203 protein-coding genes, 1 tRNA gene, 1 pseudogene and 1 riboswitch (1 of these 206 cut by a window edge) are annotated in these 230,686 nt (G+C 70.9%); of the genes and pseudogenes, 140 read left to right on the plus strand and 65 right to left on the minus strand.

Features of this window, described 5'->3' with window-relative positions:
• Positions 1-256, minus strand: a 256-nt coding sequence (locus tag AB0K21_RS11695) for a hypothetical protein (protein ID WP_364149429.1), incomplete at its 3' end; no start/stop codon positions are given.
• Positions 257-540: 284 nt separating this feature from the next.
• Complete coding sequence (locus tag AB0K21_RS11700; protein WP_343979756.1) at positions 541-1,074, minus strand: GNAT family N-acetyltransferase; 534 nt, start codon at positions 1,072-1,074, stop codon at positions 541-543.
• 37 nt (positions 1,075-1,111) lie between these two features.
• On the opposite strand from AB0K21_RS11700, the gene AB0K21_RS11705 reads away from it, so the two are divergent.
• On the plus strand, positions 1,112-1,297 hold the full coding sequence (locus AB0K21_RS11705) for a hypothetical protein (RefSeq protein ID WP_343979753.1): 186 nt from the start codon (positions 1,112-1,114) through the stop codon (positions 1,295-1,297).
• A gap of 97 nt (positions 1,298-1,394) precedes the next feature.
• On the opposite strand, the gene AB0K21_RS11710 is transcribed toward AB0K21_RS11705, so the two are convergent.
• Both AB0K21_RS11710 and AB0K21_RS11715 read right to left on the minus strand, forming a co-directional pair.
• Positions 1,395-3,362 (minus strand): serine hydrolase, encoded by a 1,968-nt coding sequence (locus AB0K21_RS11710; RefSeq protein ID WP_364149431.1) that lies wholly within the window; start codon positions 3,360-3,362, stop codon positions 1,395-1,397.
• A gap of 171 nt (positions 3,363-3,533) precedes the next feature.
• Entirely contained in the window at positions 3,534-6,836 is a 3,303-nt protein-coding gene (locus tag AB0K21_RS11715) for a P-loop NTPase fold protein (protein WP_364149433.1), read from the minus strand.
• A 199-nt stretch (positions 6,837-7,035) separates the two neighbouring features.
• Between AB0K21_RS11715 and AB0K21_RS11720 the strand changes: the two genes are divergently transcribed.
• The gene (locus tag AB0K21_RS11720) at positions 7,036-8,166 is read left to right on the plus strand and encodes an alkaline phosphatase PhoX (RefSeq protein ID WP_343979744.1); all 1,131 of its coding nucleotides are present in this window, start codon (positions 7,036-7,038) and stop codon (positions 8,164-8,166) included.
• On the opposite strand, the gene AB0K21_RS11725 is transcribed toward AB0K21_RS11720, so the two are convergent.
• From AB0K21_RS11725 to AB0K21_RS11745, 5 genes are all read right to left on the minus strand, one after another.
• Complete coding sequence (locus tag AB0K21_RS11725) at positions 8,136-9,053, minus strand: ABC transporter ATP-binding protein (RefSeq protein ID WP_364149436.1); 918 nt, start codon at positions 9,051-9,053, stop codon at positions 8,136-8,138. The genes AB0K21_RS11720 and AB0K21_RS11725 overlap by 31 nt on opposite strands.
• A complete protein-coding gene (locus AB0K21_RS11730; protein WP_364149438.1) occupies positions 9,034-10,068 on the minus strand; it encodes an ABC transporter substrate-binding protein in 1,035 nt (344 codons plus the stop codon). The genes AB0K21_RS11725 and AB0K21_RS11730 overlap by 20 nt, the downstream gene beginning before the upstream one ends.
• 12 nt (positions 10,069-10,080) lie before the next feature.
• The gene (locus AB0K21_RS11735) at positions 10,081-10,884 is read right to left on the minus strand and encodes an ABC transporter permease (RefSeq protein ID WP_364149440.1); all 804 of its coding nucleotides are present in this window, start codon (positions 10,882-10,884) and stop codon (positions 10,081-10,083) included.
• Positions 10,881-11,963, minus strand: coding sequence for an LLM class flavin-dependent oxidoreductase (locus AB0K21_RS11740; RefSeq protein WP_364149442.1), 1,083 nt, complete (start codon positions 11,961-11,963; stop codon positions 10,881-10,883). Before AB0K21_RS11740 ends, AB0K21_RS11735 begins: the two co-directional genes overlap by 4 nt.
• A gap of 188 nt (positions 11,964-12,151) precedes the next feature.
• Positions 12,152-13,054, minus strand: a complete 903-nt coding sequence (locus AB0K21_RS11745) for a bifunctional helix-turn-helix transcriptional regulator/GNAT family N-acetyltransferase (RefSeq protein WP_364149444.1) — start codon at positions 13,052-13,054, stop codon at positions 12,152-12,154.
• Between the two features lie 109 nt (positions 13,055-13,163).
• Here AB0K21_RS11745 and AB0K21_RS11750 point away from each other — a divergent pair, with 109 nt between their 5' ends.
• Both AB0K21_RS11750 and AB0K21_RS11755 read left to right on the plus strand, forming a co-directional pair.
• Positions 13,164-14,162, plus strand: coding sequence for a beta-propeller fold lactonase family protein (locus AB0K21_RS11750; protein WP_364149446.1), 999 nt, complete (start codon positions 13,164-13,166; stop codon positions 14,160-14,162).
• 332 nt (positions 14,163-14,494) lie between these two features.
• Positions 14,495-15,520, plus strand: a complete 1,026-nt coding sequence (locus AB0K21_RS11755; protein ID WP_343979723.1) for a 6-phosphofructokinase — start codon at positions 14,495-14,497, stop codon at positions 15,518-15,520.
• Positions 15,521-15,674: 154 nt separating this feature from the next.
• On the opposite strand, the gene AB0K21_RS11760 is transcribed toward AB0K21_RS11755, so the two are convergent.
• The gene (locus AB0K21_RS11760; RefSeq protein WP_364149448.1) at positions 15,675-16,532 is read right to left on the minus strand and encodes an MHYT domain-containing protein; all 858 of its coding nucleotides are present in this window, start codon (positions 16,530-16,532) and stop codon (positions 15,675-15,677) included.
• Between the two features lie 77 nt (positions 16,533-16,609).
• On the opposite strand from AB0K21_RS11760, the gene AB0K21_RS11765 reads away from it, so the two are divergent.
• From AB0K21_RS11765 to thiI, 3 genes are all read left to right on the plus strand, one after another.
• Complete coding sequence (locus AB0K21_RS11765; protein WP_364149450.1) at positions 16,610-17,719, plus strand: DUF5931 domain-containing protein; 1,110 nt, start codon at positions 16,610-16,612, stop codon at positions 17,717-17,719.
• An 83-nt stretch (positions 17,720-17,802) separates the two neighbouring features.
• A complete protein-coding gene (locus AB0K21_RS11770; protein ID WP_343979714.1) occupies positions 17,803-18,441 on the plus strand; it encodes a response regulator transcription factor in 639 nt (212 codons plus the stop codon).
• 116 nt (positions 18,442-18,557) lie between these two features.
• Positions 18,558-19,760 carry a tRNA uracil 4-sulfurtransferase ThiI gene (gene thiI / locus AB0K21_RS11775; protein ID WP_343979711.1) on the plus strand — a complete coding sequence of 401 codons (1,203 nt, stop codon included), beginning with the start codon at positions 18,558-18,560 and terminating at the stop codon, positions 19,758-19,760.
• 58 nt (positions 19,761-19,818) lie between these two features.
• Here thiI and aroF read toward each other — a convergent pair whose 3' ends face one another.
• Positions 19,819-20,856, minus strand: a complete 1,038-nt coding sequence (gene aroF, locus AB0K21_RS11780) for a 3-deoxy-7-phosphoheptulonate synthase (RefSeq protein ID WP_343979708.1) — start codon at positions 20,854-20,856, stop codon at positions 19,819-19,821.
• A gap of 342 nt (positions 20,857-21,198) precedes the next feature.
• On the opposite strand from aroF, the gene AB0K21_RS11785 reads away from it, so the two are divergent.
• The 3 genes from AB0K21_RS11785 (at position 21,199) to AB0K21_RS11795 (ending at position 23,930) form a co-directional block, all read left to right on the plus strand.
• A complete protein-coding gene (locus AB0K21_RS11785) occupies positions 21,199-21,819 on the plus strand; it encodes a molybdopterin-dependent oxidoreductase (protein WP_343979704.1) in 621 nt (206 codons plus the stop codon).
• A gap of 59 nt (positions 21,820-21,878) precedes the next feature.
• The gene (locus AB0K21_RS11790) at positions 21,879-23,072 is read left to right on the plus strand and encodes a histidine kinase (protein WP_343979700.1); all 1,194 of its coding nucleotides are present in this window, start codon (positions 21,879-21,881) and stop codon (positions 23,070-23,072) included.
• Positions 23,073-23,138: 66 nt separating this feature from the next.
• A complete protein-coding gene (locus AB0K21_RS11795; protein WP_343979698.1) occupies positions 23,139-23,930 on the plus strand; it encodes a LytTR family DNA-binding domain-containing protein in 792 nt (263 codons plus the stop codon).
• A gap of 571 nt (positions 23,931-24,501) precedes the next feature.
• Here the strand turns inward: AB0K21_RS11795 and AB0K21_RS11800 are convergent.
• Positions 24,502-25,350, minus strand: coding sequence for a deoxyribonuclease IV (locus AB0K21_RS11800; protein ID WP_343979696.1), 849 nt, complete (start codon positions 25,348-25,350; stop codon positions 24,502-24,504).
• Positions 25,351-25,595: 245 nt separating this feature from the next.
• Here AB0K21_RS11800 and uraD point away from each other — a divergent pair, with 245 nt between their 5' ends.
• The 9 genes from uraD (at position 25,596) to alc (ending at position 34,050) form a co-directional block, all read left to right on the plus strand.
• Positions 25,596-26,171 (plus strand): 2-oxo-4-hydroxy-4-carboxy-5-ureidoimidazoline decarboxylase, encoded by a 576-nt coding sequence (uraD, locus tag AB0K21_RS11805; RefSeq protein WP_364149455.1) that lies wholly within the window; start codon positions 25,596-25,598, stop codon positions 26,169-26,171.
• A 115-nt stretch (positions 26,172-26,286) separates the two neighbouring features.
• Positions 26,287-26,598 (plus strand): hydroxyisourate hydrolase, encoded by a 312-nt coding sequence (gene uraH / locus AB0K21_RS11810; RefSeq protein ID WP_343979690.1) that lies wholly within the window; start codon positions 26,287-26,289, stop codon positions 26,596-26,598.
• A 1-nt stretch (position 26,599) separates the two neighbouring features.
• Complete coding sequence (pucL, locus tag AB0K21_RS11815) at positions 26,600-27,484, plus strand: factor-independent urate hydroxylase (RefSeq protein ID WP_343979686.1); 885 nt, start codon at positions 26,600-26,602, stop codon at positions 27,482-27,484.
• Between the two features lie 5 nt (positions 27,485-27,489).
• Complete coding sequence (locus tag AB0K21_RS11820) at positions 27,490-28,365, plus strand: FAD binding domain-containing protein (RefSeq protein WP_343979803.1); 876 nt, start codon at positions 27,490-27,492, stop codon at positions 28,363-28,365.
• Positions 28,365-28,871 (plus strand): (2Fe-2S)-binding protein, encoded by a 507-nt coding sequence (locus tag AB0K21_RS11825; protein WP_343979683.1) that lies wholly within the window; start codon positions 28,365-28,367, stop codon positions 28,869-28,871. The genes AB0K21_RS11820 and AB0K21_RS11825 overlap by 1 nt, the downstream gene beginning before the upstream one ends.
• On the plus strand, positions 28,868-30,253 hold the full coding sequence (locus AB0K21_RS11830) for an 8-oxoguanine deaminase (RefSeq protein ID WP_364149458.1): 1,386 nt from the start codon (positions 28,868-28,870) through the stop codon (positions 30,251-30,253). Before AB0K21_RS11825 ends, AB0K21_RS11830 begins: the two co-directional genes overlap by 4 nt.
• 132 nt (positions 30,254-30,385) lie before the next feature.
• Positions 30,386-31,612 (plus strand): glycerate kinase, encoded by a 1,227-nt coding sequence (locus AB0K21_RS11835; RefSeq protein ID WP_364149460.1) that lies wholly within the window; start codon positions 30,386-30,388, stop codon positions 31,610-31,612.
• Positions 31,613-31,736: 124 nt separating this feature from the next.
• A complete protein-coding gene (allB, locus tag AB0K21_RS11840) occupies positions 31,737-33,050 on the plus strand; it encodes an allantoinase AllB (RefSeq protein WP_364149462.1) in 1,314 nt (437 codons plus the stop codon).
• 46 nt (positions 33,051-33,096) lie between these two features.
• Positions 33,097-34,050: an allantoicase gene (gene alc, locus AB0K21_RS11845; protein WP_343979669.1), complete on the plus strand. Its 954-nt coding sequence runs from the start codon at positions 33,097-33,099 to the stop codon at positions 34,048-34,050.
• 46 nt (positions 34,051-34,096) lie between these two features.
• Here alc and pknB read toward each other — a convergent pair whose 3' ends face one another.
• The 4 genes from pknB to thiO form a co-directional block, all read right to left on the minus strand.
• A complete protein-coding gene (pknB, locus tag AB0K21_RS11850; RefSeq protein WP_343979666.1) occupies positions 34,097-36,034 on the minus strand; it encodes a Stk1 family PASTA domain-containing Ser/Thr kinase in 1,938 nt (645 codons plus the stop codon).
• Between the two features lie 75 nt (positions 36,035-36,109).
• On the minus strand, positions 36,110-36,868 hold the full coding sequence (locus tag AB0K21_RS11855) for a thiazole synthase (protein ID WP_343979663.1): 759 nt from the start codon (positions 36,866-36,868) through the stop codon (positions 36,110-36,112).
• A 5-nt stretch (positions 36,869-36,873) separates the two neighbouring features.
• Complete coding sequence (thiS, locus tag AB0K21_RS11860) at positions 36,874-37,074, minus strand: sulfur carrier protein ThiS (RefSeq protein WP_030910039.1); 201 nt, start codon at positions 37,072-37,074, stop codon at positions 36,874-36,876.
• Positions 37,071-38,207 (minus strand): glycine oxidase ThiO, encoded by a 1,137-nt coding sequence (gene thiO, locus AB0K21_RS11865; protein WP_343979659.1) that lies wholly within the window; start codon positions 38,205-38,207, stop codon positions 37,071-37,073. Before thiO ends, thiS begins: the two co-directional genes overlap by 4 nt.
• A 271-nt stretch (positions 38,208-38,478) precedes the next feature.
• Here thiO and AB0K21_RS11870 point away from each other — a divergent pair, with 271 nt between their 5' ends.
• The 3 genes from AB0K21_RS11870 to thiE are packed head-to-tail and all read left to right on the plus strand — an operon-like array spanning position 38,479 to position 40,701.
• Positions 38,479-39,657, plus strand: coding sequence for an FAD-dependent oxidoreductase (locus AB0K21_RS11870; protein ID WP_343979655.1), 1,179 nt, complete (start codon positions 38,479-38,481; stop codon positions 39,655-39,657).
• A gap of 50 nt (positions 39,658-39,707) precedes the next feature.
• Positions 39,708-40,082, plus strand: coding sequence for an Rv2175c family DNA-binding protein (locus AB0K21_RS11875; RefSeq protein WP_343979651.1), 375 nt, complete (start codon positions 39,708-39,710; stop codon positions 40,080-40,082).
• Positions 40,060-40,701, plus strand: coding sequence for a thiamine phosphate synthase (gene thiE, locus AB0K21_RS11880; RefSeq protein ID WP_343979648.1), 642 nt, complete (start codon positions 40,060-40,062; stop codon positions 40,699-40,701). The genes AB0K21_RS11875 and thiE overlap by 23 nt, the downstream gene beginning before the upstream one ends.
• Positions 40,702-40,814: 113 nt before the next feature.
• Here thiE and AB0K21_RS11885 read toward each other — a convergent pair whose 3' ends face one another.
• Complete coding sequence (locus AB0K21_RS11885; RefSeq protein WP_343979646.1) at positions 40,815-41,882, minus strand: polyprenyl synthetase family protein; 1,068 nt, start codon at positions 41,880-41,882, stop codon at positions 40,815-40,817.
• 401 nt (positions 41,883-42,283) lie between these two features.
• Between AB0K21_RS11885 and metF the strand changes: the two genes are divergently transcribed.
• Positions 42,284-43,216: a methylenetetrahydrofolate reductase [NAD(P)H] gene (metF, locus tag AB0K21_RS11890; protein WP_364149468.1), complete on the plus strand. Its 933-nt coding sequence runs from the start codon at positions 42,284-42,286 to the stop codon at positions 43,214-43,216.
• Positions 43,217-43,240: 24 nt separating this feature from the next.
• On the opposite strand, the gene AB0K21_RS11895 is transcribed toward metF, so the two are convergent.
• Together AB0K21_RS11895 and AB0K21_RS11900 are read right to left on the minus strand one after the other, a co-directional pair.
• Entirely contained in the window at positions 43,241-43,789 is a 549-nt protein-coding gene (locus AB0K21_RS11895) for a GNAT family N-acetyltransferase (RefSeq protein ID WP_343979640.1), read from the minus strand.
• 51 nt (positions 43,790-43,840) lie between these two features.
• A complete protein-coding gene (locus AB0K21_RS11900; RefSeq protein WP_343979800.1) occupies positions 43,841-44,275 on the minus strand; it encodes a YbaK/EbsC family protein in 435 nt (144 codons plus the stop codon).
• Between the two features lie 161 nt (positions 44,276-44,436).
• Between AB0K21_RS11900 and AB0K21_RS11905 the strand changes: the two genes are divergently transcribed.
• Both AB0K21_RS11905 and AB0K21_RS11910 read left to right on the plus strand, forming a co-directional pair.
• Positions 44,437-45,240, plus strand: coding sequence for a L,D-transpeptidase family protein (locus tag AB0K21_RS11905; RefSeq protein WP_343979637.1), 804 nt, complete (start codon positions 44,437-44,439; stop codon positions 45,238-45,240).
• Between the two features lie 369 nt (positions 45,241-45,609).
• Complete coding sequence (locus AB0K21_RS11910) at positions 45,610-46,056, plus strand: SAV_6107 family HEPN domain-containing protein (protein WP_030910014.1); 447 nt, start codon at positions 45,610-45,612, stop codon at positions 46,054-46,056.
• A 106-nt stretch (positions 46,057-46,162) separates the two neighbouring features.
• On the opposite strand, the gene AB0K21_RS11915 is transcribed toward AB0K21_RS11910, so the two are convergent.
• The 3 genes from AB0K21_RS11915 to AB0K21_RS11925 all read right to left on the minus strand — a co-directional run bounded on the left by AB0K21_RS11915 (position 46,163) and on the right by AB0K21_RS11925 (position 49,860).
• On the minus strand, positions 46,163-47,296 hold the full coding sequence (locus AB0K21_RS11915; protein WP_343979633.1) for a PP2C family protein-serine/threonine phosphatase: 1,134 nt from the start codon (positions 47,294-47,296) through the stop codon (positions 46,163-46,165).
• A 222-nt stretch (positions 47,297-47,518) separates the two neighbouring features.
• Positions 47,519-48,013 (minus strand): transcriptional regulator, encoded by a 495-nt coding sequence (locus AB0K21_RS11920; protein WP_030910010.1) that lies wholly within the window; start codon positions 48,011-48,013, stop codon positions 47,519-47,521.
• Positions 48,014-48,615: 602 nt separating this feature from the next.
• Positions 48,616-49,860, minus strand: a complete 1,245-nt coding sequence (locus tag AB0K21_RS11925; RefSeq protein ID WP_343979626.1) for an arginine deiminase — start codon at positions 49,858-49,860, stop codon at positions 48,616-48,618.
• Between the two features lie 321 nt (positions 49,861-50,181).
• Here AB0K21_RS11925 and pyrR point away from each other — a divergent pair, with 321 nt between their 5' ends.
• The 14 genes from pyrR (at position 50,182) to metK (ending at position 64,890) form a co-directional block, all read left to right on the plus strand.
• Positions 50,182-50,751 carry a bifunctional pyr operon transcriptional regulator/uracil phosphoribosyltransferase PyrR gene (gene pyrR, locus AB0K21_RS11930; RefSeq protein ID WP_281178467.1) on the plus strand — a complete coding sequence of 190 codons (570 nt, stop codon included), beginning with the start codon at positions 50,182-50,184 and terminating at the stop codon, positions 50,749-50,751.
• On the plus strand, positions 50,748-51,677 hold the full coding sequence (locus AB0K21_RS11935; protein WP_343979617.1) for an aspartate carbamoyltransferase catalytic subunit: 930 nt from the start codon (positions 50,748-50,750) through the stop codon (positions 51,675-51,677). The genes pyrR and AB0K21_RS11935 overlap by 4 nt, the downstream gene beginning before the upstream one ends.
• Complete coding sequence (locus AB0K21_RS11940; protein ID WP_343979614.1) at positions 51,677-53,005, plus strand: dihydroorotase; 1,329 nt, start codon at positions 51,677-51,679, stop codon at positions 53,003-53,005. Before AB0K21_RS11935 ends, AB0K21_RS11940 begins: the two co-directional genes overlap by 1 nt.
• A 121-nt stretch (positions 53,006-53,126) precedes the next feature.
• Positions 53,127-54,263 (plus strand): glutamine-hydrolyzing carbamoyl-phosphate synthase small subunit, encoded by a 1,137-nt coding sequence (gene carA / locus AB0K21_RS11945; RefSeq protein WP_343979611.1) that lies wholly within the window; start codon positions 53,127-53,129, stop codon positions 54,261-54,263.
• The gene (carB, locus tag AB0K21_RS11950; protein ID WP_343979608.1) at positions 54,256-57,552 is read left to right on the plus strand and encodes a carbamoyl-phosphate synthase large subunit; all 3,297 of its coding nucleotides are present in this window, start codon (positions 54,256-54,258) and stop codon (positions 57,550-57,552) included. Before carA ends, carB begins: the two co-directional genes overlap by 8 nt.
• Before the next feature lie 50 nt (positions 57,553-57,602).
• The gene (locus AB0K21_RS11955) at positions 57,603-58,454 is read left to right on the plus strand and encodes a dihydroorotate dehydrogenase electron transfer subunit (protein WP_343979797.1); all 852 of its coding nucleotides are present in this window, start codon (positions 57,603-57,605) and stop codon (positions 58,452-58,454) included.
• Complete coding sequence (locus AB0K21_RS11960) at positions 58,444-59,418, plus strand: dihydroorotate dehydrogenase (protein ID WP_030909991.1); 975 nt, start codon at positions 58,444-58,446, stop codon at positions 59,416-59,418. The genes AB0K21_RS11955 and AB0K21_RS11960 overlap by 11 nt, the downstream gene beginning before the upstream one ends.
• Positions 59,415-60,128 (plus strand): orotidine-5'-phosphate decarboxylase, encoded by a 714-nt coding sequence (gene pyrF / locus AB0K21_RS11965; RefSeq protein WP_343979603.1) that lies wholly within the window; start codon positions 59,415-59,417, stop codon positions 60,126-60,128. The genes AB0K21_RS11960 and pyrF overlap by 4 nt, the downstream gene beginning before the upstream one ends.
• Positions 60,129-60,313: 185 nt before the next feature.
• Positions 60,314-60,637, plus strand: coding sequence for an integration host factor, actinobacterial type (mihF, locus tag AB0K21_RS11970; RefSeq protein ID WP_030909986.1), 324 nt, complete (start codon positions 60,314-60,316; stop codon positions 60,635-60,637).
• A 193-nt stretch (positions 60,638-60,830) separates the two neighbouring features.
• Positions 60,831-61,403 carry a guanylate kinase gene (gene gmk, locus AB0K21_RS11975; RefSeq protein ID WP_051752025.1) on the plus strand — a complete coding sequence of 191 codons (573 nt, stop codon included), beginning with the start codon at positions 60,831-60,833 and terminating at the stop codon, positions 61,401-61,403.
• Positions 61,404-61,415: 12 nt separating this feature from the next.
• Positions 61,416-61,679 (plus strand): DNA-directed RNA polymerase subunit omega, encoded by a 264-nt coding sequence (rpoZ, locus tag AB0K21_RS11980; RefSeq protein WP_030909981.1) that lies wholly within the window; start codon positions 61,416-61,418, stop codon positions 61,677-61,679.
• A 9-nt stretch (positions 61,680-61,688) separates the two neighbouring features.
• Positions 61,689-62,912 (plus strand): bifunctional phosphopantothenoylcysteine decarboxylase/phosphopantothenate--cysteine ligase CoaBC, encoded by a 1,224-nt coding sequence (gene coaBC, locus AB0K21_RS11985; protein WP_364149476.1) that lies wholly within the window; start codon positions 61,689-61,691, stop codon positions 62,910-62,912.
• A 78-nt stretch (positions 62,913-62,990) separates the two neighbouring features.
• Positions 62,991-63,359 (plus strand): hypothetical protein, encoded by a 369-nt coding sequence (locus AB0K21_RS11990; protein WP_030909976.1) that lies wholly within the window; start codon positions 62,991-62,993, stop codon positions 63,357-63,359.
• 343 nt (positions 63,360-63,702) lie between these two features.
• Positions 63,703-64,890, plus strand: coding sequence for a methionine adenosyltransferase (gene metK / locus AB0K21_RS11995; protein ID WP_343979587.1), 1,188 nt, complete (start codon positions 63,703-63,705; stop codon positions 64,888-64,890).
• Between the two features lie 115 nt (positions 64,891-65,005).
• Here metK and AB0K21_RS12000 read toward each other — a convergent pair whose 3' ends face one another.
• On the minus strand, positions 65,006-65,299 hold the full coding sequence (locus AB0K21_RS12000) for a hypothetical protein (RefSeq protein WP_364149479.1): 294 nt from the start codon (positions 65,297-65,299) through the stop codon (positions 65,006-65,008).
• Between AB0K21_RS12000 and AB0K21_RS12005 the strand changes: the two genes are divergently transcribed.
• The 3 genes and pseudogenes from AB0K21_RS12005 (at position 65,292) to AB0K21_RS12015 (ending at position 67,088) form a co-directional block, all read left to right on the plus strand.
• Positions 65,292-65,738, plus strand: coding sequence for a type II toxin-antitoxin system VapC family toxin (locus AB0K21_RS12005; RefSeq protein ID WP_343979580.1), 447 nt, complete (start codon positions 65,292-65,294; stop codon positions 65,736-65,738). The two genes, AB0K21_RS12000 and AB0K21_RS12005, sit on opposite strands and share 8 nt — an antisense overlap.
• A gap of 55 nt (positions 65,739-65,793) precedes the next feature.
• Positions 65,794-65,997: pseudogene (locus AB0K21_RS12010) on the plus strand (hypothetical protein); the annotation flags it as partial.
• A 173-nt stretch (positions 65,998-66,170) separates the two neighbouring features.
• The gene (locus tag AB0K21_RS12015; protein WP_343979577.1) at positions 66,171-67,088 is read left to right on the plus strand and encodes a TIGR03619 family F420-dependent LLM class oxidoreductase; all 918 of its coding nucleotides are present in this window, start codon (positions 66,171-66,173) and stop codon (positions 67,086-67,088) included.
• Between the two features lie 369 nt (positions 67,089-67,457).
• On the opposite strand, the gene AB0K21_RS12020 is transcribed toward AB0K21_RS12015, so the two are convergent.
• Positions 67,458-67,934 carry an ATP-binding protein gene (locus AB0K21_RS12020; protein ID WP_343979574.1) on the minus strand — a complete coding sequence of 159 codons (477 nt, stop codon included), beginning with the start codon at positions 67,932-67,934 and terminating at the stop codon, positions 67,458-67,460.
• A 228-nt stretch (positions 67,935-68,162) separates the two neighbouring features.
• Here AB0K21_RS12020 and AB0K21_RS12025 point away from each other — a divergent pair, with 228 nt between their 5' ends.
• Together AB0K21_RS12025 and AB0K21_RS12030 are read left to right on the plus strand one after the other, a co-directional pair.
• A complete protein-coding gene (locus tag AB0K21_RS12025) occupies positions 68,163-69,728 on the plus strand; it encodes a hypothetical protein (RefSeq protein WP_364149482.1) in 1,566 nt (521 codons plus the stop codon).
• An 87-nt stretch (positions 69,729-69,815) separates the two neighbouring features.
• Positions 69,816-70,277, plus strand: coding sequence for a hypothetical protein (locus AB0K21_RS12030; protein ID WP_364149484.1), 462 nt, complete (start codon positions 69,816-69,818; stop codon positions 70,275-70,277).
• A 1-nt stretch (position 70,278) separates the two neighbouring features.
• Here AB0K21_RS12030 and AB0K21_RS12035 read toward each other — a convergent pair whose 3' ends face one another.
• Positions 70,279-72,225 (minus strand): hypothetical protein, encoded by a 1,947-nt coding sequence (locus AB0K21_RS12035; RefSeq protein ID WP_364149486.1) that lies wholly within the window; start codon positions 72,223-72,225, stop codon positions 70,279-70,281.
• 290 nt (positions 72,226-72,515) lie between these two features.
• Positions 72,516-73,865, minus strand: coding sequence for a M14 family zinc carboxypeptidase (locus AB0K21_RS12040; protein ID WP_343979563.1), 1,350 nt, complete (start codon positions 73,863-73,865; stop codon positions 72,516-72,518).
• A gap of 111 nt (positions 73,866-73,976) precedes the next feature.
• Between AB0K21_RS12040 and AB0K21_RS12045 the strand changes: the two genes are divergently transcribed.
• From AB0K21_RS12045 to rpe, 9 genes are all read left to right on the plus strand, one after another.
• Entirely contained in the window at positions 73,977-75,434 is a 1,458-nt protein-coding gene (locus tag AB0K21_RS12045; protein ID WP_343979560.1) for an amidohydrolase family protein, read from the plus strand.
• A 162-nt stretch (positions 75,435-75,596) separates the two neighbouring features.
• Positions 75,597-77,768, plus strand: a complete 2,172-nt coding sequence (locus AB0K21_RS12050; protein ID WP_343979790.1) for a primosomal protein N' — start codon at positions 75,597-75,599, stop codon at positions 77,766-77,768.
• Between the two features lie 49 nt (positions 77,769-77,817).
• Entirely contained in the window at positions 77,818-79,476 is a 1,659-nt protein-coding gene (locus AB0K21_RS12055) for a hypothetical protein (RefSeq protein WP_364149488.1), read from the plus strand.
• 40 nt (positions 79,477-79,516) lie between these two features.
• Complete coding sequence (locus AB0K21_RS12060) at positions 79,517-80,893, plus strand: hypothetical protein (protein WP_343979555.1); 1,377 nt, start codon at positions 79,517-79,519, stop codon at positions 80,891-80,893.
• A gap of 76 nt (positions 80,894-80,969) precedes the next feature.
• Positions 80,970-81,518 carry a peptide deformylase gene (def, locus tag AB0K21_RS12065; protein WP_343979553.1) on the plus strand — a complete coding sequence of 183 codons (549 nt, stop codon included), beginning with the start codon at positions 80,970-80,972 and terminating at the stop codon, positions 81,516-81,518.
• A gap of 5 nt (positions 81,519-81,523) precedes the next feature.
• Complete coding sequence (fmt, locus tag AB0K21_RS12070; RefSeq protein WP_364149491.1) at positions 81,524-82,453, plus strand: methionyl-tRNA formyltransferase; 930 nt, start codon at positions 81,524-81,526, stop codon at positions 82,451-82,453.
• A 5-nt stretch (positions 82,454-82,458) separates the two neighbouring features.
• The gene (locus tag AB0K21_RS12075; protein ID WP_343979547.1) at positions 82,459-83,976 is read left to right on the plus strand and encodes a transcription antitermination factor NusB; all 1,518 of its coding nucleotides are present in this window, start codon (positions 82,459-82,461) and stop codon (positions 83,974-83,976) included.
• A gap of 99 nt (positions 83,977-84,075) precedes the next feature.
• Positions 84,076-85,929: an asparagine synthase (glutamine-hydrolyzing) gene (gene asnB / locus AB0K21_RS12080; RefSeq protein ID WP_343979544.1), complete on the plus strand. Its 1,854-nt coding sequence runs from the start codon at positions 84,076-84,078 to the stop codon at positions 85,927-85,929.
• Between the two features lie 330 nt (positions 85,930-86,259).
• On the plus strand, positions 86,260-86,916 hold the full coding sequence (gene rpe / locus AB0K21_RS12085; protein ID WP_343979541.1) for a ribulose-phosphate 3-epimerase: 657 nt from the start codon (positions 86,260-86,262) through the stop codon (positions 86,914-86,916).
• Between the two features lie 121 nt (positions 86,917-87,037).
• Here rpe and AB0K21_RS12090 read toward each other — a convergent pair whose 3' ends face one another.
• The 5 genes from AB0K21_RS12090 to AB0K21_RS12110 all read right to left on the minus strand — a co-directional run bounded on the left by AB0K21_RS12090 (position 87,038) and on the right by AB0K21_RS12110 (position 93,002).
• Positions 87,038-88,021, minus strand: coding sequence for an oligopeptide/dipeptide ABC transporter ATP-binding protein (locus AB0K21_RS12090; protein ID WP_343979787.1), 984 nt, complete (start codon positions 88,019-88,021; stop codon positions 87,038-87,040).
• Between the two features lie 59 nt (positions 88,022-88,080).
• Positions 88,081-89,079: an ABC transporter ATP-binding protein gene (locus AB0K21_RS12095; RefSeq protein ID WP_343979538.1), complete on the minus strand. Its 999-nt coding sequence runs from the start codon at positions 89,077-89,079 to the stop codon at positions 88,081-88,083.
• A gap of 14 nt (positions 89,080-89,093) precedes the next feature.
• Positions 89,094-90,074: an ABC transporter permease gene (locus AB0K21_RS12100; RefSeq protein WP_343979535.1), complete on the minus strand. Its 981-nt coding sequence runs from the start codon at positions 90,072-90,074 to the stop codon at positions 89,094-89,096.
• Between the two features lie 125 nt (positions 90,075-90,199).
• A complete protein-coding gene (locus AB0K21_RS12105) occupies positions 90,200-91,984 on the minus strand; it encodes an ABC transporter substrate-binding protein (RefSeq protein WP_343979532.1) in 1,785 nt (594 codons plus the stop codon).
• 16 nt (positions 91,985-92,000) lie between these two features.
• Positions 92,001-93,002, minus strand: a complete 1,002-nt coding sequence (locus AB0K21_RS12110) for an ABC transporter permease (protein ID WP_343979529.1) — start codon at positions 93,000-93,002, stop codon at positions 92,001-92,003.
• A gap of 327 nt (positions 93,003-93,329) precedes the next feature.
• On the opposite strand from AB0K21_RS12110, the gene AB0K21_RS12115 reads away from it, so the two are divergent.
• From AB0K21_RS12115 to AB0K21_RS12135, 5 genes are all read left to right on the plus strand, one after another.
• Positions 93,330-94,145, plus strand: a complete 816-nt coding sequence (locus AB0K21_RS12115; RefSeq protein ID WP_343979525.1) for an oxygenase MpaB family protein — start codon at positions 93,330-93,332, stop codon at positions 94,143-94,145.
• A gap of 121 nt (positions 94,146-94,266) precedes the next feature.
• A riboswitch (FMN riboswitch) is annotated at positions 94,267-94,397 on the plus strand.
• 329 nt (positions 94,398-94,726) lie between these two features.
• On the plus strand, positions 94,727-95,362 hold the full coding sequence (locus AB0K21_RS12120) for a riboflavin synthase (protein ID WP_343979522.1): 636 nt from the start codon (positions 94,727-94,729) through the stop codon (positions 95,360-95,362).
• Positions 95,363-95,468: 106 nt separating this feature from the next.
• The gene (locus AB0K21_RS12125) at positions 95,469-96,683 is read left to right on the plus strand and encodes a bifunctional 3,4-dihydroxy-2-butanone-4-phosphate synthase/GTP cyclohydrolase II (RefSeq protein WP_343979519.1); all 1,215 of its coding nucleotides are present in this window, start codon (positions 95,469-95,471) and stop codon (positions 96,681-96,683) included.
• Between the two features lie 73 nt (positions 96,684-96,756).
• Complete coding sequence (gene ribH, locus AB0K21_RS12130; RefSeq protein WP_343979516.1) at positions 96,757-97,227, plus strand: 6,7-dimethyl-8-ribityllumazine synthase; 471 nt, start codon at positions 96,757-96,759, stop codon at positions 97,225-97,227.
• A 130-nt stretch (positions 97,228-97,357) separates the two neighbouring features.
• Positions 97,358-97,816 (plus strand): PH domain-containing protein, encoded by a 459-nt coding sequence (locus AB0K21_RS12135; protein ID WP_343979514.1) that lies wholly within the window; start codon positions 97,358-97,360, stop codon positions 97,814-97,816.
• Between the two features lie 71 nt (positions 97,817-97,887).
• Here the strand turns inward: AB0K21_RS12135 and AB0K21_RS12140 are convergent, their stop codons facing one another.
• On the minus strand, positions 97,888-98,556 hold the full coding sequence (locus tag AB0K21_RS12140) for a TrkA family potassium uptake protein (RefSeq protein ID WP_343979511.1): 669 nt from the start codon (positions 98,554-98,556) through the stop codon (positions 97,888-97,890).
• Positions 98,549-99,889 (minus strand): potassium transporter TrkG, encoded by a 1,341-nt coding sequence (locus tag AB0K21_RS12145; protein ID WP_343979509.1) that lies wholly within the window; start codon positions 99,887-99,889, stop codon positions 98,549-98,551. Before AB0K21_RS12145 ends, AB0K21_RS12140 begins: the two co-directional genes overlap by 8 nt.
• Positions 99,890-100,034: 145 nt before the next feature.
• Between AB0K21_RS12145 and AB0K21_RS12150 the strand changes: the two genes are divergently transcribed.
• From AB0K21_RS12150 to AB0K21_RS12165, 4 genes are all read left to right on the plus strand, one after another.
• The gene (locus AB0K21_RS12150) at positions 100,035-100,931 is read left to right on the plus strand and encodes a MoxR family ATPase (protein ID WP_343979507.1); all 897 of its coding nucleotides are present in this window, start codon (positions 100,035-100,037) and stop codon (positions 100,929-100,931) included.
• Positions 100,915-102,123 carry a VWA domain-containing protein gene (locus AB0K21_RS12155; protein ID WP_364149498.1) on the plus strand — a complete coding sequence of 403 codons (1,209 nt, stop codon included), beginning with the start codon at positions 100,915-100,917 and terminating at the stop codon, positions 102,121-102,123. Before AB0K21_RS12150 ends, AB0K21_RS12155 begins: the two co-directional genes overlap by 17 nt.
• The gene (locus AB0K21_RS12160; RefSeq protein ID WP_343979502.1) at positions 102,116-103,240 is read left to right on the plus strand and encodes an XdhC family protein; all 1,125 of its coding nucleotides are present in this window, start codon (positions 102,116-102,118) and stop codon (positions 103,238-103,240) included. Before AB0K21_RS12155 ends, AB0K21_RS12160 begins: the two co-directional genes overlap by 8 nt.
• A gap of 65 nt (positions 103,241-103,305) precedes the next feature.
• The gene (locus AB0K21_RS12165; RefSeq protein ID WP_364149746.1) at positions 103,306-103,899 is read left to right on the plus strand and encodes a nucleotidyltransferase family protein; all 594 of its coding nucleotides are present in this window, start codon (positions 103,306-103,308) and stop codon (positions 103,897-103,899) included.
• Positions 103,900-104,059: 160 nt separating this feature from the next.
• On the opposite strand, the gene AB0K21_RS12170 is transcribed toward AB0K21_RS12165, so the two are convergent.
• Positions 104,060-104,965, minus strand: coding sequence for an endonuclease/exonuclease/phosphatase family protein (locus tag AB0K21_RS12170; RefSeq protein WP_343979499.1), 906 nt, complete (start codon positions 104,963-104,965; stop codon positions 104,060-104,062).
• Between the two features lie 161 nt (positions 104,966-105,126).
• Here AB0K21_RS12170 and AB0K21_RS12175 point away from each other — a divergent pair, with 161 nt between their 5' ends.
• The 7 genes from AB0K21_RS12175 to AB0K21_RS12205 all read left to right on the plus strand — a co-directional run bounded on the left by AB0K21_RS12175 (position 105,127) and on the right by AB0K21_RS12205 (position 111,191).
• Entirely contained in the window at positions 105,127-106,167 is a 1,041-nt protein-coding gene (locus AB0K21_RS12175; RefSeq protein ID WP_343979496.1) for an LLM class F420-dependent oxidoreductase, read from the plus strand.
• A gap of 121 nt (positions 106,168-106,288) precedes the next feature.
• Entirely contained in the window at positions 106,289-107,356 is a 1,068-nt protein-coding gene (locus tag AB0K21_RS12180) for an aminopeptidase P family protein (protein WP_364149501.1), read from the plus strand.
• Between the two features lie 26 nt (positions 107,357-107,382).
• Positions 107,383-107,943, plus strand: coding sequence for an elongation factor P (gene efp, locus AB0K21_RS12185; protein WP_343979490.1), 561 nt, complete (start codon positions 107,383-107,385; stop codon positions 107,941-107,943).
• A complete protein-coding gene (gene nusB, locus AB0K21_RS12190; RefSeq protein ID WP_343979487.1) occupies positions 107,943-108,353 on the plus strand; it encodes a transcription antitermination factor NusB in 411 nt (136 codons plus the stop codon). The genes efp and nusB overlap by 1 nt, the downstream gene beginning before the upstream one ends.
• Before the next feature lie 254 nt (positions 108,354-108,607).
• On the plus strand, positions 108,608-109,366 hold the full coding sequence (locus AB0K21_RS12195; RefSeq protein WP_343979485.1) for a methyltransferase domain-containing protein: 759 nt from the start codon (positions 108,608-108,610) through the stop codon (positions 109,364-109,366).
• Between the two features lie 55 nt (positions 109,367-109,421).
• Complete coding sequence (dinB, locus tag AB0K21_RS12200; RefSeq protein WP_343979781.1) at positions 109,422-110,642, plus strand: DNA polymerase IV; 1,221 nt, start codon at positions 109,422-109,424, stop codon at positions 110,640-110,642.
• A gap of 147 nt (positions 110,643-110,789) precedes the next feature.
• Positions 110,790-111,191, plus strand: a complete 402-nt coding sequence (locus AB0K21_RS12205) for a DUF3040 domain-containing protein (protein WP_343979778.1) — start codon at positions 110,790-110,792, stop codon at positions 111,189-111,191.
• Positions 111,192-111,300: 109 nt separating this feature from the next.
• On the opposite strand, the gene AB0K21_RS12210 is transcribed toward AB0K21_RS12205, so the two are convergent.
• From AB0K21_RS12210 to AB0K21_RS12220, 3 genes are read right to left on the minus strand one after another with little or no spacing between them, the layout of a single operon-like run.
• Entirely contained in the window at positions 111,301-113,715 is a 2,415-nt protein-coding gene (locus AB0K21_RS12210; RefSeq protein ID WP_343979482.1) for a DUF3488 and transglutaminase-like domain-containing protein, read from the minus strand.
• Positions 113,712-114,968, minus strand: a complete 1,257-nt coding sequence (locus AB0K21_RS12215; RefSeq protein ID WP_343979479.1) for a DUF58 domain-containing protein — start codon at positions 114,966-114,968, stop codon at positions 113,712-113,714. The genes AB0K21_RS12210 and AB0K21_RS12215 overlap by 4 nt, the downstream gene beginning before the upstream one ends.
• Complete coding sequence (locus tag AB0K21_RS12220; protein ID WP_343979476.1) at positions 114,965-115,942, minus strand: MoxR family ATPase; 978 nt, start codon at positions 115,940-115,942, stop codon at positions 114,965-114,967. The genes AB0K21_RS12215 and AB0K21_RS12220 overlap by 4 nt, the downstream gene beginning before the upstream one ends.
• A 491-nt stretch (positions 115,943-116,433) precedes the next feature.
• Between AB0K21_RS12220 and mraZ the strand changes: the two genes are divergently transcribed.
• The 18 genes from mraZ to AB0K21_RS12310 all read left to right on the plus strand — a co-directional run bounded on the left by mraZ (position 116,434) and on the right by AB0K21_RS12310 (position 137,749).
• The gene (gene mraZ, locus AB0K21_RS12225) at positions 116,434-116,865 is read left to right on the plus strand and encodes a division/cell wall cluster transcriptional repressor MraZ (RefSeq protein ID WP_343979473.1); all 432 of its coding nucleotides are present in this window, start codon (positions 116,434-116,436) and stop codon (positions 116,863-116,865) included.
• A 226-nt stretch (positions 116,866-117,091) separates the two neighbouring features.
• Positions 117,092-118,084 (plus strand): 16S rRNA (cytosine(1402)-N(4))-methyltransferase RsmH, encoded by a 993-nt coding sequence (gene rsmH / locus AB0K21_RS12230; protein WP_343979468.1) that lies wholly within the window; start codon positions 117,092-117,094, stop codon positions 118,082-118,084.
• 58 nt (positions 118,085-118,142) lie between these two features.
• On the plus strand, positions 118,143-118,589 hold the full coding sequence (locus AB0K21_RS12235) for a hypothetical protein (protein ID WP_364149506.1): 447 nt from the start codon (positions 118,143-118,145) through the stop codon (positions 118,587-118,589).
• Between the two features lie 1,052 nt (positions 118,590-119,641).
• Positions 119,642-121,423 carry a penicillin-binding protein 2 gene (locus tag AB0K21_RS12240; protein WP_343982941.1) on the plus strand — a complete coding sequence of 594 codons (1,782 nt, stop codon included), beginning with the start codon at positions 119,642-119,644 and terminating at the stop codon, positions 121,421-121,423.
• Positions 121,424-121,463: 40 nt separating this feature from the next.
• Positions 121,464-123,008, plus strand: a complete 1,545-nt coding sequence (locus tag AB0K21_RS12245; protein ID WP_343982938.1) for a UDP-N-acetylmuramoyl-L-alanyl-D-glutamate--2,6-diaminopimelate ligase — start codon at positions 121,464-121,466, stop codon at positions 123,006-123,008.
• Between the two features lie 12 nt (positions 123,009-123,020).
• Positions 123,021-124,559, plus strand: coding sequence for a UDP-N-acetylmuramoyl-tripeptide--D-alanyl-D-alanine ligase (murF, locus tag AB0K21_RS12250; protein WP_364149509.1), 1,539 nt, complete (start codon positions 123,021-123,023; stop codon positions 124,557-124,559).
• On the plus strand, positions 124,556-125,614 hold the full coding sequence (gene mraY / locus AB0K21_RS12255; RefSeq protein ID WP_343980755.1) for a phospho-N-acetylmuramoyl-pentapeptide-transferase: 1,059 nt from the start codon (positions 124,556-124,558) through the stop codon (positions 125,612-125,614). Before murF ends, mraY begins: the two co-directional genes overlap by 4 nt.
• Positions 125,596-127,017: a UDP-N-acetylmuramoyl-L-alanine--D-glutamate ligase gene (gene murD / locus AB0K21_RS12260; protein ID WP_364149511.1), complete on the plus strand. Its 1,422-nt coding sequence runs from the start codon at positions 125,596-125,598 to the stop codon at positions 127,015-127,017. The genes mraY and murD overlap by 19 nt, the downstream gene beginning before the upstream one ends.
• Positions 127,014-128,294 (plus strand): putative lipid II flippase FtsW, encoded by a 1,281-nt coding sequence (gene ftsW / locus AB0K21_RS12265; protein WP_343980749.1) that lies wholly within the window; start codon positions 127,014-127,016, stop codon positions 128,292-128,294. The genes murD and ftsW overlap by 4 nt, the downstream gene beginning before the upstream one ends.
• Positions 128,295-128,308: 14 nt before the next feature.
• On the plus strand, positions 128,309-129,397 hold the full coding sequence (gene murG, locus AB0K21_RS12270; RefSeq protein WP_343980746.1) for an undecaprenyldiphospho-muramoylpentapeptide beta-N-acetylglucosaminyltransferase: 1,089 nt from the start codon (positions 128,309-128,311) through the stop codon (positions 129,395-129,397).
• A gap of 116 nt (positions 129,398-129,513) precedes the next feature.
• A complete protein-coding gene (gene murC / locus AB0K21_RS12275; protein WP_343980743.1) occupies positions 129,514-130,920 on the plus strand; it encodes a UDP-N-acetylmuramate--L-alanine ligase in 1,407 nt (468 codons plus the stop codon).
• A gap of 34 nt (positions 130,921-130,954) precedes the next feature.
• A complete protein-coding gene (locus AB0K21_RS12280; protein WP_364149514.1) occupies positions 130,955-131,629 on the plus strand; it encodes an FtsQ-type POTRA domain-containing protein in 675 nt (224 codons plus the stop codon).
• A gap of 225 nt (positions 131,630-131,854) precedes the next feature.
• Complete coding sequence (ftsZ, locus tag AB0K21_RS12285; RefSeq protein ID WP_343980740.1) at positions 131,855-133,225, plus strand: cell division protein FtsZ; 1,371 nt, start codon at positions 131,855-131,857, stop codon at positions 133,223-133,225.
• 91 nt (positions 133,226-133,316) lie between these two features.
• Positions 133,317-134,021 carry a YggS family pyridoxal phosphate-dependent enzyme gene (locus tag AB0K21_RS12290; RefSeq protein WP_343980737.1) on the plus strand — a complete coding sequence of 235 codons (705 nt, stop codon included), beginning with the start codon at positions 133,317-133,319 and terminating at the stop codon, positions 134,019-134,021.
• Between the two features lie 119 nt (positions 134,022-134,140).
• On the plus strand, positions 134,141-134,644 hold the full coding sequence (gene sepF / locus AB0K21_RS12295; RefSeq protein ID WP_343980733.1) for a cell division protein SepF: 504 nt from the start codon (positions 134,141-134,143) through the stop codon (positions 134,642-134,644).
• A gap of 82 nt (positions 134,645-134,726) precedes the next feature.
• A complete protein-coding gene (locus AB0K21_RS12300) occupies positions 134,727-135,014 on the plus strand; it encodes a YggT family protein (RefSeq protein ID WP_030909817.1) in 288 nt (95 codons plus the stop codon).
• A 49-nt stretch (positions 135,015-135,063) separates the two neighbouring features.
• A complete protein-coding gene (locus tag AB0K21_RS12305; RefSeq protein WP_343980728.1) occupies positions 135,064-135,921 on the plus strand; it encodes a DivIVA domain-containing protein in 858 nt (285 codons plus the stop codon).
• A 43-nt stretch (positions 135,922-135,964) separates the two neighbouring features.
• The gene (locus AB0K21_RS12310) at positions 135,965-137,749 is read left to right on the plus strand and encodes a hypothetical protein (RefSeq protein ID WP_364149518.1); all 1,785 of its coding nucleotides are present in this window, start codon (positions 135,965-135,967) and stop codon (positions 137,747-137,749) included.
• Positions 137,750-137,986: 237 nt separating this feature from the next.
• Here AB0K21_RS12310 and ileS read toward each other — a convergent pair whose 3' ends face one another.
• Positions 137,987-141,145 (minus strand): isoleucine--tRNA ligase, encoded by a 3,159-nt coding sequence (gene ileS, locus AB0K21_RS12315; protein WP_343980758.1) that lies wholly within the window; start codon positions 141,143-141,145, stop codon positions 137,987-137,989.
• A gap of 459 nt (positions 141,146-141,604) precedes the next feature.
• Here ileS and AB0K21_RS12320 point away from each other — a divergent pair, with 459 nt between their 5' ends.
• Genes AB0K21_RS12320 through AB0K21_RS12330 form a run of 3 tightly spaced genes read left to right on the plus strand, consistent with a single transcriptional unit; the run spans position 141,605 to position 143,536 of the window.
• Complete coding sequence (locus AB0K21_RS12320) at positions 141,605-142,024, plus strand: TraR/DksA C4-type zinc finger protein (RefSeq protein ID WP_343980722.1); 420 nt, start codon at positions 141,605-141,607, stop codon at positions 142,022-142,024.
• Complete coding sequence (locus tag AB0K21_RS12325) at positions 141,988-142,614, plus strand: signal peptidase II (RefSeq protein ID WP_343980719.1); 627 nt, start codon at positions 141,988-141,990, stop codon at positions 142,612-142,614. The genes AB0K21_RS12320 and AB0K21_RS12325 overlap by 37 nt, the downstream gene beginning before the upstream one ends.
• Positions 142,607-143,536 carry an RluA family pseudouridine synthase gene (locus tag AB0K21_RS12330; RefSeq protein WP_364149521.1) on the plus strand — a complete coding sequence of 310 codons (930 nt, stop codon included), beginning with the start codon at positions 142,607-142,609 and terminating at the stop codon, positions 143,534-143,536. The genes AB0K21_RS12325 and AB0K21_RS12330 overlap by 8 nt, the downstream gene beginning before the upstream one ends.
• 114 nt (positions 143,537-143,650) lie before the next feature.
• On the opposite strand, the gene AB0K21_RS12335 is transcribed toward AB0K21_RS12330, so the two are convergent.
• From AB0K21_RS12335 to AB0K21_RS12360, 6 genes are read right to left on the minus strand one after another with little or no spacing between them, the layout of a single operon-like run.
• A complete protein-coding gene (locus AB0K21_RS12335) occupies positions 143,651-145,171 on the minus strand; it encodes a protein kinase (protein ID WP_364149523.1) in 1,521 nt (506 codons plus the stop codon).
• Positions 145,172-145,231: 60 nt separating this feature from the next.
• Positions 145,232-145,543, minus strand: a complete 312-nt coding sequence (locus tag AB0K21_RS12340) for an AzlD domain-containing protein (protein WP_343973915.1) — start codon at positions 145,541-145,543, stop codon at positions 145,232-145,234.
• Complete coding sequence (locus AB0K21_RS12345; protein ID WP_343973912.1) at positions 145,540-146,220, minus strand: AzlC family ABC transporter permease; 681 nt, start codon at positions 146,218-146,220, stop codon at positions 145,540-145,542. Before AB0K21_RS12345 ends, AB0K21_RS12340 begins: the two co-directional genes overlap by 4 nt.
• 23 nt (positions 146,221-146,243) lie before the next feature.
• The gene (locus AB0K21_RS12350; RefSeq protein ID WP_364149526.1) at positions 146,244-147,077 is read right to left on the minus strand and encodes an AraC family transcriptional regulator; all 834 of its coding nucleotides are present in this window, start codon (positions 147,075-147,077) and stop codon (positions 146,244-146,246) included.
• Complete coding sequence (locus AB0K21_RS12355; protein WP_364149528.1) at positions 147,074-148,960, minus strand: protein kinase; 1,887 nt, start codon at positions 148,958-148,960, stop codon at positions 147,074-147,076. The genes AB0K21_RS12350 and AB0K21_RS12355 overlap by 4 nt, the downstream gene beginning before the upstream one ends.
• A gap of 50 nt (positions 148,961-149,010) precedes the next feature.
• A complete protein-coding gene (locus AB0K21_RS12360) occupies positions 149,011-151,287 on the minus strand; it encodes a protein kinase (protein WP_364149530.1) in 2,277 nt (758 codons plus the stop codon).
• 450 nt (positions 151,288-151,737) lie between these two features.
• On the opposite strand from AB0K21_RS12360, the gene AB0K21_RS12365 reads away from it, so the two are divergent.
• The 5 genes from AB0K21_RS12365 (at position 151,738) to AB0K21_RS12385 (ending at position 160,153) form a co-directional block, all read left to right on the plus strand.
• Entirely contained in the window at positions 151,738-152,670 is a 933-nt protein-coding gene (locus AB0K21_RS12365; RefSeq protein ID WP_364149532.1) for a chorismate mutase, read from the plus strand.
• 97 nt (positions 152,671-152,767) lie between these two features.
• Positions 152,768-156,289 carry a DNA polymerase III subunit alpha gene (gene dnaE / locus AB0K21_RS12370; RefSeq protein WP_343968620.1) on the plus strand — a complete coding sequence of 1,174 codons (3,522 nt, stop codon included), beginning with the start codon at positions 152,768-152,770 and terminating at the stop codon, positions 156,287-156,289.
• 290 nt (positions 156,290-156,579) lie between these two features.
• Complete coding sequence (locus AB0K21_RS12375; RefSeq protein WP_343968622.1) at positions 156,580-157,926, plus strand: discoidin domain-containing protein; 1,347 nt, start codon at positions 156,580-156,582, stop codon at positions 157,924-157,926.
• Positions 157,927-158,001: 75 nt separating this feature from the next.
• Positions 158,002-159,147, plus strand: coding sequence for an MFS transporter (locus AB0K21_RS12380; protein ID WP_343968624.1), 1,146 nt, complete (start codon positions 158,002-158,004; stop codon positions 159,145-159,147).
• 40 nt (positions 159,148-159,187) lie between these two features.
• Complete coding sequence (locus AB0K21_RS12385) at positions 159,188-160,153, plus strand: hypothetical protein (protein WP_364149535.1); 966 nt, start codon at positions 159,188-159,190, stop codon at positions 160,151-160,153.
• A gap of 55 nt (positions 160,154-160,208) precedes the next feature.
• Here AB0K21_RS12385 and AB0K21_RS12390 read toward each other — a convergent pair whose 3' ends face one another.
• Positions 160,209-162,512 carry a transglycosylase domain-containing protein gene (locus AB0K21_RS12390; RefSeq protein WP_364149537.1) on the minus strand — a complete coding sequence of 768 codons (2,304 nt, stop codon included), beginning with the start codon at positions 162,510-162,512 and terminating at the stop codon, positions 160,209-160,211.
• A 70-nt stretch (positions 162,513-162,582) separates the two neighbouring features.
• Positions 162,583-163,899 carry a UDP-N-acetylglucosamine 1-carboxyvinyltransferase gene (gene murA, locus AB0K21_RS12395; RefSeq protein WP_343968630.1) on the minus strand — a complete coding sequence of 439 codons (1,317 nt, stop codon included), beginning with the start codon at positions 163,897-163,899 and terminating at the stop codon, positions 162,583-162,585.
• Positions 163,900-163,997: 98 nt separating this feature from the next.
• Between murA and AB0K21_RS12400 the strand changes: the two genes are divergently transcribed.
• Positions 163,998-164,543 carry a hypothetical protein gene (locus AB0K21_RS12400; RefSeq protein ID WP_364149540.1) on the plus strand — a complete coding sequence of 182 codons (546 nt, stop codon included), beginning with the start codon at positions 163,998-164,000 and terminating at the stop codon, positions 164,541-164,543.
• A 15-nt stretch (positions 164,544-164,558) separates the two neighbouring features.
• On the opposite strand, the gene AB0K21_RS12405 is transcribed toward AB0K21_RS12400, so the two are convergent.
• The gene (locus AB0K21_RS12405) at positions 164,559-166,016 is read right to left on the minus strand and encodes an amidase (protein ID WP_343968634.1); all 1,458 of its coding nucleotides are present in this window, start codon (positions 166,014-166,016) and stop codon (positions 164,559-164,561) included.
• Positions 166,017-166,103: 87 nt separating this feature from the next.
• Positions 166,104-166,604 (minus strand): Cys-tRNA(Pro) deacylase, encoded by a 501-nt coding sequence (gene ybaK / locus AB0K21_RS12410; protein WP_343968636.1) that lies wholly within the window; start codon positions 166,602-166,604, stop codon positions 166,104-166,106.
• Positions 166,605-166,703: 99 nt separating this feature from the next.
• Between ybaK and hisD the strand changes: the two genes are divergently transcribed.
• From hisD to AB0K21_RS12470, 12 genes are all read left to right on the plus strand, one after another.
• A complete protein-coding gene (hisD, locus tag AB0K21_RS12415) occupies positions 166,704-168,008 on the plus strand; it encodes a histidinol dehydrogenase (protein ID WP_343968638.1) in 1,305 nt (434 codons plus the stop codon).
• Between the two features lie 41 nt (positions 168,009-168,049).
• Complete coding sequence (locus tag AB0K21_RS12420) at positions 168,050-169,135, plus strand: histidinol-phosphate transaminase (RefSeq protein ID WP_343968640.1); 1,086 nt, start codon at positions 168,050-168,052, stop codon at positions 169,133-169,135.
• Positions 169,136-169,465: 330 nt separating this feature from the next.
• Complete coding sequence (gene iscB / locus AB0K21_RS12425; protein WP_364149543.1) at positions 169,466-170,773, plus strand: RNA-guided endonuclease IscB; 1,308 nt, start codon at positions 169,466-169,468, stop codon at positions 170,771-170,773.
• An 87-nt stretch (positions 170,774-170,860) separates the two neighbouring features.
• Positions 170,861-171,466 carry an imidazoleglycerol-phosphate dehydratase HisB gene (gene hisB / locus AB0K21_RS12430; protein WP_364149545.1) on the plus strand — a complete coding sequence of 202 codons (606 nt, stop codon included), beginning with the start codon at positions 170,861-170,863 and terminating at the stop codon, positions 171,464-171,466.
• A gap of 28 nt (positions 171,467-171,494) precedes the next feature.
• A complete protein-coding gene (locus AB0K21_RS12435) occupies positions 171,495-171,650 on the plus strand; it encodes a hypothetical protein (RefSeq protein WP_343968644.1) in 156 nt (51 codons plus the stop codon).
• Positions 171,644-172,279, plus strand: a complete 636-nt coding sequence (gene hisH / locus AB0K21_RS12440; protein ID WP_343968646.1) for an imidazole glycerol phosphate synthase subunit HisH — start codon at positions 171,644-171,646, stop codon at positions 172,277-172,279. The genes AB0K21_RS12435 and hisH overlap by 7 nt, the downstream gene beginning before the upstream one ends.
• Positions 172,280-172,297: 18 nt before the next feature.
• Positions 172,298-172,639 (plus strand): hypothetical protein, encoded by a 342-nt coding sequence (locus AB0K21_RS12445; RefSeq protein ID WP_343968648.1) that lies wholly within the window; start codon positions 172,298-172,300, stop codon positions 172,637-172,639.
• Positions 172,640-172,643: 4 nt separating this feature from the next.
• Positions 172,644-173,366, plus strand: a complete 723-nt coding sequence (gene priA / locus AB0K21_RS12450) for a bifunctional 1-(5-phosphoribosyl)-5-((5-phosphoribosylamino)methylideneamino)imidazole-4-carboxamide isomerase/phosphoribosylanthranilate isomerase PriA (protein WP_343968650.1) — start codon at positions 172,644-172,646, stop codon at positions 173,364-173,366.
• A 10-nt stretch (positions 173,367-173,376) separates the two neighbouring features.
• Positions 173,377-174,147, plus strand: a complete 771-nt coding sequence (gene hisF / locus AB0K21_RS12455) for an imidazole glycerol phosphate synthase subunit HisF (RefSeq protein WP_343968652.1) — start codon at positions 173,377-173,379, stop codon at positions 174,145-174,147.
• A gap of 404 nt (positions 174,148-174,551) precedes the next feature.
• Positions 174,552-176,864, plus strand: coding sequence for a xanthine dehydrogenase family protein molybdopterin-binding subunit (locus AB0K21_RS12460; protein ID WP_364149549.1), 2,313 nt, complete (start codon positions 174,552-174,554; stop codon positions 176,862-176,864).
• Between the two features lie 76 nt (positions 176,865-176,940).
• Entirely contained in the window at positions 176,941-177,909 is a 969-nt protein-coding gene (locus tag AB0K21_RS12465; RefSeq protein ID WP_364149551.1) for an FAD binding domain-containing protein, read from the plus strand.
• Entirely contained in the window at positions 177,906-178,373 is a 468-nt protein-coding gene (locus AB0K21_RS12470) for a (2Fe-2S)-binding protein (protein ID WP_343968658.1), read from the plus strand. Before AB0K21_RS12465 ends, AB0K21_RS12470 begins: the two co-directional genes overlap by 4 nt.
• 289 nt (positions 178,374-178,662) lie before the next feature.
• On the opposite strand, the gene AB0K21_RS12475 is transcribed toward AB0K21_RS12470, so the two are convergent.
• The 3 genes from AB0K21_RS12475 to AB0K21_RS12485 all read right to left on the minus strand — a co-directional run bounded on the left by AB0K21_RS12475 (position 178,663) and on the right by AB0K21_RS12485 (position 181,202).
• Entirely contained in the window at positions 178,663-180,069 is a 1,407-nt protein-coding gene (locus AB0K21_RS12475; protein ID WP_343968660.1) for a glutamine synthetase family protein, read from the minus strand.
• A gap of 98 nt (positions 180,070-180,167) precedes the next feature.
• Positions 180,168-180,725 (minus strand): hypothetical protein, encoded by a 558-nt coding sequence (locus AB0K21_RS12480; RefSeq protein WP_343968662.1) that lies wholly within the window; start codon positions 180,723-180,725, stop codon positions 180,168-180,170.
• A gap of 315 nt (positions 180,726-181,040) precedes the next feature.
• Positions 181,041-181,202, minus strand: a complete 162-nt coding sequence (locus AB0K21_RS12485; protein WP_169750203.1) for a hypothetical protein — start codon at positions 181,200-181,202, stop codon at positions 181,041-181,043.
• 662 nt (positions 181,203-181,864) lie between these two features.
• Between AB0K21_RS12485 and AB0K21_RS12490 the strand changes: the two genes are divergently transcribed.
• Genes AB0K21_RS12490 through AB0K21_RS12505 form a run of 4 tightly spaced genes read left to right on the plus strand, consistent with a single transcriptional unit; the run spans position 181,865 to position 185,794 of the window.
• A complete protein-coding gene (locus tag AB0K21_RS12490; RefSeq protein ID WP_343968668.1) occupies positions 181,865-183,106 on the plus strand; it encodes an FAD-dependent oxidoreductase in 1,242 nt (413 codons plus the stop codon).
• The gene (locus AB0K21_RS12495; protein WP_364149554.1) at positions 183,103-183,789 is read left to right on the plus strand and encodes a DUF1365 domain-containing protein; all 687 of its coding nucleotides are present in this window, start codon (positions 183,103-183,105) and stop codon (positions 183,787-183,789) included. The genes AB0K21_RS12490 and AB0K21_RS12495 overlap by 4 nt, the downstream gene beginning before the upstream one ends.
• Positions 183,786-185,003: a cyclopropane-fatty-acyl-phospholipid synthase family protein gene (locus AB0K21_RS12500; protein ID WP_364149556.1), complete on the plus strand. Its 1,218-nt coding sequence runs from the start codon at positions 183,786-183,788 to the stop codon at positions 185,001-185,003. The genes AB0K21_RS12495 and AB0K21_RS12500 overlap by 4 nt, the downstream gene beginning before the upstream one ends.
• Entirely contained in the window at positions 185,003-185,794 is a 792-nt protein-coding gene (locus AB0K21_RS12505) for a DUF1295 domain-containing protein (protein WP_364149558.1), read from the plus strand. The genes AB0K21_RS12500 and AB0K21_RS12505 overlap by 1 nt, the downstream gene beginning before the upstream one ends.
• Positions 185,795-185,845: 51 nt before the next feature.
• On the opposite strand, the gene AB0K21_RS12510 is transcribed toward AB0K21_RS12505, so the two are convergent.
• Positions 185,846-186,478, minus strand: coding sequence for a TIGR03085 family metal-binding protein (locus AB0K21_RS12510; protein ID WP_343968677.1), 633 nt, complete (start codon positions 186,476-186,478; stop codon positions 185,846-185,848).
• A gap of 168 nt (positions 186,479-186,646) precedes the next feature.
• Between AB0K21_RS12510 and AB0K21_RS12515 the strand changes: the two genes are divergently transcribed.
• A complete protein-coding gene (locus AB0K21_RS12515) occupies positions 186,647-188,446 on the plus strand; it encodes an ABC transporter ATP-binding protein (protein ID WP_364149560.1) in 1,800 nt (599 codons plus the stop codon).
• Between the two features lie 29 nt (positions 188,447-188,475).
• Entirely contained in the window at positions 188,476-190,215 is a 1,740-nt protein-coding gene (locus AB0K21_RS12520) for an ABC transporter ATP-binding protein (RefSeq protein ID WP_343968925.1), read from the plus strand.
• 79 nt (positions 190,216-190,294) lie between these two features.
• Here the strand turns inward: AB0K21_RS12520 and AB0K21_RS12525 are convergent, their stop codons facing one another.
• Genes AB0K21_RS12525 through AB0K21_RS12540 form a run of 4 tightly spaced genes read right to left on the minus strand, consistent with a single transcriptional unit; the run spans position 190,295 to position 193,611 of the window.
• Positions 190,295-190,831, minus strand: a complete 537-nt coding sequence (locus AB0K21_RS12525; RefSeq protein ID WP_343968681.1) for a GNAT family N-acetyltransferase — start codon at positions 190,829-190,831, stop codon at positions 190,295-190,297.
• Positions 190,828-191,823: an ABC transporter substrate-binding protein gene (locus AB0K21_RS12530; RefSeq protein WP_364149562.1), complete on the minus strand. Its 996-nt coding sequence runs from the start codon at positions 191,821-191,823 to the stop codon at positions 190,828-190,830. Before AB0K21_RS12530 ends, AB0K21_RS12525 begins: the two co-directional genes overlap by 4 nt.
• Positions 191,824-191,842: 19 nt before the next feature.
• Entirely contained in the window at positions 191,843-192,607 is a 765-nt protein-coding gene (locus AB0K21_RS12535) for an amino acid ABC transporter ATP-binding protein (RefSeq protein ID WP_343968685.1), read from the minus strand.
• Positions 192,604-193,611, minus strand: a complete 1,008-nt coding sequence (locus tag AB0K21_RS12540) for an amino acid ABC transporter permease (protein WP_364149564.1) — start codon at positions 193,609-193,611, stop codon at positions 192,604-192,606. The genes AB0K21_RS12535 and AB0K21_RS12540 overlap by 4 nt, the downstream gene beginning before the upstream one ends.
• 334 nt (positions 193,612-193,945) lie before the next feature.
• Between AB0K21_RS12540 and ppk2 the strand changes: the two genes are divergently transcribed.
• The gene (gene ppk2, locus AB0K21_RS12545; RefSeq protein ID WP_364149566.1) at positions 193,946-194,893 is read left to right on the plus strand and encodes a polyphosphate kinase 2; all 948 of its coding nucleotides are present in this window, start codon (positions 193,946-193,948) and stop codon (positions 194,891-194,893) included.
• A gap of 11 nt (positions 194,894-194,904) precedes the next feature.
• Here ppk2 and AB0K21_RS12550 read toward each other — a convergent pair whose 3' ends face one another.
• The 4 genes from AB0K21_RS12550 to AB0K21_RS12565 all read right to left on the minus strand — a co-directional run bounded on the left by AB0K21_RS12550 (position 194,905) and on the right by AB0K21_RS12565 (position 198,985).
• Entirely contained in the window at positions 194,905-195,714 is an 810-nt protein-coding gene (locus AB0K21_RS12550) for an ABC transporter permease (RefSeq protein WP_343968691.1), read from the minus strand.
• On the minus strand, positions 195,711-196,586 hold the full coding sequence (locus AB0K21_RS12555; RefSeq protein ID WP_343968693.1) for an ABC transporter permease: 876 nt from the start codon (positions 196,584-196,586) through the stop codon (positions 195,711-195,713). Before AB0K21_RS12555 ends, AB0K21_RS12550 begins: the two co-directional genes overlap by 4 nt.
• 121 nt (positions 196,587-196,707) lie before the next feature.
• A complete protein-coding gene (locus AB0K21_RS12560) occupies positions 196,708-197,940 on the minus strand; it encodes an ABC transporter substrate-binding protein (RefSeq protein WP_343968695.1) in 1,233 nt (410 codons plus the stop codon).
• A gap of 16 nt (positions 197,941-197,956) precedes the next feature.
• Positions 197,957-198,985, minus strand: a complete 1,029-nt coding sequence (locus AB0K21_RS12565) for an ABC transporter ATP-binding protein (RefSeq protein ID WP_343968697.1) — start codon at positions 198,983-198,985, stop codon at positions 197,957-197,959.
• Between the two features lie 175 nt (positions 198,986-199,160).
• On the opposite strand from AB0K21_RS12565, the gene AB0K21_RS12570 reads away from it, so the two are divergent.
• The 15 genes from AB0K21_RS12570 to AB0K21_RS12640 all read left to right on the plus strand — a co-directional run bounded on the left by AB0K21_RS12570 (position 199,161) and on the right by AB0K21_RS12640 (position 210,638).
• Entirely contained in the window at positions 199,161-199,889 is a 729-nt protein-coding gene (locus AB0K21_RS12570) for a GntR family transcriptional regulator (RefSeq protein WP_343968699.1), read from the plus strand.
• Positions 199,890-199,918: 29 nt separating this feature from the next.
• On the plus strand, positions 199,919-200,626 hold the full coding sequence (locus AB0K21_RS12575) for a cache domain-containing protein (RefSeq protein ID WP_343968701.1): 708 nt from the start codon (positions 199,919-199,921) through the stop codon (positions 200,624-200,626).
• Positions 200,616-200,963, plus strand: coding sequence for a phosphoribosyl-AMP cyclohydrolase (hisI, locus tag AB0K21_RS12580; RefSeq protein ID WP_364149570.1), 348 nt, complete (start codon positions 200,616-200,618; stop codon positions 200,961-200,963). Before AB0K21_RS12575 ends, hisI begins: the two co-directional genes overlap by 11 nt.
• Positions 200,960-201,535: a Trp biosynthesis-associated membrane protein gene (locus AB0K21_RS12585; protein ID WP_364149572.1), complete on the plus strand. Its 576-nt coding sequence runs from the start codon at positions 200,960-200,962 to the stop codon at positions 201,533-201,535. The genes hisI and AB0K21_RS12585 overlap by 4 nt, the downstream gene beginning before the upstream one ends.
• A 188-nt stretch (positions 201,536-201,723) precedes the next feature.
• The gene (locus AB0K21_RS12590) at positions 201,724-202,134 is read left to right on the plus strand and encodes a DUF4190 domain-containing protein (protein ID WP_343968707.1); all 411 of its coding nucleotides are present in this window, start codon (positions 201,724-201,726) and stop codon (positions 202,132-202,134) included.
• A gap of 76 nt (positions 202,135-202,210) precedes the next feature.
• The gene (locus AB0K21_RS12595) at positions 202,211-202,651 is read left to right on the plus strand and encodes a DUF2752 domain-containing protein (protein ID WP_364149574.1); all 441 of its coding nucleotides are present in this window, start codon (positions 202,211-202,213) and stop codon (positions 202,649-202,651) included.
• Positions 202,652-202,820: 169 nt separating this feature from the next.
• On the plus strand, positions 202,821-203,630 hold the full coding sequence (gene trpC / locus AB0K21_RS12600) for an indole-3-glycerol phosphate synthase TrpC (RefSeq protein WP_343968711.1): 810 nt from the start codon (positions 202,821-202,823) through the stop codon (positions 203,628-203,630).
• 78 nt (positions 203,631-203,708) lie between these two features.
• On the plus strand, positions 203,709-204,878 hold the full coding sequence (trpB, locus tag AB0K21_RS12605) for a tryptophan synthase subunit beta (RefSeq protein WP_343968927.1): 1,170 nt from the start codon (positions 203,709-203,711) through the stop codon (positions 204,876-204,878).
• Positions 204,879-204,936: 58 nt separating this feature from the next.
• Positions 204,937-205,731 carry a tryptophan synthase subunit alpha gene (gene trpA, locus AB0K21_RS12610; RefSeq protein WP_343968713.1) on the plus strand — a complete coding sequence of 265 codons (795 nt, stop codon included), beginning with the start codon at positions 204,937-204,939 and terminating at the stop codon, positions 205,729-205,731.
• 232 nt (positions 205,732-205,963) lie between these two features.
• Positions 205,964-206,473 carry a MauE/DoxX family redox-associated membrane protein gene (locus AB0K21_RS12615; protein WP_343968715.1) on the plus strand — a complete coding sequence of 170 codons (510 nt, stop codon included), beginning with the start codon at positions 205,964-205,966 and terminating at the stop codon, positions 206,471-206,473.
• Complete coding sequence (locus tag AB0K21_RS12620) at positions 206,473-207,237, plus strand: thioredoxin domain-containing protein (RefSeq protein WP_343968717.1); 765 nt, start codon at positions 206,473-206,475, stop codon at positions 207,235-207,237. Before AB0K21_RS12615 ends, AB0K21_RS12620 begins: the two co-directional genes overlap by 1 nt.
• A 26-nt stretch (positions 207,238-207,263) precedes the next feature.
• Positions 207,264-208,388 (plus strand): prolipoprotein diacylglyceryl transferase, encoded by a 1,125-nt coding sequence (gene lgt, locus AB0K21_RS12625; RefSeq protein ID WP_364149578.1) that lies wholly within the window; start codon positions 207,264-207,266, stop codon positions 208,386-208,388.
• Positions 208,385-209,104 (plus strand): VIT1/CCC1 transporter family protein, encoded by a 720-nt coding sequence (locus AB0K21_RS12630; RefSeq protein ID WP_343968721.1) that lies wholly within the window; start codon positions 208,385-208,387, stop codon positions 209,102-209,104. The genes lgt and AB0K21_RS12630 overlap by 4 nt, the downstream gene beginning before the upstream one ends.
• Before the next feature lie 29 nt (positions 209,105-209,133).
• Positions 209,134-209,946, plus strand: coding sequence for a hypothetical protein (locus AB0K21_RS12635; RefSeq protein WP_364149580.1), 813 nt, complete (start codon positions 209,134-209,136; stop codon positions 209,944-209,946).
• 71 nt (positions 209,947-210,017) lie between these two features.
• Positions 210,018-210,638: a hypothetical protein gene (locus AB0K21_RS12640; RefSeq protein ID WP_343968725.1), complete on the plus strand. Its 621-nt coding sequence runs from the start codon at positions 210,018-210,020 to the stop codon at positions 210,636-210,638.
• Here AB0K21_RS12640 and AB0K21_RS12645 read toward each other — a convergent pair.
• Positions 210,604-212,283, minus strand: coding sequence for a bis-aminopropyl spermidine synthase family protein (locus AB0K21_RS12645; protein ID WP_364149582.1), 1,680 nt, complete (start codon positions 212,281-212,283; stop codon positions 210,604-210,606). The two genes, AB0K21_RS12640 and AB0K21_RS12645, sit on opposite strands and share 35 nt — an antisense overlap.
• A gap of 199 nt (positions 212,284-212,482) precedes the next feature.
• Here AB0K21_RS12645 and gltB point away from each other — a divergent pair, with 199 nt between their 5' ends.
• The 5 genes from gltB to pyk all read left to right on the plus strand — a co-directional run bounded on the left by gltB (position 212,483) and on the right by pyk (position 222,806).
• Positions 212,483-216,988: a glutamate synthase large subunit gene (gene gltB, locus AB0K21_RS12650; RefSeq protein ID WP_343968729.1), complete on the plus strand. Its 4,506-nt coding sequence runs from the start codon at positions 212,483-212,485 to the stop codon at positions 216,986-216,988.
• Between the two features lie 70 nt (positions 216,989-217,058).
• Positions 217,059-218,537: a glutamate synthase subunit beta gene (locus AB0K21_RS12655; RefSeq protein WP_364149585.1), complete on the plus strand. Its 1,479-nt coding sequence runs from the start codon at positions 217,059-217,061 to the stop codon at positions 218,535-218,537.
• Between the two features lie 229 nt (positions 218,538-218,766).
• Positions 218,767-220,440 (plus strand): S8 family serine peptidase, encoded by a 1,674-nt coding sequence (locus AB0K21_RS12660; RefSeq protein ID WP_364149587.1) that lies wholly within the window; start codon positions 218,767-218,769, stop codon positions 220,438-220,440.
• A 224-nt stretch (positions 220,441-220,664) separates the two neighbouring features.
• Positions 220,665-221,084: a hypothetical protein gene (locus AB0K21_RS12665; RefSeq protein WP_364149589.1), complete on the plus strand. Its 420-nt coding sequence runs from the start codon at positions 220,665-220,667 to the stop codon at positions 221,082-221,084.
• A 291-nt stretch (positions 221,085-221,375) separates the two neighbouring features.
• Positions 221,376-222,806 carry a pyruvate kinase gene (pyk, locus tag AB0K21_RS12670; protein ID WP_343968735.1) on the plus strand — a complete coding sequence of 477 codons (1,431 nt, stop codon included), beginning with the start codon at positions 221,376-221,378 and terminating at the stop codon, positions 222,804-222,806.
• 249 nt (positions 222,807-223,055) lie between these two features.
• On the opposite strand, the gene AB0K21_RS12675 is transcribed toward pyk, so the two are convergent.
• From AB0K21_RS12675 to AB0K21_RS12690, 4 genes are all read right to left on the minus strand, one after another.
• The gene (locus AB0K21_RS12675) at positions 223,056-223,862 is read right to left on the minus strand and encodes a maleylpyruvate isomerase N-terminal domain-containing protein (RefSeq protein WP_364149591.1); all 807 of its coding nucleotides are present in this window, start codon (positions 223,860-223,862) and stop codon (positions 223,056-223,058) included.
• A 39-nt stretch (positions 223,863-223,901) separates the two neighbouring features.
• Positions 223,902-224,522, minus strand: coding sequence for a GNAT family N-acetyltransferase (locus AB0K21_RS12680; protein WP_343968739.1), 621 nt, complete (start codon positions 224,520-224,522; stop codon positions 223,902-223,904).
• Positions 224,523-224,593: 71 nt separating this feature from the next.
• Positions 224,594-224,809 carry a hypothetical protein gene (locus tag AB0K21_RS12685; RefSeq protein WP_364149594.1) on the minus strand — a complete coding sequence of 72 codons (216 nt, stop codon included), beginning with the start codon at positions 224,807-224,809 and terminating at the stop codon, positions 224,594-224,596.
• A gap of 652 nt (positions 224,810-225,461) precedes the next feature.
• Positions 225,462-225,535: transfer RNA gene (locus AB0K21_RS12690), tRNA-Leu, on the minus strand.
• Positions 225,536-225,648: 113 nt separating this feature from the next.
• Between AB0K21_RS12690 and AB0K21_RS12695 the strand changes: the two genes are divergently transcribed.
• The 5 genes from AB0K21_RS12695 to AB0K21_RS12715 form a co-directional block, all read left to right on the plus strand.
• Complete coding sequence (locus AB0K21_RS12695) at positions 225,649-226,263, plus strand: response regulator (RefSeq protein WP_343968743.1); 615 nt, start codon at positions 225,649-225,651, stop codon at positions 226,261-226,263.
• Between the two features lie 353 nt (positions 226,264-226,616).
• Complete coding sequence (locus AB0K21_RS12700) at positions 226,617-227,774, plus strand: branched-chain amino acid ABC transporter substrate-binding protein (protein WP_343968929.1); 1,158 nt, start codon at positions 226,617-226,619, stop codon at positions 227,772-227,774.
• A 158-nt stretch (positions 227,775-227,932) separates the two neighbouring features.
• Complete coding sequence (locus tag AB0K21_RS12705; RefSeq protein ID WP_343968745.1) at positions 227,933-228,901, plus strand: branched-chain amino acid ABC transporter permease; 969 nt, start codon at positions 227,933-227,935, stop codon at positions 228,899-228,901.
• Complete coding sequence (locus AB0K21_RS12710; RefSeq protein ID WP_343968747.1) at positions 228,898-230,067, plus strand: branched-chain amino acid ABC transporter permease; 1,170 nt, start codon at positions 228,898-228,900, stop codon at positions 230,065-230,067. Before AB0K21_RS12705 ends, AB0K21_RS12710 begins: the two co-directional genes overlap by 4 nt.
• Before the next feature lie 65 nt (positions 230,068-230,132).
• Positions 230,133-230,686 carry the 5' portion of an ABC transporter ATP-binding protein gene (locus AB0K21_RS12715; protein WP_343968930.1) on the plus strand. Its footprint extends 211 nt past the window's final position, so the window shows 554 of its 765 coding nt (coding positions 1-554); it begins with the start codon at positions 230,133-230,135; its stop codon lies beyond the right edge, outside the window.

A 230,686-nucleotide genomic window follows, 5' to 3' on the forward strand; every position in this document is an offset into this window, starting at 1 on the left:
CGAAGGCGGCCGGGGGCGCCACATAGGCGGTCCGCCTGGGCCGTGACGGCTCCACCCGGGTCTCCGGACCCGGTCCGGCCTCGCCGGGCCCCTTCGGGTACGTCCTGCCTCCCGGCGACACCTCCTTCGTGTCCCCGACGGCCCGCGGATCGAGCCGCGCGGCCGCCAGGACCTCTTCCGGTCCGGACGCCTGCGGCGGGAACGGCGTCGTCCACCTGCGCATCCGGTCGGCCGGGAAGAAGTTGCGAACCCCCATGGAAAATCTCCTGCGATCTCGGTATCGGTCACCAAAATTCGCAGAAGGTACTTGCGCCTTACTTGGAGGTCAGCGCAAGCGCCTGCCCACCGGACGAACATCGGCTGATACGGCACTGCGGTGGTTCGTCAGGGCGGGGAAGCGGTTGCGGGGGCCTCCTGCGGACGAGGGCCTGCCCGACCGGTTGCGCCACCAGCGTCGCAGCAGTGCGCCGGGGGCGGCCGACCGCAGATCGCGCGGACGCCGTCGGGGCGGGGCAGGGGACTCCAACCCCTACCGCGGATTCAGAAGACAGGCTCTGGCAGAGACAGCCGGTAGTAGACCTCCTCTATCGGCGGAAGGGGAGCCGACAGGAGTTGGACACGGCCGGACGGAACGAAGCCGAAACGCTCATAGAAGCGCCGGGCTCGGGTGTTGTCGGCCGCTACCCACAGGCCGATCTCCTGGTGTCCGTCAGCGCGGAGCCGCTCCGCGGCGGCCGTCATGAGCGCGTGGCCGAGACCGTCGGACTGCGCCTCAGGCAGCACGTAGATGGCGAAGACCTCGCCGCCGCCGATGTGCTCGTCACGGCAACGGCCGAGGTTGACGAAGCCAACGATCCTGCCGCCGATCTCGCCCACCAGAAGCGGTGTGAGTCCCTCGGCCAAGGCGTTGGCGAGTGCCTCCTCCATGCGCGCCACCGCGTCCGGCTCGACCTTGAGCGCGTCGAGGTAGTCGTCGGGCATGATCCCGCGATAGGCGGCCTTCCACGTGGTCACGCGTACGTACTCGCGGGCTTCGACGTCCTCGGGCACGCCCGGGCGGACTTCATACGTCACGCGCATATGATGCCCCTCGGTCATGATTATTTGAAGCGTGGCCGGACCACTGCAACGGCGCGACAGCGGTCCCGGCGAGATGACGGATGTCGCCCCGGTGCTCGGCCTGCTGACGCTGACCATGACCAATCTCTACTGTGACCAGCACGGCGACGTGACCGAGTACGCGGTGGACTTCCTCGCTCCCGAGCGTGAACTTTCGGCCGACTACGACCTCGAATAGTCTCGCCCCTCATTGCCGACGGAGGTGGCCCGAGAGGTCCATCCCTCGTGGAGGAACCGCCGAGCCGGATGGTCGAGGGTGGTCACGGGGAACGTCCTCAGAACAGGTCGTGGGAGGGCCAGACGGCGATCTGCTGGAACACCTCCCACATCATCGTGTCGAGGTCGACGCCGTTGCCGTTGGCGAGTGCCGCCCAGCAGAACTCGTTGCTCGTCCGGGCGAGGATGCTCTCCGTGCCGTAGGGAATCAGCCGGCCGCTGTGCCACCAGTTGCCGAGGGTGTTGACACCCCAGCCGCAGGCGTACGCCGGTTCGGCCGCCGACGGTGCGGTCATCGTCGCGATCGTGTCCGGCCGGAGCAGGTCGGGGACGGTGGGAAAGCCGTCGGCCCGCAGCGCGAAGCGGACGACGTCGACGGGTGATGCGAGCCAGCCGCCGTGGGAGTCCATCCGCCGCGCCGGGATGCCGTATGGGTCGCCGGTGCCGTAGTAGACCACCTCGTCGGGGCGTCGTTCGGCGCGGGTGTTCCCGGCGAGGTGCATGTTGGTGATCCCGCTGGGCGTGAGCACGCTCCGGTGTACGAAGTCGGCGTAGGGCTCCCCGGTGACCTGTTCGATGATCCGGCCCAGCAGGCAGTAACCGAAGTTGGAGTACAGGTGGGTGGTGCCGGGCGTGTGCTGGAGGGGCCGGTTGTCGAGCACCCAGCCGATCAGCTGGTCGTGGTTCATCGCCGGGTTGCCGAACATGGGGTCGTCGCCGTCGTTGGTCCAGCCCCCGGCGGTGTGCTGGAGCAGGTGCCTGACCGTGATGGCCTGGAGCCCCGCGCCGTAGGGCCTGCTGCCGTACCGGGTGCCGAGGATGCCGCCCGCGCCGAGGACGCGCCGGTCGAGCGTGAGCAGGCCGGCTTCGACGAGCCGCATGACCGCGACCGCGGTGATCGGCTTGGAGACGCTGGCGATGCGCATCAGGTGCCGTTCGGTGAGCCGCTCGCCGGTCTCCCGGTTCGCCAGCCCGTACCCTCGGGCGAAGACGAGCGCGCCGCGCCGGGCGATCGCGAGTGACACGCCGGCCACTCCGGAGGCCCTCATGTGGCGGTCGACGACCGCGTGGACGGCGGCGAAGGCATCGTCCACGATCCTGTCGCTCAGCCAGATCCCCGCGAACCGCTCCGAGCCGGAGCCGTAGCCGCTGACCCGGGCGGGCCGGTAGCCGTCTCGCCGGTGCTCGTCGAAGACCCCCTGGTAGTCCGCCCCCTCCACGCCGTGGCGGGCCGACCAGGCCGGGCCCGCGCCCCGCACCCAGATCGCCGCGTACAGATCGGTGCCGCCGACGGTGTAGCCGCTGACGTGGAAGGGGCGGTATCCCTTCTTTGTCAGCTCGTCGAACTCGGCCTGGTACCGTGCCCCGGTCAGGTCGTGGCGGGCCTCCCAGTCGGGCCCCTGGGCTCCCCAGACCTTCTCCCAGATCGCCGCGAAGTGTGCCTTTCCCGCGATCCCGTACCCGTCCACGTGGATCAGCCGGTACCCCTCCTTGAGCAGCCGGTCGAACTCGGCCTGGTACCGCTCCGAGGGCATGTCGTGCTGGGCGACCAGGTGCGGCCCGCCGGTGAGCTCCCAGATCGCCGCGAAGTACACCTTCCCGGCGACCTCGTATCCGGCCACGTGGACCAGGCGATAGCCCTCCTTCTCCAGCCGCCGGTACTCGGCCCGATACTCCGGCTCGGTCAGGCCGTGGCGGGCGAACTGCGGCGGCCCCGGCGCGTGTTCCCAGATGGCCGCGTATCCCGCCTGGCCACCCATCTCGTAGCCGTCCACCTGGATCAGGCGGTACCCCTCCTTGGCCAGGCGGTCGAACTCGGCCTGGTACCGCTCCGAGGTCAGGCCGTGGCGGGCCACCCACGGGAACGTCCCGGCCGACATCGCCGCACCGGTACGGAGCCTTTCCACGCTTTCCGCGACGCGGGCCGCCGAGGCGACCCCTGATCGTTCGAGACCGAGGAACACGGCCAGCCCGAGCCCCGCCAGGAGCGCGCCGCGACGGCTGAACGGCACCGATGAATCCCGCACGTCGAACCCTCCATCCCGGGCTGTCGCGCCCGGCCGATAGCCGAATATCCGAATAAGCGGGGCCGCCGCCTTCAGTGTGCGAACCGGCGCCGCCCGGGAGATGAGTACGCCCCTACTCATCTCCGCCTCCACTCGCACCACCACCGGTCGTGGAGCCGGGGGACCCGGTGTTCAGAGGAGATAGCGGGCCAGGTCGGCGATGGGGTGGGGGCGGGAGAGCAGGTCGCGCAGGGCTTCCAGGTGGGGGGAGTCGTAGGTGGTGAGGCCGGTCTCGTCGACGATCCGCTCCCAGGTCGGGTCGTCGCCCGCGGCGGCCTCCAGACGGCGCAGGATGCTCACCCCGTCGACCTCCCTGGCCAGCAGGGTCAGCAGGTGCGGCCACTGGACGGCCAGCGCGGCGAGCTTGGCGACCTCGCCGTCCGAGGCGGGGATCGCCCCGGCCAGGGCGCGGCGGTAGGTCAGGAACGAGTAGAAGCGGAAGACGTTCACGTACCGCTTGATCTCGCGCGGGTTGAAGAAGGTCAGCGCGGGGAGCACGAACTCGATCGCCAGGTAGGCGTTCTCGTCGCTGTAGAGGTCGTCGAAGACCCGGTCGGCGGCCTCACGGGTCGCCGCGCACAGGCCGCCGACGGCGTCCGAGCACTCGATGCCCAGGGCGTCCTGGGCCAGCCGCGCCGCCTCGTCGAGTGTCGTCGTGGTCGGGCGCAGTGCCCAGATGGCGTCCTGCAACCGGCTCACCTGGACCGGGTCCGGCGGATCGGCCGCCCACGAGCCCGGTGCCGGGTGCGATCCCGTCAGGTCCGCCGGTGGGGGCGGTCCCAGCGCCTCGACCGGTGCCCACAACTCCAGCCTCCGCGCGCCCGGCGTATGCCGCCCCTGCACGGCCGCTCCCGACCGCGTGGCGGTGCCGGGCGAGCCCGGCGCGGCCGCGTCGTGCGGGAAGGGCCGTGCGGGAGGCAGGGGACCGCGCGAACGCGGTCCGGCCGGATCCGGGGGCGGGTCGAGCCGTTCCAGGGCGGCTGGGGGACCCGCCGGACGCGGTCCGGCCGGATTCGGTGTCCGTATGGCGCCCGGGTCACCCGGTCGTACGGTCTTCAGGTCGGGAAGGACGTCCGCGGGCCGGACGGTGTCGGCGACGCCGAGCAGCGCCCGTACGAAGGCGGGCAGCCGGTCGGCGTCGTCCAGCAGCGGCACGCTCAGCGGTAGCTGCACGATCTTCTCCAGGAACCGCCAGCCCAGGCCGGACCGCCCGCCGACGGGCAGCGTCCCGGCCAGTTCCGGATAGGCGGCCTCGACGTGCGCGACGACCACCTCCGGCTCCATGGCCAGTACGAACACGCAGTTGGGGAACTCGCCGGCGAGGAACAGGTTGATCGCCTCGATGACCTGCGCCACCGTTCCGGACGAGCAGCGGTCCAGGTCGTCCACGAACACCACCAGCGGGCGCTCCTCGGTGGCGACCAGGTTCAGGACCTGTCGCATGTCGGTCTGCACCAGGTGCAGGAAGCCGGTCTTGGACCGGTATCCGGGAGCGGTCGCGCCCTCGCCACCCGCCCCGTCGGCCGCGCCCGGGCCGAGCAGGTCGGGTTGCGTGACCAGGCCGCGGAAGGCGTTGTCCGCCGACTCCCCGAAGAACCGGGCCAGCCGCAGCGCGCCCGCCCCCACCACGGCCGCCGCACCCGCCGAGCCGACGGCCGCCGCGGCGTTCCCCAGCAGGGAGCCGAAGGCGGGCAGCAGCGCGGCGGCGGCCAGCAGCGCCCCGGTGAGGACGAGGGTGGCGACCAGGCCGAGGGCCACCGGGGCCAGGCGGGTCAGCGCCAGGTGGTAGGCGCGGCCGCGGACCGCCTCCCGGTCGATCCTGGACAGGTTCAGCTCCAGCCAGAACCGCTCCCGCTCGGCGCGGGGCAACCGCCGGGTGACCTGACCGATGATCTCGTGTGCCAGTCCGGCCCAGACCTGCTCGCCGTTCTGGTACATCCACGGGTTGAACCAGACCGTGGGCCGCCAGTCCGCCCGCCGCAGCGGGAGCGGGTCCGGCTCCGCCTGCCCGGCGCTCCCCCTGGGGCGCCGGCCGGTCCTGGCCAGCACCTCGGCGTTGGTCAGCGCCCGCTCCGCGCGGGAGCCGGGCAGGTGGATCGGGGCGGGATCGTCTCCGGCGGCCCCGGGGTCCAGCAGGTCCTGGATCATCCGCATCAGGGAGGTCTTGCCGGTGCCCCACGGCCCCTTGACGCCGATCGTCAGCGGGGGCCGGGTCTCGGGGTGACGGACGAACGCGGCGATGGCCTCGGCGTAGACCCGGTGCCCGAGCTGGTCCTCGGTGGTCCACCGGTCGGCGGTGAGCCTGGCCCGGGGCCGCACCGTACGGAGCCCGGCCCGGTGGCGGCGGAGCAGCGCCGAGGTCTGCGCCCGTTCGGCCACCGAGAGCCGCGAGTGGCCGAACCTCCGCACGTCCGGATGGACGAACGTGGTCGTGTCGCCCAGCAGGCCCCACTGCCTGAGCTCGGCGGCGTCGCCGAGGATCTCGTCGATCGGCTCGCCCTCGTCGAGCAGGGCGGCCCTGCGCAGCAACTCCCTGGCCGGCTCGCTCAGGTGGAGTTCGTAGACCCGCCGGACGATCTCGATCCCGCAGCTGGGCGGGGTGTGGTCGCCGAGCCGCGCCAGAGCGCGGGTGAAGGCGGCGTGCGGGGCGGCGGCGTCCCTCGCCGGGGTCAGGGCGACACCGGCGACGGCTCCGTAGGCGATCAGGATGGGGGTGCGGGCGGCCGAGACCGCCGTGTAGCGGGCGAGCGCGTAGGCGTGCAGGTCCCCGACGCTGATCGCCCCGTCACCGTCGAGGTCGGCGGCCCGCGTCAGCAGGCCCTCCGCGATGACGTCGGTCAGCGTGCGCACCGGGCCGGGTACCGTCTCGTCGAGCCTCAGCGTGAGGGTCAGCGCCGCCGCCGCCACCTTCGGCTCCCCGGCCACGGCGAGCTGCCTGACCGGTTCGGCGGAGCCGTCAAGGGCGCTCCAGCCGAAGTCCACGATCAGCAGCACGGCGGCCGCCAGCGACTCGCCGACCTGCCGTCCGAACGTGCCGATCATCGATCCCAGCTGTCCCGAGGTCCAGCCGCCGTCGGCGGGTAGCCGGATCAGCAGCAGGTCTCCCTCCCGCGCCGAGCGCAGCAGGTTCCACACCCGCTCGCCGTCCGCGTTCGCCCCGCCGCTGCTCTCGGCGTCGACGGTGAACCCCTCGGCGCGCAGCGCGCTCGCCAGCCGCGCGTCCGGCCGCCCGGCACCGGGCCCCGCGGCACGCGGATCGGTGTGGGTGTCGGGGGGCGGCGTGCCGGCCCGGTCGTGTGGCGGGGCCGGGTGCGGGGCGGGAGTCCGGGGCGGGAGCGTGTCCGGCGGGGAGTCGAGGAAGACGAGAGCTCGGCGGGTGCCCACCCGGGGCGCGGTCTCGAAGACTGGATTCGCGAACGCGAGTCCCTCGCTCAACGGTCCTCCCGATCCGACGACGGTGAAGATTCCACTGTGGACGCGTCCGGCGGGACAGATGGCGATCTTGGTGATAGGCCGACCTGGTTTGGCGGATGTTTGTCCTCCGGTTCGCGCAAAGTTTGCGCTCAAGGAGTCTCGGCGTTCATGTGAGTTCGATCGGCTTGCGGCGTACCGTGAGGGACGACGAGGAGGGGCCATGCTTCGCCGCACGTTTGTGCGCACCGGATGTCTGACCGCCGGTGCGGTTCTCGCGGGCTCGCTCTGGCAGGGGGTCGCGGGTGCCGTCGCCCCGAGCTTCGAGGGCCCCTACGGTCCGCTCGGCGAGCCCGACGCCAACGGGGTCGCGCTGCCCGAGGGGTTCACCAGCCGGATCGTCGCCCGCACCGGCCGCCGGATCGGCGGGCTGCTCTGGCACCCGGCGCCGGACGGCGGCGCGTGCTTCCCCGACGGCGACGGCTGGATCTACGTGTCCAACTCGGAGATCCCGCTGCTCGGCGGGGCGTCGGCCATCAGGTTCGGGCCGGACGGAGCCGTCGTCGGCGCCTACCGCATCCTGTCGGGCACCAACCTCAACTGCGCGGGTGGCCGCACCCCGTGGAACTCCTGGCTGTCGTGCGAGGAGGTCTTCCGCGGCCGGGTCTTCGAGTGCGACCCCTACGGCTCGCGGGCCGCGATGCCGCGCCTCGCCATGGGCCGGTTCAAGCACGAGGCCGCGGCCTGCGACCCGGAGCGGCGGGTGGTCTACCTCACCGAGGACGAGCCCGACGGCTGCTTCTACCGGTTCCGGCCGGTCTACTGGGGTGACCTGACCTCGGGCACCCTGGAGGTGCTCTGCGCCTCCGACTCGGGCACGGTGACCTGGCGGCGCGTGCCCGACCCCGGCGCGCTGCTGAAGGCCACCCGCGACCAGGTCGCCGGCGCCACCCGCTTCTCGGGCGGGGAGGGCTGCCACTACGCGGACGGCGTGTGCTTCTTCACCACCAAGGGTGACAACCGGGTGTGGGCCTACGACACGGAGAACGAGCACCTGGGTGTCGTCTACGACGCCGACGCCCCGCTGAACGGTGTCGACAACATCACCGGCACCCCGTCCGGGGACCTCTACGTCGCCGAGGACGGCGGTGACATGGAGATCAACCTGATCACTCCCGAGCGGGTCGTCACCCCCGTCCTGCGGATCGCGGGCCACGCCAGGTCGGAGATCACCGGACCCGCTTTCTCACCGGACGGCGACCGCCTCTACTTCTCCTCACAGCGCGGCGCCCGCGGTGACGCCGCCGGCACCGACGGCGTCACCTACGAGGTCACCGGCCCCTTCCGCCGCTGAGCGACGCTGAGCGACGCGGCCTGTTTGACCACCTCGGTCAGCTCCTCGCGCAACCCGGCGAAGAGCGGGTCGGTGCGGGGACGCTCCCCGTACGGCACGGCCGAGGCGCGGTCGGAGACCACCCGGCCGGGCCTGCCGCTCAGCGCGAGCACCCGGGTGCCGAGGTAGACGGCCTCGTCCACGCTGTGGGTGATGAAGACCACGGTCGTGCCGGCCCGCCGCCACAGCTCGCGGACCTCCTCCTGCATGCGCTCCCTGGTGAAGGCGTCCAGGGCGGCGAACGGCTCGTCCATCAGCAGCAGCGCGGGGTCCGGGGCGAGCGCGCGGGCGATCGCCGCGCGCTGCTGCATGCCTCCCGACAGCTCATACGGCCTGGCCTTGGCGACGTCGGCCAGGCCGGTCAGCTCCAGCAGTTCGGCCACCCGCTCGCGCCGCGCCGCCCTGGGCAGGCCGCGCAGCCCGAAACCGACGTTTCCGGCGACCGAGAGCCAGGGGAAGAGCCGGTGCTGCTGGAACACGAAGCCCCTGGTGGGGGCGGGCCCCGACACCGCCGCGCCGGAGGCGGTGATGGTCCCCGCCGACGGCGCGGTGAAGCCCGCCACCAGCCGGAGCAGCGTGCTCTTGCCGCACCCCGACGGGCCCACGATCGTCACGAACTCCCCGGCGGCGATCTCCAGGTCGATCGGCCCCAGCGCGTCGACGGTCCCGGCGCGCCCCCGGTAGGAGTGCGACACCCCGGCGAGGGCGAGCGCGGTGTCCCGCGGCCCTTCCGGCCCCGCGCCCGGACCGGCCGCAGGGAAGGCGACGGTCTCGTGCGCGGCGCCGTTCGAGGTGGCCGGGCCCGCTCCGGGGGCGGTGGTGCCCGTGTCAGTTTCCGGCGAAGGCATCCGCGAGCTCCTGCGTGGCCAGGCCCTTCTGGAAGACCGCTAGCTCGGGGACGGTGTCGACCTTCTGCTGGTCCTTGAGGAACTCCGCCGCGCTGTGCAGGTTCTCGGCGAGCTTGCCGGGAGCCTCCGGGGTGCCGAGATAGTCGGCGGAGCGCTGCTCGCTCGCGTCGAGGAGCACGAGCTGGCCGAGCTGGCGCGCGGCCTCGGCCGGGTCGAGGTTGAGCTGGCGGCCGATGGCCGCGGCGGCGGCGCCGGTGTCGCTCCTGGCCAGCTTGACCGCGCGGTCCTGCTGCTGGAGCCAGATGCTCAGCGCCTTCGGGTACTTCTTCGCGAAGTCGTCGCTCACCACCGCGAGGTCGGCGGTGAGCTTGCCCCGCTGGGCCAGCTCCCGGCTGGTGACCAGCGTCGTGCCGCCGTTCTTCTCCAGCTCGGCCAGGGTGGGCGTCCAGACGTAGGCGGCGTCGATGTCGCCGCGCTGCCAGGCGGCCTGGATGTCCGGTGGTTCCATGTCGAGGATCTTCACGTCGGACTCGGAGAGGCCGGCCTCGGTGAGCGCGGCGAGCAGGCTGTAGTGGGTGGTCGAGGCGAAGGGGGCGGCGACCCGCTTGCCCGCGAGGCCCTTGACGTCGGTCACCCCGCCCCGGGCGACGAGCGCCTCGTTGTCACCGATCACGTCGAAGATCCACGGCACCCGGTACGGGATGTCGAGCGGCGCGGACAGGCCGCGGGTGACCGGGCTGCTGCCCGCCAGCCCGATGTCCAGCGAGCCGGCGATCATGGCGGTGTTCACGTCGCCGCCCGAGTCGAACCTGCTCCAGGTGATCTTGGTGTTCGGCAGCGCCCTCTCCAGCCACTGCTGGTCCTTGACGATCAGGTCGCCGTTGGGAATGAGCTGGTAGCCGATGCGCAGGGTCGCGGGAGAGCCGTCGGCGGCGGGCTTGGCCTCCTCCGTACCGGATCCGCAGGCGGTCAGGGCGAGGGCGGCGGCTGTCAGGGCGAGGGCTATGCGTTTCATTTCGGGTCTTTCCTAGGTGCGGCCGCGCCAGGGAACCAGGCGGCGGTCCAGAGTTTGCAGAAGGAGGTCGATGAGCAGGCCTGACAGGCCGATGACGATGATGCCGAGCACGACCACGTCCGTCTGGTTGTAGCGCTGGGCGTCACGGACCATGCCGCCGATGCCGGGCACCCCGTTCACGGTCTCGGCGGCGACCACCGTGGTGTAGGCGACGCCCACGGCCACCCGCACCCCCGTGACGATCTCGGGTAGCGCGCTCGGCAGCACCACGCGGAGCGGCAGCTCGTACCGGCGGGCGCTGAGCGAGCGGGCCGCGTTCAGATAGTCCTCGTGCACGCCGCGTACCGCGTCGGCGGTGGCCACCGCGACCGGCGGGAGCGCGGCCAGCAGCAGGAGCCAGACCTTGGGCTCCTCGTCGATGCCGAACCAGATCACCAGCAGGCTGAGGTAGGCCAGCGGCGGCAGGGTGCGGACGAAGGTGACCAGGGGGCCGAGCAGCGCGCGCAGCGTGGGGACCATGCCGATCAGCAGTCCCAGCACGATGCCGCCGCTCACCCCGTACAGGCAGCCGAGCCCGATCCGGCGCAGGCTGGTGAGCAGGTGTTCCTGCAGGGTGTGGCCGCTCACACCGTCGGCGGTGGTGCGCAGGAACCGGTCCCAGACCGCGACCGGCTCCGGCACGAAGACCGGTGGCCAGATCTCGGCCATGGCCACGGCCTGCCAGATCGCGACCAGCGTGACGATCGCTCCGGCCCGCAGCGCCAGGGCTCGCCAGAGGGTGCGGCCGGTGCCCGGCCCGGCTCCGAGGACGCTCACGCGACGAGCGCGGGGGCCGCCAGCCGGGGAAGGACGAAGTCGCCCACCCGCCAGGCCTCCTCCAGGTGCGGCCAGCCGGACAGCACGAACTCCGACAGGCCCAGCTCGGCGTATTCGCGGAGGCGCTCGGCGACCTCCGGGTAGCTGCCGACCAGCGCGGTACCGGCGCCCTCGCGGACCAGGCCGACCCCGGCCCAGAGGTTGGGGGAGATCTCCAGGGATTCGGCGGAGCCGCCGTGCAGGTCGGCCATCCGGCGCTGTCCCACCGAGTCCATCCGGGCGAACCGCGCCTGGGCGGCGGCGATCCTGCCGGGGTCCATGCCCGTGAGCAGCCGCCCGGCGTACGCCCAGGCCTCGTCGGCGGTGTCGCGGGCGATGACGTGGAGCCGGATGCCGTACCGGAGTTCGCGGCCCGCCTCGGCGGCGAGCCTCCGCATCCGGGCGACCCGCTCGGCGAGCATCGCCGGGGGCTCGCCCCACATCAGGTAGACGTCCGCCCCGGCGGCGGCCACCCGCTCGGCGGCGGGGGAGGCCCCGCCGAAGTAGATGTCGGGGGTGTCGAGCAGTGGCGTGGCCAGTCCGCCGCCCGCCACCCGGTAGTGGGTGCCCCGGTGGTCGAACGGCTCGCCGGTCCAGGTGCGCCTGAGCACCTCGATGAACTCGCCGGTCCGTTCGTAGCGGGCGTCGTGGTCGAGGAAGTCGCCGTAGGCGCGCTGCTCCTGCGGGTCGCCGCCGGTGACCACGTTGAGCAGCAGCCGCCCTCCGCTGATCTGCTGGAAGGTCTGCGCCTGCTGGGCGAGGAGCGTCGGCAGGGTGAAGCCGGGCCGGAAGGCCACCAGCAGCTTGAGCCGCTCGGTCCGCGCCGCGACCGCGCCGCACGCCACCAGCGGGTCGGGGCAGCCCGCCCCGACCGGGGTCAGCGCCGCCTCGAAGCCCGCGGACTCCGCGGCCCGAGCCACCTGGGACAGGTAGTCGAGCGTCGCGGGCCGGTCCGCGACGGCACCCGCCGCGACGGTGGTCGTGGCGGGCCTGACGTGGTGGCCGTCGCCGGTGGTCGGCAGGAACCAGTGCAAGCGCATCTTCGCCTCATACGGAGCTCATACGGAACGGGCCGGTGCCATCCGATATTAACCACATAATACCGATCTATAAAGAGGGAATTAGGGGGAGGTGGGGTGAGGAAGCCCGCTGGCCGAGTCTCGCCGCGCGGCGCCGTCGACGACGGCAGGCCTGGTCGGGGGTGGTGAGCGGCCGAGGCGGGATCGGATCAGAGGTCGCGGACCCAGATCTCGTCGACGATGTCGCCGTGCTGTTCCTTCTCGACGAGCTCGAAGCCCGCAGCCCGGTAGATGCGCCTGGCGCCCAGCAGCACGTCCCTGGTCCACAGCCGCATCCGCCGGTAGCCCGCGGCCCTGGCGAAGCGCACACACTCCGCCACGAGCCGGCCGCCGATGCCCATGCCCCGCGCGGACGGCTCGACCAGCAGCAACCGCAACTGGGCCGTCTCGTCGTCCTTGCGCACGCAGAAGACGCAGCCGACCCGCTCGCCGTCCACCTCGGCGATCCAGCCCGCCTCGCGCGCCGGGTCGTGGTGGTCCACGTAGTCGGCCGCGACCCTGGCCACCAGCGCCTCGAAGTCCATGCCCCAGCCCTGCTCGGAGCTGTAGAGCGTGCCGTGCCGGTAGATCACCCAGCCGAGGTCGCCCGGACGCAGCGGGCGCAGGAGGTAAGGAGAGCCCGCCCTCGGCTCCCGGCCGAGGATCTCCTCGATGGCCGCCATGCTCGCGACCAGCCGCCCGAGGTCCTCGTCGGTCACCCCGGCCAGCAGTTCGCGCACCTCTTCGGCCGCGCGCCCGTCGAAGAGCGCGAACCTGGCCCGGCCCTCGTCGGTCAGCTCGACCACCTGCCGCCGCGCGTCGGTGGCGGACCGCTTCCGGACCACCAGCCCGTCGCCCTCGAACCTGGTGAGCATCCGGCTGAGGTATCCGGCGTCGAGCCCGAGCAGCCGCCGCAGGTCGCCGGTCTCCATGCGGTCCGCCCGGTCCAGCTCGAACAGCACCCTCATCTCGGTGAGCGAGTAGGGGGTGTCCAGGATGCCCTGGTGAAGCACGCCGATGAGCCGGGTGTAGAAGCGGTTGAAGGCCCGGACCTCCGCCACGTGTCTCTCCATGCTTGACAGCATCAACGATTTCATTGACCAGGTCAATGAAATCGCAGAGGTCTTTCCGGGCAGGCGACTGTGAGATCGCCGGCCGACTGCGCTAACTTCGAATTTTGCCTTGGAACGGACGATGAGCTGGGACGGCGCGTGCCGTGCCCACGGCGGGAGCATGATGGCTGAGGTCGCGTACATCGGTGGGTACACCCCGGACACCGAAGGATCCGGGCCGGGGATCACCCTGATAGAGCTGGGGAGCCTCGCCCGTCTCGGAGAGACGCCCGCCTCGGGGCCGTCGTTCCTCGCCGTTCACCCGGTCCTCCCGATCCTGTACGCGGTGGGGGAGAGCGAGCGCGGTACGGTCGGCGTCTTCGCCCGCGCCGACGACGGCAGGCTGAGCCCGCTCGCGCAACGGTCCAGCGAGGGAACGGCCCCCTGCCACCTGTCGGTGGACCCCACCGGCACGCGCCTGGCGGTGGCCAACTACGGCGACGGCACCCTCAGCGTGCACGGCATCGACGGATCCGGCCTGCTGACCGACACGTGGATCTTCCCCTACCGTGAGGGGGCCCACGCCCACCAGGCGGTCTTCGGCCCCGACGGCGTGCTGTACGTGAGCGACCTGGGCGCCGACGAGATCCGTCGCTACCTGGTCGGTGACGAGGTGGTCCCGCATCCGGAAGGACCGGTCAGGCTCGCGTCCGGCATGGGCCCCCGGCACATGGCCACGGCGAGCGGCCACTGGTACGTGGCGGGGGAACTGGACGGCACCGTGCGCGCCTACGACGCCGAATGGCGCGAGATCCACGTCGTCCCGGCCAGCGGGAGCGGGGAGCGGAACCAGCCCTCACACCTGGAGGCCCGTGGCGAGCTCGTCTACGTCGCCAACCGGGGGCCCGACACGATCTCGGTCTTCGCCGGCCCCGAGTTGAAGCCGGTCGCGGAGGTCGCCTGCGGTGGCGCCTGGCCGCGGCACTTCGCCATCGCCGACGGCCGCATGTACGTGGCCAACCAGCGCTCGGACACCGTCGCCGTGCTTCCGCTGAAGGACGGCGTCCCACGGCCCGCGGGAGAGCTCTTCGCCGTCGGCACCCCGTCCTGCGTGCTGCCGCTGCCCTGAACCGCCGGTGCGGAGGGGATCGGTGGTTCCGAGCGGGTATGACCCATGAGGTGACCGGGGGATTCCCGAGTCCGGAGTCCCGCCGGCGCGCCTGATCTGCCCGTGATGTGCGCGCCCCCGTTCGGAACCGGACCTCGGGCCCGGTGGAGGCGCTCATATGTCGCTTCTCTGCCGATCGAGGGAGGCGACATGTGGTGACTAGTTCTATTTGGTCTAGACCACTGGCGCATCTGACGGCAGAATGCGTTCCGTCGGTGGCGGAAATCCGTCGCCGACCGGCCCATGCCCTTTAGTCTGATCATCTTGGCTCGGACTCATAACCGGAGGATGTCATGCGTATCGGAGTGCTCACCGGGGGCGGCGACTGCCCCGGCCTGAACGCCGTTATCCGCGCTGTCGTGCGTAAGGGAGTGGGCGTCCACGGGCATGAGTTCGTCGGGTTCCGCGACGGCTGGCGGGGTCCCCTGGAGGGCGAAACCATGCCGTTGGACATCGAGGCCGTACGCGGCATCCTGCCGCGCGGCGGGACGATCCTGGGTTCGTCGCGGACCAACCCGATCAAGATCGACGGTGGTGTTGAGAAGATCAAGGAGAATCTCGCGAAGGGCGGGGTCGACGCGCTGATCGCGATCGGCGGCGAGGACACCCTCGGTGTGGCCAAGCAGCTCTTCGACAAGGGGGTGAAGGTCGTCGGCGTGCCCAAGACGATCGACAACGACCTCAACGCCACCGACTACACCTTCGGCTTCGACACGGCGGTCAACATCGCCGTCGAGGCCATCGACCGCCTGCACACCACCGCCGAGTCCCACCACCGCGCGCTGATCTGCGAGGTCATGGGCCGCCACGCGGGCTGGATCGCGCTGCACGCCGGTATGGCGGGCGGTGCCAACGTCATCCTCATCCCGGAGAAGCCCTTCGACATCGACCGGGTCTGCGCCTACGTCGAGTCCCGCTTCAAGACGAAGTACGCGCCGATAATCGTGGTCGCGGAGGGCGCGCACCCGGTGGAGGGCCAGATGACGCTGCAGGCGGGCGAACTCGACGCCTTCGGCCACGTGAGGCTCGGCGGCATCGGCGAGAACCTCGCCAGCGAGATCGAGAAGCGCACCGGCAAGGAGGCCCGCACCACGGTGCTCGGCCACATCCAGCGTGGCGGCACCCCCACGGCCTTCGACCGGGTGCTGGCCACCAGGTTCGGCCTGCAGGCCATCGACGCGGTGCAGGACGGCGACTTCGGCAAGATGGTCGCCCTTCAGGGCACCGAGATCGTGCGGGTGGGTCTCGACGAGGCCACCAAGGAGCTGAAGACCGTGCCGGCCGGCCGTTACGAGGAGGCCGAGGTCTTCTTCGGCTGAGGCGTCAGTGCGGTCCGTCGCGGAGAGTGGCCGACTGCAAGCGTTCTGCAAGTGGCCGGCCCTAGCCTCCTGACCGGGCGGCCGGCCGCCTGCGATTCCCCTCCATGTACGGCTTGCGCCCTGACCGAGCGGCCCGGCGGGCGCAGGCCGTACATCATCGCTCTTGGGAGTCGAACAGGGAACGGCCCTTCGGCGCCTGAGCGGCGGGCGGGGTGACCGGCTCGTGCAGCCGGGCTTCGGTGCGGCGGTTCTCCAGCCTGGCCAGCAGGGCGGCGTCGTGGTCCAGTTCCGGCTGCGACGGCGACAGGATGACGGTGAGCAGCAGGCCGATGGTCAGCAGGCCCAGCACGGCCAGCGTGGGCAGCATGAAGTCGATGCCCTTGGCCCCTCCGAGCGGCGCGGGTGAGAGCCGGGGGCGCACCTCGAGCGCGAACATGCCGGTGTAGTGCATGCCGCAGACCGCCAGGGCCATGATCATCGCGGCTCCGCCGGTGGCGAGCACGCCGCTGACCCGCAGGCTGAACCAGAGCGCCACGATGGACGCGGCGATCGCGATCGCGACCGAGATCCCGACCAGCGTCGGATCGTAGGAGAGGTGGGCCGGCATCTTCATCGCGAACATGCCGATGTAGTGCATGCCCGCCACGCCGAGACCGGTGAGCACGCCGCCGGAGACGAGCGGCACGAACCTCTCGCCCCGGTAGGAGACCAGGAACAGGCCCACGCCCACCACGACGACGGCCAGGGTCGCCGAGCCGATCGTCAGTGGCACGTCGTAGCGGATCTGGCCGTCACCGACGGAGAAGCCCATCATGGCGACGAAGTGCATGACCCAGATGCCGGTGCCGCCGATGGACAGTGCCCCGCCCACCAGCCAGCGGGCCCGTGCCGCTCCCACCGCCTCGCGGGCTCTGGCGGTGAGCAGGAGTCCGAGCATGCATCCGACGCTCGACATGACGTAGGCCAGCGCGGGGGTGAGCAGGCCGTAAGAAAAGTGATCTACGTGGGACATGTTCCAGTTTTTCGTGAGAGAGAAATCGGTGGATTATTGCAGTACGCCGCTTTCTTGCTGAGAGGTAGGGCTGGCGGGTGACCGGAATCGAGGGGCCGTTCTGGCGGGCGGTCGCGGTGTTCCGCGTCGCGTCCCTTGGCTACGCGGCGGTTCTGCTCATCCGTGCCGGGGGGTACGCCCACCCGGCGACCGGCTGGCTGGTGATCGGCGTCATGGCGCTGTGGACCGTGGGGACGATCTTCGCCTACTCCGTCGAGGAGCTCCGCGGCCGGCCGCTGCTCGCCGCCGACATGCTCGTGACCGTGGGCTGCCTGCTCGCCACCCCGGCGGTGCAGGGCGCCTACCAGGAGGGCAGCCTGCCGATCACCGGCACCTGGATGGGCGGCGCGGTGCTCGCCTGGGGCGTGTACGGCGGACGGCGGGCGGGGGCCGTGGCCGCGTTGATCGTCTCGCTGGCCGACCTGTGGCTGCACGGCGTGCCCGGAGGCGGCTTCGAGACGCTGCCGATCAACGGCACCGTCCTGCTCTTCCTCGCCGGGACCGTCGTCGGGCACGTCGCCCGGCTGGCCAAGAAGGCCGAGGAGCGCATGGAGCGGGCGATCGAACTGGAGGTCGCGGGGCGGGAGCGGGAGCGGCTCGCCAGGGGAATCCACGACTCGGTGCTCCAGGTGCTCGCGCTGGTCCAGCGGCGTGGGCAGGAGATCGGCGGTGAGGCGGCCGAGCTGGGCAGGCTCGCGGGCGAGCAGGAGGCCGCCCTGCGCGAGCTGGTCAGGCTCAGGCCCGAGGCACCCGCCGCGGGCACCGCGGACCTGTGCGCCCTGCTGCACAGGTACGGTTCGGCCACGGTCACCGTCTCGGCCCCGGCGACCCCGCTGGTCCTGCCCGCGGCCACCGCGGCGGAGATGGCCGCCGCGGTCGGAGCCGCCCTGGACAACGTCGCCCGCCACTGCGGGGCGCGCGCGCCCGCGTGGGTCTTCGCCGAGAGTGACGACGGGCTGGTCACCGTGACCGTCAGGGACGAGGGGCCGGGCATGGCACCCGGACGCCTGGAGGAGGCCGCCGCCGACGGGCGGCTCGGCGTCGCGCAGTCCATCCGGGGCCGTGTCGCGGACCTCGGTGGCACGGTCAGTGTGATCTCCGCTCCCGGCCGGGGCACCGAGATCGAGATGTCGGTGCCGACCGCCTAGACCGCCTCTCGCGGCCGCCACGGTGGGCGGGCCGGGCCGCCCGGGGACGGACGCCCCAGGAGGAACGGGCCTAAGGTAGGCCAATGCGCGTGATGGTGGTGGACGATCACCCGATGTGGAGGGACGGGGTGGCCAGGGACCTGGCCGAGGCCGGATACGAGGTGGTGGCCGCGGTCGGGGAGGGGCGGCAGGCGGTCCGGGTGGCCGCGGCGGTCCGGCCCGAGCTGGTGGTGCTGGACCTGCGGCTGCCCGACCTGCCGGGGGTCGAGGTGGCCAGGAGGCTGGCCACCTCGGAGCCGCCGCCCAGGGTGCTGGTGCTGTCGGCCAGCGGCGAGCAGGAGGACGTGCTGGAGGCCATCAAGGCGGGAGCCTCCGGATATCTGCTGAAATCCGCGAGCAAGGAGGAGTTCCTCGACGCGGTCCGGCGCACCGCCGGGGGCGACGCGGTCTTCACCCCCGGGCTGGCCGGGCTCGTGCTGGGGGAGTACCGGAGGCTGGCGGCCAGATCCGCGCCCGAGGCGACGCCCCGCCTGACCGAGCGGGAGACCGAGGTGCTCCGCCTGGTCGCCAAGGGGTTGTCCTACAAGCAGATCGCCGAGCGTCTCGTGCTCTCCCACCGGACCGTGCAGAACCACGTCCAGAACACGCTGAACAAGCTTCAGCTCCACAATCGGGTGGAGCTGGCCCGCTACGCCATCGAGCAGGGCCTCGACGAGTCGTAGTCCCGACTAAAGTAACAAGGTCGAGAGGTTGTCTTTGCGCCAACGCGCGAGAGACTTGACGAAGCCCTACCACAAAGCCCCTCATATCCCCTCGAAGCTCTACCGGAGGTTGCACCATGACCATGTCCGCCTTGGGCGAGCCCTGCGTTCTGCTCAAACTGGGCGAGGTCGTCCTCAAGGGCAACAACCGTGAGCTCTTCGAGCGGAGGTTGCAGGCCAACATCAAGGCCGCGCTGAAGGATGTCGGCGTCAAGGTCGACGTCCGGCAGCGCCACGGCGTCATCGCGATCTTCCTGCCGGACGGCACCGGGGTCGAGGTCGCGGACACGGTCGCCGAGCGTGTCTCGTACATTCCCGGGCTGGTCTGGATCCACCGCGCCTGGCGGGTGGCCAAGGACCCCTCGGCGATCACCAAGGCCGCCATCGAGTTGCTGGCCGACCGCGACGACGTCAGGCGCGGCGTCTCCTTCGCGGTCCGCTCCCGCCGCCGCGACAAGCGCTTCCCGCTCACCTCGATGCAGCTGGACCGCTCGGTCGGCGGCGAGCTCAACGACATCTACGGGCTGCCGGTCGACCTGAAGCGCCCCGAGCTGGTGGTCTCCATCGAGGTCGATCGCGACGAGGCGTTCGTCTTCACCGGCGGGTTGCCGGGCCAGGGCGGGCTGCCGGTCGGCACCAGCGGCCGGGGCCTGGTCCTGATGTCCGGTGGCATCGACTCCCCGGTGGCCGCCTACCGGATGATGCGCCGCGGCCTGCGCGTCGACTTCCTGCACTTCTCCGGCATCCCCTTCACCACCTCCGAGTCCATCTACAAGGCGTACGCGCTGGTCAGGGCACTCGACAGGTTCCAGGGCGGGTCCCGGCTGTGGGTCGTCCCCTTCGGCAAGGCCCAGCAGTCCATCAAGGCCTCCGGCCAGGACCGCCTGGCGGTGATCACCCAGCGCCGTCTGATGCTGAAGACCGGCGAGGAGGTCGCCCGCCGGCTGCGCGCCGGTGCCCTGGTCACCGGCGACTCCCTGGGCCAGGTCTCCTCGCAGACCCTGCAGAACATCACCGCCCAGGACGACGCGGTCGACATGCCGATCCTGCGGCCGCTCATCGGCCTCGACAAGACCGAGATCATGGCCGAGGCCCGCCGCATCGGAACCCTGGCGATCTCCGAGCTGCCGGACGAGGACTGCTGCTCGCTGCTGGCCCCCCGCCGCGCCGAGACCGCCGCGAAGGTCGCCGACCTGAAGAAGATCGAACGTCGACTGGACGCCGAGGAGCTCGCCGTCCAGCTCGCCGGATCCCTGCAGGAGTACCGGCTCGACGCCTGAGATCGGATCTCCCGGCCCCGGGTGTGTCCGGGGCCGGAAGCCGCGGCGAGCGGGTGGGTCAGGCGGGGGCCAGGGCGTCGACGGCCGCGACCTTGCCCAGCAGCGGCGGGAACCGCTCCATCACCCGGGCCAGTTCGTCCAGGTCGCCGTCGACCAGCGCCTGAGGGCCGTCGCAGAGGGCCTGGTCGGGGCGCGGGTGGACATCGATGATCACGCCGTCGGCACCGGCCGCGATGGCGGCGCGGGTGAGCGGCAGGACCAGGTCGCGGTGGCCGCCGGAGTGGGACGGGTCGACGATGACCGGCAGGTGCGACAGCCGCTGGGCGAGCGGCACCGCGGAGACGTCCAGGGTGTTGCGGGTGGCGGTCTCGAAGGTGCGGATGCCGCGCTCGCAGAGCACGACGTCGAGGTTGCCGCGCTGGGCGATGTACTCGGCGGCCATCAGCCACTCCTCGATGGTGGCGTTCATCCCGCGCTTGAGCATCACCGGCTTGCCGGCGGCGCCGACGGCCTGGAGCAGCGCGAAGTTCTGCGCGTTGCGGGTGCCGACCTGGAGCATGTCGGCGTAGGAGGCCACCAGCGCCACGTCGCCCGCGTCGACGACCTCGGTGACGACCGGAAGCCCGGTCCGCTCGCGCACGTCGGCGAGGATGCGCAGGCCGGCCTCGCCGAGCCCCTGGAAGGCGTACGGGGAGGTGCGGGGCTTGTAGGCGCCGCCGCGCAGCAGGGTGGCCCCGGCCGCGGCGGCCATCCGGGCGGCCTGAAGGGTCTGTTCGGGGGTCTCCACCGCGCACGGGCCGGCGATCAGGGTCACCGTGCCGGGACCGATCGGCACACCGCCGACGCGGACCGTGGACCGCTCGGGGTGGTTGTCGCGGCTCACCAGCTTGTACGGCGCGCTCACCCGCATCACGTCGGCCACCCCGGTCATGCCTCGCAGGTCGAGGGTGGTGAACTGGGCGACATCGCCGACCAGGCCGATGATCGTGCGGCTCACGCCCCGGCTGACGAACGCCTCGCCGCCCGCCGTGCCGATGACCTCCACGATCGCCTCGACGTCCTGCTCCGTGGCGCCGGGTCCCATGACGATGACCATGTCTCTCCCTCTTCGACGGCTCCGGCCGGTCCGGCCGGCTCCGAGGTCTGTGGTGTGTTCGATGAAGGCCGGGAAAAGCAGAAGGCCCCGAGTCCGAAACCGGACCCGGGGCCTTCTGTTCGCCAGGCTGTCAGCGCAGCATCTGGTGGCGAACGGTCCGACTCACGGGTCCGTCGCCATAAAAAAACCAGAACGCTGTACGCATAGTGGGAAATGATAGCGCACGGTCAGAGCGCCTCCGTCCCGTCAGGTGAAAGAACGTTATTCGGTAGCCGCCGAGGCGGCGGGAAGTCCGCGATGGCAGGATTACCACGTGCCATAGGGGAAACGGCGAAGGGAGTGATGGTGGAGCAGTCCGAACCTTCGTGGGAGGAGCCTCGTCTGCCTCCGGGCCAGTACGTCCCCCGGGGCCGACCGGTGATCCACTACGGCCGGGTGCCCCGGTTCCGCCCGGAGACCTGGCAGCTGCACGTCATGGGGGCGACGGCCTCGGGTGAGCAGCACCGTTTCACCTGGCCCGAGTTCTCCGCGCTGCCGCGTACCACGGTGGTGGCCGACTTCCACTGCGTCACCAAGTTCTCGATCATGGGTAACGAGTGGGGCGGGGTGTCCGCGGCGACGCTGATGGAGGTCGCCCCGCCCGCACCCGAGGTGAAGCACGTGATGATCTGGGGTGAGTACGGCTACAGCGCCAACGTGCGGATAGGCGACTTCGACCGTGCACAGACGATGTTCGCGCTGGAACTGGACGAGAAGCCCATCGCCCTGGAACGCGGGTTCCCGGTGCGGATGATCGTCCCGCACCTGTACGCGTGGAAGAGCGTCAAGTGGGTGCGCGCCGTGGAGTACCTGCTGGAGGACAGGCGCGGCTTCTGGGAGGAGCGCGGCTACCACAACATCGCCGACCCCTGGCGCGAGCAGCGCTACTCCTATCAGGAGGAAGCGGGCGAAGGCCCACCCTGATCGGTCCGTGATCGGCGTTCGCCCCCGATCTCCGGGGCGGGTTGACTACGGTTTTCCGCATGTCGACCACGGGCTGGGTGCTGCTCTGCGCCTTCAGTGCCCTTCTCGGACTCGTCCTTCCCCGTCCGCGCCGGCGGCACCCGGACCGGCAGGGCGGTCCGACGGACGAGGCCACCTTCCTGACACTGCACATCGCGGCGATGGCGGCTCCCTCGCTGCGGGCCGGGCTCACCCACGAGTCCGCCCGTAAGGCGGTCCGCCACCTGCGTACCCTGCTGGGTACCAGCGCCGTCGCGGTCGCCGACGGCGGTGGCCTGCTCGCCTGGGACGGCGCGGCGGGCTGCCACCGCGACCACGCGCCCGAGCACGCCAGGATCGTCCTGGCCTCGGCGCGCCCGCACGTGGTGACCGGGGAGGCGCCGGCCTGCGACGCGCCGGGCTGTGCCACCAGGGGCGGGGTCGTCGTACCGCTCACCGTCGACGGGCGGGTGGTCGGGACGCTCGCCGCCTATGACGCCGTGGTGAGCGTGGCACTGGTGCGGACCGTCACCGAGGTCGCCAGGTGGGTCTCGGGGCAGCTGGAGCTGGCGGAGGTCGACTCCTCGCGGCGGCGGACGATGGAGGCGGAGATGCGGGCGCTGCGCGCCCAGATGTCTCCGCACTTCGTCTACAACGCGCTGACCACCATCGCCTCGTTCGTCCGCACCGACCCCGAGCGGGCGCGGGAGCTGCTGGTGGAGTTCGCCGACTTCAACCGGTACGCGCTGCGCCGGGCGCGTGACTTCACCACCCTCGCCGAGGAGCTGCACTGCGTGGACCGCTACCTGCTCCTGGAACGTGCCAGGTTCGGCGACCGGCTCCGTTTCACCCTCAGGGTAGCGCCGGAGGTGCTGTCGGTCTCCGTCCCGTTCCTCTGCCTGCAGCCGCTGGTGGAGAACGCGGTCAAGCACGGCGTGGCGGCCGCGGGACGTCGTGGAGAGGTGCGGGTGGTGGTCAGCGACGCCGGGGCCGAGGCCCACATCAGCGTGCAGGACGACGGCCTGGGCATGCCGCCCGAGCGGGCCAGGGGGCTCCTCGACGGCTCCGTGCCGCCGCCGGGAGAGGAGGGCGGGATCGGGCTGGCGGGCGTCGACGTGCGGTTCCGCCAGATCTACGGCGAGGACTACGGGCTGATCGTGGAGAGCGCGCCGGACGCGGGCACGACGGTGCGGCTCCGCGTTCCCAAGCTCCACCCCGCCAATAGCTATTTGTAGTCAAACTATTACCCGAAGTTGCCATGAGGCTTGCGGCGGATGCGGTTCAGAGGGCAGCGTGGGGTCATGTTGCGAGTCCTGGCCGTTGACGACGAGGTCCCCGCCCTTGAGGAGATCGCCTATCTCCTCCGCCAGGACCCCCGTATCGAGCACGTCTCCACGGCCGCGAGCGGGGTCACCGCGCTTCAGGACATGGTCCAGATGCTCGGCACGGGCGAGCGGTTGGACGGGGTGTTCCTCGACATCCGGATGCCGGGACTGGACGGCCTCGACCTGGCCAGGCTCATCGCGGGGTTTCCCAACCCGCCCCGGCTGGTCTTCGTCACCGCCCACGAGGAGTGCGCGGTGCAGGCCTTCGAGCTGGAGGCGGTCGACTACCTGCTGAAGCCGGTCAGGGCCGACCGGCTGGCCGAGGCGGTAAGGCGCCTGGAGTCCATGATTCCGGCGACGGCCGAACCCGTGCCGGAGGACGTCATCCCGGTCGAGCTCGCGGGACGGACGCGGTTCGTGCCCCAGCAGGCGGTCTGGTTCGCCGAGGCGCAGGGCGACTACGTCCGGCTCCACACCGACGAGGGCAGCTACCTGGTCCGCATGTCGCTGGCCGCCCTGGAGCGGCGCTGGGCGGGATCGGGGTTCATCCGGGTGCACCGCAGCACGCTGGTCTCGGTGCGGCACGTGAGCGAGCTGCGCTTCGACGGCGGCAGGGTGATGCTCCGGGTGGGCAACGAGACGCTTCCGGTCAGCCGCCGGCACGCCCGCGAGGTCCGCGAACGGCTGGTCCGCCAGTTTCGTGACCGCCCGGCCGTCCCCGGCGTGGTCCGGGCCAGACCCCTGCCCTCCGCGCCCGCCCTGCGGTAACGCGGCACGCCCTCCGCGGCCCCCGCACGGTGGTTCGCGCCCGTGCGGGCCTCCGGCGGCCGTTCCGCGGTCGCCGTCCTTCTCGTGCGTCCCCGCTCGCCGTCCGACCCGGTGCCTTCCGTGCGCCGTTCCGCGGTCGTACGGCTCATCGGCGTTTCCCGGCACGGGGCGGGTCACAGGGGTCCCACGAGCCCCCGATCGACCGTTCGTCGCCTGCCGTGCGCCGTTCGTCGTGTCGGCACTCTCCGCACATCGACAACTACTGACCGTTAATCGCGCTGGCGGGAAAGCGCCGCTCGCTCGTCTGGACGCGCCTCTAGTGTTCCCTCATCGGAGAGCGAGACCCGCCGGATCAGGGGGGACAGGGCCGTAAGGCTCGCACAGGACCTGATGCGCGGACACGGGGTGACCGCCGGCATCCGGCCACCGGGTCCTTGACCGGAAGGGGGAGGGGTCGCCGCTCTCCGAGTGCGACGGGACGCCCGCGTTAGCCAGCGGGCCGGACCGTGATCCGGCCACACGGGGGCGGCCGGATCACGAGGACGGGCGTCCCGTCCGACCTTCGGGAAGGTCAGGAACCCACCCGGTCGCGGAGCTTCTTGAGCGCCTCGATGTCCTCGCGGTGCTTCTCGGCGCCGCCCGGTGTCTCGATGCAGAACGGCACCCCGGCCATCACGGGATGGCTCAGCATGTCGGCGAAGGGCTCGGCACCGATGTGGCCGGAGCCGATGTTCTCGTGCCGGTCCTTCCTGGAGTCGCACACGTCCTTGGAATCGTTGGCGTGGACCAGCTTGAGCCGCCCGGGGGCGATCGCGTGCAGGGCCTCCAGAGTCTCCTTGACGCCCTCGGAGGTCGACAGGTCGTGCCCGGCGGCGAAGGCGTGGCAGGTGTCGAAGCAGACCCCCGCCTTGGGGTGCCAGTCGAGGGCCGCCAGGTAGGGCTCCAGGTCCTGGACCGTCGCGCAGAGCACCGCGCCCTGCCCGGCCATCGGCTCCAGCAGCAGGTCGGGTCCGTCGTCGGGGATCTCGTCCAGGAGCGGCAGGAGATGTTCACGCAGCTGGCGCAGCGCCTCGTCGCGGGACTGGCTCACCGCCGACCCCGTGTGGACGACCACTCCCTTCGCGCCGATCGCGTGGCCGCGCAGCAGGTTGTGCCGCACGGTGGCCACCGACTTCTCCAGTGTCTCCGCGCTGGGCGAGCCCATGTTGACCAGGTAGGGCGCGTGCACGAAGGAGAGCACGCCCGACTCGAGGAGCTTGGCGTCCTGGGCGGGGTCGCCCACGGCGAGCGCCCAGCCACGAGGGTTGGTGACGAACACCTGGATCATCTCGGCACCGATGTCGGAGGCGTAGCGCAGCCCGCCCTTGGCGAGGCCGCCGGTGACGGAGACGTGTCCGCCGATGGGGGAAAGGGAAGTCATGGTGACGCCAGTTTAGGCGCCGCCCCCGGCGCTTCACAGCCGACAGGCCGCCCAGCCGGCCTGTCCTCCCCGCACTCCGGGGCGAGGTGACCGGTGAGGCGCGCTCAACCACGTCTCCCAAGGAGAACCGAGCGCCGGGTACCAGCGGGTTTGGAGTATGTTGCGGAAATCTGCGGCAAACCCTTGGCACAGTTTGGGGTGCTTGTCGCTGGACTGTACGCGCCGGTGGTGTGTGTACTGCTCCCATGTCTAACCCGCACTCCGCGCCGCAGGTCGCGGGGCTGGCCGCCTTCAACGCGCTGGGCACCGAGGAGGCCGAGGCCGAACTGCTGGCCTGCTGCGCCTGCCGGGACTTCGCCGCGCGGGTGGCGGCGTCACGCCCCTACCGCGACCTCGACCGGCTGGCCGAGGTCGCGGAGGCCACCGTGCGGAGCCTGGACTGGTCCGGTGTGCACGAGGCACTGGCTGCCCACCCCAGGATCGGCGAGCCGCCCCGCGAGGGTGGCCCGGCGGCCGGTCGTTCCGGGAGGGAAGGGGCCTGGTCCCGCCGCGAGCAGTCGGGGGTCGAGGCGGCGGGGCGGGAGGTCCTGGACCGGCTGGCGGAGGGCAACCGCGCCTACGAGCGGCGGTTCGGCCACGTCTACCTGATCTGCGCCACCGGCCTGTCGGCCGAGGAGATGCTGGCCCGCCTCACCGAGCGGCTCGGCAACGACGAGGACACCGAGCAGAACGTGGTCAGGGCCGAGCTCGCGAAGATCACTCGTCTTCGGCTCGGGAAACTCCTCGAAAGCGGCCACTCGTCTCCGGGACCGGCCACATGAACTCCGCGCGCCCCGTGGCCCATGTTCCCCGAAAGCCGTTGGACGATCCCCGTACCTCCGGGAACGGGCAGGTAGGCACCGCGCTCCCCGAACCCACGCTTGCGGAAGGTCCCGTATGAGTCTGTCCACGCATGTGCTCGACGCCGCCCTGGGCAGGCCGGCGGCGGGTGTCGCCGTACGCCTGGAACGGGACGGCGAGGTGCTCGCCGAGGGCGTCACCGACGCCGACGGGCGGATCGCGGGGTGGACGTGCGGGGCGGGCGCCCACCGGCTGGTCTTCGAGACCGGGGCCTACTTCGCCGCCCGCGCGGTGGACGCCTTCTACCCGCGGATCTCGATCGACTTCACGGTGGCGGACCCGGGGGAGCGCCACCACGTGCCCCTGCTGCTCAGCCCGTTCGCCTACTCGACGTATCGAGGGAGCTAGCATGCCCGTCGTTCTCGGACCCAACCGCTACGGCAAGGCGGAGACCCGCCTGGTCCGTGTCGTCAGGGACGGTGACGTCCACCACATCAAGGACGTCACCGTCGGCTCGGCACTCTCCGGTGACATGGAGGCGGTCCACCTCACCGGCGACAACGCCGCGGTCCTGCCGACCGACACGCAGAAGAACACCGTGTACGCCTTCGCCAGGAAGCACGGTGTCGCCCAGATCGAGGACTTCGCGATCCTGCTGGCCCGTCACTACGTGGACTCCCAGCCCACGGTCCACCACGCCCGGGTGGAGATCGAGGAGTACTTCTGGGATCGGATCCCGGGAGCCTCGGGAGCCGGGGGCGGGCGGCACTCCTTCGTTCGCTCCGGCAGGGAGACACGCACCTGCGTCGTCCACCACGACCGGGACGGCAGCACCACCGTGGTCTCCGGGCTGAAGGACCTGGTGGTGCTCAACTCGACGGGGTCGGAGTTCTCCGGTTTCGTCCAGGACGAGTACACCACCCTGAAACCCACCGGAGACCGTGTCCTGGCCACCGAGGTCTCGGCCCGCTGGCGGCACCTGCCGGGAGCGTCCCCGTACGGGGAGTCCTACGACGAGGTGCGCCGCTGCCTGCTCGGCGCGTTCGCCGAGACCTACAGCCTGTCGCTGCAGCAGACGCTCTACGCGATGGGCGAGCGGGTGCTGAACACCCGGAAGGAGGTCTGCGAGGTGCGCCTGGCGATGCCGAACAAGCACCACTTCCTGGTGGACCTCACCCCCTTCGGGCTGGACAACCCCAATGAGGTGTTCTACGCCGCCGACCGTCCCTACGGGCTGATCGAGGGCAGTGTGCTCCGCGACGACACCCCCGACGCACGCTTCGCCTGGGAGTGATGACCATGGATTTCCTGCGACCCGCCACCTGGGCGGAGGCGCTGGCCGCCAAGGCGGACCGGCCGGAGGTGGCACCCATACAGGGCGGCACCGACATGATGGTCGAGCTCAACTTCGACGTGCGAAGGCCCGCCGGGCTGCTCGACCTGAACCGGATCGCCGAGCTCGCGACCTGGAGCGAGGAGGCGGACGGCAGGCTCAGGGTCGGTGCGGGCGTGTCGTACGCCCGGCTGATCGCCGAGCTGGGCGACCGGCTGCCGGGTCTGGCCCAGGCCTCCCGCACCGTCGGCTCGCCGCAGATCCGCAACCGGGGCACGGTGGGAGGCAATCTCGGCGCGGCCTCGCCCGCGGGGGACAGTCATCCGCCGCTGCTCGCGGGGGACGCGGTCATCGAGGTCGCCTCCGCCGCCCGGGGCGTGCGGATGATCCCGGCCGCGGCCTTCTACCTCGGGGTCAAGCGCAACGCGCTGGAACCCGACGAGCTGATCAGGGCGTTCTGGATGAGCCCCGCGAGCGGCCCGCAGTACTTCTCCAAGGTCGGTACCCGCAACGCCATGGTGATCGCGGTCTGCTCGTTCGCGATCGCGCTCCATCCCGCGGAGCGCCGGGTCGGCACCGGCATCGGCTCGGCCGCCCCGACTCCCCGGCGCGCCGTCGCGGCCGAGGAGTTCCTGGCCGCCGAACTCGACTGGGAGGCCCGGCTCGACCCCGCGCTGCTCGGGCGCTTCGGTGAGCTGGCCGCCGAGGCCGCCTCGCCGATCGACGACGTGCGCGGCACCGCCGACTACCGGCGCCACGCCATCGCGGTGATGGCGCGGCGAACCCTGACCTGGGCGTGGAACGAGCTGCGCTCCGGGCGCTTCGAGAGGAGGGCAGGCTGATGCGCGTCACCTTCACGGTCAACGGCCGCAGCGAGAGCGCCGACGACGTCTGGGAGGGCGAGAGCCTCCTGTACGTCCTGCGCGAACGAGTGGGCCTGCCGGGTTCCAAGAACGCGTGCGAGCAGGGCGAGTGCGGCTCCTGCACCGTCTACCTCGACGGGGTGCCCGTCTGCGCGTGCCTGGTCGCGGCGGGGCAGGCCGAGGGCCGCGTGGTCCGCACCGTCGAGGGACTCGCCGACGGCGACCGGCTAGACCCGGTCCAGGAGGCGTTCGTCGAATGCGGAGCCGTCCAGTGCGGTTTCTGCACCCCCGGCCTCGTCGTCCAGGCCCACGACCTGATCGAGCGGATCCCGCGCCCGTCCGACGCCGAGATCCGCGAGGCCCTGGCGGGCAACCTGTGCCGGTGCACCGGCTACGAGAAGATCCTCGACGCGGTACGTCTCGCCGCGGCCCGCAAGGCCGGTGCGGGTTCGGGGCCGCGTGGCGAGGAGAAGGGGTCTCGTTGAGCACCATCCTGATCGAGAACGTGCACATCGCCCCGGTCGTGGGCCCGGAGATCCCCACGGGGCACATCCACGTCGAGGGTGACCGGATCGTGGCCCTCGGCGTGGGCCCCGCCCCGGCCGTACCCGGTGCGGTCAGGATCGACGGCACCGGCTGCCTGGCCACTCCCGGCCTGGTCAACACCCACCACCACCTCTACCAGTGGGCCTCCCAGGGGCTCGCCCAGGACGCCACCCTGTTCGAGTGGCTGACGGCGCTCTACCAGGTGTGGGCCGCCATGGACGCCGAGGTGGTGAAGGGCGCGGCGGGCGCGGGGCTGGGCTATCTGGCCCTGTCCGGCTGCACCACCTCCAGCGACCATCACTACATCTTCCCGAAGGGACGCGGGGATCTGTTCGCCGCGGAGATCGAGGCGGCCCGGGAGGTCGGGCTCCGTTTCCACCCCGCCCGGGGCTCGATGGACCGGGGGAGGTCGCAGGGCGGCCTGCCGCCGGACGTGGTGGTCGAACGGCTCGACGAGATCCTCGACGCCACGGCCGAGGCCGTCGACACCTACCACGACCCGTCCTTCTCCTCCAGGCTCCGCATCGCGGTCGCCCCCTGCTCGCCGTTCTCCGTCAGCGCCGACCTGATGACCGAGGCCGCCGCGCTGGCCAGGTCCAAGGGGGTACGGCTGCACACGCACCTCGCCGAGACCCTCGACGAGGAGGAGCACTGCCTGCGGCAGGTCGGGCAGCGCCCGGTCGACTACATGGAGAAGCTCGGCTGGCTCGGCCCGGACGTGTGGTTCGCCCACGCCGTCCACCTGAGCGACGGCGACATCGACGTCTTCGCCCAGACCGGTACCGGCTCCGCGCACTGCCCGAGCTCCAACGGCCGCCTCGGCGCCGGCATCGCACGCGTCTCCGAGATGCTGCGCAGGGGCGCGAACGTCGGCCTGGGGGTGGACGGCAGCGCCTCGGCCGAGCTCACCTCGCTCTCCGGCGAGATGCGCCAGGCCCTGCTGTTCCAGCGGGCCAGGTACGGGCCCACCGCGCTCACCGCCCGTCAGGCCCTGGAGATCGCCACCCTGGGCGGGGCGAGGAACCTGGGCCGGCAGGAGGAGCTCGGCTCGCTGGAGGTGGGAAAGCTCGCCGACATCGCCCTCTGGCGCACCGGGGCCTTCGCCTCCGCGGTCGCCGACCCGGTCTGCGCCCTGGTCTTCGGCACCCGGCAGCCACCGCTGGCCCGGCTGCTGGTGGGCGGTGAGACCGTCGTCGAGGACGACGAGCTGCGCACCGTCGCCCAGGACGAACTCGGCCGCGCCGGTGGCGAGGCCCATCGCCGCCTCATGCGGCTGGCCGCCGAGCAGGGCTTCACCGCGGGCCAGGAGGTCGGCGGATGAGGACCGGGTGTCGGGGGCGCCCGTCGGTGGATGTGATGATTGTGCTCCGTTTCACCGGGGTCAGGCATCCGCTCCCCACCGGCTCGCACGGGCGGGTGGCGCGTGCCGCCCATCCGCCATTGGGGAGCAGGGTTGTCTGAGTCGTCGGGACATGTCGTTATCGCCCCGGACAAGTTCAAGGGCTCGCTGACCGGTGCCGAGGTCGCCGCGCGGATCGCCGCGGGTCTCGGGCCCGGCGTCGCCACGGTCGCGCTGCCGGTGGCCGACGGCGGTGACGGCACCGTGGACGCGGTCGTGGCCTGCGGGTTCACCCGGGTCGAGGTCGAGGTCACCGGCCCCGTCGGTGAGCCGGTACTCGCCTCCTACGCCTGGCGCGACGCCCTCGGGGAAGGAGACGTGGCCACCGCGGTCGTCGAGCTGGCCGAGGCGTCAGGGCTGCGGCGGTTGCCGGCCGCCTCGGGACCGGCCGCCTCGGCGGCGGGCTCGCTCGCGCACGAGGGCGTCGAGACGGCACCTCTCACCGCGACCAGCCACGGCACCGGCGAGCTGATCGCCCACGCCGTACGGCGCGGGGCCCGGCGGATCGTGCTCGGTCTCGGCGGCAGCGCCTGCACCGACGGGGGCGCGGGCATGATGCGGGCGCTCGGCGTCCGCTTCCTGGACGCCGACGGGCGGGAGCTCCCGTTCGGCGGAGCCGCCCTCGGCGACCTGGCAAAAATCGATAAATCCGGCCTTATCAAGATTGATGATGTCGAGTTCGTCGTCGCGGGCGACGTGGACAATCCGCTGCTCGGTCCGCACGGAGCCGCCGCCGTGTACGGGCCGCAGAAGGGCGCGAGCCCCGACGAGGTGAGGCTGCTCGACGCCGCCCTCGCCCGGCTGGCCGCCGTCGCCGCACACACCCACGGCCTGGTCGGGGCCGCCGAGCACGACGGCGTCGTCCGTTCGATGGGCGTGGCCGGGCAGCCGGGCGCCGGTGCCGCGGGGGGAGTGGGATTCGCCGCGCTGGCCTTCCTGGCCGCCGAGTTCCGGCCCGGCATCGAATACCTCCTCGACCTGCTCGGATTCCACGACAGCCTGGAGGGCGCGCGCCTCGTCGTCACCGGTGAGGGCTCGCTCGACGAGCAGACGCTGCGCGGCAAGGCGCCGGCGGGGGTCGCGAGCGCCGCGGCCAAAGCGGGGGTCCCCGTCGTCGTGGTCTGCGGGCGCCGGGCTCTCGGCGACGAGGAGCTGAGCGCGGCGGGCATCACGGCCGCCTACGCGCTCACCGACATCGAGCCCGATCCGGCCGTGTGCATGTCGCAGCCGGGCCCGCTGATCGAACGGCTCGCGCGCACGGTCGCCGAGAGGCACCTTTGAGCGCCGTTCCGGCGACGTCCGGGCGCGGCGGGAAAGAGGGCCGCGGGAGCGGGAAGGGGACGCCGGGTACGGGCGCTCGGACCGGCACGTGCCGCGGCGAGAAGCAGGCAGGAACGGAGAGCCGATGAGTGCGAGGGCTGAGGACGTGCCGGATCTGGTCATCCGCTCCCGCCGGGCCGTGCTGCCCGGGAAGGAGGGACCGGCGGCCGTCGCGGTCAGGGACGGGAAGATCGTCGGGGTGCACGCCCACGACGCCCGGTTGAACGCCGCCGAGCAGGTCGACCTCGGCGACGTCGCGCTGCTGCCGGGCCTCGTCGACACCCACGTGCACGTCAACGAGCCCGGCAGGACCCACTGGGAGGGATTCGCCTCCGCCACCCGGGCCGCCGCGGCGGGTGGGGTGACCACCATCGTGGACATGCCGCTCAACTCGCTGCCGCCGACCGTGAACGCGGAGGCCCTGGCGGTGAAGAGGAGCGCCGCGGACGGGCGGTGCGCGGTGGACGTCGCCTTCTGGGGCGGCGCGATCCCCGGCAACGTCGCGGACCTGAGGGCGCTGCACGAGGCGGGGGTACGCGGGTTCAAGTGCTTCCTGTCCCCGTCGGGGGTGGAGGAGTTCCCGCCGCTGGACACGGACGGGCTGCGGGCGGCCATGGTGGAGATCGCCTCCTTTGACGGCCTGCTGGTCGTGCACGCCGAGGACCCCGCGCTGCTCGCGGACCCGGTGGGACCGCGGTACCCGGAGTTCCTCGACTCCCGTCCGGGGGAGGCCGAGCGCCGTGCCGTCGAGCGGGTCGCCGCGCTGGCCGCGGAGACCGGGGTGCGGGCGCACATCCTGCACGTGTCGTCCGCGCTCTGCCTGGAACCGCTGGCCAGGGCCAGGCGGCAGGGGATCAGGCTCACCGCGGAGACCTGCCCGCACTACCTCACGCTGGTGGCCGAAGAGGTGCCCGAGGGCGCCACCCAGTTCAAGTGCTGCCCGCCGATCCGTGCCGCGGCCAACCGCGACGAGCTCTGGCGCGGGCTCGCCGACGGGGTGCTCGGCTGCGTCGTCTCCGACCACTCGCCCTCCACCCCCGACCTGAAGGTGCCCGACTTCGCCGCCGCCTGGGGCGGTATCTCCTCCCTGCAGCTCGGCCTGACCGCGGTCTGGACCGAGGCGGCGCGGCGCGGGCACGGTCTGGGCGACGTCGTGCGCTGGATGGCCACCAGCCCAGCCGAACTGGCCGGGCTGCGCGGCAAGGGCGCCATCGTCGAGGGCGCCGACGCGGACCTGGTCGCCTTCGACGCCGACGCGGTGCACACCGTGGACGTCGCCAGGCTGCACCACAGGAACCCGGTCACGCCCTATCACGGCAGGACGCTCACGGGCGTGGTCCGCACGACCTGGCTGCGTGGCCGGGCCGTGGGGAAGGGCTTCGGCGGCGTCCTGCTTTAGCGCTCCCGCGGCCGGGACTTCGCCCCTCGCGAGAAAGGTTCTCTTCTTGATCGAGTTCACCGCACTGCCCGACCTCGCCCTGCGTGCCCTCGGTGGCTCGGTGATCGCGGCCAACGACGAGTCCTTCGCGGAGAAGGAGAGCCTCATCAGGCCGGGGCGCCCCGGCTTCCGCCCGCACACCTTCGGCGCCAAGGGCCAGGTCTACGACGGCTGGGAGACCCGCAGGCGGCGCGAGCCCGGCCACGACTGGGCCCTGGTCAGACTCGGCATGCCCGGGGTGATCCGGGGTGTCGTGATCGACACCGCCTGGTTCAAGGGAAACTACCCGCCGCACGCCTCCGTCGAGGCGTGCGAGGCCGAGGGCCATCCGACGGTCGCCGAGCTGGAGGCGGCCGACTGGGTGGAGATCGTTCCCATGAGCGACCTCAAGGGGGACGCCGAGCACTTCTTCGAGGTGTCCGGAGAGCGCCGCCACACCCACGTGCGGCTGAACATGTTCCCCGACGGGGGCATCGCCAGGCTGCGGGTGCACGGCGAGGTCAGGCCCGACCTGTCGGTGTACGAGGGACTCGGCCTGGACCTGGCCGCACTGGAGAACGGCGCGCTCGTCACCGCCTGCTCCGACGAGTTCTACTCCTCGCCCAACAACGCCATCTCCCCGGGCCTCGCCCGCCACCAGGCCGAGGGTTGGGAGACCGCCCGCCGTCGCGACGGCGGCAACGACTGGCTGGTCATCCGCCTGGCGGGGCCCGGGATCGTCAGGCTCGCCGAGATCGACACCACCAACCTGGTGTTCAACGCTCCCGCCGAGGTCTCCGTCACCGGCAGCGCGGACGGCGTCACCTGGTTCCCGCTGCTGCCCAGGACCCGCCTGCTGCCCGACACCCGGCACCGCTTCCGCGTCACCGACGCGCCCGAGGCCGCGTACGCCAGGGTGGACATCCACCCCGACGGCGGTCTCGCCAGGATCCGCCTGCACGGTTTCCTGACCGAAGGCTGAGCGCGCGGAGGTCCGCCCCGGCGCGGGTACCGGGCCCGCCCGGCCGTCAGTACCAGATGGTGACCTCGGTGCCGACCGGGACGGTCTGGCCGCCCGGCGGGATCTGGGCCAGCACCCTGCCCTTGCCCAGGGTCCGCCTCAGCTTCACCGTGACCCCCGCGGCGCGCAGTTCGTCGCGCGCCGCCCTGAAGTCCTTGAACATGATGTTCGGGATCTGCACGACGTTGCCGCCGTCGCCGGGAGGCTGCTCGCCGTTGTTCTCCCAGGGCCAGTGCCACTCGCTGGCGCACTGCGAAAGGGTCAGCCGGACCACGGCGCCCTTGTCGGTCTCGGCCTTGGGCCGGGGATCCTGGGCGATGACCGTGCACGGCTGGGCGGCGTCGGTCTGCTCGACGAACTCGGGAACGAATCCCGCCCCGCGCAGCACCCCGTCCGCCTGGTCGCGGGGCATGCCCATGACGTCCGGCATGAGCAGACCCGCGCTGATGACCAGGTCGACCTTGCTGCCCTCCTTGACCGGGTTTCCCACAGCCGGCACGGTCCGCATCACCTGGCCGCGCGGCACGGTGTCGCTGGCCTGCTTCCTGACCTTGCCGGCGACGAGCGAGTCCTCCGCCAGTCTGCTCCTGGCCTGGGGCTCGGTCATGCCCACCACGTTGGGCACCGCGACCCGCTTGGGGCCGGCCGAGGCGATCAGGATCAGCTTGCTCCCCGGCTCGGCCTCGGTGCCCGCCACGGGGTCGGTGCGGAGCACGCTGCCCTTGGGCACCTTCTCGTCATGCTCGGCCTCGCCCTCCTCGACGGTGAAGCCGCGCTGTCTGGCCTCGCTGGTGGCGACCGTGATGTTCTTGCCCACCAGGGCGGAGGGCACCACGATGGTGGTGTTCTGCGAGAACAGCCAGCCGGTCACCCCCACCGCGATCACCATGACCACGGCCAGCGCGAGCAGGAACCAGCGGGCGCCGGACATCCTGCGCGCCGGGGGAACGGGCGCCGGCTGGTCGCTTACCGGGCCGGTGGGCAACTCGACGCGGGGCTGGATCAGCGTGTGGTTGGCCGGCGCGGGCGGTGCGGACACCGTGGTCTCGTGGGTGTGCGGCGGCCCGACGGGGACGGACGGCACCGGGCCGCTCTCCCTGGGCAGCATCCGGTGCGCGTCGACGGCGGCGACCAGCAGCGCGGTGGCGTCCGCGGGACGGTTCGCGGGATCGCGGGCCGTCGCCCTGGCCACCAGGGTGTCGAGCAGCGGGGGAGAGCCGGGGAGCAGCGCGGAGGGCACGGGCACCGTGTCGTGTACGTGCCGGTAGGCCACCGACATCGGGGTGTCGCCCTCGTACGGCTGGCGGCCGGTCAGGAGCTCGAACAGCATGATGCCGGCCGCGTAGACGTCGCTGCGGGCGTCGGCGGCCCCCGAGGTGACCTGCTCGGGGGACATGTAGCCGATGGTGCCGATCATGACACCGGTGCGCGTCTGGTTGGTCGCCTCGATCGCGCGGGCCAGGCCGAAGTCCACCACCTTGACCCGGCCGTCGTCGGCGAGCAGCACGTTCTCCGGCTTGACGTCCCGGTGGACCAGGCCCGACTGGTGGGCCGAGCCCAGCGCGGCGAGCACCGGGATCATGACCTCCAGTGCCTCGCGGGCGGGCAGCCTGCCACGGTCGCGAAGCACGTCGCGCAGGGTCCGGCCCGGCACGTACTCCATCGAGAGGTAGACGTTGTCGCCATCCGTGCCCTGGTCGAAGACGTGCACCACGTTGGGGTGCGACAGGCTCGCCACCGACTTGGCCTCGCCGATGAACCGCCGTACGAAGGCGGGGTCCTCGGCGAGCGAGCGGTGCATCACCTTCACGGCGACAGTGCGGTCGAGCCGGATGTCCAGGGCCAGATAGACGGTCGCCATTCCGCCCCGGGCGATCCGGGACTCGACGCGGTAACGCCCGTCGAGGAGTTTCCCGACCAGGGGGTCCGTAAGCGTCGTGTCCACGTGGCCGAGTTTACGGGCGATTTGACGCCGACAGGGTCCCTGAATCCCAAACCGATGCCGAGACGTGGTCGTTTTCTATCGATGAAGAGGGGAGGAGGCTTCCGCGTAGCGACGCCGGGGTATCCGTCCGGCCAGGCGGGCCGCCCGGCCCGCCGCGACGGCCGAGCGCATGGCCTGCGCCATCAGCTCCGGACGCTGCGCACGGGTGACCGCGGTGGCCAGCAGAACCGCGTCACAGCCCAGCTCCATGGCCAGTGCCGCGTCGCTGGCCGTGCCGATCCCCGCGTCCAGGATCACCGGCACGCTCGCGAACTCCACGATCAGCTCGATGTTGTGCGGGTTGCGGATGCCGAGGCCGGAACCGATGGGCGCCCCCAGCGGCATCACCGCCGCGCAGCCCGCCTGTTCCAGCCTGCGTGCCAGCACGGGGTCGTCGCCGATGTAGGGCAGCACCACGAACCCGTCGGCGACCAGCCGCTCGGCGGCGTCGAAGGTCTCGATGGGATCGGGCAGCAGGGTGCGCTCGTCGGCGATGACCTCCAGCTTCACCCAGTTCGTCTCCAGCGCCTCCCTGGCCAGCCTGGCGGTCAGCACGGCCTCCCCGGCGGTGAAGCAACCCGCGGTGTTCGGCAGCACCCTGATGTCGCGCCGGCGCAGCACGTCGAGCACCGAGCCCCGCGCGGCCGGGTCGAGCCGCCGCATCGCGACGGTGGTCAGCTCGGTCCCCGAGGCGGCGAGCGCCGCGTCGAGGATCTCCAGGGACGGGGCGCCCCCGGTGCCCATGATGAGACGGGAGGAGAACTTCTCGCCGCCGATGATCAGATCGTCCACCATGCCGCTCATCCTCCCTGAACCGCGGTGAGCACCTCGACCCTGTCGGCCTCCGCGAGCGCGGTGGCCTCCCAGGCGCCGCGCGAGACGACCTCGTCGTTCACCGCGACGGCCACCCCGCTCCGCATGCCGGTCAGCCGCTGCACGGCCTGCGCGACGGTCGCCCCGGCGGGCAGCTCGTGCGCGGCGCCGTTGATGGTCACGTTCATGACAGCTCCTGCGGTGGGTGCTCCTGGAAGCGGAGGGGTGAGCAGATCGAGGAGAGCTCCGGGTCGCTCTCGCCCGAGCAGAGGTCGGCGGTGAGCGGGGCGAGCAGTACCCCGCCCCGGTGGTGCCCGGTGGCCATGTGCAGACCGGGCACGATCGTGGGACCGACCAGCGGCAGGTTGTCCGGGGTGCCGGGGCGCAGTCCCGCGACGACCTCGGCCACCTCCAGCTCGGTCACGCCGGGGACGAGCTCCCGCGCGTCGCGCAGCAGCTCCCACAGCCCACCGGCGGTGACACGGGTGTCGAAGCCCATCTCCTCCTGCGTGGCGCCGAGGACGACCTCGCCGTCGCCGCGCGGCACCAGGTAGACGTTCGAGCCGTGCACGACCCCGCGCACGCATCGCCGCAGGATCGGCGCGGGGGAGCGCAGCCGCATGATCTGGCCCTTGACCGGCCGCACCGGGGGCAGTGCCTCGGGCGGCATCCCCGGCAGGGAACCCGACCAGGCGCCGGCGGCGAGGACCACCCGCTCGGCCCCGACGCTCTCGCCGGTCGCCAGCCGCACCCCGGTGACCGCTCCGGCGGCCGTGAGCAGCCCGGCCACCCGGGCGCGCACCAGGGTGCCGCCCGCCCGCTCCAGGGCGGTGAGGAGCGCGCTGGTGACCTTCCTGGGGTCCACCCAGGCGTCGCCGCCCGCCAGCATGCCGCCGCGGACCGCGGGGGCCAGCATGGGTTCCAGGCGGCGGCACTCGCGGCCGGTGAGCCGCTCGGCGGACAACCCCAGCTTGGCGACGAAGGCGGCGAGATCGTCCAGCGCGGCCAGATCGTCCGAGCCGAAGGCGACGTCGAGGGTGCCGTCGGCGCGGTGGTCGAGGTCGTGCCCGCTCGCGTCCGCCAGTTCGGCGGCGAAGGCGGGCCAGCGTTCCAGGGAGGCCAGGCCCAGTCGCAGCAGCGGCTCCTCGGTGTAGGTGACCTCGCTGACCGGGGCCAGCATGCCCGCCGCCGCGTGCGAGGCGCCGGAGGCGGGCGCGGGGTCGGCCACCGCCACCTTCAGTCCCCGGCCGGCGGCACGCCAGGCCACCGACAGTCCGATCACCCCCCCGCCGACGACGAGGAGGTGGAAATGGTCCGCCATGTGTACTCCGCTCCCTTCGCCGGCATGACCCGGATCAGGTTCGTGGCGGTCGAGGGCCCGCTCGCGGTCGTCTCCGGACCTGGCTCGCGCCGGGTCCTTCGTCGCTCCGCGGCCCTCCTCTCAGCCCGGTGCGTTCCGGGCTCCCGCGCGTCTTCCCCCCACCCTAAGGGGTCCGGCAACACGCTTAGAGCGTCAGATGTGAGGTAAATACCGTTTTCGTTATCAACGACCGTTGGTAGGAGTACGGTGCTGACGCTTATGGTCGGGAAGTGTGAATCATGTCGTGGTGGTAGGCGCCGGTCTGGCCGGCGTACGCAGCGTCGAGGCGTTACGGGCCCGCGGGTTCGGCGGCAGGATCACGCTGATCGGGGAGGAGCGGCACAGACCGTACGACCGTCCACCCCTGTCCAAGGGGGTGCTGCTCGGCGAGACCGACTCCACCGTCGTCGACTCCGACCTCGACGCGCTCGAGGTCGACTTCCGCGCGGGCGTCTCCGCCAAGGGGCTCCACCCCGGCGTGGTCGAGACCACCGAGGGCGAGCTGGCCTACGAGGGCCTGGTCATCGCCACCGGCGCGCGTCCGATCCGGCTGCGCGGGGACGGCCCGCAGCACGTGGTGCGCACCATCGACGACGCGCTCCGGCTGCGTTCCCTGCTCGGCAGGGGGACGAGGGTCGCCGTGATCGGCGCGGGCTGGATCGGCGCCGAGGTGGCCACCGCCGCCCGCAGGGCGGGATGCGCCGTGACCGTGATCGAGGCGGCCGACGTCCCGCTGTCCGCCGCGCTCGGCCAGGTCGGCGCGTACACCGCCGCCTGGTACGCGGAGGCCGGCGTCGACCTGCGCCTGGGCACCATGGTCGCCTCGGTCGACCAGGGGGGACTCACCCTGGCCGACGGCTCCGCGGTCGAGGCCGACGTGGTCGTCACGGGCGTCGGCGTGCGGCCCGCGACCGAGTGGCTGGCCGGCTCCGGCGTCCGGCTCGACAACGGCGTGGTCACCGACGAGCACCTGCGCACCTCGCTGCCCGGAGTGGTCGCCGTGGGCGACTGCGCGGCCTGGTGGTCGCGCCGCTACGGGGTGCGCCTCCGCGTCGAGCACTGGGACACCGCCCTGGGCGCCCCGGACGTGGCCGCGGCCACGCTCGTCGGCGACGTCGCCGTCTACGACCCGGTCCCCTACTTCTGGTCCGAGCAGTTCGGCCACATGGTCCAGTACGCCGGGTACCACGACGGCGCCCGCCTGATCCGGCGCGGCGACCCGGAGGCCGAGGGAAACACCAGGTGGGCGGTGTGCTGGGTGACCGAGGACGACCGGCTCGCCGCGGTCCTCTCGGTCAACCGCCCCCGCGACCTCGTCCAGGGGCGCCGCCTCATCGAGGGTGGACGGCGCCTCGACGTCAATCGCCTCGCCGACCCTGCGATAGCGTTGCGCGACTGTACGGTGGCGTAACCTCGCCGCCAGGTGTTTGGCGAAGGGCTCGATGTGGTAGTGGTGGATTCGTGACGCTTTCTGTTGCGCAGATCGACCGGGAGACCGACCAGTTGGTGGGCGAGTGGCTCACCCTGACCGAGGTTGCCAGAAGGCTCAACCTGAGCGCCGGTCGCGCCAAGCAACTTCTCAAGGACCGCAAGCTCATCGGAGTGCGCAGGGGCGGTGGCGAGCCACAGGTCCCCGCGGCCTTCCTCGCCGGCGGGGACGTCGTCAAGGGGCTGCCGGGCACTCTCACGGTGCTCCTCGACGCCGGATACGACGACGTCGAGTCGCTTCGCTGGCTTTTCACCCCCGACGACACGCTGCCGGGCTCGCCGGTCGACGCGATCGTGGCGGGCCGCCACACGGAAGTGAAGAGACGTGCCCAGGCCCTCGGTTTCTGACGCCCGTCTGTATCTGTGCACCGACGGACGGCGTGACCGGGGAGATCTCGCGGACTTCCTCGACGCCGCCCTGGCGGGCGGGGTCGACATCGTGCAGCTGCGCGAGAAGGGTCTTGAGGCGCGCGAGGAGCTCGACCTCCTCGCCGTCTTCCGCGAGGCCTGCGACCGGCACGGCAAGCTCCTGGCCGTGAACGACAGGGCCGACATCGCCTACGCGATCCGCCCCGACGTGCTCCACCTCGGCCAGGGCGATCTGCCGGTGCCGGTCGTGCGCGACATGCTCGGCGACGACATCCTCATCGGGCGTTCCACTCACGCCCCCGAGGAGGCGTCCGCCGCGGCGGTCGAGCCCGGCGTCGACTACTTCTGCTGTGGCCCGATCTGGCCGACGCCCACCAAGCCCGGCAGGCACGCTCCGGGCCCCGGCCTGCTCAGGCATGCCGCGGCCCTGGAGACCGAGCGGCCCTGGTTCGGCATCGGCGGCATCGACCTCACCAACCTGGACGAGGTCATCTCCCATGGGGTGCGCCGGGTCGTGGTGGTGCGGGCGATCACCGAGGCCGACGATCCCAAGGCGGCGGCGGAGGAGTTCAGGCGGAGGCTGGCGGCCTCCGTCTGAGGTCCTTCCGCCCGGCGGGAGCGTGTCTCCGGCCGGGCGGACGGGACGCCGAGGGCACCGGCCCGGTGCACGGATCAGGCGCGCGGTTCGGATGCGTGGTTCGGATACGCGGTTCAGGTGCTCCGGGAGGTGGCGGCCACCGCGAGGTCGGCCAGGGCCTCCCGGGCGTCGGGCCGGATCGGGGCGCCCTCCAGCGAACCGAGGGCGTTCTCCAGGTATCCCTTGATCAGGTCCTCGCACGCCACGAGAGCCCCCGTCTCCTCGATGATCCGGCGCAGCCGGTCCACTCCGGCCTCGTCCAGGTCCGGGTCGCCGAGCGTGGTGCGTACCACCTGTGCCTGGGAGGCCGAGGCGGCGGCGAGCGTGCGGGCGATGAGCATCGTCCGCTTGCCCTCGCGGAGATCGTCGCCGGCCGGTTTGCCGGTCTCGCCCGGGTCGCCGAACACGCCGAGGATGTCGTCGCGAAGCTGGAAGGCGATGCCCACGGACCGCCCGTACTCCTCGCAGAGCCGGTCGATCCAGGGCTCCCTGCCCTGGGCGGCCAGTACCAGCCCGAGCCGGAGCGGCTGCTCCACGGAGTACTTGCCGCTCTTGAAGAGGGCGACTCGCAGCGCGCTGTCGAAGGTGCCCTCGCCGTGCGCCTGCTCCAGCAGGTCGAGATACTGGCCGCACATCAACTCGGTGCGCATGTCGTCGTGCACCTTCTGCGCCGCCGCCAGCGAGGCGGCCGGCAGGCCGCTGTTGCGCCACATCTCACCGGACCAGATGAGCATCAGGTTGCCCAGCAGAATGGCCGCACCCTCGCCGAACTGCTCGGCGGAGCCGTGCCAGCCCGCCTTTCTGTGCAGTTCCTCGAACCTGCGGTGCGCCGAGGGCATGCCCCGGCGCAGGTCGCTGGCGTCCATCACGTCATCGTGCACCAGGGCGCTCGCCTGGAGCAGCTCAAGGGAGGCGGCCGCGGCGAAGAGCGCGGGGTCGTCGCCCCCGCCCGCACCGTGCCAGCCCCAGTAGCAGAAGGCGGGGCGCAGCCGCTTGCCGCCCGAGAGGAAGTCCTCGGCCGCGGAGACAAGAGGGGCCAGCTCTGGAGCGCTGACCTGCGGACGCTGTTGTTCGACGAACCGCCGGAGAGCATGGTCGACCTCGGACCGGATCATGTCCAGCGCGGTTGCAGAAGTGATCATCGAATACCTCCGGTATGGAAACCCTGGGCTTCAGCTCTGGGGAGGAAACGCGGTACGGTGCCGCACGCCCTGGCACCGTGTCCGGCGGTGATGACCCCCCGACCACCGTACGCATGGCCGGCACGAGCCTGCCCGCCGGGGCGGTGGAGAGGCGGAACGGTTGTGGGGCCGGTGCGAGACACGACACCTCCGGGTTTCGCGCGACTGGTCATGAGGCAGGAAACCCAATCTATGAAAGTTGGGATCCTCCGGCTTCGGCGCCGGGACGAGGTCAAGTAATGAGATTAACGGTCTAAGGGGATATTTCGATCTAGAAGAACGGTTGTTCCGCGTGAAGGTCACTCCGTGGGCGGCCGCGATCTGATCGGGCATCCGAGCGGCCGGGTCGGTATCCTTGCCCCATGGCTCTGGGTCGCCCGTCCGTTCTTCCAGATCGTGTCGCCACCGTCCGCGAACTCCTCGCCGCCGGTGCCCACTCGTTCTCCTTCGAGTTCTCCCCCCCGAAGACCGATGAGGGAGCGCGCCAGCTCTGGCGTGCCGTCCGCGAGCTGGAGGCGCTACAACCCACCTTCGTCTCCGTCACCTACGGTGCCGGAGGCAGCACCCGCGACCGCACCGTCGACATCGTCGAGCGGATCGCCCATGAGACCACGCTGACCCCGGTCGCCCACTTCACGGCCGTCAACCACTCCATCCGCGAGCTGCGCCACCTGGTCGGCCGGTTCGCCGGGGCGGGCGTTCGCAACATCCTCGCCGTGCGGGGCGACCCGCCGGGCGACGTGACGGGCGAGTGGGTGCGCCACCCCGAGGGCGTCCTGTACGCCGAGGAACTGGTCAGGCTCATCCGCCAGTCCGGCGACTTCTGCGTGGGCGTGGCCGCCTTCCCCTACAAGCACCCCAGGTCGCGCTCGATCGAGTCCGACACCGAGTACTTCGTACGCAAGTGCCGGGCGGGCGCCGACTACGCGATCACCCAGATGTTCTTCCGCGCGGACGACTACCTGCGGCTCCGTGACCGGGTGGCGGCCAGCGGCTGTGACACACCGATCATCCCGGGCATCATGCCCGTCACGCAGATGAGCACCATCGCCAGGTCGGAGCAGCTCTCCGGCGCGCCGTTCCCGCCCGAGGTGGCCGAGAGGTTCGCGGCCATCGCCGACGACCCGGCCGCCGTGCGCAGCCTGGGCATCGAGCTCGCCGCCGAGCTCTGCCAGACCCTGCTCGACGAGGGCGCGCCCGGCATCCACTTCATCACCTTCAACCGCTCCAGCGCGACCCGCGAGGTCTTCCAGGCGCTTGACCACACGCCGAAGGCCCCTTCGCTGGGGGGCTGAGCGGGAAGTCTCCCGCTGGGCGGCTCAGCCGTCCAGCGGAAGGACCGCCCCGAGGATCGCGTAGCGCTCGTGCCCGCCGGGGAAGACGAACTGTGTGAGCAGGTCCGCGAAGCCGAGGCTCCGGTAGAGGTGCCGGGCCGCGGTGGGCCGGTCACGGGTGGACAGCACGGCGGTGCGCTCCAGGCGGCCCGCGCATATTCCCATGATCATTGACCGTCCGATGCCCTTGCCCTGGTAGTCGGGGCGGACGTGGATCTCGGCGAGCTCCAGTGCGTCGCCCAGCCAGCCGCGGGCGCTGCCCTCGCCGTGCTTCTCGGCGAGGGCCCGCCGGACCACGTCGTGCCACCACTGGCCGGAGACTCCGTGGAAACCGTAGGCGATGCCTATCGGGGTGCCGTCGGAGAGCTCGGCGAACAGGCAGGTGAAGGCGGGGTTGGTGGCGTGGCTCCCCATGATCGCCTTGCGACCGGCGATCTGGTCGGCGGGCGGGTTCATCGCCTCGGTGTAGACGTCAAGGACCGCGTCCAACCGGAGCGTGAACTCGTCGGGGCCGATCCGTCGCAGTCCGATCACGCGTCGCACCCTAGCAGGGAGGACATGACGCGGGTCATCGCCGGATCGCGGTCACTCGACCTCGACGGGGACTCCGCCGGTGATGCGGACGAGCTCGTCGAAGGAGGTCGGGAAGACGGTGTGCGGGTGGCCGGCGGCGGCCCAGACGACGTCGTACTTGCCCAGCCAGGTGTCGACCAGCGTCCTGACCGGGGCGGGGTGGCCGACCGGGGCGACGCCGCCGATGACCTGGCCGGTGGCCGCCCGCACGAAGGCGGGGTCGGCGCGCTTCACCTTCGCCACACCGGCCGTCCCGGCGATCAGGTCGGTGTCGACCCGGTGGGCTCCGCTGGTCAGTACCAGGAGCGGCTCGCCGTCGGCGTCGAATATCAGGCTGTTGGCGATGGCGCCGACCTCGCAGCCGAGCTGCGCGGCGGCGCTGGCGGCGGTCGGGGTGGCCTCGGCGAAGGTGACGATCTCGCCGGGGACGGCGTGCTCACGGAGCACGGCGGCGACTTTCTCAACGTTCGGATGCAACTTTTCTGGCACCTGGCCACTCTAAACGGGTTGACCGTTGATTTCCGCTTCATAACCGGTCGCTTGCACGGGGAACCCGTGCGCTATGGTCCCTTGACCTGATCCATAGTGATATGAGGAGTTGATGGAAAGTGGGGGTTGGACAGCGGCTGGGAGCGGCCGCGCTGATGACGGCGGGGGCCGTGCTCCTCTCTTCCGTGGGCGTCACCCTTTCCGCGGGCGTCGCCGAGGCCCAGGCCGCGGTCTCGGCCGCGCCGGCCGTCGCGACGAGGACCGAGGCGTCCCGGTTCGTCGCACCGGGCAAGACGCTCAGGCTCGGCGCGAAGGGCGCCCCGGTGAAGGCGCTCCAGGAGAGGCTGGCCGAGCTCGGCTACGCCCCGGGCAGGATCGACGGCCGCTACGGCGGTGCGACCCTGACCGCGATCTGGGCCTTCCAGAAGGTCAACGGCATCTCGCCGACCAGCACGGTGGCGCGCAGGACCTGGCAGGCCCTGGAGAGTCCGCTGGCGCCGAAGGTGCTCGTCCCCGGGGGTAAGCCGACCCGGGTGGAGGTGAACCTCGCCACCCAGGTGATGGTCCTCTACGTCGACGGCGCGGTGCGGCTGATCAGCCACACCTCCTCGGGCAGTGGGATCGCCTACTGCGAGACGGCCACCTGGGAGGGAAAGACCCAGCGGTTCTGCGGCGACGCCCGCACGCCGACGGGCGACTACAAGACCACCTGGCGCAGGGACGGCTGGCACAAGTCCTACCTGGGCCAGCTCTACAACCCGATCTTCTTCAACGGCGGCATCGCCTTCCACGGCGCGCTGTCGGTGCCGCTGGCACCCGCCTCCCACGGCTGTGTCCGGTTGCCGATGCACGTGGCGGAGGTCCTTCCCGGTCTGCTCGGCACCGGGGTGCCGGTGCACGTCCGGGGCAGGTTCGCCCGGTAGCGCGGCGGATCGGGCGAACCGGCGGGCGGATCGGCGCTCGGCGAGCGGAGGCCCCGGGAGACGGAGATCTCCCGGGGCCTCCGTCATGTCTGTCATATCGGAAGATCGAACTTTTGTTCGCTGTTTTACTTGACAGTATTAGTGGTCGAATTTATGTTCGATGTAATGACGCGGGTCTGGTAACCCGTGTCCAGGGTGGTCGGCCGGATCCACGTCGTCGGAGGAGACGATCGGGCCCAGGTCGGGGCGGACGGGGAGAGGGGAAGCTCCTCGTCCGGCCACCCGGTGGATTTGTCGGTGGGGTCTGCGAATGTTGACACCGCCGGTGAAAACGCCGGGAGCCGCTTGCGACCAAGGAGGCTGACGCACATGACCCCTCGGCTCGGCGATTCCGGTGGGCCCCGACTCTCCCCCACGGTGCGAGCGCACCTCACAGACGCGCGTGACTGCCTCGAAGAGGCCGCCGCCGCCCGGACCTCCGCCGCTCGTTATGTCGCGGCCCACCTCGCGGCGCTCAGGGCGGCCGCCGCCGTCCTGGCCGCGCGACCCCGTCCCATGCAGGGCCGCAGGCGCAGGCTGCGCAGCGCCTGGGAGTTGCTCCCCGAGGCCGAGCCCCGGCTGGCCGAGTGGGCGCCCTACTTCGAGACGAGCGCGGCCAAGCGGGCCGCCGCCGAGGCGGGGCTGACCCGCACGGTGTCGTCGCGAGACGCCGAGGAGCTCATCTCCGAGGCGGAGCGCTTCGTCGTCGAGGTCGAGAACCTGCTCGGGGTGCCGGCGCAACCCGTGCTCCCCGGCCACGTCCCCCTGGCGGGCTAGGGTCCCTCTCCGTCCTGGCGAGGGTCGGCCGGACGGTGTCGCGGTGACCGTCGACGACGCGGGGGGCGCCGTCCGGCCGGCCTCGGCGGGCAGGACCCGCGGCGGTCTACGCCGCCGAGGAGTTCTCCTGGACGGCGCGGTGGCGCAGCAGGAGCATGGCGGCGTCGTCGCCCAGCGGTCTGCCCACGTGCTGGAGCAGGTCCGCGCGGAGCGCGTCCAGCGACCCCTGAGGGTCGTCCTCACCGTCCAGCAGGTGCGCCCGCTCCGGCAGCGGGTAGAACTCGCCGAACCCGTTGCGCGCCTCGATGACCCCGTCGGTGTAGAAGAGGACCTGGTCTCCCGGCTCGAAAGGGATGTGGTGCGGCTGCGGCTTGCTGGCCTGTAGTGCGCTCATGCCCAGCGGCAGGGCCTCATCCGGCGGGTCGGCGAACCAGATCGTGCCCTCGGCGTCCAGCACCATGGGCGGGGGGTGGCCGCAGTTGATGACGGCGATGGTGGAACCGCCACGGATCTCGGCCAGCACGGCGGTCACGAACTGCTCGCCGGACAACTCGCGGGTCAGTGCCTTCTCCAGCCGTGCCACGACGCCCTGGAGCTTCTTCTCGTCGTGGGCCGCCTCCCGGAAGGCGCCGAGCACCACGGCCGCGGTCTCCACCGCTTCCAGGCCCTTGCCCTGCACGTCTCCCACGATGATCCGGACCCCGTGCGGGGTGGTGACGACCTCGTACAGGTCACCGCCGATCCTGGCCTCGGCCGTGGCGGAGGTGTACGAGACGGCCACGCCTATGCCGGGACCGGCGCGGCGGGGCACAGGGCGCAGCAGCACCCGCTGGGCGGCCTCGGCCACCGAGCGCACGTCGGCGAGCTGGCGTTCGTGGCGCAGCCGCCCGGCGCTGGCCAGCACGCTGGCCACGGTGACGCCGAGGATGGCGAACATGGTGATGTTGGTACGCGGTGTCCAGAGGATGTCGTTGTAGAGGCCGAGCGCGACGCACAGCACCAGGGCGACGACGCCGATCACGGTGGTGCGGGCCAGGCCGCAGGCCACACTGGCGAAGGCCGGGCCGAGGGCGAGCAGCGGGAGAAGGCCGGACGTGGGGCCCGAGCCGAAGTCGATCACGGCCACCACGGCCATGACGACGAACGGCAGCAGCTTCAGGGTGTCCTGAGTCCCGGTGGTGCCGATCGACGCCAGCAACCGCAGGAAGGTGCGCGTCTTGGTCGATCCCAGCGACACCATGACCGAGTGGAGGCGGCTTTTTGGGCGCGGCCGAGAGTGATCGAGCCGATCATCTCCCGAAGTCATGTCCACCGTATCTCGCCAATCGAATGTTTGCCTTTTCCTACCACAGTGGCCGTGGGCCGGGGCGGAATGCAGCCAACGTTCTGCTGAGAGCAAGATTTTTCGGGGCGGGGCGGGGTGGGCACGCCGGTTCCGGCGCACCCACGACCGGTCAGACGGTCAGAAGGACTCGACGGCGCGGCGCGCCTCGGGGTCCAGGACTCCCCAGCCGATGAGCTCCTCGGTGAGCTCGCTGGGGGACTTGTCATAGATCACGGCAAGGGAGCGGAGGTCCTCCTGGCGGATGGACAGCACTTTGCCGTTGTAGTCGCCGCGCTGGCTCTGGATGGTGGCCGCGTAGCGGGCAAGCGCACCGGCCTTCTCCTTGGGGAGCTGGGCAAGGCGCTCAAGATCGATCACAAGTTTCGGTGTCGGGCCCAGCGGGCTGGGGGCAGCCCCTCCGGGCAGCAACTCCGAGACCGGCACCCCGTAGAAATCGGCCAGCTCGGCAAGCTTCTGCACGGTGACGGCACGGTCGCCACGCTCGTAGGAGCCCACGACGACCGCCTTCCAGCGCCCGCGGGACTTCTCTTCGACTCCATGCAGGGACAGGCCCTGCTGGGTGCGAATGGCGCGGAGTCGTGCACCCAGCGACTTGGCGTACTCAGACGGCATGGTGTGGCCCCCCGGCTCTGTATGTACTGCTCTCAACTTGATTGTGCTACCTCGCAACTTATGCCCCGGTCACAGGGTTGGCGCCCGGGGAGGCGTCTTCGATGACCGGTGCGTCAGGGTTCACCCGATAACGCCACGAGGTGTGGTTACGGACAGTGACGGTAAAGCTGTGGGCGCCTAAGGTCAAGCTGATTGGAAAAAAGATGTCGAATCCGGTCCGATGTGGTCCGCCTCAAACGCGGTAGTTGTCCTACCGTGCATCGCGAAACCTCTAGTTTTTACGGGATTTTCGCTGGATTCTGGCTTCTTCCGGAGGATTCGGGCAACATCATCTTCGGGTGCGGCGACAAGAGTATGATCTTCGACGACGCGGCCGGGAGGAATACCCGGTGCGACGATCCCGTCCATCCGGACGGTGCGGATCGGCGGTGTGCCCGCATGCCGGTCGAGGCTCGCCGGTGCCGTCTCCGCGGCGGCCCGCCGGCGGCCGCCTGCCTCGCCCGACGCCCCGATCGGGACGCGGGCGGCGGAGGCGGGCGAGCCGGGCTCCTCACCTCGGCGGTGCCTTTCGTGGCGGCGATCCGCCCGGCCGCCGGGAGGGCTCAGACGCCGTCGCGTTCCAGCGGGCAGCTCATGCAGCGCGGGCCGCCCCGGCCCCTGCCGAGCTCGCTGCCCCGGATCGTGATGACCTCTATCCCGTTGCGGCGCAGGTGGTTGTTGGTGGTGGTGTTGCGCTCGTAGGCCACGACCACGCCGGGTCGCAGGGCCAGCACGTTACAGCCGTCGTCCCACTGCTCCCGTTCGGAGGCGTACACGTCCTGTGTCGCGCTGAGGACCTTGATGTCGTCCAGGCCGACGGCCCGCGCGATGGCTCTGTGCATGTCCTCGGGGGGATGGTCGGTGATCTTGAGTTCCTTCTCGTTGTCGCCGGGCTCGACGGTGTAGGAGGGCAGCATGCCCAGCCCCGCGAACTTGGTGAACACCCCGACGTCCACGTTGGTCATCACCGTGTCCAGGTGCATGAAGGCCCGCGCCTTCGGCATGTCCAGCGCGACGATCCTGGTCGCGGCGCCCTTCGCGAACAGGCTCCGCGCGAGCATCTCGACAGCCTGCGGCTGGGTGCGCTCGCTGATCCCCACCAGCACCGCGCCCCGGCCGATGACGAGCACGTCGCCGCCCTCGATGGTGGCCGGAGCCGCGGGGATGCCGGGCATCCAGACGTGGTAGCCGCCCTCCTCGGGCCGGTCGTAGCCGGAGGCGAAGGCGGGGTGGTAGCGGTAGATCGCCTCCATGTTGACCGTCTCGCGGCGGCGGGCCTTCTTCCTCATCGCGTTGATCGAGACGCCGTCGTAGATCCAGCAGGAGGTGTCGCGGGTGAACAGGTGGTTGGGCAGCGGGGGCAGGACGAAGTCGTCCGGCCTGAGCGTGTGGAAGGCGAGGCTTTTGGGATCGGTGCCCATGTCCACCAGTTCGCGCTTGGTGATGCCGCCGGTGAGATAGCGCTGGAGCATCGTGGAGTCCATCGAGTCCAGCGCGTTGCGGATGGCGTCGACGGCCATCGGGCCGAAGTAGCGTTCGTCGGCGATGCCGTCCAGGATGTGCTTGCGCGCCTGGGGGATCTCGACGGTCTCGTGGAGCAGGTCGGAGAGCATGTGGACGGTGACCCCCTGGTCGACCAGGAGCCTCTGCCACTCCTCGTGCTCCTCCACCGCGCGCTGCACCCACAGCACGTCGTCGAAGAGGAAGTCGTCCTTGTTCGAGGGCGTGAGCCGTTTCAGGGCGAGTTCGGGCCGATGAAGCAGGACCTGGTGGAGCCGGCCGACCTCGGAGTCGACGTGAAAGGCCATTTCTCTTCCTTCGCGGCTGGTGACGAGAGAGTCGGGAGGGCGGCGCCTCGGACACCGTGGGTCTCTGTGGGCCTCTGTGGGTCTCCGTGGGCGCGCTCGCCATACCTCGCGTTGGTACGGATCTAAAGCGCATACCCGCCAGAACCATGGGAAGTCAGTGAAGATCACGATATTTATTCACTTTTGGGAAGATCCCTGGGGCGGTGTCCGGCATCCGCCGAGGTGGGGCCGGTCAGGGCGAGCCTTCGAACGGCTGGTAACGTAAGAGCGCTGACTTCCTTTAAGACCCGTCCTGTGAGGCGGGAAAGGTGGTGTTACTCCTTGACCGATGCCATTTCGCATGCGCTGAGCGGTGCGCGCGCCGTTCTCGAGCAGCCCGATATCAACCGGGCCCTGGTCCGCATCTCCCACGAGATCCTTGAACGGACCAAGGGCGGCGAGAACGTCGTCCTGCTGGGCATCCCCACGCGCGGGGTCCACCTGGCCCGCCGCCTGGCCGCCCACATCAAGCAGTTCGAGGGCCGTTCCGTGCCCGTCGGCTCCCTCGACGTCACGATGTACCGAGACGACCTGCGCCTGCGTCCCGCCCGCGCGCTGGGCCGCACCGAACTGCCCGCCGACGGCATCGACGGCAGGACCGTCGTCCTCGTCGACGACGTCCTCTACTCCGGCCGCACGGTCCGTGCCGCGCTCGACGCGCTCAACGACCTGGGCCGCCCGCAGGCCGTGCAACTCGCCACCCTGGTCGACCGCGGCCACCGCGAGCTGCCCATCCGCCCCGACTACGTGGGCAAGAACCTGCCGACCTCCAAGTCCGAGAGCGTCAAGGTCTACCTGGAGGAGAACGACGGCCGCGACGCGGTCCTGCTGCTGAAGGAGGAGGGCCGGTGAAGCGGCACCTGATCTCGGCGGCCGATCTGACCCGTGACGACGCCCTGCTCATCCTGGACACCGCGGACGAGCTGGCGAAGATCTCGGAACGTTCCATCAAGAAGCTCCCCACCCTGCGGGGCCGCACCGTGGTGAACCTCTTCTTCGAGGACTCCACCCGGACCAGGATCTCCTTCGAGGCCGCGGCCAAGCGCCTGTCGGCGGACGTCATCAACTTCTCCGCCAAGGGATCCAGCGTCTCCAAGGGCGAGTCGCTCAAGGACACCGCGCTCACCCTGGAGGCGATGGGCGCCGACGCCGTCGTCATCCGGCACGGCGCCTCGGGCGCCCCGTACCGGTTGGCCGGCTGGGTGCGCGGCAGTGTCGTCAACGCCGGTGACGGCACCCACGAGCACCCCACCCAGGCCCTGCTCGACGCCTTCACCATGCGCCGCCGCCTGGGCTCGCTGGACGGCAGGAAAGTGACCATCGTCGGCGACGTGCTGCACAGCAGGGTGGCCCGCTCCAACGTGCTGCTGCTGGCCACCCTCGGTGCCGAGGTGACCCTGGTCGCCCCGCCGACCCTGTTCCCGGTCAACGTCGACTCCTGGCCGTGCGAGGTCTCCTACGACCTCGACGCGATGCTGCCCAAGTCCGACGTGGTGATGATGCTGCGCGTGCAGCGCGAGCGGATGAACGCGGCGTTCTTCCCCACCGAGCGGGAGTACAGCCGCCGCTACGGGCTCGACCGCGAGCGCGTCGCCAGAATGCCCGACCACGCCATCGTGATGCACCCCGGCCCGATGAACCGGGGAATGGAGATCGCGGCCGAGGTGGCCGACTCGCCGCGCTCGACGATCGTCGAGCAGGTCGCCAACGGTGTGACCGCACGCATGGCCGTTCTGTACCTGCTGCTTGGCGGCGCCGACCTCGGGGGAGAGATCTGATGAACGACCGCATCGGGACCACGCGTGACGGCATCGTCATCAGGGGCGCCAGGATCCTCGGCGGGGAGCCCGCCGACATCCTGATCCGCGACGGTCTCCTGGTGGAGATCGGCCAGGGGCTGAGCGTCGGCGAGACCGTCGAGACCGTCGAGGCCGAGGGGTTGATCGCCCTGCCCGGTCTGGTGGACCTGCACACCCACCTGCGCGAGCCGGGGCGTGAGGACGCGGAGACCGTCACCACGGGCACCCGCGCCGCCGCCCTCGGCGGCTACACCGCCGTGCACGCCATGGCCAACACCGACCCGGTCGCCGACACCGCCGGCGTCGTCGAGCAGGTCTGGCGCCTGGGCCAGGAGGCGGGCTACTGCGACGTGCAGCCCGTCGGAGCCGTCACGGTCGGCCTGGGCGGCGAGCACCTGGCCGAACTCGGCGCGATGGCCGACTCGGCGGCCCAGGTGCGGGTCTTCTCCGACGACGGCAGGTGCGTCTCCGACGCGGTGCTCATGCGCCGCGCGCTGGAGTACGTCAAGGCGTTCGACGGCGTCGTGGCCCAGCACGCCCAGGAGCCGCGGCTGACCGAGGGCGCGCAGATGAACGAGGGCGCGGTCTCCGGCAGGCTGGGCCTGACCGGATGGCCCGCGGTCGCCGAGGAGGCGATCATCTCCCGCGACTGCCTGCTGGCCGCGCACGTCGGCTCGCGCCTGCACATCTGCCACGTCTCCACGGCGGGCTCGGTGGAGCTCATCCGCTGGGCCAAGTCCAAGGGCTGGGACGTCACCGCCGAGGTGACCCCGCACCACCTGCTGCTGACCGACGACCTCGTCGAGGACTCCCCGGTCGGCTCCTACAACCCGATCTACAAGGTGAACCCGCCGCTGCGCACCCGCGCCGACGTCGAGGCGCTGCGCGCGGCCCTGGCCGACGGCACGATCGACTGCGTGGCCACCGACCACGCCCCGCACCCGGTCGAGGACAAGGAGGCCGAGTGGGCCGCCGCCGCGATGGGCATGATCGGCCTGGAGACGGCGCTCGCGGTGGTCCAGGAGGCGATGGTGGAGACGGGGCTGCTCGACTGGGCCGGTGTCGCCGAGCGGATGTCCTGCGCCCCGGCCAGGATCGGCAGGCTTCGGGGACACGGGCAGCCGATCGAGGTCGGCGCGCCGGCCAACCTCACCCTCTACGACCCGGCGGTGCGCGCCGCGGTCGACCCGGCGGGCTACGCTTCCAAGAGCCGCAACACCCCCTACCAGGGCCTTACCCTGCCCGGCCGGGTCGTGGCGACCTTCCTGCGCGGCAGGCCGACGGTCCTGGACGGGAAGCTCACGTGAGGACCTCCCGCCTTCCCGCACCGGGACGTGGGGGCGTTCCGCCCGGTGCGGCGACGGCGGACCGATGTGCCAGATATTTCATACTTTGCGGAGCTGTAGCCGAGATGATCGGGGTGTGTGAGTGACCGCAGTGCTAGTGCTGGAAGATGGACGAGTCTTCCACGGGACCCCCTACGGCGCCGAGGGCGAGACCTTCGGCGAGATGGTCTTCAACACGGGGATGACCGGCTACCAGGAGACGCTGACCGATCCGTCCTACCACCGCCAGATCGTCGCGATGACCGCGCCGCACATCGGGAACACCGGGATCAACGACGAGGATCCGGAGTCCTCGCGGGTGTGGGTGGCCGGTTACGTGATCCGCGAGCCGGCCCGGGTGGCCTCCAACTGGCGCTCCAACCGTTCCCTGGACGACTACCTCAGGGAGCAGGGCGTCGTCGGCATCGCCATTCCCGGCACCCGCGCCCTGACCCGTCACCTGCGGGAGCGGGGGGCGATGCGGGCCGGGGTCTTCTCCGGCAAGGCCCTGGCGCCGGTCGAGGAACTGCTGGAGCGGGTGCTGGGCAGCCCCGTGATGGAGGGTGCCGACCTGGCGGGGGAGGTCTCCACCGCCGAACCGTACGTGGTGCCCGCGATCGGCACGCGGCGGTTCACCGTGGCCGCGGTCGACCTCGGGATCAAGGCGATGACGCCGTACCGGATGGCCGAGCGCGGCTGCGAGGTGCACGTGCTGCCGGCCTCGGCCACCGCGGAGGAGATCCTCGCGCTCGGTCCGGACGGGGTGTTCTTCTCCAACGGCCCCGGTGACCCCGCCACCGCCGACGGACCGGTCAAGGCGCTTCGCGGGGTCCTCGACGCGGGTGTCCCGTTCTTCGGCATCTGCTTCGGAAACCAGCTCTTCGGGCGCGCCCTGGGGCTGGGCACCTACAAGTTGCGTTACGGCCACCGAGGTGTCAACCAGCCGGTACAGCACCGGGGCACCGGCAAGGTGGAGATCTCCGCGCACAACCACGGTTTCGCGGTGCGGGCCCCGCTGGAGGGCGTGTTCGACACGCCGTACGGCCCGGCGGAGGTCAGCCACGTCAATCTCAACGACGACTGCGTCGAGGGGCTGCGGCTGCTGGACCGTCCGGCCTTCAGCGTCCAGTACCACCCGGAGGCCGCGGCCGGCCCGCACGACTCCGCAAGCCTGTTCGACGACTTCTGCGCGTTGATGGAGCGGGCAACGATAAGTACGGAGGGAAGCAAGGGTGCCTAAGCGCACGGACATCCAGTCGATCATGGTGATCGGCTCAGGACCGATCGTGATCGGCCAGGCATGCGAGTTCGACTACTCGGGTACCCAGGCCTGCCGCGTACTGCGTGCCGAGGGCTTCCGCGTGATCCTCGTCAACAGCAACCCGGCGACCATCATGACCGACCCCGAGTTCGCCGACGCCACCTACGTCGAGCCCATCACCCCGGAGATCGTCGAGAAGATCATCGCCAAGGAGCGGCCCGACGCGCTGCTGCCCACCCTGGGCGGGCAGACCGCGCTGAACACCGCGATCTCCCTGTACGAGGCCGGCGTTCTGGAGCGCTACGAGGTCGAGCTGATCGGCGCCGACGTCGACGCCATCCAGGCGGGCGAGAATCGCGAGCTGTTCAAGGGCATCGTGGCCAAGGTCGCCGAGGAGTACGGCCTCAACGCCGAGTCGGCCCGTTCGTTCGTCTGCCACACCATGGACGAGTGCCTGGCCGCCGCAGGAGAGCTGGGCTACCCGCTGGTGGTGCGGCCCTCCTTCACCATGGGCGGGGTCGGCTCCGGTTTCGCGCACGACGAGGAGGGGCTGCGCCGCATCGCCGGGGCGGGCCTCGACGCCTCGCCGACCACCGAGGTACTCCTCGAGGAGTCCATCCTCGGCTGGAAGGAGTACGAGCTGGAGGTCATGCGCGACCGGGCGGACAACGTGGTGATCGTCTGCTCGATCGAGAACATCGACCCGATGGGCGTGCACACCGGCGACAGCGTCACCGTGGCCCCCGCGCTGACCCTGACCGACCGCGAGTACCAGAACATGCGCGACGTGGCCATCGCGGTCATCCGCGAGGTCGGCGTCGACACCGGCGGCTGCAACATCCAGTTCGCGGTCGAGCCGCGCACCGGCCGCATGGTCGTCATCGAGATGAACCCGCGCGTCTCGCGCTCCTCGGCGCTCGCCTCCAAGGCCACCGGCTTCCCGATCGCGAAGATCGCCGCGAAGCTCGCCATCGGCTACACGCTGGACGAGATCCCCAACGACATCACGAAGGAGACCCCGGCGTCGTTCGAGCCCTCGCTGGACTACATCGTGGTCAAGGTGCCCCGGTTCGCGTTCGAGAAGTTCTCCGGGGCCGACGTGACCCTGACCACCCACATGAAGTCGGTCGGCGAGGCCATGGCGATCGGCCGGTCCTTCCCCGAGGCCCTGCAGAAGGCGCTGCGCTCGCTGGAGAAGAAGGGCGCCTCCTTCACCTGGGCGGGCGATCCGGGCGACAGGGACGAGCTCCTGGCCGCCTGCCGTATCCCGCACGACGGGCGGCTGTTCACCATGCAGCAGGCCATCCGCGCCGGAGCGGGCGCCGAGGAGCTGTTCGAGGCCACCCGTGTCGATCCGTGGTTCGTCGACCAGCTGATCGCGATCGACGAGATGGCCACCGAACTGCGCGAGGTACCGCAGCTGACCGCCGAGGTGCTGACCAGGGTCAAGCGGTACGGCTTCAGCGACTCGCAGATCGCCGAGCTGCGCGACATGACCGAGTCGCGGGTGCGCGACCTGCGCCACGCGCTCGGCGTCCGCCCGGTCTACAACACCGTCGACACCTGCGCCGCCGAGTTCGCCGCGCAGACCCCCTACCTGTACTCCACCTACGACGAGGAGACCGAGGTCCCCTACGGGGAGCGCCCCAAGGTCCTCATCCTCGGTTCGGGGCCCAACAGGATCGGCCAGGGCATCGAGTTCGACTACGCGTGCGTGCACGCCTCCTTCGAGCTGTCGGCGGCCGGCTACGAAACCGTCATGGTCAACTGCAACCCCGAGACGGTCTCCACCGACTACGACACCTCCGACCGGCTCTACTTCGAGCCGCTCACCCTGGAGGACGTCCTGGAGGTCGTCCACGCCGAGCAGCAGACCGGCCCCGTCGCGGGCGTCATCGTCCAGCTCGGCGGCCAGACCCCGCTCGGCCTGGCCCAGGCGCTCAAGGACGCCGGTGTCCCGATCGTCGGCACCTCGCCCGAGTCGATCCACCTCGCCGAGGAGCGCGGCGCGTTCGGCCGGGTCCTCGCCGAGGCGGGCCTGCCCGCCCCCAAGCACGGCGTGGCGGTGACCTCCGACGAGGCGCTGGCCATCGCCGAGGAGATCGGCTACCCGGTGCTGGTGCGCCCCTCCTACGTGCTGGGCGGCGCGGGCATGGCCATCGTCTACGACGACGAGACCCTGACCGCCTACATGGCCAAGGCGGGCGCGGCCAGCGACCACCCGGTGCTGGTTGACAAGTTCCTCGACGAAGCCGTGGAGATCGACGTCGACGCGCTCTTCGACGGCGAGGAGCTCTACCTCGGCGGCGTGATGGAGCACATCGAGGAGGCCGGCATCCATTCCGGCGACTCGGCGTGCTCGCTGCCGCCGATGACGCTGGGAAGCTACGACATCAAGCGCATCCGCTCCGCCACCGAGGCCATCGCCAGGGGCGTGGGCGTGCGCGGCCTGCTCAACGTGCAGTACGCCATGTCGGCCAACATCCTGTACGTGCTGGAGGCCAACCCCCGCGCCAGCCGTACCGTGCCGTTCGTCTCCAAGGCCACGGCGGTGCCGCTGGCCAAGGCGGCGGCCCGGGTGATGATGGGCGCCACGGTGGCCGAACTGCGCGCCGAGGGCCTGCTGCCGGAGAGCGGCGACGGCGGCACCATGCCGCTGGACGCGCCCATCGCGGTCAAGGAGGCCGTGCTGCCCTTCAACCGGTTCCGCGGCGTGGACATCGTGCTCAGCCCCGAGATGCGCTCCACCGGCGAGGTCATGGGCATCGACGAGTTCTTCGGCACCGCCTACGCCAAGTCGCAGGCCGCCGCTTACGGCTCGCTGCCCACCAAGGGGCGGGCGTTCGTCTCGGTCGCCAACCGCGACAAACGCGCCATGATCTTCCCGGTCAAGGCCCTCGCCGACCTCGGCTTCGAGATCCTCGCCACCGAGGGCACCGCCGAAGTCCTGCGCCGCAACGGTGTCCGTGCCAAGATCGTGCGCAAGCACAGCGAGGGAGCCGGTCCCGCGGGCGAGCAGACCATCGTCCGGCGCATTCTGGACGGGGAGGTGGATCTCATCGTCAACACCCCCTTCGGCAGCCCCGGCCAGTCGGGACCCCGCCTGGACGGCTATGAGATCCGCACCGCCGCGGTGCTGCGCGCCATCCCCTGCATCACCACGGTCCAGGGCCTGGCCGCGGCGGTACAGGGCATCCAGGCGATCGTCCGCGGCGACATCGGCGTACGGTCCCTCCAGGAGCACGCGAAGCGGTTGCGGAGCGGTTGAGGAGTGAGGCCGGCGCCCCAGCGGAGGTGAGGAAGACGCCTGTTACTCCGGTGCAGGTGACGGGCACGGTGCTGACGACGCGCCGCGTCGACGCCTACCATGCGCTCACCGTGGTGGCGCCCGGCATCGCCGAGCGCTTCCGGCCCGGCCACTTCGTCGGGGTGGCCGTGGGCGGGGCGCAGACGTCGATGCTGACGCGCCGCGCCTTCTTCGTCCACGACGTCAAGCCCGACTACGGCGGCACCGTCGAGTTCGTCTTCTCGGTGAGCGGGCCGGGCACGGCCTGGCTGGCCGACCGGCGCGCCCGTGACACCCTCGATCTGGTGGGCCCGCTCGGCCGCCCGTTCCCGCTGCCCAGGGACCCGGTGACCTGCGTCCTGGTCGGTGCCGAGCACGGCTCGGCGACGCTGTTCACCGTGGCCGACGCCCTCCAGCGGCGTGGCTGCCGCGTCGACTTCGTGCTCGGCGCGGCCTCGGCCGACCGGGTGTTCGGCGCCCTGCGGGCCAGGAGGATGGGGGAGACGACCACGCTGACCACCGAGGACGGCTCCCTGGGCATGCGCGGCCGGGTGACCGACGTGCTGCCCGGCGTGATCGCCGACGTACGGGCCGACGCGGTGTACGCCTGCGGTCCGATGCCGATGCTGCACGGCGTCACCACGGTGGCCGTCGAGTTCGACATCCCCGTCCAGGTGGCGGTCGAGGAGCGGATGGCGTGCGGGATCGGCGTGTGCATGACGTGCGTGCTGCCGGTCATCGGGGACGACGGGGTGACCCGGATGGTGCGCTCGTGCGTCGAAGGACCGGTCTTCAGGGGCGAGCGCGTCCGCTTCGACGACGTGGGGACGATCCCGTTCGACGCGCTGGGAGCACCCGGTGGAGGAACACGGAATGCCGGTTGACATGCGGACGTACCTGGGGCACGTGGAGCTGGTCAACCCCGTCACCACGGCCGCCGGGTGCGCGGCGTCCGGCTCCGAGCTCGCCCAGTTCTTCGACCTCGCCCGGATCGGCGCGCTGACCACCCGGTCGATCACGATGGCCCCCAGGGCGGGCCGCCCGACCCCCAGGATGGCCGAGACGCCCTCGGGCATGCTCAACGCCGTCGGGCTCCAGGGGCCGGGTGTGGACGCCTTCCTGGAGCGTGAGCTGCCCTGGCTGGCCCAGCGGGGCGTGCGGACCGTGGTGTCCATCGGCGGCGGCACCGTGGCCGAGTACACCGCGCTGGCCCGCAGGCTCACCGACGCGCCCGGGGTCACCGCCGTGGAGGTCAACCTGTCGTGCCCCAACATCGAGGACCGGGGCCGGGTCTTCGCCCGCGACGGCGCGGCCTCCGCCGAGGTGATCGCCTCGGTGCGGTCGGTGATGCGCTACGACGTGCCCGTGGTGGCCAAGCTCTCCCCGGACGTCATGGACATCGTGAGCGTGGCCCGCGCGTGCGTGGACGGCGGCGCCGACGCCCTGTCGATGATCAACAATCCGCTCGGCATGAGCATCGACACCGAGGCCATGCGGCCCGTGCTCGCCGCGGTCACCGGCGGCCTGTCGGGCCCCGCGGTCAGGCCACTGGCCGTACGCTGCGTGTGGCAGGTCCACGCGGCCCTGCCCAGCGTGCCCATCATCGGCATGGGCGGCGTGCTGACCGGCAGGGACGCCTTCGAGTTCATCCTCGCCGGGGCCTGCGTCGTCGCGGTGGGGACCGCACTGTTCCACGACCCCTACGCCTGCCTGCGCATCCTCCGCGAGCTTGAGGAGATCCTGGCGGCCCGGGGGTTCCACCGGCTGGCCGACGCGGTCGGGCTGGCACACCGCCCGCCGGGGGCGTCCACCCGGCACCGGATAGACCTTGAGGAGAGTTCCCTGTGACGCCCGCACCCATCGCCGTCGCCCTGGACGCGCCAGACCTCGAGACCGCGGCTCACTGGGCCAGCCTGGTCACCCCACACGTCACCACGGTCAAGGTCGGGCTGGAACTCTACCTCCGCTACGGCCCCGACGTGATCGCCTCGGTCCGGGGGGCGAGCGGGGTGCGGGTCTTCCTCGACCTCAAGCTCCACGACATCCCCAACACCGTCGCCGGTGCCGCCAGGGCCGTGGCCAGGCTCAAGCCCGCCATCCTGACGGTCCATGCCACCGGCGGCCCCGCGATGATCCGGGCGGCGGTGGAGGCCGTGCCCAACACCCAGATCGCGGCGGTGACGTTGCTCACGTCGCTCTCGGAGGCCGATCTGGAGCAGATGGGCGTCAGGGGCCCCACCGAGGACGCCGTGCGCCGCCTGTCGGCCATGGCCGTCGCCGCGGGCGCCCAGGCCCTCGTCTGCTCGCCGCGCGAGGTGGCCGCGGTGCGTGCCGAGGTCGGGCCCGACATCACGCTCATCACCCCCGGCGTCCGCCCCGCCGGCGCCGAGAGTCAGGATCAGGCAAGAGTAGCGACTCCCGAGCGGGCTTTCGCCGACGGGGCGGATCTTCTCGTGATCGGCCGCCCGATCACCGGCTCCGCCGACCCCGGCGCGACGGCCGCGGGCATCGCCGCGGCCCTTCGGCGCACCTCCGCGGCCACCGGACACGGCGCATGACACAGGCCCGGAAAACTCGGCGTTGAGCGTAGTTTTGTCCACACAGCGCGACGCCGTGGGCACGGAAAGTCACGAAGTAGATTTTCTAGAGGGATAAAGTGGTCTTGACGTTGCTTGAAGCGCCATGACCAGCTAGTTTCCCTTCCCGTCCGAGTACATCGACAGGAAATTCGAGGTGACCCGGCGTGGCTCTTCCTCCCCTAACCCCTGAGCAGCGCGCCGCAGCCCTAGAGAAGGCTGCCAAGGCCCGCCGAGAGCGTGCCGAGGTGAAGAACCGCCTGAAGCACGGTGCGGTCTCTCTGGCTGAGGTGCTCAAAGACGGGCAGGCCGACGACGTCATCGGCAAGATGAAGGTTTCGGCCCTTCTTGAGTCGCTCCCCGGCGTGGGCAAGGTTCGCGCCAAGCAGCTCATGGAGCGGCTTGGCATCGCCGAGTCCCGCCGCGTGCGGGGCCTGGGTACGAACCAGCGGGCTTCGCTCGAGCGTGAGTTCGGCGGGGCCGAGAGCTAATCTCGGTTCATACGACCACGTTCACCCCATATGGGGACAGCATCACGGGGGGTTTGGAGTGACCGGAACGTCGCGGTCCGGCGAGAGCCGGGCTCCGGAGGTAACCGCCGAGGGCGGAGCCGGTCGCTCCACATCCTCGGCCGGAGGTCCGAAGGGGGCGCGAGCCCTCGCCGGACTCCCGGCCGGTAGGCGTCTGACGGTCCTGTCCGGGCCGTCGGGCGTCGGCAAGTCCACGGTCGTCGCCGAGCTTCGGCGGGCACACCCGGAGGTGTGGCTGTCGGTCTCGGTGACCACCAGGAAACCCCGTCCAGGGGAGACCCACGGGGTCGAGTACTTCTTCGCCGACGACGAGGAGTTCGACCGCCTCGCCGCCTCCGGCGAACTGCTCGAGTGGGCCGAGTTCGCCGGGAACCGGTACGGAACACCGCGCGGCCCGGTGCTCGAGAAACTCGCCGCCGGAGTGCCCACGCTGCTGGAGATCGACCTCCAGGGCGCCAGGCAGGTCCGGGCGACCATGCCCGAGGCCCTGCTGGTCTTCCTGGCCCCCCCGACCTGGGAGGAGCTGGAGAAGCGGCTGCGCGGCAGGGGCACCGAGCCCGAGGACGTCATCGCCCGCCGCCTGGCGGCCGGCCGGATCGAGATGGCGGCCGAGCGGGAGTTCGACCTGACGCTCGTCAACACGTCAGTCCAGGATGTATGCCATCGGCTGATAGCCTTGTTGGCTGATGCTCCCGAGGGTTCACGCCTCGGACGTTCACCTAGCTAGGGGAAATCACACGTGGCAACCAGCGCCGCCTACTCCGAAGGCATCACCAACCCGTCGATCGACGCCCTGCTCGACATCGTCGACAGCAAGTACAGTCTCGTGATCTTCGGCTCCAAGCGGGCGCGTCAGATCAACGCCTACTACTCCCAGCTCGGCGAGGGCCTGCTCGAGTACGTCGGCCCGCTCGTCGAGACCCACGCGCAGGAGAAGCCGCTCTCCATCGCGCTGCGCGAGGTCAGCGAGGGCCTGCTCACCTCCGAGCCGATCGAGGGCTGACCCACCTCGATGCCGACCTCCGTGGTTCCCCGCAGGCCGAGGGTCGTCCTCGGTGTGAGCGCGGGCATCGCCGCCTACAAGGCGTGCGAGCTGCTGCGTCTGTTCACCGAGTCCGGCCACGAGGTGCGCGTGGTCCCGACCAGGGAGGCGCTCCGCTTCGTCGGTGAGCCGACCTGGGCCGCGCTGTCCGGCAATCCGGTCACGACCGACGTCTGGGAGTCGGTGCACGAGGTGCCGCACGTCCGTATCGGGCAGGACGCCGACCTGGTGGTCGTCGCGCCGGCCACCGCCGACGTGCTCGCCAAGGCCGCCCACGGGCTGGCCGGCGACCTGCTGACCAACACCCTGCTCACCGCGCGCTGCCCGGTGGTGTTCGCCCCCGCGATGCACACCGAGATGTGGGAGCACCCCGCGACCCGTGCGAACGTGGCCACGCTCCGCGAGCGCGGTTCGATCGTCGTCGATCCCGCGGTGGGCCGCCTGACCGGGGCCGACACCGGTCCCGGCCGTCTGCCGGACCCGAAGGAGATCTTCGAGGTCTGCCGCGGTGTTCTCTCCGGGCGCCCCGCGGACCTGGTGGGCCGTCGCCTGGTGATCTCCGCGGGCGGCACCCGCGAGGCCATCGACCCGGTCCGTTTCATCGGCAACCGTTCCTCGGGGCTGCAGGGTTACGCCCTGGCCCGCACGGCCGTCGCCCGGGGGGCCGAGGTCACCCTGGTGGCCGCCAACGTCGCCCTGCCCGACCCCGCGGGGGTCAAGGTGGTCCGGGTCACCTCGGCCCTGGAGCTGCGCGACGCCGTACTGGAGGCGGTGGAGGACGCCGACGCCGTGGTCATGGCCGCCGCCGTCGCCGACTTCCGGCCCTCGGCGCGGAGCGGGTCGAAGATCAAGAAGACCGCCGATGAGCCTGACGCCATTCATCTGGTGAAAAATCCCGACATCCTTGCGGAGTTGGGGGAACGGCGCCGTGCGGGGCTCAAGCCGTACCCTCGGGTGATCGCGGGATTCGCGGCCGAGACCGACGACGTCCTCGCCAACGGGCGGGCCAAACTCACCCGCAAGGGCTGCGATCTGCTCGTCGTCAACCAGGTCGGCGACGACCTCGCCTTCGGCACCCCCGACAACGCGGCGGTGGTCCTCCTCGCCGAGGGGGAGCAGGTCGACATCCCGCGCGGCCCCAAGGAGGCCCTGGCCGACGTGGTCTGGGACCTCGTCGCCGCGCGCCTGGCCTGACCACTTGCCGTAGCCCGGCTCCCGGCGGATACTGCCTCCCAGAGCCCTGCCACATCGCAGCCGGGAGGGGTTTGGATCATGCCTGTCGCCGCCGCGGTCAGGGCACGGTGCCGAGCGCTGCTTCCTCCGGGGGAGGAGATCCACTATGTTCTGCCGGCCTTGTCGGTGGGCACCCCGGGCATGGCGACCTTCCTCATCGTGATCACTGACCGCACCATCTACCTGCTCTCCACCAAGTTCTTCGACCGCGACGCGCCGACCTCGGTGTACGCCACCCACACCCGGCGCACCCGGCTCGGTCCGCTGGAGTTCTCCGCGGGCGCGGCCATCGAACTCGGTGGCATGGTGTTCGAGATCGAGGAGGAGTACGCCGCGGTGATCTCCGCCGCCGACGCGGAGGTCTTCGCCCCGGAGACGCTGCCGCCCGACCCGCTGCCCGATCTGTGAACCGGGCTGTGAGCCCCTGGGAAGCCGGGTGGGCGGGGCTGCGCATCCCGCCCGCGAGATGTGGACGAGCCCGGGAGGCGGGCAGTTCGCGGGCTCCGGGCACTTTGGGGGCCGGCTTTCGGAACGCGCCCCGCCGTACGTCGCGGCAGGTTGGTTTCCCCGCGACGGATTCCGGTGAACCCGCAGCTCTTCCACTACATGATCTGAACATTTAGGGTGACACGATCTGAGATGGTTTCGCGGCCCCGCATCAGGTGGGGCTAGAATTCGCCGGAGCGCTACTGGTGTCCTGCCGATGCCAGAGCCCCAGACGCCAGCAGCCGCTGCATGAGGAGCCACTGACTTGTCCCGTCGCCTGTTCACCTCCGAGTCGGTCACAGAGGGCCACCCGGACAAGATCGCCGACCAGATCAGTGACGCGATTCTCGACGCAATGCTCAAGGGTGACCCCAAGAGCCGCGTCGCGGTCGAGACGCTGATCACCACCGGTCAGGTCCACGTCGCCGGAGAGGTGACGACGGAGACCTACGTCGACATTCCCGGTCTCATCCGGGAGAAGATCCTCGAGATCGGTTACGACGCCTCGCACAAGGGCTTCGACGGCGCCTCCTGTGGCGTGTCGGTGTCCATCGGCGCGCAGTCGCCCGACATCGCCCAGGGCGTCGACGACGCCTACGAGAACCGCGAGGGCGAGGCGGGCGACGAGCTCGACCGCCAGGGCGCCGGTGACCAGGGCCTGATGTTCGGTTACGCCTGCCGCGAGACCCCCGAGCTGATGCCGCTGCCGATCCAGTTGGCGCACCGCCTGGCCGAGCGCCTGTCGCAGGTCCGCAAGGACGGCACGGTGCCCTACCTGCGCCCCGACGGCAAGACCCAGGTCACCGTCGAGTACGACGGCGACAAGCCGGTCCGGCTCGACACCGTGGTCGTCTCCACCCAGCACGCGGCCGAGATCGACCTCAAGGAGATGCTCGCTCCCGACATCAAGGAGCACGTGATCGACCCGGTCCTGGCCGGCCTGGAGATCGAGACCGAGGGCTACCGCCTGCTGGTCAACCCGACCGGACGCTTCGAGATCGGCGGCCCGATGGGCGACGCCGGCCTGACCGGTCGCAAGATCATCGTTGACACCTACGGCGGCATGTCCCGCCACGGTGGCGGCGCCTTCTCCGGCAAGGACCCGTCCAAGGTCGACCGCTCGGCCGCCTACGCGATGCGCTGGGTCGCGAAGAACATCGTGGCCGCGGGCCTGGCCGACCGCGCCGAGGTCCAGGTCGCCTACGCCATCGGCAAGGCGCACCCGGTCGGCGTGTTCGTCGAGACCTTCGGCACCGAGAAGATCGAGATCAGCAAGATCCAGGAAGCCGTGGTCAAGGTCTTCGACCTGCGCCCGGCCGCGATCATCCGCGACCTCGACCTGCTCCGCCCGATCTACTCGGGCACCTCCGCCTACGGTCACTTCGGTCGCGAGGGCTTCTCCTGGGAGTCCACCGACCGCGCCGACTCCCTGCGCGCCGCCGCCGGTCTCTGACCCGCACGTTTCAAGACGGCCCCCGTGAAAAACCGTTCACGGGGGCCGTCGCATACCCGGCGGCAAGTGATATCACTTTTAGGGCTTCGATTGATATCGTTGGAGTATGAAGCAACTACTTCTTCGAATCGATGACGATCTGCATCGGCGGATAACCCGGAGGGCTCGCCGTACCGGCCGCTCCATCAACGCCACCGCCGGGGAGATCCTCGCCCACGGCGTGTCCGACGAGGTGCTGGATGCCCGAGCAGAGCTTCGCGCACGCGCTCGTCGGCTCGGCGTGCTCGCCGAGCGCCCCCCCGCTCCTCCGGTGACCGAGGCAGATCGTGAGCGTGCGCTTGACGCCACCAGGGGCATCGGCCCAGTCCTCGACGACCTCTGGGCCGAGGGCCGCTGACCTCGTGCTCACCTACGTCGACTCCTCGGTCCTGGCCTGCGCCTACCTCCACGACGAACCGGGTCACGGCCGAGCCAGGGAACTCCTGGAAAGCCCCGAGCATCTGCTTGTCACCGGCACCCTGACGGTGGTGGAGGTGACCGGCGTGCTGGTGCGCGCCTCTCGTGCCAGGCGGCTGCTGGAACTGGACACCAGGCTTGCCGTACTGGCGGCGGACCTTGGAGAGGACGGCCCCGTCACGTTGCTGACCGCTCCTCGCAACACCGTGGAGCAACGGGCTACGGAGATCGTCTACACCCATGCCCTTCGCGCGCTCGACGCGATTCACCTCGCCGTCGCGGAGTTGGCGGCCGTCCCGCTACTGGAGGATCCGGGAGACAAACTCGGCTTTGCCAGTCGTGACAACGCCCAGAGCGAGGCGGCTGCGGCACTTGGTTTCACTTCCGTCTAGAAGATCACTGAAGATCTCGCGTTCTTGCTCCGCCCCGGAAGAGATCAAGGCGGACGCCTGGATCGTGGCCCGCGGCAGCCGACGATTGCGCTACATCGGCACCACCAAGAACAACGCCTGGCTCCACACCCGGGCCGCCGCCGTCAATCTCCGCGCGCTCATCAACCTCGGACTTGTCCGGACCGACGGTACGTGGACGCCGGTACAGGAACGCCACGGCCGTGCCGCCCCCGCCGGGGACATCACAGCAAGATCTTAAGTGGGCCTTTAGGCCCAGAGGCCACATCCCAACCCGATAGCAAATCATATCCAAGAGGTGTTGCCTAACATCTCCCTGGACGCTGACCGGGAACGTCCAGATATCGAGATGCGTACGCAATATGCACCTCAGTTCCTCCCGGCCTTCCATGGCGAAGTATCAAGGAATTTCTCATGCAGATCGGATATGCAGTCCCGCAGTACGGCGCCTTCGCCGACCCGGATTTCATCCGGCAGGCCAGCGCGGATCTGGAGGCCATGGGCTACAGCAGCCTGTGGGCGGGTGATCGAATCATGTTGCCGCTCGCACCCAGCGATCCCTACCCGGGAGGAGACGGCGAGGTCCCTCCGGCCTTCGCGACGTTCTTCGACCCGCTGACCGCATTGACGCTGGCCGCCGTCAGCACTCGGGAGGTCCGGCTGGGAACCAGCACGCTCAACGCGCTGTGGCAACCGCCGGTCTTGCTCGCCCGCATGCTGACCTCGCTCGACCTGCTCAGCCACGGACGGCTGGACGTCGGCATCGGTCTCGGCTGGCTGCGTGACGAATACACCGCGACTGGGGTGCCCTGGCAGGGGAGAGGAGACCGGCTCGAAGAGACGCTCGACGTGATGGAGGCCGCCTGGAGCAGTGAGGTGGTCGAGCACAAGGGCACGCTCTGGACCGTGCCGCCGTCGCACATCGACCTCAAGCCCTTCCAGCGGCCGCGCCCCCCGATCCTGCTCGCCGGTTACACGCCCTCGGCTCTGGAGAGGATCGGCAGGCGAGCCGACGGCTGGCTGAGCGCGGCGATACCCATGCCCTATCTGACCGCCCTGTGGGATGTGGCGCTGCAGACCGCGGCACGCGTCGACCGGGACCCGTCGGCCCTGCGAATGGTGGTGCGCGTCAATCCGAAGATCACCGATTCTCCCGCGCCCGACGACCAGGTGCCGCACGCCGGAACCGTGCAGCAGATCGGTGACTACCTGCTGACCCTCGCCCAGGCCGGTGCCCACGAGGCGTTCGTCGACCTGCAGACGACGACATCCTCACGCGATCAGTTCCTGGACGTCGCGCATGAGCTCATCACCAGGCTGCACGCCGGCTGAGCTCGCCCGCCCAGCCCACGCTCGACACCGTGGCACCGCAGGCGCATCCGCCCACCGGCGCCGTCCCTCCCTCGTCAGGCCGTTACGCACGCGGTGCGCGGCAGGCCCATGGGGGTGAGCCGTTGCGCATCTGCCAGGTGGAGGCTCGGCGTGATGGAAGGCTGGGATGGTGCGTGGAGATCCGGCCGACGAGGAGTGGGAGCCGGTCAGGCCGCGAACGGCGTCGCCGTCCGCTGTCGTTCGTGCTCACCGCCGGGCAGGCGGCCGACAGTCCCCGCTTCACCGCGGTGCCGGAGCGGACCAAGGTGTGCGGACCCATCTAGAGATCCGGACTCCGAGCAGGCCCGAGTGCTCATGACGGCCCGCTCCTCATGGGCACTCGGGGGATGCGGGGTACTTCTCGCCGGTGAACTGGGCCCAGACGGCGTGGCCGTGGGACTGGCTGCCTCGGCAGCCGACCTGGGAGGCCAGGGCGGTGACCAGGGGGAGTCCTCGGCCGCCCTCGCCGAGGAGGGCGGGGTGGACGATGGCGGGGACGGAGCCCCGGCCGGAGTCGTAGACCGTCACCCGGGTCACCTCGGGTCTGCGGACGACCTCGACGACGAACGTGCCGTACGGGCGCCCGCTCGCGGTGTGGCGGATCGCGTTGGCGGCGAGCTCGGCGACGACCTGCTCCGCGTCCTGGCCGAACGGGGAGTCGACCAGGAGAAACCGGACGAAGCGTCGAGCCTCGGGAACCCGGTGAGGATGGCCGGGGAAGGTCCGCCGCCAGGTCATACCGCCCGGACGGAGCCGTACCATCGCCTCGATGAGTTCCGGGGCCACGCCGTCGTGGGTAGTGGTCATGTGCTCTCCTGGTCTCCCGGTCAGAGGAAAATTGTCAGCTGAACAGTGGCCCGGTGCTCCCACGTGGTAGCCCTCCGGGACGCCGCCGATCGGATACTCCGTGCACAGTGGCGCTGACCTGCGAGAACATCGCCTCCGACGGTCGAGGATCCCCACTTGTCCCACGGACTGTCATTCTCTGTGACCACGGGCATACGATCCGTGTGTGTTCGGGGAAGGGAGTCGAGGATGCCCGGAGAGGGATACCGGATCCTGCTGGGATGCAGGCGGCGTAGTGAGGCACTGCGGGCCTGTCGCCTCACGTTCGACCAGATCGCCGGCGTGTTCGCCCTCGATCACCAGGTCGGCCCGCTGCGGCTGTACCGCTACGCCCACGGCCGTACGGCGGGCGACGTGGTGGCGGCCTACAACGACCTCGATCCGGCGGGCACCGCCACCCTGCGGGCCGCGCGCTTCTACGACTACGAGGCCTGGCCGCAGGCCGGGCGGCGTCCGGGCGCCGCTGCGGTGGCCGTCTTCGCCCGGATCTACCAGACCACCGCCCGTCGCCTGGTCGCCGACGAGGTCTACGCCTCCTACGGGGTTCGCGACCGGGACCTGATCGACCGGACCGACCACCGCCACCTCGATCCGCACTACCGCCGGGAGGTGTCCGCCCCGGCCATCGCGGGCACCAAGGGAACGAAGGCACTTCCCCCACTCGTTCCCGCGCCCACCCTCTGCGCCGACCTGCTGCGCGCGGTCGGCGCAGAGGAGGCCGACGTGAAACGCCGCGAACTGCTCTTCGAGTTGGCTCTGGTCTTAGGTGGGACACCCGCTCTGGGCCTGCTCCGCCACCTCACCCCGCCGGAACGGGAACGCCTGGCAGTTGCCGCCCGGCACCAGCACCCGATCGACGCGGCCACCCTTGACGTGCTGGAAAATCTCACGACTCGTCTCTGGGGGATGGACGAGACGATGGGGCCTCAGCAGATCATTCCGGTAGCCGACGCGAAGCGCGCCCTGGTCCAGGATCTACTCAAGCAAGGCTCCCTCGGGCCCACCTCACGTGATCGTCTTCTTCGCGTCTACTGGAGCCTCTCCCATCTCGCCGGATGGGCTCACTACGATCTCATGGACTATCAAGGTGCCACCCAAAGGTATGAGGAAGGGCTGGCGGTAGCCCATGAGTTGCGTGCTCCCGCGCTCCTCGCCCATCTTCACAGCCTGTCAGCCAATATGGCTCTCTATCAGGGAAAGCCCACTGTCGCGATGGACCACTCCTTCGCCGCCGAGGGGTGGGCGAAGAACAGTGGCAACCGTCTGCAGCAGTCGGCCGTCTCGCTCATGACGGCCCGGATTTCCGCCGGGCTGAGGCGCGATGAGGGAGGTCTTCGCTTCCTCGATCGTGCCGTCGATCTGGCGGGCGACAAACGTGGTGATTCTGATCTTCGGCACCTTTTCTGGGTCAACCCGGAGCGTATCGCCCGTCATGCCGTGTTCTGTCTGGTAGAGCTCAAACAACCTGATCGGGCGATACCTTTAGCCCAAAAGACCCTGGCCAGAGCGGATCCGAGCTGGAACCGTGAACGTGGAATCCTGTATCTCGAATACGCTACCGCGCTGATCCAGAAGCGAGAGATCCCGGAGGCGTCGGCAGCGATCGATGCCGCTGCTCAAATCACCCTGAAGCACAGTTCCGCCAGGCTTCTGCACTCGATACGGCAGGTCCGCGTTCAGCTTCGCCCATGGGAGGACAACAAGCACGTCCGGGATCTCGATGAACGGTTGCGGTTGCTGTCGATCCCGGTTTGACATATTCCGACGCTTTTCCTGGAAGCAGCTTGATTATCGGACATCATTAGATCTGGGTGATGTTGGCCGACATGAACGGAGAGTTCCGTGACGCATCTTGCTTCCGCTCGCGTTGGATCAGCGGTGATCGCGACCTTGGGGATGTTGACCCTGGGGGCGTGTTCCTTCGATCCTCCGGGACCGACGGCGGCTCAGGCGGAGGCGACGCTGAAGGCCGACATCGACTGGTTGGTGAAGTCGACCCACGCAAAAGATGTCACGGTGACGGATGAAGGTGGCAAGGACATTCCTTGTGGAGAAGGGAAGGCGAAGCGCACGTATGGAGTCGCCGGAGTGGACACTTCCAGCATCGACGAGCCGGTCATCATATTCAACATGCTGACCGGCGGTCTGGGGAAGCGTGGATATAAGGTCGTTTCTGTTGACTGGGAAAAGCCGAGCAACGAGTCTGTCAAGGATAAATCGCGCGTCAGAATCACCGTTGACTCTTCGCGAAAAAAACACTTCGAGATTTTCGGTGAGACTCAATGCCTTAGGGCCTCTTTGTGAGCTAACCGAAAGGGGTGGGGTTCGTTTGCGTGCTTTCCTTGGCTCCTCCAAAAGCGTTGGTGAGCCGAGTTGCCGCCTCTCCGACGGTGCTGTCGTCTCCGCTCCCGGAGCCGTTGCGGATCATCCAGTCGGCGAGATTCTTCAACGCCTTCGGATCCTTGGCCAGTTTGCCGAAGGGGAGCAGGTTGCCATCTTTCCCGGTGATGGGGGGTTGGCTGAAGGCGGGATCGTTCGGGGGCACCGTGTAGGAGAACCCGTAGCGCTTCAACTCGTGAAAAATCCAGTATTCGCGTCCAAGGGTGGCCAGGCGGTTGGTCTCCTTGAGTTTGTCGAGGCGGGTTACGTCGATGTCCTTGTGCGAGTCGAGAGTCTCGGTGGTGGACTTGCTGATCAGATACCAGACGAATTCGTCGAGCTGGGTTTCCACGATTTTCAACCCCGACAGGGTGAGCCCTGTGGCGTCGACTCCCAAACCCAGGTAAAAGAAGAGCCGATCCTTCATTTCCTGGTCGTACTCGTCCATCTTCCCTTGGACTTCGTTCGCGGCGGCGAACTGCATGCCGGACACATACCCGAGGCTCGCGAAGGTGTTTGCGAGGTGCTTGATGCCTGTCCCCTGATCCTTGGCGGCCGCCGCGTCCATGAGATGCCTGGAGAATTTCCCCAATCCCGCATTGAACGGTTTCATTCGCTCCGCCGAGTCGGCGAAGGTCTTGATGAAACGGTAGGTGTCGCCGGGGCTGAGGCGGAACTTCGGGTGCAGGCCGGCGGTGAGTGCGGCGGTTTTCTCGAACGCGCTGTCCTGCGTCCGATTGGCGTCCCCGGCGTTGGCGCCCTCGATCATTTCGGCGGGGTAGGCGCCCGCGAGCATCGACATGAAGATTCTCGCGCCCTTCGCCACCTCCATCGGCTGTCCCTCCGGATTGCGGAAGTCCACCCCGGTACGGAGGTTCCCCATGGTCGTCATGGCGTTGAAGGCGAATCGCACCGCCCCCGGCCCGGGGGAGCGCTTCTCGAAGACACCGGCTCCGGCGGCGAGCATCCGGCCGAACTCCGCCTCCAGGTCGAAGGCGATCGGGTCGTACTCATTGGGATAGAGCGAGACCTCCCCGTTGAGTTCGGAGAACAGGTTCCGCAGATCCTCGCGCGGCAGGTCGTTGAACAGGGCCCTGGCCGTTTCCGGATTGTTGGCCAGCGCGGACAGGAAGTGGCTCAGGTCGGCGGTCCAGCGGGCGAGAACCCCGTCCCCTGGGGATTTCCGGACATGGGGGCGGACCACCTCGGTGAGCCATCCGGCGGGGAACCTGCCATGCCCGAGCAGCAGACCCAGGTCGGCCGCCGACGCCTTCCCCAGGCTCTCCGGTTCCCAGGCCGGGCCGAGCGTCTTCGGTCGCCGGGCCACCGCCGTGGCGAGGGCCTCGCCCATGGTCTTCCAGTGTTTTCGCGCGGACTCGCCCCCGTAGTGGTTCAGCTTCCGGAGCGCGGCCGCCGCGCCCTTCGGGCCAAGGACGGCGAAGAACCCGGCGGTGAAGTCGGCGTCCTCGCGCCGATCGGTGAGTTGCTCGAAGATCCGGTCATAGCCGTTCGGTGTGGAGTACGGGTCCCTCCCGGGCGTCCGGCCGAGGGTCTCGGCGAGCTTTCTCCCCTCGCTGTCGGCGAGGGCGCGCGTCGTGAGGTCCTTCTCGTCGAATGCCAGAAGCCCTCCGGCCCCTGGGGAACCCGGCCCCGGCGGTCCGGCGGTCCAGTCGGGAAGGGAGTCGGTCTCCTGGATCATCTGGTTACGCCTGCGCAATCGCGGGATCTCCTCGTCCAGCCAGCCTTCGACCTCGCGGAATCGCAGCACCGCGGACCGGTCGGCGTCCACCGCCGACAGTGCGGTCAGGATTCTCGGAATCCCCTCGTCCAGGATTTTTCGCGCCTGCTCCAGCGACGCGATGAATTGCTCCATCAACTCCGGATTAATTCCTGAGTATTCATCCGGAGATGACCCGTTTTCCGATGACGCAGGCGTCGGCCCCCTATCGAAAGTCTCCTACCGAAGGCAACCCCCAGTTTTACCTTAGACATCTGGATTGCCGTCAGATAGGAGTTTGATTGACTGGGAAGGCCAGGTCTCGACGCGAGGCCGAGCGAGGTGGAAGGTCAGGGGGACGGAGGTGGCCGCCGTGCCCTGGAGAGGGGAGATCCTTACTCACGGGGTGGTCGCGTCGTGAGGTCCTTTCTGATCGTCTGGGAGTCTCAGGCGTGGGCGGCTCCGGCGAGGATGCCGCCGTACTGGATGGCGACCAGGTGGCGGATCGGGATCGTCTCGTCGGGGGTGCCCGCCTCGGCCTCGGCGCACCATTTGGCGTAGGTGTCCGACAGTGCGCGGGCCCGCGCCCGGATGGTCGGGGTGCCGTTGCCGACGGCGAGTTCACCCTCCAGCGCGCGCAGCAGCATGCCCCCGAACCTGAGCCGGACGCTGTGCGCGGTGTCGCGGCAGGACTGCCGTTCGGCGACGGTGGCCGGCCGGTCGCTCTCCGGCGCCCGCGCGTGGTGCTCGACGGTGGTGGCCACCCCCTCGATGAACGGCACGAAGAACCTGCTGGCCCGGACGAACGGGGAGCGGGTCGCCAGGTCGCCGGCGACGGCGCCGAGCGTCTCGTCGAGGACGGCGAACGTCTCGCGCAGGTCCGCCGCGTGGGTCCGGATCAGATCGGCGTACCCGACCCCGGCCGGGGAGCGGTCGTCGGCCGTGGGATCCCGCCAGTAGGGCAGTTCGGCGGTCAGGCAGAGCGTGCCGTACCGGGCGGCGTAGGAGTCGCTGGACCCGCCGGTGAGCTGCGCCGCCGGATCCTCGCCGAGCGCCTCGATGTAGTCGTAGGTGTCCTCCATCCGCGGGGCGAGGAAGACCGACTCCTCCAGGGACCGTACCGAGGGGTGCTCGGGCTCGCCCGCGTGCAGCGGCACGCCGTACCGGCCCGGCAGGGATTTGAGCACGGCCTGCAGTTCGGGCACCGGGCGGTTGAGGTAGAAGAACGCCCCGCCCATCTCGCTGTTGTGCAGGGTGGTCATGAACGCCGGGCGGGTGTCGTCGATCAGCCGCATCAGCGCCAGGGTCTCGGGCATCACCCGGTCGAAGTAGGCGCGCTTGTAGGCGAAGGGGAAGGTCCACTCGACCTGCTCGTCACCCGCCGGGCGGTAGAAGTGCCTGCCGTAGTGGGCCTTGGTGAACGGCCCGGCGAACCACCCCTCGTTGAGCCTGGTCCCGTCCGGGTCGAGGCAGCCCACGATGTGCCAGGTGTGGCCGGTGGCCTCGCGCAGCGCGGCGCTCTCGCACAGCCGGGTGGCGAGGTGGATCACGGTGAGCCCGCCGATGGGCTCGTTGGGGTGCGGCATGGCGCCGACCAGCGCGTGGCGCGGCCCGTCACCGACGCTCAGGCAGAGGATCGGCTCACCCAGGGCGGAGCTGCCCACCCGCCTCAGCGAGGCGACGCCGGGATGATCGGCGGCCAGCCGGGTGAGGGCGGCCGCGATCTCGTCCACGGTGGCGAACCGGTCATGGTCGGGAACGGAGTCGAGTTCGTCGTTCAGCAGGGGGTCTGTCACCCCCGACAGTCTGCCGAGCGCGCCTCGGTACCGGGAGTCCGGGGATGAGTGATCGGCCGGGTTCGCCGGGCGGGGGGAAGGGGACGTCGGCCGTCCGCCTAGAGTCTCCTCATGTCCTCTCCCTCTGCTCGCCTGCTGCTGCGTAACGCGCGGATCGGTCTCGGCGGCCCGCTGCGCCATGTCCTGATCGTTGACGGCCGGGTCGCGCAGGTGGCCCCGGAACCCTCCGCCTGCGACGAGTCGGTGGACGTCGGGGGCGCCACCCTGCTGCCGGGGCTGTGGGACGCGCACGTGCACTCCGTGCAGTGGGCGCAGGCCCGGCGCAGGATCGACCTGACCTCGGCGCGGTCGGCGCGGGAGGCGGTCGATCTCGTCGCCCCGCGGGCGGGTACGGCCGGGTTCACGGTCGGCTACGGCTTCCGCGACGGCCTGTGGCCGGACACGCCGGACAAGTCGCTGCTGGAGGCGGCGGCGCCGGGCTGCCCGATCGTGCTGGTGAGCAACGACCTGCACACCGCCTGGTTCAGCCCGGCCGCGCTGGCGGCGATCGGCAGGGGCGATCACTCGACGGGGGTGCTGCGCGAGCGCGACTGCTACGACGCGATGGCCGAGATGCCACCGCCGCCCGAGGAGGAACTGGACCGCTGGGTGGCCGAGGCCACCACCGCCGCCGCGGCCAGGGGCGTCGTCGGCGTGCTGGACTTCGAGTTCGCCGACAACGTCACCGACTGGACCCGGCGGATCTCGCGGGGGGCGGTCGACGTCCGGGTCGGCTGCTCGATCCCGGTGAACCGGCTGGAAGAGGCGATCGATCGCGGGTTGCGCACCGGTGAGCCGGTCGCGGGCTCGGGGGGCCTGCTGGAGGTCGGGCCGGTGAAGACGTTCGTGGACGGTTCGCTGAACACCAGGACCGCCTACTGCGCGGACCCCTATCCCGGTGGCGAGGCGCGCGGGCTGCTGGAGACCCCGCCACAGGAGCTGTACGGGGTGATGGAGCTGGCCGCGAGGCACGGGATCGCCCCGGCGGTGCACGCCATCGGCGACCTGGCGGTGGGCATCGCGCTGGACGCCTTCGAGCGGGTCGGCTGCCCGGGGCGGATCGAGCACGCCCAACTGGTCCGCCCGGAGGACTTCGGGAGGTTCGCCAGGCCCGGTCTGGTGGCGGGAGTGCAGCCCGCGCACGCGCCCGACGACCGGGAGGTGGCCGACCTGCACTGGCGGGGGCGGACCGGACGGGCCTTCGCCTACGCCGACCTGCTGGCCGCGGGGGCGAGGTTGGAGCTGGGCTCCGACGCTCCGGTGGCGCCGCTCGACCCGTGGGACGGGATCGCCTCCGCGGTGGCCAGGACCGACGACGAGCGCCCGCCGTGGCACCCGGAACAGGCGATCTCGCTGCCGGTGGCGCTGGCGGCGGCGGCCAGGGGCCGCGCCGGGGTGCGTCCGGGCGACCCCGCCGACCTGATGATCACCGAGTACGACCCGGCGGGGCTGGACGGGGACGGCCTCCGTCGGATGCCGATCCTCGGCACCCTGCTCGGTGGCCGCTGGACCCACCGCCGCGCCATCTGACCCGGCTTCTGGTAGGACAGGCGGGTGACCCACGCCAACCCCTCGCCGGACGATGACGCCCTCCTGCCGCTCGACGCCGTACGCGAGCGGCCCGGGCCCGGCAGGGCCGCCAGGGCGCGGCCGGGGGTCGTCCGGGCGGCGGGAGTGGCCCGGGAGCAAGGGGTGGCCGAGCAGGTCAGAGGGGTGCCGGAGCCGGCCGCGGAGCTGCCGGTCGCCCGGGTGGTCGTCGACACCCCGCTGCCGCATCTCGACCGGTTGTTCGACTACCTCGTCCCCGCCCCCCTGGACGCCGCCGCGGTGCCGGGGTGCCGGGTCCGGATCAGGTTCGCGGGCAAGCTCGTCGACGGGTTCCTGATGGAACGGGTGGAGACCACCGAGCACCAGGGCAGGCTGACCCGCCTGGAGCGGGTCGTCTCCGCCGAGCCCGTGCTCACCCCGGAGATCGCCGCGCTGGCCCGTGTGGTGGCCGACCACTACGCCGGGACCATGGCCGACGTGCTGCGCCTGGCCGTCCCACCCCGCCACGCCAGGGTCGAGGCGGAGGCGGTCGCCGCCTCAGGGACCGGCACGGACCCGCGGGCGGAGAGCGAGGCGGCCGAGCCCTCCGGGGAGCCCGGATCCGAACGGACGGCAGGAGAGCCGGAGACGGGAGAAGCGGGGCCGAGGCCGCCGGAACCGGTAAGGGAACGAAGAGAACACGGACCGGGCGAGGAGCAGGGGGTCGTGCCGGGGCCGGGGCAGGGAGGCGACAGCGAGCCGGAGCGGGGACCGGGGCCGTGGGCGGACTACCGGGAGGGGGAGGCGTTCCTGGCGGCTCTGGCGAAGGGGGGTTCCCCCCGAGCCGTGTGGACCGCCCTGCCGGGCACCGACCAGGACGGGCCCGGGTGGCCGAGGGCGGTCGCGGTTGCCGTACGGGAGACCCTGCACGGTGGCAGGGGAGCCCTCGTGGTGCTTCCCGACGGCAAGGACGTGGCCCTGGCCGACGCGGCGCTGAGCGCCGTCCTGGGGCCCGGCGCGCACGTGGCGCTGACGGCGGACCTCGGGCCCGCTGAGCGCTACCGGCGGTGGCTGCGCCTGTCCAGGGGGCAGGTCCGGGTCGCCGTCGGCACCAGGGCGGCGGCGTTCGCCCCGGTCGCCGACCTCGGGCTGGCGGTGATCTGGGACGACGGCGACGACCTGCACTCCGAGCGGCTCGCCCCCTACCCGCACACCAGGGAGGTCCTCGCGCTGCGTGCCCACCGGGCCCGCGCGGGCCTGCTCATCGGCGGGTACGCCCGCACGGCGGAGGCCACCCAGCTCATCGCCACGGGCTGGGCGGGGCCCATCGTCGCGGCCCGCCAGGCGGTCAGGGCCAGGGCGCCGAGGGTGCGTCCGGCGGGGGAGGACTCGGAGCTGGCCAGGGACGAGGCGGCCAGGGCCGCCCGGCTGCCCAGCCTCGCCTGGCGGATCCTGCGCACGGGGTTGGAGAGCGGCCCGGTGCTGGTGCAGGTCCCCCGGCGGGGCTACCTGCCCGCGCTGGCCTGCCAGGGCTGCCGGGCACCGGCCCGCTGCGGGCACTGCGGCGGGCCCTTCGCGCTACGTGGTGGCCACGTGGCCCCGTACTGCCGCTGGTGTGGCCGGATCGCCGGTGAGTGGCGCTGCCCCTCCTGCGGCGGTGCGCGGGTGCGGGCCCAGGTGGTCGGTGCCCGCCGTACCGCCGAGGAACTGGGGCGGGCCTTCCCCTCCGTACGGGTCAAGACGTCGGGCAGGGACGGGGTACTGGCCACGGTCGGCGCGGCCCGGGCACTGGTGGTGGCCACCCCGGGAGCCGAGCCGGTGCCCGAGGGCGGATACGCGGCGGCGGTGCTGCTGGACGGCTGGGCGCTGCTCGGCAGGCCGGACCTGCGCGCCGCAGAGGAGACGCTGCGCCGGTGGATGAACGCGGCGGCGCTGCTGCGGCCCTCCGCCGAGCTGGTCGTGCTGGCCGATTCCTCGTTGCCCGTCGTGCAGGCGTTGCTGCGCTGGGATCCGGTGACACATGCCGAGAGAGAACTGGCCGACAGGACAGAACTCGGTTTCCCCCCGGCGGTGAAAATGGCGACGCTCACCGGATCTCCGGCGGGGGTCAGGGAAATGCTCGGTGAGGTGGCGCTGCCCCCCGAGGCACAGGTGCTCGGCCCGGTCCCGGTGGCCTCGCCCAGGGGGGATCAAGTGCGGGAACGTGCCATGGTGCGGATCGCGCGAGGCTCCGGTGCCACGCTGGCCGCGGCTCTGAAAGGAGCCGTGGGAGTGCGCTCCGCACGCAAGGCCGCGGAGGTGGTCAAGGTATGCATTGACCCCCTAGATGTGATTTGAGTTGTTTCCCCGATTCGCGGTGCTGGCAGTAAGCCGTTAATTTTCCCCTGTGTCGATCGAATGGGTGAATCGGGCCGTAGACGACCTGCGCGCGTGGGGGCGTGCGCGCGGCCTGGACGTTGACGTGGACGAGGTGCGGCTGCTCTGCGACTACGCGAGTGACTATCTGGACGTGAACGAGCTGGGTGATTTCACCCCCGTCGCCTTCGAGGAACTGCTGCTCAACATCTATCCACGCAAGGTCATCGCCCCGCCGGAGAGTGCCCCCGAGACCGTCGCCGCCGCCCGCACCCTGGTCGACTTCCTGCTCTCGACCGAGGAGATCGGCGGCAAAATGGCCGTCCGGATGAGGAGCGTCCTCGACCGGATCGAGCCCGAGATGCCCATCGCCCTCGCCGACACCTCCAGGTTCGGCATGGCCAAGAGCCTCTTCAGCGCGATGGGCGCGGACTCACTGGAGCAGCAGGCGGGGGATGCGATCCTCTCCGTCTCGGCGGTGCAGGAGGAGCCCGTCGTCGAGCACTGCGACTGCCCCGGCTGCTCGCCGCTTCCCCCGGTGCGCCTGGCGCCCCGCGAGACGCTCGTCCAGAGCGCCCTGCGGGTGCCGCTGCTGACCGACGCGCGCAGGCTGGTCCAGTGGATGCTCGCCGGAGGGCGCACCCCGACCGTCAAGGGCAGGCTCAGGGTCCGGGACGCCACCGAGGCGATCGCCCAGCTCTCGGTGACCGACCCCGGCCTGCTCTGGGAACTCGCGGTCCACACCGGCCTGGTCACCGTCGAGGGCACCGCCATCTTCGACGGCGAGGACTTCGACCCGCTCGACATCTGGGCCGCGACCGTCGAGTTCGTCGTCGAGAAGGAGACCGGCGGTGCCGTGACGGGCGAGGTCTCCCTGGACGAGGAGCTCTACGGCCTGTGCGACATGCTCTACCGGCTCCAGGCGCCCGTGCCGATCCCGCTGGTCAGGGAGTACCTGGACGAGATCGGCCTGGTGGAGGAGGGGGAGATCGACGTCCCCGAGGTCGTGCGGCGGCTCGCCTACTGCGGGATGGCCGAGCCGGGCGACGAACTCCTGGAGCTCACCCCGCTGGCCCTGTGGGGGCTGCACAGGCTCTACACCGACCTGGGCATCGAGGCGCCCCAGGCGGCAGACCTGGCCCTCGCCGACGCGCCCGAGCTCATCGAGGGACTGCTGTCGGGGATGCCCGCCGAGATGGCCGAGGCCGACATCGAGGGCTGGCTGCGGCACCGGAGCCCGGCGCAGGCGGTCGCCGAGCTGCTCGGCTCCGTCTCGGGGGCGCCCTCGGTCGCCAGGGGCATAGCGGTGACGATCGTCGACCGGCTCGGCCCCGACGCGGAGGAGGCGGTGCGCGCCTTCCTGGAGGAGCCGGAGCTGCGCCCGCACGCCATCCACTGGCTGACCGCGCGCGGCCTGGCGGCCCCCGCGCTCACCTCGGAGGAGGTGCTCTGGATGAGCGTGGACATGCTCGTCCTGGCCATGCCCTCGGCCGAGGAGGATCCGGAGACGTTCGCCGAGAACATGTCCGCCTCCGGGCCGCCGCAGAGCGTGATCGAGGAGATGTGGCGGGTCGACCACCCCGAGGTCGTCGAGGTTCTTGAGCTGCTCGGACGCTCCCTGAGGGACCACAACGCGGCCAAGGCGGCCCGCAAGGCGGCTTTCAAGGCACGTTCCCGCGCCATCGGCTGAGCCGTGTATGCGTGAGGCGCGAGTGCAGTAAGTTTCACGGGTGGCAAAGAGCGGGAACAGTGGGAACGTCTTCGACATCGGCGAGCTGCGCAGGCTTGTGGACGAGCTGGGAGCGGCACCCCGCGAGCTGCGAACAGCCGTTCTGGAGGAGTCGGTCACAGCAGCGGGCCGTGACTGCCCCCCGCGCGGCGACGCGCTGAGCTTCCCGCCGGTCGACCTCGCCCCGGACGCCGAGCTGGCCGCGTCCGTGCCGCTGGTGCCGCTGGTGCTCGACGCCCAGCGGCTGGCCGCCTGGACCGGCACCCGCGCGGTGACCCCCGAGGGACTGCTGCCCGACCCGTTCGGACCGTGCGCGGAACTCGGCCTGCCGGGCCCGGCGCGGCTGCACCTGCTCTGGGTGGTCGCGGTCAACACCGGCATGCTGCGCATCTCCCGCGGGCGGGTGGACCCCGGCCCGCTGGCGCTCTCCGCCGACCTGCCGCACCGGGCCGTGCTGGGGTTCTGGGACGGCGTGGTCATGGACGTCCTCGACCGCGCGGACGACGACCTGACCGGATCCCCCGTGATCGACGATCACCTGGCCGAGATGCTCGCCACGCTGTACGCCGTGCGCGAGGGACTGTCCACCGCGACCCTGGTCAAGGGCATCCTGCAGTCGCACCGGGTGGCCTGCGGGGCCGGTCCCGCCGAGATGAGGACGCTGACCGGCACGCTGCCCGCCCAGCTGGAGTCGGCACTGTCGCTCCTGGGCTACTGCGGGCTGGTCGAGACCTCGCGGGCGGGCAGGCCCCGGCTGACCCCGCTCGGCATGTGGGCCGTCCGCCAGGACCTCATCAGGGAGGGCCACGACGCGCCGACGGGCGCCGAGGTCGCCGTCTTCACCGACCTCGGCGCGCCCGAGCTGGTCGAGGCGATCATGAAGGGTTCCGCCGCGCCCAGCGCCGTCACCGTGTGGCTGGAGTCCCGCCACCCCGAGGCCGCCGCGCGCGAGCTGGTCAAGGTCGCGGCCTCGGGCACGGCGGGCCGGCGCGGGGTCGCGGGCGCGATCCTGGAGGAGCTCGGCCCCGAGGCCGAGGCCCCGCTCAGGGAGGCGCTCTCCGAGCCCGCCATGTGGCGCTACGCCGCCTCCTGGCTGCACATCCGCGACCTGCCCGCGCCCGCGCTCACCCCCGCGGACAACACCTGGCTCGCGGTCGACTCGCTCGCCTCGCTGCTGGAGCGGGGCGAGGCCTCCGAGGCGATCTGCGAGTTCGACGCGCTCGAACCCGGAGAGGACCTTACGCGCGTGGTCGAGGAGATGGCCCTGGTGGAGCACCCCGACACGTTCGCCGTCCTCGACCTGCTCGGCTCCAGGCACGGCACCGCCGCGGTGGCCAAGTCGGCCCGCAAGGCCGCCATGAAGGCCCGCTCCCGCTGAGGCGCGCGGGAAGGCCCGGGGAAGGCGGCCGGCGCCCTTAGACTGGGGCGATCCCCTGAAGCGTGAGGAGACCCCGTTGGCCATTCAGCCGATCCGCCTTTTCGGCGACCCGGTGTTGCGCACTCCGGCCGATCCGGTCAAGGACTTCGACAAGGAGCTGCGCAAGCTCGTCAAGGACCTCACCGACACGATGATGGACGCACCGGGGGCCGGGCTGGCGGCACCCCAGATCGGGGTCGGGCTCCGGGTCTTCACCTACTACGTGGACGACCAGCTCGGGCACCTGATCAACCCCAACCTCGACCTGTCGGACGAGGCGGACGAGGAGGGCGAGGAGGGCTGCCTGTCCTTCCCCGGCCTCTCGTTCCCCACGCCCAGGGCGCTGCGGGCCGTGGCGACCGGTTTCAACATGCACGGCGAGCCGGTGACGCTTGAGGGCACCGACCTGATGGCCCGCTGCTTCCAGCACGAGACCGACCACCTCGACGGCGTGCTGTTCATCGACCGGATGGACGCCAAACAGCGCAAACTCGCCATGAAGGCGATCCGCGAGGCCGACTGGAACGGTCTGTCGGCCCCCGCGTTCAAGTTCTCCCCGCACGCCACCCACGGGAAGGCTCTGTAGGAACCTTGCGCCTGGTCTTCGCCGGAACCCCGGACACAGCCCTGTCCGCGCTGCGGGCTCTGATCGACTCGCCCCGCCACGACGTCGTCGCCGTCGTCACCCGGCCGGACGCCCAGTCGGGCAGGGGCCGCAGGGTCCACCCGAGCCCTGTCGCCGAGCTCGCCGAGGAGGCGGGCATCGAGGTGCTCAGGCCGCAGAAGGCGGGTGACCCGGCCTTCCTCGACCGGCTCACCGAGCTCGCCCCCGACTGCTGCCCGGTGGTCGCCTACGGTGCGCTCCTGCCCCAGGCCGCCCTGGACATCCCCCGGCACGGCTGGGTCAACCTGCACTTCTCGCTGCTGCCGGCCTGGCGCGGCGCGGCGCCGGTGCAGCACGCCGTGCTGCACGGTGACGCGATCACCGGCGCGGCCACCTTCCGGATCGTCAGGGAGCTGGACGCGGGCCCGGTCTACGGCGTGGTCACCGAGGAGATCCGCCCCGCGGACACCAGCGGGGAGCTGCTCGCCCGGCTCGCCGAGTCCGGTGCCGGGCTGCTGACGGCCACCCTCGACGGGATCGAGGACGGCAAGCTGGAGGCCGTGCCGCAGCCCGCGGAGGGGGTCAGCCTCGCCCCGAAGATCAGTGTCGACGACGCCAGGGTCGACTGGTCCGCGCCCGCCATGCGCGTCGACCGGCTGGTCCGCGCCTGCACCCCCGCCCCGGGCGCGTGGACCGAGTTCCGCGGTCAGCGGGTCAAGCTCGGCCCCCTGCGACCGGTTCCCGACGCCTCACCTCTGGCCCCCGGCCGGATCGCGGTGTCCAAGAACACCGTCCTGGTCGGCACCGCCACCTACCCGGTCGAGCTGGGCGAGGTGCAGCCGCAGGGCAAGCGTCTGATGGGGGCGGGGGAGTGGGCCCGCGGCGTGCGGCCCACGGACGAGGATCGGCTGGCCTAGAGATCATGAGCAGTGCTGGTGGTGACGGCCGTAACGCCGCACGGGGCGGGCGCGGTCAGGGGCCTGCTCCGCGCGGCCGCGGAGCAGGCGGGAACCGAGGTGGGGGCAGGGGGCCGGCCGGGGCCGGGCGTCCGCCCAAGCCGGTCCGCGACGAGGCGCGCAACACCGCGTACGACCTGATGCGTGCCGTCGACGAGCGGGACGCCTACGCCAACCTGCTGATGCCCACGCTGCTGCGCGAGCGCCGCCTGTCGGGGCGGGACGCGGGACTGGCCACCGAACTGGCCTACGGCACCCTGCGCGGTCTCGGCACCTACGACGAGATCATCGCGGCCTGCAGCGACCGGGCGCCGGAGGACGTCGACCCGCCGCTGCTCGATGCCATCCGGCTGGGCGTGCACCAGTTGCTCAAGACACGGGTGCCCCCGCACGCCGCCGTGGGCACCACGGTCGACCTGGTGCGGCTGCGGGTGGGCATCGGCGCCTCGAAGTACGCCAACGCCGTGCTGCGCAAGGTCTCCACCCGGTCGCTGGAGCAGTGGGTCCCGATCGTGGCGCCCGACCCCGCCGACGACCCCGTCGGCCATCTGGCGGTGGCCCACAGCCACCCGAGGTGGATCGTCGAGGCACTGCGCGACGCCGTGGGCGGCGACTTCGACGAGACGGCCGCCCTGCTCGCCGCCGACAACGAGCGCCCCCGGGTGACCCTGGTCGCCCGTCCGGGCCGCTCGTCGGTCGCGGAACTCCTCGACGCGGGCGCCGAGCCCGCCGGATACTCCCCGTACGCGGCCTACCTGCCCGAGGGCGACCCCGGGGCGATCCTCGCCGTGGCCGAGTCGCGGGCCGCGGTCCAGGACGAGGCCAGCCAGCTCGTCGCGCTGGCCCTGACCCGGGTCCCGGTGGAGGGCGCCGACTCGCGCTGGCTCGACCTGTGCGCGGGCCCCGGCGGCAAGGCCGGCCTGCTCGACGCCATCGCGACCCACGGTGACGAGGCGGGCCTGGCGGCGGGCGCCGGACCGGCCGCCTTCCCCGGCGGGGCGCGCCTGCTCGCCGCCGAGCTGCAGTACCACCGGGCGCGGCTGGTGTGGCAGACGACCCGGCAGGCCAAGGTGATCACCGCGAACGGCACCGTGCCCGCCTGGCGGCCCGGAGTCTTCGACCGGGTCATGCTGGACGCCCCCTGCACCGGTCTGGGCGCGCTGCGCCGCCGCCCCGAGGCCCGCTGGCGCCGTGATCCCCGGAGCCTTCCCGAGCTGGGCAGGCTCCAGCGCGACCTGCTCACCTCGGCGATCGAGGCGGTCCGTCCCGGTGGCGTCGTCGGGTACGTGACCTGTTCGCCGCACCTGGCCGAGACCGACGTCGTGGTCGGCGACGTGCTGCGCCGCCGCGACGACGTCGAGGTGCTGGACGCCCGCGCCTACCTTCCCGAGGTCGAGGGGCTGGGCGAGGGGCCGTACGCGCGGTTCTGGCCGCACCGGCACGGCACCGACGCCATGTTCCTGGCCCTGCTCCGCCGCCGCTGAGCGGACCTCAGGGTCATCGTCGCAGGTCAGGGCATATATGGATGCCGCACACCGTTCGACTGGGCATAACTGCTTCCAAGGGGACGTGGGGGTGGCGAAATGTGCGGAATCTGCGGATGGGTGGACTTCGAGGGTGATCTCCGGCAGTCACCGGACATCGCGAAGGCCATGACCGACACCATGGCCTGCCGGGGGCCCGACGACGAGGGGATCTGGCTCGCCCCGCACGTCGCGATAGGCCACCGGCGCCTGGCGGTCATCGACATCGAGGGCGGCCGCCAGCCGATGGTCGTCGCGGAGGAGGGGCTGCCGCTCGCCGTCCTCACCTACAGCGGCGAGATCTACAACTTCGTCGAGTTACGCGCCGAACTGGCCGCCCACGGCCACCGCTTCCAGACCCGGAGCGACACCGAGGTCGTGCTGCGGGCCTACCTCGAATGGGGGGAGGACCTCGCCGACCGGCTGAACGGCATGTTCGCCTTCGCGATCTGGGACACCCGCCGCGAGGAGTTGCTGCTCGTCCGCGACCGGATGGGGGTCAAGCCGCTGTACTACCGCCCCACCGCGCACGGCGTGCTGTTCGGCTCCGAGCCCAAGGCGATCCTCGCCAACCCGCTCGCCGGGACGCCCACCGTCGACGCCGACGGGCTGCGCGAGCTGATCGCCTCAGTCAAGACCCCCGAACACGCCGTCTACCAGGGCATGTACGAGGTTCGCCCCGGCCAGGTCATCCGGGTGACCCACGAGTTCCTGTGCCGGCGCCGCTACTGGCGGCTGAACTCCCACGAGCACGTCGACGACCTCGCCGGCACGGTCGCGGGCGTACGCGACCTGCTGGACGACATCGTCGGCCGCCAGCTCGTCGCAGACGTGCCGCTCTGCGCCCTGCTCTCCGGCGGCCTCGACTCCAGTGCCGTCACGGCACTCGCCGCGCTGGGGCTCCGGGAGCGGGGAGAGGGGAGGATCCGGTCGTTCTCCGTCGACTTCGCCGGATACACCGAGAACTTCCAGCCCGACGAGATGCGCGACACCCCCGACACGCCGTACGCGCACGAGGTCGTGCGGCACGTCGACGCCGACCACACCGACATCGTCCTGGACGCAGCCGACCTCATGGACCCGGCGGTGCGCGACGCGGTCCTGCGGGCGCGGGACCTGCCGATCGGCGTCGGCGACATGGACACCTCGCTCTACCTGCTGTTCCGCGCCATTCGGGGGCACTCCACCGTGGCGCTGTCCGGGGAGTCGGCCGACGAGGTCTTCGGCGGCTACCGGTGGTTCCACGACCCGGAGGCGGTCGCCGCCGACACCTTCCCGTGGCTGGTCTCCCCGGGGATGGAACGGTTCGGCGGGCTGGGGGCGCTCCTCGACGAGGACCTGATGCGCAAGCTGGACATCCCCACCTACCGGGCGGACAGCTACCGGCACGCGCTGGACGAGGTGCCCCGGCTGCCGGGTGAGGAGGGGCTGGAACGGCGGATGCGGGAGATCTCCTACCTGAACCTCACCCGGTTCGTACAGATCCTGCTGGACCGCAAGGACCGGATGAGCATGGCCGTCGGGCTGGAGGTCCGGGTGCCGTTCTGCGACCACCGGCTGGTGGAGTACGTCTTCAACGCCCCATGGGCGATGAAGAGCTTCGACGGGCGGGAGAAGAGCCTGCTCCGCGCCGCCACGGCGGACATCCTGCCGCCCTCGGTCGTCCACCGCCGCAAGAGCCCCTACCCCTCGACACAGGACCCCTCCTACGGCGTGGCCGTCCGCGCGGAGGCGGCCCGGCTGCTCGGCCGCGGGGACATCGCGGCCGCGCCGCTGATCGACAGGGAGAAGGTGCGGGCGGTGATCGACCGGCCGGAGACGGACGGCGGCCCGGCGGGAGGCCGGGCGGCGCTGGAGGGGTTGCTGCAGTTCAACGCCTGGCTGGAGAGGTACCAGGTCCGGGTCGACCTCTGAACGCGCCGATGGAGGTTGAAACCCGGTCAAAGTAAAGACTTTCGGGTTTAGCATACCGTTTCATTCGATAATTCGAATGATTCTCAAAGGGAATTACTCGGACGATCTCCCGCTCGCCGGGATGGTTGCGAATTCGCATCCCGTGAAACCTCGGCCGTCCGCGAGTTCGGCGCCGGAGCAGCAATAGTGAGAAAGGATGAAATACGACCATATGTCTGATATGTCATGTGGTGTGCGGCGGGTGTCGAGCCCGGACGGCGCGTGACGCGGGTCACCCGGTGGACGGCGGGTGACGGAGGGCAGGGCGCCGCCTCATAGAATCGGCCAATTATGGCCGTACAGATCTCGCCCAGCATCCTGTCCGCTGACTTCGCCCGCCTCGCCGAGGCGGCCGAGGCGGTCCCCAACGCCGACTGGCTGCACGTGGATGTCATGGACAACCACTTCGTCCCCAACCTGACCCTCGGGCTGCCGGTGGTCGAGTCCCTGCTCAAGGCGACCTCGATGCCGCTCGACTGCCACCTCATGATCGAGGACCCGGACCGCTGGGCCCCGTCCTACGCCGAGGCCGGAGCCCAGAGCGTGACCATCCACGCGGAGGCGGCCAAGGCCCCGGTGCGCACGCTGCGCCAGATCCGCAGCGCCGGTGCCCGCGCCGGCCTGGCGCTGAACCCCGCCACCCCCGTCGAGCCGTACGAGGACCTGCTCGACGAGCTCGACATGCTGCTGCTGATGACCGTTGATCCCGGTTTCGGCGGGCAGAAGTTCCTCGACATGGTGCTGCCCAAGATCCGCCGGGCCCGCGAGCTGATCGACCGCTGCGGCGGGCAGGTCTGGCTCCAGGTGGACGGCGGCGTCTCCGAGACGACGATCGAGCGCTGCGCGGAGGCGGGCGCCGACGTCTTCGTGGCGGGCAACGCCGTCTACGGCGCCGAGGACCCGGCCCGCGCGGTCGACGGTCTGCGCGCCCGGGCCACTCGCGGCTGACCGGTCCCGTCCGGGAAGCACCCTGGAAGCCCGAACGGCGGAGGGCGGACCCGGGATGGGTCCGCCCTCCGCCGTTCTCTCACCGGGGATCACCGGTCGCGAGGACCGGCGACGGCCGGCGTCAGGTCTGCAGCGCCGGGTCCAGCACCACGTCCTGGCCGTGCACGGTCGGCTCCTCGGGGAAGTGGCAGGCGGTCAGGTGACCCTCCCTGTTGCCCTCCAGCCTGAGCAGCGGGGGCTCCTCGGTGGCGCACTTGTCCTGGGCCTTCCAGCAGCGGGTGCGGAAGCGGCAGCCGGACGGCGGGTTGATGGGGGAGGGCACGTCCCCCGCCAGGCGGATGCGCTCGCGCGGCTCGTCGTCCTCCTGCACCTCGGGCACGGCCGACAGCAGCGCGTGGGTGTAGGGGTGGCGGGGGCGCTCGTACAGGGAGGCGCGGTCGGCGACCTCAACGATCTTGCCGAGGTACATGACCGCGACCCGCTGGGAGAAGTGCCTGACGATCGCCAGGTCGTGCGCGATGAACAGGAACGCGATCCCCATGTCCCGCTGGAGCTGCTGGAGCAGGTTGACCACCTGCGCCTGGATGGAGACGTCGAGGGCCGAGACCGGCTCGTCCGCGATGATCAGCTTGGGGTTGAGGGAGAGCGCGCGGGCCACCCCGATCCGCTGCCGCTGGCCGCCGGAGAACTCGTGCGGGAAGCGGTTGTAGTGCTCGGGGTTGAGACCGACGATCTCCAGGAGCTCCTGGACCCGCTTGGTCGTGCCGCCCGGCGGGTTGATCCCGTTGATCTCCATCGGGCCGCCGATGATGGTGCCCACGGTGTGCCGGGGGTTGAGCGACGAGTACGGGTCCTGGAAGATCATCTGGATCTCGGCCCGGATCGGCTTCAGCTCCCTGCGGCTGGCGTGGCCGATCTCGCGTCCGGCGTAGCGGATGTTGCCCGCGGTCGGCTCCAGCAGCCGGGCCGCCAGCCGCCCGGCGGTGGACTTGCCACAGCCGGACTCGCCGACCAGGCCGAGCGTCTCACCGGCGTGCACGGTCAGATCGATGCCGTCCACCGCGTGGACCCGGCCGACCGGCCGTTTGAAGATGAGACCGCCCATCACCGGGAAGTGCTTCTTCAGACCGGACAGCTCCAGCAGCGGCTCGGAGGTCGTCTCGCTCACTTGTGGATCTCCCGCTTCTGGGCCAGGGTCAGATAGCACGCGTCGCCGTGGCCGCGGTGCGGGGACAGCTCGGGCCGCTCGGAGCGGCACAGCTCGGGCCCCGCCACCTCCATGAAGTCGCACCGCGGGTGGAACGGACAGCCGGACGGGACGTTGATCAGGCTCGGCGGGGTGCCGCGTACCGGCCGGAGCGGAATGTCCACCGACGCGCTCAACCGGGGCATGGAGGCCAGCAGGCCCCAGGTGTAGGGGTGGCGGGGCTCGTGGAGGACCTCCTTGACGCTCCCGCGCTCCACCGCACGCCCGGCGTACATCACCAGCACCTCGTGCGCGGTGTTGGCGACCACGCCGAGATCGTGGGTGATCAGGATGATCGAGGTGCCCATCTGGTCCTGGAGGTCCTTGAGCAGGTCCAGGATCTGGGCCTGCACCGTCACGTCCAGCGCGGTGGTGGGCTCGTCGGCGATCAGCAGGTCGGGGTCGCAGACCAGCGCCATCGCGATCATCGCGCGCTGCCGCATGCCGCCGGAGAACTGGTGGGGATAGTCGTCCACCCTGGTCTTCGGCTGCGGGATGCCGACCCTGGTCAGCATCTCGACGGCACGGGCCCTGGCCTCGGCGCGGCTCGCGCCGGTGTGCTTGCGGTAGACCTCGGAGATCTGCTTGCCGATGGTGTGGTACGGGGAGAGCGAGGTCAGCGGGTCCTGGAAGATCATCGCGACCTTGTTGCCGCGCAGCCTCTCCATGGTGGACCTGGAGGCGCCGATCAGCTCCTCGTCGTCCAGCCGGATCTCCCCGCTGATCGTGGTGGTCTCCGGGTTGTGCAGGCCGAGCACGGTCAGGTTGGTCACCGACTTGCCCGACCCGGACTCGCCGACGATGCCCAGCGTGGTGCCCTTCTCCACGTCGAAGGAGAGCCCGTCCACCGCGTGGACGACGCCGTCCTCGGTGTGGAAGTCGACGGTCAGGTCGCGGACCGAGAGGAACGTTGACACTTTCTTCAGGACTCCTAACCCAGCCGCACGCGGGGGTCGATGAAGGCGTACAGGACGTCGACGACGATGTTGAAGAAGACGATCGCCCCGGCCGCCACGAGCACCGTTCCCATCAGCAGGGGCAGGTCGGAGTCCTCGACGGCCTTGATGGAAAGCCGGCCGAGCCCCTGTAGCCCGAAGGTGGTCTCGGTGATGATCGCGCCACCGATCAGCGTGCCGAGGTCCACGCCGAAGATCGTGATGATGGGCGTCAGGGTGCCGCGCAGGGCGAACCTCATCACCACGGTCCGGCCGGACATGCCCTTGGCCCGCGCGGTGCGGACGTAGTCCTCGCTGAGCTGCTCCACCATCGTCGAGCGCGTCATACGGGTGTAGTTGGCGGTGAAGATGATCGCCAGCACCACCCAGGGCAGCGCCAGCCCGCTCGCCCAGGCGATGGGATTCTCGGTGAACGGCAGGTACTGGGGCCGTTCGAGGATCTGGCCCTTGTAGACGAAGACGTAGAGCGCGAGCGTGCCGATGAAGTAGATCTGCACGGAGGCGCCGACCAGGGACGCCACGCTGGCGATCTTGTCCAGTGGTTTGCCCTGGCGCAGGGCCGCGATGATGCCGGTCGCCATGCCGAAGATGAGGAAGACGACCGCCGCGCCGATGGTGAGGGAGACGGTGACCGGCATCCGGTCCAGGATCGTCTCGAACACCGGCTCGCGGTTGACGAACGAGTAGCCGAGGCAGGGGGCCGGGCAGTAGTCCAGGTTCTCGTAGTCGCGGCCGACGAAGATGCCGGCCAGCCAGGCTACGAACTGGGCGAACAGAGGCTGGTCCAGTCCCAGGTTGTGCCGCGCCTGCTCAAGGAGGTCGGGCGGGCACACCTTGCCGCAGGCGAGCCTCGCCGGGTCGGCGGGCACGGCGAAGAAGAGGAAGAAGGTGACCGCGGCGATGATCAGAAGCGTGACCGCGGCGCCGAGCGTGCGGCGAGTGATGAATGGAAGCATTGCCTGTTTCCCGAGGTGGCTGGGACCGCTGCGGGGGCCTGACGGCCCCTTGGCCGCGGCCTCGCGGGGAGTGTCGTCCTACCGCGAGGCCACGGCCGCCGGTGTCTCCTAAGGCTTCGTGGGCGTTACTGCTTCACGAAGATTCTGTTCGGCTGGACGACCCACGACTGCGGGTCGATCTCCGCGCCGCCGATCTTGGAGCCGTGCAGGGTGTTGGCGATCCGGTTCTCGGCGACGACCAGCGGGGTGATCGTCTCCTGGATCTCCTTGTCCAGCGCCATCCACGCGGCGTTCTGCGCGTCGATGTCGGTCATGGCGGTGATCTCTTCCATCTTCTTGGTGATGGCCTCGTCCTTCAGGTGCGAGTAGTTCGGCGCACCGTCGGCGATCGGGCCGAAGATGACCGGCATGACCGTCGAGCCGGACGGCCAGTCGGCGCCCCAGCCACCCCAGTACAGGTCGAACTCGTTCTTCGTCAGGCCGATGGAGTCGTAGTAGGTCTTGCGGTCCAGCGGCTTGGCGACGACCTTGATGCCGGCCTTCTCCAGGGCGCTCTTGATCACGACGGTGACCTGCTCCTGGACCGGCGTCTGGTTGTAGGCGTAGACGATGGTCGGCGTCGGGTTGCTCGACTCGGCCAGCAGCTGCTTGGCCTTCTCGATGTCACCCTCGGGCTTGGTCGTCTTGTTGAACAGGTCGTAGGGCTGGTAGCCGACCGTGGTGTTCTCGTTGAGGATGGTGGTCGGCAGCGCCGCGGCGGCCGGGCCGCCCATGGTCTGCTGGATCTGCTTGGAGGGCCATGCGTAGTTGATGGCCTGGCGGATCTTCTGGTCCTTCATCCGGTCAAGGTTGAAGTAGTAGTAGTTCCCGTACGGCGAGGGGCTCTTCATCAGACGGGGCGCCAGCGCGGGGTCGCCGAGCACCTGCTGCAGCCGCTCCGGGGGAACCGTCGCGTAGAAGGTGAAGGCGGTCTGGTCCGGGCCCGCGTCCGCCATCAGGCGGTCGGTGATCTGCAGGGCCTCCTGGCCGAACTCCAGGCGCCACTTGTCGGGGTAGGCGCCGCGGATCGGGTCGGTGGCCGCGTCCCAGTTCGGGTTGCGCTCAAGGTCGATGGACTTGTCGACCACGTGGTTCTTGATGATGTACGGGCCGCTGGAGACGGGGGCCTTGTCGTACTTCTCCTTGGTGTCCTTGGCCTTGGGCACGATGCCGTAGCCGCCCATGGCGAAGGCGTAGTTGGCGTCGGCGTGCGGCGTCTTGAACTTGTAGACGATCGTCTTGTCGTCCGGCGTCTCGATGCTGTCCAGGCGCTTGCCGTCGTAGGGGCCCTGGTAGGCCTTCTTGTGGTCGACCTCGGTCAGCCACTGCTGGATGTAGGTCGGGCCCTGGGTGATGAAGGAGGCGAACGTCCGCTCCATGCTCCACTTCACGTCCTCGGACGTGATGGGCGTGCCGTCCTCCCACTTCACCCCGTCCTTGAGGGTGAAGGTCCAGGTCTTGCCGCCGTCGGAGGGGGTGCCGGTGTCGGTGGCCAGGTCGCCGACCAGCTTGTACTCGCTCTTGCCCGTGCGCTTGTAGCCGGTCAGGGTACGCGCGATCAGGAGGGAGAAGTTCGTCTCGGTGTTGACGTAGAGCTGGCCCGGGTCCATGTGGGAGAAGTCGTCCCGGTCGATCATCGTGACGGTGCCGCCCTTGACGACGCCCTCCGGCTCGATGGCGGGACCCTTGGAGTCCTCCGCGGTGCCGACCGTGATGGTCGGCGCCTTGTAGGCCTCCACGGCGGGGGCGGACGCGCCGGCCGAGCCGCTGGGAGCGGCGGGGGCGCCCTGGTTGCCCTCGGCGCACGCGCTGGTGAGTGCGAGCGCGCCTATGGCGAGTACGGCCATCGCTGACCGCGTACGGACTTTCATCTCTCTCCTATCGGATCTAACGCTTGAGCTTGGGATCGAAGGCGTCGCGGACCGAGTCACCGAGCAGGTTGAACGCGATGACGAAGATCAGCAGAGCCGCGCCGGGGAAGATCAGGAAGGTGATGTCGTTCTGGTAGACCTGGGTGCCCCGCAGGAACATTCGGCCCCAGTCGGGGATGGGCTCGATCATCCCGACGCCCAGGAAGGACAGGGCCGCCTCGGCGGTCACCATCGCGGGCAGCAGCAGGGTCGACTGGATCAGGATCGGCGTCCACAGGTTGGGCAGCAGTTCCTTGAAGATGATCCGGGCGGGGGAGGCGCCGGTCACCTTGGCGGCCTCGACGAACTCCCGCTCGCGCATGGAGAGCACCTGGCCGCGCAGCAGCCGGGCGATGCCGGCCCAGCCGAAGGCCGTCAGCAGGGTGATGAGCGTCACCGCCCGCAGCCAGACCGGGGTCTCCTCGGAGGGGTCGACGAAGAGGTTCTCCACCACCGGCATGAACGCGATGATGAACAGGGTCGAGGGGAACGACAGGACGAGGTCGATCAGCCGGCCGATGAAGTAGTCGGTCTTACCTCCGGCGTACCCGGCGACGATGCCCATGACGATGCCGATCACCGAGATGAGGACCGTCGCGACCATCGCGATCAACAACGAGGTCCTGATCCCGTAGACGAGCTGCATGAACACGTCCCGGCCCAGGTTCGGCTCGACGCCGAACCAGAAGTCCGAGCTCATGCCGCCGTTGGGCAGCACCGGGTAGCCGAAGTCGTTCAGCAGTCCCGGGGTGTCCTGGCCGTAGAGGGTGTAGGGGTCCTTGCCGTAGAGCCAGGAGATGACCGGCGCGAGGATCGCGACAAGGAAGAAGAAGATCACCACGCCGGCCGAGGCGATGCCGGTGGGGTCGCGGCGGAAGCGCAGCCACATCAACTGGCCGGGGGAACGGCCCACCGTCTCCGGTGTCTTCACCGCGGGGGGTTCCACGGTGGTGGACGCGGCTGGTGCAGGGATGGTCATCGTGCGGGCGCTCCCAACGAGCATGGTTGAGCCTGATCCCTGGAACCATCGCAAAACAGTCAAGGTCAAATCAATGGTCTGGTCCTTGCTCATTTTATTGTTGTGTAATTTCCATCTGTTTGTAGCTTCAATTCCGTTGACGCGGTGGGGGGGTGGAGTGAAAGAATCGAGGCACTTAAAAGCTGCTTTTCACGGATCTGTGACACTTTGATGACCTGGTCGTGACACCCTCGTCTGGATCCCGTTCCGCTTGTGTCACAGGCCCGGGACATGTGTGCCCAGACCCCCTCAGGTAACGTAATTAACCACTTACGAGGGAGGCGGCGTATGGATCACGGGTTGTTCGGGCCGGATTCGGTGACCTGGAAGGTGATGGGCGAGCCGATCCTGCTCGTCGGAGGCTTCAGGGCGCTGCTCATGCAGGGTCTGCACCCCCGGGCGATGCGCGGGGTCGCGCAGAACTCGGCGCTCATGGACCCCGCGGAGGCCTGGTCCCGCTTCGCGCGCACCACCGAGTTCGTCCGGGTGCGCACCTACGGCACGACCGAGGAGGTCGCCCGCGCGGGGGCCAGGGTCAGGAAGATCCACGCGAGCCTCACCGCCCTCGACCCCGACACCGGCGAGCGGTTCCGCCTCGACGACCCCGCCGCGCTGCTCTGGGTCCATGTCGGCGAGGTCGACTCCTACCTGTCGGTCGCCCGGCGGGCCGGAGTGCGCCTGAGCGGTGCGGAGGCCGACAGGTTCGTCGCGGAGTGGCGCCGCGCGGCCGAGGTCGTCGGCCTGCGCCCCGAGGACGTGCCCGGCTCGGTCGGCGAGATGGACGACTACATCCGGGCCTGCCGTCCGGGTCTCTATTTCGCGCCCGAGGTGCCCCACCCGCTCAGACAGTCGCTCAACGCGCCGCTCCCGGCGCGCCTGACCCCGCTGAAGCCGGTGTTTCCCATGGTCACCCTGCTCGCCTTCGCGACCCTGCCGCGCTGGGCCCGCAGGCTCTACGGGCTGCCCGCGACCCCGCTGGGGGACCTGTGGGCGACGGCCTCCCTGCGGGCGCTGCACACCGGCATCGGTCTGGTGCCCGCCCCGGTGCGCTACTCCCCGGACGCGAGGAGGGCTCGGAAGGTGATCGCCGAGCACGCGGCATAACTTGACCAAGCGCTCGCTTGGTTCATATGCTGGAGGGGTGTGCGGTGCGGTTTGCCGGACATGGCACACTGGTGTACGGGAAGCGGGTCGGCTGTGGCGCGCTTCCCGAGGCAAGGCAGAGCAGCGTGCTCCGGGGTCGGTGAAATTCCGAGCCGGCGGTTACAGTCCGCGACCCGGTCGAATCCATCGGCCGGTTGACCTGGTGAAACTCCAGGACCGACGGTTAGAGTCCGGATGGGAGGAAGCGCGCGAGCGGAGAGTGCCCTTTGGCGCCCTCCGCTGATCGGGTGTACGCACCTGTCGAATTCCCCGGGGCCCGCCGTGGCAGACAGCTACTGGCGAGTAGGAGACCTCGGGTGACTGATCGAACGCGGACGCGCCCAGCGGCCGGGTACGCCCCCCACGGGCATGGCGCCGCCGGCCCCCACCATTTCCTGACCGGGCGCACCGGCCTGTCCCGCTCTCCGAGCGCGGGCCCCGACGGCCCCCACGCGGCTTCCCGCCCGTCGGCGACGTTCCGTCTCCGGTCCCGCGACACCTCGGCCGCCCGCCTTCGCGCGGTCCCCCGCAAGGAGCTGTGAATGTTCACCGGAATCGTCGAAGAGCTGGGGGAGATCGCCGGGATCGAGCAGCTGGGCGACGCGGCCCGGCTGTCCATCCGGGGCAGGACGGTCACCTCGGACGCCGGGCACGGCGACTCGATCGCCGTCAACGGCGTCTGCCTGACCGTGGTGGACGTGGCCGGTGAGGTCTTCACCGCCGACGTGATGAAGGAGACCCTCGACCGCAGCTCCCTCGGCGCGCTGAGGCCCGGCTCCCCGGTCAACCTGGAGCGCGCGGTCCGCGCCGACCAGCGCCTGGGCGGCCACATCGTGCAGGGTCACGTGGACGGGACGGGCGTCCTGCTGTCGCGGGAGCCCGGCGAGCACTGGGAGGTCGTCCGCGTCTCCCTCCCGCCCGACCTCGACCGCTACGTGGTCGAGAAGGGGTCGATCACGGTCGACGGCATCAGCCTGACCGTGGTGAGCGTCGGCTCCGGCGGCTTCACCGTCAGCCTCATCCCCACCACCCTGCGCCTGACCACCCTCGGTGCCAAGCAGCCCGGAGACCCGGTGAACCTCGAGGTCGACGTGATCGCCAAGCACGTCGAGAAGCTCGTCGGCGCGTACGCCCCCCCGAGCACGGACGGCCAGGCCGGCCGGGGGGACGAACGGTGAACCGGGCGGAAGCGGGATTCGAGGCACCCGTGCCGGTCCCGGTCGAATTCGTCAACTGGCTCAAGGAGCACAGGTCGCGGACCGTGCTCGTCCCCGAGGAGGCCGTGTGATCAAGCTGGACCCGATCGAACGCGCGATCGCCGACACCCGCGAGGGCAAGGCGGTCGTGGTCGTCGACGACGAGAACCGGGAGAACGAGGGCGACATCATCTTCGCCGCGGCCAAGGCCACGCCGGAACTGCTGGCCTTCACCATCCGGCACAGCAGCGGCGTGGTCTGCGTGCCGATGCGCGGTGAGGACCTCGACCGGCTCGGCCTGCCGCTGATGGTGCACGACAACAGGGAGCGCCTGCGCACCGCCTACACGATCAGCGTGGACGCCAGGGACGGGGTGAGCACCGGGATCTCCGCCGCCGACCGGGCCCGCACGATCCGTCTGCTGGCCGACTCCGCGACCGACCCGTCCGAGCTGGTACGGCCGGGTCACGTCTTCCCGCTCCGCTACCGGGAGGGCGGTGTCCTGGTCAGGCGCGGTCACACCGAGGCGGCCGTGGACCTGGCCAGGCTCGCCGGGCTGAGCGAGTCCGGCGTGCTCGCCGAGGTCGTCAACGACGACGGGACCATGATGCGGCTGCCGGAGCTGCGCCGCTTCTGCGACGAGCACGACCTGGCGCTCGTCTCGATCGAGCAGCTGGTGGAGTTCCGGCGCAGGACCGAGCGGATGGTGACCAGGGTCGCCGAGACCCTGCTGCCGAACAGGTTCGGCGTGTGGCGGGCCTACGGCTTCGCGAGCTCGGTGGACGGCGGCGAGCACCTGGCCCTGGTCTTCGGCGACATCGAGGACGGCGAGAACGTCATGGTCCGGGCGCACTCCGAGTGCCTGACCGGCGACGTGCTCGGGTCGCTGCGGTGCGACTGCGGGGTGCAGTTGGAGCACGCGATGTCCCGGATCGCCGCCGAGGGCCGAGGCGTGATCGTCTACCTGCGCGGGCACGAGGGGCGCGGCATCGGGCTGCTGGCCAAGTTGCGGGCGTACAGTCTCCAGGACGCCGGCAGCGACACGGTCGACGCCAACCTGGAGCTCGGACTGCCGGTGGACGCGCGGGAGTTCTCCAACGCCGGGCAGATCCTCGCGGACCTGGGGGTGAAGTCGATCCGGCTGCTGACCAACAATCCGGCCAAGCTGCGCGGCATGGACGGCTACGGCATCAAGGTGATCGGCCGTGAGCCCATGCCGGTGGCGATGAACCCCTACAACGAGAAGTACCTGTCGGTCAAGCGCGACCGCCTTGGCCACGACATCCCCCAGGAGCGCCAATGAGTGAGCGTGGCGAAGGAGCCGGTATGGACGGGGTGTTCGCGAACGCGAACCGCGAGCGGAGCGGGTTGATCGGATGAGTGGGACAGGACGGCCGGTGGCGTCGGCCGTGGACGCGCGGGGGCTGACCGTCGGCATCGTGGCCGCCCGGTGGCACGGGGAGATCACCGATCAGCTCGTGGCGCGGGCCGTGCGGGCCGGAGAGGACAGCGGCGCGGAGGTGAGCGTGGTCCGGGTGGCCGGATCACTGGAGATCCCGGTCGTGGTGCAGGCCCTGGCCAAGCGCTGCGACGCGGTCGTCGCCCTCGGAGCCGTGATCCGCGGTGAGACCGCCCACTTCGACTACGTCTGCGACTCCGTCACCGCGGGCCTGACCCGGATCTCCCTCGACGAGCAGGTCCCGGTCGGAAACGGAGTGCTGACCTGCGAGTCCCTCGACCAGGCCGTGGACAGGTCGGGGGTGCCGGGCAGCCACGAGGACAAGGGCTACGAGGCCACCGTCGCGGCGCTGGAGACGGCGCTGCTGCTGCGCGAACTCCGCTCCTAGAGCACCCGGACGCACCCCGCCGCGCCGTGTGATCGGTGCGGCGGGGACGTGCGATAGGTTGCCATCGGCACCGTGACCAGCCGTCACAGCCGTTTTGATCGGTGGTTTCCCGAAGGATCGTGATCTGAGAGTGAGCCCGGAGAGCGTCTCCCCGCCCCCGTTGCCCGTCGTCTGGCGGCCCAAGAGCGGGCGGATCGTGGCCTACGGCTTCGCAGGTGTGATCACGCTCGGCGCCATCCTGATGGCGATCTTCCTGCCGGCGCCGTTCACGCCGGCCGACAGGATCGGGATGCTCGTGCTGGGCCTTCTCATCGCCGGGGCCCTCCACCTGCTGGGGCGGTGCCGGGTGGAGGCCGACGAGCGGGGGATCACCGTCGTCAACCCGCTGAGGGTGCGCCGTTACGAGTGGGCCGAGGTGCTCGGGGTCACCCTGACCGACCACGAGCCCTGGGCGAAGATCGACTTTGCCGACGGGATCACGGTCGGCGCCATGGGCCTGCAGGGGTCGGAGAAGAAGCGCACGACGCGCCAGGTCGGCGAGCTCGCCGCCCTCATCAGGGAGCGCGGCGAGGCGGACGAGGCCCGCTGAACCGCCGGCGGTCCGGTCACCTCGACGCCGCCGTCACCGCCTGAACGCGCCGGATCCGGGGTTCTCGGCGCTCAGGTCTCCTCGGCGAACCGCTCGGTCTTGTCGGTGTCGCCCGCCACGAGCAGGATGTCGCCGCTCTGCACCACCGTCTCGGAGGTGGCGTAGGTGAACCCGCCGCCGGGCTTCTTGATGCCGACCACGGTGACCCCGTACTCGCTGCGGATGCCCAGCCGGGCCAGGCTCTTGCCGTCCGCCCACCCGGGCGCCATGGTCTTGATCAGGGCGTAGCCCTCGTCGACCTCCAGATAGTCCAGCATCCGCCCCATGACCAGGTGCGCGACCCGCTCGCCCATGTCGTGTTCCGGCTGCACCACGCGGTGCGCGCCGACCCGCTGCAGGATCCGGCTGTGCTGCAGACTGATCGACTTGGCCCAGATGTCCGCCACCCCCAGGTCGGTCAGGATCGAGGTGGTCAGGATGCTCGACTCGATGTCGGTGCCGATGCCGACCACGGCCCGGCCGAACTCCTCGACACCGAGCTGCCGGAGGGCGTCCGGGTCCGTGGAGTCCGCGCACACCACGTGGGTCAGCCTGCCGGAGAAGTACTGGACGTTCTTGGGGTCGTTGTCCACGCCGAGCACCTCGACGTCGCGGCTCACCAGCTCCGCCGCCAGCGCGCCGCCGAACCGCCCGAGACCGATGACCACGACCGCGTCGCTGCGGTTCTTCTTGTCAACCAACGAGGGGACGCTCCTCCGGATAGCGGAACCGACGAGTCTGGACGTGCAGCGCCAGCGCCGCGCCCAGGGTCACCGGGCCGAGCCGCCCGACGAACATCAGGACGGTCAGGATCAGGTGCCCCGCGGTGCCGACGTCGGCGGTGATCCCCGTCGACAGCCCGACCGTGCCGAAGGCGGAGATCACCTCGAACAGTACGCGGTCGAGCTTGAAGGGGGTCGCCATCATCAACGCGAACGTTCCCACCGCGACCGACGCCACACTCAGCAGCGCGATCGTCAGGGCCTGGCGCTGGAGCTGCTCGGGGACGCGGCGGCGGCCCGCCGAGACGTCGGGCTCGCCGCGCAGCTCGGCGAGGATCACGAAGCCCAGAAGTGCGAACGTCGTCACCTTGATGCCGCCCGCGGTGCCCGCGCTGCCCGCGCCGATGAACATCAGCACGTCGCTGACCAGCCAGGAGTTCTCGCTCATCTGGGAGGTGTCGATGGAGTTCAGGCCGCCGCTGCGGGTCATCGTGCTGTGGAAGAACCCGGCCATGATCCGCAGCCCGGGGGAGAGACCGCCCATCGTGCCGGGGTTGCTCCATTCGATGGCGGTGACGGCCAGCGTCCCGCCGAGCAGCAGCACCGCGGTCATCCACAGCGTGATCTTGGCGTGCAGCGTCCAGCGCGACGGACGGCGCCAGTTCTCCCTCAGGACGGCGTAGACCGGGAAGCCGAGACCTCCGGCGATCACCGCCAGTGCGAGCGGGAGGCAGATCCACGGGTCGGTGACGAACCCCATGACACTGTCCGACCAGAGGGCGAACCCGGCATTGGTGAATGCTGAGATCGCGTGAAAAATCCCGTAATAGATGGCGCGTCCGACCGGCTCCCCGTACCCGGTCACGAAGCGGGCGGCGAGCACGGTGGCGGTCAGCACCTCGGCGATCACCGTGACCTTGGCGACCCCCACGATCACCCGTCGCACGTCGCCGGGCCCGAGGGTCTTGGTCTCCGCCTGGGTGTTCAGGCGGGCGCGCAGGCCGAGCTTGCCGGAGACGAGCACGGCCAGGATCGAGGAGAGCGTCATGATCCCGAAGCCGCCGATCTGCATCAGCACCAGGAGCACGATCTCGCCGAAGAACGACCAGTGCGCCGCGGTGTCGTGCATGGCCAGCCCGGTCACGCAGACCGCGGAGGTGGCGGTGAACAGGGCCGACGTCCACGAGACATGCTGACCCTCCTCGACCGCCACCGGCAGCGACAGCAGCCCGGTACCGGTGATGACCACGGCCAGGAACGCCACCACGACGACCCTGGACGGGGTGTTGATCTGGCCGAGGAGGTTCTTCACAGGGGCTGAGGATACTTCTTCGAGGGACGGCGGTACGCCTGTCCGTCCTCGGTACCCGGCGCCGTCCTGTGAAGCGAGGGACTCCCGGTGCCGCGGGTACGGCGCGACCACGCGGGAACCCGGCCTCCGGGCGTAACCTGAGGTGGTGGTGAGGCGGACAATCGAGGCATCTGACGTGGAGTCCCCCGAGCAGCTGGCGGAGCTGCTCGACGAGCGGTCCTACCTGGCCGACAAGGGGCTCGCCACGGCGGCCTTCCTGGCGCTGCGGATGGGCCGCCCGCTACTGCTCGAAGGCGAGGCCGGAGTCGGCAAGACCGAGCTGGCCAGGACCCTGGCCGCGCTGCTCGGGGCGCCGCTGATCCGCCTGCAGTGCTACGAGGGGCTGGACGCCTCCCAGGCGCTCTACGACTGGGACTTCGCCCGCCAGCTCCTGCACCTGAAGGCGGCGGAGGCGGGGGGGATCGCCGACGCCGCCCGGCTGGAGGGGGAGGTCTACGATCGGAGGTTCCTGATCGCCAGGCCGTTGCTGAAGGCGATCGAGACCCAGCCCTCGGTGCTGCTCATCGACGAGGTCGACCGCGCCGACGTGGAGTTCGAGGCGATCCTGCTGGAGGTGCTCTCGGACTTCGCGATCTCCATTCCCGAGATCGGCACGGTCCGTGCCGCGCGGCCGCCGGTGGTCGTGCTGACCTCCAACCGCACCCGTGAGGTACACGACGCCCTGAAACGGCGCTGTCTCTACCACTGGCTGGAACACCCCTCCTTCGAGCGGGAGGTGGCGATCCTGCGCAGGCGGCTCCCCGACTGTTCCGCGATCCTGGCCGAGCAGGTCGCTCACGCGACGGGCCGGCTCCGCGCGGCCGACCTGATCAAGCCGCCGGGGATCGCCGAGACCCTCGACTGGACCGAGGCGCTCCTGGCTCTCGGATCCCGCGAGCTCGACCCCGACGTGGCGGCCGCCACCCTGGGCGCCCTGCTCAAGCACAGGGAGGACCACGAGACCGTGCTCGGGAACGGATTCCTCGGTGCGGCCCGGCGCTGACGGCCGCGGCCTCCCCGCCGGTGCGCCCGGTGCCCCGGCGGATCGGGACATCGGCGGCCCGCCCGCCGCGGATGACGGCGCCGCCCTTGCCGCCGGGAGCGGTGCGGACCTGGTCGCGGTCATGACCGGTTTCGCCAGGACCCTGCGTGCCGCGGGGGTGCCCGCCGATCACGAGCGGACCCAGGGCCTGCTCCGCGCCCTGACCCACCTGGACGCCGCGGAGCCCACCGACGTCTACTGGGCGGGCAGGCTCACGCTGTGCGCCTCGGCCGACGACCTGCCCCGCTACGACCGGGTCTTCGCGGCCTACTTCGAGGGGCGGCGCGCGGGCCGCGCGAGACCGGCGGCGATCACCGTCACCCGGCACACCGCGGTGCTGCCGCAGCGGGGGCCCGACCGGGAGGAGAGCGGTGACTCCCCCGCGCTCGCGGCGACCGCGAGCGCGACGGAGGTACTGCGCACCCGTGACGTGGCCAGGATGACGGGACCGGAGCTGGCCGAGGTGCACCGGCTGCTCGCCCTGCTGCGGGCGGGCAGGGAACGGCGCCGGTCACGACGTTTCAGGCCTTCGCGCCGGGGGCGGCTGGACGGCAGGGCGACGATCCGCGAGACCCTGCGCAGAGGCGGGGAGATCGCCGGTCTCCGCTACCGCGCGCACCGGACCAGACCCCGCAGGGTCGTGCTGCTGGTCGACGTCAGCGGCTCCATGACCCCGTACGCGGACACGCTGCTCCGCCTGGCCCACGCGCTGGTCAGGTCGGAGCCCGGGGCCACCGAGGTGTTCAGCGCGGGCACCCGGCTGACGCGGCTCACCGCGGAGCTGAGCCACCGCGACCCGGCCGCCGCGATGAACGCCGTCTCCCGCGCCATTCCGGACTGGAGCGGCGGCACCCGGCTGGGAGAGGAGCTCCGGCGGCTGCTGGCCCGGAACGACGCGGCCGGCGCGACGGTGGTGATCGCGTCCGACGGGTGGGAACGCGGCGACGCCTCGCTGCTGGGGGCGGAGATGGCCAGGCTGTCGCGGACGGCCCACCGGGTGATCTGGGTGAACCCGCACAAGGGGCAGGAGGGCTACCAGCCGCTCACCGCCGGCATGCGGGCCGCCCTTCCGCACATCGACGACTTCGTGGCCGGGCACAGCCTGGCCGCCTTCGAAGAGCTGGCAATGCTGCTGGGAGGCACGCGTGCGTGATGTTCTGTCGCAGGTCCTGCGCTGGTGGGAGGCGGGGGAGACGTTCGGCCTGGCCACCGTGGTCGACACCTTCCGCAGCGCCCCCCGGCCGCCGGGGGCGTCCATGGCGGTGCTCGGCGGCGAGGCGGAGGGCAGTGTCTCGGGCGGCTGCGTCGAGGGAGCCGTCTACGAGCTGGCCCAGGAGGTGGTCTCCTCGGGCAGGCCCGTCCTGCAGCGGTACGGCGTGAGCGACGACGACGCCTTCTCCGTCGGCCTGACCTGCGGCGGCATCCTGGACGTGTTCGTCGAGCCGGTCTCCGCGGAGACCTTCCCCGAGCTGGGGTCGGTCGCCGCCTCGGTGCTCGGGCACGAGCCGGTGGCGGTGGCGACGATCCTGTCCGGGCCGGGCACGGTGGGCAGCCGCCGGGTGATCTGGCCGGACCGCTCCTCGGGCTCCCTGGGGGTGGACCGGCTGAACGAGGCGGTGGACGACGACGTACGGGGCATGCTGGCGCAGGGGCTGACGGGCGTTCGCAGGTACGGGGGCCGGGGGGAGCGGCGGCTCGACGAGTTGTCGGTCTTCGTGCAGTCCTTCGCGCCGCCGCCCCGGATGCTGGTCTTCGGCGCGATCGACTTCGCCGCCGCGGTCGCCAGGATCGGCAAGTTCCTCGGTTATCACGTGGTCGTGTGCGACGCCCGGCCGGTCTTCACCACGGCCAAGCGCTTCCCCGAGGCCGACGAGGTGATCGTCAAGTGGCCGCACGACTACCTCACCTCGGTCACCGTGGACGAGCGGACCGCGATCTGCGTGCTCACCCACGATCCCAAGTTCGACGTCCCCCTGCTGGAGGTGGCCCTGCGCACTCCGGCGGGCTACGTCGGCGCCATGGGATCGCGCCGTACGCACGAGGACCGGCTGGCCAGGCTCGCGCAGGCGGGGCTGGGGGAGGCCGAGCTGAAGCGGCTCCGCTCGCCGATCGGCCTGGACCTGGGCGCGCGTACCCCCGAGGAGACCGCGGTCTCCATCGCCGCCGAGCTGATCCAGCTGCGCTGGGGCGGCTCGGGCAGGCCGCTGACCGACGGCTCCGGCCGGATCCACGGCGACGGCCCGGTTCACCGCGACGGGTCCGGCGCGTGAGCGCGGCCGGAGAGGTACCTGGGGAGACCGTCGGGGCGGAACCCGCGGGGACGACGAGCGCGGGACTGCTGCTGGCCGCCGGGTCCGGCTCGCGGCTCGGCACGCCGAAGGCGCTGGTGGAGTTCGACGGGGAACGGCTGGTGGACCGGGGGGTCAGGGTGCTCCAGGACGGTGGCTGCCGGTCCGTGGTCGTGGTGCTCGGGGCGGCCGCCGCCCGGGTGCCGGGGGCGGTGACCGTTCACAACCCGGACTGGGCCTTGGGAATGGGATCCTCGCTCAGGGCCGGTCTGGGCGCGATCCCCGCCACCGCCGAGCACGTGGTGATCAGCCTGGTGGACCAGCCGTTCGTCGGCCCGGCGGCGGTGGAGCGGCTCATCCGGGCCGCGGAGCGGGGTGCCTCGGTCGCCGTCGCCACCTACGGCGGGGCGCGGCGGAACCCGGTGCTGATCGCCAGGGAGCACTTCGCGGAGGTCGCCCGGCTCGCGACCGGCGACGCCGGAGCACGCCCGTTCCTGAAGGCCCATCCCGAACTGGTCGTCGCGGTCCCCTGCGACGACGTGGCGGACCCGGCCGACATCGACACCCCGGCGGATCTGTCGGAGCTGCGGGCCCGTTCCGGCCTGGCCGCCCGAGCCGCCCGAGCCGCCCGGCCCGGCTGAGCCGGGCGGCTGCACCGGCCCGTTCCGGCCTGGCGGCCCGGGGCCGTTGTCCGAATCCCGAGTCCCATCCGGGCGGACGCCGGGACCGAGGGCCCGTGCCGGCCTCGTCGCCCGACCTCTCCGGGCCTTCCGGCCCCTCAGACCCGGCCGGCCGGTCAGGTCAGTCCGGTTTCCGGGAGGTCAGGCGCAGCGAGGCGAAGGCGGCGCGGTGGTCGCTGCCCGCCGCCCGCTCGACGCCCGCCCCGGTGGCGGTCAGGCCGCGGTAGAGGATGTGGTCGGGGCGGGTGACGGGGAAGGCCGCGGGCCAGGTGAAGCCGAATCCCGTACCGGCCTCCTGCTGGGCGTCCGACAGCGGCGGCACCAGGCCGGAGCGCTTGCGGTCGGTGGTGGCGGTGTTGAGGTCGCCGAGCAGCAGCAGGCGCGCGCTGTCGTCCTTGTCGATCATCCTGCGGGCGTAGGCGAGGGTCTCGTCACGCTGGGCGGTCTGGCCCGGCCGGGCGGAGGCGAGATGCATGACGTACACGGTCAGCCTCCCCTTGGGGGTGGCGACCACCGCTCGCAGCGCCCGCGCCCAGTCGAGGCCGATGTCGGCCTTGCGGGCCTCGACGATCGGGAACCGGCTCCACAGGCCGACCGTGGCGATCCGGTAGTGGTGGGGAAAGCGTTCGCTGAGGACCTCCGCCGCCGGGCCTCCTGGAGTCAGCTCCTGCACCGCGACCAGGTCACGGCCCTTGGAGACCGACCGTACGGCCTCGGCCGAGTCGGCGTTCGCCGCGCCCACGTTGAGCGTGGCGACCGACAGGTCGCTGGGACCGCCGGGCGGGCTGCGCAGCAGCGTCGGGCCGAACATGAGACCCCAGACGGTCGCCGGGAGCAGCGCCGCGAAGATCACCTGCCATGAGCGGGTGGCCAGCGCGCAGATCAGCAGGACGGGTATCGCGACGCCGAGCCAGGGAAGGAGGCTCTCCAGCACGGGAGTGAAACCGCCCAGTTCCGGCAGGAACCGGTGCCCTCCGAGAATCAGGGCCAGGACTCCCGCCACCACGATGATCGACCGCCTCAGCACACCCCTCCTTGCCGCCGCCGAAGATCCTCTACCCCGGAATGCGTAGGCTACCGGCCCGGCGGTGCGGGGCTTGGTGCTTCGGCGGTGAGTCGATAGCCTTTGTAGCCAAGGCAACGGAACAACATTCGGTTTCGTCGGCGCTGCGGAAGGACGATCTCACGATGCGTATCGGTATGGCCCTGAGCTACTCGGGGGGCTTCAAGGAGACGGTGGCCGAACTGGCCGACTACGAGAAGGCCGGTCTCGACATCGTCTTCGTCGCCGAGGCATACAGTTTCGACGCGGTCAGCCAGATGGGCTACATCGCGGCCAAGACCGAGAGGCTGCAGATCGCCTCCGGCATCCTGCCGATCTACTCCCGCACCCCCGCACTGCTGGCCATGACCGCGGCGGGCCTGGACTACGTCTCCGACGGCCGCTTCACCCTCGGTCTGGGGGCCTCGGGGCCGCAGGTCATCGAGGGCTTCCACGGCGTCCCGTACCACGCCCCGCTCGGACGCACCCGCGAGGTCATCGAGATCTGCCGCCAGGTGTGGCGGCGTGAGCGCCTGAACTACGAGGGCAGGCACTACACCGTCCCGCTCCCCGCGGATCGGGGGACCGGTCTCGGCAAGCCGTTGAAGCTCATCAACCACCCGCTCCGCGACCGCATCCCCGTCGTGATCGCCGCCATCGGTCCCAAGAACGTCGAGCTGGCCGCCGAGCTGGCCGAGGGCTGGGAGCCGATCTTCTACATGCCGGAGAAGGCCGCCGAGGTGTGGGGCGCCTCCCTGGCGGCGGGCCGGGCCAGGCGGGACCCGGCGCTGGGAGAGCTGGACGTGATCGCCCAGGCGTCGCTGGCCATCGGCGACGACGTCTCGGGCTGGCTGGAGCTGGGCCGCCCGATGGCCGCCCTCTACATCGGCGGGATGGGGGCCAAGGGCAGGAACTTCTACAACGACCTCGCCCGCAGGTACGGCTACGAGAAGGAGGCCGAGCAGATCCAGAACCTCTACCTGGAGGGGAAGAAGGACGAGGCCGCCGCGCTCGTTCCGCAGGAGATGCTGGAGAAGATGTCGCTGATCGGCCCGGAGGGGCATGTCAGGGAGCGGCTGCAGGCGATGCGCGAGTCGGGTGTCACGACCATCAACGTCGCCCCGCTGGGACGCACCCACGCGGAGCGCCTCCGGCTCATCGAGAAGGTCAGGGAACTCGCCTCCTGACCCCCTCGCGGGGACCGGGACCCGGCGGGCGTGTGATCGGCGGGTCCAGGTTCCGTGAGGGGGCCGACGAGATCGGGTCAAGGTGACGACATTGGTCAAATCGGCCAATAGCATGCGTGCCATGACCGTCATCCACGTACAGCGCCGCGAGAACCTCGCGGCCCTGCTCCCCGCTCACGAGGCGGATGCGATCCTGGTCACCGGCGGCGTGAACGTGCGCTACCTGACCGGCCTGGCCAGCTCCAACGCGGCGGTCCTGATCCGGGCCGACGGCGGCGCCACACTGGCCACCGACTCCCGCTACATCGGGGCCGCCCGGCGGTTGTGCGCCGACATAGAGGTGGTCGAGGAGTCCGACGTCGCCGGGGCGCTGCTGCCGGAGAGCGGCCGGACCGGGGTCGAGGCCGACCACATGTCGGTCGCCACCTACTTCAGGCTGGGCGGCGGCCACCTGCGCCTCTCCGGGCTGGTGGAGGCGGTGCGCATGGTCAAGGACGACACCGAGATCGATCTCATCCGCACCGCGTGCGAGCTCACCGACCGGGCCTTCGCCGAGGTCCTGCCCGAACTGCGCCCGGGGCTGACCGAGAAGGAGGTCGCCAGGGCGCTGGAGCGCCGGATGGCCGAGCTGGGCGCGGACGGGCTCGCCTTCGACACGATCGTCGCGAGCGGGCCCAACGGCGCGATCCCGCACCATTCGCCCTCGGACCGGCCGCTGGAGCGCGGAGACCTGGTCACCATGGACTTCGGGGCGCTGCATGAGGGCTACCACGCCGACATGACCAGAACCGTGGCGATCGGCGAGCCCGCCGACTGGCAGCGCGAGCTGTACGACCTGGTCCGCGCCTCCCAGCGGGCCGGTTGCCGGGCGGTGCGGACCGGTGCGGCGCTCCACGAGGTGGACGCCGCGGCCCGCGACCTGATCGCCGAGGCGGGATACGGGGAGTTCTTCAAGCACGGTCTCGGCCACGGGGTCGGGCTGGAGATCCACGAGAAGCCGTTCCTGTCTCCGCGAAAGCCAGAGCCTGACCACGAGCACGCTAGAATAGAGGACCGAGTTCCGGTCACGGTTGAACCTGGGGTATATCTTCCCGGCAAGGGCGGTGTCCGCATCGAGGACACGCTCGTGGCGCGTGACGGCGGGCCGGAACTTCTCATCCGGACGACCAAAGAGCTGCTCGTCCTCTAAGAGCGGCCGTACGCAGGAGAGAACTAGTGGCGACGACGAACGACCTCAAGAACGGCCTGGTGCTCAAGCTCGACGGCGGTGAGCTCTGGGCTGTCGTGGAGTTCCAGCACGTCAAGCCCGGCAAGGGCGGCGCGTTCGTCCGCACCAAGCTCAAGAACGTGCTATCGGGCAAGGTCGTCGACAAGACCTTCAACGCGGGCGTCAAGGTCGAGGTGGCCAACGTCGACAAGCGCGAGATGCAGTTCTCGTACATGGACGGCGACGACTACGTCTTCATGGACACCGAGACCTACGACATGCTCCATGTCTCCAGGGTCGCGGTCGGCGACTCCGCCAACTACCTGCTGGAGAACATGCTGGCCACCGTGGCGATCAACGAGGGCAACGTCCTCTACGTCGACCTGCCCGCGGCCGTCGAACTGATCGTCGCCGAGACCGAGCCCGGCCTCCAGGGCGACCGCTCCACCGGCGGCACCAAGCCCGCCAAGCTGGAGACCGGTGCCGAGATCAAGGTGCCGCTGTTCATCACCACCGGTGAGAAGGTCAAGGTCGACACCCGCACCGGCGATTATCTCGGCCGCGCCTGATGTCGGCACGGGGTAAGGCGCGCAGGCGCGCGCTGGACATCCTCTTCGAGGCGGAGGCACGGAGCGAGGACCCGCTCAGCGTTCTCGCCGAGCGCCTGGAGCGGGCCGAGCCGCCCGTGAACGAGTACACCACGACGATCGTCGAAGGCGTGTGCAGGCACCGGGCACGTATCGACGAGCTGATCACCGCCTACGCCGACGGCTGGACGCTCGACCGCATGCCCGCGGTCGACCGCAACCTGCTGCGCGGCGGCACCTACGAGCTGCTGTGGATGCCCGACGTCCCCGAGGGCGTCGTCATCAGTGAGTGGGTCAGCCTGGCCTCCGAGCTGTCGACCGACGAGTCGCCGCAGTTCGTCAACGGCCTGATGGCCAGGTTCAAGCAGCTCAAGCCGTCGCTGACGCTCTGACCGCGCCCCGCGGGGAGCCGGTCCCCGTCTCCCCGCCTCGGCGCGCACCCGCACGGCTCCTCATCCACCCGCACACCCCGCACCCGCACGGGCCGGTCCCCGCGGCCCCGACCGCCCTCCTCGTGGCCGGACGGCCGGGTCCGTCCATCCGGGGAAAAAGACTCGATCAATTACGAGTGTGGATAGTCCTTGGGCCGCGCCGGGGGACGCGCGGCGTAGGCTGGGCTCGTCACGTATGAGGAGGCGATCTGAAGTTGCACGCCGTAGGCATCTCACGGCACGCAGGCACCCCGGCGGTCCGCACCGCGGTCGTATGGGACGTCCTGAGCGCCGTGCTGGCCGAGCGGGTGGCCGCGACGGGCCGTGATCGGCTCGACATCGTCGACGCCGGGGGCGGCACGGGTGGTTTCGCCGTTCCCCTGGCCGACCTGGGCCACGCCGTGACGGTCGTCGACCCCAGCCCCGACTCGCTCGCCGCGCTGGAGCGCCGTGCGGCGGAGGCGGGGGTGCAGGTGCGCGCCCTGCAGGGGGACGCCGCGGACCTGGGGGAGCTGCTCCCGAGCGGTGGCGCCGACCTGGTGCTCTGCCACAGCGTGCTGGAGTACGTGGAGGATCCGATCGGCGCGGTGACGGCCATGGCCGACCTGCTGCGCGAGGGCGGCGTGATCAGCGTGCTCGCCGCGAACCCGCTCGCCGCCGCGCTGCACCGGGCCTTCGCCGGACGCTTCGACGAGGCCCGCCGGGCCCTGGACGACCCCGAGGGCCGCTGGGGTGACCGCGACCCCACACCCAGGCGCTTCACCCGGGAGGCACTGGAGCGGCTGCTCACCGTGACCGGCTTCGCGCCCGGCGAGGTGCACGGTGTGCGGATCTTCGCCGACCTGGTGCCCAGCAGGCTGCTCGACGGCGAACCCGGAGCCGCACGCGCCCTGGTCGACCTGGAGCAGGCGGCGGCGGTGCACCCGGTGCTCCGCGACATCGCGACCCAACTGCACGTGCTTGGCCACCGGTGAGCACCACATCGAACGCGTGTTCCCGTAGGATGGCGTCGTGTCGAGAAAGCAGCAGATGCCGCGCCCGGAATCGGATCTGGGAACGGACGACACCGGCTGCCCGATCCTCCATGTCGACATGGACGCCTTCTACGCCGGTGTCGAGTTGCGCGAGCGCCCCGAGCTCAGCGGAGCCCCCGTCATCATCGGCGCGCCCGGCGCGCGCGGGGTGGTGCTCAGTGCCACCTACGAGGCCCGGAGGTTCGGGGTGCACTCGGCCATGCCCATGACCCGGGCCCGACGGCTCTGCCCTCACGCGGTGATCATCCCGCCGAGCCGTGGCAAGTACGCGGAGGTCTCCCGGCGTGTCATGGAGATCTTCCGAACCTTCACCCCCGAGGTCGAGCCGATAGCCTCCGATGAGGCGTTCCTGGACGTCGGCGGGGCACGCAAGCGCCTCGGCCCCCCGGCGGAGATCGCCCGGATGATCCGTGAGCAGGTCGTGCGCGAGCAGGGCGTCACCTGCTCGGTGGGAGTCGCCAACAGCAAGTTCGTGGCAAAGCTCGCCTCGCGCCACTGCAAGCCGGACGGGCTGTTCGTGGTGCCCGCCGACCGGGTGGTCGACTTCCTGCACCCGCTCCCGGTGGCGGCGCTGTGGGGTGTCGGGGAGCGCACCGAGCGGTCGCTGGCCCGGCTCGGCATCAAGACGGTCGGCGACCTCGCCAGGGTCCCGGTGGACACGCTCCGGCGCGAGCTGGGCCAGGCGGCGGGCGAGCACCTCGCGGCGCTCGCCTGGGGGCGCGACGAGCGCCCGGTGACCCCGCACGTTCCGGACAAGAGCATCGGCGCGGAAGAGACATTCGCCACAGACGTCGCGGACCCCGTGGAGATCCGCAGGGAGCTTCTCCGGCTCTCCGAGCGGGTCGCGGCCAGGCTCAGGCAGGGGGGCAGCGTCGGCCGCACGGTCAGCGTCAAGCTCCGCCGTGCCGACTTCACCACCCTGTCCCGCTCCCGGAGCCTGCACGAGCCCACGGACGTGGCCAAGATCCTGTACGACGTCGCCTGCGCCCTCTACACCGCCTCCGGCCTGGAGAACGTCCAGCTGAGGTTGGTCGGAGTACGGGTGGAGAACCTCAGCCCGGCCGACGGGGCGAGCAGGCAGCTCGGCCTCGGAGAGCGTGAGACGGGCTGGCGGGAGGCCGAGCAGGCGATGGACAGGGCCGCCCGCAGATTCGGTCACAATGCGGTGCTCCCGGCCTCCCTTGTTCGCCCGCCGTTTGATGGAATAGACCCATGACGCGGCCTCCGGTTTGGACTACGTTGGACGTTTTCTTTCGTCTACGTCTACAGCCTCGTATTCTGGGGATAACCGACCGCGAGGTTCGGACACCCCGTGTCGTCCGTCACCGTCTTCCCCGTCCTGGGGCTGTCCTTGGGAGGCGCCGTGCCGCTCTCTGAGCACGAGCAGCGCTTGCTCGACCAGATCGAGCAGGCACTCTACGCCGAGGACCCGAAGTGGGCCAACACCGTCAGGATCAGTGATCCCCGCAGCCACTACAGGCGCCGCCTGGTGAAGGCCTCCATCGGCTTCATCCTGGGTGTCGTCCTGCTGATGGTCGGCGTTGTGATCATCAACATCCCGCTCGGCGTCGGCGGTTTCGTGGTCATGCTCGCCGCGTGTCTGTGGGGTCTGTCCAGCTGGAAGCGGATGAACGGGTTCGGTGAGGCCGGCGCGGCCGTACCGTCCGATCAGCCGCGGGGCAAGGGGGGACGCCGCGGTGGCTCCCGCCAGAGCTTCATGGAACGCATGGAGGAGCGCTGGCGCCGTCGTAACGACGAGCACTAGCCGCCGGGCTCGCCGCCGTTCGCGGCGGCGGATCTCCTCCCCGACCCCCTGACGACAAGGGCCGCTCCCGATTGGAAGCGGCCCCTGCCATCCGGTGAATCCGCCTTGCTCAGGCGCCCCTCCCGGTCGGCCTGCGGAGCCGGATGTTCTCCAGCCGGTCGAAGCCGTCCAGCACCCGCCCGCCGAGCCCTCGCATCCGCAGGAGCGTGGAGGGCGGCAGCAGCACGGCCCTGATCCGCCTGCCACGGGTCACGGTGGCGGCCAGCGCCCGCCGCACACTTCGCAGGTCCGCACGGAGCGTGCCGGTCTCACCCGGGGTCCTGGCGTAGAGCATCCGCTCCACCGCCGAGGTGATCCTTTCCAGCGCGGCGGCGGCCTCCGGCTCGAACCCGTACTGCTCGGTCAGCCGCCTGGCCAGCGCGCGCGGGCTCTCACTCGCCTGCCGCGACATCCCGTAGTCGCACAGGGCGTCGTCGAGTTCGGCCCAGGACGCCCTCACCGCCGACTCCCGCCGGATGCCCCTGAGCGCCGTGGCGCCGGCCGGATCCTCCCCGTCGGGATCCCTGACCCGCCGGGTGTGGTACCTGCCGCGGCGGGCCCGCAGCTGCCAGCGGATCATCGCCGGGATCAGCGCGACCAGCAGCGCGATCACGACTCCGATGCCGATTCGCGCGGCCGGCGGCATGCCCTCGTCCAGTGCGACCGGCAGGCCGCCGGAGTCGAGGTCGAGCGTCCGGTCACGGCGGCCGGCCGCCGCCCCGCCGGTGGGGTCGGAGTCGCCGGGGTCCGCCGACGGGGCCGTGATCGGCTCGTCGGGGGTGGCCGACGCCACCTCGGGCCGGGTGTAGGAGGGGACCGTCGCGCTGCCCTGGCCCGCCCCGCCCGTCGGCGTGGGCTCGAAACGGAGCCACCCGGTTCCCTCGAAGTACAGCTCGGGCCAGGCGTGCGAGTCATGGGTGCGCACCTGCCACTGCCCGGACAGGCTGCCGCCGCCGGTGTAGCCGATGGCGACCCGGGAGGGGATGCCCAGGACACGCGCCAGCACCGCCATGGAGGCGGCGAACTGCTCGCAGTAACCGGTCCGGTTGCGGATCAGGAAGTCGGTCAGCGCCGGGCCGTCGTGTCCCTGGGTGGCCAGGCTGTAGGTGAATCCGCCCTTCTCCGTGAAGAACTCCTGCAGCTGGATCGCCTGCTCGTACTGGCTGGAGTCACGCTTGGTCACCCGGGTGGCCAGTTCCCTGATCTCCTCGGGCAGGCTCTCGGGCAACGCCAGGTACCGTTCCCTGATCGCCGGATCCGCCGGATCCGCCGCCTTGAGCCTCTCCGCCGTGGGCTCGGGCTCGGCGGTGACCACCTGGTAGGTCAGGCCCCCGGCGGTGTTCCTGGTGGAGAAGACCATGAGCGTGTCGCGGTCGGGCCGCCAGTCGCCCTCCACCGCGACCCTGGACGCGGGGTAGGGCAACGGCAGGAAGCTCAGCCTCCTGACCTGCTCGCTCACCGTGATGTCGAGGGTCGCCGGCGTGACGGGCAGGTCCGCGCCCTGGCCTGGGGGCGGTGGCATCGGTGAGTCGGAGGTCCGGTCCTCAGGGCGGCCCCTGGGCTCCGACATCGTCCACTGCTCGCCGTCGAAGACGTCGAGGGAGTACATCCGCAGGTAGCGCGGCGTGCCGTCGCTGACCGTGTAGGTCAGCACCGTGGAGTTCTCCGGCAGCGACAGCTGGCCGCGCAGGTTGACGATGGGGTTCGGGATGCTGATCGAGTTGCCGCCACCCTTGCCGTTGCCCACACCGAACGAGAACAGCGGGTTGGGCTCCAGCGGAGGGAGCAGCAGGGGCAGCAGGACGGCCAGCACGATCGCGGTGAAGCCGATGCGCCTGCCGGACAGCCGTAGCGTCCCGGCATCGGAGGAGGGCCGCGTGACGGTGAAGGAGGACGTCCGGCGCACCAGCACCGCCCGGCCCCAGTGGCTGACCCGCTCCCGTCCGTCGGCGACGAGCACGCCGAGATAGCCCAGGGCGCCGATGATGAACGCCGGCCAGCTGATCGGCTCGGCGACCACCGCCGCCGGGACGGTGAACAGCGCCAGCAGCGGCAGCCCGGTGAGGGCCGCCCTGCGCAGCCGCGCGGCCAGCAGGTCGGCGGTGATCGCGATCAGGCCGACGCCGCCGCAGGTGAGCAGGACGATTCCATCGTTGTCCGGCACCGGGGCGGCGAACCGCTGGATGTCGGCGAAGCCCGTCGCCAGCAGCTCGGCCAGTGCCAGGACCGACTCCTTCGTGGGCATCGCCCTCGCCCACGCCTCGTCGCCGACGAACACCGCGGTCAGGTAGATCCAGAGCGCGAGCACCTGGGCGGGCGGCACCAGCCAGCCGGGCAGCCTGTAGTGGCCGGCCAGCACGCCGATCCCGGTCACGACCAGGATCGCGCCGAGGCTGCTCCAGAACCAGGCGCCGCCCTGGAAGAGGGGATAGAGCGCGATCGCGACCGCTCCCGTGGCCACGCCCGACGCGATGGGAAGTCTCATGCGTTGCCCCTGCTCGCCAAGGATCGCCCGCGCTGCGCGGCGTCCTGCCACACGCTCGCGACGGAGACGCCGGCGGCCAGTCGCACGACGCGCCAGCCCGTCCCCGTCAACACCGCCCGCGCCGCCTGGAAGTTCTCGTCCTCGCCGAGTTCGGGCTGCTCCCATCCGGCCACGTCCAGCATCACGGCCACGCCGGTCATGTTGCCGTGCCTGACCCTGGCCAGCTCCCGGGCCTGGTCGAGGTCCATCCTGCCGAGCACGGCCACGATCAGCCCGTCGCCGCCGCCCTGGCGCAGCGCGCCGACGCCGTACTCCAGCGACCGCGCCGGGCTGGTCTTCACCACGGCCAGGGTGTCCAGCAGCGACAGGCTCAGCCCGCTGTCGGTGAGGTGCTCGGCCCCCTGGTCGGTGACCAGGCGCAGGCCGAGACCCTCATGGGCCAGGTGCACGCCGATGGAGGCGGCGGCCGAGACCGCGGTCTCGAACGACGAGCGCGGGCCCTCACCCCGGTGGGCGTACCGCCGCGTGTCCAGCAGCAGCGCACCTCTGCTCTGCCACTGCTGCTCCTCGCGCCGGACCATCAGCTCGCCGTGCCTGGCGGTCGAGCGCCAGTGCACCCGCCGCAGGTCGTCGCCCTGCCGGTACTCGCGCGGGGCGACGTCGTCGTCCCCCGCCGCCGCGACGCTTCTGGTACGGCTGTCACCGCCACCGGTCCACTCGCCGGCCAGCCGGACGTGGGGCAGCGCCACCACCTGGGGCGTCACCATCAGCGTGTCGCTGATGGTGAACGACCTGGTCAGCTCGACCAGGCCGAAGGGGTCGCTGATCCGGATGGAGAGCGGGCCGATGGTGAAGCGGCCGCGCAGGTCGGAGCGGACCCGGTAGTCGATCTCCCGGATGCCCTGCGGCTCCACCCGGTCCAGCACGAACCTGGGCCGGGCGCCGAGGGCGTAGGGAACGGTGTCCTCGACCATCAGCAGACCGGTCGGCAGCCGGGTGACGTTCTCCAGCCGCAGCGTCACGGTGGCCTCGCTGCCCATCTCGGTCCTGGGCGGATCCAGACGCCGCGCGCAGCTCAGCCGGTAGCGGGTACGGGCGACCACCATGGCCGCCAGCAGCGGCAGCGAGACGATCAGCACGCCGATCCTGAGCAGGTCGTGCTCGCCGAGGAGGAAGGCGCACAGCAGCGCCGCGACGCCGGACGCGATGAAGGACCGGCCGCGGGCGGTGAGCGCCTTGAGGCCGGAGGTCACCGGGCCTGGGCCTCGGGAACGGGAACCCGGCGGACCAGGTCGGCGATCACCTGCTCGGGCGGGCGGCGCTGCCCCTGAGCCTCGATGCTGGGCAGCAGCCGGTGCGCCAGTACGGGGACGCACAGCTCCTGCAGGTCGTCGGGGATGACGTAGTCGCGGCCGGCGAGCGCCGCGTGCGCCCGAGCGGCCCTGACCAGTTGCAGGGTCGAGCGGGGCGAGGCGCCCAGCCTCAGGTCGGGGGACTGGCGGGTGGCGGTCACCAGGTCGATCGCGTACTTCTTGATCGGCTGGGAGACGTAGACCCCGCGCACCGCCGAGATCAGCGCCTGCACCTCTTCGGTGGTGGCCACCGGCTCCAGCTTGTCCAGCGGGGAGGCGGCGCCGTGCACGTCGAGCATCTCCAGCTCCGCGGAGGGGGCCGGGTAGCCCATCGCGATCCTGGCGGTGAACCGGTCGCGCTGAGCCTCGGGCAGGGGGTAGGTGCCCTCCATCTCGATCGGGTTCTGTGTCGCGATCACCATGAAGGGGGAGTCCAGCCGGTAGGTCGCTCCGTCGACCGTGACCTGCTGCTCCTCCATGCACTCCAGCAGTGCCGACTGGGTCTTCGGCGAGGCACGGTTGATCTCGTCACCCACCACGATGTTGGCGAAGACCGGGCCCGGCTTGAACTCGAACTCCCTGGTCTGCTGGTTGTAGGCGCTCACTCCGGTGATGTCGCTCGGCAACAGGTCGGGGGTGAACTGCACGCGGCGCACCGGGCAGTCGATGGAGCGCGCCAAGGCCTTGGCGAGCATGGTCTTGCCGACTCCGGGCACATCCTCGATGAGCAGATGGCCCTCGGCGAGTAGTACGGTCAAGGTCAGGCGGATGACGTCACTTTTGCCTTCGATCACCGATTCGATCGACTGGCGGATCCGGTGCGCGGTGACAACAAGATCATCGAGCTGAGGTGAGACGTCATGAGTTACTGCCACCAGGCCTCCATGAGGATGCGGCGGTTGTGCGCCGGGGGTTGCCGTTGCGGAATCTTTGCGATCCCGTTACTCATTCTGTTTACGACCCTACGGCGCCACGCGTTCCGGCGGCGACCTTATGTGGTCATCAAGGATGATTTCGGGTGATCAGCCACAGTGTGTGCCATGATCGTCGCGTTTCTGTGCGAGTGACGTGTCGATCCTGTGACGGGCACGGTGCTGTTTCACCTTCCACCATTCTTCACCGCCTTACAGCCCATTTCATGATCTTTGGACTATTCGGCAATCTTCCCGACACGCCCGTGACGTATGCCGGGCCGCTTACCCCCTCCACTCCGCACCACCCCATTTGAACTGGGGAAATGTCGGCGAAACCCGCCGCGAAGAGGCGCGGAATCAGTTGACGGTGGAGAGAAGTGGAGTATGGTGGTGCGCAGTGGAGGGCAAGGCCGCGACGCCTGGTTCTCCGCTGGGCACGGGAGGTGGAGCCGATGTTCCTCGGCACTCACCACCTGCGTCTCGATGAGAAGGGACGGCTGTTCCTGCCGGCGAAGTACCGTGAGGAGCTGGCGGAGGGTCTGGTGATCACCAAAGGCCAGGAGCGTTGCCTCTACGTCTTTCCCGTAGAGGAGTTCCAGCGCATAACCGAGGCTCTGCGCAACGCACCGGTGACCGCCAAGGCGGTCCGTGACTACAGTCGCGTCCTTTTCGCCAGCGCATCCGACGAGGTCGCCGACAAACAGGGGCGGATCACCGTTCCGCAGGCTCTGCGCGAATACGCCGGCCTGCGCCGTGACTGTGTGGTCATCGGAGCCAACACCCGGCTGGAGATCTGGGACGAGCACGCCTGGAGCGCCTATCTGGCCGACCAAGAGCAGGCTTTCGCCGATCTGTCGGAGGAGGTGCTGCCAGGGATTTTGTGACTCCACGGTCGACTCATCGGTAAAACGTCGTTCGGCGAGGTCTCCACCCGCAACCACCTGCCCGTCAGCTGATGCACCTTCCCCGGTGTCAGGTGACGGACGGATACGCGGGTGCGGATGGGGACCTGGCCGGACGGCCCCGGGGGTGGGGGCCAGTTTCAAGACACCGGTGAGCGTCCGCCGCGCGTCCGTGGGACGGGGCGGGAAATAAGGAGGGTTGCGCTTCATGCGCGCCGAAAACCACAGCCATGATCTCCAGGCGCCGGGGGGACACGTCCCCGTCATGCTCGACCGGGTGCTGGAGTTGCTCGCTCCGGCGCTGGCCCGCCCCGCCCCCGTGCTCGTCGACGCCAACCTCGGGCTCGGCGGCCATGCCGAGGCACTGCTCGCCGCGCACCCCTCGCTCCATCTGATCGGGATCGACCGCGACCCCACCGCCATCGAGCGCTCCACGGCCAGGCTCGCGCCGTACTCGGACCGGATCACGCTGGTGCGCGCGGTCTCCGACGAGCTCTCCGAGGTGCTGGCCGACGCCGGCCATCCCCGGGTCGACGCCGCCCTGTTCGACCTGGGGGTCTCCTCTCCGCAGCTGGACGAGGCCGAGCGCGGTTTCGCCTACTCCTACGACGCGCCGCTGGACATGCGGATGGACCGTGACGAGGAGCTCACGGCCGAGATCGTGGTCAACACCTACCCGGCCGCCGAGCTGATCCGGATCCTGCGGGATTACGGAGAAGAACGATTCGCCCCGCGTGTCGCGCATCTAATCCTCAAGGAAAGGGCCAGGGAGGCCATAACGTCTACCAAGCGGCTTGCGGAGATCGTCCGGACGGCGATCCCCGCCGCTACCCGCAGGACCGGGGGCAACCCCGCTAAAAGGACTTTTCAGGCGTTGCGGATCGAGGTGAACGCGGAGTTGACGGCGCTGGAACGCGCGCTCCCAGCCGCGCTCGACGCATTGACGCTGGGCGGGCGCGTCGTCGTGCTCGCGTACCACTCCCTCGAGGACCGGCTGACAAAGCAGGTCATCACCGCGCGGACCAGGGACACCGGCCCCGTTGGCCTCCCTGTCCCGCTGCCGGCTCACCAGCCGCGGTTCGCGCTCCTGACGAGGGGAGCCGAGCTTCCGAGCGAAGAGGAGGTGGCCCGCAACCCGCGGGCGGCCTCTGCCCGGTGTCGGGCGGCAGAGAGGATCCGTGAGGCAGTTGACGAGGAGTGAGACAGACGTCCGACGTGCCGCGCCCAGCCGTGCCGTGCCCGGTCGCGGCGCGCGTCCCGTGCGCGTCCCCCGTGCGATGCCGCAGGGGCGCCGCGGCCCGGCCAGGCCCGTGCCCGTCTCCGGTCCGGCCGCCCCGGCTCAGGCGGCCCTCGCGGCCCGTCGCGCGCGGGCGCCGAGGGCTCCCTTCGTGCTGCTCGTGGTCGGCCTGCTCTGCGGCGGCCTGGTCAGTCTGCTGCTGCTGAACGCCGTGCTCGCCAAGGACTCCTTCAGGGCCAACGGGCTGCGCAAGGAGATCAGCGGGCTGCGCATCGAGAAAGAGGCGAAGAAGAGCGCGAACACGCGGCTGGAGATGCCCGACGCGGTCGCGAAGAGCAACGAGTACCAGGGGCTTGGGCCCGACTGGGACACCGCGCGTGTCATCACTCCCGACAAACCCGCCAGCAGGGCCGCCAGTGACGGTCAGACGCCCGCAGGGCAGGAGCGAGTGCCGGGCACGGGCCAGTGAGAGAGAGCGGCGGACGGGGGCCCGGACAGGGCCGTGGCGGCTCCTCGGGCGGATCGGCGGGAAGCCCTGGCCGGCGCTCTCCCGGCGGTCCCGGCCGGACGGGCAGACCTGGCGGAGGAGCCTCGGACGCCCCCGGCAGGCCGGGTTCCGAGGGCGCCGGGCCCTCGGGTGCTCCCGGCGTCCCCGACGGCCCCGGCGGGCCCGCCTCTTCGGGCAGGCCCCCGGCGTCCGGCAGATCCGGTCCGCCGAGATCGTCTGGTTCCTCTGGTTCCGGCCGTGCGGGTTCCGCCGGCCGGGCGCAGGGCGCCGATGGGCCGGGCAGGCCCGGTTCCTCGGGCAGGTCGTCCGGTTCCGGTCGCGCGGGCTCTTCGGGCAGGCCGTCCACCACGGGTTCCGGCCGGGCGGGTTCTCCGGCCAGGGGACGGGGGGACGAGAAGGCGTCCGGTGCCGCCAGGGGGCGATCCTCCGCCGAAGGCCCGGGTAAGGGCCAGGGGACGGGGCGGACCGGCAGGTCGGGCTCCGCCGCGAGGCCGTCCGCTTCGGGCGGCTCCGGCCGGGCGTCCACCTCCGGCGGTCCCGGCAGGACGGGCTCGCCCGGCCGGCCGGCGGCCTCGGAGGGCACCGGCAGACCTGGCAGATCCGACAAACCCGATAAATCCGATAGGTCCGCCAGGCCCACCAGGTCCGGCTCTCCGGCGAGGCCGCCGGCCGCGGGCACGTCCGGCGGCTCCGGCTCTCCCGGTCGGCAGGGTTCCACCGGCAGGCAGGAAACAGGCACGAGGCCGCCCGTCCCCTACCCGCCCGGCCGGGCGGGCGCACGTCCGGGCAGGGGTGCCTCCGGGGTTCCGGACGTCCCCTCGATACTCCGGACCACGGGTGGCTCCGGCAGGTCCGGCGGCCCCTCGGCGCCGCGCAGGCCCACCGGTTCCGAGACCGCGCGCGGACCGGCGCGGTCCGCGCGACCCCAGGAGTCACCGGGCCCACAGGGCCGGGCGCGGCCCGCGCCAAGACGCGGAACCGAGCGGCCGCAGGAGCAGGAGCACACGCGCGCGATGGGACGCGGCGGCGGCAGGCCGCCGCGGCCTCCGGCGCGCCCGTCCGCGGTGCTGCGCCTGGGCAACCCCCGCAGGCGTATCGGCATCGGCCTGATGGCGATGACCTTCGTGCTGTCCATCTTCGCGGGGCGGCTCATCCAGCTTCAGGGCCTCGACTCGAAGGTCTACACCGCCGAGGCGGCCAAGCAGCGCGTACAGGGTGAGAAGCTGCCCGCGAGAAGGGGCTCGATCACCGACGTCAACGGACACGAGCTCGCGCTGACCGTGGAGGCGCGCGAGATCTTCGTCGACCCCTCGCAGGTCGTCGCCGCGCAGCGCGACCGGGTGGCCACGGCCCTGGCCAAGGAGCTGAACGAGCCCAAGGAGCCGATCGCCGCCAAGCTGGCCGACGCCACCAGCCACTACGCGCAGGTCGCCGCCGCCGTCGATCCCGCACTCGCCCAGCGGATCATGGCGTACGGGTTCAAAGGCGTCGGCAGCAAGCACCGCTACCGGCGCGACTACCCGGGCGGTGACCTGGCGGGCAGCCTGCTGGGTTTCGTCGGCACCGACGGCACGGGACTGGCCGGGCTGGAGAACACCTACGACAGGCTGCTCGCGGGCCGAGACGGCGAGCAGATCATCGAGACGGGCGCCAGGGGGCAGCGCATCCCGATGACCCGCAGCACCCTGCGGGCGCCCATCGAGGGCAGGGACGTGCGGCTGACCATCAACCGCGACGTCCAGTGGGCCGCGCAGAAGGCGATCGGCGAGCAGGTCAAGGCCACCGGGTCGCGCACCGGCAGCGCCATCGTGATGGACACGCAGACCGGTCAGGTGATCGCCATGGCGAACGCGCCGGAGCTCGACCTGAAGAACTGGAAGGACTCCCCGGTGGAGGACCGGGGCAACCGGTCGGTCACGGACGTGTTCGAGCCGGGCAGCACCAACAAGGTCATCACCGCCGCGGCGGCACTGGAGTCGGGGGCCGTGCGGCCGGACACCCTGTTCACCGTCCCCGACCAGATCAGGTGTGCCGACCGGGTGCTGAAGGACGCCCACCCACATGCCGTCGAGCGCCTGACCTTCTCGGGCGTCGTGGCGACCTCCAGCAACGTGGGCACGATCCTGGCCACCCAGAAGATCGGCGACGAGAAGCTCCACTCGATGCTCCAGCGCTTCGGTTTCGGCGCGAGACCCGGCACCGGGCTGCCGGGGGAGGAGGCGGGGCTGCTGCCCGACTGGAAGGACTGGTCGGGCAGCCAGCGCTGCACGATCGCCTACGGCCAGGGCATCTCGGTGACCGCACTCCAGACGGCGAGCGTCTACCAGACCATCGCCAACGGCGGGGTGCGCGTCACCCCGCAGATCGTGGCCGGCACGACCGGCGAGAACGGCGCGTTCACGCCGTCCGCGCCGGGTAAGCGGACCCGGGTGGTCAGTGAGCGTACGGCGCGGGAGATCGCCGCCATGCTGGAGGCCGCGGTGAGCGAGGAGGGCACCGGCAACCTCGCCGCGATCGACGGCTACCGGGTGGCGGGCAAGACGGGCACCGCGATGCGCTACGACACCAGCTGCCAGGGCTACTGCGGATATACCGCGACGTTCGTTGGCTTTGCTCCGGTGGACAAGCCCCGCCTGGTCGTCCTGGCGGTGCTCCAGGACCCCCAGCAGGGCCACTACGGTGGGGAGATCGCCGCCCCGGTCTTCAAGCAGCTGATGACGTTCGCGTTGAAGAGCGGAAAGATTCCCCCGACCGGAACCCGGCCCTCCCCGGTGCGGATACGCGCAGGGAGGTGACGAGTGAAGGTACGCTCTCGCCGTGCATCCCCCGTCGTCCATGCGACCCTCAACCAGTTCACCCCGTCCGCTCTCCGGGCTGGCGAGCCTCATCGGCGCGCCCTCGGGCACGTCACGAGCGCCGCTGGCCGCGGTGTCCGGGATCACCATCGACTCGCGCCAGGTGTGTCGTGGAGATCTCTACGTCGCGCTGCCGGGAGCCACCGCCCACGGGGCCGACTTCTCCGCGCAGGCCCTCGCCGCGGGTGCCGCCGCGATCCTGACCGATGAGGCGGGCAGACAGGCCGCGGTCGCGACCGGCCTGCCCGTCCTCGTCGTGCCCAACCCACGCCGCCTGCTGGGACAGGTCTCCGCCTGGGTGTACGGCAATCCCGCGGCGGACGTGATGGTCATCGGCGTCACCGGTACCAGTGGCAAGTCCACCACCACCTTTCTGCTGGAGGCCGGACTGCGGGCCGCGGGACACCGGCCGGGGCTGATCGGGGGGGTGGAGATCCACGTCGGTGAGCTGCGTTTCGCGCCGAAGCTCACCACGCCGGAGGCCAGCGACCTGCAGGGCCTGTTCGCCCTGATGCGTGAGCGGGGCGTCACCGCCGCGGCCATGGAGGTCTCCAGCCACGCGCTGGCGCTGGGCCGGGTCGACGAGGTGTTCTACGACGTGGCGCTGTTCACCAACCTGTCGCAGGACCACCTCGACTTCCACCGGGATCTCGACGACTACTTCGCGACGAAGGCCCGGTTGTTCACCCCCGAGATGAGCAGGGTGGGCGTCGTCAACATCGACGACGCCCACGGGCGGGAGCTCCTCGGCACCGCGAAGATCCCGATGACCACCTTCTCCGCCGAGGGCGCCGTGGAGGCCGACTGGCGGGCCGTGGACGTGCGGCTGGGGCCCGAGGGCAGCACCTTCAAGATCGTGGGCCCCGGCGGCGTCGAGGAGGCCGCGACGATCGCCCTGCCCGGCCCGTTCAACGTGGCCAACGCCCTGGGCGCCGTCGTCGCGCTGGTGGAGGCCGGTGTGCCGCTGCGAACCGCGGTGGCGGGCCTGGGTACGCTGGCAGGGGTTCCGGGCCGGATGGAGCGGGTTCCCGGCGGGGAGGACTTCCAGGCTATCGTCGACTACTCGCACAAGCCCGGTGCGGTCGAGTCCGTCCTGTGCTCGCTGCGCGAGGTCACCACGGGCAGGCTCATCGTGGTCCTCGGCTGCGGGGGCGACCGTGACCGTGGTAAACGCCCAATGATGGGAGAAGCCGCCGCAAGGCTGGCAGATGTGGCTATTCTCACCAGCGACAACCCCCGCTCCGAGGATCCCCTGCGGATCCTCGCGGAGATGATGGACGGAGTTCTCGGTGTGTCCCAGGATGGACGCGCACATGTGATCATTGAGCCTGATCGTGCCGCGGCCATCGACCTGGCCATCGGCCGGGCGGGTTTCGGCGACGTCGTCGTCGTGGCCGGCAAGGGTCACGAGCAGGGCCAGTACATCGGCGACCAGGTGCTTCCTTTCGATGACAGGCAGGTCGTGGCCGACGCGATCGTCAGGCGCCGGAACCGCACCGGGCGCCGAAGCACGTATGGAGAGTAGGGAAGACGCATCATGATCCCGTTGCCGCTGGCCAGAATCGCCGAGATCACCTCGGGGGCCCTCGCGGGCATGGCCGACCCACGCGCGGTGGTGCGCGGCCCGGTCGTCATCGACTCCCGCGCCGTCGAACCGGGGTCGCTGTTCGTCGCGATCAAGGGTGAACGGGTCGACGGGCACGACTTCGCCGCCCAGGCCGTCGAGGCCGGGGCGGTCGCCGTGCTGGCCTCCCGGCCGGTCGACGTCCCCGCCGTCATCGTCGGCGACACCGTGGCGGCCATGACCGGCCTGGCCACCGCCGTCTGCGCCGAACTGCCGGCCACCACGGTCATCGGCATCACCGGCTCGGCGGGCAAGACCACCACCAAGGACCTGCTGGCCAGGCTCACCGCCAGGATCGGTCCAACGGTCGCCCCCGTCGGGTCGTTCAACAACGAGATCGGCCACCCGCTGACCGTGTTGAAGGCCGATGAGAACACCCGCTACCTGGTGCTGGAGCTCAGCGCACGCGACGTCGGGCACATCGCCCACCTGGCCCGTATCGCCCCGCCGAGGATCGGCGTGGTCCTCAACGTCGGCACCGCCCACCTGGGCGTGTTCGGCGGCAAGGAGGAGATCGCCAGGGCCAAGGGCGAACTGGTCGAGGCGCTGCCCGCCGACGGCGTGGCCGTGCTCAACCTCGACGACCCGCTGGTGGCCGCCATGGCCGGGCGCACCGGCGCCCGCGTCACCTGGTACGGCCGGAGCGAGGACGCCGACGTACGGGCCGAGAACGTGACCGTCGACGAGCGGGGGCGCGCCTCCTTCGTACTGCGCACCCCGTCCGGCGCCGCCCCGGTCGCCCTCCGCCTGTACGGTGAGCACGCGGTGGAGAACGCGCTGGCGGCCGCGGCCGCCGCCTACGAGCTCGGCCTGCCGGTCGCCACCATCGCCGAGGAGCTGTCGGAGGCCGAGCCCCGCAGCCGCTGGCGGATGGAGGTCACCGACCGCGAGGACGGGGTGACCGTGATCAACGACGCCTACAACGCCAACCCCGACTCCATGCGCGCCGCCTTCGGCGCCCTGGACGCGCTCGCGGGCGGTCGCCGCCGCTTCGCGGTCATCGCCGCCCTGCGCGAGCTGGGCGAGGAGGGGCCCGCGCTCAACGAGGAACTGGGCCGGCTGGCCGGGGGCGCGGGTCTGGCCGCTCTGTTCGTCGTCGGCCCCGACGCCGACCCGATCCTGGCCGGGGCGGAGGCCGCCGTACGGGAGGCGGCGGGCCGCACGCCCGCGGCGCACGCGGAGGCCCCGCGCGAGGTGGACGGCCCGCCGGGGGCGGGAGAGCCGCCGGGCACCGGTCCGGCGGCACGCCTCTCGCCCGTCACCTCCTTCGGCGACGCCCCGGAAACCGGGATCCAGGGCGCCACCCGGGTCTCGCACGCCGCCGACGCGGCACAGGCGGGTGCGGAGCTGTCGGCACTGCTGGCCCCCGGTGATGTCGTGCTCGTCAAGGGACCGCGCGCCGCGGGTCTTGAGCGGGTGGCCGCGGCGCTGCTCGGAGGTGATCGCCGATGAGGGAGATCCTCGTCGCGGCGGCGATCAGCCTGCTGCTGTCCATGCTGGGCACGCCGCTGGCGATCCGCCTGTTCTCCCGGCGCGGCTACGGGCAGAGCATCAGGGAGGAGGGACCCTCCGGCCACCACGACAAACGCGGCACCCCCACCATGGGCGGCACCGTGATCGTGATCGCCGCGCTGGTCGGCTTCGCCTGCGCCCACCTCTACAGCTTCACACCGCCCACGGTCTCCGCGGTCCTGGTGCTGTTCCTGATGACGGGCCTGGGCGCGGTCGGCTTCCTGGACGACTTCATCAAGATCTACAAGCAGCGCAGCCTGGGCCTGCGCAGCGGTGCCAAGGCGCTGGGCCAGCTCATCGTCGGCGCGGTCTTCGCGATCCTGGTGACCCGTTTCCCCAACGCCTACCTGATCACCCCGGCCGAGACGCGCCTGTCGTTCCTGAGGGACTTCGGCCCCTCCATCGGGCTCATCGGGTTCATCATCTGGGTGCTGATCATGATCGTGGGCTTCTCCAACGCGGTGAACCTCACCGACGGTCTCGACGGCCTGGCCAGCGGTGCCACCGGCGTGGTGCTGGCCTCGTACGTGCTGATCGGCAACTGGCAGCTGCGCAACAGCTGCACCACCCAGCTCGGGCCCAACTGCTACTGGGTCCGCGACCCGCTGGACCTGGCCGTGGTCGCCGCGGCGGTGCTCGGCGCGCTGGTCGGCTTCCTGTGGTGGAACGCCCCACCGGCGAAGATCTTCATGGGTGACACCGGTTCGCTGGCCCTGGGCGGCGTGCTCGCCGGACTGGCCATCACCACCAGGACCCAGCTCCTGCTGATCATCCTCGCCGGGATGTGCGTGCTCATCACCATGTCGGTGATCATCCAGGTCGGCTCCTTCAAGATGACCGGTAAACGGGTCTTCAGGATGGCCCCGCTCCAGCACCACTTCGAGCTGAAGGGCTGGGCCGAGACCACCATCGTGGTCCGCTTCTGGCTGATCGCCGCCCTGTGCGCGGCCGCCGGGCTGGGGATCTTCTACGTGGAATGGATGCCCAGGCTGTGAGTGGGAAAGGCCATGTGATCTGCGTCGCCGGGCTGGGGGTCTCGGGCACGGCCGTGGCCCGCACGATGGCCGCGAGGGGCGAGAAGGTGGTCGTCCTGGAGGGCAGGGACGACGAGCGGGCCAGGGCGCTCGCGGGCGAGCTCGCCGAGCTCGGTGTCGAGGTCCGCTTCGGTGAGTCCGCGGAGCCCCCGGCGGGCACCTCGCTGATCGTCACCACGGGCTGGCCGCCGCACCACCCGCTGCTCGCCGACGCCGCGGCGGCGGGGATCGAGGTGATCGGCGAGGTCGAGCTGGCCTGGCGGCTCCGCCCGGGCCAAGCCGCTCCCTGGCTGGCGCTGACCGGCACCAACGGCAAGACCACCGTGGTCCGGATGCTCACCTCGATGCTCCTGGCCGCCGGGCATCGGGCGCTCGCCGTCGGCAACGTCGGCACCCCGGTGGTGGAGGCGGTCGCCGGAGCCGGCGACGTGCTGGCGGTGGAGCTGTCCAGCTTCCAGCTGCACCGCTCGCCCAGCATCGCCCCGTACGCGGCCGCGGTGCTCAACGTGGCTCCGGACCACCTCGACTGGCACGGCTCCATGGAGGAGTACGCCCGGGTCAAGGGGGAGATCTTCGCCAGGGCCGGGACCGTCGTGTACAACGCCGACGACGAGTGGGCGACCCGTCTCGCCGCGCCGTACGAGAGCGCGGCGGCACGCAGCGTGGGCTTCACCCTCGGCGTGCCCGCGCCGGGCCAGCTCGGCGTGGTCGAGGACCTGCTGGTGGACCGGGCGTTCGTGGCCGACCCCGCGAGCAACGCGGAGGAGCTCGCCTCGTTCGACGACGTCCGCCCGTTCGCGCCGCACAACGTGGCCAACGCGCTCGCCGCCGCGGCGCTGGCCAGGGCCTACGGGGTGAGCGCCGCCGCGGTGCGCGAGGGCCTGCTGGCCTTCGTGCCCGACCCCCACCGGATCGCGCACGTGGCCAGGGTCGCCGAGGTCGACTACGTGGACGACTCCAAGGCCACCAACCCGCACGCCGCCGCCGCCTCGCTGGCCGCCTACCCGTCGATCGTCTGGGTGGCGGGCGGGTTGCTCAAGGGCGCGGACGTCGGCGAGCTGGTACGCCGCGCCGCGCCCCGCCTGCGCGGCGCGGTCCTGCTGGGCGCCGACCGCGAACGAATTCGCGAGGCTCTGGCGCGACACGCCGGGAATGTTCCGGTGGTGGAGGTGGCCGGGCAAGACACTGGGGTCATGGACCGTGTCGTCACCGAAGCCGCCAGGCTCGCCACCCCCGGAGACACCGTGCTGCTGGCCCCGGCCGGCGCCTCCTGGGACATGTTCTCCGGTTATCCCGCCCGAGGGGAGGCGTTCGCCCGAGCCGTGCACCGTCTCGCCGCAGGGCACGACGGGGGACGGGTGTGAGCGCGACGGCGCAGGAGGGCGCCCCCCGGGGCCAGGACGGCTTCCGCGAGCACCTGCTCGCCTTCCGCGAGCTGCTCAACCGGCCGTTGACCTCGTACTACCTGATCCTGGGGTGCAGCGCCCTGCTGCTGGTGCTCGGCCTGATGATGGTGCTGTCGGCGTCCAGCATCGAGGCGCTGCAGGAGATGGGCGATCCCTTCTACTGGTTCTTCAAGCAGTCGATCTCGGCCGCGATCGGTCTCCCGCTGATGTGGGTCTGCGCCCAGCTGCCCCCCCGGTTCTTCAGGCTCGCCGGCTACCCGCTGATGGCGCTGTCGATCCTCGGGCTGGTGCTGGTGCTGTTCGTCGGCACCTCCCAGCTCGGCGCCCAGCGCTGGATCGACCTCGGCCCCATCTACCTGCAGCCGTCCGAGCCCGCCAAGCTCGGGCTGATCCTCTGGGGTGCCGACCTGCTGGCCCGCAGGGCGCGCAACGGCCTGATCGAATGGCGCAGCCTGTTCATCCCGCTGATGCCGGGCACCGCCATCCTGGCCGTCATGGTCATGCTGGGAAGCGACCTCGGCACCACGCTGGTGCTGATGATGATCTTCCTGTCGCTGCTCTGGGTGGTGGGCGCGCCGCTGAGGCTGTTCGGCGGGATCCTCGCGGTGGCGGTGCTCGCGACCATCGTCATGATCAGCACCGAGGGCTACCGCTCGGACCGGATCACGGGCTGGCTCGACCCGTGGGGCAACGCCCAGGGGTCCGGCTTCCAGGCCGTGCAGGGACAGATCGCGATGGGCAGCGGCGGCTGGTTCGGGCTGGGCCTGGGATCCAGCAGGCAGAAGTGGAGCTGGATCCCGCACGCGGAGAGCGACTTCATCTTCTCCATCCTCGGTGAGGAGCTCGGGCTGATGGGCACGCTCGTCGTGGTGGCCCTGTTCGGGCTGCTGGGCTACGCGGGGCTGCGGGTGGCCACCCGGGTGAAGGACCCGTTCGTCCGGCTCGCCTCCGCCGCCGCGGTCGCCTGGATCGCCGGTCAGGCGATCGTCAACATCGGCGCCGTCATCGGCGTGCTGCCCATCACCGGTATCCCGTTGCCGCTGGTCTCCTACGGTGGGTCGGCCCTGCTGCCCACCCTGGCCACCCTCGGCATGCTCCTGTCGTTCGCCAAGCACGAACCCGGCGCCCGCGAGGCTCTCGCGGCCCATGGCCCCGGACCGGTGGCGCGGGGCCTAAGCTGGCTTGGCCTGGGTGGTCCGGCCAGGAAACGACGGCCGGGCCGTGGAAGACGATAAGCGAAAGGACCGACATGAGGGTGGTCCTCGCCGGCGGCGGGACGGCTGGTCATATCGAACCGGCGCTGGCTCTGGCCGACGCGCTGCGCCAACTCGACCCCAACATCGGGATCACCTGCCTCGGCACGGAGCGAGGCCTGGAGACCAGGCTGGTCCCGGCCAGGGGGTATGAACTGCAACTGGTGCCCGCGGTGCCGCTGCCCCGGACACTGACGCCCCAGTTGCTGAGCGTGCCGGGCCGCCTGGCGGGCGCCATCAACGCGGCCGCCGCCGTCATGGACCGGGTCCAGGCCGACGTCCTGGTTGGCTTCGGCGGCTACGTGGCGACCCCCGCCTACCTGGCGGCGCGGCGGCGCGGCGTGCCGATCGTGGTCCACGAGGCCAACCCGCGCCCCGGACTGGCCAACCGGCTGGGCGCGCGCCTCACCGACCACGTGTTCACCGGCCACCCGGACACGCCGCTGAACCAGGCCGAGTACATCGGCATCCCGCTGCGCCGTGAGATCGTCAACCTCGACCGGCTGTCCATGGGCGACAAGGCCAGGGCCTGGTTCGGCCTGGAGGCCGACCTGCCCACGCTGCTGGTCACCGGCGGCTCCCAGGGGGCCCGCTCGCTCAACCAGGCGGCCCTGGCCGCCGCCCCCGCGCTGCGCCGGGCCGGAGTGCAGGTGCTGCACGTCATCGGCCCGAAGAACACGCTGGAGGAGGAACCGCCGCCCGGCGACCCGCAGTACGTCGTGCTGCAGTACGTCGACCGGATGGACCTGGCCTACGCCGCCGCCGACTTCGCCCTGTGCCGCAGCGGTGCGATGACCTGCGCCGAGCTGACGGCGGTGGGCCTGCCGGCCGCGTACATCCCGCTGCCGCACGGCAACGGCGAGCAGCGGCTCAACGCCACGCCGATCGTGCGGGGCGGCGGCGGCCTGATGATCGATGACGCCGAGTTGTCAGCGGAGTGGATCATTCAGAACGTGCTGCCCATCCTGTCCGACCCCGAACGCGTGGTCACCATGTCCGAGGCGGCGTCTCGGATGGGCAGGAAGGACGCCGACGTGACACTGGCGCGCAGGGTGCTGCAGATCGCGGTGCGGGGGAGAGGCTGAGTGGGCGCGGAGCGGATCCGACGCGGTGAGCGCGGGGCTGCCCGTGCCCGTCTCCGGCGAGAGGGCCGGGCGGGACGAGAGCGTCCGTGCGGCGAACGAGGAGGGGTGAGCGGCCGATGAGCCTGGTCAAGCTGGTGGATCCGGTTGCGGCCGGAGACCTGGGACGGGTCCACTTCATCGGGATCGGCGGTTCTGGGATGTCCGGAATCGCGCGCATCCTACTTAAACGGGGCGTGCAGGTCTCCGGCAGCGACGCGCGGGGGTCGGACATCGCGACCGAGCTGCGGGAGCTGGGGGCCAGGGTGCACATCGGCCACGCCGCCTCGCACATCAAGCAGGTCGACACGGTCGTGGTCTCCACCGCGATCCGCGACTCCAATCCCGAGCTGGGCGAGGCGCTCCGCCAGGGCCTGCGGGTCATCCCCAGGGCCGCCGCGCTCGCCTCCGTCATGGCGGGCAGGACCGGCGTCGCGCTGGCCGGCACCCACGGCAAGACCACCACGACCTCGATGCTCACCGTGGCGCTGCAGAAGTGCGGCGCCGACCCCTCGTACTGTGTGGGCGGGCAGCTGGTGACGACGGGGCTGGGCGCCGACGAGGGCTCGGGCGAGGTGTTCGTCGCCGAGGCCGACGAGAGCGACGGCTCCTTCCTCATGCTGGCCCCCGACATCGCCGTGGTGACCAACGTCGAGCCGGACCATCTGGACAACTACGGTGATCCGCGCGCGGTTCACGATAGCTTCGCCCGGTTCGTGGAGCGCGTCGCCGGCACCATGGTCATCTGCGCCGACGATCCCGGCTCCGCCGCGCTGGTCCCGATCGCCCGCGCCCGCGGCCTGAAGGTGATCACGTACGGTGAGGCGGAGGACGCCGACCTGCGGGTGGGCGAGGTCTCTCCCGACGGGCTGGGCATCACCTTCACGGTCCACGGGCACGGGGAGGTCAGGCTCGCGGTCCCGGGCCGTCACAACGCGCTCAACGCGGCCGCGGTCATCGCGGTGGCGGGGGAGCTGGGCGTCTCCTTCGGTGAGATCCGTGACGGTCTGGCGGCCTTCACCGGTGCCAAGCGCCGTTTCGAGGCCAAGGGTGAGGCGGGCGGGGTGGCGGTCTTCGACAGCTACGCCCACCACCCGACCGAGCTGGCCGCCGACCTGCGCGCGGCGCGGGACGTGGTGGCGTCCTTCTCGGGAGACGGCAGGGTCATCGCGGTCTTCCAGCCGCACCTGTACTCGCGCACCAGGTTCTTCGCCGACGAGTTCGGCATCGCGCTCGGGCTGGCCGACGAGGCCGTCGTCCTGGACGTCTACGGCGCCCGCGAGGATCCCGAGCCCGGCGTGTCGGGGGCGCTGGTGGCGGGCAAGGTGCCGCTGCCCGCGGAGCGGGTGGCCTACGCCCCCCAGCGGGACAGCGTGCCCGCCCTGGTCGCGAGCCTGGCCAGGCCGGGGGACATCGTCCTGACCATGGGCGCGGGCGACGTGACCGAGCTGGGTCCCAGGATCGTGGCGGAGCTGGCCGCGCGGTGACCCATGCCAGCGGGCGCGGGTCGCCGGAGGGGGAGTGGCATTGAACGGCGTGTGGCGGTCGGCCTTCCTGGCCCTGCTCACCGCGGGGGTGGTGGGCATCACCGCGTGGCTGGTGTTCTTCTCCCCGGTGCTCGGGGTCCGGGAGATCCAGGTGGTGGGCAACGCGGGCCTGTCCACCGAGGAGATCCGGCGGGCGGCGCAGGTGGCCGGCGGCAAGCCCCTCGCCACGGTCGACCTGGCCGAGGTGGAGGACCGGATCGGCAGGATCACCCAGATCGAGTCGGTGACGGTCAGCCGCGCCTGGCCGGGGACCCTGCGGGTGAAGGTCGTGGAGCGCAGGCCGGTGGCGGTGGTGCCGGTCGGCGACAGGTCGGCGCTGATGGACCGGCACGGGATGGTCACCGAGGTCAAGGACGTCGCGCCGCCGGCACTGCCGGTGCTGCGGGTGGACCGGCCGGGGCCGGGCGACCCGGCGACCGCGGCGGCGCTCACGGTCATCGCCGCGCTGCCGGAGAATCTGGCCCGCCGGGTCGCGGAGGTGCTCGCACCGTCGGCCGAGACGGTCTCGCTGCGGCTGAAGGACGGCCGCGCGATCGTGTGGGGCGGTGGCGACCGTCCCGCGGACAAGGCGCGGATCCTTGTTACGCTGCTCAGACGTCCGGCCGACACCTATGACGTCAGTTCGCCTGACGTCGTGACGGTTAAGTGATCTCATCGGATGGCGGGCGTTGCCGGAAAAGGACGGCCCGCGACACGCTGGACGTGCTTGCGGCGCGGTTAGTTGACCCGCCAGGAGCGTAACTCCTACTGTCCGTATCACTCCTCAGGTTGACATAAAGCTAAATCTCAACTTGAGGGTGAGGGTTTTGGAAACGACGGCACGGGCCCCGTGCCGCATGAAATTGCAAGTCAACGAGCGGAAAGGCCCCTCGTCGTGGCAGCACCGCAGAACTACCTCGCGGTCATCAAGGTTGTAGGAATCGGCGGAGGCGGAGTCAACGCCGTCAACCGGATGATCGAGGAGGGACTCAAGGGCGTCGAGTTCATCGCCATCAATACCGACGCCCAGGCGCTGCTGATGAGTGACGCCGACGTCAAGCTCGACGTCGGGCGCGAGCTCACTCGCGGCCTCGGCGCGGGAGCCAATCCCGAAGTCGGGCGCAAGGCGGCCGAGGACCACCGTGAGGAGATCGAAGAGGTCCTCAAGGGCGCCGACATGGTTTTCGTCACGGCCGGGGAGGGCGGTGGCACGGGCACCGGAGGCGCCCCGGTGGTGGCCAACATCGCCCGTACCCTGGGCGCGCTGACCATCGGTGTGGTGACCCGGCCCTTCAGCTTCGAGGGGCGGCGCAGGGCGATGCAGGCCGACGCCGGCATCGAGACCCTCCGCGAGGAGGTCGACACCCTCATCGTGATCCCGAACGACCGGCTGCTGTCGATCTCCGACCGGCAGGTGAGCGTGCTGGACGCCTTCAAGGCGGCGGACCAGGTGCTGCTCTCCGGTGTCCAGGGCATCACCGACCTGATCACCACGCCCGGACTGATCAACCTCGACTTCGCCGATGTGAAGTCGGTCATGTCCGGTGCCGGCTCGGCCCTGATGGGCATCGGCCACGCGCGCGGCGACGACCGTTCGGTCGCGGCGGCCGAGATGGCCGTGTCCAGCCCGCTGCTGGAGGCCAGCATCGACGGTGCGCACGGCGTGCTGCTCTCGATCGCCGGCGGCTCCGACCTGGGCCTGTTCGAGATCAACGAGGCGGCCCAGCTCGTCTCCACCGCCGCGGCACCGGACGCCAACATCATCTTCGGTACGGTCATCGACGACGCCCTCGGCGACGAGGTGCGCGTCACCGTGATCGCGGCAGGCTTCGACGAGCCCGCTCCCGAGCCCAAGCAACTCCCGCAGCCGGCGTCCCGCCCGCAGCCCGCCTCGCGTCCCGCCCCGCCCTCGGCGGCCGCCCCGGTCCGCCCGCTGGCGCCCACGGTCAAGGCGGAGCCCCGCCCCGAGCCCCGTCCGGAGCCCAGGGTGGAGCACACGCCGCCCTCGCCGGTGCGGCAGGTCGTCACCCCGCCGGCGGAGCCGACGCCTCCGCCCCAGCAGATCCACCCGGTACAGCCGGTGGAGCACGCCGAGCCGCACCGCGTGGAGGAGCCGCACTCCCCTCCGCTGTCGATCCCGCGTCCGACCCCCGAGCCCTCGCAGCCGACGCCGATCTCCGCGCGGGTCACCGACCCCGCCCGGCGGCGCCCGGTGATCTTCGAGGAGCAGGAAGAGGAACTGGACGTTCCCGACTTCCTGAAGTGACATCGCTCACGGTGGGGGCGGGTGAAGAGCCACCCGGCCGTGCCGGGAAGAATGGGCTCCGCCGGTTTGCCAGTGTCCGAGCGGCGGAGATGTGACGGAAACAACACGACGAGATGAGATCGCGGCCGGGCTGGCCCGGGTCGAGGCGGAGATCGCCGAAGCCTGCCGGGCCGCCGGCCGCAGTCGCGAGGAGCTGACGCTCATCGCGGTGAGCAAGACCTACCCCGCCTCCGACGTGCGGCTGCTGGCCGGACTCGGGATCACCGACGTCGGGGAGAACCGCGACCAGGAGGCCTCGGTCAAGGCGCGCGAATGCGCCGACCTCGGCCTGCGGTGGCACTTCGTCGGCCAGTTGCAGACCAACAAGGTCCGCTCGGTGGTCGGCTACGCGGACGTCGTCCACTCGGTCGACCGCCCCCGGCTGGTCACCGCCCTCAGCAGGGAGGCGCTCGGGGTGGGGCGCCGGATCACCTGCCTGGTACAGGTCGCGCTCGACGGTGACCCCGCCAGGGGCGGGGTGGTGCCGCAGCAGGCCGAGGCGCTGGCGGACGCCGTCGCCGGAGCGCCGGGGCTTGAGCTGGGCGGGGTGATGGCGGTCGCGCCGCTGGAGGAGGAACCGGGCAGGGCGTTCGCGAGGCTGAGGGAGATCGCGCGGTCCGTCCAGGACGCCCACCCGGGCGCCGACGTCATCTCGGCGGGGATGAGCGGGGATATGTCCCAGGCCATTGCCAACGGTGCGACACACCTGCGTGTTGGTACGGCGTTGCTCGGTCGCAGGAAGCCCTTCGTCAGGTAATGTCCCTTCAAGTGGACCTTGGCGTCCGCGTACCCGGACAGCGGTCGAACGGTGGTGAGCTCAGGGCGGTCGGGCTGGCCCCTCGGGCACATCGAAGTAAGACGGAGGAAGAAGTAGCGATGGCCGGCGCGATGCGCAAGATGGCGGTCTACCTCGGTCTTGTTGAGGACGACCGCTACGAGAGATACGACAGCTACCCCGACGACGAGTACGAGGAGTTCGACGACACGCGCCGGGAGGGCGACGAGCGTCCTGGCACGGTCCACGACCTGTCGGACGACACCGACCCGGGTGTGCCCGCTCCGCGGCCCACGACGGCCGTCCTGGAGCGCCGTACGACCGATCTGGCGCGCATCACCACCCTTCATCCCCGCACGTACAACGAGGCGCGGACCATCGGCGAGCACTTCCGTGACGGCACCCCGGTCATCATGAACCTGACCGAGATGGTTGACAGTGACGCAAAGCGGCTCGTTGATTTCGCGGCAGGTCTCGTCTTTGGCCTACATGGCAGCATTGAACGTGTTACCAACAAGGTGTTCCTGTTGTCCCCAGCCAATGTCGAGGTGACCGCCGAGGACAAGGCTCGAATCGCGGAACGCGGATTCTTCAACCAGAGCTAGAGTTCCACCATGAACAGTGACCGGCCCGACAGGTCCCGATGGGACGAAGGACGGCAGAGCGGAGTGGAGGCGAGGACGGACCGTGGGGATCGTTAGCGGGATCTTGGTCTTCGTCCTGTCCATCTACCTCGTTCTGCTGATCGGCAGAATGATCTTTGAGACGGTGCAGGCGTTCGCACGTCAGTGGCGCCCCACCGGCATCGTCCTGGTGCTGGCGGAAGCCGTATACACGGTGACCGACCCACCTCTCAAGTTCCTCCGCCGTTTCATTCCACCACTCCGGTTGGGTACGGTGGCCTTTGACCTAAGCTTCACAGTGCTGTTCATTGTGGTCTTGGTCTTGATCCAACTCGTGTCCGCGCTTCGTTGATCGGGTACCGTCCCCCCGGACAGACTCCAAGCGCGCCAAGGAGACCGAAATGCCGCTGACTCCCGCCGATGTGCGGAACAAGCAATTCAGTACGACCCGCCTTCGGCCGGGTTACGACGAGGAAGAGGTAGATGCCTTCCTCGATGAGGTCGAGTCCGAGTTGGACCGTCTCATTCAGGAGAACGAGGAGCTCCGCGCCAAGCTGGCGGAGTGCCTGCGGGGCAAGGTCCCCGGCGGGATGGGCATGGCCATGGCGCCCGCCCCCATCGCCGAGCCCAAGCCCGAGATGATGATGCAGCAGCCGGAGCCGATGCGCGCTCCCGAGCCGGTGCAGCATCAGCAGCCCGTTCCCGTCGGAATGGGAATGCCTCCGGCCGAGGACAACATGGACACCGCGGCCCGGGTGCTCGCCCTCGCGCAGCAGACCGCGGACCAGGCCATCGCCGACGCCCGCCGGGAGGCGGACGAGACGGTGACCCGGGCGCGCCGCGAGGCCGACGACATCCTCGGCAAGGCACGTCGCCAGGCCGAGCAGGTCATCGGTGACGCACGTGCCCGAGCCGAGACGCTGGAGCGCGACGCGCAGGAGCGGCACCGCCAGGCCATGGGCTCACTGGTGCAGACCCGCGACGAGCTCGAGCGCAAGGTCGAGGAGCTTCGCAGCTTCGAGCGCGAGTACCGTAGTCGCCTGAAGCTGTATCTGGAGAACCAGCTGGCCGAACTCAACGTGGCTGCCGAGGGCAGCGGCGGGTTCCCGATCGTGAGCGGGCCTCCGGCCATGTCCCACGCGGTGGCCCCGGGTGGTCAGCCGACGCTCCAGGGCGCGCCCAACCCGTTCGGCGGCGACCCGTCGCAGCATTCGGGCGCCTTCCAGGGCGTTGACGGTCCTCACAACGACCGCCGCTAAGGTGTCGGGTCACCCCCTTTGACCCGCATCCGGGAGTCTTTCTGTGATCCTTATCAGCGCCGGTTTGGTACTCACGGCCATCGTCCTGCTCATCGTGGGGATCGTGCTGGCCAAGCCGTTTCTGGTCATGTGGTCGATCGCGGTCAGCGTGCTGTCCGCCGTCTTCCTGGTGATCGGGGCGTTGTTGCGGCGCCACGAGCTGTTCCCCGGCGGGCAGGCCGGGGCCGCTCAGCCCCTTCCCGAGAAGGGACCGATGCCGGCCGGGTCCGTCCCCGTGCCGCACGGTGTGCCGAGCCACCCTCCCGTGCCACCGCACATGATGGCGCAGCACGGGATGCGACAGCAGATGCCCGTGGCCCCTACCCAGCCGCGACGAGGCCCGGTGGCCGGGCCGGCCACCGCCACCGCCGCGAGACGGGGCGCCCTGGACGCCGAGGCGATCGTGCTGGTCATCCCCGGCCGCAAGCGCTATCACGTCGCGGGGTGCCGCCAGCTGGCCGGCAGGGATCATGAGGAACTCACCCACGAGGAGGCTCGTGAGGAGGGCTTCACGCCCTGTACCAGCTGCCTGCCGGAACCCGTCGCCGGAAGCAGGCCGTACCAGGCCCCGCCCGGGGGACGGGAGCCCGCCGAGCCCCTGAGCGCCTTCCCGGAGTCCGGCCCCGCGGGCGGCGCCGGCGAGCCCGGCCCGCACGAGGCCACCGCCAGGTTCACCGCCCCGTACCGTCCCGCACGGCCCGCGGCCCCCGCCGAAGGGCAGCAGGCCCCCGGAGCGCGGCCCGAGCCCCAGCCAAGGCCGGAGCCCGCCCCCAGGCGAGAGAGCGCCGTCTCCCGGCAGGAGCCCCCGCAGGAGCCCGTCGTCCCGGTCGCCCGGCCCTACATTCAGTCCTCCGAGCCACAGGGACGGCCCCAGGAGCCCGTGAGCCCCCCGCTCCGCGCGGCGGAGTCCCCGACCCCCTCGGTGCCGATCCGGCTGCCGAAGGTCCCCGAGATCCCGCACGCCGACTCCGAGGCCACCAGCTGGTTCAGCCGCGACATGGTCGCCCAGGCGTCCAAGCCGGAGGCCCCGGCGGCTCCGGCCAGGCCCGAGCCCGAGGCGGCCGGGCCCGCCGGGCCAGGAGCGGCGGTGGGCGGCGCCTCCGCGAGCCGGGGAGAGGCGCCGGAGAGCGCCAAGCCGGAAACCGGCGAGGCCGAGCGCACCGGCTCCGAGGCCGTCGAGCCCGAGCCCACCGTGTCCGAGATCACGGCGTCCGAGGGCGCCGCGTCCGGGGCCGCCAAGGCCGGGGCACAGGCCGAGGCCGGGGCGCAGGCCGAGGCCGAAGCCGGGCCTTCGACGCCCTGGGCCCGCCCGGGGGCCGAGACCGCCGGACGGGACTCCGCCCCGCCGGAGCCGTCTTCCTCGGGCACGTCCGGAGCCGCCGGCTCAGGCTCCTCCGCGGAGCCTGAGCGGTCCGCGGAACCGGTGCCCCGGGAGGAGCCGGGTGCCGGGCAGGCCACCGACGGCACCACACCTGAGCCGGTGGAGCCGGCCGAGACCGCACCCGGGCGCGCCGGGCAGGTAGCGGCCGACTCCACCCCGGCGGAGCCCGCGGCCGATCCCGCTGCCGAGGACCACGACGCCGACGACGCCCCCGGAGCCGGGAAGCGGCCGGCGGGTGATGGGACCGTCATGGTCATCATCGGCACCCGTCGCTTTCACGACCCCGCCTGCCCTCTGATCAAGGGCGCGGGCGACAGCGGCACCGAGGTCGTCTCCCTGGTCGAGGCCAAGGGGGCCGGCCTGGTCCACTGCTCGATCTGCCTGAGCGACCACCGGGACCAGAGCTGACCCCTGGCGTGACCACCGCCCGCCTGGCGCACCGTTCACCACGAGGAGGCGGGCCTGTCGCGGTGCCCGCGGACCGCCGGGTCCGCGGCTCCCGTGCGGTGACGGCCCTCTCCGGATCGCGGCGGGCGCCGGGCACCACCTGAGGCGCCGGGCCCGTCGGGCCGGCCCCGGTGTGAACCGGAGCGGCCGGGCTCCCAGGGAGCCCGGCCGTCCCGTGACGCCGGAACGCTCCGCCCGTCAGGCCGTGGCCGTCGTGCGGCGGAGCTGGAAGGTCAGGCCCAGCTCGGCGTCGCTGTGGGTGGGAAGGCCGTCGGCGCCGCCCTCGGTGAGGGAGACGGCGAGGACCTCGTCGGCCACCGCACGGCCCTGGGTGCGCAGGGCCTCGGCCAGGTCGGCGTCACCGGTGGACCACCACACGTCGATCCGGTCGGAGATCGACAGGCCGGTGGACTTGCGGGTGTCCTGGAGCAGGCGGATGACGTCGCGGATCAGACCGGCGCGGCGCAGCTCGTCGGTGATGGTCAGGTCGAGGGCGACGGTCTCGCCGGAGGCGGCCTCCACCGCCCAGCCGGACCTGGGCTGCTCGGTGACGATCACGTCGTCGGCGCCGATCTGCACCGCTCCCAGCTCTCCCGCGTCGAGCGGGACCGGCGAGCCGGTACGGAGCGCGCGGGCCAGCTCCGCGGGCTCGGCGGCGGTGACGGCCGCGGCGACCAGCTTGGTCTGTGAGCCGAACCGCTTGCCCAGCGCCCGGAAGTTGGGCTTGACCGTGAAGGAGACCAGGTCCGCCCCGATCCCGGACAGGTCCTCCAGGCCCTTGACGTTGAGCTCGTCGGCGATCAGTTCGCGCAGCTCGGGCGGGAGCGTGGCCCAGCCGGGGGCGCCGACCAGGGCACGACCGAGCGGCTGGCGGGTCTTCACCCCGCTGGAGGCACGGGCCGAGCGGCCCAGCTCCACCAGGCGGCGGACCAGGGCCATCCGCTCCGACAGCCTCTCATCCAGGAGCTCGCCGTTGACCTCGGGCCAGCCGGCCAGGTGGACCGAGGCGGGGGCGTCGGTGTCGCGGAGCACGTCCCAGACGTAGTCGGTGGTGAACGGCACCACCGGTGCCATCAGCCGGGTGACGGTCTCCAGGCACTCGTAGAGCGTGGCGAAGGCCGCGGTGTCACCGGCCCAGAAGCGGCGGCGGGAGCGTCGCACGTACCAGTTGGACAGGTCGTCGAGGAACTCCGAGAGCCGCCGCCCGACGCGGGCGGTGTCGAAGACGTCCATCGACGCGGTGACCTCGGCCACCGTCCGGTGCAGCTCGGCGAGGGCCCAGCGGTCGATCAACGGGCGCTCGGCGTACGCGGGGGCCTCGGCGAGCCTGGAGGGCGACCAGGACTCGGCGCCTGCGTACAGGGTGAAGAAGGAGGCGGTGTTCCAGTAGGTGAGCAGGACCTTGCGGACGATCTCCTCAAGGGCGCCGTGCCCGACCCTGCGGGCCGCCCACGGTGAGCCGGAGCAGGCCATGTACCAGCGCAGCGCGTCGGCGCCGTGCTGGTCCATCAGCGGCATCGGCTGGAGCACGTTGCCCAGGTGCTTGCTCATCTTGCGGCCGTCCTCGGCCAGGATCAGGCCCAGGCAGAGCACGTTCTCGTACGAGGACCGGTCGAAGACGAGCGTGCCGACCGCCATCAGCGAGTAGAACCAGCCACGGGTCTGGTCGGTGGCCTCGCAGATGAACTGCGCCGGGTAGGCCCTCTCGAGCATCTCCTCGTTGCGGTACGGCGCTCCCCACTGGGCGAACGGCATCGAGCCCGAGTCGTACCAGGCGTCGATCACGTCGGGCACCCGCCGGGCCTCGGCCCCGCAGGTGGGGCAGGGCAGCGTGACGTCGTCCACGTAGGGGCGGTGCGGATCGAGCGCGGAGACGTCCCGGCCGGACAGCCGGCTCAGCTCCTCCAGCGAGCCGACGCACGTGACGTGCGATTCGTCGGCGGTGCAGATCCACAGCGGCAGCGGGGTGCCCCAGTAACGCGAGCGTGACAGCGACCAGTCGACGTTGTTGCGCAGCCACTCGCCGAAGCGGCCCCACTTGATCGTCTCGGGGTACCAGTTGGTCTTCTCGTTCTCGGCGAGGAGCCGGTCCTTGATCGCGGTGGTGCGGATGTACCAGGCCGGCAGGGCGTAGTAGAGCAGCGCGGTGTGGCAGCGCCAGCAGTGCGGGTAGCTGTGCTCGAAGTGGCTGCCCCGGTAGAGCAGGCCACGCGCCCGCAGGTCGGCGGTGAGCCCCTCGTCGGCGTCCTTGAAGAACCGGCCGCCGACCTGGGGCACGCTGTCGAGGAACCGGCCGTCGGGGCCGATCGGGTTGACCACGGGCAGCCCGTAGCGCTTGCAGGTCGTCATGTCGTCGGCGCCGAAGGCGGGTGCCTGGTGGACCAGGCCGGTACCGTCCTCGGTGGTGACGTAGTAGCCGAGCACCACGTAGTGCGCGCCGGGGATGTCTACCAGGTCGAAGGGGCGCGAGTAGGTGGTGTGCTCCAGGTCGGCGCCCTGGAAGGAGGCCAGGATCTCGGCATCCTCGCCCAGCGCGGAGGCGACCAGCGGCTCGGCCACCACCAGGACCTCGTCGGACCCGGCGGGGCGCGCCGCGACGTAGGTCACGTCGGGGTGTACGGCCACGGCGGTGTTGGAGACCAGCGTCCAGGGCGTGGTGGTCCAGATCAGCAGCGAGGCGCCGAGGTCGGCCAGCGGTCCCGAGGTGGCGGGCATGCGGACGTAGACCGACGGGCTGGTGACGGTCTCGTAGCCGCCGGGCTGGCCCAGCTCGTGGTCGGACAGGCCGGTACCGCAGCGGGGACAGTACGGGGTGATGCGGAAGTCGCGGGAGAGCAGGTCCTTGTCGAAGATGACCTTGAGCGACCACCAGACGGACTCCACGTAGGCCGGGTCCATCGTGCGGTAGGCCTGGGACAGGTCGATCCAGTACCCCATCCGCTCGGTCATCTCCTCGAAGGCGTCCACGTGCCGCAGCACCGACTCGCGGCACTTGGCGTTGAACTCGGCGACGCCGTACGCCTCGATGTCCTTCTTGCCGGAGAGGCCGAGGGACTTCTCGACGGCGACCTCGACGGGCAGCCCGTGGCAGTCCCAGCCCGCCTTGCGGGGCACGCTGTAGCCCCGCATCGACTTGTAGCGGGGGAAGACGTCCTTGAAGACGCGGGCCTCGACGTGGTGGACGCCCGGCATGCCGTTGGCGGTGGGCGGGCCCTCGTAGAAGACCCAGGTGGGGCCGCCGGCGTTCTGCTCGACCGAGCGCTCGAAGATCTTGCCGTCCCGCCAGCGGTCGAGCACCTCGTGCTCAAGCGCGGGAAGATCGACCTGCGCAGGAAGAGAGCGGAAATAGGCGGACATGATGGGCTGGACCTCCACGCTGGAATCGGCTGTGGCGTGGAGGGACGAGGCTGTCGGGGCCCCGCGGTACCACCCTCCTTGGCCTTCGCGTGCGAGAAGGCCCTCTTCCTTTGGTCTGCTGCCGGGTCTACTGGGCCGTCACGGCCGTTCTTCCGGCGGCTCCGGGGTGATCTTCCCTCAGCGCCTCGCCCCGGGCTCGCACCGTCCCCGGGTCGCTCGTGCGAGGGGGTGCGGAGGTTGCTGTCCCCATCAACGCCGTGCAGGCTCAAACGATAACGCACTCGCCTGCCGGAAGCTTCCCCATATCAGAGGCGGCTGGGGGGAATCAGGGAGAAGCGACCGGATGTTACTAGATTGGCAAACATTGCGGCGGGTCGTTTGCCGCTCCGTTATGAGGGACCTAAGCTGCCCGCACCGTTTACCACATTGGATACGGTCCGATCGAGCAAGGAGGTCGCCATGGCCGCGACCGTGCGCGCAGACAACAGCGCGGCAGCGCCGTCATCCGACGGGGCCGTCGTCACCTGGTCGGCCGAGGAACTCGCGGAGGTCCGCGGGCGACTGGTCGCGGAGAGCCGCGAGCTCACCAAGGAGATCGCCAAGGCCGAGATCGAGATCGCGTCGAGCGACGTTACCGACGGTGCGGGCGATGATCAGGCCGACGCCGGAGCGCGGACGTATGAACGTGAGCGCGAAATCGCCCTTACCCTGAACTCGCGCGACCTGGTCGCGCAGAACGAGCGAGCGATCGCCCGGATCGACGCGGGGACATACGGAGTGTGCGAATCGTGCCATCAGCCGATCGGAAAGGAGCGCCTTCAGGCGTTTCCGAGGGCGACGCTGTGCGTGGCCTGCAAGCAGCGGGAGGAGCGCCGCTGACCGGCGACACCGAGAACGGGGCGGCCCCCGCCGCCCCGCTCGCGGCGCGGCGGATCGCCGTGCTCGCGGTGATCGTCCCCATCGTCTACGCCCTCGACCTCGCCACGAAGACCATCGTGCTGAAGACCCTGGAGGGCAGGGAACCCGTCGTGGTCATCCCCGGCGTGCTCCAGTTCCGGGTGATCTTCAATTCCGGGGCCGCCTTCGGCCTCGGCACCGGGATGACGATCGTCTTCACCTGCGTCGCGGCCACCGTCGTGGTGGCGATCCTGCGTACCGCGCGCAACCTGCGCAGCCTGCCCTGGGCGATCACGCTGAGCCTGCTGCTCAGTGGGGCGCTCGGCAACCTCACCGACCGGATCTTCCGCTGGCCCTCGGGCTTCGGCTCCGGCAGGTCCGCGCCGCTGCAGGGACACGTGGTCGACTTCGTGGAGACCTTCCCCGGTCACTTCCCGATCTGGAACGTCGCCGACTCGGCGATCGTCTGCGGCGGCATCCTGGCGGTCTTCCTCGCCTGGCGGGGCTACCAGATCGACGGCACACGCGACACGGGAGCCGAGCAGGAAGCGAAGGAGAACGACAATGGCTGACCGGCGGAGTCTCCCCGTCCCCGACGGGCTGGAGGGCGAGCGTCTCGACGCCGCCCTGTCGCGCCTGTTCGGCCTCTCCCGCACCCGGGCGGCCGAACTGATCGTCGCCGGTGACGTACTGGTGGACGGCTCGACCGCGGCCAAGTCCGACCGGCTCCACGGGGGCGCCTGGCTGGAGGTCATCCTCCCGCCGCCGCCCACCGCGCCGATGCCGGTGGCGGAACCGGTGCCCGGCATGCACATCGTGTACGAGGACGACGACATCGTCGTCGTCAACAAGCCCGTCGGCGTGGCCGCCCATCCGACCACCGGCTGGACCGGACCCACCGTGATCGGCGGCCTGCTCGGCACCGGCCACCGGGTGGCCACCAGCGGCGCGGCCGAGCGCCAGGGCATCGTGCACCGGCTGGACGCCAACACCACCGGCGCGATGGTCGTCGCCAAGAGCGAGCACGCCTACTCCCACCTGAAGCGGGCCTTCAAGGAGCGCACCGTCGACAAGCGCTACCACGCGCTGGTCCAGGGCCACCCCGACCCGCACCGCGGCACCGTGGACGCGCCGATCGACCGCCACCCCGTCGGGGACGGCCGCTGGGCGGTCGTGGCGGGGGGCAAGGAGTCGGTCACCCACTACGACACGATCGAGGCGTTCCGCGCGGCGTCGCTGCTGGACATCAAGCTGGAGACGGGCCGGACCCACCAGATCCGGGTCCACATGTCGGCGCTGCGCCACCCGTGCGTCGGTGACATGCTGTACGGGGCCGACCCGACCTTGGCCGCGCGGCTGGGAGTGAGCCGGCAGTGGCTGCACGCGGTCTCCCTGGCCTTCGAGCACCCCGCCACCGGCGAGTGGGTCTCCTTCACCACCGCCTACCCCGACGACCTGGCCCACGCCCTGAAGGTCGTCGCCGCCGAGTCCTAGCGCGGCCCGCCGGTCCCCGCGACCGGCCCCGGCCACTGCGCGGCGGGCGTGCCCTCGCGCCGGTCGCCCCGTCGGCGCGTCCGGCCGTTGCCGGACTCCCCGTTCGGCGGTCCCTCAGGCACCGCCCCGGGCGCTCGCGCCGAGGGCGGCCGCCCCGGCGTCGGGGGCGATCTGGTCGGGGGAGTCGCCCTGCTGCCCCCGCCCCGGCGCGTCGCCCTGGCCCGAGCCCTCCTCGGTCCCCTCGCCCCCGTCATCCTGTCCCTGGTCGCCCTCTCCGCCTTCGTCGGGGGAGGGCTCCTCGGGCTGCTCGGAATCGTCCTGCGACGGCTTGCCCGAAGGTTTACCCGTCGGCTTGTCCGACGGTCTGTCCCGAGGGGCGGGGTCGTCGGCCCCCGACCTCTCGGGGGCCGGGCGGGTGGCGGCGCCGTCTCCGGCACCGTCGTTCCTGGCACCGTCGTTCCTGCCGCCGTCGTCTCTGGCGGGGGCGTTTCGGGCGGGGACCTTCGCCCGCTCGGGCTCGGCGGTCGGCGTGTCCTTCCCGGAGGGCACGCTCACCGGGATCGGCGGCCTCGCGGGGTTCTGGTCGACGGAGTTGGCGGCGACCCACGCCATCCCGGCCGAGGTCAGGGCGACGGCGAGCGCCATCGCGACCATCGCCGCGACCGCCGGGCGCCGTCGCCTCCCCGGGGCGGCCACCGGGCCGGCTTCTGGCCCCGGCCGCCCGGCCCCGGCGGGGGCGGTGGGCGCGCCCGCGAGAGCGGCGGCCGGTACGGGGGCCGCCGGGGGCAGCTCGATCGGCATGGTCGGCTGCGGAGCGGTCCCGTTCACCAGCGAGGCCAGGTGGACCTGCACCTCCTGGGCCGACATGCGTTGCGCGGGATCCTTGCGGAGCAGACCGAAGATCACGGGAGCGAGCGGCCCGGCGAACCGCAGCGGCGGGGGCTCCTGGTGCATGACGGCGCTGAGCGTCGCCAGCGGGTGGGCGCGCTCGAAGGGGGAGCGTCCCTCGACCGCCATGTGCAGCGTCACGCCGAGCGACCACAGGTCGGAGGCGAACTCGGCGGGTCCGCCGCTCGCCCGCTCGGGCGCTATGAACGCCGGGGTACCGATGAGCGAGCCGGTCCTGGTGATCGACGAGTCGCCCTCCAGGACGGCGATGCCGAAGTCGGTGAGCACGGCCCGCCCGTCCTTGGAGAGCAGGACGTTGTCCGGCTTCACGTCCCGGTGCAGGACGCCCGCGTGATGGGCGGCGAGCAGCGCGCCGAGCACCTCCAGCCCGATCCGCGCCACCCGCGCCGGCGGCAGCGGCCCGTCCTCCCTGATCACCGCTCCGAGCGTGCGGGAGTCGACCAGTTGCATGACGATCCAGGGGCGCCCGTGCTCCTCGATCACGTCGTACACCGTGGCGACCCCCGGATGCCCGATCCGCCCGGCGGCCCGGGCCTCCCTGAGCGTCCGCACGGTGAAGGCCTCGCGCTCGGGACCGGTGAGGTCGGGGGAGGGGATGACCTCCTTGACCGCCACATCGCGCCCCAGCACCTCGTCCCGTGCTCGCCAGACCGTCCCCATGCCTCCTCGGCCGATGTGTTCGAGCAGGCGGTAGCGGGCTCCGATGATCCCCTGAGAATCGGTCATGCGCCGACGCCTACCCAGGATTAATCCCGACATTCAGGATTAGCTACGCAGGTCACCTTCTCAGCTCAGCAGGTGGCGCAGTGCGGCGGTGACGACGGCCGCCACCGCGAGGACCACCAGGAAGGGGGCACGCAGCAGCAGCGCCAGCACGGCCGCGCCCATCCCCGCGGTGCGCGGCCAGTCCAGATGCAGCGCCTGCCCGTGCCCGAAGGTCTGCACCGCGATCAGCGCCGCCAGCAGGGCCACCGGGACCAGCGTCGCGAAGCGCTGCACCCCCGGGTGGTCGAGGATCCGGCGCGGTGCCGACAGCCCGGCGAGCTTCAGCGCGTAGCAGGCCGCGCAGGTTGCGACGATCGCCCACCAGAGGGTCACTTGGGCCTCCTCAGGATCACCGCGAGCACGGCCATGGACGCGAGCAGTACGGGCACACCCGGTGGGGTGAACGGGGTCGAGGCCAGCGCGATCGCCGCGCCGCCGCCCGCGATCAGCCGCAGCGCGCGGGTCTCGGGGCCGCTCCCGGTGAGCCGGGGCCACAGGATGGCCAGGAACGTCGCGGGACCGACCGCGTCCAGGCCGAACACCGCGGGGTCGGCCACCCAGGAGGTGCCCAGCGCGCCGAGGAGGGTGGTGGCGTTCCAGGTCAGGTAGAGGCTGACGAAGGTGACCAGGAACGCCGTCCTGGACGACTCCTCGTCCGGCTGGGCCAGGGCGACCGCGGTCGTCTCGTCGATCACGCCCTGGGCCGTCAGCGGCCTGCGCCAGCCCCGGATGTCGAGCACGCCGGCCATGCGCAGGCCGTACAGGCTGTTGCGGGCGCCCAGCAGCATCGCGCCGGCCGTGCCCGCGACCAGGTTGCCGCCGCCCGCGACGACTCCGACAAGGGCGAACTGCGAGGCGCCGGTGAAGGCGAACAGGCTCAGCACGCACGCCTGCGCGACGCTCAGCCCCGCGGTGACCGCCGCGGCGCCGAAGGCGACCCCGGACAGCCCGACGGCGATCCCCACGCCCAGTCCGTCCCTTGTCGCGGAGGAGCGAGTGGTTGTTTCCATGGAAAGGGAGCTTATGTCTGGTTTTAACTTCCGGTCTTGTACGTTCCTGCACGCTGGTACGCGGCGGGGGGAACGCCCACCATCCGTTTGAAGTGCCTGCTCAGGTGGGCCTGGTCGGTGAACCCCACGTCCCCGGCGACCTGCGCGGGAGGCGTGCCCGCCTGGAGCAGCCGCCGGGCACGCATGATCCGCAACGTGTTCAGGTAGGCGTGCGGGGGCAGCCCGGTGGCCGCCTTGAAGGCCCGGATCAGCGCGAACGGCCTGGCGTCGACAGCCCGTGCCAGGTCCTCGATCGTGGGCGGGTCGACGAGCCGCTCGTGCAGGATCTCCCTGGCGCGCCGCACCCCCGGGTCCTGGTCGCTGGAGCGCGCCTCCGCAGGAGGGCGGGCGGCGTGCCGCCGGAGCAGGGCGGCGAAGGCGGTGCGGGCCAGCGTCGAGGAGGCGAGGTCGTCGCCGTGCTCCGCGGCCTGGTGCGCGGCCCGCAGCAGTTCCACGGTGGGCTGGTGGTAGGTGACGGTCTCGGGGAAGCAGGGGGTGCCGCGCCCGGTCAGCACCTCGGCGGCGATCCCGGAGACGAACTCGACGGACGGGTAGAGAACCCGGTAGCTCCACCCCTCGGGGACGCCCGCGTGGCCGTCGTGCGCCTCCTGGGGGTTGAGCGTGCTCAGGCTGCCCGCGCCCGCGCGGTGGCGGGCGCCCCGGTAGCCGAACTCCTCCACCCCGGAAAGGACCAGCGCGATCGCGTAGCTTTCGTGCGCGTGCGGGGTGAAGCGGTGGGTCACGTACCTGGCCTTGAGCAGGTCCACCCCGGGCAGTCCCGGGCTGCGCCAGAAGCGCGCCCTCTCCGGCCCGTTCATGGGCGGAAGGTCCTGGTGAAGCCGTCGAAGAGGGAGCGGTCCCACTCCGACTCCGGGCTCTCCCAGTAGATCGCGTACGGCCGGTCGGCGAGGGTGCGGAAGCCCCGGTCCAGGACGTGCGTGCGGACCCCGCCCCTGAGGTAGGTGAACTCCCAGTCGGCGGCGGGCACCCCCCGGTATCTCAGCGAGGTGATGCCGATCCGCTCGTAGCCCGGCCAGACGTTGTCGGCCCTGCCGGCCCGCTCCACCTTCTGCCAGTGCCTGAGCGGGTCCTTCTCCGGGTCGTCCGTCGACTCGATCCACAGGAAACCGCTCGCCCCGGGGGCGCGGAACTCCACCCGGTCGCGGCCGGAGAACCGCTTGACCTGCCATCCCCTGGGCACCGCGACGGAGAAGCCCATCGGGTCGCGGTGCAGCCGCCAGCCCGCGGGGATCGTCCGGCTCGGACGCGGGGTCACCGTCGGAGTCACCGTCGCCGCCGGGGTGGAGGCCCGGGGTGTCTCGGGCAGGCCGTGACCGGTGTCGGCCGTGGTGTTCTGGGCCCGCACGACCAGCCATCCGCCGACCCCGACCGCCACCACGAGCACGGGGATTCCGGCCAGGAGCGCCAGCCGTCCCGCTCCGCTCCGCCGCACGGGCTCGTCCCCGGTGCCGGTGGGCTGTTCCCGCACCGGCCAGGAGCCCGGATGCGGGTGCTCGTAGCCGTACGCCCCCTGGTCGGGGCGCGTGTGCTCGGCACGGTACGCGGCCGGGGGCTGGGACCGCTGTTCGGGACGGGTGTGCCCGGCCGCGTACGGGGGCTGCTCGGGGCGGGTGTGCGCGGGTGGGTACGGGGGGTTCTGGTGACCCGGCCGCCACCCGCTCCGCGCCGCCTCCGGGTGCGGCTGTCCGAGGTACAGGGGGACGGCGTGTGACGGGTCGGGGTGAGGTCCGGGGGAGCCGTGCGGCTCCCGTCCCGCGACAGGTCCCGCGACAGGTCCCGCTACAGGCCCCGCGACAGGTCCCGCTACAGGCCCCGCGACAGGTCCCGCTACAGGCCCCGCGGCCGGCCCCGAGGAGCCCGGTGAGGACGCGGGACCGGAGGAGGCGCGGTTGAGCAGGGCCTCGGCCTGGTCGGGCGCCATCCGGGCGGCCGGATCCCTGGCCATCAGGCCGAGGATCGCCATCGCCAGGGGGCCCGAACGGGTCATGGGGCTCGGCTCGCCGTGCAGGACGGCCATCATGGTGGCGGCGGCCGTGGGCCGCTCGAACGGAGGCCGGCCCTCGGCCGCCGCGTACAGCGTGGCCCCGAGCGACCACAGGTCCGACTCGGGGGTGGCGGGCAGCCCGTGCAGCCGCTCGGGAGGCAGGAACGCGGGTGTGCCGACCATCCCGCCGGTGCGGGTGATACCGGTCTCCTGCGTCATGGAGGCGATGCCGAAGTCGGTCAGCACCACCCGGCCGTCGTCGGCCAGCAGCACGTTCTCCGGCTTGACGTCGCGGTGCAGCACCCCCGCGGCGTGTGCGGCCCGCAGCGCGCCCAGCACGTGCAGTCCCACCGAGGCCACCCGCTCGGGCGGGAGGGGGCCGTGGACACGGACGATCTCCCCCAGCGACCGGGACCTGACCAGCTGCATGACGATCCAGGGACGCCCCTCCTCCTCGACCACGTCGTGCACGATGATCACGGATGGGTGGTCGAGGCGCCCGGCGGTCCTGGCCTCGCGGATCGTGCGCCGGTTCAGATCGGCGCGGGCGGCCTCGTCGGCCCCCCGGTGACGGACCTCCTTGACGGCCACGATCCGGTCGAGGAGCTCGTCATGGGCTCGCCAGACGATGCCCATGCCGCCCTCGCCGATGTGTTCGAGCAACCGGTAGCGGCCCGCCACCTTTCTCTCCGACATCTCCCCGTCTCCCTCCCAGCCTCCCGAATCGTAGCCGGTAGGGATCCGCCCTACTTTTTCGAGGAGAAGGTCGCGGCGAACCCCTCGAAGTAGTGCAGGTTCTTCTTCCAGTCCTTGGCCAGGGTGTGCCAGTAGATGGCGTACCCCCGGCCGCCCTTGGTGACGAACCCCCGGTTGAGCACCCGGGCCTTGCCCGAACTCATCTGCCAGGTGAACTCCCAGTCGGCGGCCTTCACCATGTAGTCGACCTTCTCGATCTTGATCCGCTTGTAGCCGGGGAAGTTGCCGCGGCTGTACCCCTCCTGGTTCTCCCAGTCCCGCTTGGGGTCGGGGCCCGCGCGGTCGACGTACTCGACGAAGACGAAGCTGCTCCGATCGGGGCCGCGGAACCACACCTGCTGGCCGGGCCGTTTGTCCACGCTCCACCCCTTGGGCAGGCCGATCGAGAAGCCGTTGGAGTCCTTGTGCATCCGCCAGCCGGAGGGCAGGGCGGACTTCTTCTCGGTCTTGGTGGGGGTCGGGCTGGGCGGGGGAGAGGACGTCGGCTCGGGTGAGCCCTGCGGGGTCGTCCTGGCCCCGTCGCTCGGGGCGTTCGGCGCGCCGGAGGTGCTCGGCTTCCCCGAGCCGGCCCGCGCGGCCTCCTCGTTCTCGCGGCTGCGCATGCCGAGCCAGCCGGCGACCCCGCCGACGACCAGCAGCGCGGGCAGGAGCACCAGCAGCCCCCGCTTCAGCTGGGAGCCGCCGCGCTTCTGCGAGGTCAGGGTGGCCGCCTCGTAGTCGTGGTCGGCGTAGGAGGGGGCCACGGGCTCTCGCCGCCGGGCGGGTGCGGGCTCGGCGGCGGGTGCGGGCTCGCTCGCGGGCTCGGCCCTGGGCGAGGGCTCGCGGCCCACCGGCGGGAAGGGGTTGGGCCGCGAGACGGGGACGGGCCTCCGGCGGGCGAACCCCTGCTCGGCCGCGGCGGGAGGGGCGCTCTGGCGGCTCGCCGCGGGTCGCTCCTCGGGCGCGGCGGCGGGCTTCACCTCCGGGGCCGGCACCGGCTCGGCAGCGGTGCCGGAGCTCGCGGCGGACCTCGCCGCCCCGGCCGCCCCGGCTGCCCCGGCCGCGGCTCCGGCGGCCTTGGCGCCGGAGGGTGCCCTGCTGGTGGGCCGGTTCGCCTCGGAGTCGTCCGCGGCCTTCGGAGCGGGGCCTCTCCCGGCGCCGGGGGTGGCCTTGGCGCCGGGCTTCGCCCCCGGCGCCGCCTTCGAACTGCTCGCCTTCGCTCCGGCGCCCGGCTCCTGCCGTACGGCTCCGGCGGGCGGCTCCAGGGTGGCCTTCGGCGGCTCCTCGTCCCGCGCGGGCGCCATCTCGTCCCTGGGCTCGGCGGGTACGGAGTCCAGCTTCGCGCCCGTCTCGGGGAGGGCGCCGGCCTGGAAACGGGCTCCGGGGTCGGTGTCGGCCGCCGGGCTCACGGCGGGCATGACGGTGGGCATGACGGCGGTCCTGGCGGGCCGGTCACGGTTGCCCGCCCCCTCGGCCACCCTGCGCAGCAGCCGCTCCGCCTCCTTGTAGGGCATGCGCAGCGCCGGGTCCTTGCGGAGCAACCCCTCCAGGATCGGGGCCAGCGGCCCGGCGTGGACCGGGGGCTCGGGCTCGTCGTTCAGGACGGCGTGCATGGTGGGCAGCGCACCGCCCCGGTCGTGCGGGGGCTTGCCCTCGACGGCGGCGTACAGGGTCGCGCCGAGCGACCACAGGTCCGACTCACGCTGCGCGGCGCCGCCCTTGATGCGTTCGGGAGGGATGAACGCCGGGGTGCCCGCGATGCCGGTCATGGTCAGCGCGGTCTCGGCTTCGAGCGTCGCGATGCCGAAGTCGGTCAGCACCACCCGGCCGTCGTCGGCCAGCAGCACGTTCTCCGGCTTGACGTCGCGGTGCAGCACTCCCTGGGCGTGGGCGGCGCGCAGCGCCTCCAGCACCTGCAGGCCGATCTCCGCCACCCGCTGCGGCGGCAGCGGCCCGTCCTGCCTCAGCACCTTGCCGAGGGAGCGCGACTCCACCAGCTGCATGACGATCCAGGGACGCCCGTCCTCCTCGACGACGTCGTGGACGACCACCACGTTCGGGTGGGTCAGACGCCCGGCGGCACGTGCCTCGCGCTTGGTGCGCCGGTTGAAGTCCTCCTGGTTGTCCTCGCCGAGCATGTCGGCGTAGCGGACCTCCTTGATCGCGACCTCGCGGTCCAGAAGCTCGTCATGGGCCCGCCACACGATGCCCATGCCACCCCGGCCGATGGCTTCGAGCAGGTGGTAACGGGAGGCGATACGGCGCCCCTCGGGCTGTGCTTCGGCCATCAACCGGCTTACCTCCTTCGGAACCCCCGAATACTCTCATAGCCCAGTAAAGTGATCGACTCACTCGCTGGGGAAAAGTCCATATCCTGAGATGCGCTGTCCAGTACGTGGTGGGTATCCGGTAGATGACCTAAGATTGGGCCTATGACCTGTTGTTTCGTGTTCACCGGCCCGGCCCCGGAGAGACCGGTCGCGACAGCGTGATCTGGTCCGCTGTCCCGCGGATCTTACCGTGGCGAGGGCCGGTCGGGCGGTGTCTCGCAAGACGGAACAGTGAGCCGCGGCGGGCGGGGGAGCGGTGGGCAGGAGATTCGAGGGACAGGGCCCGGCGACCAGCCGGAGCCGGCACCGGGCGGAGACGCGAAGTCTCTGCCTTTTTCATTTAGAACACCTCTTTCCGAACGGCCGCCGGTTCGCGGGACGCGCGCCGGCCGAGCATGGGGGAGCCTCATGTCGACCACCGCACATCTGGAACGCGCAGCGGTAGGGCTGGGCGCGCTCACGGTGGGGACCGGGCCGGCCGTGGTGATAGGCGGCTCCGGTGCGGACGCCCGCTGGATCAGCCTGCGGGACCGGCACGGTGAGGTCCCCGCCGCCGAGTCCGTGGTGGCGGCCCGCGCCGAGGGGGCGGGGCCGCTCCTGGTGGAGCCGTCCTCGGCGGGAGACCTGCCGGTGATCGCCGAGAGCGCGGACGGCGTGGTGGTCGGCGCGGCCTGGATGCGGGATTCGGAGCTGGTGCGCGCCACGGCCAGGCTCGGCTTGCCGGTGCTCGTCCAGCGGGCCTCCTCCGCGACGCTGGAGGAGTGGCTGGCGGTCGCCGGCCACTGCGCGGCGGAGGGCAACGACCAGATCATGCTCTGCGAGAGCGGCCGCGCCCACCCGGACGGCGCCACCTTCGACCTCGCCCTGATGCGCGCCGCGCGGACGAGGTCGGGCCGCCCCGTCCTGGCCGACCTCGGCGCGGACCCCGCGCTGGCCGCCGCCGCGATCGCCGCCGGTGCCGACGGCCTCCTGCTGGATCCCGGCGTCACCGAGCAGGACGCGCTGGCCGCGCGGGAGGCCACCAGGATCGTCGGTGCCGTCACCCGCAGGGAGGAGCCCGACTCGGTGTCCGCCGCCCGCGACGCCATCGACCGGGTCGACGCCGCCCTCGCCGTCCTGCTGGAACGCCGCGCCGAGCTCGCCGGAACCATCCAGCGCCTCAAGCCCGTCGGAGGCTTCGCCGGTCGTGACGCCGTCCGCGAGCGCCAGGTGGTCGCCGAGATGGCCCGCCGCGCCCCCGTGCTGGGCGAGGCCCGGCTCGCCCCCATCATGAACGCCGTCATCGAGGCGGGCCTGCACCTCGCCGAGGAACGCCGCTCGGCGCCCGCCGAGCGAGACTGAGAGGGAGAGACGACCCGAAGCACACGGGTCACTTCGGGAACTCGGATTTGGATACGCTTTCCCCGCCGACGGTGCGACTAGGGGAGGACGGGGCCGCATGTCAGACTCGTTTGTGCATCTGCACGTTCACACGGAGTACTCCATGTTGGATGGAGCCGCCCGTTTGAAGCAAATGTTCAAGCAGGTCGGCGACCTGGGCATGCCCGCCATCGCGATCACCGACCACGGCAACATGCACGGGGCCTACGACTTCTACAAGCAGGCGACCGGGGCGGGGATCAAGCCGATCATCGGCATCGAGGCCTACGTCGCCCCGGCCTCCCGGCACCAGAAGAAGCCGGTGCTGTGGGGCGAGCCGCACCAGAAGCGCGACGACGTCTCGGCGGGTGGCTACTACACCCACATGACCATCTGGGCGAAGAACGCCAAGGGTCTGAGCAACCTGATGAAGCTCTCCTCGCGCGCCTACACCGAGGGCTTCGTCCGTAAGTGGGCGCGGATGGACGCGGAGATCCTCGCCGAGCACGCCGAGGGGCTGATGGCCACCACCGGCTGCCCGTCGGGTGAGGTGCAGACCCGCCTGCGCCTGGGGCAGTACGACGAGGCGGTCGCGGCGGCGGCCAGGTTCCAGGAGTTGTTCGGCAAGGAGAACTACTACCTGGAGATCATGGATCATGGGCTCGACATCGAGCGCAGGGTCCGGGACGGGCTGACCCGCATCTCGCGCGAGCTGGACATCCCGCCGCTGGTGACCAACGACTCCCACTACACCTACGAGTCGGACGCGACCTCCCACGACGCGCTGCTGTGCATCCAGACCGGCAAGCAGCTGTCCGACCCCGACCGCTTCCGGTTCGACGGCAGCGGCTACTACATCAAGAACGCCGACGAGATGCGCGCGGTCGACTCCTCGGACCTGTGGGCCGAGGGCTGCCGCAACACCCTGCTGGTCGCCGAGAAGGTCGATCCGAGCGGCATGTTCGGTTTCAAGAACCTGATGCCGACCTTCCCACTGCCCGAGGGGGAGACCGAGGAGAGCTGGTTCCGCAAGGAGATCTGGCGGGGCATGGAGCGGCGCTTCCCCGAGGGCGTCGACGACGAGCACCGCACGCAGATCGAGTTCGAGATGGGCGTCATCCTGCAGATGGGGTTCCCCTCCTACTTCCTCGTGGTCGCCGACTTCATCATGTGGGCCAAGAACAACGGCATCCGGGTCGGTCCCGGCCGTGGCTCGGCCGCCGGCTCGCTGGCCGCGTACGCGCTGGGCATCACCGACCTCGACCCGCTGCCGCACGGGCTGATCTTCGAGCGGTTCCTCAACCCCGACCGCGTCTCCATGCCCGACGTCGACATCGACTTCGACGAGCGCAGGCGCGGCGACGTGATCAGGTACGTGACGGAGAAGTACGGGGCCGACAAGGTCGCCATGATCGCCACCTTCGGCACCATCAAGGCGAAGGCCGCCATCAAGGACGCGGCTCGCGTCCTGGGCCATCCGTACGCGCTGGGCGACAAGGTCTCCAAGGCGTTCCCGCCCGCGGTGATGGGCAAGGACATCCCGCTCTCCGGCATCTTCGACAAGGATCATCCGCGCTACAACGAGGCCGGCGAGCTGCGCAGGCTGTACGAGGAGGACGTCGACGTCAAGTCGGCGATGGACCTCGGCAGGGGCCTGGAGGGCCTGATCCGGCAGACCGGCGTGCACGCCGCCGGGGTCATCATGTCGGCCGAGGTGCTGACCGACTACATCCCGATCATGCGCCGGGACTCCGACGGTGTGATCATCACGCAGTTCGACTACCCGACCTGCGAGACGCTCGGCCTGCTGAAGATGGACTTCCTGGGCCTGCGCAACCTCACGATCATCGACGACTGCCTGAAGATGATCGAGGCCAACACCGGCGAGCAGATCGACCTGCTCAAGCTGCCGCTGGACGATCGCAAGACCTACGAGCTGCTCGGCCGGGGCGACACCCTGGGGGTGTTCCAGCTGGACGGCGGCGGCATGCGGTCGCTGCTGCGGCTGATGAAGCCCGACAACTTCGAGGACATCTCCGCCGTCGGCGCGCTGTACCGGCCCGGCCCGATGGGCGCCAACTCGCACACCAACTACGCGCTGCGCAAGAACGGCCAGCAGGAGATCGTCCCGATCCACCCGGAGTTCGAGGAGTCGCTGCAGGAGATCCTCGGCACCACGTACGGCCTGATCGTCTATCAGGAGCAGGTCATGGCCATCGCGCAGAAGGTCGCCGGGTTCTCGCTCGGCAAGGCCGACCTGCTGCGCCGCGCGATGGGCAAGAAGAAGAAGGCGGAGCTGGACAAGCAGTTCGAGTCGTTCGAGCAGGGCATGAAGGACAACGGCTACTCCGCGGCCGCGATCAAGACGCTCTGGGACATCCTGCTGCCCTTCTCCGACTACGCCTTCAACAAGGCGCACAGCGCCGCCTACGGCCTGGTCTCCTACTGGACCGCCTACCTCAAGGCCAACTACCCGGCCGAGTACATGGCCGGGCTGCTGACCTCGGTCAAGGACGACAAGGACAAGTCGGCCCTCTATCTCAACGAGTGCCGCCGGATGGGCATCAAGGTGCTGCCGCCGGACGTCAACGACTCCGACTTCGACTTCACGCCGCGCGGCACCGACGTCCGGTTCGGCCTGTCGGCCATCCGCAACGTCGGCGGCAACGTGGTCGACGGGATCATCGCCGCGCGCAGGGAGAAGAGCCGCTTCGCCGACTTCAAGGACTTCCTGCGCAAGGTCCCCATGGTCGTCTGTAACAAACGGGTCATCGAGTCGCTGATCAAGGCCGGTGCCTTCGACTCGTTCGGGCACGTGCGCAAGGGCCTGGTGATGGTCCACGAGCAGGCGGTCGACAGCATCATCGGCATCAAGAAGAACGAGGCCCAGGGGCAGGACTCGCTGTTCGGCGCCGTCGAGGGGGCCGAGGACCAGACCTTCGACGTGCAGATCCCGGTGGGCGAGTGGGACAAGAACACGCTGCTGCAGTTCGAGCGGGAGATGCTCGGCCTGTACGTCTCCGACCATCCGCTCTTCGGCGTGGAGCACATCCTCGCCTCCGGCGCCGACTGCTCGATCGCCTCGCTCCAGGACGAGCACCGTCCCGACGGCCAGGTCGTCACCGTCGGCGGCATCCTGAGCGGGGTGCAGCGCAAGGTCACCAAGAAGGGCGACACCTGGGTGCTGACCCAGCTGGAGGACCTGGAGGGTGCCATCGAGGTGATGATCTTCCCCTCGGCCTACCAGCTCTGCGCGACCGTGCTCGCCGAGGACGCCATCGTCTTCGTCAAGGGCCGCCTGGACAAGCGCGAGGACGTCGGAAAGATCATCGCCATGGAGGTGACGGCTCCGGACCTGACCCGTGAGGCCGGTGGTCCCCTGGCGGTCAGCCTCGCCCTGACCCGCTGCACCCCGCCGGTGGTCGGCCGGCTCAAGGAGGTGCTGACCGCCCATCCGGGCACCACCGAGGTGCACCTGCAGGTGCACAACGGCCCCAAGACCACCATCATGCGCCTCGACGACCGGCTGCGGGTCTCGCCGTCCCCGGCCCTGATGGGCGATCTGAAGCAGCTGCTCGGTCCCGCCTGCCTGGGGGCGTGAGAGCGGGCGCCGAGTCGCCTCCGTGGCACGCCGCCTCCGGGCACATCGCGATGTGCCCAGAGGCGGCGTTGTGTTCCTCCGGTACGCCGGGTTTCGGGTTAGGAAACCTTCCTAACTTCCGTTGACAGCCTCCCCGGCGGCTTGTCACTATGCCGGAGAGTGGCTTGGCGCGGCGTCCCGGAGGGGACGTGACGCGCTCAGCGAGGGATCGTGCTGCCCCGGCCACGTTGTGCACGGCGCCGCGACGGGCGTCGTGATCGTCGTCTCTAGCCCCCACAGGAGACAAGCACGTGTCATCAAGCACGCCTCACCCCGCCCCCCACCGCCTCCTTCTCATCCTCTCTGCGGTCACCGTCCTCCTCGCCGGGGTCCTGGTCACCACCGGCCGCGCCGAAGCCGCCGAGACCCTGCTGTCGCAGGGCAGGCCCGCCTCCTCCTCGTCCAAGGAGGGCTCCTCCTACAGCTCGGGCAAGGCGGTCGACGGCGACCTCACCTCGACCCGCTGGGCCTCCCTGGAGGGCAGCGATCCCCAGTGGATCCGCGTCGACCTGGGGGTGATCTCCCCGATCTCCCGGGTCAAGCTGTTCTGGGAGGCCGCCTACGGCAAGGCGTACACGATCCAGGTCTCCGACGACGCCGCGAACTGGACCACCGTCTACTCCACGAGCAGCGGCGACGGCGGCCAGGACGACCTGACCGGCCTGTCGGGCTCCGGGCGCTACGTCCGCATGCACGGCACGGTCAGGGGCACCTCCTACGGCTACTCCCTGTACGAGTTCCAGGTGTTCGGCGGCGGCACCTCCACCCCCGGCCCCACCCCGACGGTGACTCCGGGCGACACCTTCGTCGTCGCGGCCGCCGGTGACATCGCGGCCCAGTGCACCGCGAGCTCCAGCTCCTGCGCCCACCCCAAGACGGCGGCACAGGTCCAGGCGATGAACCCCGAGTTCGTCATCACCATGGGCGACAACCAGTACGACGACGCCCGGCTCTCGGACTTCCAGAACTACTACGACAAGACGTGGGGCAAGTTCAAGAGCAAGACGCGCCCCGCCGTCGGCAACCACGAGACCTACGACCCGGCCGGGACCTACGCGGGATACAAGGGCTACTTCGGCTCCATCGCCACCCCGCAGGGCAAGACCTACTACAGCTACGACCGGGGCAACTGGCACTTCATCGCCCTTGACTCCAACTACTTCGACCAGACGGCCCAGATCAACTGGCTCAAGGCCGACCTGGCCGCGAACACCAAGGGCTGTATCGCCGCCTACTGGCACCACCCGCTGTTCAGCTCCGGCGAGCACGGCAACGACCCGGTCGGCAAGCCGGTCTGGAAGATCCTCTATGCCGCCGGAGCCGACCTGGTGCTCAACGGCCACGACCACCACTACGAACGGTTCGCCCCGCAGAACCCCGACGCCCAGGCCGACCCCAAGGGCATGGTGGAGATCCTCGGCGGCATGGGCGGCGCCTCACCGTACGGGATCACGAACGTCCAGCCCAACAGCCAGAAGCGGCTGGTGGACGTCTACGGCGTGGTCAAGATGACCTTCGCCCCGGCCGCGTTCTCCTGGCAGCTGATCGGCACCGACGGTTCGGTCAAGGACACCGGCCCCACCTACGCCTGCCACTAGATGTACGTCTCGGCAAGCCGGACCGCGGACGGAGCACGTCCGCGGCCCCGGTTCTCCCGGGCCGTCCCCGGGAACGTGTTCGCGCTCGGGGCGGTCAGCCTGGTCACCGACATCTCCTCGGAGATGGTCACGGCCGTGCTGCCGCTCTACCTGACGCTCTTCCTCGGTCTCAGCCCGTTGCAGTTCGGCCTGCTCGACGGGCTCTCCTTCGGCGTGACGGCGCTGGTCCGCCTCGCCGGGGGCAACCTCGCCGACCGGTGGCAGCGGCGCAAACTCATCGCCGGGATCGGGTACGGGCTGTCCGCGCTCTGCAAGCCGGCCCTGCCGGCGGCGGGCGGCTCGGTCGCGGCGCTGAGCGCGGTGATCGCCGTCGACAGGACCGGCAAGGGACTGCGCACGGCCCCGCGTGACGCGCTGATCTCGCTGAGCGTCCCGGCCGGCAAGCTCGGTCAGGCGTTCGGCGTGCACCGGGCCATGGACACCGTCGGCGCGCTGCTCGGCCCGCTGGTGGCGTTCGCCGTCCTGACGGGCACCGGCGGGGCCTACGACGCGGTGTTCGTGGTCAGCTTCTGCGTGGCCGCGCTCGGCGTGCTGCTGCTGGTCATGTACGTCCGTGACCGGCGCACCCCGCTGTCCGCCCCGCGCCCGGCCACCTCGCCGCGCGCCGCGCTGGGACTGCTGCGCGACGCGGCGTTCCGGCGGGTGTGCGTGGTGGCCGCGGTTCTCGGCCTGGTCACCGTCGGGGACGCGTTCGTCTACCTGCTGCTGCAGAGGCGCGGCGGGATCGACGCGGTGTACTTCCCGCTGTTGTCGATCGGCACGGCCGCCGTCTACCTGCTGCTGGCCGTGCCCGTCGGGCGGCTCGCGGACCGGCTGGGCCGGGTGCCGGTCTTCCTGGCCGGGCACGCCGCCCTGATCGTCGCCTACCTCGTGCTGCTCGGACCGGGATGGCTCGTCGCGGTGCTGATCCTGCACGGGACCTTCTACGCCGCGACCGACGGCGTGCTGATGGCCGTGGCCGGGCCGATGCTCCCCGAGCACCTGCGTACGAGCGGCCTGGCCCTGCTCCAGACCGGTCAGGCGACGGCCCGGTTGCTGTCATCCGTCCTGTTCGGCGCCGTCTGGACGGCGTGGGGAAGCACCCAGGGACTGGCCGTCATGGCGGCGGGCCTCGCGGCCTGCGTGCCCGGCGCCTGGTTCGTGATGAGGAGGTACCTGTGATGTCGCTCCCGGTGTCGCCACTTCGGGCGGGGAGGCGGTCGTGACCCCGGTCAGGCGCCTGCCGGCGCTGCTCGTCGCGGTGGCCGTCCTCGGCGGCACGGCGGCCGGCTACGCGGCCTGGGCCGCACGCCGCGACCCCGTCCCGGTCTCGGCCCCGGCGGCGGACGGCGGAGTACTCCGTCCCGGGCGGCTGATGTTCCGTACGGCCGCCGGCCAGGTCGCCGGGGTGCCGCTCGGCGACACCTCGGCCCTGCCCGCCGCCGCGGGTCCGGTCTGTGACCGGTTCTCCACGGCGGGTGGCACCTCGATCTGCCTGGTCGCCAGGCCCGGGGCGCTGGTCAGCACGGACGCGGTGATCCTCGACCGCTCCATGCGGGAGACCCGGCGGATCAGGCTGGCCGGGATCCCGAACCGGGCGCGGATGTCGCAGAGCGGCCGGATGGCGTCGTGGACCGTGTTCGTCACCGGCGACTCCTACAACGAGGGCGGCTTCTCCACCTGGACGGGGATCCTCGACACCCGCACCGGCTATGCCGTGACCAACATGGAGGACATCCCGCTGACCCTGAACGGCCGCCGTCACCACGCGGTCGACGTGAACTACTGGGGGGTGACCTTCGCCGCCGACGACAACCGGTTCTACGCGACCCTCGCCACCGGCGGGAGGACCTATCTCGTCGAGGGCGACTACGCCGACTGGCGGGTGCGGGCGCTCAGGGAGAACGCCGAGTGCCCGTCGCTGTCTCCCGACGGGACCCGGCTGGTGTTCAAGAAGCGGGTCTCCGCCGACCCGCGCCGGATGTGGCGGCTCCACCTGCTGGAGCTGTCGACGATGCGGGAGACACCGCTGGCCGAGACCGCGAGCATCGACGACCAGGTCGCGTGGCTCGACGGGCGTACCGTGATGTACGCCAAGGGGCCGGACGTCTGGTCGGTCCCCGCCGACGGATCCGGTGCCCCGGCCCCGCTGGTGAGGGGGGCGTCGTCCCCGGTCGTGTTCCGGTGACCACGACCGGCCAGGCCCAGGTCGTCCGGCGGCGGCCGGACGACCTGGGCCGGTCCTACCACGCGTCGCCGGGCGGCAGGCCGCCTCCTCTTTCCTCGTCGTGATCCTCCGAGGCCGCGGCCCGGGGGAAGCCGTGGTCCCGAGGGAAGCCGTGGTCCCGGGGGAAACCGCGGTTCCGGAAGAAACCGCGAGGCCGGCGGGGCCCGTCCGCGTGGGCGTCCTCCCCGTCACGGCGCCCCCCATTACGGCGCTTGGCCTTCTCGGCCTCCTCGGCCTCCTTCAGGCCCGGGGTGAACCCACCGCCGAAACGGCCCATGTCCGGCTGGTGGAAGGAACGCGGCGAGACGTCCCGCAGGGCGGCGGACATGGACGACACCCAGATCGGCCCCGGCAGGGAGGCACCCTGGACCGCTCCGTAGTACTCGCCGCCGATCTCGACGTCGCGCAGCGGGTAGCGGTAGGAGCCGCGGATGTCGCCCACGCTGACCGCCGCGGCCAGGTCGGGGGTGTAGCCGGCGAACCAGGCCGACGTGTAGCCGTTGTTGGTGCCGGTCTTGCCCGCCGCCGGGCGGCCGATGCTCTGACCGGTCATGGTGCCCTTGGTGAACACCCCGGACAGCAGGTAGTTGACCGCGTCGGCCACGTCGCGCTCGATCGCCTGCGCGCAACTGGGCGGGACGCGGAAGTGCCTGCCGTTCCGCTCGACGATCTCGACGATGGACAGCGGACGGCAGTAGCGGCCCCGCGCCCCGAACGCGGCGAACGCCGCCGCCACGGTCACCGGGTCCATCTCGTTCACCCCCAGGGTGAAGGTCGGCACCTCCCGCAGCGGGGCGCCGTCGGCGCGGGCGATGCCCATCGCCTTGGCGGTCCTGACGACCGGGCACAGGCCCACCCGCTGCTCCAGCATCATGTAGAAGATGTTCACCGACTTCCAGGTGCCGGTGGACAGGCTCTGCGGGCCGCCCTTGCCTTCGCCGCTCGCGTTGAAGATCTCCGCGCCGGGGTCGTTGACCTTGCGGCCCCGGCAGTCCCTGAAACCGCTGTCGGGCACGAAACTGCCGGGCGTCATGAACCCCTGGTCGAACCGCCAGCCCTGGCCGAGCGCGGTCGCCAGGGTGAACACCTTGAACGTCGACCCGGCCTGGAATCCCTGGCCGCCTCCGTGCGCGGTGTCGGCGACCAGGTTGTAGGTGGTGCGGGGGCCGTTGTTCCTGTTGCCGCTGTTGAGACCGTACTTCTTGCTCGCCGCCATGGCCCGGATCCGCCCGGTGCCAGGCTGGATCATGGCCTCGGCGGCGACCTCGGTGTCCTTGGTGCCGACGCGCGCGGCGATGGCGCGTTCCGCGGCCCGCTGGGCCCTCGGCGCCAGGGTGGTGCGGAGCACCAGCCCGCCCCTGGCCAGGCGGCGCTCCCGCTCCGCGCGGCTGTGGCCGAAGACCGGGTTGGTCAGCAGCTCCCTGTGCACGTACAGGCAGAAGTAGGGATAGACGCTCCCGTCGCAGCCGCCGGGCTGCGGCTGCAGCCGGAGGTTCAGCGGCCGTCTCATGGCGGCCTCCGCCTGGGGCCGGGGGACGTACGACAGCTGGGCCATCCGCTCCAGGACGATGTCCCTGCGCTCTCGCAGCCTCTTCCTGCGCGCCGCGTCCAGCGACGGGTCCGTGGCGTACGGGGTGCGGACCGCGCCGGCCAGTGTCGCCGCCTGCGCCAGGGTCAGCCGGGAGGCCGCGACCGAGAAGAACCGCTGGGCGGCGGCCTCCACCCCGAAGGCCCCCGCGCCGAAATAGGCGATGTTGAGGTAGCGCTCCAGGATCTCGGCCTTGGTGTACTTCTTCTCCATCGCCAGCGCGTACCGCAGCTCGGTGATCTTGCGCTGGATACTGGGCGCGCGGGCCTGGGCGCGTTCGGTCTCGGTCTCGGAGTTCTCGACCAGGATGTTCTTCACGAGCTGCTGGGTGAGCGAGGAGCCGCCCTGGCGCACCCCGCCCGCCTTGGTGTTGGTCACCAGGGCGCGCAGGGTGCCCTTGACGTCCAGGCCCGCGTGCTCGTAGAAGCGCGAGTCCTCGATCGCCACGATCGCCTCACGCATGACGGGGGCGACCTGGTCGAGTCGTACGACGGTCCGATTCTCCGTGTAGAACTGGGCGAACCGCCTGCCGTTCCGGTCCAGGAGCACGGTGCGCTGGGCGAGCGGGTTCTCCCGGGGGCTCGGCGGCAGGTCAGTCAGGGTTCTCGTGACGTTGTTGACGGTGATCCCCACCGTGCCGACCAGCGGCAGCGCGGCCAGGGCGGCCAGCAGCCCGCCGAGCACCCCGCAGGCCGCCAGAACGCGCAGGCACGCGCCGGGTCCGCGTCTCACCTCCGGGTGCGATGTCACACAAGGTAACGTGCAACCGGATGATCACCCATAAACACCCGGTTGCCAATCCTTACCCGTCCTGCACCTTTTCTCGACTGATCTTCAGCCCGAGAGAGGCGAACTGCTCGAACGGCCGGTGGTAGCCCCGCTCGATGTGGTGCACCCCGCGCAGCGTGGAGACACCCTCCGCGGCGGCCGCGGCCAGCACGGCGGAGAACCCGGCCCGGATGTCGGGCAGCGTCACGTCGGCGCCGCTCAGCCTGGACACGCCGCGCACGACCGCCGAGTGCTTGGCGTTGGTGTCGTGGTAGCGGCAGGCCGGGCCGCCCAGGCAGACGTCGAACACCTCGATCTCGCAGCCCATCTTCTGCAGGGCGGGCACGTAGACCAGGCGGTTCTCGAACACGGTCTCGTGCAGCACCGACATGCCCTGGGCCTGGGTGAACAGCACCATCAGGGGCGTCTGCCAGTCGGTCATGAACCCCGGGTGCGTGTCGGTCTGCACCGCGGCGGCCCGCAGCCCGTGCGGCGCCGACGCCGACAGGTAGTCGTCGGTGATGTCGACCTCGGCGCCCATCCTGGCCAGGGTGGTGATCGCGGTGACCAGCCGGTCCTGCGGGCAGCCGTGCACCCGTACCTGGCCGCCGGTGATCAGACCGGCCGCCAGGTAGGAGAACGCCTCGATACGGTCCCCGTTGAGCCAGGTGGAGGCGCCGTGCAGGCGCTCCACCCCCTCGATCACGATGCGCCGGTCCGGGCTCAGCTCTATGCGCGCGCCCATGCGCTGCAGGAACAGGGCGAGCTCCACCACCTCGGGCTCCATCGCCGCGCCCTTCAGCACGGTCTTGCCCTCGGCCAGCACCGCGGACATCAGGATCGTCTCGGTGGCGCCGACGCTGGGGTAGGGCAGTTCGAGCCGGGTGCCGCGCAGCCGTTTGGCCTTGGCGTACACGCCGGTGTCGCTCACCTCGACCTCGGCGCCCATCGCGCGCAGCGCCTCGACGTGGAAGTCGACGGGCCGGCGGCCGATCGGGTCGCCGCCGACCAGCGGCACGAACGCCTCGCCCGCCAGGTGCAGCAGCGGGCCCAGCATCAGGATCGGGATCCGGTTGAGGCCGGTGAACGCCGCCGGGACGTGCGGGTTGACCTGCTCTCCGGGAGCGACGGTGATCTCCCCGGAGCTGATCTCCACGTCGATGCCGAGCGCCCTCAGCATCTGCGCGGTGATCCCCACCTCGCCCACGTCCGGGGCGTTCTGGATCGTGCTCTCACCGGTGCCGAGCATCGCGGCGACCATGTGCTTGGAGACGCCGTTCTTGGAGCCGCGGACCTCGACGTCACCGCGGAGCGGCCCGGAGGGTTCGATCAACCATGCCTCTTCGTTCACCCCGTAAGCGTAACGGGATTCGGTCGGGACCTCGGGTGGCGCCGGGCGGGCGGATGGGTAACATCGGGCACATCTGCACAGAGGGTGAGGGGGCCGTGGTGCGCGCTGTGCGTGACTTCGTGATCACCGTGCTGGTGCTCGCCCTGGCCGGAGCCGGCGCCGGGATCCTGTGGTCGCTGGCCGCGCCGCGCCCCCCGTACGTCATGACGGGCAAGGGGCCGCTGCTGGCCGATCCCTCCACGCAGGCGCTGATCGCCGCCGACGGCTGGTTCGCCGTCATCACGGGCGTGCTCGGGCTGGTCTGCGGGGTCATCGGCTACGGCGTGTCGCGCGGGGGCCGCCCGCTGCCGGTGGTGGTGGGCCTGGCCGCGGGCGGCCTGCTCGGCGCGCACCTCACGCTGCTGGTCGGCGAGGCGGCCAACCTCGGCGCGGTGAGCGTCGTCGCCTCGGGGAGCTCCGTGCCGCTGGTCCCGGGGCCGCTGGCGCTGACCGCCAGGGGCGTGCTGTACGCGTGGCCGACGCTGGCCGCCGGCGCCTTCTTCGTCCTGGAGGGCGTCGCGGGCTACCGCGACTCGCCGCTGCGCCATCCGTTCGGCGGCGACCCCTACGGGCCGCTGCCGCCGCACGACATCGACGGCCGGTAGGCGCGGCGGCCGCGGTCAGCGGGGCGGCCTGCGCGCGCCGTGCCCGGTGGCGCGCTCGAAGGCGTGGGCCAGCCGGAGCACCGCCATGTCGGCGAAGGGGCGCCCGACGATCTGCACACCCACCGGCAGCCCGTCCGAGGTGAACCCGCACGGCACCGACGCCGCCGGTGCGTGCAGCACACTGATCCAGTAGGCCGAGCGCATCCACGCCAGGTAGTCGGGCAGCGCCTGCCCGTTGATCTCCGAGACGTGCGGGGCGTCCACCGGGAACGGCGGTACCTGACTGACCGGGGCGATCAGGAAGTCGTACTCGTCGAAGAAGGCGTCCATCCGCCGGTAGAGCCCGCTGCGCAGCCGTTCGGCGCGGGCCAGGTCGGCCCCGGTCACCTCGCGGCCCCGCTCGACGTTCCAGCGCACGTTCGCCCCCAGGCGCTCCTGCGGCAGGTCGCCGTAGCAGAGCGCGTAGTACCACGCCCGGTAGATCCGGAAGGCGTCCTCGGCGTCCGACAGGTCCAGCTCCACCCGCTCCACCCGCGCGCCCAGCTCCGCGAGCACGGCCGGGGCGTCCGCGGTGACCTTGGCGGTCTCCGCGTCGACGGGCAGCCCGCCCAGGTCCGGGCTCCAGGCCACGCGCAGCCCGGTCAGGTCCGCCTCCAGCGGCCCGGCGAAGACGGTGCCGCTCTCGGCGATCGACAGGGGGGAGGAGGCGTCGAACCCGGCGATCGCGCTCATCAGCAGCGCCAGGTCCCCGGCGGTACGGGCCATCGGCCCCGGCACGCCGAGGGTGAACCAGGCCGCGACGGCCGACGGCGCCGGCACCCGCCCGGGGGTGGGCCGCAGCCCCGCCACGTTGCAGAAGGAGGCGGGGTTGCGCAGCGAGCCGCCCATGTCGGAGCCGTCGGCCAGCGCCACCATGCCGGTGGCCAGCGCGGCGGCGGCCCCGCCACTGCTGCCCCCGGCCGACCTGGTCGGGTCGTAGGGGTTGCGGGTGGCGCCGAAGATCTCGTTCACGGTGTGCGAGCCGGTGCCGAACTCCGGGGTGTTGGTCTTGCCGACCGTGATCGCCCCGGCCTCGCGCATCCGCCGCACGATCGGCGCGTCGGTGTCGGGGACGTGGTCGGCGAAGAGCGGCGAGCCGTACGTGGTGCGGATCCCCGCGGTGTCGGCCAGGTCCTTGTGCGCGACCGGCAGCCCGTGCAGCGGTCCCCGCCAGTGGCCGCGGGCCAGGTCCCGGTCGGCCTCCTCCGCCTCCCGCCTGGCGCGTTCGGCGGTCAGCGTGACGATCGCGTTGACCGCCGGGTTGACCTCCTCGATCCGCCGCAGGTGCGCCTCCAGCAGCTCGACCGCGCTGACCTGCCTGGTGCGCAGCAGTTCGAGCATCTCGGTAGCGGTCAGGTAGTGCATCTGTCCCCCGATCGGTACGGCCTGTCGCAGAAGAGTCTGGCCGAACGTCGCCGCGTGCCGCCTCGGCAACCTTCGACAGGACCGCCCGGGGACCTCCGGCCCACCTTGTGCGGCGGGCCGGGGCCTGGCCGGCTCCCCTCCGGCGGAAAGCCTTCGCTAGCCGCTCTTGCCGATGGGCGCGGTGACGGCTCCGGTGAGGCGTACCAGCTCCGAGGGGGAGGTCTCGATCTGCAGCCCGCGCCGGCCGGCGGAGAAGTAGATCGTCGGAAAGTCCAGCGCGGAGGCGTCGACCACGGTCGGCAGGCGCTTGCGCTGTCCCAGCGGGCTGATGCCGCCGACCACGTAGCCGGTCACCCGCTCCACCTTGGCCGCGTCGGCCATCGCGGCCCGCTTGCTGCTCAGCGCCGCCGCGAACGCCTTGAGATCGAGTTTGCCCGCCACCGGCACCACCGCGACGGCCAGCCCGCCCTCCACCTCGGCCACCAGGGTCTTGAAGATCTGCCCGTACGGCACGCCGAGGGCGTCCGCCGCCTCCTCGCCGTAGGCCTGCGCGTTCGCGTCGTGCTCGTAGGGGTGCAGGGTGAAGTCGGCTCCCGCCTGGGTCAGGGCCACGGTCGCGGGGGTTCCCTGACCGCCCTTGCTCTTGCTCTTGCTCACGGGGAGAGCGTAGCGGCTGGTTAAAATCTACATAGTAAAGGCACTGTCCGGATAATGGACGCGACGATACCGGGTGGCGGACCTCCGTAGACTGAACGAGTGATTTCGCGTACCGACCTGCGAGGCCCTCTGCCCGAGGACCTTCGCGACGTGCTGCCCCGCGCCGACCTCGACGTCGAAGCCGCCCTGGAGAAGGTGCGGCCCATCTGCGACGACGTGCATCATCGTGGGGCCGCCGCGGTGCGGGAGCTGACCGCCAGGTTCGACGGCGTCGAGCTGGAGTCCACCCGGGTGTCGGCCGAGGCGATCTCCGGGGCGCTGCAGGGGCTCGACCCGAAGGTCAGGGCGGCCCTGGAGGAGTCGATCCGCCGCGCCCGCCTCGTCCACCGTGACCAGCGGCGCACCGACGTCACCACCCAGGTCGTGCCGGGCGGCACCGTCACCGAGCGCTGGGTGCCCGTCGACCGGGTGGGGCTGTACGTCCCCGGCGGCCGGGCGGTCTACCCCTCCAGCGTGGTCATGAACGTCGTCCCGGCCCAGGAGGCGGGGGTGGCCTCCCTGGCGGTCTCCTCGCCCGCGCAGCGCGAGTTCGGCGGCCTGCCGCACCCGGCCATCCTGGCGGCGTGCGCGCTGCTCGGCGTGGACGAGGTCTACGCGGTCGGCGGCGCCCAGGCGGTGGCGATGTTCGCCTACGGCACCGAGGAGTGCCCGCCGGTCACCATGGTCACCGGCCCCGGCAACATCTGGGTCGCCGCGGCCAAGCGCCTGCTCAAGGGTCGTATCGGCATCGACTCCGAGGCGGGTCCGACCGAGATCGCGATCCTCGCCGACTCCACGGCCAACCCGGTGCACGTCGCCGCCGACCTGATCAGCCAGGCCGAGCACGACACGATCGCCGCCGCCGTGCTGGTCACCGACTCGATGGAGCTGGCCGAGGCCGTCGAGCGGGAGCTGCCCCGGCAGGTCGCCGCCACCAAGCACACCGAGCGGATCACCGAGGCGCTCTCCGGGCGCCAGTCCGGCATCCTGCTGGTCGACGACATGGAGGCGGGGCTGCGCGTCGTCGACGCCTACGCCGCCGAGCACCTGGAGATCCACGCCGCGGAGGCGTCCGCGCTGGCCGCCCGGGTCCGCAACGCCGGGGCGATCTTCGTCGGGGCGTACGCGCCGGTCTCGCTGGGCGACTACATGGCCGGTTCCAACCACGTGCTGCCCACCGGCGGCTGCGCCTGCCACTCGTCGGGACTGTCGGTGCAGACGTTCCTGCGCGGGGTGCACGTCGTCGACTACAGCCGTGAGGCGCTGGCCGGTGCCGCCGCCCACGTGTGCGTGCTGGCCGACACCGAGGACCTGCCGGCGCACGGCGCGGCGATCAGGGCGCGGTTCGCCTGGGAGGTGCCCTAGTGAGTGCCCTTCCCTTTCCGGTTCGAGGTGGAGATCCCGTCGTGAAGCTCGAAGACCTGCCGATCCGAGACGATCTCCGGGGGCGCACGCCGTACGGTGCCCCCCAGATCGACGTCCCGGTGAGGCTCAACACCAACGAGAACCCCTACGGGCCCTCGGCCTCGCTGGTCGCCGAGCTGGCGGAGGCCGTACGGGGCGTCACCGCCGACCTCAACCGCTACCCCGACCGCGACGCGCTCGACCTGCGTCGGGAGCTGGCGGGCTATCTCGGTCACGGCCTCGCCGTGGAGCAGGTCTGGGCCGCCAACGGCTCCAACGAGGTGCTCCAGCAGATCCTGCAGGCCTTCGGCGGCCACGGCCGCGCCGCGATGGGCTTCGAGCCGTCCTACTCGATGCACCCGATCATCACCACCGGCGCCTCGACCGAGTGGATCTCCGGGGCGCGTGAGGACGACTTCGGGATCGACCCGGGCAAGGCGGTCGCCGCGATCGAGGAGCACCGGCCCGACGTCGTCTTCCTGACCTCGCCCAACAACCCGACCGGTACCGCCCTGGACCCGGAGGTGATCGCCCGGATCGTCGAGGCGGCGCCGGGCATGGTGGTGGTGGACGAGGCCTACTTCGAGTTCGCCCGTACCGGCACCCCGTCGGCGCTGACCCTGCTGCCGGACAACCCCCGGCTGATCGTCACGCGGACGATGTCCAAGGCGTTCGCCATGGCCGGCACCCGGCTCGGTTACCTGGCCGCCCATCCGGCGGTGGTCGAGGCGTTGCTGCTGGTCCGCCTGCCCTACCACCTGTCCACGCTCACCCAGACGGCGGCGCGCGTCGCGCTCGCCCACCGCGCCGAACTGCTCGGCGCCGTCGACGAGCTGCGGGCCGAGCGCGACGCCGTGGTGGACTGGTTGCGCGCCCGGGGGCTGAAGGTCGCCGACTCGGACGCCAACTTCGTGCTGTTCGGGCTGTTCCCGGACCGGCGCGCGGTGTGGCAGGGCCTGCTGGAGCGCGGGGTGCTGATCCGCGAGGTGGGACCGCCCGGCTGGCTGAGAGTGTCCATCGGAACGACAGAGGAGATGGCGGCGTTCCGCGCCGCCCTGGAGGAGATCCTGTCAACGACCCCCTCCTGAGGGAGGGGGCTTGAGGTGCAGCGATGCGCTTGACAAGCCCCGCGTTGACCAGCCCTGGCCATCAGCTCAAGGAGGTGCGTTTTGATGGCTACGTTGAACACGAGATCGCAGACCCACCGGCGGGTGCTTCCTCAGCCTGCCGCTCTGGAATCCGTGGGAGCAGACACGCCCGGGGGTGGGCACGAAACGGCTCACGGACACCGCCTCGCGGCGGTACCTGGTGTTCGACCTGGGCGAGGGGAGATCGAGCGGACCGGCACCCGGTCCGCTCGGCGTCACCCCGAGGGCGCTTCGGCGTCCGAGGGAGTGAACCGTGAGGTTCATCCGGCCGTGTTCGTCCTGGACGCCCACGGTCACCCGCTCGACCCCTGCCACCCCGCCCGGGCCCGTCGCCTGCTGGCGGCAGGGCGAGCCGTGGTGGCCCGTCACACCCCGTTCGTCATCCGTCTCAAAGACCGGTCGGCCGCCGACTCCACCGTGGCAGGCGTGCAGGTCGGTATCGACCCCGGCTCCAAGCACACCGGTCTGGCCGTGTTCACCGGCCATGAGGGGAGCCGGGCCGGACGGTATGTGATCCAGCTTGACCATCGGGGCGCGCTGATCCGTGACAGGCTCACCTCGCGGGCCGCGTACCGGCGAGGTAGGCGGTCGCGGAACCTGCGTTACCGCTCCCCCCGGTTCCTCAACCGCACCACACCGAAAGGATGGCTCGCGCCGTCGCTGCGACACCGCGTCGAGACCACCATGTCGTGGGTGGCGCGGTTGACCCGGTGGGCGCCCGTCACCGCCGTCCACGTAGAGAAGGTCTCCTTCGACACCCACGCCCTGTCGGCCGGGAGGCCGCTCGAAGGAGCGGAATACCAGCAGGGCACCCTCGCCGGGTACGAGGTCCGCGAATACCTGCTCGCCAAATGGGAGCGCACCTGCGCCTACTGCGGCGCCAGCGACGTACCGCTCAACCTCGACCACATCCACCCCCGCAGCCGGGGCGGCTCCGACCGCGTCAGCAACCTCACCCTGGCCTGCATCCCGTGTAACCAGACCAAGAGCGCCGCCCCCGTGCAGGAGTTCCTCAAGGACAAGCCCGCCCTGCTGACGAAGATCCTCAAGCAGGCGAAGGCTCCGCTGCGGGACGCCGCCGCCGTCAACGCCACCCGATGGGTGCTGTGGCGGGCACTGGAGGCGACCGGCCTGTCCGTTCACACCGCCTCGGGCGGTCGTACGAAGTGGAACCGCTCGCGCACCGGCGCGCCGAAGTCGCACACGTTGGACGCGTTGCACGTCGGCGAACTGGAGACCGTGACCGCCTGGCCGTCCACGGTCCTGGTGGTCACGGCGACCGGGCGCGGCGCCTACGCCCGCACCACCCCCGACCGATACGGGTTCCCCCGCCTTCTCCGGTCACGGATCAAACTGCGCCGCGGCTTCCAGACCGGCGACCTGGTCCGGGCGAACGTTCCGGCGGGTAAGAAGGCCGGGGTCCACACCGGGCGAGTCCTGGTCCGCTCCTCCGGCTCGTTCGACATCACCACCCGGCACGGTCGCGTCACCGGGATCAACCACCGGCACGTCCGCCACCTTCAGCGCGCGGACGGCTACGGCTACACGACTCAGAAAGAAGCTGATCGAAATGACTGACCGGTCAGGGCACGCTCGGGCCTGGGCGGCACTCCCGCTCCCAATGCCTCCCCGGCCTGAAGGCCGGGGCATCCTCGGGAGGTTCTGGTGAGTATCACCGCACCGCGTCGCGGTCGCGTCGAGCGCGTCACCAAGGAGACCTCGGTGCTGGTCGAGGTCGACCTCGACGGCACCGGGAACGTCGAGGTGTCCACCGGTGTCGGGTTCTTCGACCACATGCTGAACCAGCTCGGCAAGCACGGGCTGTTCGACCTGCTCGTGAAGACCGAGGGTGACCTGCACATCGACGCCCACCACACGATCGAGGACACCTCGCTCGCGCTGGGCGCCGCGTTCCGTGAGGCTCTGGGCGACAAGTCGGGCCTGCGGAGGTTCGGCAACGCCTCCTGCCCGCTGGACGAGTCGCTGGCGGAGGTCACGGTCGACCTGTCGGGGCGGCCGTACCTGGTGCACAGCGAGCCCGAGGGCATGGCTCCGATGATCGGTCCGGAGTACGACACGACGATGACCAGGCACATCCTGGAGTCGTTCGTCGCCCAGGCCGCGATCTGCCTGCACGTGCGCGTCCCCTACGGCCGCAACGCCCACCACATCGTGGAGGCGCAGTTCAAGGCCCTGGCCAGGGCGCTGCGGGCGGCGTCCGAGCGTGACCCGCGCGCCACCGGGGTGCCGAGCACGAAGGGTGTGCTGTGATTCTTCCCGACGGGAGGGGGAGGCGACCGTGAGTGACAACTGGTCGGCCATGGTGATGGCCTTCGTCGCGCTTTTCCTGGTGGGTGGGATCGTCTCATTCCTCAAACAGGGTCTGAAGAAGGGCGCGGTGCTGCTCGCCGCTCTCGCGGCCCTGGCGACCACGGCGGCGGTGCTCTGGTGGTGAAGAAGGTAACCGTTCTCGACTACGGCTCGGGCAACCTCCGTTCGGCGGAGCGAGCGCTGGCCCGGGTCGGCGCGGAGGTCACGGTGACCGCCGACTACGAGGCGGCGATGGAGGCCGACGGGCTCCTGGTTCCCGGCGTGGGGGCGTTCGCCGCGTGCATGGCCGGGCTGCGCGCGGTGCGGGGTGAGCGGATCATCGCGCGGCGGCTGGCGGCCGGGCGGCCGGTGCTGGGCATCTGCGTCGGCATGCAGATCCTCTTCGAGACGGGCGTCGAGCACGGTGTCACGACCGAGGGATGCGGGGAGTGGCCGGGCACGGTGGAGTCCCTGGAGGCGCCGGTCCTGCCGCACATGGGCTGGAACACCGTCAAGGCACCCGCCGGGACCGTGCTGTTCGCCGGGCTTGAGGCGGACACCCGCTTCTACTTCGTGCACTCGTACGGCGTGCGATCCTGGGAGCTCCAGCCGGGGCCGGGGTTCGCCGACCCGTTGGTCACCTGGGCCGAGCACGGGGTGCCGTTCGTCGCGGCGGTGGAGAACGGCCCGCTGATGGCCACCCAGTTCCATCCGGAGAAGTCGGGCGACGCCGGAGCCCAGTTGCTCACCAACTGGCTCGGGACCGTCGGGTGAGTTCTTGATGGGCCTTCGATGAGTAAGGAACGGGCCAGGCGCAGGGCCGAGCGGGAGGCCGAGCAGGCGCGCTTGGCCGCGCTGCGCGCCGAGCGGGAGGCGCGGCTGGCGCGGCGGCGTGAGCGCATCGGCAAGGTGACCGCGTTGCTGCCGGGCAGGCCCGTCCGGATCGTCTCCCAGGGGGGCATCATGGCCCGCCGCCGCCGGGCGCAGAACGGCGTCGCGGCGGTGCTGTTCCTGATCGTGCAGGTGATCGTCTGGCTGCTGTGGTCCTCCTGGGCGGCGCGGTTCGGCGTGCTCGTGCTTTCCTTGCTGTTCGTTCCGCTTTTTCTCACCCTTGTCTTCGACCGGAGGTCTTGAACAGATGTCGCTTGAGCTGCTCCCCGCCGTGGACGTCGCCGACGGTCAGGCGGTCCGCCTGGTCCAGGGCGCGGCCGGCACCGAGACGTCATACGGCGACCCCCTGTCCGCGGCGCTCGCCTGGCAGGAGGCCGGCGCCGAGTGGATCCACCTGGTCGACCTCGACGCGGCCTTCGGCCGGGGCAGCAACCGCGAGTTGCTCGCCACGGTGGTCGGTGCGCTGGATGTGAAGGTGGAGCTGTCCGGGGGCATCCGTGACGACGTCTCCCTGGAGCTCGCGCTGGCCACCGGCTGCCGCCGGGTGAACATCGGTACCGCGGCGCTGGAGAACCCCGCCTGGTGCTCCAAGATCATCTCTGAGTATGGTGACCGGGTCGCGATCGGCCTCGACGTCCGGGGGACCACCCTGGCCGCCCGGGGCTGGACCCAGGAGGGCGGTGACCTGTGGGAGGTGCTGGCCCGGCTGGAGAAGGACGGCTGCTCCCGCTACGTCGTCACCGACGTCACGAAGGACGGCACGCTGCGCGGTCCCAACCTGGACCTGCTCCGCGAGGTCTGCTCCCGCACTGACAAGCCGGTGGTCGCCAGTGGCGGGGTCTCGTCCCTGGAGGACCTGCGCGCGCTGGCCTCGCTGGTCCCGATCGGCGTCGAGGGGGCCATCGTGGGCAAGGCGCTGTACGCGCAGGCCTTCACCCTCGAAGACGCCCTCGCCGCCGTCCGTTCGTGAGGAGTCGTCGATGAGTGTCGCGGTACGAGTGATTCCCTGCCTGGACGTGGACGCCGGGCGGGTGGTCAAGGGTGTCAACTTCGAGAACCTGCGCGATGCCGGGGACCCGGTCGAGCTGGCCCGCCGCTATGACGCGGAGGGGGCCGACGAGCTGACGTTCCTTGACATCACGGCCTCCAGCTCCGACCGGTCGACGATGTACGACGTGGTCAGCCGGACGGCCGAGCAGGTGTTCATCCCGCTGACCGTGGGTGGGGGGGTGCGCTCGGTCGAGGACGTCGACAGGCTGCTGCGGGCGGGCGCGGACAAGGTGGGGCTGAACACCGCGGCGATCGCCAGGCCCGAGCTGCTGACCGAGGCGGCGCAGCGGTACGGGGCGCAGTGCATCGTGCTCTCGGTGGACGCCCGCCGGGTCGTCGACGGGCCGCCGACGCCGTCCGGTTTCGAGGTGACCACGCACGGTGGCCGCCGGGGGACCGGGATCGACGCGGTGGAGTGGGCCCGGCGGGGCGCCGAACTGGGGGCGGGGGAGATCCTGCTCAACTCGATGGACGGTGACGGGACCCGGGACGGCTACGACCTGGAGATGATCCGGGCGGTACGGGCGGTGGTGTCGGTTCCGGTGATCGCCAGCGGTGGTGCGGGTTCGGTCGCCGATTTCCCTCCGGCGGTGGAGGCGGGGGCGGACGCCGTGCTGGCGGCGTCGGTGTTCCACTTCGGGCAGCTCAAGATCGGTGATGTGAAGGACGCTTTGCGGGGGGCGGGGCATCCGGTTCGCTGATGTCGTGCGGCGAGCGGCCGGGGCTGTTTCGGCTCGCCGGTCGGCGTGGTTCGCGTTGCGGCGGGCCGGTGTTCCGGGCGGGGCCGTCGTGGCGGGGGTCTGGTTCTTCAGGCCTCCGGTCTGCCCGGGGGTGCGCTTTCTTGTGCGCGGCCCGGGCTGCTTTCCTCGGCTTCTCTGAAGCTTGAGACGGTCGCGCCTTCTTCATCCATTTTATCGATTTGTGAGGCCTGGGAGTTATTTCTGGTTTGAAGTGAGTGGTTACTTTGGTGCAGGCATAGTGGATTTTTGGTGATATTTATGCTGCAACCCTGATTCCACTAGGCCTTGGTTCAAGGTAATATATAAGTTTTGTGGCGTTATGTGAGTTAGAATTGCTGGGCTGAATCCGGGGGGCGGAGGACGTCGTGGCACATGGCTGGGCTAGGCGGGAAGACGCGCGGCTGCTCACCGGTCATGGCCGCTACGTCGCCGACATCGCGGTGCCGGGGTGCCTGGACGCGGCGTTCGTACGAAGTTCTGTGGCACACGGCCGGTTGTGCGGGGTGGACTGTGCTCCGGCTCGTCGGATTCCCGGGGTGCGAGGGGCCTGGGCGGCGGCCGATCTTCCGGGGTTGCCGCCGGTTCCCCTGACGGCTCTCGCGGGGATGTCCTCGGCGGAGGTGGTGGCGGGGCGGGTTTGGCCGTCGCTGGCTGTCGACCGGGTGCGGTACGCGGGTGAGGCGGTCGCGGTGGTGGTCGGGGAGGACCGTTACCGGGCCGAGGACGGGGTGGCCGAGATCGTCGTGCGGACGGACCCGCTTCCGCCCGCGGTGTCGGTGGCCGAGGCCCTGGACGGCTCTGTTCCGTTGTTCGAGGGTCTGGACAACGTGGTGCTGGAACGGTCGGTCGGTGTGCCGATCGACGAGGCCGTCTGGGGACGGGCGGCGGTCGTGGTGCAGGCGCGTTACCGCCAGCAGTTGCTGCTGCCGTCGCCGATGGAGTGCCGGGCGTTCCTCGCGGTCCCCGAGAAGGACCGGCTGACCGTGTGGTGCTCCCACCAGGCGCCGTACCGGCTCCGGCGGGAGCTGGCCGGAGCGCTGGACCTGCCCGTCGAGCGGATCAGGGTGGTGACGCCCGACAGCGGCGGTGCGTTCGGGTCGAAGAGCGCCACCTTTCCCGAGTACCTCACGGTCGCCTTTCTGGCGTTGACGCTGGGGGTGCCGATCCGGTGGATCGAGGACCGCGCCGAGTCGCTGCTGGCCGCCACCCGGGGCCGGGGGCAGGACCAGCGGGTCCGGCTGGCCGCCGACGCCGAGGGGCTGCTGCTCGCGTACGAGCTGAGGATCGACGCCGACGTGGGGGCCTATCCGCACATCGGGGCGGGGCTGCCGATGCAGACCGCCCGGATGGCCACCGGCGCCTATGCCACGCCCCTGGTGCACGCCACGGTTCGTTCGGTGCTGACCACCACCATGCCGACCTACCCCTACCGCGGCGCCGGGCGGCCGGAGGCGGCGTTCGCGCTGGAGAGGTCGATGGACGTGCTGGCCGATCGGCTGGGCATGGACCCGGCGGAACTACGGCGACGCAACTTCATCCCACCCGAGCGTTTCCCGTACGAGACGCCCACCGGCAGGCGCTACGACAGCGGGAACTACGCCGGGGCGCTGGATCTGGCGCTGAAGACCCTCGACTACGACGGGTGGCGGGCCGAGCGGGTTCGGCGCCGGGCCTCTGTGACCGCCCTGCCCCTGGGCATCGGGCTCTCCTGCTACGTCGAACGATCCGGGGGTGAGGAGGGCGGCCTGCACGAGTTCGGCGGTGTCGAGGCGTGCCCGGGCGGCACGGTGATCGCCAGGTGCGGTACCGCCTCCAGCGGGCAGAGCCACCAGACGACCTTCTCCGCGCTGGTGGCCGCCACCCTCGGCCTGGACTCCTCGCGGGTCCGGTTCGCGGAAGGAGACACCGACGAACTGGCCGACGGGGTCGGCTCGTACGCCAGCCGCTCGGCACAGGTGGGCGGCCCGGCCCTGCACCGCGCGGCCACCGCGCTGATCGGCCTGGCGCGGGAACGGGCCGCGCGGCTGTGGCGACTGCCGGTCGGGGAGGTGGCCTGGTCCGGCGGCACGCTGAGTTCCCGCGCGGACGACGCGGTCGCGCTGGACCTCGGCGAGCTGGTGCGGGTCACCGGGTCGTTGCGGGTGGACGAGCGGTTCGAGTCGGGTATGGCGTTTCCGTTCGGCACCCACGCCGCCGTCGTCGAGGTCGACCCGGGGCTGGGCACCGTACGGGTGCTCCGGCTGGTGGCGGTGGACGACTGCGGGGTGATGCTCAATCCGGCGGCGGTCGAGGGGCAGGCCAGGGGGTCGATCGCGCAGGGGATCGGGCAGGCGCTGTACGAGGGGGTGCCCTACGACGAGGCCGGGGTGCCGCTGCTGCCCTACGGCCTGCTGGACTACCTGCTGCCGACGTTCGCCGAGATGCCGCCGCTGGAGGTGCGGGAGACCAGCACTCCGACGCCGTGGACGCCGCTGGGAGCCAAGGGGGCCGGAGAGTCGGGGTGCATCGGCACTCCCGCGGCCATCGTCAACGCGGTCGCCGACGCGTTGGGGGTCACCGATCCCGACCTGCTGCGGATGCCGCTCACCCCGGACGTGGTGTGGCGAGCGGCCCGCGCCGCGGCGGTCGGCTCCGAGGCGGGGTCGACGGCGGGGGCGACGGCGGGGGAGGGGCCGTGAGGCCCGTTGTCCTCGGCCATGCCGTGCCGGCTACCGGCGCGGCTCCGATGGTGGGGCCGACGGTGGGGGAGGGGCTGTGAAGCCCGCCGCTTTCGACTACATCGTGCCGGGGACCGTGGGCGAGGCGGTGGGCGCGCTCGCCGAGGCCGGGGAGCGGGCGCGGATACTCGCCGGCGGGCAGAGCCTGATCCTGGAGATGCGCTGCCGGCGCTGTCTCCCGGAGTTGGTGGTGGACATCAACCGGGTCCAGGGCCTCGATCGGCTGCGGGTGGAGGACGGCGGGCTGCAGGTCGGGGCCCTGGTCCGGCACCGTGCCTTCGAGTCGCCCCGGGTGGCGCCCGGTCCGCTCGGCAGGCTGCTCTCGCGTACCGTCGTCAACATCGCGCACCCGCCGATCCGCGCTCTGGGCACCATGGCGGGCAGTCTGGCCTGGGCACACCCCGCCGCCGAATGGGGCGCCGTCGCCGTCGGCCTGGACGCCGACATCGAGTTGCGCGGGCGCGCGGGAACGCGGACGGTCGCGGCTCATGACTACTTCCACGGTCCTCACCGGACCGAGTGCCGGCCGCAGGAGATGATCACGTCTGTCCGGCTGCCGCTGCTCGACGACACCGTCGGGGTCGCGTTCGTCGAGCACCGGCGGACGCGCGCCGGCTTCGCCCAGGTCGCGGTCGCGGTGGCCCTGACCGTGCTCGACGGAGTGATCACCCAGGCGTTCATCGGACTCGCCAACGCCGCGGACCGGCCGGTACGAGCGCAGGTCGCCGAGCTGTCGTTGATCGGTGCCGAGATCGGCGCGTCCTTCTGCGGCCCGGCCCTCTTCGGTTCGGCTCACTTCTACCCGGATTCGCTTGACGGCCATCCGTTCGGTCATGCCGCCCGGATAGCCGCCGAGGGTGACGCCGACCCCTGCGCCCGGCCCTACGCCGACGTCGAATACCAGCGGCAGGTCGTCGCCGTCCTCGTCGGCCGCGCCCTGTGTCAGGCGGCCTCGGATCGGCAGGCGCACGCCGGACATGACGGATCCGCTGGGGAGTGGCGATGAACATCACGCTCACGGTGAACGGCCGGGTGCACCGCCTGGATGTGGAGCCCCGGCGCGCGCTCGGTGACGTGTTGCGTGAGGACTGCGGGCTGACCGGCACGCACCTCGGCTGCGAACAGGGAGTCTGTGGTTCGTGCACGGTCGTGGTCGACGGCCGTGCGGTCCGTTCCTGCCTGCTGCTGGCCGTGCAGTGCGACGGGTGTTCGGTGCGTACCGTGGAGGGGTTGGCGGGTCGCGACGGTGAGCCGCATCCGCTCCAGCGGGCGTTCTCCGCCGAGCACGCGCTGCAGTGCGGTTTCTGCACGCCGGGGTTCCTCATGCTCGCCGTCGCCGCGCTGGAGTCCGACCCCGCGATCGTCGACGACCCGGAGCGGCTGCGGGAGCTGCTCACCTCCAACCTGTGCCGGTGCACCGGGTACGAGCCCATCCGCCGGGCGATCATGCGTGCCGCGGGGCGGCCGTAGTCTCAGGCGAGGTTTCCAGGGGCGATGGTCAGGGGGACGGGGCTCGGGTACTGAACCCTCGCGAGGACCGGTTGCCGTCGGAGCCGGTGCTGGTGACGATTGACACGCGGGGTTATCCGGCCGCCCGGTAGCGGGAGGCGGTCTCGTCTGACGGTGCCCGTGCCGCGGTGTCTCACCTGCCGTCGGCGTCGGCGGCTCCCTTAGCCGGTGCCGGCCGTTTGTCACCCGCCATGCCGGCAGCCTGTCCGGCCCCGCCGTCGAGGTCACTCGGTGTCGCCCACTGGAATGGTCAGAAGACCCGGAAGTGGTGGAACAGTTCGTAGGCGGCGTCGTGGGCGGCGAAGGAGCGGACCTCCGAGCGTTTGACGGCGAGGTAGGCGGAGGCGCGCAGCGGGCCGAGAGCGCGCATGAGGACGTCGTCGGCCTCCAGGGCGTCCAGGGCCTCCTCCAGACAGGCCGGAAGGCGGGGGACCTGGCCGGCGGGGAGGGTGGCGGGGTCGACGTTGACGGGGGCACCGGGGTCGAGTTGGCGGCGGATGCCGTCCAGACCGGCGTGGATGACGGCGCCGAGCGACAGGTAGGGGTTGGCCGAGGAGTCGGAGGGTTTCAGCTCCAGGTTGGTGGACGCCGCGGCGTCCTGACCGGTGGGGGAGCAGATGCGCACCGCGGCCTCCCGGTTGTCCATTCCGTAGCAGGCGTACGCGCTCGACCACGCCCTCGGGGTGAGACGCCGGAAGCTGTTCACCGAGCCGCAGGTCAGCGCGGTGAGCGCGGGCAGGTGGGCGATCAGGCCGCCGATGAAGTGGTAGGCCGTGACCGACAGGCCGTACCGGTCGGCGGGGTCGGCGAAGACGTTGGTGCGCAGGGCGGGGTCCCAGAGGGACAGGTGCAGGTGGGTGCCGTTGCCCGCCTGGTCGGCGAGGGGTTTGGGGGCGAGGGAGGCCCACATCGACATGCGGGTGGCGACGCCCCTGACGGTCTCGCGGTAGATCAGGTGGTTGTCGGCGGCGTGCAGGGCGGAGGTGTGGCGGATCGACAGCTCCTGCTGGCCGTGGCCCAGTTCCGGGTGGTAGTGCTCGATCCGCAGGCCCTGGCTCTCCAGGGCGTGGATCAAAGTCGTCGCGTAGTCGTGGGCCTGGTTGAAGCCGGTCGTCGAGTAGCAGAGGCTGTCGTCGGCGGGGATCAGGCGGTCCAGGCCGCCGCCGGGGTCGGGCTCGCGGCGGCCGAGGGTGAACTCGGGTTCGAAGGCGGCGACGAGGACACGGTCCTCGTCGGCCAGGGCGGCCACGGCCTCGCGCAGGAAGGTGCGCGGGCAGGCGGGCCAGGGGGAGCCGTCGACCTGGCGCAGGTCCGACAGCATGGCGGCCGAGCCGGGGGCGTAGGGCAGCTGGACGAAGGTGGTCGGGTCCGGGACGAGGCGGACCTCGCCGACCGGGCCGAGACCCGTGACGTCCTGGAGTTCGTCGAGCATGTTCATCGCCATCATCGCGACGGTGTGCCCGATGCCGGTACGGAGCCGTTCGGCCAGCATGGCGCGGGAGGTGGCCTTGCCTCTGATCACGCCGCCGTGGTCGGCGTACAGGAAGCGGATCAGTCTGATGCCGTCGGTGTCGACGCGTTCGATGATGCGTTCGACGACGCGCCGTGTCGGGGCATCGAGCGTGTCGGCTCCGCCGGTGTCGCGATGATCTCCCACGCTTTCTGCCTAACACGTCCCCGGGAAGAGTGGAAGCACCCCGGTGTTTCCACTGGATCGGTTCGTGGGGTTCCAGCATGTTTTGTGGTGGAACTGCGCTACTGCCGGGCGTTCGGCGTCGCGGGGGCGGCAGGGGAGAGCGGGCGGGCGCAGCGGCAGGTGACGGTGATCGTCACCGCCCCTCCGGCGCAGGCGCCGGAGGGGGTGCACGCCTCGACCGGGACCGTCCAGATGCCGGGCACCCGGGAGGCGCCGCCGAGCAGGCCGTCGGCGTCGATCGTGATCCCGGCGGGCAGCAGGGTGGGGTCGGCCACCCTGAAGGCGAGCCTCGCGCCGGTCGGGTCGGCCAGGGTGATCCTGCCCCTCAGCGGCCGGTCGACGGGGGCTCCGAAGTGGCCGAAGAACGGGTGGGCGGAAGGCGGCGGGGAAGCGGTGCCCCGCACGACGGGCCGCCCGGTCCCGTCGCCGGCCGTCGTCCCCACCGTTGCCGGACCGTTGGGGCCGGACATCGGGGTGGAGGCCGGTGATGGGGTGGGGGACGGTGCCCGGACCGATACGGGGGTCGCGAAGGCGACCTGTGAGGTCGCCGGTAGGCCGAACGTGACGGCTCCGGCGATGAGCGACCCGACCAGGGAGAAACCCCGCGTGCCCCGCATGAACGATCTCCCCGTACGAGAAACGGACCTTCCCTTCAAGGTGCCGGAAAGATCATCAAGGGAGTGCCGTGATGTTTCCCGTGGTCGTCCATGATCGGGTCAGGGCGTTCGCCGCGCGGCTCTGGGCGGCGGATGGGGTTTCGTCGGGGGCTCACGGGTAGGGGGTGGCGGCCTGCGGCGATCCTTGTGACGTGCTCTCGGGATCGGCGAAGCAGACGGTGCGGCGGTCCGGTGTCGGGGAGTGGGGCGCTCCCCCGTGGATCGGTCGGGAGCGCGGATGACATGGTTCGGGGCGGGTGGGTCCCCGCCGGTCGGTCAGCTAAGTACTCGTGTCACGAACAGAGCCAACTGGTCTGCTCCCCTCACGATCCCGTCGAAGACTCCGTTGACCGCGCCCGCCGCCTCGGCGGGCTTGGTGAACAGATAGAAGACCACGAACGCTACCCCGAGGTAGGTGAGGACCTTCTTGACCTGCATGGGGGCCTCCTGGCAGTTCCAATCCCAGCCGTATATACCCGAATTTTATCGATCTTTGGCATCTGCGGCCCGGGTGGCTCCCGGATTTTGATGATCATACCCATCCCACAGGGGCAAACCATGGTCTGGTCGCGAGTTTGGCATAGGTCACACCAGCCATCGTGCGGTGGCTGAGGCTCTCCTGTCCAATCCTCACAGCCAGGTATACCGGTAGGGCTAGGGGCGGGCGGCGGGATCGCGGATACCGGTGTGTGGGAACCTCTGCCGAAAAAACCAAGGGGACTTGGTGGCCGGTGGCATCCGGGTGCCCCGGGGTTCCGAATAAAGGGGCGAACCGACCCGAGGGGCCCCCATATGACCCGATTTGTCCGCGCGGTGCTCACCCTGCACGGCGGGCGTGCTCACAGCCATCGGCCCGCGGCCGATCCCCTTCGAACGGGCCGCGTACCGGGCCGTGCGCGGACACGACGTTGTGGTCCCACGGCCGAGGTTCCGGACGCGTGGCCGGAACGGCGAGGAGGTCTCGCCGGTGGCGGACCCGCGCGAGACCGCCGAGCGGCTCGGCGTGCCCGCGATACCGGTCGGGCGCTCGACGGGCACGCGTGCCCCCGCGGGGCCGCCCCGACTGACGGTCTGATCTGCCCTGTTATGAGAGGACATTGATGGAAAGGCGCAGGATCGCCGTCGTGGGCAGCGGGGTGGCCGGGCTGACCGCGGCGTACGTGCTGCAGCGGAGCGACGACGTCACGCTGTTCGAGGCCGACGAGCGGATCGGCGGGCACGCCCACACCCACGACGTGCCGTCGGGCGACGGCCGCACGCTGGCGGTGGACAGCGGGTTCATCGTGCACAACGAGCGGACCTATCCCCACCTCACCCGGCTCTTCGCCGAGCTGGGCGTGCGGACCCAGCCGTCCGACATGAGCATGTCGGTCTCGTGCGGGGGCTGCGGCCTGGAGTACGCGGGCGGCAGGAAGGCGTCCGGCCTGTTCGCCACCGCCTCCAGCCTGGCCCGCCCCGCCTACCTGAGAATGCTCGCCGAGGTGCCGCGCTTCCACCGGCTGGCCCGCGCGGCGCTGGAGCGCGGCGACGACCGCACGCTGGGAGAGTTCGTCGCGGGTTTCTCCCCCTACCTCGTCGCCCACTTCGTGACCCCGCTGGTGTCGGCGGTCTGGTCGTGCCCCCCGTCCGTCGTCGGGCGCTACCCGGCGCGCTACCTGTTCGCCTTCCTGGCCAACCACGGCATGCTCAGCGTCTCGGGCTCCCCGAAGTGGCGTACGGTCACCGGGGGCTCGCGCGAGTACGTCGAGCGGATCGCCAAGTCCCTCACCGCCGTGCACACCTCCACCCCGGTACGGGCACTGCGCCGCACCGGTGCGGGAGTCGAGTTCCAGGCCGACGGCGCCGTACACCGCTTCGACGCGGCGGTCGTCGCCACCCACCCCGACCAGGCGCTGCGCCTGCTGGCCGACCCCACCCCCGGCGAGCGCGACGTCCTGGGCGCGTTCGCCTATTCCCGCAACCCGGCGACCCTGCACACCGACGCCTCGGTGCTGCCCGGCGCGCGGCGCGCGCGGGCCTCGTGGAACTACCGGATGGACTCGTGCGCGGCGGGTGCGGACGGGGTGCGGGTCACCTACGACATGAACCGGCTGCAACGGCTGGGCGCGCCCGAGGCGCACCTGGTGAGCCTGGGCACCGAGATCCCCGACGAGCGGGTGATCGCCAGGATGGTCTACGAGCATCCGGTCCACACCCCCGAGTCGGTCGCCGCCCAGGAGCGGCTGCCCGGCCTCGACGACGGGGTGGTCGCCTACGCGGGCGCCTACCACGGCTGGGGTTTTCACGAGGACGGCTGCCGCTCGGGTGCGCGCGCGGCCGAGGCGCTCGGGGCGCGCTGGTGAGCGCGCCGGCCGAGGCCGCGCTGTACGAGTGCGTGATCACTCACGTCCGCTCGGCGCCGGTGCGCAACGCCTTCGGCTACCGCTCCTACATGTGGCTGGTGGACCTGGACCGGCTGCCGCGCAACCGCCCGCTGGCCGCGTTCCACGCGCGCGACCACGCCGGCGACCCCGCGCTGAGCATCAGGGAGAACGTCGAGGTCTTCCTGGCCGCGTGCGGGATCGTCGCGGGCCGGATCAGGATGCTCACCCACGCCCGGGTGCTCGGCCACGTGTTCAACCCGCTGACCGTCTACTGGTGCGACACCGCCGACGGCGTCGTCGTGGTCGCCGAGGTGCACAACACCTACGGCGGGCGCCACCGCTACCTGCTGCGCCCCGGCGAGAGCGAGGTGGCCAAGGAGTTCCGCGTCTCGCCGTTCAACGGCGTGGACGGCCACTACCGGCTCAGCCTGCCCGAGCCCGGTGAGCGGCTCGCGCTCAGCGTCGTGCTGCACCGCGAGGGGCAGCCGCCCTTCGTGGCGGGGCTGCGCGGGCGCCGCCGCCCGGCGACCGCGGCCTGGCTCTACCGGCTGGCCGCCAGATACCCGATGGCCCCCCTGGCGGGCAGCGTCAGGATCCGCCGCCAGGGCATCTCCCTGTACCTGCGCGGCCTCGAAACAATTCCCCCGGGAGGGTCCAGATGACCGCGACGACCGGACACGCCCCCGTGTTCTGGCCAGACGTCCGCACGGTTCCCGGCTCGCGATCGCGCGGCGCGATCGCCCGGCTGCTCTTCCGGCGCGCCGTACGGCGGCTGCCCCTGACCGTCGAACTGCCCGGTGGCGAGCGGCTCGGCGCCGGCGGTCCGGTGATGCGCCTGCGCCGCCCCGAGGACTTCCACCGCAGGGTCGGCGCCTCGGGACTGATCGGCTTCGGCGAGGCGTACATGGCGGGCGACTGGGAGGCCGACGACCTGCCCGGGGTGCTCACCGTGCTGGCCGAGCGGCTGACCACGCTGGTGCCGCCCGCGCTGCAGCGGCTGCGGCGGCTGGCCGTGCGCCGGATGCCCGGCGACCAGCGCGGCGCGGAGCGGGACGCCCGGCGTAACGTGCGTCGCCACTACGACCTGTCCAACGAGCTGTTCGCCGAGTTCCTGGACGAGACCATGACCTACTCGGCCGCCCTGTTCGACGGGCCCGCGTCCTGGGAGACGCTCGCCGGCGCCCAGCGGGCCAAGATCGACAGATTGCTCGACCAGGCGGGGGTCGGTGCCGGTACCCGGCTGCTGGAGATCGGCACCGGCTGGGGCGAGCTCGCGCTGCGCGCCGCCTCGCGTGGCGCGGCCGTCACCACCGTCACGCTCTCGCAGCAGCAGCGGGCGCTGGCCGGCGCGCGGATCGCGGAGGCGGGGCTGTCGGACCGGGTGGAGATCCTGCCGGCCGACTACCGCGAGGTGGACGGGAGCTACGACGCGATCGTCAGCGTCGAGATGATCGAGGCGGTCGGCGCCCGCTACTGGCCCGTCTACTTCCGCACGCTGGAGGAGCTGCTGGCTCCCGGCGGCCGGATCGCGATCCAGGCGATCACCATGCCGCACGACCGGATGCTGGCCACCCTCGACACCCACACCTGGGTGCAGAAGTACATCTTCCCCGGCGGCATGCTGCCCTCGGTGCGGGCGGTCGAGGAGAACCTCGGGAACCTGCGCGTGCTGGACCGCCTCTCGTTGCGCGAGGACTACGCCGAGACGCTGCGGCTCTGGCGCGAGCGCTACCTGGAGCGCGTCCACGCCGTCGGCGCGCTCGGCTTCGACGAGGTCTTCCACCGGATGTGGACCCTCTACCTCGCCTACTCGGAGGCGGGTTTCCGGTCGCGCTACCTGGACGTCTGGCAGTTCACCCTCGAAAGGAGATCGTGATGTTCTGGTGGTCCCTGGCGGCCTCCGCCGCCGCCGTCGCGGTGCTGCTGGTGCTGACCCTGGCCGTGGCGCTGAGGGTGGGCCGGCACTCGGTGATCGACGTGGCCTGGGGGCTCGGTTTCGCGCTCGTGGCCCTGGTGTCGTACCTGCTGTCCGAAGGGGATCCGCTGCGGCGGCTGCTGGCGCTGGCGCTCACCGTGATCTGGGGGGTCCGGCTGGCGGTGCACATCGGGCGGCGCAACGTCGGTGAGGGAGAGGACCCTCGCTACGAGCGGATGCTCGCCCGCGCGCCCGGCAGCCGGACCTGGTACGCGGTTCGCGTGGTCTACCTCATCCAGGGCGCCAGCCTGCTGTTCGTCTCGCTTCCGGTCCAGGTGGCCATGCTCGGCACCGAGCCGCCGGGCCCGGTCGCCTGGGCGGGGACGGTCGTCTGGCTGGTGGGGTTCGTCTTCGAGGCGGTCGGCGATCAGCAGCTCGCCCGCTTCCGCGCGGACCCGGGCAGCAGGGGCAAGGTGCTGGACACCGGGCTGTGGCGCTACACCCGCCACCCCAACTACTTCGGCGACGCCTGCGTGTGGTGGGGGCTGTTCCTCATCGCCGCCGACCAGTGGCCCGGTGTCCTGACGGTGCTCTCCCCGGTGCTCATGACGTACTTCCTGGTGGCCAAGACCGGCAAGCCGCTGCTGGAGAGTCAGCTGTCGCGCTCTCGTCTGGGCTACGCCGACTACGTCCGCCGCACCAGCGGCTTCTTCCCGCTCCCGCCGAAGGCCCCGCGCCGGAACGTGGGCTGATCGGGCCGTACGGCCCGGGAGGCGGCGGCCTCGTGCCGCCGCCGGTCCGGCTCAGACGCCCAGGGGGGCGTCCATCAGCCTGGCGACCGCCTCGTCGCCGCCGCTGACGTCGACCTTGGCGTGGGCCTGGCGGCCGAAGCAGAACAGCAGCAGCTCCCCGGCCCGGCCGGTCACCTCGACCTGCTGCGGGGCGTCCCTGGGGCCGCCGATGGCGACGCCTCCGCCGATGCGGTGCAGGACCACCCGGACGGGGGAGCGGCGGAGGAACACCCGGATGCCGGCGCGGATCTGCTTCCAGAACCTCTCCTCAAGGTCGGCGGGCAGCTCGCGCGGCTCCCAGACCCGCTGCGCGCGCCGTACGTCCTCGTGGTGGATGAAGAGCTCCGCGGTGTTGACGGTCTGGTCGAGGCCGGGAAGGCGGTAGAACCCGGACGGCCCCGAGCGCACGAGCTCGACGAGGCCCGGGTAGCCCTTCCTGGTCTTCAACGACTCCTGCACCCTGTCGGTGTATCCGGCCAGCGGCTTGAGGAGGATGCCGCCGAGCGCGTCGGGGCGGCGCTCGCGCAGCACGAGGTGGGCGGCGAGGTCGAAGGTGGTCCAGCCCTCGCAGAGCGTAGGGGCATCCGGGCCGAGCCGGGCGAACAGGTCGCTGAGCGCGGCGCGTTCGGCGCGGGCGTGATTCATTCGGTGATCCTAACAAGGTCGTTGTGCGAGCAACCAGAGGTGTGGGTGCGATCTTGTCGGAGGTGGTTCGGGAATAACCAGATGATCCAGAGTGATTGGGATTCAGGTAGCAATGTTTCCCGTCGAAAGGACACCTCCCGCGTGGCGAGCAAGGTGACAGGCGCGGTCATGCGACAGGGACTCGGTGTCCTCGGGGTGGCGATCCGGGCCGAGAAATCGATCTTCGCTGCCGCGGTGCTGTCCAGCGCCCTGTACGGCCTGATGACCGTCGCCGCTGCGTGGGCGCTCGGCTGGGCGACCGACCACGTCGTGCTGCCCGCCTTCGAGAACGGGCGGATCACGACCGGCGCGCTGGCCGTCGGCGCGCTCCTCATCCTCGGAGTCTCCCTGCTCAAGGCGCTGGGCGTGGCGGGACGGCGGTATTTCGCCGGGGTCATGCAGTACCGGATGCAGGCCCGCTCCCGTCGGGACGTCACCCGCCAGTACCTGAGGCTCCCGCTGGCCTGGCACCACCGGCACCCGACCGGGCAGCTGCTGTCGAACGCCGGCGCCGACGTCGAGGCCGCGTGGGCGCCGCTCGCGCCGCTGCCGATGGCGGTCGGCGTCGTGGTGATGCTGGTCACCGCGGCCGTCGCAATGGTGATCACCGACCCGATCCTCGCTCTCGTCGGTTTCCTGGTCTTTCCCGCCATCGCCGTGCTCAACCTGGTCTACCAGCGCAGGCTCAACCCGCTGGCCACCCGCGCCCAGCAGTTGCGCGCGGAGGTCAGCGAGATCGCCCACGAGAGCTTCGACGGAGCCCTGGTCGTCAAGACCCTCGGCCGCGAGGACGAGGAGACCGCCAGGTTCCTGGCCAAGGCCGATGAGCTGCGCGACGCCAACATCGCCGTCGGCCGGGTCCGCGGCCTGTTCGACCCGGTCCTTGAGGCGCTGCCCACCCTGGGCGTGCTCGCCGTGCTGCTGATCGGCGCGATGCGGCTGGAGAGCGGCGCGATCGGCTCCGGCGTGCTCGTCCAGGTCGCCTACCTGTTCACCCTGCTGGCCTTCCCGATCCGCGCGCTGGGCTGGGTGCTCGCCGAGCTGCCCCGGGCCGTCGTCGGCTACCAGCGGATCCGGGCGGTGCTCGACGCGACCGGCTCCATGGAGCACGGCGCCGCCGAGCTGGCCGGCACCGCCCCCGCCGGGCTGGAGGTCCGCGGCCTCGGTTACGCCTACGGCGGCGGTGACGGTGACGCCGACTTCCCCGTTCTGCACGACGTGAGCCTGGAGGTCGCCCCCGGCCGCACCGTCGCACTGGTCGGCCCCACCGGGTCGGGCAAGTCCACGCTCGCCCAGACCTTCGTCCGCCTGGTCGATCCGGTACGGGGCACCGTCCTGCTGGACGGCACGGACCTGCGCGAGGTCACCAGGGGCGGGGTCAGCGACGCGGTGGCACTGGTGCCGCAGCAGACGTTCCTGTTCGACGACACCGTACGGGGCAACGTCACCCTCGGCCGGCCGGTCGGCGACGAGGACGTCTGGGCGGCACTGCGCCTGGCCCAGGCCGAGGGGTTCGTCAGCGCCCTCCCCTCGGGGCTGGACACCCAGGTCGGCGAGCGCGGCACCAGCCTCTCCGGTGGCCAGCGCCAGCGGATCGCGCTGGCCCGCGCGCTGGTGCGCCGTCCCCGGCTGCTCGTCCTGGACGACGCCACCTCCAGCGTCGACCCGCAGGTCGAGGCCAGGATCCTGTACGGGCTGAGGGACGCGGCCCAGGCCTCCACGGTGGTCGTCATCGCCTACCGGATGGCCACCATCGCCCTGGCCGACGAGGTCGTCTACCTGGAGCACGGCCGGGTCGTCGACCAGGGCGGCCACGCGGAGCTGCTCGCCCGCTGCGAGGGCTACCGCAACCTGGTCACCGCCTACGAACGTCAGGAGGCCGAGCGCGAGGCGCTCGACGCCGAGCAAGAGGAAGAGGTCAGCGCTTGAGCTCGTTTCAGGGGGTCGAGCGTTCCGGGATGGCCACCGTCAGGCATGGGCTCTCGCTCACGCCGGAGTTCCGCAAGGGGCTGGCCGGGACGCTCGCGCTGGCCGTGGTGGCCACGGTCGGCAAGATCATCGTACCGATCGCGGTGCAGCAGACCATCGACACCGGGCTCGGCGGAGCGGCCCCCGACCTGGCCTACGTGCGCACCGCGGTGCTGTGGTGCGCCGCCGCCGTGGTGCTCACCGCGCTGTGCGCGTACCTGATGAACGTCCGCCTCTACCGGGCCACCGAGTCCTCCCTGGCCACGCTCAGGGTGCGCGGCTTCCGGCACGTGCACGACCTGTCGGTGCTCACCCAGAACTCCGAGCGGCGCGGCGCCCTCGTCTCCCGGGTCACCGGCGACGTCGACCAGATCAGCACGTTCATGCAGTGGGGCGGGCTGATGATCATCATCGCCCTGGGGCAGCTCCTGGTCGCCACCGTGCTGATGTTCGTCTACTCCTGGCAGCTCACCCTGACCGTGTGGGCCTGCTTCCTGCCGCTCATGGTCGTCCTGCCGCGCTTCCAGCGGTGGCTGTCGGGCGCCTACACCCGGGTCCGCGAGCGCACCGGCGACATGCTCTCGGCGGTCAGCGAGTCGGTGGTCGGCGCCGCGGTGATCAGGGCCCACGGCTCCGAGGCCCGTACCGCGGAAAGGCTCGACGTCGCGATCGACGCCAACAAGGCGGCGCAGGCCCGCACCCAGCGGATCGTCGCGACGGTGTTCCCGCTGACCGAGATCGTCGCCTCGGTGGCCCTGGCCGCCGTGGTGCTGGTCGGGGTGCGGCTCGGCCTGGCCGGCGAGATCACCGTGGGGCGCCTGGTCGCCTTCCTGTTCCTCATCACGCTGTTCGTCTCGCCGATGCAGATCGCCACCGAGGTGCTCAACGAGGCGCAGAACGCCATCGCCGGATGGCGGCGCATCCTCGGCGTGCTCGACACCCCGCCCGACGTCGCCGACCCGGGCCCGGAGGGGGTCGAGCTGCCGCGCGGTCCCATCTCGGTCTCCTTCGAGAACGTCGGGTTCGCCTATCCCGGCGGGGCGCCGGTGCTGCACGAGGTCTCGGCGGACATCCCGCCACGCTCGCGGATCGCGGTGGTGGGGGAGACCGGCTCGGGCAAGACCACCTTCGCCAAGCTGCTCACCCGCCTGATGGACCCGGTCTCGGGACGGATCACGGTGGACGGCCACGACCTGCGGACCGTGAGGTTCTCCTCGCTGCGCCGGCGCATCGTCATGGTCCCGCAGGACGGGTTCCTGTTCGACGGCACCCTGGCCGAGAACATCGCCTTCGGCCGCCCCTCGGCGACCGAGGAGGAGATCCGGCTGGCGATGACCGAGCTGGGGCTCGCCGACTGGCTGGAGGGGCTGCCCGCCGACCTGTCGACCAGGGTGGGCCAGCGCGGCGAGTCACTGTCGGCCGGCGAGCGCCAGCTCGTCGCGCTGGCCCGCGCCTACCTGGCCGACCCCGACCTGCTGCTGCTGGACGAGGCCACCTCCGCGGTGGACCCGGCGACGGAGGTACGGCTGGCCCGCGCCCTGGAGGGCGTCACCCGGGGCCGCACCGCCGTCTCCATCGCCCACCGGCTCTCCACCGCCGAGGCGGCCGACGAGGTGTTCGTCTTCGACCGGGGCCGGATCGTGCAGCGCGGCCCGCACGCCGAACTGGTACGGCAGCCGGGCGTCTACGCCGACCTGCACGCCTCCTGGGTCTCCTCGGCCCGTTCCTAGGGCCGGTGTCCGGCGGGCACTGCCCGCGAGCCGAGTGCCGGGGAGCGTCCGCCGGAACGGCCGGTGGGCGGTGGCGCGGTCAGCCGGTCCGCGCCTCCCGGATGGTCTTCTCGAAGGGGTGCGGGCCGATCGTCTCGGGGTCGGCGTCCTGGTCGTAGAGCGGGGTGTATCCGGTCGCGAGATACAGCCCGGCGGCCTCGGGCTGACGGGGACCGGTGGTCAGGTGGATCCGGCGGTAGCCCTGCCGCGCGGCCTCCCGCTCCAGTTCCCGGACGACGGCGACGCCCAGGCCGCGGCGCCGGTGGCCCGGATGGGTCCAGATCCGCTTGAGTTCGGCGGTCTCCTCGTCGCGACGGAAGAACGCGCCCCCGGCGACGGTCTGCCCGTTCTCGGTGAGGATGAGGAACGCACCCCCTCGCTCCGGGGTGAACCGCTCGTCGGGGTAGCGGTTGATCTCCTCGTTGGGACCGTACCGGCTGTTGTACTCGGCGTGCAGGTCCTCAAGGAGCGGCCTGACCCGCGGGTCACGGACCGCCACGTGATGCACCTCGACGGTTGCGCCGATCCGTGGGAGGTCCTCGGCGCCGGTGGCGGGTCTGGTGGAGTCGACCGTCATTTGGGCTGCCTCGGCAGGCCGGGCGGGTTGATCAGTGACCTGGACAGCGCCTCGTTCTCCAGGCCCCAGCGCTTGAGCACCTCGATGTACCTGCCGTTCTCGATCAGCGTGTTGATCGCCTCGTTGATCGGCTGGACCAGGCCGTTGCCCTTCAGGGTCATGACCGCGATCAGGCCCTCGACCGACCCGCCGCCCGAGAGCGTCCCGACGATCCTACTGTCGCCGCCGACGGCGACCTGGTAGGCGATGGGCGGGTTCGGGCCCAGGTAGGCCTGGATGCGCCCGGATTTCAGGGCGAGCAGGACGTCACCGTACTTCTGGTAGTACTGGATCTGCGCGGCCTCGAGCCCGGCCTTCTGGTTCTGCGCGTCCCACTCCAGCAGGATCTTCTCCTGGTTGGTGCCCGACCCGACGGACACGTTCAGACCGGCGATGTCGGCGGGTTTCTCGATCTTGGTGATCGGGCTGGAGGCGCCCACCTGCCAGGCGAGCTGGTCCACCCGGTAGGTGGCGAAGTCGTAGATGTCCTTGCGCTCCTCGGTCACCGTGACGTTGTTGAGCACCGCGTCGTACTTGCCGGACTTGACGGCCAGGAACAGGTTCTCCCAGGAGGTGTTCTGCTCCTTCACCTTCAGGCCCAGCACGTCGGCGATCAGATAGGCGAGATCGGTCTCGACGCCGATCAGGGTGGTGTCGTCGTCGGCCAGGGACACCAGGGGCGGCGCGCCCTCGCCGTTGAAGCCCACGGTGAGCTCGCCCCTGGACCGGATCGCCTCGGGGACCTTGGCGGCGATCGCGTCCACCTTGTCGGCGCGGATCCGGTTCTGTTCCGGCGATGTGTTGATCCTGACGCCGCCGGTCCCGGACGGGGCGGCGGCGACCGGGACCTCGGCCCGGTCCGTGGTGCCGGCGGAGGGTTCGGTGGTGCCGCAGGCGGCGAGGAGGAGAGGCAGGGCGACGGCGGCGGGGGCGAGCCTCGATATGAACGACATGTCGGTCCTTGTTCGGGTTTCAGAGAACTTTGCTGAGGAACAGGCGGGTGCGCTCGTGCCGGGGGGCGTCCAGCACCTCGGCGGGGGGACCCTGCTCGACGATCCGGCCCTCGTCCATGAAGACCACCGTGTCGGCGACCTCGCGGGCGAAGCCGATCTCGTGGGTGACGACGATCATGGTGGTGCCGCTCCCGGCGAGGTCCCGCACCGCGTCGAGCACCTCACCGACGAGTTCGGGATCCAGCGCGGACGTCGGCTCGTCGAAGAGGATGACCTTGGGCTCCAGGGCCAGGGCGCGGGCGATGGCCACCCGCTGCTGCTGGCCGCCGGAGAGCCGGCCGGGGTAGGCGCGGGCCTTGTCGGCGAGCCCGACGCGCTCCAGCAGCCGGGTCGCCAGCGCGTTCACCTCCGCCTTCGGCCTGCGCTGGGCCGACAGGGGCGCCTCGGTGACGTTCTGGTGCACGGTCAGGTGCGGGAAGAGGTTGAAGTTCTGGAAGACAAAGCCGATCTTGGTCCGCTGCCTGAGGATCTCGCGCTCGGGCAGCTCGTACAGCCGGTCGCCGACCCTGCGGTAGCCGACCAGCTCGCCGTCGACGCTGATCGACCCGCTGTCCACCTTCTCCAGGTGGTTGACGGTGCGCAGCAGCGTCGACTTGCCCGACCCCGAGGGACCCAGGATCACCGTGACCTCGCCGGGGGCGACCCGCAGGTCCACCCCGCGCAGCACTTCGAGGGGGCCGAAGCTCTTGCGCACGCCCCGCAGTTCGACCATCGCGGCGCTCATCCGCGGCCCCTGCCGTAGTACCGCTCGACGTAGTGCTGCGCGACGGACATCACCGAGGTCATGACGAGGTACCAGATGGTCGCGACCAGCAGCAGGGCGATGACCCGGCCGTTGCGGTTGTAGATCACCTGGACCTGGTAGAAGAGCTCGGGCAGGGCCATGATGTAGACGACCGAGGTGCCCTTGATCAGGCCGATGATCTCGTTGCCCGCGATCGGCACGATCGACCGCATGGCCTGCGGCAGGACGATCCGGAACAGCTGCCTGGTCCTGGGGATGCCCAGCGCGGCGGCGGCCTCGCGCTGGCCGCGGTCCACCGAGAGCAGCCCCGCCCGGACGATCTCCGCGGCGTAGGCGGCCTGGTGTAGGGCGAGGCCGAGTGCGGCGGCGGTGACCGGGCCGATCAGGTCCATCGTGCCGATGTCGAAGAACGCCGGGCCGAACGGCACACCGAAGGAGATCCTCGGATACAGCAGCGCCAGGTTGTACCAGAACAGCAGCTGCAGGATCAGCGGGACCGACCTGAACAGGGCGATGTAGCCCCAGGCGACCGAGTTGAGCAGCGGGTTCCCCGACAGCCGCATGAGCGCCAGGACGGTGCCGAGCAGGAAGCCGAAGACGATTCCCAGCGCGGTCAGTTCCAGGGTGAAGACGACGGCCCGCAGCACGGAGGGGGCGAACAGGTACTCCCCGACCACCTCCCACTCCCAGGCGGGGTTGGTGATCAGCGCGCTGGCCGCCATGGCCAGCAGCACCGCGATGCCCGCGGCCGCCACCCACCGCCAGGGATGACGGGTGGTGACCACTTTCAGCAGAGGCCCACCGGCCTCCGTGTCCGCCGTGCCGTCCGCCGGGAGTGCGGCGGTCCGGGCGGGCGCGGCGGCGAGCAGCACCCGGTTTCCCCCGTAGCCGCGATGGGCGCGCACCCGGGGGGCCGGGGGCGGTGCCTTCGCGGATGCTCCACGTGCGTCACCGCCGTCGGTGTCCGAGAATTCGACGGGCATGGTCGAGGCCTTTCTGGCTGGTCCGTCCAGGAGGAGGGGGCGGGCGCGAGGGGGCGCGTCGCCGGCGAATCGTCAGCGGGTCAGCGGTGACACGAGGAAAGGCGGAGGGGGCGCGGGCCGATGTGCCCGCGGACCGTCGGCCGGAGCTCTGGGCGCATGACATCACTTCAGCACGCGTCCATAATCCCGTCAAGACCTACTGGTTTAGTAGGTTTTATGTGACGCCGTACGGGATCGGTGCGAACCGGGCCGCCCGCCGATGATTAGCCTGCTCAAAGCGAGGTAGAGGGCAGGACGGGGGCGGATCCCGTGTCCGCCCGAGGGGAAGGGAACGATGGTGGAGGCGGAGCCCGCAGAAGGGCGGTTTCCCGTTCTGGACCTCCGTTCGGCACTGGCCCGCGGCGGCCTGCTCGACGACCTGTCCAGCCTGCGGGTCGACGACGATGACGACGACGACCCCATCCTGATCCGCCTGGACGGCACCCCCGTCGACACCTGGCGGGAGAAGTATCCCTATGGGGAACGGATGAACCGGACCGAGTACGACCGGCTCAAGCGGCTGCTCCAGATCGAGATGCTCAAGCTCCAGTACTGGATCAAGGACACCGGGGGGCGCCTGGTCGTCCTCTTCGAGGGGCGTGACGCGGCGGGCAAGGGCGGCACGATCAAGCGGTTCATGGAGCACCTCAACCCCCGCGGGGCGAGCGTGGTGGCGCTGGAGAAGCCGAGCGAGCGCGAGAGCACCCAGTGGTACTTCCAGCGCTACGTCTACCACCTGCCGTCCGCCGGAGAGATGGTCTTCTTCGACCGCTCCTGGTACAACCGCGCCGGGGTCGAGCGGGTGATGGGCTTCTGCACTCCCGGGGAGTACCTGGAGTTCCTGGAACAGACGCCGGAGTTCGAGCGGATGCTCGTCCGCGACGGCATCCACCTGGTGAAGTTCTGGTTCTCGGTCTCACGTTCCGAGCAGCGCACCCGGTTCGTCATCCGCCAGGTCGATCCGATACGGCAGTGGAAGCTGTCGCCGATGGACCTGAAGTCGCTCGACAAGTGGGAGGAGTACACCGCCGCCAAGGAGGACATGTTCGTCCACACCGACACCGAGGAGGCCCCGTGGACGGTGATCAAGAGCAATGACAAGAAGCGGGCCAGGGTCGAGGCCATGCGCCATGTGCTGAGCCTTTTCGAGTACGAGAACAAGGACCACGAGGTCGTCGGCACCCCCGATCCCAGGATCGTCGTCCACGCCGCCGACGTGCTCGACGACGACCGCGCCCGCTGAGCCGCCCCCGCTCAGCGGACTCCCGCGTCACCGCCCGACAGGCGCTGGGCGAGATAGATCGGGACGACCGAGGCGACGATGAGAGCCGCGGCGACCACGTTGACCACGGGCGCCTGGTTGGGGCGGAACAGGTTCTCGAAGATCCACAGAGGCAGGGTCCTGACCCCGGCCCCGGCGGTGAACGTGGTCACGATGATCTCGTCGAAGGACAGGGCGAAGGCCAGCAGCCCGCCCGCGAGCAGTGCCGAGCGCATCATCGGGAAGGTGACCAGCCGGAACGTGGTGAAGGTGTCGGCACCCAGATCGGCCGAGGCCTCCTCCAGGGAGGTGCCGGTCCGCCGCAGCCTGGCCAGCACGTTGTTGTAGACGGTCACCACACAGAAGGTGGCGTGCCCGACGATCACCGTGAACAGCCCCAGACTCACCCCGAACGGGCTCAGCACCGCGCGGAAGGCGTTGTTGAGCGCGATGCCGGTGACGATGCCGGGCAGTGCGATGGGCAGCAGGACCAGCAGCGAGACCGCGTTCTTGCCGAAGAAGTCGTAGCGCTGGATCGCGAAGGCCACCATCGTGCCGAGCACCAGGGCGATCACCGTGGCGCCCGCCCCCGCCTGGACCGAGGTCCACAGCGCGTCACGCACGCCGGTGGAGTTCCACGCCGCCTCCCACCAGCGCACCGTGAACCCGCTGGGCGGCCAGGCGAACGTCCGGTCGGTGTTGAAGGAGTTGAGCATCACGATCAGCAGCGGAACGTAGACGACGCCGAGCCCGGCGGCCAGCATGGCCCACAGCGCCGTGCGCGCCGTACGGGACAGGTTCACAGGTTCTCCAGGGCACCGGTGCGGCGGACCGCGGCGAGGTAGATCAGCATGATCATCACGGGGACGGTGGCGACCGCGGCGGCAAAGGGGAGGTTGTTGGCCGCGCCGATGTTGTCGTAGACGACGTTGCCGATCAGCTGCGAGGTGCCGCCCACGATCTTCACGGTGATGTAGTCGCCGAGCGACAGCGAGAACGTGAAGACCGAGCCCGCGATCACGGCGGGGAGGGCGAGCGGCCACACCACGGTGCGAAACGTCCGCCGGCCACGCGCCCCGAGGTCTCCGGCGGCCTCCAGCAGCGAGTCCGGCAGCCGCTCCAGCCCGGCGTAGATCGGCAGGATCATGTACGGCAGCCACAGGTAGGACAGGGTGAGGACGGTGGCGGTCAGCCCGTACCCCCAGCCGAGAAGGCCCTCGGAGCCGAGCATCACCCGCCAGGCGTACGCCTTGACCAGGTAGGAGGCCCAGAGCGGGGTGAGCACGGCGATCACCAGCCAGCGCTGGGCGCGCGGCGAGGCCAGCTTGGCCATCGCGAACGCCATCGGGAAGGCGATCAGCAGGTCGATCAGCGTCACCGCGACCGCCACGCCCACCGAGCGCAGCGCGATCGTGCGGTAGACGTCCGCGGTGAGCAGGTCCTGGAAGTTCCTCCAGGTCGGCACCCTGACCAGGTCGCCGGTGAAGGTGTCGGTGCTCCAGAAGGCCGTCACGAACAGGGCGGCCAGCGCGCCGAGATAGGCGAGGCCGAGCCAGAGCGCGGGGGCCGACAGCAGCAGTGAGAGCCGCACCCCCGCGTGCCGGTGCAGGAAGGCCGCGAGCCTGCGTCGAGGGGTGCGGGGCGGTGTGGGTCTCGCCGGTGCCGCGGTGTTCAACGTCGGCTCCTTCCCGGTCAACGTCGGTTCTCTCCCCGGGCGAGGCGGGTTTCCGGCCCTTCTCGCGGGGCGGGCGCGGCGGGCACCCGGGTGCCCGCCGCACGGGTGGTTCCGGCGGGGCTCAGCCCTTGATCTCGGTCCAGGCCCTGGTCCACTCGGAGTAGTCCTTGCAGGTGACGTCGGTGCGCCCGTCCAGGCACTGGGCGATGGGGGTGGTCCAGTACCAGACCTTCGAGTAGTAGTCCTCGTCGGTCGCGTGGAAGGTCTCGCAGTGCTTCGGGTCGGCGGTCAGCTCGCAGGACTTCGCGTTCGAGGGCGCCTCCCCGAAATACTCGGCGACCTGGGCGTTGGCCTGGGGCGAGATGATCCAGTCGAGCCACCTGTAGGCGCAGTTCGGGTTCTTGGCGGCGGCGGCGACCATCCAGGTGTCCGACCAGCCGGTGGCCCCCTCCTTGGGCAGCGTCACCTCGACCGGCGCCTTGTCGGCCAGGGCCACATTGGCGATGACCTGCCAGGTGGTGCCCAGCACGGAGTCACCGCTCTTGAAGGCCTGGACCTCCTTGGTGTAGTCGGACCAGTACTCGCCGATGATCTTCCTCTGCTGCTTGAGCAGATCGACCGAGGCCTGGAACTGCCCCTCGTCCAGGGAGTACGGGTTCTTGATGCCGAGTTCGGGCCTGGTCGCCATCAGGTACAGCGCCGCGTCCGCGATGTAGATCGGGGAGTCGTAGGCGGTGATCTTCCCCGCGTACGGCGAGGCGGGGTCGAACACCGCGCCCCAGGAGTCGGGTGCGGGCTTGACCTGGTCGGTGCGCCACATGAGCAGGTTGGCCCCGCGTCCGTGCGGCACGCCGTAGGCGGCCCCGCCGGCCGAGTTCCACGCCTTGTCCTTCAGGCCGGCGAAGACGTCGGCGTAGTTCGGGATCAGGGCGGTGTTGACCGGGGCGACGGTCCCGCCGGCGATCAGCCGCAGCGAGGCGTCTCCCGAGGCGGAGACCGCGTCGTACTCGCCGGTCTTCATGAGGTTGACCATCTCGTCGGAGGTGCCGGCGGTCTTGGAGTTGACCTGGCAGCCGGTGGCCTTCTCGAACGGGGTGACCCAGTCGACCTTGGGGTCGTTGCTCCCGTCCTCGACGTACCCGGCCCAGTTGACCAGGTTGACCTGCCCCTCTCCCGGGCCCAGTGACTGCAGCGCCTTGATCTCGGGCGGGGTGAAGCCGGTCTGGCCGGGGGCGGCGGAAGGGGCACCGGGTGCGGGCGCGGAGCCGGCGCCGCAGGCGGTGACGGTGGCCAGGGCGAGCGCGGAGAGGACGACCGCGCCGTGCCTGAGGACAATCCGGGGGGTGGACCGCATGGGATGACGACCTTTCTTACGGGACGATCGCGAACTCGTGCCGGCGCTGCCAGATGAGCCGGACCCTGGTGCCACGCAGGCCCATCACGTCCATCGACGAGACCTGCAGGTTCTGCTGGAGGGCGATGAGCCGCCCGCCCGCGTCGAGTTCGACCACGAACCGGGTGGCGGGGCCCGCGTAGACGACCTCGGCGACGGTGCCCGTCGCGCTGTGCTCGGTGCCGTCGACCGTCTCGTCGAGGCCGGCGAGGCGCAGCTTCTCCGGGCGCACGCTGAACGTGCCCTCCCGGCCGAGCACCGCCTGCGCGGCCCGGCCGGAGATCAGGTTGGAGGTGCCGACGAACCCCGCGACGAACGTGCTCGCGGGCCTCTCGTAGATCTCGGCCGGGGTGCCGACCTGCTCGATCCGTCCCCGGTCGAACACCGCCACCCGGTCGCTCATGGTCAGCGCCTCCTCCTGGTCGTGGGTGACGAACAGGAAGGTGATGCCGACCTCGCGCTGGATCGACTTGAGCTCGACCTGCATCTCCTCGCGGAGCTTGAGGTCCAGCGCGCCGAGCGGCTCGTCGAGCAGGAGCACCCGGGGACGGTTGACCAGGGCGCGGGCCAGGGCGACCCGCTGGCGCTGGCCGCCGGAGAGCTGGCCGGGTCTGCGCCGCTCCATGCCCTCCAGCCGGACCGAGGCCAGCGCGGCCAGCGCGCGCTCGCGCCGCTCGGCCCGGGGGACCCGCTTGACCCGCAGGCCGTACTCCACGTTGTCCGCCACGTTCATGTGCGGGAACAACGCGTAGTCCTGGAAGACCGTGTTGACGTCGCGCTCGAAGGGGGCGAGCCGGGTGACGTCGACCCCGCCGAGCTCGACGGTGCCCGCGCTGGGCGTCTCGAAGCCGGCGATCATCCGCAGCACCGTCGTCTTGCCCGAGCCCGAGGGGCCGAGCATGGCGAAGAACTCGCCGTCGGCGATGTCGAGGTCGACGCCGGTGACCGCGTCCACGGCCCCGAAGCTCTTGCGAAGGCCGGTCAACCGCACCGCTGGGTCTGACATGACCGAAAACATATGAGGTTAGATGTTTTATGGCAAGAGCCGTTCGGACATCACCGCAGAGGGGAGGCGAAGTGAGGTCCTCGGGGCGGTGCCGGCCACCCGGGGGCACCCGGGGGGACCTCGGACGGGACCCCAAATGGGAGACTTTATGACCGTCTAAGGCGAGGGAGGGCGCATGAGCACGGCAGACATCTCCGGTGGTGCCCGTCTGGCCGCGTTCGCGCCGGTCGACAGCACCGCCCGGGTCGACGCCGTGGTCAGGCGGCTCACCGACGCCATAGTGCTCGGCCTGGTGGCCGACGGCGAGCAACTGCCCAGCGAGGCGGAGCTCGCCGCCCAGCTGGGCGTGTCCACGGTCACGCTGCGGGAGGCCCTGATGGCCCTGCGCCAGCAGGGCATGGTCGAGACGCGGCGAGGGCGCGGAGGCGGTAGCTTCGTGCGGGCCCCGCGTGAGGCTCCCCAGGCGCTCGATCGGCTGCGCGCCCTCACCGCGGAGGAACTCCGCGACCTGGGCGACCACTACGCGGCCATCGCCGGGGCCGCCGCGAGGCTGGCCGCGCAGCGGGCACTGCCGGAGGACATCGCGCCGCTCCGCCGCACGCTGCAGGAGATGGCCGGCTCCCGAGACCAGTCCCACCTGCGCAGGCTGCACGGGCGCTTCCACATCGAGGTGGCCGCGGCCTCCCAGTCGGCACGACTCACTCAGGAAGAGATCAGGTTACAGGCTGACATCGGACCATTGCTCTGGTCCGCCCACGGGAGAGACGATGGAACGTCGGCTCGGCACCACGCCATCGCCGAGGCCATCCACCGCGGGGACGACGACCACGCCAGGCTCCTGGCGGAACGGCACGTGCTCGACGCGATGGAACACCTCATCGAGCTGCGTCTGCGCGAGCCGTGATCGTCGGATGCCCGGGGCGGATGGATCAAGTGAGTGAACACGGTGCGCTGCTGGCGCCCGGCGACGCGGCCGAGGCGGCCGTAGCCGTCGGCGGCATCGTCGAGGACGTCTTCGAGGGGCTCCACCAGGTGCGCGACGCCGTGGTCGGGCTGGTGGGCGGCGCGCCGGTGCGCGACGACCTGGCCGCGCTGCGTCCGCTGCTCTTTCCCCGGCTGGGCGGGCTGATCTCCGGCATCGGGTTCATCGCCGCGCCCGGCCTGCTCGTCGACGCGCCCTGGTATCTGGAGTGGTGGCAGGAGGGCGCCTCGGGCGAGCCCGTGCAGCTGCTCCGGGACATGGACCCCTCCAGCAGTGCCTTCTACGACTACACGCACTGGGACTGGTTCGCCGGTCCGCGCTCCGGTGCCGAGCACACTCTCACCGGCCCGTACGTCGATTTCCTCTGCAGCACCGAGTACTCCCTGACCCTGTCGGTGCCCGTGCTGAGGGGCGGGGAGTTCATCGGCGTGGCGGCGGCCGACGTGTTCGTGCGTCGCTTCGAGGTCGCCGTCTCGCCGCTGCTCCGCGGGGTGGGAGGACCGGCCTTCCTGGTGAACGCGCACGGCAGGGTGGTGGCCTCCACCACCGCCAGATGGCTCGCCGGGTCGGTCTTCAGGGGCGCCCCCGGTCTGCTCGCGAGGCCATGCCGGACGCTACCCCTCTCCCTGGTTGCGGCACAATTGCCACATGCCCCTTGACCCTGCCATCGCGGCCCGGCTGAAGCGCACCGCCGACGGGCTGGTTCCCGCCGTCGTCCAGCAGTACGACACCGGCGAGGTGCTCATGCTCGCCTGGATGGACGACGAGGCGCTGCATCGCACGCTCACCACCGGCAGGGCCACCTACTGGTCGCGCAGCAGAGGGTCCTACTGGGTGAAGGGGGAAACCTCGGGCCACGTCCAGCACGTCAAGTCCGCCGCGCTCGACTGTGACGGCGACACCGTGCTGCTCAGGGTCGACCAGGTGGGCGCCGCCTGCCACACGGGCGATCGGACCTGCTTCGACGCCGACGAGCTGGCGGTGACCCGGGCGTGACGGCCAGGCGGGAGCTGTTTACCTGGCTGGCGGCGTGTGCGGCCGGCGCCGCGCTCGTGCTGCTCGCCGCCGGGCGCGACTGGTTCACCGTGACGTACGGCACCCGCGAGGTGGCGGTCCCCGCCGCGGAACTGGCCCCCGCGCTGGGGCCCGCGGCCTGGGCGGCACTCGCCGCAGTGGTCGCCGTGCTCGCGACGGCGGGCGTGTGGCGCAGGGTCGTCGGCGCGGTGATGGCACTCTGCGGGGCCGGGGTGGTGGCCGCCTCCTGGTGGGGGAGCGGCGCGGGCGCCGCGCTGCGGATCTCCGCTGAGCAGGCGCCGGTGGTCGTGGACTCCGTGCCGCGGGTCGCCTCGGCCGTCGTCTGGCCGATCGTCGCCTCCGCAGGGGGGCTGCTCCTGCTGGCCGGGGGAGTGACGGCCCTGCTGCGGGGTGGCCGATGGCCGGGCATGTCCGATCGCTACAACCGCCGGGGCTCCGCCCCCGCCGAGAGCGCCCCCAGCGATCGGGCACTGTGGGACGCCCTCGACGAGGGCACCGACCCGACGATCGATCAGGATCCCCGGGAGCGCTGACCTCGGCGGAAACGCGGCCTGCGCGCGTCCGGCGCGCTCTCCTCGACGCCGCGCCCCGAGATCCGAGATCCGATGTCCGAGGGGTGTGCGCCCCGGCTACGACTTGCTTACGGCGTGCCCGGACCCCTTCGGCCCGGGAGTGTTTTCGCTAAGATTTCGCCCTCAACTTAGATAAACGGGAGTCATTCATGAGCTACGGCAATCAGCCGGGTGGTTACGGGCAACCCCCGGGGGGCGGTGGCTATGGCTCTCAGGGGGGTTACGGTTCGTCCGGCGGTTACGGCCCGCCGCCCGGTGGCGGCTACGACGCCTACGGCGGTTACGGTGCGCCGCCTCCTCGGGGTAACAACGGCATGGCCATCGCTGCGCTGATCATGGGGATCGCGGGGCTGTTCGTCTGCGGCCTCACCTCGATCGTGGGTGTGGTGCTGGGCCACGTCTCGCTGGGGCAGATCAAGCGGACGGGCGAGGAGGGGAGGGGCATGGCCATCGCCGGCCTGGTCCTGTCCTACTTCGGGATCGCGTGCTGGCTGGCGGTGCTGGCCTGGCTGATCGCGGTCGGCGCCATCGTCGGCAGCGCCTCGCTGACGGGTGCCTGACCTGACGGTCGTCTGAGGCGGGGCCGCGTCCGGCGCGAGTAGGGTGGCCGGTGAGGGGGTGCCGACGGCCGTGCTCATGGGGAAGATCGCTGGTTCGCGCGCGCGGGCCATGCTGCCGTCGCTGGGTGCCGCGCTGGTGGCGGGTGCCGCGGTCGCGTTCGTGGGGGCGGTCGACCCGAACGAGCCCGGCCACTACCCGACCTGCCCGTTCCTCATGCTCACCGGCCTGTACTGCCCCGGCTGCGGCGGCCTGCGGACCGTGCACGCGCTCGTGCACGGCGATCCGGTGACGGCGCTGGGGCTCAACCCGCTCGTCACCCTCATGGTCCCGGTGCTGGTCGTGCTCTGGGGCCGCTGGGCGCTGCGTGCCTGGTGGGGTGGCCGGTCCGGGAGAGAATCGGGTGGGCCGCCCGTGGTGAAATCCATACGTCCGGCCTATGTCTGGCTATTTCTGGCTTTAATGATCGTGTTTTGGATAGTACGAAATCTCCCTTTTGGGGAATTCTTGGGCCCATAGTCGCCTTTGTGCTTCACCCGGTGGCGGGGCGACCCCGGTTGGGCCGATAGCATCGGCGGGACAAGGGCAGTCGATCGGGAGGGGCCTTACTCGTGAGCGAGCGGAGCGAGCGAACCACGGGCACGGCAGCGTTCGCGAACCTGGCCTCTGAACTTCGCGGGGAGGGCAAATGAGCGTGCTTGAGGAAATCCTCGAAGGAGTCCGCGCCGACCTGGCCGAGCGGCAGGAGAGGGTGTCGCTGGCCGAGCTCAAGGAGCGGGCCGGGCGGGCGCCCGCCCCCCGTGACGTCTACGCGGCGCTGGGCGGCGACCAGGTGGCGGTCATCGCCGAGGTCAAGCGTTCCAGCCCGTCCAAGGGCGCGATGGCCGCGATCGCCGACCCCGCCGCGCTGGCCGGCGACTACGAGTCGGGCGGCGCCCACGTCATCAGCGTGCTCACCGAGCGGCGCCGCTTCGGCGGCACCCTCGACGACCTGGCCGCCGTACGCGCCGTCGTCGACATCCCGGTGCTGCGCAAGGACTTCATCGTCACCTCGTACCAGCTCTGGGAGGCCCGCGCCTACGGCGCCGACCTGGCGCTGCTGATCGTCGCGGCGCTCGACCAGAACGCGCTGGTCTCGCTCATCGAGCGGGCCGAGTCGATCGGGCTGACCCCGCTGGTCGAGGTGCACACCGAGGAGGAGCTCGACCGGGCGCTCACCGCCGGAGCCAAGATCATCGGTATCAACGCGCGGAACCTCAAGACGCTCGAGGTGGACCGCGACGTGTTCGCCAAGCTCGCCCCCAAGGTTCCCGACGGGGTCATCAAGATCGCCGAGTCGGGCGTGCGCGGCCCCCACGACCTGCTCGCCTACGCCAGGGCGGGCGCCGACGCCGTCCTGGTCGGCGAGAGCCTGGTGACCGGCAAGGATCCGCGGGCCGCCGTGGTCGACCTGGTCACCGCCGGTGCCCACCCCGCATCCCGACCCGAGGGGCAGTAAGCAGTGACAACGCACGAAGGAACCGTCCTCACCGCCGCGGACCTCGCCGGAAACGGCCTTCACGGCAACGATCCGGACATCCACGGCAAGTTCGGCGTCTTCGGCGGCCGCTACGTGCCCGAGGCGCTCATCCCGGCCCTGGACGAGGTCGCGGCGGAGTACGACAAGGCGAAGAGCGACGTGGCGTTCCTTCGGGAGTTCGACCACCTGCTGCGCACCTACGCCGGGCGGCCGACCACGCTGACCGAGGTGCCCCGCTTCGCCGAGCAGGCGGGGGGCGCCCGGATCATCCTCAAGCGCGAGGACCTGACCCACACCGGCGCCCACAAGATCAACAACGTGCTCGGCCAGGCCCTGCTGACCAAGCGCCTGGGCAAGACGCGGGTGATCGCCGAGACCGGCGCCGGCCAGCACGGCGTCGCCACCGCGACCGCCGCCGCCCTGCTGGGCCTGGAGTGCGTGATCTACATGGGGGCCGTCGACTGCGAGCGTCAGGCGCTCAACGTCGCCCGCATGAAGCTGCTCGGCGCCACGGTCGTCCCGGTCACCAACGGCAGCCAGACCCTCAAGGACGCCATCAACGAGGCCTTCCGCGACTGGGTCGCCAACGTCGACCGCACCCACTACCTCTTCGGCACCATCGCCGGGCCGCACCCGTTCCCGGAGATCGTCCGCGACTTCGCCCGCATCATCGGCGTCGAGGCCCGCCGTCAGGTGCTGGAGCTCACCGGCAGGCTGCCCGACGCGGTCGCCGCGGCGGTCGGCGGCGGTTCCAACGCGATCGGCATCTTCCACGCCTTCCTCGGGGACGAGGGCGTCCAGCTGCACGGCTACGAGGCGGGCGGCCGGGGCCTGGAGAGCGGCGAGCACGCGCTCACCCTCACCGAGGGCTCCGTCGGGGTGCTGCACGGCTCGCGCACCTACGTGCTGCAGGACGAGGAGGGGCAGACCCTCGAGTCGCACTCGATCTCAGCCGGGCTCGACTACCCGGGCGTCGGCCCCGAGCACGCCTGGCTCAAGGACACCGGCCGCGCCACCTACCACGGCATCACCGACGCCGAGGCGATGGACGCCTTCTCGCTGCTCGCCCGCACCGAGGGCATCATCCCCGCGATCGAGTCCTCACACGCGCTCGCCGGTGCCCTCAAGCTCGGTCGCGAGATGGGTTCCGAGGCGACGATCCTGGTCAACCTCTCGGGACGGGGCGACAAGGACATGGGCACCGCGATGAAGTACTTCAACCTCTGACTACCGACTTGCCTCCCCTCCGGCGTGCCGGAGGGGACGAACCGCAACGGAAACAACGATGACGACTCTTCAGACGGTGTTCGCCAAGGCCAAGGCGGACGGCCGCGCCGCCCTCATCGGATATCTCCCCGCTGGGTTCCCCAGCAAGGAGGGCGCGATCGCCGTCGCCGCCGCCATGGTGGACGCCGGCTGCGACGTGATCGAGATCGGCCTGCCCTACTCCGATCCCCTCATGGACGGCCCGACGATCCAGGACGCCGTACACCGGGCGCTGACCAACGGCACCCGCATCGCCGACGTGCTGCGCACCGTCGAGGGCGTGGCCAAGACCGGTGCCGCCACCCTGGTCATGACGTACTGGAACCCGATCGACCGCTACGGCGCCGACCGCTTCGCCCGTGACCTGGCGAACGCGGGCGGGGTGGGCACCATCACCCCCGACCTGACCCCCGAGGAGGCCGGGCCCTGGCGCGAGGCCAGTGCCGGGGCCGGGATCGACACGGTCTTCCTGGTCGCGCCCAGCTCCACCGAGGCCCGTATCAAGGCGGTCGTCGACAGCTGCACCGGCTTCGTCTACGCGGCCTCGCTGATGGGCGTCACCGGCGCCCGCGACTCGGTCGGCGCGGCCGCTCAGGGCCTGGTCGAGCGTACCCGCTCGCACACCTCCCTCCCGGTCTGCGTCGGCCTGGGCGTCGGCACCGGCAGGCAGGCCGCCGAGGTGGCTGGTTACGCCGACGGCGTCATCGTGGGGTCGGCGTTCATCCGCCGCGTTCTCGACGCGCCGGACGAGGCCTCGGGGCTGGCCTCGGTCCGTGAACTGGGCGCCGAGCTGGCGGCGGGTGTCCGCGGCTGACGAGCCCGTTCGAGAGCGGATCCCCTACTCGAAGAAAGGGGCCGCTCCCACGTCAGCGCCTGCCAGGCGGGCTTATTCGATGCTTATCGGGCTCGTGATGAGGTTTTCCTCGAATACCTGGCATTCGCCGAAGACGTCTGTGGCCGGGGCTTGGAATAGGAGAATGGTGCTCGTGACCTCTGATAACCCCGCGCCCAATAGGTCGCGTATCGTGATTTCGGCGCTACCCTGGGTGACGACCGTCTCACGGCTGGTGCTGGCGGGAGTGCTGATCGTCGCGGGTTGGGGCAAGATCGGCGCTCCGGTGCTCTCGGTTCAGGCGGTCGAGGCATACGATCTGCTCCCCAAATCGCTCGCCACGGCGGTCGGCTACGGCCTGCCGATCCTGGAGATCGTCGTGGGGTTGTTGCTGGTCGTCGGGCTGCTCACCCGAGCGGCGGGTGTCATCTCGGCGCTGCTCATGCTGGCGTTCGTCATCGGCATCGCCTCGGCGTGGGCGCGCGGGCTGCGCATCGACTGCGGCTGCTTCGGCGGCGGCGGTCAGCTGGCGGCCGGGGTGGAGCCCGACTATCTCATCGACATCCTGCGTGACTTCGGTCTCTTCGGACTCGGTGTGTTCGTCGCGATCTTCCCTCCGGGCCGCTTCGCGCTGGACTCCGCGCTCGGGCTCACCCCGGGCGAGGAGTCGTACGAGGACGTCGAGAGCGATGACGGGGAGCTTCAGGAGAAGGAGGCTTACTGATGGGCAAGGCCGCGCGGGAGCAGTCGGCGCGTGATCGGATCAAGGCGCAGCGCGAGGAACAACTGCGGAGAGAGAAGCGCAAGCGGGTGGCGACCATCGCGACCGCGGCCGTCGTCGCGATCGCCGCCGTCGGGGGTGGCTGGTGGTTCGCCGCCCAGAGCAGCAAGTCCGAGCAGGTCGGGGCCTCGCTCGCGCCCATCACCGTCGCCGGGGACGGTTCGGTGGTCATGGCCAGGCCGGGGGTGGAGAAGCCGGTCCTGGACGTCTTCGAGGACTTCCAGTGCCCCGCCTGCAGGGCGCTGGAGGAGACCAGCGGCCCGACGATCAAGAACCTGGCGGCCGAGGGCAAGGCCAAGGTGGTCTACCACCCGATCACGATCTTCCAGGAACAGACCAACAAGGGGATCACCCGGGCCAACTCGCTGCGCGCCGCGTCGGCGATCCGCTGCATCCCCGGGGGCGCTCCCTGGATCGCCTTCCACGACAAGTTGTTCAAGGAGCAGCCCTCGGAGCTCGTGGAGGGTTTCAAGATCCCTGATCTGATCGCCTGGGGCAAGGACGCCGGAGTGACCGACCCCGGTTTCGAGTCGTGCGTGACCAGTCAGGAGAAGGCGCCCGCGCACCTCGAATACAGCACCAAGGTCATGGAATCCCAGAAGCTCACGGGCACCCCGACGCTGAAGCTCAACGGTACCGAGTTGGACACGAATGTGGCTTTCAAGCCGGCCGATCTGCGTCAGGCCGTTCTTGATGCCGCCAAGTAGCCCGGGACACGGTAACGTCACCTGACATGCCCCTCGCCTCGATTCCCAGCCCCTCCCAGGGGGTCTGGTATCTGTTCGGTGTGGTCCCCATCCGGGCCTACGCACTGTGCATCGTGCTCGGCGTCGTCGTCGCGGTAGTCATCGGCGAGCGCCGCTGGCGTGCCCGCGGCGGTGAGCCGGGGACGATCGTGGATCTCGCCGTCTGGGCCGTGCCGTTCGGCCTGGTCGGCGGACGTCTCTATCACGTCATCACCGACTGGCAGCTCTACTTCGGGCCGGACGCACCCAACGAGCCGATCGAGGCGCTGTTCATCTGGAACGGCGGCCTGGGCATCTGGGGTGCCGTCGCGCTCGGTGGAGTGGGTGTCTGGCTGGGGTGCCGCGGCAGGGGGATCTCCCTGACCGCGGTGGCCGACACCGTCGCCCCCGGGATCGCGGTGGCCCAGGCCATCGGCCGCTGGGGCAACTACTTCAACCAGGAGCTGTTCGGCAGCCCCACCGACCTGCCGTGGGGTCTGGAGATCGACCCCGACCGGCCGGGCACGGTGCCGGGCGAGGACACCTACCACCCGGCCTTCCTGTACGAGTCGATCTGGGACCTGGGCCTGGCACTGGTCCTCATCTGGGCAGGGCGCAAATTCGCGCTCCGGCACGCCCGCCTGTTCGCGCTCTACGTCGCCGGCTACACGGTGGGCCGCTTCTGGATCGAGGGGCTGCGGGTCGACACCGCCCACCACATCCTCGGTCTGCGGCTCAACCAGTGGACCTCGATCGTCCTGTTCATCGGGGCGATGGCCTACTTCTGGTACGCCAGGAACAAGAGCGACGCCGAGCAGGTCCGTCCGCAGCCCGATCCGGCCGTCGAGCCCGTGCAGGGCGAGACCGGCGACGCGGACAAGGGCGAGGCCGGAGCCGGCACCGAGGCCGAGCCAGCCGTCACCCCGGCCGCCTCGGACGGGGAGGATACCGCCGACCCGGCTCACCCGTCCGACCTGGCCGACCCCGACGAGAGCGACGAGAGCGACGAGAGCGACACGGTGAAGGAGGACGGCGAGCCGAGGCTCGTCTCCGGCGCGCTCGCGGCCGACGACTCGGTCGATCCGGCCCACCCGTCCGACCTGGCCGACCAGGAGGAGAAAGGGTCCCGGTGAGCGGTGACGACTCGGGGGGCCGCGCCGAGATGCACCACCGGCATCGCGACGTCAACGGCGGCTGGCTGCGGCCGTCGGTGTTCGGCGCGATGGACGGTCTCGTCTCGAACTTCGCCCTGATCGCCGGTGTCGCCGGCGGCACCGCCAGCACCACGGTCATCGTGCTGGCCGGGGTCGCGGGGCTGGCGGCGGGCGCGTTCTCCATGGCCGGGGGTGAGTACGTCTCGGTGGCCAGCCAGCGAGAACTCGCCCTGGCCGAGATCGACGTCGAACGGCGCGAGCTCGAACGCCACCCCGAGGCCGAGCAGCAGGAGCTCGCCAAGCTCTACGAGGACCGGGGCGTCGAGCCCGCCGTGGCGGCCGAGGTGGCCCGGCAGATCTCGATGGACCCCGACCGGGCGCTCGAGGTGCACACCCAGGCCGAGCTGGGGGTCACCGCCCAGGACCTGCCCTCGCCCAGGATCGCCGCGATCTCCTCGTTCCTGTCGTTCGGCGTGGGCGCGCTCCTGCCGCTCCTGCCATACCTGCTCGGGGTCACCAGCCTGACGACCTCGGCGGTGATCTCCTGCCTGGCGCTGTTCGGCGCGGGCGCGCTGGTCTCCCGGGTCACCGCGCGCAGCTGGTGGTACAGCGGGCTGCGCCAGCTTCTTGTCGGCGCGGTCGCCGCGGCCCTGACCTATGGCCTGGGCACCCTCCTGGGAGGGGTCGGACTGTGACCCCTCCGGCCGGTCCGCCCGCCACACCCGTGCGTAAGCGCCGCCGCACCTCCGCCAGGGCGCAGCCCCAGACCGAGAACATCACCCGGCTGGACGAGTGGGGGCTGACCCGGCCCCAGCAGCGGCTGCTGATGATCCTCGGGGCGGTGGCGGGCGTGCTGGTCGCCGCCCTCGCCCTCACCCTCGCGATCTCCGCGATCGGCAACGACTACGTGCCCGAACGGGCCACCGCCTCGGTCATCGGCACCGAGCCGAGGCCCGACACCTACAAGGGCTGGCCCTCCTCCAAGGTGTTCGCCCCGATCGCGCAGAGCAAGGCCGACCCCAAGCCGCTGACGGTCAAGGATCTCTTCGCGACCAGGACCCTCAAGGAGGGCAGGGTCACGCTGAGACTGGCGGCCACCCGCCTGGAGGCCGACTGCGCGATGGCGACCTGGGGCCAGGGGCTCGCCGACCTGCTCGTCCAGGGCGGGTGCACCCAGGTGGCCAGGGGCCTCTACGTCAGCGCGGACGGCCGCCACGTGGCCCAGTACACCCTGTTCAACCTCCGCGACACCGCCTCGGCCGACACGTTGGTGAACACGCTGACCACCCTGCACCGGGGTGGTTGGGTCCGGCCGCTCCAGGCGGGCAAGGCCGTCTTCCCGGCCGGGGGTCACACCGAGTCCAGCGGGCACGCCATGGGGCACTACGCGGGCCTGGTCTGGATCGGCAGGACCGACGGCGCCGATCCCGGCCCGAAGGACGACTTCGTCTCGCTGTCCCTGACGGTCCGCGGCGTGGAGAAGGCGATCTTCCGCCGCATCGTCGCGGTCTCCCCCGCGCCCGCTCCGTCCAAGTAGCCCGCCGCTTCCGTGTCCGCCTCGGCTCAGTGGTCCCTGCCGTCCCGCCTGTCGAAGTAAGCTCTCTCCCCATGCGCAAGTGGATCGCCGTCGCCGTCGCCGTGCTGGTCGTGGTCGCCGGGGTGGCGGCCTTCCTCCTGCTGGGGGGCGGGCCCGACCCGCGCGCCGCCGTCCTTCGTGCGGAGCCCAGCACGGCCCACTACGCGCCCATCGCGACCCGCGCCCTCGACCCTCAGCCGCTGACCGTCGCCGAGATGTTCCCCGGCCCCTCGGTGTCGGCGGGCACCACCAGGCTCGCGCTCAAGGCCACCGAGACCCTCGCCGACTGCGCCGAGGCGGCCTGGGGGAGCGCGTTGGACGCGCTCGACGGGTGCACGCAGGCGCTGCGGGCCCGCTACGAGAGCGAGGACGGCGAGATCTCCGGCCAGTTCCTGATTTTCAACCTCGCGGACTCCGCCGCCGCGGACAGGCTCGTGACGGCGCTCAGGGGCGACGGCTTCGTCCGGCCCGCCCCCGACACGCCCGAGGGTTTCGACGGCTCCCGCAGCTGGGCACAGGCCCGTGCCCTGGGGCACTACGCCACGGTGAGCTGGGTCGCCCCGGTGGTCGAGGGGGGCCGGGTGGACCTCACCTACCCGCAGGTCGCCGTGGACGGCCTCAGCCTGGCGATCCAGCGCCGGCTGGTGCGCTGAGGGAGCTTCGCACCGCGGCCTGGAGTTCCAGGAGCCGGTGGGCGGGCAGTTCGAGGACCGTGACCTCCTCCGCCCACGGAGCGACGGCGGCGATGACCGCCCTGGCCTGCTTCTTCGTCAACTCGCCCCGGACCTTGATCAGGGCCTCGCGCCAGGTGTTGGCGAGCTTGCCGTGCGCGTTGTCCAGGACGCGGCGCAGGATCCGGGCCGCGTCGTCCTGGCGAGGCGCCGTCCGTACGGCGCGTACGGACGAGCCCTCGACGGTGAGGTCGTAGACGGGGGCGAGCAGGTCGGCGGGGAGGTTTACCGGGGCCGCGGCCAGGGTGACCCGGACCTCCCCGGCGCGGGTGGCCAGCAGCAGCCGGGGCAGCGCGGCCTCCAGTCCGGCCGGTACGGAGATCGCCACCCTGGCCGGGGCGCTGGCGTAGGGTTTGGCCAGCCAGGTCGCCAGGCGCGCTCTGGGGGCTTTGGGCAGCACGTCGCGGGGCCACTCGCCCACCAGCACCTCCGGGACGAACCCGTCCTCGAACCCGGCCGCGAAGTCCGGGGCGGAGGCCGCTGCCGAGTCCGCCGACTCCACCGACTGGGGCCCCTGCGTGTAGATGGCGGTGCCTGAGGAGTCGGTACGGGCGGCGGCGGCCGGCCAGGTTCTCGTGGTGGGGCGCAGGACGTACAGGTCGGCGGCCGAGCCGATGGCCTCGGCGCCGAGGTAGCGGTTGAAGTCGGGGTAGATCGCCTCGTTGACCAGATTGAGCTGGGACAGGGCCTGCTGCACCTTGAGGGCGAGCGCGGGGGTGCGCTCGCTCGCGCCGTACGCCAGCATGATCCGGCCCTGCTCGCGGTCGCGCAGTCCCTCCGCGCAGCGGGCGACGAACAGCCCGACCCCCTCGGGGGTGTAGGGCGGGTCGGTGATCGCCAGATCGGCCCAGCTCCGCGCGGAGGCGGGCAGTCCCAGGCGCAGGTCGGCCCAGCGGGTCCGCACGGCCAGCCCGAGCCGGTCGGCCTGGCCGGCGATGTAGGCCAGGATGCGCTCGTCGACGTCGACGACCGTCACTTCGACGCCGGGGTGCAGCATCGCGGTGGCCAGCGAGGTCAGATCGTGGTCGCCCACGCACAGCAGCCGGGCGCCGTCCAGCCAGAACCGGGCGTCCAGCAGCAGTGCCCGCCGTACCACGGTGTCGCCGGTCGCGGCGACGTGGTCCAGCGTGTGGCGGCCACGGGGGGCCTTGGCGATCAGCTCGTCCATCCGCGCGACCAGTTCCGCCCGGCCGGAGAGGAGATGCGCCACCGGGTCGGCCGGGGCGAGGACGCTCACCTCCTGCCCGGCCCAGTGGGCGGGCAGCCTGAAGCGGTCGCCGGAGCGTTCCAGCTCCCCGTCCACCTCGCGCAACAGCGCCTCGATGGTCCGCCGCGACGTAGCGGTCCGCCTGACCAGGTCGGCGAGAGTCCACCAGCGGCCGTCGCCCAGCGCCGCCAGCGCGATCCTCAGCCGCCTGCCGTCGACGCCCAGCCGGGCGACGAGCGCCCTGACCCCCTCGTGGGCGGCCGGGCCGCCCGGCACCTCCGACACGCCCGGGGCGTCAGCGGTTCCGTTGTCCGTCAGGCCGGTGGGGTCGCCCGATTCGGCGGGGGCGCTCGGTTCCATTCGGCCACCTTAAAGCCCGGACCTGGAATGTCGTGCCATCAGCGCGTGTTAAACAAACCGGGCGAATCGGCGCCAAATCGGTGTGACCTGACCGGGTAGGCCGGTATCCGGCAGGGTACGGTAACCTCTACCCACCACGCAGCAGGGCCAACGTCGTCCCTTGCTTGTTCCAAGGAAGCAAGACGACGGGAGGGATTCGATGCCCGCTGCCCACCTCGGCTTTCCCGAGCCCCAGGGCCTGTACCACCCCTCACACGAGCACGACGCCTGTGGCGTCGCCATGGTCGCGGACGTGGCCGGCCGCCGCAGCCACGACATCGTCGCGAAGGCACTGACCGCTCTGTGCAACCTCGATCACCGGGGCGCACAGGGCAGCGAACCGGACACCGGCGACGGCGCCGGGATCCTGACGCAGATCCCCGACACCTTCTTCCGCACGGTGGTGGGCTTCCCGCTGCCCGCGGCCGGAGCCTACGCCGCCGGCACGGCCTTCCTGCCCGCCGACGCACCGGCCCGCGCCAGGGCGGTGCGGCTGATCGAGGAGATCGCCGAGCAGGAGGGCCTGACGGTCATCGGCTGGCGAGACGTGCCGACCACCCCCGACCTGCCCGGGCCGAGCGCCCGCGCGGTGATGCCGTTCTTCGCCCAGCTGTTCGTGACCTCCCCCAACGGCGAGACCGGCCTGGAGCTGGACCGGCTGGCCTTCTGCCTGCGCAAGCGGGCCGAGCACGAGGCGAACGTCTACTTCCCCTCGCTGAGCTGCCGGACCATCGTCTACAAGGGCATGCTCACTCCGCTGCAGGTCGAGCAGTTCTTCCCCGACCTCAGCGACGAGCGCTACGAGACCGCGATCTCGCTGGTCCACTCGCGTTTCTCCACCAACACCTTCCCCTCGTGGCCGCTGGCGCACCCGTACCGCTACATCGCCCACAACGGTGAGATCAACACGGTCAAGGGCAACCGCAACTGGATGCGGGCCCGCGAGGCCATGCTGCGGACCGCGAACCTGCCGGGAGACCTGTCGCGGCTCTTCCCGATCTGCGACCCGGCCGGCTCCGACACCGCCTCCTTCGACGAGACCCTGGAACTCCTGCACCTCGCCGGGCGCCGGCTGCCGCACGCGGTGCTGATGATGATCCCCGAGGCGTGGGAGAACCACACCGAGATGGACCCCGCCCGGCGGGCGTTCTACGAGTTCCACTCCACCCTCATGGAGGCATGGGACGGCCCGGCCTCGATCACCTTCTCCGACGGCACCCTGGTCGGCGCGGTACTCGACCGCAACGGCCTGCGCCCGGGGCGGTTCTGGGTCACCACCGACGGCCTGGTCGTGCTGGCCTCCGAGGCCGGCGTGCTCGACATCGCCCCCGAGGACGTGGTCCGCAAGGGCCGCCTGCAGCCCGGCAAGATGTTCCTGATCGACACCGAGCTCGGCAAGATCATCGAGGATGACGAGATCAAGGCCGAGCTGGCGGCCGAGCTGCCGTACGCGGACTGGCTGCACGCCGGGCTGGTCCGCTTCGAGGAACTGCCCGCCCGCGCGCACGAGGTCCCGACGCACGAGGCGCTGATCAGGCGGCAGCAGACCTTCGGCTACACCGAGGAGGAACTGCGGATCATCCTGGCGCCGATGGCCAGGGCGGGCGCCGAGCCGATCGGCTCGATGGGCACCGACACCCCCGTCGCGGTGCTCAGCGAGAAGCCCCGGCTGCTGTTCGACTACTTCAGCCAGCTGTTCGCGCAGGTCACCAACCCGCCGCTGGACGCGATCCGGGAGGAGCTCGTCACCTCCCTGGCCACCACCATCGGCCCCGAGGGCAACCTGCTCGACCCGGGCCCGGCCTCCTGCCGTCAGCTGGTGCTGCCCTACCCGGTGATCGACAACGATGAGCTCGCGAAGATCATCCACATCAACGACGAGGGCGCGCTGCCGGGCTTCCGCCCACACGTGGTCCGCGGCCTGTACGAGGTCGCGGGCGGCGGCGAGGCACTGCTCGGCCGCATCGAGGAGATCCGCGCCGAGGTCTCCGAGGCGATCGAGGGCGGGGCGCGGATCATCGTCCTCTCCGACCGGGGCTCCTCCGACGCGCTGGCGCCGATCCCGTCGCTGCTGCTCACCGGTGCCGTCCACCACCACCTGATCGCCGAGAAGACCCGCACCAGGGTCGGGCTGGTCATCGAGACCGGTGAGGCGCGCGAGGCGCACCACATGGCGCTGCTCATCGGCTACGGCGCGGGCGCGGTCAACCCGTACCTCGCCATCGAGACCGTCGAGGACATGGTCGACTCCGGTGCGCTGCGGGTCGAGCGGCACAAGGCCGTGCGCAACCTCATCAAGGCGTACGGCAAGGGCGTGCTGAAGGTCATGTCCAAGATGGGGGTGTCCACCGTCGCCTCCTACACCGGTGCGCAGATCTTCGAGGCGCTCGGCCTGAGCCAGGAGGTCGTCGACGCCTGCTTCACCGGGACCACCTCCCGGCTGGGCGGTGTCGGCTTCGACGTCCTCGCCGAGGAGGCGGCGCTGCGCCACCGGCGCGCCTACCCCCGGGCCGAGAACGCCCACCGCCGTCTGGAGGTCGGCGGCGAGTACCAGTGGCGCCGCGAGGGCGAGCCGCACCTGTTCAACCCCGAGACCGTCTTCAAGCTGCAGCACGCCACCCGCTCACGCCGCTACGAGATCTTCAAGGAGTACACCGGCCTGGTGGACTCCCAGGCCGAGCGGCTGATGACGCTGCGCGGCCTGTTCAAGCTGAAGGACGGTGTCCGCGAGCCGGTGCCGATCGACGAGGTCGAGCCGGTCAGCGAGATCGTCAAGCGGTTCTCCACCGGCGCCATGTCGTACGGCTCCATCTCGATGGAGGCGCACGAGACGCTCGCCATCGCGATGAACCGGCTGGGCGGCAAGTCCAACACCGGTGAGGGCGGCGAGGACCCCGAGCGGCTGCACGACCCGGTCCGCCGCTCGGCCATCAAGCAGGTGGCCTCCGGCCGGTTCGGCGTGACGTCGGAGTACCTGGTCAACGCCGACGACCTGCAGATCAAGATGGCCCAGGGCGCCAAGCCCGGCGAGGGCGGCCAGCTGCCCGGCCACAAGGTCTACCCGTGGATCGCCAAGACCCGGCACTCCACACCGGGCGTCGGCCTCATCTCGCCGCCGCCGCACCACGACATCTACTCCATCGAGGACCTCGCCCAGCTCATCCACGACCTGAAGAACGCCAACCCCGCCGCCCGCGTGCACGTCAAGCTGGTGGCCGAGGTCGGCGTCGGAACGGTCGCGGCGGGCGTGTCCAAGGCCCACGCCGACGTCGTGCTCATCTCCGGCCACGACGGCGGCACCGGCGCCTCCCCGCTGACCTCGCTCAAGCACGCGGGTGCCCCCTGGGAGCTCGGACTGGCCGAGACCCAGCAGACGCTGCTGCTCAACGGCCTGCGCGACCGGATCACCGTCCAGGTCGACGGCCAGCTCAAGACCGGCCGCGACGTGGTCATCGCCGCGCTGCTCGGCGCCGAGGAGTACGGCTTCGCCACGGCGCCCCTGGTCGTCTCCGGCTGCGTGATGATGCGCGTCTGCCACCTGGACACCTGCCCGGTCGGCGTCGCCACCCAGAACCCCGAGCTGCGCAAGAGGTTCACCGGCAAGCCCGAGTTCGTGGTCAACTTCTTCGAGTTCGTCGCCCAGGAGATCCGCGAGTATCTCGCCGCGCTGGGCTTCCGCAGCCTGGAGGAGGCCGTCGGCCACGCCGAGCTGCTGGACACCACCTCGGCCGAGAACCACTGGAAGGCCGCGGGGCTCGACCTGGCGCCGATCCTGCACCAGCCCGAGTTGCCCGCCGGCGCCTCGCTCCGCCGCGTGGTGGGGCAGGACCACGGGCTGGCAAGGGCGCTGGACAACACCTTGATCCAGCTCGCGGAGGGCGCGCTCAAGGACGGTTCCCGGGTCACCCTCGAACTGCCCATCCGCAACGTCAACCGCACCGTCGGAACCATGCTCGGCCACGAGGTGACCAAGCGGTACGGCGGCGCCGGCCTGCCCGACAACACCATCGACGTGCGTTTCACCGGCTCCGCGGGCAACTCCTTCGGCGCCTTCCTGCCCAGGGGCGTCACGCTGCGGCTGACCGGCGACGCCAACGACTACGTCGGCAAGGGCCTGTCCGGCGGCCGGATCTCGGTCCAGCCGCACGAGGCGGCCTCGCTGGAGGGGCACATCATCGCCGGCAACGTCGGCCTGTACGGCGCGACCTCCGGCGAGGCGTTCATCCGCGGCGTCGTGGGGGAGCGGTTCTGTGTCCGCAACTCCGGCGCCACCGCGGTGGTCGAGGGCGTCGGCGACCACGGCTGCGAGTACATGACCGGCGGCAAGGCGGTCGTCCTCGGCCCGACCGGCCGCAACTTCGCGGCCGGCATGTCGGGTGGCATCGCCTACCTGCTCGACCCCGACATCGAGCGGGTCAACCGCGAGATGGTGGAGATCGAGGAGCTCGACGAGGCCGACTCCGAGACGCTGCGCGAGATCGTCGAGGCGCACCTGGCCGAGACCGGCTCCACGGTGGCCAAGGCGCTGCTGGTCGACTGGGACCCGTCCCGGTTCGGCAAGATCATGCCGACGGACTACAAGCGGGTCCTGCGGGCCGCCGAGTCCGCCCGGCTGGAGGGCCGCGACATCGACGAGGCGGTCATGACCGCCGCGGTCCAGGGGTGAGGCCGATGTCCACGCCCACTCATACCGTTCACACCGCTCAGGCTGTTCAGGGATAAGGGAGGTACGACCGATGGCCGACCCCAAGGGTTTCCTCACGCACGGACGCGAGCTGCCGGCGCGCCGCCCGGTGGACGTCCGCATCCGCGACTGGCGGGAGGTCTACGAGGACTTCCCCAAGCCCGCGCTGACCAAGCAGGCGGCGCGATGCATGGACTGCGGCATCCCGTTCTGCCACAACGGCTGCCCGCTGGGCAACCTGATCCCCGAGTGGAACGACCTGGTCTACCGGGACGACTGGCAGGAGGCCGTCGAGCGCCTGCACGCCACCAACAACTTCCCGGAGTTCACCGGCCGCCTGTGCCCGGCTCCGTGCGAGGCGGCGTGCGTGCTCGGCATCAACTCCGACCCGGTGGCGATCAAGCGGGTCGAGGTCGAGATCATCGACCGCGCCTTCGACGAGGGCTGGGTCACCCCCCAGCCCCCCGCCTCGAAGACCGGTAAGCGGGTCGCGGTCGTCGGCTCGGGGCCCGCGGGCCTGGCCGCCGCGCAGCAGCTCACCCGCGCCGGGCACGACGTGGTGGTGTTCGAGCGCGCCGACCGGATCGGCGGCCTGCTCCGCTACGGCATTCCCGAGTTCAAGATGGAGAAGCGGCACATCGACCGCCGGCTCGCCCAGATGCGGGCCGAGGGCACCGAGTTCCGTACCGGCGTCAACGTCGGAGTCGACATCACGGCGGCGCGGCTGCGTGCGGAGTTCGACGCGATCGTGCTGGCCGGCGGCGCGACCCAGTGGCGGGACCTGCCCGTCGCCGGGCGCGACCTGAAGGGCGTCCACCAGGCGATGGAGTTCCTGCCGCCCTCCAACAAGGTCCAGGAGGGCGACTTCCCGGTCTCGCCGATCAGCGCCGAGGGCAAGCACGTCGTCGTGATCGGCGGCGGCGACACCGGCGCCGACTGCATCGGCACCGCGATCCGGCAGGGGGCCGCCTCGATCACCCAGCTGGAGATCATGCCCCAGCCCCCGGCGGAGCGCCCCGGCAGCCAGCCGTGGCCCACCTTCCCCATCCTGTTCAAGATGGAGAGCGCCCACGAGGAACTGGCCGACGGCGGCGGCGACCGGGTCTACGCGGTCTCCACCACCGAGTTCGTCGGCGACGCCGACGGCAACGTCCAAGCACTGCGCCTGGTCGAGGTGGAGGGCCCCGGCGCCGGTTTCAAGCCGGTGCCCGGTTCCGAGCGGGAGATCCCCGCCGAGCTGGTCACCCTGTCGATGGGCTTCGTGGGACCGGAGAAGAAGGGTCTGCTCACCGAGCTCGCCGAGGTCGCCGAAGGCGAGTTCTTCGACGCCAGGGGCAACGTCGCCAGGGACAGGGGTTACATGTCCTCGGTCGACGGCGTCTTCGTCGCCGGGGACATGGGCCGCGGCCAGTCCCTGATCGTGTGGGCGATCGCCGAGGGCCGCTCGGCCGCCTCGGCCGCCGACCGCTACCTCACCGGCTCCACGGCCCTGCCGGTGGCGATCCCGCCTACCGCGAGGCCACTGGTCTGAGCACAGCCGGTCTGAACACTGAGTAGGTTGTATTTGGTCCGTGTATGTCACGGCCGGTAGGAGCACGTCACGACGTTCCCGGGTGCGGAACCGCACCCGGGAACGCCTGTGTACCGGCCGTCTCACCGACCCCTTCGCGGAAAAACGCGCAGAGCGGATATTGAGTTCGCTTTGTCGTGCGTATCCCTGAAGGATAGATTTTCGTGATCAGGCCAGGTGCGGAGGATCGATGAGACGCGGGATCAGAAGGCTGACGGGCGCGGGAACGGTTCTCGCCCTGGCGGCCACTCTCACGGCGGGAGCCCTGGACGGCGGGGCCGGCCCGGTCGCGAGCCAGGCCCGCGAGTACCTGGTCTTCTACGCCGACGGCGCCCACGACCGCGCGATCGACGCGATCGACGCGAGCGGCGGCACCGCGCTGTCCACGGAGACGCGACTCGGCTACGTCGTCGCCAGCGGCCCAGGCTCCCGGTTCGTGGAGAACCTCGCCGGCAGCGACGCCGTCGTGGGAGTCTCCTCCGACCGCAGGATCGGCTCCGCCACCGCGATCCCCGCAGCCCTTCCCCCCTCCGGAGCCCTCGGGCAGAGCGGTACTCCGGGCACCAGGAAGGCCGGAACCGGCGCCCCGGAGCCGCTGGCCGAACGCCAGTGGGACATGAAGATGATCGGCGCCACCGCGGACGGCTCCTACGCCACCGCCCCCGGCAGCAAGAAGGTGCTGGTCGGCGTCATCGACACCGGCATCGACGGCAGGCACCCCGACATCGCCCCCAACTTCAACTACGCCCTGAGCCGCAACTTCGTGACCGACCGGCCCAAGGACCCCAACGGCAAGACCCTCGACGGGCCCTGCGAGTTCAAGAACTGCAAGGACCCGGTCGACTGGGACGACGACGGCCACGGCACCCACGTGGCCAGCACCATCGCCTCGCCGGTCAACGGCCGGGGCGTCGCCGGCGTCGCCCCCGGGGTCTCCCTGGTGAACCTGCGCGCCGGCCGGGACTCCGGCCTGTTCTTCCTCAAGCCCAGCATCGAGGCGCTCACCTACGCCGCGGACGCCGGGATCGACGTGGTCAACATGAGCTTCTACGTCGACCCGTGGCTGTTCAACTGCAAGGCCAACCCCGCTGACTCCAAGGCCGAGCAACTGGAGCAGCGCGGCGTCATCACCGGCATGCAGCGCGCCCTCGACTACGCCCGCAAGCGGGGCGTCACCCTCATCAGCGCCATCGGCAACGGCTCCACCGACCTCGGCAGGCCCAAGACGGACGAGACCAGCCCGGACTACCCCAAGGAGGCCGAGCGCACCCGCAAGGTCGACAACTCCTGCCTCAACGTCCCGGCCGAGTCCAAGGGCGTCATCTCGGTCTCCTCGGTCGGCCCGAGCCAGCGCAAGGCCTACTACTCCGACTACGGCATCGAGCAGACCGACCTGTCGGCACCCGGCGGCGACGAGTTCGACGGCAGCGCCCGCTACGACACCACCAAGGGCATCCTGGCCGCCGCCCCGGAGAACGCGCTGCGGGCCAAGGGACAGATCAGCGCCGACGGCACGCCGAAGGACAGGTCGATCATCCGGGAGTGCCGCGACAACGTCTGCGCCTACTACCAGTACCTGGTCGGCACCTCCATGGCCGCCCCGCACGCCACCGGCGTGGCCGCCATCCTGATCAGCCGCTTCGGCAAGCCGGACAAGAGCGGCCTCACCATGCCCCCCGCCGACGTTCAGCGCCTGCTGTACGCCACCGCCACGAGCAAGGCCTGCCCCTCGCCCCGCAAGTACGTCTACAAGATCGACCTCCTGGCGGACGAGGCTCACAAGTGCGAGGGGTCGAAGGCGCGCAACGGCTTCTACGGCCGCGGCATCGTCAACGCCGCCAAGGCGGCCTCCGTCACCCCCTGAGGGTCTGTCGGTGTCCCGGGGAGCCCGCGCCGCTCCGGCTGTGAGGTGTCGCTGACAGAGGCCGGGGGCAACGCGGCCACCCGATGAGAACACCTGCCGCGACGGAAACGGCGCTCCGTTATGTTCGTTTTGTCACGTTCAAAAGAGGATCAACAGGCGGGTGGAGCGGTCAGGCCGGGGAAGGAGAACGATTTTCCGGCCTCATCTCGTCACTGTGAGGATCCATGAGACTTCTAGCGCGCCCCCACCAGCTTCCACCCCGGGCCGCCGCCGGTGTGATCATCCTGAACTCGGGGCTGAGCAAGTGGTCCGCCGACGAGGAGACCGCCGCGGGAGTTCATGGGATGGCGGCGGGGACCTACCCGTTCCTCAAGAAGATCGAAGCGACCCGGTTCGTGAAACTGCTCTCCACAGCGGAGATCGCCCTGGGTACGGCACTGCTGGTCCCCGTGGTGCCCTCGCTGCTGGCGGGCGCCGGGCTGACCGCCTTCGCCGGAGGGCTGCTCGGGCTCTACCTCAAGACACCGGGCATGCGGGAGGAAGGCGGCCTGCGCCCCACCCAGCAGGGCCTCCCCATCGTCAAGGACCTCTGGCTGCTGGGCATCGGCACCGGACTGGTCATCGAGGAACTCGTCTACGAGTGAGCCGCCTTCCGGCGGACCCGTCACAGCGCGGAGAGCCGCACCCGCCCAGGGCGCAGTGAACCAAACCAAGGGACCTCCGGCGGGATGGCCCGGCACTTGCGACAGGCCGAACCCGTGTTCCGGGGAAGGCGGGGATCCGCGACCTCGATGAGAAAGGTCACGGTGAGCGTGAGGCGAGGGGCGATTCGCAACCTCCCGTTCACTGACGGTAGCGTTGATGTCACCGAATTTTTCATCGCCGCCATGACCAACGTCACGACCAAGTGGTCTGTACCAATTAGGGTGGGATCCGTGACTCGTCGCGCGAAAATCGTCTGCACTCTCGGCCCCGCCACCTCCTCTCCCGAACGTCTCCGCGAACTGATCGCGGCCGGGATGGACGTGGCCCGTTTCAACCTCAGCCACGGCAGCCACGAGCTGCACAAGGAGGTTTACGACAGGGTGAGGGAGGCTGCCGCCGAGCTCGGACGTGGCGTAGGTCTGCTGGCCGACCTCCAGGGCCCCAAGATCCGGGTCGGCAAGTTCGAAGAAGGCCCTGTCCGCCTCGGCTTCGGTGATGTCTTCACGATCACCACCGAGGAGGTCCCCGGCGACCGTGAGCAGGTCTCCACCTCCTACCAGGGACTCCCCAAGGACGTTCACCCCGGAGACAACATCCTGGTCGACGACGGCCGGGTCCGCCTGGAGGTGACCCGGGTCGACGGCCAGCGCGTCACCACCCGCGTGATCATCGGCGGCATGATCTCCGACAACAAGGGCCTCAACCTGCCGGGCGTCAAGGTCAGCGCCCCCGTCCTCACCGACAAGGACGAGACCGACCTGCGCTGGGCCCTGCGCACCGGCTTCGACCTGGTCGCGCTCTCCTTCGTCAGGCGCCCCTCCGACGCCGACGTGGTGCGCAACATCATGGAGCAGGAGGGCATCCGCCTCCCGCTGCTCGCCAAGATCGAAAAGCCGGAGGCGGTGGAGCGGCTCCCCGAGATCATCGAGGCCTTCGACGGCATCATGGTCGCCCGCGGCGACCTCGGCGTCGAGCTGCCCCTCGAAGAGGTGCCCATCGTGCAGAAGCGGGCCATCGAGCTCTGCCGCGAGAAGGCCCGCCCGGTCATCGTCGCCACCCAGATGCTCGACTCGATGATCACCGCACCGCGTCCCACCCGGGCCGAGGCCTCCGACGTCGCCTACGCCGTCATGGACGGCGCCGACGCGGTCATGCTCTCCGGGGAGACCTCGGTCGGCAACTACCCCATCGAGGTCGTCGAGACCATGAGCCGCATCGCCACGACCGCGGAGAAGAGCTCGCTCCAGGCCACCCACAGCCTCGAACGGCTGCCGGAGACCACCGGCGGCGCCATCGCCCGCGCCGCCGCCGAGGTCGGCGCCATCGTGGGCGCCAAGGCACTGGTGGCGTTCAGCATGTCCGGCGAGACCGCCCGCCGCCTGGCCCGCTACCGCTCCCCGATCCCACTGCTGGCCTTCACCTCCGCCAGCCACGTCCGCAACCAGCTCGCGCTGACCTGGGGCGTGGAGACCTTCGAAGTGCCGTTCGTCCACCACACCGACGACATGGTCCGCCAGGTGGAGGCCGCGCTACTGGCCCACTCCCGCCTGCAGAAGGGCGACAAGGTCGTCATCGTGGCCGGCGCCCCTCCCGGCACCGCGGGCTCCACCAACGCCCTGCGCGTGCACACCATCGGAGCGGCGGTCTCCAACCCCACCTGAGCGACACACGCGCATACGGCCACCGCTCCGGCGGTGGCCGTACCCGTCTTCGAAGGGTGTCTCCGGGGGGCACTCCTCGCAGGTACCGCGCACCGCCTTCGACCCGCTACCGCTTCACCACGCCGCGAGCGGGCCGGCCTCTACCACATCTGCCCGGATCTGCCCGGAGCGTGAACCGGCCCGCCGGGGCCGCGCACTGCCCTTCGGATCCGCGATGAGGACCTGACCAGATGCCCCGGGCACCAGGCGTCAGATCCCCGGAAACACCCGGCGCAGATCGTCCAACGTGACGCCGTCACCGGTGACGCTCACCGACGGCGGGGTGTGCTCGGGAGCCAGCCTGCCGCCGAGCAACCGCACCCACGCCTCCGCCGGAAGCGACAGGGTGTCAGCAGGCTCAGGGACCTCGCTGAAGCCGACGGTCTCGCCCAGGGTGAGACCCAGCACCCGCTCCGGATCACTCGTCTCGACCCGAAGAGTCGTGGCAAGACGCGGATCGAGGGCATCGGGCCTGCCCATGAAACCGACCATGAAATCAAGCGGCCCCGAATACAGATCGGTCAGCACCCCGGCCGTGTCCGGCGCCACGACGGCCGCCGGATCGAAGGCGACCCTGACGTCCCAGGAATGCAGAGCGGCCTCGTTCAGCCGCATCCCGGCCACCAGAGCGACATCAGCGGGCGCGGGCAGGAACCCCAGCTTGACCCGGAGCCGTTCACGAGCATCCGCGTCAAGCCCCTCGAAGGCCGAGACGATCTCCGCGTCCGCGACGAGAAAGTCCTTGGCCTGCGCCTCGGGGTCCTTCGCGTTCCAGCGGTCCCAGACCCCGTGGTTGAAATCCTGGCCCGGAGCCTCCCGACCGCCCAGCGCCGCCCGCAACGTCGCCAGACCGATCTCCGCGCCGCTGCCCAGGTGACTGAGCACCTGGGCGACACTCCACTCCGAGGCCCCCGACCGCCGGCCGAGATCGGCGGCGTCCAGGCCACGGACGAAGGCCACCAGATCGTCATGGGTGATACGCAGGGCCGCGATGGTCCGCTCAGCGAGTGTGCTCATGATTCTCCTGCCAAGACGCAAGAAGATGGATTGTCGTGGTCAAACCGGACGCGCACCGGATGTCTCCTCACCCGCCCCCTCGTACTCCCACGTCCGCAGCGCTATCGGCCGGCCCTTCTCCTCAGAGGGGACCGGTGGCGCGTCCGTCAGCCGGTACCCCGCCGCGCGGGCCACCGCCACGCTCGCCGCGTTACCCGCCTCGATCTCCAACAGCAGCCGCGACACCCCCACCGTGTCACGGGCGAACTCCGTCATCACCCGCACCGCCCCCCGCGCCAGCCCCCGCCCCCGGAAGGCGGACCCCACGCTGTAACCGATCTCCGCGACGTCCAGGCCAAGACCACTCAACATCAGCAACACCTCACCCATGGGCTCACCCCCGTCCACGGTGATCGCCAACTGCAGCCGCTCCCCGGCCGCCCGCCGCTGCCGGGCCCGGTCCAGATAGGCCCGCGCCGCCTCCGGATCGAACGGCGAGACCAACGGCGTCCAGTACGCCACCTCGGGGTCGTCGAACAGCTTCACCATCGCCCCCAGATCGCCCTCCTCCCACTCCCGCAGCACCACCCCGTGCCCGTGGAGCCGCACCCCCTCCGGAAGACACACCCGCCCGGCACCGGGACCACTCGGCTCCGCCTGGCCGTTCTCCACGATCTCCACACATCCCCCTCTGTCACGCCGTCCTCCGAGCAACCTACTCGCCCGCCGGGGGCGCCCCCCACCGGACCACCTCAGTACTTCGGCCCCACGAACCCGTCCAACCGCTCGACGGCGGCCCGCTTGGCCACGGAGATGGTGTTGTAGCGCGAATAGCGCCAGGCCACGTCAAGGAGGTCAAGTGCTTCACCGCATAGTTCGAGGATGTCCTTCGACTCGTTCTTGAAGAGGTAACGCGGGTACTCGTACCAGTGATCGCTGCCGTTGAGGTGATGACGAACACGGTTCATACCTCGATATCCATCCGAGTGCATCAGGCCCCGGACACATCGGCCTGGATGCATCTCGAAGATCTTCCTCTGCCAGTCTTCCAGTGAGATCTTTCGTAGATGCTTGCGTCCAGGACCATGCTGAGGAAAGAGACACGTCCAGTGTTTTGAGTGGCTCTGGATCTCCACACAGCCACTTTTCTGTCGGCGGCCTACCGAAGAGGTGGGCATCACAGCGGTCATCACGTCGGCCGCTTCTTCTATAAGCCCTGGCCAGGTTTCGCAGCAGGCTAGGGAAAGCCGATAGACGCCTTTGCGGCACAGCACAATGTGGCCGTCACCGAGGTACAGCCCCAGAAGATAGGCATAGGCTGCCTCGTCGAGTGGTCGCTCGTGGCAGCGAGGACAGGAGCGGTGTCGCCTGCGGTCCTCGTCTTCGTGGGCTCTCCGCGCTCCGGTTCTCCATTTCTGGACCGCTCCAATGGAGACGTTGCAGAGTTCGGCGACTTGCCGGTCGATGAGGCCGAGTGTCGAGAGGTGGAGAGCGCGGTCGACGGTTTCGCGAGGGTGCATGGGACCACCATGCCAAGCGCTACCGACAGTTTTCGTGTGACTACAGATCGCTTTGGAAGCGGCTGGGCCGGTCGATCTCGTCGACCGGCCCAGCTAACTGTGCCCCGAGTGGGATTCGAACCCACACTGAATGGATTTTGAGGCCATCGACTCTGCCGATTGGTCTATCGGGGCATATTTCCGGACTTGTCCGGTTCTTGTGTGCCAGCTAAGAGCTTACCTAGAAGTAGATCGCTTTCGGTAGCTGGCGTGGTCCCAATCTAGCGGACGTCGGTACTCTCTTGCTCGTGAGTACGCAGCGGCGAGTGGTGATCGCGGAAGATGAAGCACTGATCCGTCTCGACCTCAAGGAGATGCTAGAGGAAGAAGGATACGAGGTCGTCGCGGAGGCCGGGGACGGGGAGTCGGCGGTCAAGCTGGCCATGGAGCAGCGGCCCGATCTGGTGATCCTGGATGTGAAGATGCCCGTCCTGGACGGGATCTCGGCGGCCGAGCAGATCGTGTCGCAGCGGATCGCGCCGTGTCTCATTCTCACGGCCTTCTCGCAGCGTGACCTGGTGGAGCGGGCGAGGGACGCCGGGGCGATGGCGTACCTGGTGAAGCCGTTCACGAAGTCGGATCTGGTGCCGGCGATCGAGATGGCGGTCAGCAGGCACCAGGAGATCGCCGCGCTGGAGCGGGAGGTCGGGACGCTCTCGGAGCGGTTGGAGACGCGCAAGCTGGTGGAGCGGGCGAAGGGTCTGTTGATGGCGCGGCACGGGTGGAGTGAGCCGCAGTCGTTCCGGTGGATCCAGAAGGCGTCGATGGATCGCAGGCTGAGCATGCGGCAGGTGGCGCAGATCGTGGTCGCGGACGCGGACAAAGGTGGGGGTGGCTCCGAGGCGGGGGCTGAGGAGCCCTGAATCGGACTCTGCGCCTCTTTCCGCAAGCCCGCGCCGCAAGGGGGTGTGGCTCGCGGGGGAGGCGATGTGGGCTTTCTGGGGGCCGGGACGACGGGTCGTGGAGGCGGCGAGGTCGCCAGTGACCATGGCTTTTGCATCTGATAGCCGAAAAGGATCGGTGTTGTAAAGAAACGGTAACGGTAGGCCGTCCTGTATCGACCCGTGACATCGGCTGGCTGTACTAACCGACACAACCCCCTGGCCACCCGCCAGGGAAGGGCATCTGTGAACCCGGTCCTGACGAGGGAACGGGCGAAAGGAAGGCAACCTTGCGGCCTAAGACTGCACGCCTCGGTGGAGTGCTTGCCGCCGGTGTGGCGCTCACCCTCGGTCTCGCTGCCTGCGGTGACGGTGGTACGGAAGCCACGCCGGCTGAGGGTGGCTCCAGTGCTGCCGCCCCCGGTACCGTCAAGCTTGGCTTCATGGGAGACCTGACCGGCGCCAACGCCGGCATCGTCATTCCCCCCCGGAACGGTGCGAAGCTCGTCATCGACGAGTACAACAAGACCAACCCGGCTGTGAAGATCGAGCTGGTCGAGTACGACAGCCAGGCGGACCCGTCGAAGGCGGTCGCCCTGGCCCAGCAGGCCATCAAGACCGACAAGATCGTCGGCCTGATCGGTCCCGCGTTCTCCGGTGAGTCCGCCCAGGTGGCGCCGGTGCTGGAGGAGGCGAAGCTGCCGAGCGTCTCGGCGTCCGCCACCAACGCCGCGCTGTCGGCGAACGGTTGGAAGTACTGGCACCGCGTGCTGCCGAGTGACAACGTTCAGGGTCCCGGCATCGGTGACTTCATCGCGACGGGTCTCGCCGCGAAGAACGTTTTCGTCATCGACGACAAGTCCGAGTACGGCAAGCCGCTGGCCGACGCGGTCAAGGGTGCGCTTGAGGCCAAGAGCGTGAAGCTGACGACGGACTCGCTCGACCCGACCGAGAGCGACTTCTCCTCGGTGGTGAACAAGGTCGCGGCGGCCAAGCCTGACGCGATCTTCTTTGGTGGTTACTACGCCGCGGGCGGCAACCTGCTCAAGCAGCTCCGCGACAAGGGTGTCAAGGACGCGAAGTTCCTGTCCGGTGACGGTTCGCTGGACAAGGGTCTGATCGACGGCGCCGGTGCCGCGAACGCCGAGGGCGCGCTGGTCGGTTGCCCGTGCTACATCGCGACCCCGGATGTGACCGACGCCAAGGTGAAGGCGTTCGCCGAGGCCTACAAGGCCGCCTACAGCGCTGACCCGGCCATCTACGCGGCCGAGGGTTACGACGCCGCGACGGTCTTCGTCGAGGCGATCAAGGCGGGCAACACCACGGCTGAGAAGATCAACGAGTTCATCGCCACGGTGGACTTCGCGGGTGTCTCCAAGCAGGTCAAGTTCGAGGCCAACGGTGAGGTCTCGGCGAAGGACATCTACATCTACCAGGTCAAGGACGGCGCGATCGGCCTCCTGGGCAAGGCCACCGAGGCCAAGCTGGGTTAGTCCTGGGCTGAAGGAGAGTAGGTAGTCGACGCGCGGGGAGCGGGAACGCGCAGTGCGTTCCCGCTTCTCGCGTACTTCCAGAGAGTCCACGAGGTTCTGCTGGAGGCGGTGTGCTACCCGGAAGTGCAGGCGACCCCCGCTAGAAGTGGTAAACCCTAGTGCTCAATGACTTCATCAATCAGTTCTGGCCGGCGACGATCGACGGCCTGGCCTTCGGCTCGATCTACGCCCTGATCGCGCTCGGCTACACCATGGTGTACGGCGTGCTGCGGCTGATCAACTTCGCGCATTCAGAAGTTTTCATGATCGGTACGTTCGGTGCGATGCTGGTGCCGTTCGTGTTCGGCATCAACTCCCCGCTCACCGGCATCGCGCTGGTCGGTGTCGTGGTGGCGATGATCCTGGCCGGCATGCTCGCCTCGGCGGGTACCGCGATCGCGCTGGAGCAGATCGCCTACCGGCCGTTGCGCAAGCGCGGCGCGTCCCGACTGGCGGCGCTGATCTCGGCGATCGGTGCCTCGATCTTCCTCCAGGAGTTGTTCGCGCTCCTGGTGATCCCGGAGGTCTTCAACCGTCCGGAGCAGGGGCGTATTCAGATGGCTCTGCCCCGGCTGATGGAGCGGAGCGAACTTTTCTCGATCTTCGGGCATTCTGTCCGGCTCGACCAGATATTCGTCATCCTCGCGGCGATCGGCATGATGATCGCGCTGGACGCCCTGGTGAATCGCTCGAAGATCGGCCGGGGTATTCGCGCTACCGCGCAGAACCCCGAGGCGGCCGTGCTGATGGGCGTCGACATCAACAGGATCGTCCGGATGACCTTCCTCATCGGCGGTGGCATGGCCGGTGTGGCGGGTGCGCTCTATCTGATCTCGTACGAGAACACGCACTACTTTGTCGGATTCCTCTTCGGTATCAAGGCGTTCACCGCGGCGGTCCTGGGTGGCATCGGCAACCTGCGCGGCGCCCTGGTCGGTGGAATCACGCTCGGGCTGGTGGAGAACTACGGAGCCATCTTCTTCGGCTCCGACTGGAAGCACGTGATCTCCTTCACCATCCTCGTCTTGGTCCTGATGTTCCGCCCCACCGGAATCCTCGGTGAATCACTCCAGCAGGCGCGCGCATGAACCAGAAGAATTCCCTGGCAGGTATCCGCAACGGTCTCGGTCGCTTCGGCGACGCCATGCACGATCGCTGGCTGAGCACTCCCGGCTGGCAGCGCTGGATCCTGTACGTGTTCCTGATCATCGGGGCACTGCTGCTGCCGTCGGAGAGTCTCGCTCCCTTCATGTCGCCCTACACCGACTGGGCGAGCATCCTGTTCTTCCCGATCGGGACGTACGTGGTCCTGGCGATCGGCCTGAACGTGGTGGTCGGCCAGGCGGGTCTGCTCGACCTGGGTTTCGTCGCGTTCTACGCGGTGGGCGGTTACGCGATGGCGTTGATCGGCACCCGGCTGGGCTGGAACTTCTGGCTCATCCTGGTGGTCGGCATCGGGATCTGTGCCCTGTCGGGTCTCACGCTGGGCGCTCCGACGCTGCGGTTGCGCGGTGACTATCTGGCGATCGTCACGCTGGGTTTCGGCGAGATCATCCGTATCACCGCCCGCAACACCGACGAGATCGGTGGCCCGAACGGCATCCGCGGCATTCCGCACCCGCCGAGCATCGAGGACTTCAGTCTCTTCGGGATCAACTTCTCCGAGGTGTTCGGGGTGGATCCGCTCAAGTACGGCGTGCTGGACCCGCGGCCCTACTACTACCTGCTGGTCGCGCTGGCCGTCATCGTGATCATCCTGGTGAAGCGCTGGGAGAAGAGCCGGGTCGGGCGTGCCTGGGCGGCGATCCGTGAGGACGAGGACGCGGCCGAGGTCATGGGCGTGCCGACGTTCCGCTTCAAGATGCTCGCCTTCGCGATCGGTGCCTCCATCGGTGGCGCGATGGGTGTGCTGTGGGCGGCGAAGGCCATCTCGATCAACCCGAACGACTTCCAGTTCCTGCTGTCGGCGACGATCCTGGCCGCGGTGGTCATGGGTGGTTCGGGCAACCTGCCGGGTGTCATGCTGGGCGCCTTCCTGGTGGCCTGGCTGCCCGAGCGGTTCCGTGGTCTGCAGGAGTACCGCATGCTGATCTTCGGTGCGGTGCTGGTGGCGCTGATGATCTTCCGCCCGGAGGGTCTGCTGCCGTCGCGTCAACGCAAGGCGGAGTTGCAGGAGGGAACAGGCGGGATGGGTACGCTCGGGGCCGAGGTCCCCGGGCCCGATTCGCAGGTTGAGGAGGTGGCTTCCAAGTGAGCGCCGAGGTGAATCCGGCCACTGTGACCTCGGAGGTGGCACAGGCGGAGCGGAGCGGCCGCACCATGTTGGAGCTGCGGAACCTCGTGATGCGGTTCGGCGGTGTCACGGCGCTGCGCGAGGTCGACCTGACCATCAAGGAAGGGGAGATCTTCGCGCTCATCGGCCCGAACGGCGCCGGCAAGACCACGGTCTTCAACGTGGTGACCGGGGTCTACCAGCCGACCGAGGGCGAGGTCCGCTTCCTGGACGAGAAGATCAGCGGCGTCAAGCGCTTCAAGATCACGAAGCGGGGTATCGCCCGCACGTTCCAGAACATCCGCCTGTTCCACAACATGACGGCCATCGAGAACGTCATGGTGGGCGCGGACGCGCACCACAGGTCGGGCATGGTCAGCGTGGCGCTGGGGCTTCCCTGGCACCGCAAGGCCGAGCGCGAGGGGCGCGCACTGGCGATGGAGCTGCTCGACTTCGTCGGCATCTCGCACCGCGCGCAGGACCACGCCAAGAACCTGCCCTACGGTGACCAGCGTCGTCTGGAGATCGCCCGCGCCCTGGCGACCAACCCGAAGCTGCTGCTGCTGGACGAGCCCGCCGCCGGTATGAACCCGGCGGAGAA

Source organism: Streptosporangium sp. NPDC049248 (assembly GCF_040678965.1).
In the GTDB taxonomy this organism is placed as follows: Bacteria; Actinomycetota; Actinomycetes; order Streptosporangiales; family Streptosporangiaceae; genus Streptosporangium; species Streptosporangium fukuiense.

What these genes read in the sequence shown, in the direction of transcription:
- AB0K21_RS12110 (WP_343979529.1), bottom strand. Translation starts at nt 93,002, where the DNA reads ATGACCATCCCTGCACCAGCCGCGTCCACCACCGTGGAACCCCCCGCG.
- AB0K21_RS12360 (WP_364149530.1), bottom strand. Translation starts at nt 151,287, where the DNA reads ATGGCCGAAGCACAGCCCGAGGGGCGCCGTATCGCCTCCCGTTACCAC.
- AB0K21_RS12710 (WP_343968747.1), top strand. Translation starts at nt 228,898, where the DNA reads ATGAACCAGAAGAATTCCCTGGCAGGTATCCGCAACGGTCTCGGTCGC.
- AB0K21_RS12365 (WP_364149532.1), top strand. Translation starts at nt 151,738, where the DNA reads ATGTCGACCACCGCACATCTGGAACGCGCAGCGGTAGGGCTGGGCGCG.
- AB0K21_RS11770 (WP_343979714.1), top strand. Translation starts at nt 17,803, where the DNA reads ATGCGCGTGATGGTGGTGGACGATCACCCGATGTGGAGGGACGGGGTG.
- rpe (WP_343979541.1), top strand. Translation starts at nt 86,260, where the DNA reads ATGGCCGTACAGATCTCGCCCAGCATCCTGTCCGCTGACTTCGCCCGC.
- AB0K21_RS12685 (WP_364149594.1), bottom strand. Translation starts at nt 224,809, where the DNA reads ATGAACCGTGTTCGTCATCACCTCAACGGCAGCGATCACTGGTACGAG.
- AB0K21_RS11740 (WP_364149442.1), bottom strand. Translation starts at nt 11,963, where the DNA reads ATGCGCTTGCACTGGTTCCTGCCGACCACCGGCGACGGCCACCACGTC.
- murC (WP_343980743.1), top strand. Translation starts at nt 129,514, where the DNA reads ATGAGCCTGGTCAAGCTGGTGGATCCGGTTGCGGCCGGAGACCTGGGA.
- metF (WP_364149468.1), top strand. Translation starts at nt 42,284, where the DNA reads ATGGCTCTGGGTCGCCCGTCCGTTCTTCCAGATCGTGTCGCCACCGTC.
- AB0K21_RS12345 (WP_343973912.1), bottom strand. Translation starts at nt 146,220, where the DNA reads ATGGAAACAACCACTCGCTCCTCCGCGACAAGGGACGGACTGGGCGTG.
- thiS (WP_030910039.1), bottom strand. Translation starts at nt 37,074, where the DNA reads ATGAACGTGACCATCAACGGCGCCGCGCACGAGCTGCCCGCCGGGGCG.
- AB0K21_RS12665 (WP_364149589.1), top strand. Translation starts at nt 220,665, where the DNA reads ATGAGACTTCTAGCGCGCCCCCACCAGCTTCCACCCCGGGCCGCCGCC.
- aroF (WP_343979708.1), bottom strand. Translation starts at nt 20,856, where the DNA reads ATGGTCATCGTCATGGGACCCGGCGCCACGGAGCAGGACGTCGAGGCG.
- AB0K21_RS12175 (WP_343979496.1), top strand. Translation starts at nt 105,127, where the DNA reads ATGCGTATCGGTATGGCCCTGAGCTACTCGGGGGGCTTCAAGGAGACG.
- AB0K21_RS11960 (WP_030909991.1), top strand. Translation starts at nt 58,444, where the DNA reads ATGCCGGTTGACATGCGGACGTACCTGGGGCACGTGGAGCTGGTCAAC.
- AB0K21_RS12470 (WP_343968658.1), top strand. Translation starts at nt 177,906, where the DNA reads ATGAACATCACGCTCACGGTGAACGGCCGGGTGCACCGCCTGGATGTG.
- AB0K21_RS12530 (WP_364149562.1), bottom strand. Translation starts at nt 191,823, where the DNA reads ATGTCGTTCATATCGAGGCTCGCCCCCGCCGCCGTCGCCCTGCCTCTC.
- pucL (WP_343979686.1), top strand. Translation starts at nt 26,600, where the DNA reads ATGCCCGTCGTTCTCGGACCCAACCGCTACGGCAAGGCGGAGACCCGC.
- ileS (WP_343980758.1), bottom strand. Translation starts at nt 141,145, where the DNA reads ATGTCCGCCTATTTCCGCTCTCTTCCTGCGCAGGTCGATCTTCCCGCG.
- AB0K21_RS12590 (WP_343968707.1), top strand. Translation starts at nt 201,724, where the DNA reads ATGAGCTACGGCAATCAGCCGGGTGGTTACGGGCAACCCCCGGGGGGC.
- AB0K21_RS12100 (WP_343979535.1), bottom strand. Translation starts at nt 90,074, where the DNA reads ATGCTTCCATTCATCACTCGCCGCACGCTCGGCGCCGCGGTCACGCTT.
- AB0K21_RS12565 (WP_343968697.1), bottom strand. Translation starts at nt 198,985, where the DNA reads ATGTCAGACCCAGCGGTGCGGTTGACCGGCCTTCGCAAGAGCTTCGGG.
- hisI (WP_364149570.1), top strand. Translation starts at nt 200,616, where the DNA reads ATGCCCCTTGACCCTGCCATCGCGGCCCGGCTGAAGCGCACCGCCGAC.
- AB0K21_RS12505 (WP_364149558.1), top strand. Translation starts at nt 185,003, where the DNA reads ATGTTCTGGTGGTCCCTGGCGGCCTCCGCCGCCGCCGTCGCGGTGCTG.
- thiO (WP_343979659.1), bottom strand. Translation starts at nt 38,207, where the DNA reads ATGGCGGACCATTTCCACCTCCTCGTCGTCGGCGGGGGGGTGATCGGA.
- AB0K21_RS11725 (WP_364149436.1), bottom strand. Translation starts at nt 9,053, where the DNA reads ATGCCTTCGCCGGAAACTGACACGGGCACCACCGCCCCCGGAGCGGGC.
- thiI (WP_343979711.1), top strand. Translation starts at nt 18,558, where the DNA reads ATGACCATGTCCGCCTTGGGCGAGCCCTGCGTTCTGCTCAAACTGGGC.
- AB0K21_RS11855 (WP_343979663.1), bottom strand. Translation starts at nt 36,868, where the DNA reads ATGGTGGACGATCTGATCATCGGCGGCGAGAAGTTCTCCTCCCGTCTC.
- AB0K21_RS12525 (WP_343968681.1), bottom strand. Translation starts at nt 190,831, where the DNA reads ATGACGGTCGACTCCACCAGACCCGCCACCGGCGCCGAGGACCTCCCA.
- dinB (WP_343979781.1), top strand. Translation starts at nt 109,422, where the DNA reads ATGCCGCGCCCGGAATCGGATCTGGGAACGGACGACACCGGCTGCCCG.
- asnB (WP_343979544.1), top strand. Translation starts at nt 84,076, where the DNA reads ATGTGCGGAATCTGCGGATGGGTGGACTTCGAGGGTGATCTCCGGCAG.
- AB0K21_RS12355 (WP_364149528.1), bottom strand. Translation starts at nt 148,960, where the DNA reads ATGTCGGAGAGAAAGGTGGCGGGCCGCTACCGGTTGCTCGAACACATC.
- AB0K21_RS12180 (WP_364149501.1), top strand. Translation starts at nt 106,289, where the DNA reads ATGACCGTCATCCACGTACAGCGCCGCGAGAACCTCGCGGCCCTGCTC.
- AB0K21_RS11925 (WP_343979626.1), bottom strand. Translation starts at nt 49,860, where the DNA reads ATGGCCTTTCACGTCGACTCCGAGGTCGGCCGGCTCCACCAGGTCCTG.
- trpC (WP_343968711.1), top strand. Translation starts at nt 202,821, where the DNA reads ATGAGCGTGCTTGAGGAAATCCTCGAAGGAGTCCGCGCCGACCTGGCC.
- AB0K21_RS12035 (WP_364149486.1), bottom strand. Translation starts at nt 72,225, where the DNA reads ATGGAGCAATTCATCGCGTCGCTGGAGCAGGCGCGAAAAATCCTGGAC.
- AB0K21_RS11820 (WP_343979803.1), top strand. Translation starts at nt 27,490, where the DNA reads ATGGATTTCCTGCGACCCGCCACCTGGGCGGAGGCGCTGGCCGCCAAG.
- rsmH (WP_343979468.1), top strand. Translation starts at nt 117,092, where the DNA reads ATGCGCGCCGAAAACCACAGCCATGATCTCCAGGCGCCGGGGGGACAC.
- AB0K21_RS11790 (WP_343979700.1), top strand. Translation starts at nt 21,879, where the DNA reads ATGTCGACCACGGGCTGGGTGCTGCTCTGCGCCTTCAGTGCCCTTCTC.
- AB0K21_RS12305 (WP_343980728.1), top strand. Translation starts at nt 135,064, where the DNA reads ATGCCGCTGACTCCCGCCGATGTGCGGAACAAGCAATTCAGTACGACC.
- trpA (WP_343968713.1), top strand. Translation starts at nt 204,937, where the DNA reads ATGACGACTCTTCAGACGGTGTTCGCCAAGGCCAAGGCGGACGGCCGC.
- lgt (WP_364149578.1), top strand. Translation starts at nt 207,264, where the DNA reads ATGCCCCTCGCCTCGATTCCCAGCCCCTCCCAGGGGGTCTGGTATCTG.
- AB0K21_RS12335 (WP_364149523.1), bottom strand. Translation starts at nt 145,171, where the DNA reads ATGACCGATTCTCAGGGGATCATCGGAGCCCGCTACCGCCTGCTCGAA.
- AB0K21_RS12025 (WP_364149482.1), top strand. Translation starts at nt 68,163, where the DNA reads ATGCCCGGAGAGGGATACCGGATCCTGCTGGGATGCAGGCGGCGTAGT.
- AB0K21_RS11795 (WP_343979698.1), top strand. Translation starts at nt 23,139, where the DNA reads ATGTTGCGAGTCCTGGCCGTTGACGACGAGGTCCCCGCCCTTGAGGAG.
- AB0K21_RS11825 (WP_343979683.1), top strand. Translation starts at nt 28,365, where the DNA reads ATGCGCGTCACCTTCACGGTCAACGGCCGCAGCGAGAGCGCCGACGAC.
- AB0K21_RS12640 (WP_343968725.1), top strand. Translation starts at nt 210,018, where the DNA reads ATGCGCAAGTGGATCGCCGTCGCCGTCGCCGTGCTGGTCGTGGTCGCC.
- AB0K21_RS12120 (WP_343979522.1), top strand. Translation starts at nt 94,727, where the DNA reads ATGTTCACCGGAATCGTCGAAGAGCTGGGGGAGATCGCCGGGATCGAG.
- ppk2 (WP_364149566.1), top strand. Translation starts at nt 193,946, where the DNA reads ATGGTGGAGGCGGAGCCCGCAGAAGGGCGGTTTCCCGTTCTGGACCTC.
- AB0K21_RS11800 (WP_343979696.1), bottom strand. Translation starts at nt 25,350, where the DNA reads ATGACTTCCCTTTCCCCCATCGGCGGACACGTCTCCGTCACCGGCGGC.
- AB0K21_RS12675 (WP_364149591.1), bottom strand. Translation starts at nt 223,862, where the DNA reads ATGAGCACACTCGCTGAGCGGACCATCGCGGCCCTGCGTATCACCCAT.
- AB0K21_RS12115 (WP_343979525.1), top strand. Translation starts at nt 93,330, where the DNA reads ATGGATCACGGGTTGTTCGGGCCGGATTCGGTGACCTGGAAGGTGATG.
- AB0K21_RS12500 (WP_364149556.1), top strand. Translation starts at nt 183,786, where the DNA reads ATGACCGCGACGACCGGACACGCCCCCGTGTTCTGGCCAGACGTCCGC.
- murD (WP_364149511.1), top strand. Translation starts at nt 125,596, where the DNA reads ATGGATGCCCAGGCTGTGAGTGGGAAAGGCCATGTGATCTGCGTCGCC.
- AB0K21_RS12535 (WP_343968685.1), bottom strand. Translation starts at nt 192,607, where the DNA reads ATGAGCGCCGCGATGGTCGAACTGCGGGGCGTGCGCAAGAGCTTCGGC.
- AB0K21_RS12020 (WP_343979574.1), bottom strand. Translation starts at nt 67,934, where the DNA reads ATGACCACTACCCACGACGGCGTGGCCCCGGAACTCATCGAGGCGATG.
- AB0K21_RS12620 (WP_343968717.1), top strand. Translation starts at nt 206,473, where the DNA reads ATGGGCAAGGCCGCGCGGGAGCAGTCGGCGCGTGATCGGATCAAGGCG.
- AB0K21_RS11730 (WP_364149438.1), bottom strand. Translation starts at nt 10,068, where the DNA reads ATGAAACGCATAGCCCTCGCCCTGACAGCCGCCGCCCTCGCCCTGACC.
- AB0K21_RS12520 (WP_343968925.1), top strand. Translation starts at nt 188,476, where the DNA reads ATGGCCACCGTCAGGCATGGGCTCTCGCTCACGCCGGAGTTCCGCAAG.
- coaBC (WP_364149476.1), top strand. Translation starts at nt 61,689, where the DNA reads ATGCCGACCTCCGTGGTTCCCCGCAGGCCGAGGGTCGTCCTCGGTGTG.
- AB0K21_RS12510 (WP_343968677.1), bottom strand. Translation starts at nt 186,478, where the DNA reads ATGAATCACGCCCGCGCCGAACGCGCCGCGCTCAGCGACCTGTTCGCC.
- AB0K21_RS12490 (WP_343968668.1), top strand. Translation starts at nt 181,865, where the DNA reads ATGGAAAGGCGCAGGATCGCCGTCGTGGGCAGCGGGGTGGCCGGGCTG.
- AB0K21_RS11920 (WP_030910010.1), bottom strand. Translation starts at nt 48,013, where the DNA reads ATGCCGTCTGAGTACGCCAAGTCGCTGGGTGCACGACTCCGCGCCATT.
- AB0K21_RS11940 (WP_343979614.1), top strand. Translation starts at nt 51,677, where the DNA reads ATGAACGACCGCATCGGGACCACGCGTGACGGCATCGTCATCAGGGGC.
- AB0K21_RS12245 (WP_343982938.1), top strand. Translation starts at nt 121,464, where the DNA reads ATGCGACCCTCAACCAGTTCACCCCGTCCGCTCTCCGGGCTGGCGAGC.
- AB0K21_RS11885 (WP_343979646.1), bottom strand. Translation starts at nt 41,882, where the DNA reads ATGATCACTTCTGCAACCGCGCTGGACATGATCCGGTCCGAGGTCGAC.
- AB0K21_RS12560 (WP_343968695.1), bottom strand. Translation starts at nt 197,940, where the DNA reads ATGCGGTCCACCCCCCGGATTGTCCTCAGGCACGGCGCGGTCGTCCTC.
- AB0K21_RS12570 (WP_343968699.1), top strand. Translation starts at nt 199,161, where the DNA reads ATGAGCACGGCAGACATCTCCGGTGGTGCCCGTCTGGCCGCGTTCGCG.
- AB0K21_RS11785 (WP_343979704.1), top strand. Translation starts at nt 21,199, where the DNA reads ATGGTGGAGCAGTCCGAACCTTCGTGGGAGGAGCCTCGTCTGCCTCCG.
- murF (WP_364149509.1), top strand. Translation starts at nt 123,021, where the DNA reads ATGATCCCGTTGCCGCTGGCCAGAATCGCCGAGATCACCTCGGGGGCC.
- AB0K21_RS12210 (WP_343979482.1), bottom strand. Translation starts at nt 113,715, where the DNA reads ATGAGACTTCCCATCGCGTCGGGCGTGGCCACGGGAGCGGTCGCGATC.
- AB0K21_RS12660 (WP_364149587.1), top strand. Translation starts at nt 218,767, where the DNA reads ATGAGACGCGGGATCAGAAGGCTGACGGGCGCGGGAACGGTTCTCGCC.
- AB0K21_RS12045 (WP_343979560.1), top strand. Translation starts at nt 73,977, where the DNA reads ATGTCCTCTCCCTCTGCTCGCCTGCTGCTGCGTAACGCGCGGATCGGT.
- AB0K21_RS11760 (WP_364149448.1), bottom strand. Translation starts at nt 16,532, where the DNA reads ATGTCCCACGTAGATCACTTTTCTTACGGCCTGCTCACCCCCGCGCTG.
- AB0K21_RS12015 (WP_343979577.1), top strand. Translation starts at nt 66,171, where the DNA reads ATGCAGATCGGATATGCAGTCCCGCAGTACGGCGCCTTCGCCGACCCG.
- AB0K21_RS12485 (WP_169750203.1), bottom strand. Translation starts at nt 181,202, where the DNA reads ATGCAGGTCAAGAAGGTCCTCACCTACCTCGGGGTAGCGTTCGTGGTC.
- uraD (WP_364149455.1), top strand. Translation starts at nt 25,596, where the DNA reads ATGTCTAACCCGCACTCCGCGCCGCAGGTCGCGGGGCTGGCCGCCTTC.
- hisF (WP_343968652.1), top strand. Translation starts at nt 173,377, where the DNA reads ATGAGTGTCGCGGTACGAGTGATTCCCTGCCTGGACGTGGACGCCGGG.
- murG (WP_343980746.1), top strand. Translation starts at nt 128,309, where the DNA reads ATGAGGGTGGTCCTCGCCGGCGGCGGGACGGCTGGTCATATCGAACCG.
- AB0K21_RS11745 (WP_364149444.1), bottom strand. Translation starts at nt 13,054, where the DNA reads ATGGAGAGACACGTGGCGGAGGTCCGGGCCTTCAACCGCTTCTACACC.
- AB0K21_RS12645 (WP_364149582.1), bottom strand. Translation starts at nt 212,283, where the DNA reads ATGGAACCGAGCGCCCCCGCCGAATCGGGCGACCCCACCGGCCTGACG.
- dnaE (WP_343968620.1), top strand. Translation starts at nt 152,768, where the DNA reads ATGTCAGACTCGTTTGTGCATCTGCACGTTCACACGGAGTACTCCATG.
- priA (WP_343968650.1), top strand. Translation starts at nt 172,644, where the DNA reads ATGTCGCTTGAGCTGCTCCCCGCCGTGGACGTCGCCGACGGTCAGGCG.
- AB0K21_RS11990 (WP_030909976.1), top strand. Translation starts at nt 62,991, where the DNA reads ATGCCTGTCGCCGCCGCGGTCAGGGCACGGTGCCGAGCGCTGCTTCCT.
- mraZ (WP_343979473.1), top strand. Translation starts at nt 116,434, where the DNA reads ATGTTCCTCGGCACTCACCACCTGCGTCTCGATGAGAAGGGACGGCTG.
- AB0K21_RS12350 (WP_364149526.1), bottom strand. Translation starts at nt 147,077, where the DNA reads ATGAACGGGCCGGAGAGGGCGCGCTTCTGGCGCAGCCCGGGACTGCCC.
- AB0K21_RS12075 (WP_343979547.1), top strand. Translation starts at nt 82,459, where the DNA reads ATGAGCAGTGCTGGTGGTGACGGCCGTAACGCCGCACGGGGCGGGCGC.
- AB0K21_RS12330 (WP_364149521.1), top strand. Translation starts at nt 142,607, where the DNA reads ATGGCTGACCGGCGGAGTCTCCCCGTCCCCGACGGGCTGGAGGGCGAG.
- mraY (WP_343980755.1), top strand. Translation starts at nt 124,556, where the DNA reads ATGAGGGAGATCCTCGTCGCGGCGGCGATCAGCCTGCTGCTGTCCATG.
- AB0K21_RS12445 (WP_343968648.1), top strand. Translation starts at nt 172,298, where the DNA reads ATGAGTAAGGAACGGGCCAGGCGCAGGGCCGAGCGGGAGGCCGAGCAG.
- nusB (WP_343979487.1), top strand. Translation starts at nt 107,943, where the DNA reads ATGTCGGCACGGGGTAAGGCGCGCAGGCGCGCGCTGGACATCCTCTTC.
- AB0K21_RS12515 (WP_364149560.1), top strand. Translation starts at nt 186,647, where the DNA reads ATGCGACAGGGACTCGGTGTCCTCGGGGTGGCGATCCGGGCCGAGAAA.
- AB0K21_RS11720 (WP_343979744.1), top strand. Translation starts at nt 7,036, where the DNA reads ATGCTTCGCCGCACGTTTGTGCGCACCGGATGTCTGACCGCCGGTGCG.
- AB0K21_RS12595 (WP_364149574.1), top strand. Translation starts at nt 202,211, where the DNA reads ATGGGGAAGATCGCTGGTTCGCGCGCGCGGGCCATGCTGCCGTCGCTG.
- AB0K21_RS12320 (WP_343980722.1), top strand. Translation starts at nt 141,605, where the DNA reads ATGGCCGCGACCGTGCGCGCAGACAACAGCGCGGCAGCGCCGTCATCC.
- AB0K21_RS11755 (WP_343979723.1), top strand. Translation starts at nt 14,495, where the DNA reads ATGCGTATCGGAGTGCTCACCGGGGGCGGCGACTGCCCCGGCCTGAAC.
- ribH (WP_343979516.1), top strand. Translation starts at nt 96,757, where the DNA reads ATGAGTGGGACAGGACGGCCGGTGGCGTCGGCCGTGGACGCGCGGGGG.
- gltB (WP_343968729.1), top strand. Translation starts at nt 212,483, where the DNA reads ATGCCCGCTGCCCACCTCGGCTTTCCCGAGCCCCAGGGCCTGTACCAC.
- AB0K21_RS11915 (WP_343979633.1), bottom strand. Translation starts at nt 47,296, where the DNA reads ATGGTGTCGCTGGGATCGACCAAGACGCGCACCTTCCTGCGGTTGCTG.
- AB0K21_RS12090 (WP_343979787.1), bottom strand. Translation starts at nt 88,021, where the DNA reads ATGGGCGGTCTCATCTTCAAACGGCCGGTCGGCCGGGTCCACGCGGTG.
- AB0K21_RS12240 (WP_343982941.1), top strand. Translation starts at nt 119,642, where the DNA reads ATGGGACGCGGCGGCGGCAGGCCGCCGCGGCCTCCGGCGCGCCCGTCC.
- allB (WP_364149462.1), top strand. Translation starts at nt 31,737, where the DNA reads ATGAGTGCGAGGGCTGAGGACGTGCCGGATCTGGTCATCCGCTCCCGC.
- AB0K21_RS12540 (WP_364149564.1), bottom strand. Translation starts at nt 193,611, where the DNA reads ATGCCCGTCGAATTCTCGGACACCGACGGCGGTGACGCACGTGGAGCA.
- AB0K21_RS11910 (WP_030910014.1), top strand. Translation starts at nt 45,610, where the DNA reads ATGACCCCTCGGCTCGGCGATTCCGGTGGGCCCCGACTCTCCCCCACG.
- sepF (WP_343980733.1), top strand. Translation starts at nt 134,141, where the DNA reads ATGGCCGGCGCGATGCGCAAGATGGCGGTCTACCTCGGTCTTGTTGAG.
- AB0K21_RS12480 (WP_343968662.1), bottom strand. Translation starts at nt 180,725, where the DNA reads ATGCGGGGCACGCGGGGTTTCTCCCTGGTCGGGTCGCTCATCGCCGGA.
- AB0K21_RS12105 (WP_343979532.1), bottom strand. Translation starts at nt 91,984, where the DNA reads ATGAAAGTCCGTACGCGGTCAGCGATGGCCGTACTCGCCATAGGCGCG.
- uraH (WP_343979690.1), top strand. Translation starts at nt 26,287, where the DNA reads ATGAGTCTGTCCACGCATGTGCTCGACGCCGCCCTGGGCAGGCCGGCG.
- AB0K21_RS12655 (WP_364149585.1), top strand. Translation starts at nt 217,059, where the DNA reads ATGGCCGACCCCAAGGGTTTCCTCACGCACGGACGCGAGCTGCCGGCG.